The sequence below is a fragment of the Nonomuraea solani genome (assembly GCF_900108335.1).
Classification (GTDB): domain Bacteria; phylum Actinomycetota; class Actinomycetes; order Streptosporangiales; family Streptosporangiaceae; genus Nonomuraea; species Nonomuraea solani.
In genome coordinates this window covers 1-229642 of record NZ_FNVT01000006.1, presented here as the reverse complement: position 1 = coordinate 229642, position 229642 = coordinate 1, and the positions used below count along the sequence as shown (strand labels likewise).

Annotated in this window: 210 protein-coding genes, 2 tRNA genes, 1 rRNA gene and 1 riboswitch (1 of these 214 cut by a window edge); of the genes, 105 read left to right on the top strand and 108 right to left on the bottom strand. The window is 70.7% G+C overall.

What is annotated here, in order from left to right:
• From C4V41_RS23880 to C4V41_RS23865, 4 genes are all read right to left on the bottom strand, one after another.
• Positions 1–612: the 5' portion of an ABC transporter permease gene (locus tag C4V41_RS23880; RefSeq protein ID WP_235030344.1), read on the bottom strand. Its footprint begins 177 nt before the window's first position; the window shows 612 of its 789 coding nt (coding positions 1–612); its start codon is at positions 610–612; the stop codon falls past the left edge of the window.
• Positions 609–1538: an ABC transporter permease gene (locus C4V41_RS23875; RefSeq protein WP_235030343.1), complete on the bottom strand. Its 930-nt coding sequence runs from the start codon at positions 1536–1538 to the stop codon at positions 609–611. Before C4V41_RS23875 ends, C4V41_RS23880 begins: the two co-directional genes overlap by 4 nt.
• Positions 1535–3154: a TIGR04028 family ABC transporter substrate-binding protein gene (locus C4V41_RS23870; protein WP_103958142.1), complete on the bottom strand. Its 1620-nt coding sequence runs from the start codon at positions 3152–3154 to the stop codon at positions 1535–1537. Before C4V41_RS23870 ends, C4V41_RS23875 begins: the two co-directional genes overlap by 4 nt.
• Before the next feature lie 77 nt (positions 3155–3231).
• Positions 3232–4617 carry a type I glutamate--ammonia ligase gene (locus C4V41_RS23865; protein ID WP_103958141.1) on the bottom strand — a complete coding sequence of 462 codons (1386 nt, stop codon included), beginning with the start codon at positions 4615–4617 and terminating at the stop codon, positions 3232–3234.
• A gap of 185 nt (positions 4618–4802) precedes the next feature.
• Between C4V41_RS23865 and C4V41_RS23860 the strand changes: the two genes are divergently transcribed.
• Positions 4803–5036, top strand: coding sequence for a hypothetical protein (locus tag C4V41_RS23860; RefSeq protein ID WP_103958140.1), 234 nt, complete (start codon positions 4803–4805; stop codon positions 5034–5036).
• Positions 5037–5223: 187 nt separating this feature from the next.
• A complete protein-coding gene (locus C4V41_RS23855) occupies positions 5224–6813 on the top strand; it encodes an aKG-HExxH-type peptide beta-hydroxylase (protein WP_235030342.1) in 1590 nt (529 codons plus the stop codon).
• On the opposite strand, the gene fxsT is transcribed toward C4V41_RS23855, so the two are convergent.
• The 4 genes from fxsT to C4V41_RS23835 are packed head-to-tail and all read right to left on the bottom strand — an operon-like array spanning position 6803 to position 14548.
• A complete protein-coding gene (gene fxsT / locus C4V41_RS23850; RefSeq protein ID WP_103958138.1) occupies positions 6803–11038 on the bottom strand; it encodes an FxSxx-COOH system tetratricopeptide repeat protein in 4236 nt (1411 codons plus the stop codon). The two genes, C4V41_RS23855 and fxsT, sit on opposite strands and share 11 nt — an antisense overlap.
• Positions 11035–12123, bottom strand: a complete 1089-nt coding sequence (locus C4V41_RS23845; protein ID WP_103958137.1) for an AAA family ATPase — start codon at positions 12121–12123, stop codon at positions 11035–11037. The genes fxsT and C4V41_RS23845 overlap by 4 nt, the downstream gene beginning before the upstream one ends.
• Complete coding sequence (locus C4V41_RS23840; RefSeq protein ID WP_103958136.1) at positions 12120–13568, bottom strand: VMAP-C domain-containing protein; 1449 nt, start codon at positions 13566–13568, stop codon at positions 12120–12122. Before C4V41_RS23840 ends, C4V41_RS23845 begins: the two co-directional genes overlap by 4 nt.
• A complete protein-coding gene (locus tag C4V41_RS23835) occupies positions 13565–14548 on the bottom strand; it encodes an effector-associated domain 2-containing protein (RefSeq protein WP_200824178.1) in 984 nt (327 codons plus the stop codon). The genes C4V41_RS23840 and C4V41_RS23835 overlap by 4 nt, the downstream gene beginning before the upstream one ends.
• A gap of 383 nt (positions 14549–14931) precedes the next feature.
• Between C4V41_RS23835 and C4V41_RS23830 the strand changes: the two genes are divergently transcribed.
• Both C4V41_RS23830 and C4V41_RS23825 read left to right on the top strand, forming a co-directional pair.
• The gene (locus C4V41_RS23830; protein WP_103958134.1) at positions 14932–15411 is read left to right on the top strand and encodes a hypothetical protein; all 480 of its coding nucleotides are present in this window, start codon (positions 14932–14934) and stop codon (positions 15409–15411) included.
• 47 nt (positions 15412–15458) lie between these two features.
• Positions 15459–16004 carry a hypothetical protein gene (locus tag C4V41_RS23825; RefSeq protein ID WP_146103755.1) on the top strand — a complete coding sequence of 182 codons (546 nt, stop codon included), beginning with the start codon at positions 15459–15461 and terminating at the stop codon, positions 16002–16004.
• A gap of 3 nt (positions 16005–16007) precedes the next feature.
• Here C4V41_RS23825 and C4V41_RS23820 read toward each other — a convergent pair whose 3' ends face one another.
• Positions 16008–16334: a hypothetical protein gene (locus C4V41_RS23820; protein ID WP_103958132.1), complete on the bottom strand. Its 327-nt coding sequence runs from the start codon at positions 16332–16334 to the stop codon at positions 16008–16010.
• 109 nt (positions 16335–16443) lie between these two features.
• Between C4V41_RS23820 and C4V41_RS23815 the strand changes: the two genes are divergently transcribed.
• Together C4V41_RS23815 and C4V41_RS23810 are read left to right on the top strand one after the other, a co-directional pair.
• Entirely contained in the window at positions 16444–16908 is a 465-nt protein-coding gene (locus tag C4V41_RS23815; RefSeq protein ID WP_327537467.1) for a class I SAM-dependent methyltransferase, read from the top strand.
• A gap of 100 nt (positions 16909–17008) precedes the next feature.
• The gene (locus C4V41_RS23810; RefSeq protein WP_103958131.1) at positions 17009–17701 is read left to right on the top strand and encodes a poly-gamma-glutamate hydrolase family protein; all 693 of its coding nucleotides are present in this window, start codon (positions 17009–17011) and stop codon (positions 17699–17701) included.
• Positions 17702–17872: 171 nt separating this feature from the next.
• Here C4V41_RS23810 and C4V41_RS23805 read toward each other — a convergent pair whose 3' ends face one another.
• Positions 17873–18913 carry a LacI family DNA-binding transcriptional regulator gene (locus C4V41_RS23805; protein ID WP_103958130.1) on the bottom strand — a complete coding sequence of 347 codons (1041 nt, stop codon included), beginning with the start codon at positions 18911–18913 and terminating at the stop codon, positions 17873–17875.
• Between the two features lie 231 nt (positions 18914–19144).
• Here C4V41_RS23805 and C4V41_RS23800 point away from each other — a divergent pair, with 231 nt between their 5' ends.
• The 5 genes from C4V41_RS23800 (at position 19145) to C4V41_RS23780 (ending at position 25455) form a co-directional block, all read left to right on the top strand.
• Complete coding sequence (locus C4V41_RS23800) at positions 19145–20446, top strand: ABC transporter substrate-binding protein (protein WP_200824177.1); 1302 nt, start codon at positions 19145–19147, stop codon at positions 20444–20446.
• Positions 20443–21369, top strand: a complete 927-nt coding sequence (locus C4V41_RS23795) for a carbohydrate ABC transporter permease (protein WP_200824176.1) — start codon at positions 20443–20445, stop codon at positions 21367–21369. Before C4V41_RS23800 ends, C4V41_RS23795 begins: the two co-directional genes overlap by 4 nt.
• Positions 21366–22193, top strand: coding sequence for a carbohydrate ABC transporter permease (locus C4V41_RS23790; RefSeq protein WP_103958129.1), 828 nt, complete (start codon positions 21366–21368; stop codon positions 22191–22193). The genes C4V41_RS23795 and C4V41_RS23790 overlap by 4 nt, the downstream gene beginning before the upstream one ends.
• 13 nt (positions 22194–22206) lie before the next feature.
• Entirely contained in the window at positions 22207–24768 is a 2562-nt protein-coding gene (locus C4V41_RS23785) for an alpha-L-rhamnosidase (protein ID WP_235030341.1), read from the top strand.
• A gap of 87 nt (positions 24769–24855) precedes the next feature.
• Entirely contained in the window at positions 24856–25455 is a 600-nt protein-coding gene (locus C4V41_RS23780) for a CAP domain-containing protein (RefSeq protein ID WP_200824175.1), read from the top strand.
• 15 nt (positions 25456–25470) lie between these two features.
• On the opposite strand, the gene C4V41_RS23775 is transcribed toward C4V41_RS23780, so the two are convergent.
• The gene (locus tag C4V41_RS23775; protein ID WP_160150370.1) at positions 25471–26067 is read right to left on the bottom strand and encodes an NAD(P)-dependent oxidoreductase; all 597 of its coding nucleotides are present in this window, start codon (positions 26065–26067) and stop codon (positions 25471–25473) included.
• 53 nt (positions 26068–26120) lie between these two features.
• Positions 26121–26300 (bottom strand): hypothetical protein, encoded by a 180-nt coding sequence (locus tag C4V41_RS23770; RefSeq protein ID WP_103958126.1) that lies wholly within the window; start codon positions 26298–26300, stop codon positions 26121–26123.
• Between the two features lie 91 nt (positions 26301–26391).
• On the opposite strand from C4V41_RS23770, the gene C4V41_RS23765 reads away from it, so the two are divergent.
• Complete coding sequence (locus C4V41_RS23765; RefSeq protein WP_103958125.1) at positions 26392–26847, top strand: MarR family winged helix-turn-helix transcriptional regulator; 456 nt, start codon at positions 26392–26394, stop codon at positions 26845–26847.
• Positions 26848–26889: 42 nt separating this feature from the next.
• Here the strand turns inward: C4V41_RS23765 and C4V41_RS23760 are convergent, their stop codons facing one another.
• The 3 genes from C4V41_RS23760 to C4V41_RS23750 form a co-directional block, all read right to left on the bottom strand.
• On the bottom strand, positions 26890–27081 hold the full coding sequence (locus C4V41_RS23760; protein WP_103958124.1) for a ferredoxin: 192 nt from the start codon (positions 27079–27081) through the stop codon (positions 26890–26892).
• A 64-nt stretch (positions 27082–27145) separates the two neighbouring features.
• Positions 27146–28357: a cytochrome P450 gene (locus tag C4V41_RS23755; protein ID WP_103958123.1), complete on the bottom strand. Its 1212-nt coding sequence runs from the start codon at positions 28355–28357 to the stop codon at positions 27146–27148.
• Between the two features lie 46 nt (positions 28358–28403).
• The gene (locus tag C4V41_RS23750; protein WP_103958122.1) at positions 28404–29585 is read right to left on the bottom strand and encodes an NAD(P)/FAD-dependent oxidoreductase; all 1182 of its coding nucleotides are present in this window, start codon (positions 29583–29585) and stop codon (positions 28404–28406) included.
• A gap of 129 nt (positions 29586–29714) precedes the next feature.
• Here C4V41_RS23750 and C4V41_RS23745 point away from each other — a divergent pair, with 129 nt between their 5' ends.
• Positions 29715–30353 carry a TetR/AcrR family transcriptional regulator gene (locus tag C4V41_RS23745; protein ID WP_103958121.1) on the top strand — a complete coding sequence of 213 codons (639 nt, stop codon included), beginning with the start codon at positions 29715–29717 and terminating at the stop codon, positions 30351–30353.
• Positions 30354–30454: 101 nt separating this feature from the next.
• On the opposite strand, the gene C4V41_RS63135 is transcribed toward C4V41_RS23745, so the two are convergent.
• Complete coding sequence (locus C4V41_RS63135; protein ID WP_200824174.1) at positions 30455–30601, bottom strand: hypothetical protein; 147 nt, start codon at positions 30599–30601, stop codon at positions 30455–30457.
• 76 nt (positions 30602–30677) lie between these two features.
• On the opposite strand from C4V41_RS63135, the gene C4V41_RS23740 reads away from it, so the two are divergent.
• Positions 30678–31553, top strand: a complete 876-nt coding sequence (locus tag C4V41_RS23740; RefSeq protein WP_103958120.1) for a LysR family transcriptional regulator — start codon at positions 30678–30680, stop codon at positions 31551–31553.
• Positions 31554–31712: 159 nt separating this feature from the next.
• On the opposite strand, the gene C4V41_RS23735 is transcribed toward C4V41_RS23740, so the two are convergent.
• From C4V41_RS23735 to C4V41_RS23715, 4 genes are all read right to left on the bottom strand, one after another.
• On the bottom strand, positions 31713–31997 hold the full coding sequence (locus tag C4V41_RS23735; RefSeq protein WP_103958119.1) for a hypothetical protein: 285 nt from the start codon (positions 31995–31997) through the stop codon (positions 31713–31715).
• Positions 31998–32003: 6 nt separating this feature from the next.
• The gene (locus C4V41_RS23730) at positions 32004–36764 is read right to left on the bottom strand and encodes a GH92 family glycosyl hydrolase (RefSeq protein WP_200824173.1); all 4761 of its coding nucleotides are present in this window, start codon (positions 36762–36764) and stop codon (positions 32004–32006) included.
• Between the two features lie 147 nt (positions 36765–36911).
• On the bottom strand, positions 36912–37511 hold the full coding sequence (locus C4V41_RS23725) for a fascin domain-containing protein (RefSeq protein WP_200824172.1): 600 nt from the start codon (positions 37509–37511) through the stop codon (positions 36912–36914).
• An 83-nt stretch (positions 37512–37594) separates the two neighbouring features.
• Entirely contained in the window at positions 37595–38938 is a 1344-nt protein-coding gene (locus tag C4V41_RS23715) for a ligand-binding sensor domain-containing protein (RefSeq protein ID WP_146103754.1), read from the bottom strand.
• A gap of 140 nt (positions 38939–39078) precedes the next feature.
• On the opposite strand from C4V41_RS23715, the gene C4V41_RS23710 reads away from it, so the two are divergent.
• The 5 genes from C4V41_RS23710 (at position 39079) to C4V41_RS23690 (ending at position 44544) form a co-directional block, all read left to right on the top strand.
• The gene (locus tag C4V41_RS23710) at positions 39079–39924 is read left to right on the top strand and encodes a shikimate dehydrogenase (RefSeq protein ID WP_103958116.1); all 846 of its coding nucleotides are present in this window, start codon (positions 39079–39081) and stop codon (positions 39922–39924) included.
• 9 nt (positions 39925–39933) lie between these two features.
• On the top strand, positions 39934–41667 hold the full coding sequence (locus tag C4V41_RS23705) for a bifunctional sugar phosphate isomerase/epimerase/4-hydroxyphenylpyruvate dioxygenase family protein (RefSeq protein WP_103958115.1): 1734 nt from the start codon (positions 39934–39936) through the stop codon (positions 41665–41667).
• Positions 41664–42320, top strand: a complete 657-nt coding sequence (locus C4V41_RS23700; RefSeq protein WP_103958114.1) for a TetR/AcrR family transcriptional regulator — start codon at positions 41664–41666, stop codon at positions 42318–42320. The genes C4V41_RS23705 and C4V41_RS23700 overlap by 4 nt, the downstream gene beginning before the upstream one ends.
• Before the next feature lie 143 nt (positions 42321–42463).
• Positions 42464–43765 (top strand): MFS transporter, encoded by a 1302-nt coding sequence (locus C4V41_RS23695; RefSeq protein WP_200824171.1) that lies wholly within the window; start codon positions 42464–42466, stop codon positions 43763–43765.
• Positions 43762–44544 carry an N-acyl homoserine lactonase family protein gene (locus tag C4V41_RS23690; protein ID WP_103958112.1) on the top strand — a complete coding sequence of 261 codons (783 nt, stop codon included), beginning with the start codon at positions 43762–43764 and terminating at the stop codon, positions 44542–44544. The genes C4V41_RS23695 and C4V41_RS23690 overlap by 4 nt, the downstream gene beginning before the upstream one ends.
• Here the strand turns inward: C4V41_RS23690 and C4V41_RS23685 are convergent.
• The 7 genes from C4V41_RS23685 to C4V41_RS23655 form a co-directional block, all read right to left on the bottom strand.
• Positions 44531–46591 carry an outer membrane protein assembly factor BamB family protein gene (locus tag C4V41_RS23685; RefSeq protein ID WP_103958111.1) on the bottom strand — a complete coding sequence of 687 codons (2061 nt, stop codon included), beginning with the start codon at positions 46589–46591 and terminating at the stop codon, positions 44531–44533. The genes C4V41_RS23690 and C4V41_RS23685 overlap by 14 nt on opposite strands.
• Before the next feature lie 23 nt (positions 46592–46614).
• Positions 46615–47316 carry an ABC transporter ATP-binding protein gene (locus tag C4V41_RS23680; protein WP_103958110.1) on the bottom strand — a complete coding sequence of 234 codons (702 nt, stop codon included), beginning with the start codon at positions 47314–47316 and terminating at the stop codon, positions 46615–46617.
• Positions 47313–49109 (bottom strand): branched-chain amino acid ABC transporter ATP-binding protein/permease, encoded by a 1797-nt coding sequence (locus tag C4V41_RS23675; protein ID WP_103958109.1) that lies wholly within the window; start codon positions 49107–49109, stop codon positions 47313–47315. Before C4V41_RS23675 ends, C4V41_RS23680 begins: the two co-directional genes overlap by 4 nt.
• Positions 49106–49975 (bottom strand): branched-chain amino acid ABC transporter permease, encoded by an 870-nt coding sequence (locus C4V41_RS23670; protein ID WP_103958108.1) that lies wholly within the window; start codon positions 49973–49975, stop codon positions 49106–49108. Before C4V41_RS23670 ends, C4V41_RS23675 begins: the two co-directional genes overlap by 4 nt.
• 1 nt (position 49976) lies before the next feature.
• On the bottom strand, positions 49977–51119 hold the full coding sequence (locus C4V41_RS23665; RefSeq protein WP_160150369.1) for an ABC transporter substrate-binding protein: 1143 nt from the start codon (positions 51117–51119) through the stop codon (positions 49977–49979).
• A gap of 124 nt (positions 51120–51243) precedes the next feature.
• The gene (locus C4V41_RS23660) at positions 51244–52959 is read right to left on the bottom strand and encodes a thiamine pyrophosphate-binding protein (RefSeq protein ID WP_103958106.1); all 1716 of its coding nucleotides are present in this window, start codon (positions 52957–52959) and stop codon (positions 51244–51246) included.
• A complete protein-coding gene (locus C4V41_RS23655) occupies positions 52956–54404 on the bottom strand; it encodes an aldehyde dehydrogenase family protein (protein WP_103958105.1) in 1449 nt (482 codons plus the stop codon). The genes C4V41_RS23660 and C4V41_RS23655 overlap by 4 nt, the downstream gene beginning before the upstream one ends.
• Before the next feature lie 205 nt (positions 54405–54609).
• On the opposite strand from C4V41_RS23655, the gene C4V41_RS23650 reads away from it, so the two are divergent.
• From C4V41_RS23650 to C4V41_RS23635, 4 genes are read left to right on the top strand one after another with little or no spacing between them, the layout of a single operon-like run.
• Positions 54610–55386: an IclR family transcriptional regulator gene (locus C4V41_RS23650; RefSeq protein WP_200824170.1), complete on the top strand. Its 777-nt coding sequence runs from the start codon at positions 54610–54612 to the stop codon at positions 55384–55386.
• Positions 55387–55401: 15 nt separating this feature from the next.
• Positions 55402–56562, top strand: a complete 1161-nt coding sequence (locus C4V41_RS23645) for a CaiB/BaiF CoA transferase family protein (RefSeq protein WP_103958104.1) — start codon at positions 55402–55404, stop codon at positions 56560–56562.
• The gene (locus C4V41_RS23640; RefSeq protein ID WP_103958103.1) at positions 56559–57314 is read left to right on the top strand and encodes a citryl-CoA lyase; all 756 of its coding nucleotides are present in this window, start codon (positions 56559–56561) and stop codon (positions 57312–57314) included. The genes C4V41_RS23645 and C4V41_RS23640 overlap by 4 nt, the downstream gene beginning before the upstream one ends.
• 13 nt (positions 57315–57327) lie before the next feature.
• A complete protein-coding gene (locus tag C4V41_RS23635; protein ID WP_200824169.1) occupies positions 57328–58278 on the top strand; it encodes a ThuA domain-containing protein in 951 nt (316 codons plus the stop codon).
• On the opposite strand, the gene C4V41_RS23630 is transcribed toward C4V41_RS23635, so the two are convergent.
• Positions 58279–59328, bottom strand: coding sequence for a LacI family DNA-binding transcriptional regulator (locus tag C4V41_RS23630; protein WP_200824168.1), 1050 nt, complete (start codon positions 59326–59328; stop codon positions 58279–58281). It lies immediately after the preceding gene.
• 193 nt (positions 59329–59521) lie between these two features.
• On the opposite strand from C4V41_RS23630, the gene C4V41_RS23625 reads away from it, so the two are divergent.
• The 4 genes from C4V41_RS23625 to C4V41_RS23610 are packed head-to-tail and all read left to right on the top strand — an operon-like array spanning position 59522 to position 64159.
• On the top strand, positions 59522–60424 hold the full coding sequence (locus C4V41_RS23625; protein WP_235030340.1) for a carbohydrate ABC transporter permease: 903 nt from the start codon (positions 59522–59524) through the stop codon (positions 60422–60424).
• Positions 60421–61329 (top strand): carbohydrate ABC transporter permease, encoded by a 909-nt coding sequence (locus C4V41_RS23620; protein WP_103958100.1) that lies wholly within the window; start codon positions 60421–60423, stop codon positions 61327–61329. The genes C4V41_RS23625 and C4V41_RS23620 overlap by 4 nt, the downstream gene beginning before the upstream one ends.
• Positions 61330–61364: 35 nt before the next feature.
• A complete protein-coding gene (locus tag C4V41_RS23615) occupies positions 61365–62711 on the top strand; it encodes an ABC transporter substrate-binding protein (RefSeq protein ID WP_103958099.1) in 1347 nt (448 codons plus the stop codon).
• 59 nt (positions 62712–62770) lie between these two features.
• Positions 62771–64159 (top strand): ricin-type beta-trefoil lectin domain protein, encoded by a 1389-nt coding sequence (locus C4V41_RS23610; RefSeq protein ID WP_103958098.1) that lies wholly within the window; start codon positions 62771–62773, stop codon positions 64157–64159.
• 1 nt (position 64160) lies between these two features.
• On the opposite strand, the gene C4V41_RS23605 is transcribed toward C4V41_RS23610, so the two are convergent.
• Together C4V41_RS23605 and C4V41_RS23600 are read right to left on the bottom strand one after the other, a co-directional pair.
• Positions 64161–66194, bottom strand: a complete 2034-nt coding sequence (locus tag C4V41_RS23605; RefSeq protein WP_103958097.1) for a beta-galactosidase — start codon at positions 66192–66194, stop codon at positions 64161–64163.
• A 37-nt stretch (positions 66195–66231) separates the two neighbouring features.
• Positions 66232–67107 carry an MBL fold metallo-hydrolase gene (locus tag C4V41_RS23600; RefSeq protein ID WP_103958096.1) on the bottom strand — a complete coding sequence of 292 codons (876 nt, stop codon included), beginning with the start codon at positions 67105–67107 and terminating at the stop codon, positions 66232–66234.
• 83 nt (positions 67108–67190) lie between these two features.
• Between C4V41_RS23600 and C4V41_RS23595 the strand changes: the two genes are divergently transcribed.
• Entirely contained in the window at positions 67191–68048 is an 858-nt protein-coding gene (locus C4V41_RS23595) for a LysR family transcriptional regulator (protein ID WP_103958095.1), read from the top strand.
• A gap of 56 nt (positions 68049–68104) precedes the next feature.
• Here the strand turns inward: C4V41_RS23595 and C4V41_RS23590 are convergent, their stop codons facing one another.
• Entirely contained in the window at positions 68105–69181 is a 1077-nt protein-coding gene (locus tag C4V41_RS23590) for a LacI family DNA-binding transcriptional regulator (protein ID WP_103958094.1), read from the bottom strand.
• 151 nt (positions 69182–69332) lie between these two features.
• On the opposite strand from C4V41_RS23590, the gene C4V41_RS23585 reads away from it, so the two are divergent.
• On the top strand, positions 69333–71276 hold the full coding sequence (locus C4V41_RS23585) for a DUF2264 domain-containing protein (protein WP_103958093.1): 1944 nt from the start codon (positions 69333–69335) through the stop codon (positions 71274–71276).
• A gap of 1 nt (position 71277) precedes the next feature.
• Complete coding sequence (locus C4V41_RS23580) at positions 71278–73008, top strand: S1 family peptidase (protein WP_146103753.1); 1731 nt, start codon at positions 71278–71280, stop codon at positions 73006–73008.
• 5 nt (positions 73009–73013) lie between these two features.
• Here the strand turns inward: C4V41_RS23580 and C4V41_RS23575 are convergent, their stop codons facing one another.
• Genes C4V41_RS23575 through C4V41_RS61970 form a run of 3 tightly spaced genes read right to left on the bottom strand, consistent with a single transcriptional unit; the run spans position 73014 to position 75041 of the window.
• Positions 73014–74051, bottom strand: a complete 1038-nt coding sequence (locus C4V41_RS23575) for an alcohol dehydrogenase catalytic domain-containing protein (RefSeq protein ID WP_200824167.1) — start codon at positions 74049–74051, stop codon at positions 73014–73016.
• Complete coding sequence (locus C4V41_RS23570; protein ID WP_200824166.1) at positions 74052–74831, bottom strand: SDR family oxidoreductase; 780 nt, start codon at positions 74829–74831, stop codon at positions 74052–74054. It abuts the gene before it with no gap.
• 42 nt (positions 74832–74873) lie between these two features.
• Positions 74874–75041, bottom strand: a complete 168-nt coding sequence (locus C4V41_RS61970) for a hypothetical protein (protein WP_160150368.1) — start codon at positions 75039–75041, stop codon at positions 74874–74876.
• Positions 75042–75176: 135 nt separating this feature from the next.
• Between C4V41_RS61970 and C4V41_RS23565 the strand changes: the two genes are divergently transcribed.
• From C4V41_RS23565 to C4V41_RS65360, 3 genes are all read left to right on the top strand, one after another.
• Entirely contained in the window at positions 75177–77336 is a 2160-nt protein-coding gene (locus C4V41_RS23565; protein WP_103958375.1) for an amylo-alpha-1,6-glucosidase, read from the top strand.
• Positions 77333–78397, top strand: a complete 1065-nt coding sequence (locus C4V41_RS23560) for a glycosyltransferase family 4 protein (RefSeq protein WP_235030339.1) — start codon at positions 77333–77335, stop codon at positions 78395–78397. Before C4V41_RS23565 ends, C4V41_RS23560 begins: the two co-directional genes overlap by 4 nt.
• A 162-nt stretch (positions 78398–78559) precedes the next feature.
• Positions 78560–79393 (top strand): calcium-binding protein, encoded by an 834-nt coding sequence (locus tag C4V41_RS65360; protein WP_103958091.1) that lies wholly within the window; start codon positions 78560–78562, stop codon positions 79391–79393.
• 101 nt (positions 79394–79494) lie between these two features.
• Here the strand turns inward: C4V41_RS65360 and C4V41_RS23550 are convergent, their stop codons facing one another.
• Complete coding sequence (locus tag C4V41_RS23550; RefSeq protein ID WP_103958090.1) at positions 79495–81849, bottom strand: DUF6493 family protein; 2355 nt, start codon at positions 81847–81849, stop codon at positions 79495–79497.
• Between the two features lie 240 nt (positions 81850–82089).
• Here C4V41_RS23550 and C4V41_RS23545 point away from each other — a divergent pair, with 240 nt between their 5' ends.
• The 5 genes from C4V41_RS23545 (at position 82090) to C4V41_RS23525 (ending at position 88017) form a co-directional block, all read left to right on the top strand.
• A complete protein-coding gene (locus C4V41_RS23545; protein ID WP_200824165.1) occupies positions 82090–83517 on the top strand; it encodes a pectinesterase family protein in 1428 nt (475 codons plus the stop codon).
• A 19-nt stretch (positions 83518–83536) separates the two neighbouring features.
• Positions 83537–84979: an RICIN domain-containing protein gene (locus C4V41_RS23540; protein WP_103958372.1), complete on the top strand. Its 1443-nt coding sequence runs from the start codon at positions 83537–83539 to the stop codon at positions 84977–84979.
• Between the two features lie 97 nt (positions 84980–85076).
• Positions 85077–85760 carry a nucleoside/nucleotide kinase family protein gene (locus C4V41_RS23535; RefSeq protein ID WP_235030338.1) on the top strand — a complete coding sequence of 228 codons (684 nt, stop codon included), beginning with the start codon at positions 85077–85079 and terminating at the stop codon, positions 85758–85760.
• A 118-nt stretch (positions 85761–85878) separates the two neighbouring features.
• Entirely contained in the window at positions 85879–87264 is a 1386-nt protein-coding gene (locus C4V41_RS23530) for a S28 family serine protease (protein ID WP_235030337.1), read from the top strand.
• A 111-nt stretch (positions 87265–87375) separates the two neighbouring features.
• A complete protein-coding gene (locus tag C4V41_RS23525) occupies positions 87376–88017 on the top strand; it encodes a Dps family protein (protein ID WP_103958088.1) in 642 nt (213 codons plus the stop codon).
• Here C4V41_RS23525 and C4V41_RS23520 read toward each other — a convergent pair.
• Positions 88000–89268, bottom strand: a complete 1269-nt coding sequence (locus tag C4V41_RS23520; protein WP_103958370.1) for a cryptochrome/photolyase family protein — start codon at positions 89266–89268, stop codon at positions 88000–88002. The genes C4V41_RS23525 and C4V41_RS23520 overlap by 18 nt on opposite strands.
• Positions 89269–89346: 78 nt before the next feature.
• Here C4V41_RS23520 and C4V41_RS23515 point away from each other — a divergent pair, with 78 nt between their 5' ends.
• A complete protein-coding gene (locus C4V41_RS23515; RefSeq protein WP_160150367.1) occupies positions 89347–91620 on the top strand; it encodes a beta-galactosidase in 2274 nt (757 codons plus the stop codon).
• Here C4V41_RS23515 and C4V41_RS23510 read toward each other — a convergent pair.
• From C4V41_RS23510 to C4V41_RS23500, 3 genes are all read right to left on the bottom strand, one after another.
• Positions 91595–92353, bottom strand: a complete 759-nt coding sequence (locus C4V41_RS23510) for an ATP-binding protein (protein WP_103958086.1) — start codon at positions 92351–92353, stop codon at positions 91595–91597. The genes C4V41_RS23515 and C4V41_RS23510 overlap by 26 nt on opposite strands.
• Entirely contained in the window at positions 92346–93212 is an 867-nt protein-coding gene (locus tag C4V41_RS23505) for an MEDS domain-containing protein (protein WP_103958085.1), read from the bottom strand. The genes C4V41_RS23510 and C4V41_RS23505 overlap by 8 nt, the downstream gene beginning before the upstream one ends.
• Positions 93213–93366: 154 nt before the next feature.
• Positions 93367–94248 carry an SDR family NAD(P)-dependent oxidoreductase gene (locus tag C4V41_RS23500; protein ID WP_103958084.1) on the bottom strand — a complete coding sequence of 294 codons (882 nt, stop codon included), beginning with the start codon at positions 94246–94248 and terminating at the stop codon, positions 93367–93369.
• A gap of 71 nt (positions 94249–94319) precedes the next feature.
• Between C4V41_RS23500 and C4V41_RS23495 the strand changes: the two genes are divergently transcribed.
• Entirely contained in the window at positions 94320–95216 is an 897-nt protein-coding gene (locus tag C4V41_RS23495) for a LysR family transcriptional regulator (RefSeq protein ID WP_103958083.1), read from the top strand.
• Here C4V41_RS23495 and C4V41_RS23490 read toward each other — a convergent pair.
• The 7 genes from C4V41_RS23490 to C4V41_RS23465 all read right to left on the bottom strand — a co-directional run bounded on the left by C4V41_RS23490 (position 95213) and on the right by C4V41_RS23465 (position 100347).
• Positions 95213–96292 (bottom strand): hypothetical protein, encoded by a 1080-nt coding sequence (locus tag C4V41_RS23490; protein ID WP_103958082.1) that lies wholly within the window; start codon positions 96290–96292, stop codon positions 95213–95215. The two genes, C4V41_RS23495 and C4V41_RS23490, sit on opposite strands and share 4 nt — an antisense overlap.
• Positions 96293–96295: 3 nt before the next feature.
• Positions 96296–96874, bottom strand: coding sequence for an RNA polymerase sigma factor (locus tag C4V41_RS23485; RefSeq protein WP_103958081.1), 579 nt, complete (start codon positions 96872–96874; stop codon positions 96296–96298).
• 82 nt (positions 96875–96956) lie between these two features.
• Positions 96957–97736 carry a lytic polysaccharide monooxygenase auxiliary activity family 9 protein gene (locus C4V41_RS23480; RefSeq protein WP_200824163.1) on the bottom strand — a complete coding sequence of 260 codons (780 nt, stop codon included), beginning with the start codon at positions 97734–97736 and terminating at the stop codon, positions 96957–96959.
• A gap of 68 nt (positions 97737–97804) precedes the next feature.
• Entirely contained in the window at positions 97805–98761 is a 957-nt protein-coding gene (locus tag C4V41_RS23475; RefSeq protein ID WP_103958080.1) for a phosphotransferase enzyme family protein, read from the bottom strand.
• An 18-nt stretch (positions 98762–98779) separates the two neighbouring features.
• Positions 98780–99319 (bottom strand): DNA-3-methyladenine glycosylase family protein, encoded by a 540-nt coding sequence (locus C4V41_RS63125; RefSeq protein WP_200824162.1) that lies wholly within the window; start codon positions 99317–99319, stop codon positions 98780–98782.
• On the bottom strand, positions 99277–99660 hold the full coding sequence (locus C4V41_RS63120) for a hypothetical protein (protein WP_200824161.1): 384 nt from the start codon (positions 99658–99660) through the stop codon (positions 99277–99279). Before C4V41_RS63120 ends, C4V41_RS63125 begins: the two co-directional genes overlap by 43 nt.
• Positions 99661–99720: 60 nt before the next feature.
• Entirely contained in the window at positions 99721–100347 is a 627-nt protein-coding gene (locus C4V41_RS23465) for a TetR/AcrR family transcriptional regulator (protein ID WP_160150366.1), read from the bottom strand.
• A gap of 82 nt (positions 100348–100429) precedes the next feature.
• Between C4V41_RS23465 and C4V41_RS23460 the strand changes: the two genes are divergently transcribed.
• Positions 100430–101404 carry an aldo/keto reductase gene (locus C4V41_RS23460; protein WP_103958078.1) on the top strand — a complete coding sequence of 325 codons (975 nt, stop codon included), beginning with the start codon at positions 100430–100432 and terminating at the stop codon, positions 101402–101404.
• Here C4V41_RS23460 and C4V41_RS23455 read toward each other — a convergent pair.
• Both C4V41_RS23455 and C4V41_RS23450 read right to left on the bottom strand, forming a co-directional pair.
• A complete protein-coding gene (locus C4V41_RS23455) occupies positions 101371–102408 on the bottom strand; it encodes a MerR family transcriptional regulator (RefSeq protein ID WP_103958077.1) in 1038 nt (345 codons plus the stop codon). The two genes, C4V41_RS23460 and C4V41_RS23455, sit on opposite strands and share 34 nt — an antisense overlap.
• 33 nt (positions 102409–102441) lie before the next feature.
• A complete protein-coding gene (locus C4V41_RS23450; RefSeq protein WP_103958076.1) occupies positions 102442–103137 on the bottom strand; it encodes an SDR family oxidoreductase in 696 nt (231 codons plus the stop codon).
• Between the two features lie 171 nt (positions 103138–103308).
• Here C4V41_RS23450 and C4V41_RS23445 point away from each other — a divergent pair, with 171 nt between their 5' ends.
• Complete coding sequence (locus C4V41_RS23445) at positions 103309–103542, top strand: antitoxin (protein ID WP_103958075.1); 234 nt, start codon at positions 103309–103311, stop codon at positions 103540–103542.
• Positions 103543–103545: 3 nt separating this feature from the next.
• Here the strand turns inward: C4V41_RS23445 and C4V41_RS23440 are convergent, their stop codons facing one another.
• Positions 103546–104862, bottom strand: a complete 1317-nt coding sequence (locus C4V41_RS23440) for an MFS transporter (protein ID WP_103958074.1) — start codon at positions 104860–104862, stop codon at positions 103546–103548.
• A gap of 135 nt (positions 104863–104997) precedes the next feature.
• Between C4V41_RS23440 and C4V41_RS23435 the strand changes: the two genes are divergently transcribed.
• Entirely contained in the window at positions 104998–106482 is a 1485-nt protein-coding gene (locus C4V41_RS23435) for a cobyric acid synthase (RefSeq protein ID WP_103958073.1), read from the top strand.
• On the opposite strand, the gene C4V41_RS23430 is transcribed toward C4V41_RS23435, so the two are convergent.
• The 7 genes from C4V41_RS23430 to C4V41_RS64320 form a co-directional block, all read right to left on the bottom strand.
• Positions 106427–107458, bottom strand: a complete 1032-nt coding sequence (locus tag C4V41_RS23430) for a 1-acyl-sn-glycerol-3-phosphate acyltransferase (RefSeq protein WP_103958368.1) — start codon at positions 107456–107458, stop codon at positions 106427–106429. The genes C4V41_RS23435 and C4V41_RS23430 overlap by 56 nt on opposite strands.
• A 24-nt stretch (positions 107459–107482) precedes the next feature.
• Positions 107483–108295 carry a patatin-like phospholipase family protein gene (locus C4V41_RS23425; RefSeq protein ID WP_103958072.1) on the bottom strand — a complete coding sequence of 271 codons (813 nt, stop codon included), beginning with the start codon at positions 108293–108295 and terminating at the stop codon, positions 107483–107485.
• A 64-nt stretch (positions 108296–108359) separates the two neighbouring features.
• A complete protein-coding gene (locus C4V41_RS23420; RefSeq protein WP_103958071.1) occupies positions 108360–108554 on the bottom strand; it encodes a hypothetical protein in 195 nt (64 codons plus the stop codon).
• Between the two features lie 260 nt (positions 108555–108814).
• Positions 108815–109435 carry a LysE family translocator gene (locus C4V41_RS23415; RefSeq protein WP_103958070.1) on the bottom strand — a complete coding sequence of 207 codons (621 nt, stop codon included), beginning with the start codon at positions 109433–109435 and terminating at the stop codon, positions 108815–108817.
• Positions 109436–109440: 5 nt separating this feature from the next.
• Positions 109441–110388 carry a quinone oxidoreductase family protein gene (locus C4V41_RS23410; protein WP_103958069.1) on the bottom strand — a complete coding sequence of 316 codons (948 nt, stop codon included), beginning with the start codon at positions 110386–110388 and terminating at the stop codon, positions 109441–109443.
• A gap of 69 nt (positions 110389–110457) precedes the next feature.
• On the bottom strand, positions 110458–111336 hold the full coding sequence (locus C4V41_RS23405) for a Vgb family protein (RefSeq protein WP_103958068.1): 879 nt from the start codon (positions 111334–111336) through the stop codon (positions 110458–110460).
• A gap of 65 nt (positions 111337–111401) precedes the next feature.
• Positions 111402–113465, bottom strand: a complete 2064-nt coding sequence (locus C4V41_RS64320; protein ID WP_268808648.1) for an ABC-F family ATP-binding cassette domain-containing protein — start codon at positions 113463–113465, stop codon at positions 111402–111404.
• 73 nt (positions 113466–113538) lie between these two features.
• On the opposite strand from C4V41_RS64320, the gene C4V41_RS23390 reads away from it, so the two are divergent.
• Positions 113539–114126 carry a TetR/AcrR family transcriptional regulator gene (locus tag C4V41_RS23390; protein ID WP_103958067.1) on the top strand — a complete coding sequence of 196 codons (588 nt, stop codon included), beginning with the start codon at positions 113539–113541 and terminating at the stop codon, positions 114124–114126.
• 132 nt (positions 114127–114258) lie between these two features.
• Here C4V41_RS23390 and C4V41_RS23380 read toward each other — a convergent pair whose 3' ends face one another.
• From C4V41_RS23380 to C4V41_RS23345, 8 genes are all read right to left on the bottom strand, one after another.
• Entirely contained in the window at positions 114259–115878 is a 1620-nt protein-coding gene (locus C4V41_RS23380) for a serine/threonine-protein kinase (RefSeq protein ID WP_235030335.1), read from the bottom strand.
• Positions 115879–115924: 46 nt separating this feature from the next.
• Positions 115925–116500 carry an RloB family protein gene (locus tag C4V41_RS23375; RefSeq protein ID WP_103958065.1) on the bottom strand — a complete coding sequence of 192 codons (576 nt, stop codon included), beginning with the start codon at positions 116498–116500 and terminating at the stop codon, positions 115925–115927.
• A gap of 63 nt (positions 116501–116563) precedes the next feature.
• A complete protein-coding gene (locus C4V41_RS23370) occupies positions 116564–117760 on the bottom strand; it encodes an AAA family ATPase (RefSeq protein ID WP_103958366.1) in 1197 nt (398 codons plus the stop codon).
• Between the two features lie 40 nt (positions 117761–117800).
• Positions 117801–118403, bottom strand: a complete 603-nt coding sequence (locus C4V41_RS23365) for an HAD family hydrolase (RefSeq protein ID WP_235030334.1) — start codon at positions 118401–118403, stop codon at positions 117801–117803.
• Between the two features lie 4 nt (positions 118404–118407).
• Positions 118408–119469 carry an ABC transporter ATP-binding protein gene (locus C4V41_RS23360; protein WP_103958064.1) on the bottom strand — a complete coding sequence of 354 codons (1062 nt, stop codon included), beginning with the start codon at positions 119467–119469 and terminating at the stop codon, positions 118408–118410.
• Positions 119466–120323: an ABC transporter permease gene (locus C4V41_RS23355; protein ID WP_103958063.1), complete on the bottom strand. Its 858-nt coding sequence runs from the start codon at positions 120321–120323 to the stop codon at positions 119466–119468. The genes C4V41_RS23360 and C4V41_RS23355 overlap by 4 nt, the downstream gene beginning before the upstream one ends.
• Positions 120311–121135, bottom strand: a complete 825-nt coding sequence (locus tag C4V41_RS23350) for an ABC transporter permease (RefSeq protein WP_103958062.1) — start codon at positions 121133–121135, stop codon at positions 120311–120313. The genes C4V41_RS23355 and C4V41_RS23350 overlap by 13 nt, the downstream gene beginning before the upstream one ends.
• Entirely contained in the window at positions 121132–122286 is a 1155-nt protein-coding gene (locus tag C4V41_RS23345) for an ABC transporter substrate-binding protein (RefSeq protein ID WP_103958061.1), read from the bottom strand. The genes C4V41_RS23350 and C4V41_RS23345 overlap by 4 nt, the downstream gene beginning before the upstream one ends.
• Positions 122287–122397: 111 nt before the next feature.
• Between C4V41_RS23345 and C4V41_RS23340 the strand changes: the two genes are divergently transcribed.
• From C4V41_RS23340 to C4V41_RS23330, 3 genes are all read left to right on the top strand, one after another.
• Positions 122398–123144 carry a GntR family transcriptional regulator gene (locus C4V41_RS23340; RefSeq protein WP_103958060.1) on the top strand — a complete coding sequence of 249 codons (747 nt, stop codon included), beginning with the start codon at positions 122398–122400 and terminating at the stop codon, positions 123142–123144.
• A gap of 78 nt (positions 123145–123222) precedes the next feature.
• Positions 123223–123489 carry a DUF6504 family protein gene (locus tag C4V41_RS23335; RefSeq protein WP_103958059.1) on the top strand — a complete coding sequence of 89 codons (267 nt, stop codon included), beginning with the start codon at positions 123223–123225 and terminating at the stop codon, positions 123487–123489.
• Positions 123489–127130 (top strand): DNA polymerase III subunit alpha, encoded by a 3642-nt coding sequence (locus C4V41_RS23330; RefSeq protein ID WP_200824160.1) that lies wholly within the window; start codon positions 123489–123491, stop codon positions 127128–127130. The genes C4V41_RS23335 and C4V41_RS23330 overlap by 1 nt, the downstream gene beginning before the upstream one ends.
• Positions 127131–127134: 4 nt before the next feature.
• Here C4V41_RS23330 and C4V41_RS23325 read toward each other — a convergent pair whose 3' ends face one another.
• Together C4V41_RS23325 and C4V41_RS23320 are read right to left on the bottom strand one after the other, a co-directional pair.
• Positions 127135–127842: a DUF4328 domain-containing protein gene (locus C4V41_RS23325; protein WP_103958058.1), complete on the bottom strand. Its 708-nt coding sequence runs from the start codon at positions 127840–127842 to the stop codon at positions 127135–127137.
• 46 nt (positions 127843–127888) lie between these two features.
• Positions 127889–128539 (bottom strand): response regulator, encoded by a 651-nt coding sequence (locus C4V41_RS23320; protein WP_103958057.1) that lies wholly within the window; start codon positions 128537–128539, stop codon positions 127889–127891.
• 91 nt (positions 128540–128630) lie between these two features.
• Here C4V41_RS23320 and C4V41_RS23315 point away from each other — a divergent pair, with 91 nt between their 5' ends.
• Positions 128631–129308 carry an ABC transporter ATP-binding protein gene (locus C4V41_RS23315; protein ID WP_103958056.1) on the top strand — a complete coding sequence of 226 codons (678 nt, stop codon included), beginning with the start codon at positions 128631–128633 and terminating at the stop codon, positions 129306–129308.
• Positions 129305–131245, top strand: a complete 1941-nt coding sequence (locus tag C4V41_RS23310) for an FtsX-like permease family protein (RefSeq protein ID WP_103958055.1) — start codon at positions 129305–129307, stop codon at positions 131243–131245. Before C4V41_RS23315 ends, C4V41_RS23310 begins: the two co-directional genes overlap by 4 nt.
• Here the strand turns inward: C4V41_RS23310 and C4V41_RS23305 are convergent.
• On the bottom strand, positions 131242–132243 hold the full coding sequence (locus C4V41_RS23305) for an LLM class F420-dependent oxidoreductase (protein ID WP_103958054.1): 1002 nt from the start codon (positions 132241–132243) through the stop codon (positions 131242–131244). The two genes, C4V41_RS23310 and C4V41_RS23305, sit on opposite strands and share 4 nt — an antisense overlap.
• 84 nt (positions 132244–132327) lie before the next feature.
• Between C4V41_RS23305 and C4V41_RS23300 the strand changes: the two genes are divergently transcribed.
• Positions 132328–133755 (top strand): sulfatase family protein, encoded by a 1428-nt coding sequence (locus tag C4V41_RS23300; RefSeq protein WP_235030333.1) that lies wholly within the window; start codon positions 132328–132330, stop codon positions 133753–133755.
• 6 nt (positions 133756–133761) lie between these two features.
• Here C4V41_RS23300 and C4V41_RS23295 read toward each other — a convergent pair whose 3' ends face one another.
• Positions 133762–134463, bottom strand: coding sequence for a FadR/GntR family transcriptional regulator (locus tag C4V41_RS23295; protein ID WP_103958052.1), 702 nt, complete (start codon positions 134461–134463; stop codon positions 133762–133764).
• 70 nt (positions 134464–134533) lie between these two features.
• Between C4V41_RS23295 and C4V41_RS23290 the strand changes: the two genes are divergently transcribed.
• From C4V41_RS23290 to C4V41_RS23280, 3 genes are read left to right on the top strand one after another with little or no spacing between them, the layout of a single operon-like run.
• Complete coding sequence (locus C4V41_RS23290) at positions 134534–135265, top strand: (Fe-S)-binding protein (RefSeq protein WP_103958051.1); 732 nt, start codon at positions 134534–134536, stop codon at positions 135263–135265.
• Positions 135262–136653, top strand: coding sequence for a lactate utilization protein B (locus tag C4V41_RS23285; RefSeq protein ID WP_103958050.1), 1392 nt, complete (start codon positions 135262–135264; stop codon positions 136651–136653). Before C4V41_RS23290 ends, C4V41_RS23285 begins: the two co-directional genes overlap by 4 nt.
• Positions 136640–137197 (top strand): LutC/YkgG family protein, encoded by a 558-nt coding sequence (locus tag C4V41_RS23280; protein WP_103958049.1) that lies wholly within the window; start codon positions 136640–136642, stop codon positions 137195–137197. Before C4V41_RS23285 ends, C4V41_RS23280 begins: the two co-directional genes overlap by 14 nt.
• Here C4V41_RS23280 and C4V41_RS23275 read toward each other — a convergent pair.
• Both C4V41_RS23275 and C4V41_RS23270 read right to left on the bottom strand, forming a co-directional pair.
• A complete protein-coding gene (locus C4V41_RS23275) occupies positions 137187–138200 on the bottom strand; it encodes a baeRF2 domain-containing protein (protein ID WP_103958048.1) in 1014 nt (337 codons plus the stop codon). The genes C4V41_RS23280 and C4V41_RS23275 overlap by 11 nt on opposite strands.
• Positions 138201–138203: 3 nt before the next feature.
• Complete coding sequence (locus C4V41_RS23270; RefSeq protein WP_103958047.1) at positions 138204–138611, bottom strand: DUF2795 domain-containing protein; 408 nt, start codon at positions 138609–138611, stop codon at positions 138204–138206.
• A gap of 76 nt (positions 138612–138687) precedes the next feature.
• Here C4V41_RS23270 and C4V41_RS23265 point away from each other — a divergent pair, with 76 nt between their 5' ends.
• The 11 genes from C4V41_RS23265 (at position 138688) to ettA (ending at position 156005) form a co-directional block, all read left to right on the top strand.
• A complete protein-coding gene (locus C4V41_RS23265; RefSeq protein WP_160150365.1) occupies positions 138688–139767 on the top strand; it encodes a GNAT family N-acetyltransferase in 1080 nt (359 codons plus the stop codon).
• An 80-nt stretch (positions 139768–139847) separates the two neighbouring features.
• Positions 139848–141023: a bifunctional cobalt-precorrin-7 (C(5))-methyltransferase/cobalt-precorrin-6B (C(15))-methyltransferase gene (locus C4V41_RS23260; RefSeq protein ID WP_103958045.1), complete on the top strand. Its 1176-nt coding sequence runs from the start codon at positions 139848–139850 to the stop codon at positions 141021–141023.
• A 70-nt stretch (positions 141024–141093) separates the two neighbouring features.
• Positions 141094–141939: a sirohydrochlorin chelatase gene (locus C4V41_RS23255; protein WP_103958044.1), complete on the top strand. Its 846-nt coding sequence runs from the start codon at positions 141094–141096 to the stop codon at positions 141937–141939.
• 27 nt (positions 141940–141966) lie between these two features.
• Positions 141967–143037, top strand: coding sequence for a nicotinate-nucleotide--dimethylbenzimidazole phosphoribosyltransferase (cobT, locus tag C4V41_RS23250; protein WP_103958043.1), 1071 nt, complete (start codon positions 141967–141969; stop codon positions 143035–143037).
• Between the two features lie 44 nt (positions 143038–143081).
• Positions 143082–144077: an agmatinase gene (gene speB, locus C4V41_RS23245; protein WP_200824159.1), complete on the top strand. Its 996-nt coding sequence runs from the start codon at positions 143082–143084 to the stop codon at positions 144075–144077.
• 79 nt (positions 144078–144156) lie between these two features.
• Positions 144157–145389: a uroporphyrinogen-III C-methyltransferase gene (cobA, locus tag C4V41_RS23240; RefSeq protein WP_103958042.1), complete on the top strand. Its 1233-nt coding sequence runs from the start codon at positions 144157–144159 to the stop codon at positions 145387–145389.
• Entirely contained in the window at positions 145386–148271 is a 2886-nt protein-coding gene (locus tag C4V41_RS64315; RefSeq protein WP_235030332.1) for a dynamin family protein, read from the top strand. The genes cobA and C4V41_RS64315 overlap by 4 nt, the downstream gene beginning before the upstream one ends.
• Positions 148268–149890: a GTP-binding protein gene (locus tag C4V41_RS23230; RefSeq protein WP_103958041.1), complete on the top strand. Its 1623-nt coding sequence runs from the start codon at positions 148268–148270 to the stop codon at positions 149888–149890. Before C4V41_RS64315 ends, C4V41_RS23230 begins: the two co-directional genes overlap by 4 nt.
• 246 nt (positions 149891–150136) lie before the next feature.
• A complete protein-coding gene (locus C4V41_RS23225) occupies positions 150137–150844 on the top strand; it encodes a single-stranded DNA-binding protein (protein WP_103958040.1) in 708 nt (235 codons plus the stop codon).
• A gap of 1511 nt (positions 150845–152355) precedes the next feature.
• On the top strand, positions 152356–153507 hold the full coding sequence (locus C4V41_RS23215; RefSeq protein ID WP_235030363.1) for a sensor domain-containing diguanylate cyclase: 1152 nt from the start codon (positions 152356–152358) through the stop codon (positions 153505–153507).
• Between the two features lie 833 nt (positions 153508–154340).
• The gene (gene ettA, locus C4V41_RS23210; protein ID WP_103958037.1) at positions 154341–156005 is read left to right on the top strand and encodes an energy-dependent translational throttle protein EttA; all 1665 of its coding nucleotides are present in this window, start codon (positions 154341–154343) and stop codon (positions 156003–156005) included.
• 324 nt (positions 156006–156329) lie between these two features.
• On the opposite strand, the gene C4V41_RS23205 is transcribed toward ettA, so the two are convergent.
• The 3 genes from C4V41_RS23205 to C4V41_RS23195 are packed head-to-tail and all read right to left on the bottom strand — an operon-like array spanning position 156330 to position 157897.
• A complete protein-coding gene (locus tag C4V41_RS23205; protein ID WP_103958036.1) occupies positions 156330–156740 on the bottom strand; it encodes a hypothetical protein in 411 nt (136 codons plus the stop codon).
• Positions 156741–156743: 3 nt separating this feature from the next.
• A complete protein-coding gene (locus C4V41_RS23200; RefSeq protein WP_103958035.1) occupies positions 156744–157706 on the bottom strand; it encodes a ferritin family protein in 963 nt (320 codons plus the stop codon).
• The gene (locus C4V41_RS23195; protein ID WP_103958034.1) at positions 157703–157897 is read right to left on the bottom strand and encodes a hypothetical protein; all 195 of its coding nucleotides are present in this window, start codon (positions 157895–157897) and stop codon (positions 157703–157705) included. Before C4V41_RS23195 ends, C4V41_RS23200 begins: the two co-directional genes overlap by 4 nt.
• Positions 157898–158243: 346 nt before the next feature.
• On the opposite strand from C4V41_RS23195, the gene C4V41_RS23190 reads away from it, so the two are divergent.
• The 4 genes from C4V41_RS23190 (at position 158244) to C4V41_RS23175 (ending at position 160661) form a co-directional block, all read left to right on the top strand.
• Complete coding sequence (locus C4V41_RS23190; RefSeq protein WP_146103749.1) at positions 158244–158756, top strand: VOC family protein; 513 nt, start codon at positions 158244–158246, stop codon at positions 158754–158756.
• A gap of 55 nt (positions 158757–158811) precedes the next feature.
• Complete coding sequence (locus C4V41_RS23185; RefSeq protein ID WP_103958032.1) at positions 158812–159219, top strand: Zn-ribbon domain-containing OB-fold protein; 408 nt, start codon at positions 158812–158814, stop codon at positions 159217–159219.
• Complete coding sequence (locus C4V41_RS23180; protein ID WP_103958031.1) at positions 159216–160343, top strand: thiolase C-terminal domain-containing protein; 1128 nt, start codon at positions 159216–159218, stop codon at positions 160341–160343. Before C4V41_RS23185 ends, C4V41_RS23180 begins: the two co-directional genes overlap by 4 nt.
• 66 nt (positions 160344–160409) lie before the next feature.
• Positions 160410–160661: an SCO4226 family nickel-binding protein gene (locus tag C4V41_RS23175; RefSeq protein WP_103958030.1), complete on the top strand. Its 252-nt coding sequence runs from the start codon at positions 160410–160412 to the stop codon at positions 160659–160661.
• Between the two features lie 138 nt (positions 160662–160799).
• Here C4V41_RS23175 and C4V41_RS23170 read toward each other — a convergent pair whose 3' ends face one another.
• Entirely contained in the window at positions 160800–161954 is a 1155-nt protein-coding gene (locus C4V41_RS23170; protein ID WP_103958029.1) for an acyl-CoA dehydrogenase family protein, read from the bottom strand.
• Between the two features lie 91 nt (positions 161955–162045).
• On the opposite strand from C4V41_RS23170, the gene C4V41_RS23165 reads away from it, so the two are divergent.
• On the top strand, positions 162046–162657 hold the full coding sequence (locus C4V41_RS23165; protein WP_103958361.1) for a TetR/AcrR family transcriptional regulator: 612 nt from the start codon (positions 162046–162048) through the stop codon (positions 162655–162657).
• Here C4V41_RS23165 and C4V41_RS23160 read toward each other — a convergent pair whose 3' ends face one another.
• Both C4V41_RS23160 and C4V41_RS23155 read right to left on the bottom strand, forming a co-directional pair.
• Positions 162658–163476: a MaoC family dehydratase gene (locus tag C4V41_RS23160; protein WP_103958028.1), complete on the bottom strand. Its 819-nt coding sequence runs from the start codon at positions 163474–163476 to the stop codon at positions 162658–162660.
• Position 163477: 1 nt separating this feature from the next.
• Entirely contained in the window at positions 163478–164377 is a 900-nt protein-coding gene (locus C4V41_RS23155; protein ID WP_103958027.1) for an SDR family oxidoreductase, read from the bottom strand.
• 79 nt (positions 164378–164456) lie between these two features.
• Here C4V41_RS23155 and C4V41_RS23150 point away from each other — a divergent pair, with 79 nt between their 5' ends.
• Genes C4V41_RS23150 through C4V41_RS23140 form a run of 3 tightly spaced genes read left to right on the top strand, consistent with a single transcriptional unit; the run spans position 164457 to position 166284 of the window.
• On the top strand, positions 164457–164681 hold the full coding sequence (locus C4V41_RS23150; protein ID WP_200824158.1) for a hypothetical protein: 225 nt from the start codon (positions 164457–164459) through the stop codon (positions 164679–164681).
• A 23-nt stretch (positions 164682–164704) separates the two neighbouring features.
• The gene (locus C4V41_RS23145; RefSeq protein ID WP_235030331.1) at positions 164705–165124 is read left to right on the top strand and encodes an acyl-CoA thioesterase; all 420 of its coding nucleotides are present in this window, start codon (positions 164705–164707) and stop codon (positions 165122–165124) included.
• Positions 165121–166284: an MFS transporter gene (locus C4V41_RS23140; protein WP_103958026.1), complete on the top strand. Its 1164-nt coding sequence runs from the start codon at positions 165121–165123 to the stop codon at positions 166282–166284. Before C4V41_RS23145 ends, C4V41_RS23140 begins: the two co-directional genes overlap by 4 nt.
• On the opposite strand, the gene C4V41_RS23135 is transcribed toward C4V41_RS23140, so the two are convergent.
• The 4 genes from C4V41_RS23135 to C4V41_RS23120 all read right to left on the bottom strand — a co-directional run bounded on the left by C4V41_RS23135 (position 166279) and on the right by C4V41_RS23120 (position 169921).
• Positions 166279–167787 carry a glycoside hydrolase family 13 protein gene (locus tag C4V41_RS23135; protein ID WP_103958025.1) on the bottom strand — a complete coding sequence of 503 codons (1509 nt, stop codon included), beginning with the start codon at positions 167785–167787 and terminating at the stop codon, positions 166279–166281. The two genes, C4V41_RS23140 and C4V41_RS23135, sit on opposite strands and share 6 nt — an antisense overlap.
• Positions 167788–167805: 18 nt before the next feature.
• Positions 167806–168186 carry a globin gene (locus C4V41_RS23130; RefSeq protein WP_103958024.1) on the bottom strand — a complete coding sequence of 127 codons (381 nt, stop codon included), beginning with the start codon at positions 168184–168186 and terminating at the stop codon, positions 167806–167808.
• A gap of 9 nt (positions 168187–168195) precedes the next feature.
• Complete coding sequence (locus C4V41_RS23125; protein WP_235030330.1) at positions 168196–169059, bottom strand: mechanosensitive ion channel family protein; 864 nt, start codon at positions 169057–169059, stop codon at positions 168196–168198.
• 577 nt (positions 169060–169636) lie between these two features.
• Entirely contained in the window at positions 169637–169921 is a 285-nt protein-coding gene (locus tag C4V41_RS23120) for a hypothetical protein (RefSeq protein ID WP_103958022.1), read from the bottom strand.
• Positions 169922–170196: 275 nt separating this feature from the next.
• Here C4V41_RS23120 and C4V41_RS23115 point away from each other — a divergent pair, with 275 nt between their 5' ends.
• The 8 genes from C4V41_RS23115 (at position 170197) to C4V41_RS23080 (ending at position 179100) form a co-directional block, all read left to right on the top strand.
• Positions 170197–171750 carry a helix-turn-helix transcriptional regulator gene (locus C4V41_RS23115; RefSeq protein WP_103958021.1) on the top strand — a complete coding sequence of 518 codons (1554 nt, stop codon included), beginning with the start codon at positions 170197–170199 and terminating at the stop codon, positions 171748–171750.
• Entirely contained in the window at positions 171747–172235 is a 489-nt protein-coding gene (locus C4V41_RS23110) for a GNAT family N-acetyltransferase (RefSeq protein ID WP_103958020.1), read from the top strand. Before C4V41_RS23115 ends, C4V41_RS23110 begins: the two co-directional genes overlap by 4 nt.
• 307 nt (positions 172236–172542) lie before the next feature.
• Complete coding sequence (locus C4V41_RS23105; protein ID WP_103958019.1) at positions 172543–173799, top strand: DMT family transporter; 1257 nt, start codon at positions 172543–172545, stop codon at positions 173797–173799.
• A 374-nt stretch (positions 173800–174173) separates the two neighbouring features.
• Positions 174174–175742: a tetratricopeptide repeat protein gene (locus tag C4V41_RS23100; RefSeq protein ID WP_235030328.1), complete on the top strand. Its 1569-nt coding sequence runs from the start codon at positions 174174–174176 to the stop codon at positions 175740–175742.
• Between the two features lie 60 nt (positions 175743–175802).
• Entirely contained in the window at positions 175803–176255 is a 453-nt protein-coding gene (locus C4V41_RS23095; RefSeq protein ID WP_146103748.1) for a hypothetical protein, read from the top strand.
• Between the two features lie 159 nt (positions 176256–176414).
• Positions 176415–177560: a pyridoxal phosphate-dependent aminotransferase gene (locus tag C4V41_RS23090; RefSeq protein WP_103958016.1), complete on the top strand. Its 1146-nt coding sequence runs from the start codon at positions 176415–176417 to the stop codon at positions 177558–177560.
• A 23-nt stretch (positions 177561–177583) separates the two neighbouring features.
• Positions 177584–178357: a hypothetical protein gene (locus C4V41_RS23085; RefSeq protein ID WP_103958015.1), complete on the top strand. Its 774-nt coding sequence runs from the start codon at positions 177584–177586 to the stop codon at positions 178355–178357.
• The gene (locus C4V41_RS23080) at positions 178354–179100 is read left to right on the top strand and encodes an MBL fold metallo-hydrolase (RefSeq protein WP_103958014.1); all 747 of its coding nucleotides are present in this window, start codon (positions 178354–178356) and stop codon (positions 179098–179100) included. The genes C4V41_RS23085 and C4V41_RS23080 overlap by 4 nt, the downstream gene beginning before the upstream one ends.
• Here the strand turns inward: C4V41_RS23080 and C4V41_RS23075 are convergent.
• Positions 179081–179533 carry an NUDIX domain-containing protein gene (locus tag C4V41_RS23075; protein ID WP_103958013.1) on the bottom strand — a complete coding sequence of 151 codons (453 nt, stop codon included), beginning with the start codon at positions 179531–179533 and terminating at the stop codon, positions 179081–179083. The two genes, C4V41_RS23080 and C4V41_RS23075, sit on opposite strands and share 20 nt — an antisense overlap.
• 147 nt (positions 179534–179680) lie before the next feature.
• Between C4V41_RS23075 and C4V41_RS23070 the strand changes: the two genes are divergently transcribed.
• Complete coding sequence (locus C4V41_RS23070) at positions 179681–180637, top strand: SDR family NAD(P)-dependent oxidoreductase (protein ID WP_103958012.1); 957 nt, start codon at positions 179681–179683, stop codon at positions 180635–180637.
• A 751-nt stretch (positions 180638–181388) separates the two neighbouring features.
• Positions 181389–182243: a formyltetrahydrofolate deformylase gene (gene purU / locus C4V41_RS23065; RefSeq protein WP_103958011.1), complete on the top strand. Its 855-nt coding sequence runs from the start codon at positions 181389–181391 to the stop codon at positions 182241–182243.
• Between the two features lie 264 nt (positions 182244–182507).
• Here purU and C4V41_RS23060 read toward each other — a convergent pair whose 3' ends face one another.
• The 4 genes from C4V41_RS23060 to C4V41_RS23045 form a co-directional block, all read right to left on the bottom strand.
• Positions 182508–183152, bottom strand: a complete 645-nt coding sequence (locus C4V41_RS23060) for a DUF6461 domain-containing protein (RefSeq protein ID WP_103958010.1) — start codon at positions 183150–183152, stop codon at positions 182508–182510.
• Positions 183153–183189: 37 nt separating this feature from the next.
• A complete protein-coding gene (locus C4V41_RS23055; protein ID WP_103958009.1) occupies positions 183190–183540 on the bottom strand; it encodes a VOC family protein in 351 nt (116 codons plus the stop codon).
• Complete coding sequence (locus tag C4V41_RS23050; RefSeq protein WP_103958008.1) at positions 183537–184337, bottom strand: helix-turn-helix domain-containing protein; 801 nt, start codon at positions 184335–184337, stop codon at positions 183537–183539. Before C4V41_RS23050 ends, C4V41_RS23055 begins: the two co-directional genes overlap by 4 nt.
• A gap of 148 nt (positions 184338–184485) precedes the next feature.
• Complete coding sequence (locus C4V41_RS23045) at positions 184486–186543, bottom strand: prolyl oligopeptidase family serine peptidase (protein ID WP_103958007.1); 2058 nt, start codon at positions 186541–186543, stop codon at positions 184486–184488.
• 280 nt (positions 186544–186823) lie between these two features.
• Between C4V41_RS23045 and C4V41_RS23040 the strand changes: the two genes are divergently transcribed.
• Genes C4V41_RS23040 through C4V41_RS23030 form a run of 3 tightly spaced genes read left to right on the top strand, consistent with a single transcriptional unit; the run spans position 186824 to position 188409 of the window.
• Entirely contained in the window at positions 186824–187333 is a 510-nt protein-coding gene (locus tag C4V41_RS23040) for an HNH endonuclease (RefSeq protein WP_103958006.1), read from the top strand.
• 44 nt (positions 187334–187377) lie between these two features.
• Complete coding sequence (locus C4V41_RS23035; RefSeq protein WP_103958005.1) at positions 187378–188178, top strand: GNAT family N-acetyltransferase; 801 nt, start codon at positions 187378–187380, stop codon at positions 188176–188178.
• Positions 188179–188196: 18 nt separating this feature from the next.
• Positions 188197–188409 carry an FmdB family zinc ribbon protein gene (locus tag C4V41_RS23030; protein ID WP_103958004.1) on the top strand — a complete coding sequence of 71 codons (213 nt, stop codon included), beginning with the start codon at positions 188197–188199 and terminating at the stop codon, positions 188407–188409.
• A 102-nt stretch (positions 188410–188511) separates the two neighbouring features.
• Here the strand turns inward: C4V41_RS23030 and C4V41_RS23025 are convergent, their stop codons facing one another.
• From C4V41_RS23025 to ilvD, 3 genes are all read right to left on the bottom strand, one after another.
• Entirely contained in the window at positions 188512–189426 is a 915-nt protein-coding gene (locus tag C4V41_RS23025) for a serine hydrolase (protein ID WP_103958003.1), read from the bottom strand.
• Positions 189427–189491: 65 nt separating this feature from the next.
• Positions 189492–189992 carry a helix-turn-helix transcriptional regulator gene (locus tag C4V41_RS23020; protein ID WP_235030327.1) on the bottom strand — a complete coding sequence of 167 codons (501 nt, stop codon included), beginning with the start codon at positions 189990–189992 and terminating at the stop codon, positions 189492–189494.
• 79 nt (positions 189993–190071) lie between these two features.
• Positions 190072–191910 carry a dihydroxy-acid dehydratase gene (ilvD, locus tag C4V41_RS23015; RefSeq protein WP_103958001.1) on the bottom strand — a complete coding sequence of 613 codons (1839 nt, stop codon included), beginning with the start codon at positions 191908–191910 and terminating at the stop codon, positions 190072–190074.
• Between the two features lie 145 nt (positions 191911–192055).
• On the opposite strand from ilvD, the gene C4V41_RS23010 reads away from it, so the two are divergent.
• Positions 192056–194752, top strand: a complete 2697-nt coding sequence (locus tag C4V41_RS23010) for an ABC transporter substrate-binding protein (protein ID WP_146103747.1) — start codon at positions 192056–192058, stop codon at positions 194750–194752.
• A gap of 282 nt (positions 194753–195034) precedes the next feature.
• Here C4V41_RS23010 and C4V41_RS23005 read toward each other — a convergent pair whose 3' ends face one another.
• Positions 195035–195811, bottom strand: coding sequence for a nuclease-related domain-containing protein (locus C4V41_RS23005; protein WP_235030326.1), 777 nt, complete (start codon positions 195809–195811; stop codon positions 195035–195037).
• A 251-nt stretch (positions 195812–196062) separates the two neighbouring features.
• On the opposite strand from C4V41_RS23005, the gene C4V41_RS23000 reads away from it, so the two are divergent.
• Entirely contained in the window at positions 196063–196353 is a 291-nt protein-coding gene (locus C4V41_RS23000; RefSeq protein WP_103957998.1) for a hypothetical protein, read from the top strand.
• A 20-nt stretch (positions 196354–196373) separates the two neighbouring features.
• A complete protein-coding gene (locus C4V41_RS22995) occupies positions 196374–196757 on the top strand; it encodes a DUF5130 family protein (protein WP_160150364.1) in 384 nt (127 codons plus the stop codon).
• A gap of 33 nt (positions 196758–196790) precedes the next feature.
• On the opposite strand, the gene C4V41_RS22990 is transcribed toward C4V41_RS22995, so the two are convergent.
• The 3 genes from C4V41_RS22990 to pepN form a co-directional block, all read right to left on the bottom strand.
• Positions 196791–197741, bottom strand: coding sequence for a hypothetical protein (locus C4V41_RS22990; protein WP_103957996.1), 951 nt, complete (start codon positions 197739–197741; stop codon positions 196791–196793).
• Between the two features lie 79 nt (positions 197742–197820).
• Positions 197821–199101 carry a serine/threonine-protein kinase gene (locus C4V41_RS63115; RefSeq protein ID WP_200824157.1) on the bottom strand — a complete coding sequence of 427 codons (1281 nt, stop codon included), beginning with the start codon at positions 199099–199101 and terminating at the stop codon, positions 197821–197823.
• 104 nt (positions 199102–199205) lie between these two features.
• Positions 199206–201770: an aminopeptidase N gene (gene pepN / locus C4V41_RS22980; RefSeq protein WP_103957995.1), complete on the bottom strand. Its 2565-nt coding sequence runs from the start codon at positions 201768–201770 to the stop codon at positions 199206–199208.
• Positions 201771–201859: 89 nt separating this feature from the next.
• Between pepN and C4V41_RS22975 the strand changes: the two genes are divergently transcribed.
• Both C4V41_RS22975 and C4V41_RS22970 read left to right on the top strand, forming a co-directional pair.
• Positions 201860–202480, top strand: coding sequence for a mycothiol-dependent nitroreductase Rv2466c family protein (locus tag C4V41_RS22975; protein ID WP_103957994.1), 621 nt, complete (start codon positions 201860–201862; stop codon positions 202478–202480).
• Positions 202481–202609: 129 nt separating this feature from the next.
• Positions 202610–204013, top strand: a complete 1404-nt coding sequence (locus C4V41_RS22970) for an aldehyde dehydrogenase family protein (protein WP_200824156.1) — start codon at positions 202610–202612, stop codon at positions 204011–204013.
• A gap of 7 nt (positions 204014–204020) precedes the next feature.
• Here the strand turns inward: C4V41_RS22970 and C4V41_RS22965 are convergent, their stop codons facing one another.
• Both C4V41_RS22965 and def read right to left on the bottom strand, forming a co-directional pair.
• Positions 204021–204752, bottom strand: a complete 732-nt coding sequence (locus tag C4V41_RS22965; protein ID WP_103957992.1) for an SDR family oxidoreductase — start codon at positions 204750–204752, stop codon at positions 204021–204023.
• A gap of 10 nt (positions 204753–204762) precedes the next feature.
• Complete coding sequence (gene def, locus C4V41_RS22960) at positions 204763–205248, bottom strand: peptide deformylase (RefSeq protein ID WP_235030325.1); 486 nt, start codon at positions 205246–205248, stop codon at positions 204763–204765.
• 96 nt (positions 205249–205344) lie between these two features.
• On the opposite strand from def, the gene C4V41_RS22955 reads away from it, so the two are divergent.
• Positions 205345–205812 (top strand): ribose-5-phosphate isomerase, encoded by a 468-nt coding sequence (locus tag C4V41_RS22955; RefSeq protein WP_103957991.1) that lies wholly within the window; start codon positions 205345–205347, stop codon positions 205810–205812.
• On the opposite strand, the gene C4V41_RS61965 is transcribed toward C4V41_RS22955, so the two are convergent.
• Both C4V41_RS61965 and C4V41_RS22950 read right to left on the bottom strand, forming a co-directional pair.
• Positions 205809–205955 carry a hypothetical protein gene (locus C4V41_RS61965; RefSeq protein WP_160150363.1) on the bottom strand — a complete coding sequence of 49 codons (147 nt, stop codon included), beginning with the start codon at positions 205953–205955 and terminating at the stop codon, positions 205809–205811. The genes C4V41_RS22955 and C4V41_RS61965 overlap by 4 nt on opposite strands.
• Positions 205956–206026: 71 nt before the next feature.
• Entirely contained in the window at positions 206027–207256 is a 1230-nt protein-coding gene (locus C4V41_RS22950) for a GNAT family N-acetyltransferase (RefSeq protein WP_103957990.1), read from the bottom strand.
• 118 nt (positions 207257–207374) lie between these two features.
• On the opposite strand from C4V41_RS22950, the gene C4V41_RS22945 reads away from it, so the two are divergent.
• Complete coding sequence (locus C4V41_RS22945) at positions 207375–208490, top strand: PP2C family protein-serine/threonine phosphatase (RefSeq protein WP_103957989.1); 1116 nt, start codon at positions 207375–207377, stop codon at positions 208488–208490.
• 125 nt (positions 208491–208615) lie between these two features.
• Here C4V41_RS22945 and C4V41_RS22940 read toward each other — a convergent pair whose 3' ends face one another.
• A complete protein-coding gene (locus C4V41_RS22940; protein ID WP_103957988.1) occupies positions 208616–209212 on the bottom strand; it encodes a response regulator transcription factor in 597 nt (198 codons plus the stop codon).
• A 141-nt stretch (positions 209213–209353) separates the two neighbouring features.
• On the opposite strand from C4V41_RS22940, the gene C4V41_RS22935 reads away from it, so the two are divergent.
• Positions 209354–210658 carry a M50 family metallopeptidase gene (locus C4V41_RS22935; protein WP_103957987.1) on the top strand — a complete coding sequence of 435 codons (1305 nt, stop codon included), beginning with the start codon at positions 209354–209356 and terminating at the stop codon, positions 210656–210658.
• 16 nt (positions 210659–210674) lie between these two features.
• On the opposite strand, the gene C4V41_RS22930 is transcribed toward C4V41_RS22935, so the two are convergent.
• The 4 genes from C4V41_RS22930 to C4V41_RS22915 all read right to left on the bottom strand — a co-directional run bounded on the left by C4V41_RS22930 (position 210675) and on the right by C4V41_RS22915 (position 214128).
• Complete coding sequence (locus C4V41_RS22930; protein ID WP_103957986.1) at positions 210675–211025, bottom strand: DoxX family protein; 351 nt, start codon at positions 211023–211025, stop codon at positions 210675–210677.
• A 76-nt stretch (positions 211026–211101) separates the two neighbouring features.
• Positions 211102–212058: a coiled-coil domain-containing protein gene (locus C4V41_RS22925; RefSeq protein WP_103957985.1), complete on the bottom strand. Its 957-nt coding sequence runs from the start codon at positions 212056–212058 to the stop codon at positions 211102–211104.
• 5 nt (positions 212059–212063) lie between these two features.
• Positions 212064–212209, bottom strand: a riboswitch (cyclic di-AMP (ydaO/yuaA leader).
• Between the two features lie 69 nt (positions 212210–212278).
• Complete coding sequence (gene galT, locus C4V41_RS22920; RefSeq protein ID WP_103957984.1) at positions 212279–213352, bottom strand: galactose-1-phosphate uridylyltransferase; 1074 nt, start codon at positions 213350–213352, stop codon at positions 212279–212281.
• A complete protein-coding gene (locus C4V41_RS22915) occupies positions 213349–214128 on the bottom strand; it encodes a DeoR/GlpR family DNA-binding transcription regulator (RefSeq protein ID WP_103958358.1) in 780 nt (259 codons plus the stop codon). The genes galT and C4V41_RS22915 overlap by 4 nt, the downstream gene beginning before the upstream one ends.
• A gap of 143 nt (positions 214129–214271) precedes the next feature.
• Between C4V41_RS22915 and C4V41_RS66155 the strand changes: the two genes are divergently transcribed.
• A complete protein-coding gene (locus C4V41_RS66155) occupies positions 214272–214349 on the top strand; it encodes a 50S ribosomal protein bL37 (RefSeq protein WP_376776135.1) in 78 nt (25 codons plus the stop codon).
• A gap of 33 nt (positions 214350–214382) precedes the next feature.
• Here C4V41_RS66155 and C4V41_RS22910 read toward each other — a convergent pair whose 3' ends face one another.
• The 3 genes from C4V41_RS22910 to C4V41_RS22900 all read right to left on the bottom strand — a co-directional run bounded on the left by C4V41_RS22910 (position 214383) and on the right by C4V41_RS22900 (position 216524).
• Positions 214383–215693, bottom strand: coding sequence for a TrpB-like pyridoxal phosphate-dependent enzyme (locus C4V41_RS22910; protein WP_200824155.1), 1311 nt, complete (start codon positions 215691–215693; stop codon positions 214383–214385).
• Between the two features lie 41 nt (positions 215694–215734).
• Positions 215735–216370 carry a nucleoside/nucleotide kinase family protein gene (locus C4V41_RS22905; RefSeq protein ID WP_103957983.1) on the bottom strand — a complete coding sequence of 212 codons (636 nt, stop codon included), beginning with the start codon at positions 216368–216370 and terminating at the stop codon, positions 215735–215737.
• Positions 216371–216450: 80 nt separating this feature from the next.
• Positions 216451–216524 (bottom strand) — tRNA-Gly (locus tag C4V41_RS22900).
• 89 nt (positions 216525–216613) lie between these two features.
• Between C4V41_RS22900 and C4V41_RS22895 the strand changes: the two genes are divergently transcribed.
• Positions 216614–216690, top strand: a tRNA-Pro gene (locus tag C4V41_RS22895).
• A gap of 128 nt (positions 216691–216818) precedes the next feature.
• On the opposite strand, the gene C4V41_RS22890 is transcribed toward C4V41_RS22895, so the two are convergent.
• The 3 genes from C4V41_RS22890 to C4V41_RS22880 form a co-directional block, all read right to left on the bottom strand.
• Positions 216819–217229, bottom strand: a complete 411-nt coding sequence (locus C4V41_RS22890) for a hypothetical protein (protein WP_146103746.1) — start codon at positions 217227–217229, stop codon at positions 216819–216821.
• A 250-nt stretch (positions 217230–217479) separates the two neighbouring features.
• Positions 217480–217911 carry a VOC family protein gene (locus tag C4V41_RS22885; RefSeq protein WP_103958356.1) on the bottom strand — a complete coding sequence of 144 codons (432 nt, stop codon included), beginning with the start codon at positions 217909–217911 and terminating at the stop codon, positions 217480–217482.
• A 5-nt stretch (positions 217912–217916) separates the two neighbouring features.
• Entirely contained in the window at positions 217917–218297 is a 381-nt protein-coding gene (locus tag C4V41_RS22880; RefSeq protein ID WP_103958355.1) for a helix-turn-helix transcriptional regulator, read from the bottom strand.
• A 167-nt stretch (positions 218298–218464) separates the two neighbouring features.
• Between C4V41_RS22880 and C4V41_RS22875 the strand changes: the two genes are divergently transcribed.
• Genes C4V41_RS22875 through C4V41_RS22865 form a run of 3 tightly spaced genes read left to right on the top strand, consistent with a single transcriptional unit; the run spans position 218465 to position 220095 of the window.
• Positions 218465–218863 carry a DoxX family protein gene (locus C4V41_RS22875; RefSeq protein ID WP_103957981.1) on the top strand — a complete coding sequence of 133 codons (399 nt, stop codon included), beginning with the start codon at positions 218465–218467 and terminating at the stop codon, positions 218861–218863.
• 18 nt (positions 218864–218881) lie between these two features.
• Positions 218882–219583: a hypothetical protein gene (locus tag C4V41_RS22870; protein WP_146103745.1), complete on the top strand. Its 702-nt coding sequence runs from the start codon at positions 218882–218884 to the stop codon at positions 219581–219583.
• Between the two features lie 11 nt (positions 219584–219594).
• The gene (locus C4V41_RS22865; protein WP_235030324.1) at positions 219595–220095 is read left to right on the top strand and encodes a DinB family protein; all 501 of its coding nucleotides are present in this window, start codon (positions 219595–219597) and stop codon (positions 220093–220095) included.
• Positions 220096–220150: 55 nt separating this feature from the next.
• Here C4V41_RS22865 and C4V41_RS22860 read toward each other — a convergent pair whose 3' ends face one another.
• Positions 220151–220627, bottom strand: a complete 477-nt coding sequence (locus C4V41_RS22860) for an ATP-binding protein (protein WP_103957978.1) — start codon at positions 220625–220627, stop codon at positions 220151–220153.
• 233 nt (positions 220628–220860) lie between these two features.
• Between C4V41_RS22860 and C4V41_RS22855 the strand changes: the two genes are divergently transcribed.
• The 7 genes from C4V41_RS22855 to C4V41_RS22825 form a co-directional block, all read left to right on the top strand.
• Positions 220861–221727: a helix-turn-helix domain-containing protein gene (locus C4V41_RS22855; protein ID WP_103957977.1), complete on the top strand. Its 867-nt coding sequence runs from the start codon at positions 220861–220863 to the stop codon at positions 221725–221727.
• Positions 221728–221893: 166 nt separating this feature from the next.
• A complete protein-coding gene (tig, locus tag C4V41_RS22850; protein WP_103957976.1) occupies positions 221894–223294 on the top strand; it encodes a trigger factor in 1401 nt (466 codons plus the stop codon).
• 355 nt (positions 223295–223649) lie between these two features.
• Entirely contained in the window at positions 223650–224282 is a 633-nt protein-coding gene (locus tag C4V41_RS22845) for a ClpP family protease (RefSeq protein WP_103957975.1), read from the top strand.
• Between the two features lie 11 nt (positions 224283–224293).
• Positions 224294–224917, top strand: coding sequence for an ATP-dependent Clp protease proteolytic subunit (locus C4V41_RS22840; RefSeq protein WP_103957974.1), 624 nt, complete (start codon positions 224294–224296; stop codon positions 224915–224917).
• 175 nt (positions 224918–225092) lie between these two features.
• Positions 225093–226376: an ATP-dependent Clp protease ATP-binding subunit ClpX gene (gene clpX / locus C4V41_RS22835; RefSeq protein WP_103957973.1), complete on the top strand. Its 1284-nt coding sequence runs from the start codon at positions 225093–225095 to the stop codon at positions 226374–226376.
• A 73-nt stretch (positions 226377–226449) separates the two neighbouring features.
• Entirely contained in the window at positions 226450–229023 is a 2574-nt protein-coding gene (locus tag C4V41_RS22830; RefSeq protein ID WP_200824154.1) for a valine--tRNA ligase, read from the top strand.
• Positions 229024–229480: 457 nt separating this feature from the next.
• Positions 229481–229642, top strand: a 16S ribosomal RNA gene (locus C4V41_RS22825); the annotation flags it as partial.

Genomic DNA, 229642 nt, shown 5'->3' with positions numbered 1-229642 from the left:
GAGCGTCGAGATGGCCAGGATGGCCGCGCCGAACTGCAGGGAGGCCAGCGCGATGACCGGGCCGAGCGAGTTGGGCAGCACGTGCCGCCACAGCACCACCGGGAACCGGCCGCCGCTGCCGAACGCGGCCTCCACATAGTCGGCGCGGCGGACCCGTACCACCTCGGCACGGGAGAGCCGGGCGAAGGCGGCCACCGAGCCGATGCCCACCGCGACGGCCACGTTCACCGTGCCGGGCCCGAGCAGGATGATCACCGTCAGGGCCAGGAGCAGCCCGGGCACCGACAGCAGCACGTCCACGACCCGCATGACCAGCGCGTCCGCGACGCCACCCGCCGCCCCGGCCAGCAGCCCGAGCAGCGTGCCCAGCACCAGCCCCACCGCCACGGCCACGAACGCCCCCGACAGCGAGTGCACCGAACCGTGCACCACCCGGGCGAACAGGTCACGCCCCACGGCGTCCGTGCCGAACAGGTGCTCCGCCCCGGGCGCCTGGAGCTTGTCGGCCGGCACTCCGGCGATCGGGTCGTAGCCGGTGAAAACGCCCGGGACGACCGCCCAGAGCAGGGCGAGGCCGATCACCGCCCACGCGAGTACGAGTCCCTGCTTCACGATGCCGCCTTCAGCCGCGGGTCGAGGATCGGGAACAGCACGTCCACGATCAAGTTGACCAGGACGAACATCGCCGCGGCGAGCACCACGACGGCGAGCATCACCGGCGTGTCCTGCGCGTTGACCGCCTGCTCGGTCAGCCGCCCGATGCCGTTGCGGCCGAAGACGGTCTCGGTGACGACCGAGCCCGCGATCAGCTCACCGAACGTCAGCCCGGCCACGGTCAGCGTCGGCGGTACGGCGTTGCGCGCCACGTGCCGCCACAGAACCCACCACCGCGTCGCCCCCTTGGCCTCGACCACCGGGACGAACGGCTGCGCGTACACCTGGTCGATCCCGCGCGCCAGCACCTGCGCGATGGGCGCCGAGATCGGCACGGCCAGCGTCAGCACGGGCAGGATGAGCTGCTGGACCTCGTCGCCGCCGATCACCGGCACCAGCCGCAGCCGGAACGAGAAGACCTGGATCAGCACGATGCCGAGCCAGAACGCGGGCACCGAGATGAACACCGACGGCACCGACAGCAGCGCGCCCCGCAGCCACGACGTCCTGCTGTGCCCGGCCGCGAACGCGATCACCACGGCGATCAGCACCGCCAGCACGAAGGCCGGCAAGGCCAGCATGGCCGTCTGCGGCAGCGCCTCGGCCAGCCGCTCGACGACCGGCGTGCCGGTGTCGATGGAGTAGCCGAAGCTGCCGCGCAGGAAGCCGAGCAGCGTGTCGGCGTATTCGGCGAGCGGCGAGCCGGCGGCGTAGTAGGCGCGGATCTCGTCGATCTGCTCGGGCGACAGGCCCAGCTCGGGGTTCTGGAACTTGATCAGGATGGAGTCGCCGGGCATCAGCCGCAGGAGCACGTAGCTCACCGTGAAGGCGGCCCACAGCACGAGCGCCGCCTGCCCGGCCCGCGACAGGAGGTATCTCGTCACTGCCCCGACTTCCACACCGAGTAGAACCAGGGCCGGGCGACCGCCTCGAAGGCCACGCCGTGGACGTGCGGCGCGGCGCCGTACACCTGCGGCTCCTCGAAGAGCGGGATGGCGTAGCCCTGTTCGACCACGTACCGCTGGATCTCGGCGACCTTGGCGTTGCGCTTGGTCACGTCGGGCTCGGCGGACTCCTCCTCCAGCAGCCGGTCCAGCTTCTCGTCGTCGGAGAGGATGACGTCGCGGTTCTCGCTGTGGAAGTGGCTCTTGATCACGTCCTGGTCGGCGCGGCCCACCATGCTGTGCGCGATGGCGGTCTTGGCGGCGTCCTTGATGTCCACGGCCTGGGTGCCGGCGTCGGCGGGGCGGATCTCCAGTTGCACGCCGAGCTTGGCCCACTGCTGGGCGACGAGTTCGAGGGTCTGCTTCGACAGCGGCTGCGGGCCGGAGACGAACACGCCGAGCTTCAGCGGGGTGCCGTCCTTGGCGCGGATCCCGTCGGCGCCGCGCGCCCAGCCGGCCTGGTCGAGCAGGGTGTTGGCCTTGGCGGGATCGTAGGCGAGCTCCTTGGACAGATCCACATGACCCTGGGCGAGGTGGCTGAGCACGGAGGTGGCGACCGGGTAGCCGTCGGTGAACAGGGTGTCGACGACCTCCTTGGCGTTCGTGCCCACCTGCAGGGCCCGGCGCACGTCGGGGTCCTTCAGGATGGGGTTGGACGGCCTCAGGTAGAGCCCGTTGTTCACGCCCCGGGTGGGTTCGGCGTAGATCTCGAAGCCGGCGTCCTTGACGGTCTTCTCGTCGTACGCCTGCACGTAACGGACCAGATCGGCCTGGCCCGAGATCAGGGCGCCGACGCGGACGTTGTCCTCGGGCGTGACGATGATCTTGATCTCGTCCAGGTACGCCCGGCCCTGGTGCCCCGACGACGGCGGCGCCCACGTGTAGTCCTTGCGCGCGACCAGGTCGACCTCCTTGTCGACGACCTGGTTCTTGAGCGTGAAGGGGCCGGAGCCGACGATGTTCTTGAGCTGGCACTGCTGCTCGTACGGCAGGGAGATCGTCTTCTTGGACACCAGCCCCGCGCCGATCACGGAGGTGCCCTGGAGGAAGCCGGGCGAGGGCTTCTTGAAGTGGAACCGCACCGTCCTGGGATCGACGACCTCGCTGCGTTCGTAGTTGTTGACGAACTCGGCGACGGGCAGCTTGAGCTTGGTGTCGCCCAGGCCGTACACGTCGAAGTTGGCCGCCACGGCGGAGGCGTCGAGCGGGCTGCCGTCGCTGAACGTCACGCCGTCCCGCAGGTGGAAGGTGTACGCGGTGGCGTCGGCGTTGACCTCCCACTTCGTGGCGATCCACGGCTCGATGCGCAGCGTCTCCGGGTTCTGCCAGGTCAGCTTGTCGGTGATCTGGTTGAGGATGCCGCCGTTCGGATAGAAGCCGGCCGCCGGCAGGTAGAGGCAGGTCGGGGGCTGATGCTCCAGGTAGGTGAGGGTGCCGCCGTAGACCGGTTGCCCGTCCGCCCGAGCCCTTTCGGCCGCACCCTCGCCACCACAGGCGGCGAGCAGCCCAACGACGGTGAGCATGGCGGCCGCGAATCGCAGTCTGGATGGAGACATGGGGGAATCGCCCTTCGGTAGCACGAGGCCGGACGAAACCCACCATAACCTACCTGCAAAGTATGAATATAACCGGGTCAGTACAACCAGCGGTAGGAGCGGACCACCTCCGCCGCGTCCCGGCCGGCCGCGCGGGCGGCGTCGGACGTGCGGACCGCGCGGAAGGCGTCGGTCAGCTCCTCACCCAGCGCGCTGCGGACGCGCCGGTTGCCCAGCAGCGCGCCGAGCTGCTCCTCGACTGTGGTGGGCAGCCGGTGGACGCCGTGTTCGGCGCGCCGCTCGCCGCTCCAGCGGTCCGGGTTCTCCTGCACCGGGCCCGGCGGCGTGAGCCCGTCCTCGATGCCGGCCAGCCCCGCGGCGATGACGACGGCGAGGGCGAGGTAGGGGTTGGCCGAGGCGTCCGACGGCTTGAGCTCGACGTTGGCGTGCCCGGCGCCCAGCAGCGGAGTGGCCGGTACGAGCCGCAGCGCCGCCTCCCGGTTCTCCACGCCCCAGAAGGCGTACGCGCCGCACCAGTAGCCGGGCCGCAGCCGCTGCAGCGACGACAGGCTGGGCGCGGTGACGGCCACGATCGCGGGCAGGTCGCGCAGCAGCCCGGCCAGGTAGGCGCCGCCCTCGGCGGTGATGCCCGCGGGCCCGTCGCCGCCGGACAGCAGGTTCGTACCGGCACGGGACAGCGAGGTGTGCAGGTGCCAGCCGTTGCCCACCTGGCCGAGCGTGACCAGCGGGGCGAAGCTGGCCCGCAGGCCATGCGCGCGAGCGGCCGCGTGCACGGTCTGCCGCGCCAGGAGCTGCAGGTCGGCGGCCGTGACCGGGTCGGCGGGGGCGATGTTGAACTCGAACTGCCCCGGCCCGTACTCGCCGTGGAGCTGGCCGATGGGCACGCCGTTGTGGTCGAGGTCGCGCAGCAGTTGCGCGGCGAAGGCGTCGACGGCCAGCATCTTCGTCGGCCCGTAGGAGGGCCCCTCGTAGATGGGGCGCACGTCGTCGCCGTCGTCCCCGTCCGCCCGGCTGAGGTGGAACTCCATCTCGTAGCCGGCCAGGAAGTCCAGCCCGAGCGCCGCCGCCCGGTCGACCTGCCGCTCCAGCACGCCCCGCTGGTCGTACGGCCACGCGGACCCGTCCGCCGCCACCTGCCGTCCCGGCACCCACCCGAACCCGGGCTGCCCGGCCAGCCGGACGATCCGGTCGGAGACCGGCACCAGCCGGATGTCGCCCGAGGGTGTGCCGAGCGGGGCGTGTTCGAAGGTGATCCCGTCGTGGGAGTCGAACACCGCGAACAGCGGCGTCACACCGACCCCCCGTTCGACGGCGGCGCCGAACTCGCCGATGGGCACGGTGCGCGAGCGCGAGATGCCGTTGTTGTCGGACCACACGATCGTGACGCCGACGACCTCCGCCGCGGCCGGATCCGGATCGTGGGTGTCGTCCTGCGCCGCGCCGGCGGTCAGCTGATCGAGCATCGGTGTCCCTTCGCGAGGCAATGGCCGAGTCACCTTATATTCGGCCGGGTATTCGTTCGGGGCGGCCACGCCCATAACGCATGCAATATCACTGGGCCCTCGACCGCATTTGCCGCAATAGCCACGCAGTCACCTATATCCAGCGAGGGCTATCGCGAAGTTGGCGCGTGAGTCACCATGGAGATATGACCCCTGCGGTGAAGACGAGCGATTGCCTCGAGTCGCACCTCATCGATCTGACGGATGTGCCTCTCGGCGCGTTGTGGGAGGTCAACGGGCTCGAAGCCGTCATCGTCGCCCTGCGCGAGCACCTCACGGACAACGCCGCCCCGCTCTGCGAGGGCAGCATGGCCGCGTTGTGCGGAAGCGTGCCCGTAACGGCGCCGAGTACGCCCTTCGCGACTCTTGATCAGACCTGAGCCCTATCGGGTTCCCTTTCGTGTGCTCATGGCGGTGGCCATGGGAGACGTGGGCTCAGCGGATCTCGCCATTCTCGAATCGTCACAGCGGAGCCGGCTGCTCACGGCTTTCGCGGCCATCTTGAATACGGGTGATTCGCCCGACCATATTCGGCGCCACGATGTTATCCCGCCCACCCCGCCCGGTATGTCCTGGGCCGTGCTGGTGGCGGTGCAGCGCCGCGCGCCGGACGCCCTCGACGAGGTGCTCCGCGATCCCGCCGTCGGCGCCTGGGCCTTCCGGCTGCTGCGGCGGGTCGCGTACGGCGCGGCGGCCGAACAGGGCGGAGAGCCGCCCGCGCGAGCCGGCGCGAACCTGTTCGCCACGCTCGCCGCGGCCGCCGCGATCCGGGCGGGCATGCCCTGCTCGCTGCGGATCCCGGCCAGGCGGGGACGGCTGTGGCTGCCGTCCCTGGGCATGACCGGCACGGTGGGACGCGGGGAATGGGCGATCGTGGGCGTGGAGAGCCGGGCGCACGGGACGGTGGTCTTCGGCGACAGCGGATCGGTACGCCTGCCCGACGACCTGTCCCGCCCGGCCGAGGGCTGGTCGCCGGTGCCCGTCATCGACGTGACCGAGCAGGGCAGGAGGCTGCTCCTCGACCACCTCTCGCCGTACCGGGACTTTCGCGGGGTGCGTGATCCGGCGTGGCTGCCGGCCAAGGACGTACGGCGCTGGCGTGAGCTGCTGCGGGAGGCGTACGAGCTGCTGCGCGCGCGGCACCCCGCCGCGCACCGCACGGTGACGAGGACGGTCCGATCGCTGGTGCCGGTCGACGGGCGCAGCGCGCTGCGGGTCGTCAGCGCCACGGTGCCGGACGCCTACGGCGCGATCACGATGTCCCTGCCCGCCGACGCGGTGTCGCTGGCCGTCACGCTGGTCCACGAGGCCCGGCACCAGCTCCTCAGCACCATCGACGACCTGACGCCGCTCTTCACCCCCGTTCTGGAAGGCCCAGAACCGGCCTATTTCGCCCCTTGGCGGGGAGACCCACGCCCACTGCGCGGGCTGCTCTACGGGGCGCACGCCTTCATGGGGGTGGCCGTCTTCTGGCAGAACCAGCGGCATGAGGGCGGGGAGCGCGCCGACTTCGAGTTCGCCCTGCACCGCTGGCAACTGCGGATCGCGCTCGCCGCGCTGCGCGGGGCCACCGGTCTCACCGAGGCCGGCGGGCGCATCGTCGCCACGCTGGCGGAGGCGGGACGCGCGCTCTGGCGCGAGCCGGTGCACGGCACCGCGGCCTGGCTGGCGGACCTGTGCTGCCGCGACATTCTGGCCGGTTGGCGGGCGGCCCATCTGGTGGTGCGCGAGAACGACGCCGCCGCGCTGGCCCGCCGCTGGTCGGCCGGCCTCCCGCCGCCCCGCTCGCTGCCCGGGACGCGGATCGGCGAGCATCATCCGGCCTTACCGGGCGACGGGCGGACCTGGCTGGCCCGCCTGCGGTGCACGGATCAGGAAGCGTTCGAACGGGCCCGCGCCCTGGCGGACGGCCCTCTGGGGATCGCCGACGTCGCGCTCATCTCCGGAGACCCCGCGAAGGCGCTGCCGCTCTACCGGAGCGCGAGCGCCGACCCCGGCGCCTGGATCGGGATGGGCCTGGCCGGCGACTCGCGCACGTCGCCGCTCCTGGAACGCCCCGAACTGGTCCTGGCGCTGCACGCCGCGCTACGGCGCGACGGCGTGCGGCCGCCAGGACCGGAAGAGCTGGCCGAATGGCTCTCGGCGGCTAGATGCTGAGCAGGTCGATGTCGCAGTTGGCCCTGGTGAAGTTCTCCAGATCGCGGGTCGCGGGGTGGTCGGGCCCGTGCACTTTGCGGAACAAGGCCAGCGCCTTGTCGTGCAGCTTTTTGGCCTCATCGGTCCTGCCCAGGCTCTGCAGGTCGAGGGCCAGGTTGGCCATGACCGCCAGCGTCGCGGAGTGCTTCTCGCCCCGCGCCTGGGCGCTGTGCTCCAGCACGTCGGCGTCGGTGTCGTAAGCCTCCTGGAAACGGCCCATCATGTAGGCGTCGCTGGCCAGGTTGGTCCTGGCCAGCAGGGTGCGGGGATGGCCGGCGCCCAGCACCTCGCCGAGACCCTCCACCGCCGTGCGATCCAGCTCGCAGGCCGCTTCGACCTGCTTCATCAGGCGCAGCGTGACCGCGAGGTTCGTCTGGGTGGCGAAGGCGTGCGGGTGCCGCTCGCCCAGCAACTCGACGCACTGCTCCATCGTCTGCCTGCCGAGCTCGGCGGCGGCCGCGAGGTCGCCGGTCTGGCGCAGGTCGGTGGCGTGGTTGAGCGCCGCGCGGACGGTGTCGAGCGACTTGCCGCCCTGCACCCTGCGCAGCAGCTCCAGCACCTGGAGCGAGAGCTCGTACGCGCCGTGGTGATCGCCGATCTTGCGCCGGGTCACCGACAGCTCGCGGGACACCCAGATGGTCAGCGAGTGATCCTCGCCCAGCAACCGCTGCGCGCGCTCGCGCAGCTTCTCCTGCCCCTCCAGGGCGGCCTGGAAGCGGCCCAGCTCCTGCTGGTCGATGTAGAGCGAGTGCAGGCTGTTGAGCGTCTGCCGATGGTCGTCGCCGAGCACCTCCATCAGGCGCTGGTGGGTGTCCTCGTCGAGCCGGTACGCCTCCTCGAAGTCTCCGGCCAGGCGCAGGCTGACGGCGTAGTTGTGGGCCGCCTGCAGCGTGCCGGGGTCGTCGGCGTCGAACTCGCGCAGGGTCGTCTCGTAGGCGGCCCGGTCGAGCTCCCTGGCCCGGTTGAAGTCGCCGCGCAGCCGCACCAGGATCGCCAGCACGCTCAGGGCGCGCTGCGTGTTCTCGTTGCGTTCGCCCAGCACCCGGCGGCAGCGCTCGACCAGCTCCGACTGGAGTTTGTACGCGTCGCCGTGGCGCCCCTGCCAGCGCAGCGCCTCGGCCCGCACCTGATCGGCCTGGATCATGTGCTCGTGCTCGTCGCCGATCACCGGCCGCCAGGTCCTGGCCGCCTCTTCCGCGAGTTCGAGCGACTCGGTGTAGTCGCTGCGGGCGAGCAGGAAGCGGGCCTCGTTGAGCACCAGCTGACGGGTCCACGGGTCCTCGCACTCCACCATGGTGGTGGCCCGCACGTGCGGCAGCAGGGCGGAGTAGCGGGACCACTCGCTGGGGCGCTGCGGGTTTCTGGGGTCGGCGTTGGAGAGGATCTCGTGCGCGCAGTGGCGCATCTCGGCGCGTTCCTGGGCGTTCATCTGCTCGATGAGCACCCGCTGGACCAGACGGTGCACCTGGATGGTGGAGTTGCGGTGGTCGATGCGGGCCAGGGCGTAGCGGCCTATTTCGCGTACGGACTGGGAGAGTTTGATCGGGTCGTCCAGCGCCGCGCGCAACGCCGGAGGCGCGCTCACGCCGCGAACTCTGGAGAAGAAGTCGCGGTCGATCGGCTCGGGCGCGAAGAACGCGCAGACCTGCAGCAGTTGCAGGGCCGCCGGATAGTCTTCGCGCAGCCGGTCGAGCGAGACGTTCCAGGCCGCCGCCACCGGCAGGTCGTAGTCGGCGGGCGGCGACTGTTCGAGCAGTTCGGCGCACTTGGTCTCGAAGAGCTCCAGGTATTGGTGCGCGGGCATGCCGGTCTCCGCCAGCCACACCGCGGCCTGTTCGACGGCGAGCGGAAGATCTCCGAGGGCCTCGGCCAGACTGTCGGCGGCATCATGAAGAATCTGCGGGCTGCGCCGCTTGATGAGGGCGATGCTCTCCTCCCGGGTGAACACATCAACCTCAAGAGAGCTGGCCAGGGTCGACCACTGAGAATTACGCGAGGTTACCATCACACGCCCGGGTCCGTCGTTGGGAAAGAATTTCCTGACCTCGCCCGGATTCTCGGCGTTGTCATATACCAGGAGCCAGTTCGAGTAGGGCCGACCTGCTCGTAATGCCTCCAGAACCGCCGGAACGGCGCTGCGGTCGGCGCCCGCCTGCAGCCCCATTTGCTCACCGAGCTCAATCAAGGACTGTACTATCGAGTTTGTCTGTTCGGCGGGTATCCACCAGATGAGCTGATAGTCTTTGCTATTTCTGTAGACATATTCTATGGCGATCTGAGACTTTCCCACGCCGCCCATGCCGTGCAGCGCCTCCGGCAGGACGGCGGTGGTCCCCTCACTCGCCAGGCGGCGCCGGAGCTCGGTGAGAAGGTCTTCCCTGCCGGTGAAGTTTCGATTGCGCAGCGGCAGATTCGAGCCGATCCGGCGAGGCGCCCGAGGTGGCTCCTCTTGCGTGGCGGGTGACGCAATTTGTGGCGAACCAGACACGGGGCCTCCAAGGGCAGCCGGGGATATCTCTCGCTCAGGGAACTCGGTAATGCCAGAACCAAGAGTATCTGAACTGTCACGTTGTGTAGCTACACGGGAGCCGTCCTCCCGCAGGAGTTCGCCGAGCCGATCGGCCCGCGCCAGATACGGCCCGGACAGAGCCGAGAGCGCGGTGCACATGGCCCGGACGAACGGACGGGTCCTGCTGGTCACGGGCGGGTCGGCGGCGTCGGCCTGCCAGGCGACCAGCGCCTCGCCGTCGGGGATCGACGACGCCAGGTGCGGCCCGATGCATCGGGACACCTCCTTGAGCACGCTCAGCGTCGCCGCCCGCGTGCTCTGCCCGAGGAGCTCCTCCCGGACCCCGTCGGGGAAGTCGAAGCCCACGTGCCCGGCGTCCTCCACGTCCATGCCGTGGTCACGGCGCCGCAGCAGGCCGAACATCATGATCTCGCCCAAGTTCCAGGACTCGGCGTGCGGGATCGTGTCCTGGATCGCGCGGATGACCGGCATGTTGAGCGGCGCCGCCGCCAGCCGCCTCGCCAGGTCCGCCGCCGCCGGGGTGGCCCGCGCCATGAACAGATCGACCAGCTCGCGGCCCCGGCTCTCGACGGGGTCGGCGATGGCGTCGTGCCGGACGGTCCTGCCGTTCAGGTCGCCCTGAGGGCCGGTGAGCAGCACGGCCATGTCGTGGTGGCCGCCGGTGGCCACCAGTTTCGCCCAGCGGCCGAGCGAGCCCGGCGTCAGCTCCATCAGCGGTACGGGAACGGGCGCGTACGGCGGCACCCGCGACGGCTCGCTCAGCCAGGACGAGTGCGACCTGATCTCACGGACCCTGACCAGGCGGTTGGGGAGCGCCGGGCGGTGGGCGTCCAGCCAGGCGCCCACAGCCGTGGGAAAGGTGAACTCCCACACCTCCTGCGGCATCAGGCTGAGCGCCGCCGCCGGTGAGGTCAGCGCGGTCGCGTGGAGGTAGGTGGCGGCGTCGCCCGTACGCCAGCCCCGGGAGAGGCCGTCGGTGAGGACGAGCACGAGATGATCGGGGCCCAGGGCGCCGGACGGCGGACCGCCGCGACGGCGTGCCCGGGCGCCGGCTTTCGCGATGTCGACGGAGACCACGTCCACGGTACGGAACGCCGCCGTCTCCTCCATCAGCTTCTTGAGCCGGCGGACCAGGTCGTGCCAGAGGACCATCGAGGGATGGGCGTCCACGACGAGGCGCAGGGAGAAGAGCGGTTCCGCCGCCGGGCGGCACTCCGGCAGCCACAGGTCGTCGGCGGCGATGCGCTCCGCCGTCGCGTCCTCGTCGATCTCGAAGGCGTCGGCCGATGGCCGGCACAGCCGCAACGGCTTGAAGGCCATCCCCAGGGCATGCCCTCCGGGCAACGTCGCCCTCGGCGCCGCCCCGTCGGGCGCGGGCTCGTCCCGTGAGGGCTCGAACCAGGGCGGGTCCGGTTCGGGGGTCTCATGCGCGACGGTGTCGTTCTGGCTCTCCTGGAATTCTTCCGCGAACCGCTCCCGCAGGGCCTCCTCCGTACGCGGCGGTGGATGGTCCCCGTTGCCCGGGGCCGGTCGCTGGGCGGGCCAGGCGGCCCGGTGGCGCCGGGGCGCGGCGGCGTCCTGGTACGCGGCCAGATACAGCGCGTCCCTCAGCTCCGACCACGAGGGTCCTGGCGGATCTTCCGTATGGCCGCTCATTCCCAGGCCCGTCCGTCGAGGCGATGCCACAGCGTCTCCGCCATGCGCAGGATGTCGTCCGGCCTGCCGTCCTGATGGGCGGAGGCCAGGTAGAGGGAGTTGAGCAACTGGTCGATGGCCAGGCCGCCGCGTTCCCGGCCGCGTTCCAGGAACTGCGAGATCAGCAGGCCGCCCCACTGCTCGGCCGCGTCGGAGCCGAAGTGGGCGGTCAGCATGGCGGCGAGATCGTCGCGGCTGGGCTCACGGATGTCGAGCAGCAGGCATCGGCGCAGGAAGGCGGGCGGGAACTCGCGTTCGCCGTTGGAGGTCATGACGACGATGGGGAAGGCGTTGCACGTGACCCGTCCCTCCGTGATCTCCGCCTCGCCTTGGGGGTCGTCCGTGCGCACCCGCACCGTGGGATCTCTGCGCCGGGCGCGCAGGAGCTCCGGGATGGTGTACGAGCCCTCCTCGAAGATGCTCAGCAGGTCGTTGGCGAGGTCCAGGTCGCTCTTGTCCAGCTCGTCGATCAGCAGCACCCGGGGCTCGGCGTAGGGGAGCAGCGCCGTGCCGAGGGGGCCGAGCTGGATGTACTCGCCGATCTCCGGTGGCCGGCTGTGCTCGTCGTCCTCGCCGGTTCCGGCCCGCCACGTGGCGGTGTCCTGTACGCGGCCGATCGCGTCGTAGGCGTAGAGCCCGGCATTGAGGGTGGACCGGCTGGTGATGTGCCAGCGCAGCACCCGGCCGAGCCGGAGTTCGCGGCTGATCCGGTAGGCCAGGGCGGACTTTCCGGTGCCGGGCCGCCCGCTGACCAGCAGCGGCCTGCGTAACAGCAGCGTGGCGTTGACCATTTCGGCCTCGTGCCAGGCCGCGTCGGACAGGGCCCGGTCGGGCCACTGCGCGCCCAGCCGGCGGACGATCTCCGCGTCGTCCTGCGGGGGCGGGGGCAGCACGTCGCCGTCGGCGAACCGCCGCCAGGGCGGAGGGGCGGGGATGAGCTCGCTCAGCCGGGTGTCGTGGAGGGGCTCGCCGGTGCCCCGGTAGATCCACCAGCGAGGTCGTACGCGGTCGGCGGTGCGCCCAGTGGGGGTGTCGGGATTTATCATGAACCCTCCACCTCAGCAGAGTCGGAGGAACCTCCCGTAACGGACGCCACCGGCATCCGGGTCGGGTCGTCCCACAGCAGAGCGACGTGCTGGCCGATCAGCGGGTCTACATGCGTTTCGCGCCCATTTGACGCTATCCGGAGCAGCTTGACAATAGTCGGCAGGTGGCAAGGGTTGTGGCTCTTCAGCAGCGACTCCAGCGCCGTGCGGAACGCCGCGCCCTCGGCCCCCGTCCGGGCCCAGAGCACGACGGGAACACCCACGCGCAGCGCCTCCGCCAGCTCGTCCGCCGGTCGCTCGGTGACCTTGTCGGGCGGGCCGCTCAGGATGACCACCGCGGGCGGCGGATCGGAGAGCAGGTGGGGACGGCCGTCCTCGGGAAACCAGTGGACCCGGCCGGCCCGCCCCTCGGTGAAGGCGCGCCACCGTCTCGTCCAGCGGCTGTGCAGGTCGCGCCGCTCCATGCGCTCCATACTCCGTACGACGACCTCGTGGTCTTCCCCCAGGATGCCGACGACGCCCTGAAAAGAGGCCTTACTCCATCGTTCGACTTCCAGATGCAGCAGGTCGCGGGGGAGAACGAACTCCAGGGCCAGGTCGGACGTCAGGCGGTGGGCCCAGTCGGACTCGACCTGCTTGATCAGCGTCCGTACCTCCATCTCCGCGTCCGCCAGCATGACGCGCCGATCCGTTCCCCTGATCTGCCCGCCGGGGCAGGTCCGCTTCCAGTGGGAGAGGATCGCGTCCCTGCCGCCGCCCCGGTCGAGCAGTGGCCGGATGCGGATGATGAGGTAGTCGGAGGGTGTCCAGGCGATCCCCTCCGCGAGGGGTTCGTTCTCGGAAGGGGGATCCGGCACGTGGGCGCTGGGATCGTGCAGGTCCGCCCACGCCAGGATGTCGAACTGGCCGGCCTCCGCTCCCAGCGCCAGCAACTGCCGCAGGACGACGTAGCAGGGCAGCGCCGAGCCGGGTCTGGCGTTCAGCGTCGCCGCGTGCAGGAACACCGTCCAGGGCTCGTTGCACGGCATGTCCGGCAGGGGCAGCCGCCGCTCCTGGAGGAACTCGCGGTAGCGCCGGTGCAGATCGGGAATCGCGACGCCGTCGAGCAGTCTGAAGAGCTCGTCCCAGTCTTCGCTCTCCAGGAGGTCGACCTCCCACGCGGCGGTGGCGACCCTGAGCCGGCGGATCGCGATGGAGGGGCCTTCCAGCCGCTCCAGGCCCTCCACCAGCAGCGCGAGACCGGCCGGCCGTTCGGACAGCTCGTTCATCAGCTTGACGACCAGGCCGCGGATGGAGGTGCCGCCCACGTGGTCGAGGCCGGCGCGCGAGCCGTCACCGCCGAGCTCCTGGACGATGTCGCGCACGATGTCGGCGTTCTGCAGGCACTCGATGCCGACCACCGCGTTGACGAGGTACATCGGTAAGGCGCGTGCGGCGACCGTCATGTGTCCTCCTCCGTACCGGAACAGCACACCTGGTTGAAGATCTCCACGGCCCTGAGAGCGGACGCCGTCTCGCCCCCCACGTTCAGCACCGCCGCGCGCAGCGCGGCGCACCCGCCCTCGTAGTCGGTGCACGCCTGAACGACGGCCTGGAGCTGCTGCCGCGGGTAGGGGTGCTTGCGAATGTTGCGGCGAATGGCCGGGGGCAGTGCCTCGCGCAGCGCCTCTCCCGAGTCGTGCTCGATCTGCGGCACCTCCAGCAGGGCATCCGCGACCCGGTAGCGGGCCTCGGGGGCCGGGGGTCGGCAGCGCGAAGGGGCGGCGCTCCTGACGGCGGTGGCGAGCGGAGGCCAGAGCCGCACGGCCGTCGTCACCGGAAGCATCCACCCGACCTTGGCCGTACGGTCGGTGTGGGCGGCGGTGACCAGGCCGACGACGCGGTGGACCGCCGGATCCCACACCGCCGCGCCGCTGAAGCCGTGCTCCACCGTGGCGCCGGTGGTCCGCAGGCCGTCGAGCTGGACCCAGTCGGGGCAGGGGCCGCCGGAGCCCACCATCCGCGCCGTGGCGATCAGGCCGGACACCGTGCCGTGGGGATAGCCGATGATCGCCACCTGCCGCCCCAGCGGGGCTCCGCAGGACAGCAGCGGTAACGGACCGCAGCCCCGGGGGAGGGGCGGGTGCCCGGCCTCCAGGCGGAGAGCGGCGAAGTCTCCCATGTCGGTGAGCGACGCGCCGGCCGGGAGCGTTCCGAGCGGGGGAGTGGGCGACCAGGCTTCCGGCAGAGATCGGGCGCGGGCGGACCAGCCCCGGCCGTAGAGATCGACGACCAGGTCGCCGTCCGGTTCCGCGCCGGCGGCCGTGACGACGTGAGCGCAGGTCAGGACATGGAGACCGGCCTCGCCGACCATCGCGAGCACGCCCGCGCCCCATAACGCGCCGTCCGCCGACAGCACGCGCACCTGGCCTCTTTCCGGCCCCACGACATTCCTCCCTGGCCTTCTTTCCCGTTATTCGCGCTTTCCGTTATTCGCACCGGAAGACGACCCGGCTCATCCATGCCGGCGAGCCACGCTACAAGTCGATCGAGCATGGCGCGGGTGAGTCCATCAATTTGATTCAGACCCGTTTCCCATGACCATCGAGCCCCTCCGGCCATCGAGGAGGTCAAAGATACTCCCGTCCCGGCGGAGTAGGAAAGGAGGCAAATGGCGTGATCTGTTGTTATGTGTACTTTTCGTTGGTATGCGTACCGCATGCTCGGGTTTGATGTGACTGCAGGGTCTTATGTAAAAAACACGCCATATGGAACCCCGTGGCACCCGATGGAACGCCTCATGTGTGAAGCGCTCCAAAGGGAGATCACATGAGCAGAATCCGCCGCGCCGCCCGGACGATCGCCATCGTCTGCGCGGGGCTCGCGATGACGGCCGGCCTCGTGGCCGCGCCGGCGAACGCCGTCACCGAGATCCGCTGCCAGTTGGGGATCTCCTTCTACAACCCCGAGAGCGACACGTGGATCGTGAGCATCTACGCCTACCTGCCCACCAACCACTTCGACGGGGTCGGTTACGTCGTCAACGGGGCGCGGATAGAGCTCAGCGTCTGGGGCCAGGACACCTTCTCCGACGACTTCCTGTTCAGCGCGGGCACCTATGCGGGATTGTCCAGCCTCAACGTGACCGAGGACCGCATCGAGGTACGGGCGCCCCTGCCGCCGATCTTCAGCGACTCGCTCGACGAGGACTGGGCGGACTCGGACGAGATCTTCGCCCGCGCCCGATGGGTCGACGGGGACGGCGGCACGCTGCAGACCAAGTCCAACGTCGTGCGCGGCTCGTTCTAGACCCGGACGGTCTTTCCCCCGTGGCGCGACGGCCGCACACTCGTGGCATGACGATGCGGCGTATCAGTGCGGCCTTCGCGGTCCTGCTGACGGTCGCCTACCTGGCCTACCTCGTGGCGATCCCGCTCGGCCTGGTGACGCGCCGGCTGGAGGTCCACGAGGTGGCGCTGGCGGCCGGACTGCTGGCCGGGGTCTACTTCGCGGCCGCGCAGTACTCCATCACCGATGTCACGATCGGCGCCGGCGGCGTCACGGCCAGGCTGGACAGGGCCGAGGCGAAGCAGCGGGTGCTGGAGTCCGACCTGCGGGCGATACAGGTGGCGCTGGGCGGGCTGGTGACCAAGTACGAGTGGGGCCACCTGCGGGGGCTCGCGGCCGAGGGGCCCATGATCGCCCGCTCCCGGGAGGACCGGAAGCTGCAACAGGAGCTCGAACGGCTCGACGCGATGGGGTTCGTCGAGCCGCTCGACCCGCGCGGGCTGAACGCGATCTGGGACGACCACGGGCACACCGGCCGGGATTTCGACCTCAAGCCGTACGTCGCGATCACCGACGCGGGCCGCGAATACCTGCGCCTGCGCGAGAGCCTCTGACCGCTAGATCGCCAGATGCACCTGGACGGTGACGGGCCCCAGGCTGCCCTCGATGATGAGGCAGTCGGCCAGCACCGCGCCGAACCTGGCGTTCGCCTTCTCGGCGGCCTCGCCCAGCTCTTCGGCGTCCTCCCGTGACAACACCCGGCGCACGGTCCGCGACGTGACGCGCAGGGGCACGCTCACCTCGACGGACTCCGCCTTGCCGCCGTCGAGCCGCTCGATCGCCTCGCCGATGGCGTAGTCGGCGACGAACGCGCCGAACGATTCGAGCGTGTGCACGCCCGGGCGGTGCTCTTCCAGATATCGCCGGTCCATCTTCTTCGTCATCGTTCCGGGTCCCTTCGCTGTGGTTGCGCTGGGACCAGCGTCGGGCGGACCTGCGGCGGGCGCATGAGTAGGTCCGTACTCAGCGTGGGCAGGGCTAGCATCGTCCGCTATGACCCGATCCTCCTCCTACCTGACCACCACCGCGGACGCCTACGACGCCGTCGCCGTTCTCTACGCCGAGCTCGCCAGGGACGAGCTCGCCCAGGTGCCGCTGGACCGTGCGCTGCTTGCCGCGTTCGCCGAGTTCGTGCAGGCCGCGGGCGCCGGGGCCGTGGCCGAACTGGGGTGCGGCCCTGGACGGGTGACGGCGCATCTGCGGGACCTGGGGCTGGACATCTTCGGGGTCGACCTGTCGCCGGTGATGATCGACCTGGCCCGGGAGACGTACCCGGACCTGCGGTTCGAGGTCGGTTCGATGAACGCGCTCGACGTGGCCGATCGACGAGCTGGCGGGGCTGGCGTACGAGGCCGGGTTCGCGGAGGTCGGCCGGATGTCGCGGGAACATCGCGAGGGAGAGCGGCCGTTCCGGCAGGGCCGTCTCCTCTTGCGCGGACGGGCGGATCGGTAAGATGATCATCTACCGCAAGCCCGCGATCCGGTCCTGAGTGGACCTCTTGGTGCCCCACGCCGGCCGGTACATTCTGGTGGGGGCCGCGTCATCGAGGAGTAGCGCATGCCCGCCATCGTCACCCATGTTCTTTCCGCCACCCTGGCGATGAGCGTGGCCTTCGCCCCGGCGGCCGACGACACCTACAAGGACTACGCCGATCTCGCCGCGAGCGAGGTCGAGGGCGTCGACTACCGGATCTCCACGCGCCGGCCGACCGGCAGCGAGGTGTCGCACATCGCCATCCACGGCGGCGCCATCGAAGGGGGCACCTCCCAGCTCGCCGGCCACGCGGCCCGCGCGGGCGGCCACGCCTTCTACGCCTTCGAGGGCATCAAGAGTTCGGGCAACGGCGACCTGCACATCACCGCCACCGCGTTCGACGAGCCACGGGCGCTCGCCCTGCAGGCCAAGATGACCTCGACCGTCTCCTGGCACGGCGCCGGCGGCACCGAGGCGACCACCTACGTCGGCGGCCTGGACAAGGAGCTCAAGAAGAAGGTCACCGCGAAGCTCAAGGCGGCCGGGTTCGCGGTGGCCGCGACCGTGCCGTCCGGGCTCGCCGGCACCAACCCGCTGAACATCGCGAACCGCAATAAGGCGGACATGGGCCTGCAGCTTGAGATCACCGAGGCGCAGCGCAAGCGCTTCTTCGAGGACGGCAAGCTCAACCGGGCCTGGACCGAGGACAAGGCGCACTGGACGACCGCGTTCTACTCCTACGTCGCCGCGGTCAACGACGCCCTGGCCGACGGCTAGGAAAGCCGGCGGCTAGAAGATCAGGGCGTATTCGACGGCCGTGGCGGCGTAGGACGCGGCCTGGGCCACCACGACGGCGAACAGCGCCACGGCGAGCACGATGACGGATGTGATGGCAGCACGCATGGGAGATCCCTTCCGCTGTCGACCGGCGCTTCCACCATCGCTCACCTAGGGCGGACGGGCAACACCCGTGGAGCGCCGGGTCACCAGGGTGGGGTTGACCGAGAAGCGCACGGCGGCCGTGCGGCCGCCGATGCGTTCGAGCAGCAGCCGCCCGGCCGTCCTGCCCATGATGGCGCCGTCCTGGTCGACGCTGGTCAGCGAGATGTGCGCGAGCCCGATCACCCGGGAGTTGTCGTAGCCCGCCACCGAGACGTCGCCGGGCACGGCGAGCCCGGCCTCGTGGATGGCCGCGAGCGCGCCGGAGGCGGCCTGGTCGGCGCCGGCGAAGATGGCGGTGGGACGCGGGTCGCGGGTGAGCAGGTCGCGCGCCCCCGCGTAGCCGCCCTCCTCGCTGTAGGAGGTGACGGCGAGGGCGATGTGGCGGGCCAGCCCGTGCTCGGCCATCACCCGCTCGTACGTCCTGGCCCTGATCGTCTGGAGCAGGGCCGCCGGCCGCCCCGAGAGGGTGTCCTTCTGCGTGATGTGCGCGATGCGGCGATGCCCGAGCGCGATGAGGTGCTCGACGACCAGCTCGGCCCCGGCCTCGTCGTCGGCCAGCACGCAGTCGTAGAGCGCCGAGCGGTCGTGGCGGCCGAGCACCACGGTGGGCGTGCTCTTGGCCAGGGCTTCGAGCTGTGCCTTGGTGCTGACGGGGGCGACCGTGAGGATGCCGTCCACCTGCCGGTCGACCAGCGCGTCACTCCCGCGGCGCTCCGCCGCCGGATCCCGGCCGCCGCTCTGCACCATGATCGCCTGGTAGCCGCTGCCGGAGATCTCCGCCACCAGCCCTTCGAGGATGTCGGCGAAGAACGGGTTCCTGATGTGCGGCAGCAGCACCCCGATGGTGAAGGTACGCCCGCGCATCGCCCGCGCCGCGTTGTGCGGACGGTAACCGAGCTCGTCGATGGCGGCCTGCACCTTCGCCCGCATCGCGGCGCTGACGCCATAGGCGTTGCGCAGCACCTTCGACACCGCCGTCGTGGACACCTGGGCGTGGCAGGCCACGTCGGTGATCGTCACTCTCCGCCGCCGATCCGGTGTGCCCATGGGCCGCCCTCCTCGACTCGGCGCGGCCAGGTCGCGGGAGTTCAGGGCAGCGCCAGCGATGGGTAACGTTACCCAACCTTTGATCGGATGATGCCTGGCACAGCCATTTGACATTGGGTCACGATTGGGGACCGTTCCCCTGGATCACCTCTTGACGCTCGCTTGAGTAACGCTTACGTTAACTCGCATCGGGGGTGCTTTAAAACGTTTCAACGGACCCGGAGGGGCGTTGTGAAGACCTCGCACCGCATCATGGGAGCGGCGCTCGCCGTTCTCGCGACGGCGGCCCTGACCTCCTGCGGATCGGGCTCGGAACCCGCCGCGGACGGCTCGGCCACCCTGACATTCCTGATCGACAACAGCCAGGGGACCACCGCTACGGCCAAGGCGCTCACCGACGCCTTCATGCAGGCCAACCCCAAGATCAAGATCGAGACCGAGACCAGGCCGGGTGGCAGCGAGGGCGACAACATCGTCAAGACCCGGCTCTCGACGGGCGACATGACGGACGTGTTCTGGTACAACTCCGGGTCGTTGCTGCAGGCCATCAACCCCGCCCAGACGATGGTCGACCTCACCGGCGACCCGGTGCTGCAGAACGTGCAGAAGGACTACCTGCCGGTCGTGAGCCAGGGCGGCAAGGTGTACGGCGTCCCGGCCGGCACGCTGACGGGCGGTGGCATCCTCTACAACCGCAAGGTCTACGACAAACTCGGCCTGAAGGTGCCCGCGACGTGGGCCGAGTTCATGGCCAACAACGACAAGATCAAGGCGGCCGGGATCACCGCCGTGATCTCGACGTTCAAGGACACCTGGACCTCGCAGCTCTTCGTGCTCGGCGACTACTACAACGTCCAGGCCGCGGTGCCGAACTTCGCCCAGGAATACACCGCCGGCAAGGCCAAGTTCGCCACCACCCCGGCGGCGCTGGCCGGCTTCGAGCACCTGGCCGAGGTGTTCACCAAGAAGTACATGAACGACGGCTACGGCTCGGCCACCAACGACCAGGGCGTCAAGATGCTGGCCGAGGGCAAGGGCGCGCACTACGCGATGCTCAGCGGGGCGCTGCCGCCGGTGATCGAGACGCTGCCGCAGGCCGGGACCGACGTCGGCTTCTTCGGCATCCCGGGCACCGACGCGACCAAGCACGGCGCCACCGTCTGGGAGCCGTCGGGCATCTACATCGCCAAGACCAGCGAGAAGCTCGACGCGGCCAAGAAGTTCCTGGCCTTCGTGGCCTCGCCGGCCGCCGCCGACGCGATCAACAAGGCCGTGCCGCCGACGGGGCCGTACCGGATCACGGGTGCCAAGCTGCCCGACAACGCCATCCAGGCCGCCAAGGACCTGCAGACGTACGTGGACGAGGGTCGCACGGCGCCCGCGCTGGAGTTCGTCTCGCCGGTGAAGGGCCCGTCGCTGGAGCAGATCACCGTCGCCGTCGGCTCCGGGCTCACGCCGCCCGCCGAAGGCGGCGCCCAGTACGACAAGGACGTGGAGAAGCAGGCCAAGCAGCTGGGGCTGGACGGGTGGTGACGAAGCAGGCCGCCGGGCCCCGCACGGGGCCCGGCCCGGCCCCCGGCCAGGTCACCCGCCCGGTCAAGCGCCGTTCGGCCTACCCGTACGCGCTCTACCTGCCGGCCGCCGTCGTCTACCTGGTGATCTTCCTGGTGCCGACGGTCATGGCCTTCTACTTCTCGCTCACCCGCTGGACCCTGTTCGACAGCACCTTCGTCGGGCTGGACAACTTCCGCGACTTCCTGTCCGAGCAGAACCTGCGCATCGGCTTCGCCAACACCCTGATCTACGCGGTGCTCACCTCCGGGCTGAAGGTCGTGCTCGGGCTGCTGCTCGGCGTGCTCCTCACCTCCCGGCTGCGGCTGCGCGGATTCCTGCGCTCGGTGGTGTTCTTCCCGGTCCTGGTGTCCACCGTGGCCGTCGGCATCACCTTCAGCGTGCTGCTCAAGCCGGACACCGGCCTGGTCAACCAGGCGCTCGCGCTGGTGGGCATCGACGGCGGCGACTGGCTGGGCGACGCGAACACGGCGCTGCTGTCGGTCGCGCTGGTGGACGTGTGGAAGGGGGTCGGCCTGGCCACGGTCATCTACATCGCCGGCATCATGTCGATCCCGCAGGAGTATTACCAGGCGGTCATGGTGGACGGCGGGGGCGCGTGGCACCGCTTCCGGCACATCACGCTGCCGCTGAGCTGGCCGGCGACGTATTCGGTGATCATTCTGTCGTTCATCGGCGGGCTGCGCTCGTTCGACCTAATCTGGACGATGACGCGCGGCGGGCCCGGCTTCACCAGCGACACCATCGCCTCGATCATCTACAAGCAGTATCAGGCCGGTTTCTTCGGCCTGTCGACGGCGGGCAACGTCATCCTTTTCATCGTGGTCACCGTGATCGCGGTCCCGCTCAACTACTACCTCGGCAAGAGGCAGGTGGCCGCATGAGAGCACTGCGCAGGCTCAGCGCCGAAGCGGTCGCGCTGGTCGTGGCCACCGTGGTCTTCCTGGTCCCGTTCGCGCTCATGCTGCTGACGGCCGTCAAGGACCGTACGCAGGCCATCGACCTGGACTTCTCCTGGCCGACGAGCTGGCCGATCGTGCAGAACTTCATGGCCGTGATCGAGGCGCGCGACTACGTGCTGCTGCGCGCGTACGTCAACAGCACGATCCTGACCGTGGCGTCGGTCGCCCTGATCGTCATCTTCGCGGCGATGGCCGCGTTCGTCCTGCAGCGCAGGCCCGGCAAGGTCGCCAAGGTGGCCGACTTCCTGGTGCTGTCGGGGCTGATCATCCCGCCCGCGGTCGTTCCGACGATCTGGCTGCTGCAGGCGCTCGGGCTGTTCAAGACGCTGCCCGGGCTGATCCTCGCCGAGGTGGCCTTCAACCTGTCGTTCGCGATGCTGCTGTTCCGCGCCTTCATCGCGGCCATCCCCCGCGAACTGGACGAGGCCGCCCAGATCGACGGCTGCGGCGGGCTGCGGCTGTTCTTCCAGGTGATCTTCCCGCTGCTCCGGCCGGTCACCATCACCGTGATCCTGACCAGCTCGGTGAGCGTCTTCAACGACTTCGTCAATCCGCTCTACCTGCTACCGGGCGACGACAACGCCACCGTGCAGGTGACCCTCTACAACTTCCAGAGCCAGTACAACACCCAGTGGAACCTGCTGTTCATGGACATCGTGCTCATCACGATTCCGCCGCTGCTGCTGTTCATCTTCTTCAACCGCAAGATCGTCGCCGGGATGACCGCCGGCGCCATCAAGGGCTGATCTAAGGAGTATCTTGCTGATCGTCACGGCACCCACCTACGAACACCACCAAGACCCCCTCGGCATCGGCGAACCGGCCCCCCGCCTGTCGTGGACCGTCACCACCGACCTCCCCGGGTGGCGGCAGCAGGCGTACGAGATCGAGCTCAGCGACGGCACCGCCACCGGCCGCGTCGAGTCGGACGAGTCGGTGCTCGTGCCCTGGCCGGGCGCGGCGCTGGGCGCGCGCGAGCGGCGCGGCGCGCGGGTGCGCGTGCACGGCGCCGACGGCTCGGCCGGCGACTGGAGCCCCTGGTCATATGTGGAGACCGGGCTGCTGGACGCGGGCGACTGGCGCGCCGAAGCGGCCGCGCCGCCGCTGGAGCTGCTCGGCGTGCCCGACGGGCCCGCGCTGCTGCTGCGCCGCGACTTCAGCCTGCGCGCCCCCGTCGAGCGGGCCCGCCTGTACGTCACCGCGCACGGCACGTACGAGATCGAGCTGAACGGCCGGGTGGTCGGCGACGACGTGCTCGCCCCCGGCTGGAGCAGCTACGCCCACCGCCTGCGCTACCGCACCCACGACGTCACCGAGCTGCTGCGCGAGGGCGCCAACGCCGTCGGCGCCACCCTTGCCGACGGCTGGTACCGCGGCCGCATCGGCTTCCTCGGCGGCAAGACCGACCTGTACGGCGACCGCACCGCCCTCATCGCCCAACTGGAGATCACCTACGCCGACGGCGGCACCGACGTCGTGGTCACCGACGGCGAGTGGCGCTGCGCGACCGGCCCGGTCACGGCGGCCAGCCTGTACGACGGCGAGAAGCACGACGCCCGCCTGCTCCCGTCAGGCTGGTCGGAGCCCGGTTTCGACGACTCCGCCTGGCTGCCCGCCGACGCCCTCGCCCACGACGCCGCCCTGCTCGTCGCGCCGACCGGCCCGCCCGTGCGCCGCACCGAGACCCTGGCCCCGGTCGAGGTCCTGACAGGCCCGGACGGGGAGACCATCCTCGACTTCGGCCAGAACATCGCCGGCCGCCTGCGCATCCGCGTCCAGGGCCCGCCCGGGCACACGGTCACGCTGCGCCACGCCGAGGTCCTGGAGAACGGCGCCCTGGCCCTGCGCCCGCTGCGCGACGCCGCCGCGCTCGATCAGTACACGCTGCGCGGCGACGCCGAGCCCGAGGAATGGGAGCCCCGCTTCACCACGCACGGCTTCCGCTACGCCCAGATCGACGACTGGCCAGGCGAGCTGGACCCGGCCGGCGTGCGAGCCGTCGTCTGCCACACCGACATGCGTCCCATCGGCACGTTCGAGTGCTCCGACCCGCTGCTGAACCGGCTGCACGACAACGTGCGGTGGAGCATGCGCGGCAACTACGTCGACATTCCCACCGACTGCCCGCAGCGCGACGAGCGGCTCGGCTGGACCGGCGACATCCAGGTGTTCGCCCCTGCCGCCGCCTTCCTCTACGACTGCGCGGGCCCGCTGGCCTCCTGGCTCGCCGACCTGGCCGCCGAACAGGCCGAGGTGGGCACCGTGCCGCACTTCGTGCCGTGGGTGCCGCTGGCGTTCGACGTCTCGCCCACCGCCGCGTGGGGTGATGCCGCCGTACTCGTCCCGTGGGTGCTCTACCAGCGCTTCGGCGACCTCGACCTGCTGCGCGCGCAGTACGGGAGCATGACCGCCTGGGTGGACCAGGTGCACTCGCTGACCGGCGACGACCACCTGTGGGACGAGGGCTTCCAGTTCGGCGACTGGCTCGACCCCGCCGCGCCGCCGGACGACCCGCGCAAGGCGCGCACCGACCACGCGCTGGTCGCCACCGCCTACCACGCCTGGTCGGCCCAGGTCGTGGCCGACACGGCGGCGCTGCTCGGCCACGACGCCGACGCCGCCCGCTACGCCGAGCTGGCCTCGAAGGTGCGTACGGCCTTCCGCGGCGAATTCGTCACGCCGTCGGGCCGGCTGGCCTGCGACACCCAGACCGCCTACGCCCTCGCCCTGCACGTGGGCCTGCTGGACGGGCCTGGGCAGCGGGAACGGGCCGGGCGTCGGCTGGCCGAGCTGGTCGCCGCCGACGACCACCGCATCGGGACCGGGTTCGTCGGCACGCCGCTGATCTGCGACGCGCTGTGCTCGGTGGGCGCGTACGACACCGCGTACGCGCTGCTCACCCAGCGCAACCGCCCGTCGTGGCTGTATCCGGTGACGATGGGAGCCACCACGATCTGGGAGCGCTGGGACAGCCTGCTGCCGGACGGGTCGGTCAATCCGGGTGAGATGACCTCGTTCAACCACTACGCCCTGGGCGCGGTGGCCGACTTCCTGCACCGCACGGTCGCGGGGCTCGCCCCGGCCGCCCCCGGCTACCGGCGCCTGCGCGTCGCGCCCCGGCCCGGCGGCGGGCTGACCCACGCTTCAGCCGGTCTCGACACGCCGTACGGGCCGGCCGCGGTCGCCTGGACCAAGGAGGGCGAGACGCTCACGGTCACCGCCACGGTGCCGCCCGGCACGGTCGCGGAGGTGGACCTGCCGGGAGCCGAGCCGCAGGAGGTGGGGGCGGGCACGCACGAGTTCACGGTGAGGTGCCGGTAGTGCGCCGTTCATGAGTAGGGGTTACTCATCCCCTCGTTCCGGGGCCGCCTCAACACTGAGGGAGCCATCGGAACAGGGGAGAGAACGGTGAAACACGCAATCAGCATTTTAGGAGTCGCCGGCGCGGTCGTCTGGGGTGCCCCGGCCATGGGCGCCACAGCGAACGCGCCGGGCTGCAACGCGGCGGCCGCGTACTACGACGTGGTCCCGACGAGCGCCAACCGGGTGCAGATCGGCCAGGCGGTGCACTGCCTCATCGACGCCGAGCGCGCCAAGGCCGGGCTCGCCCCGCTCACGCGCAACGGCCCGCTGGACAGCGCGGCGACCTCGCACGCCAATGCCGCCGCGAGCCTCAAATGGTGGCGGCCGGGCGCGAACTCGCACAACAACCCGCAGACCGGCTCAACGCCGGGAAGCAGGATCACGGCCGCGGGCTACTGCCCGAACCCGCGCTCGTGGGCCTACGCCGAGACCACGTACACCGGCTGGGGCCCCGGCGCGGGCACGCCGCGCGCCGCCGTGCGCTGGTGGGTGTACGTCAGCACGTTCGGCCACCGGCAGATCGTGCTGAGCCCGACGATGGCCGACGTCGGGATCGGGGCCGCGGCGGGGTCGGCCGACCCGGCCGGGGCGAGCGCGAGAGACGGCGGGACGTACGTGGTCGACTTCGGCCGCTGCCAGCGATGACCCTGCGGGGTGTCGCTACTTCGGGCCGCCGACACCGAGTGACCTGCCGATCAGCTCCGGGTTCTCCGCGACGTCGAGCAGCGCCGTGGCGTAGTCGGCGCGGGTGAGTTGCCAGCCGCCACCGGTCGCGTCGTTCTCGAAGTCGATGTGGGTGCCGCCGGCGGGCGGCTTGTCGTTGAGCATGGTCCCGCGCACGATGCTCCAGTCGAGGTCGCTGGCCTGCAGCATGCCCTCGGCCCTGGACAGGTCGGCGTAGGGAGCGCGGAAGGCGAGCCAGGCCAGCGCGACCACCAGCCGGGGGCGAGTGGCGACGATCGAGCGGCTGCTGGTCATCACCAGCCGCCGCACCCCGGTCTCGGGCATGGCCTCGATCAGGGCGAGCGCGATGCCGCTGCCGCCGACGGCGCAGATCACCGCGTCCTGGCCGGGCAGCGCGGTACGTAGCGCGTCGGCGTCCGTCGCGTCTCCGCGCACCACGTCGCGCAGCCCGGTGACGTCCTTCACGGCCTCGGGTCGGCGGGCGAACGCGGTGATCTCATGGCCTCGCCGGACGCCCTGGGTGAGGACATGCCTGCCGGTACGGCCGGCGGCGCCGATCACGAGAAGCCTCATGGGGCGATCATCTTCATTGCGATATGCATTATGGCATTGTGCCATAATTGCGCTCAGGAAGAGAAGTGCATGACAACGCCCAGGCCGACGACGTGCATGAGCACGACCGCCGCGATCAGCGTCACGAACACGAACTTGGCCGGGCCGTGTTCGAAGTGCTCGCCCTCCTTCAGGGGAGGGAGCTTGGCCTGGCGCTCGGCGATGCGCTCCTCCAGCGGCTTGCGGTGAAACACGGGGCTCTCCAGAAGTTGGCGTGCTAATGATTGGCGTGCTATTAGTTTGTACACCAAGTAATTTAGCAGAGGCCGCCGGAGGTGCGTCCCGATGGAGCCTGTGACAGAGGCGACAGATCTGCTGGCGCTGGACCGGCAGGTGTGCTTCGCCCTCAGCGTCGCCTCGCGCAGCGTGATCGGGCTCTACCGGCCGCTGCTGCAGCCGATGGGCCTCACGCATCCGCAATACCTGGTCATGCTCGCGCTCTGGGAGAACGAACCGCTGTCGGTCAAGGAGCTGGGGGAGCTGCTCCAGCTCGACCCCGGCACCCTGTCGCCGCTGCTCAAGCGGCTCCAGGCGCTGGGCTACCTCAGCCGCGAGCGCAACAGCCAGGACGAGCGGGCGCTGGCCGTGACCCTGACCCCCGCCGGGCGGAAGCTGCGGGCGGAGGCGGAGAAGATCCCGCCGGCCATCGTGGCGCGGCTCGGGATGAGCCTCGAAGAGCTGCAGGAGCTGCACCGGTCGCTGACGCGGGTGATCGCGGCGACGCGGCGCGAGGCGCCCTGAGGGTTCGGACGCCCCCCGCGATGATCACGGGGGGCATCCGGCTCAGGCCAGTTCGATGGCGGCGCCGGGGCATACGGCGGCCGCCTCGCGTACCAGATCGTGCTGGTCGTCGCCCGGCTCGGCCTGGAGCAGGATGACGATGCCGTCCTCATCGCGCTGGTCGAACACCTCCGGCGCGATCAGCACGCACGACCCGGCGCCGCAGCACTTGTCCTCGTCGACGATGACCTTCATGGTGTCTTCCTCTCTCTCGCCAGCGGACTCACCAGTGGACTCACCAGCGGACTCGCCGGCGGACTCACCAGCGGACCGGAACGGTGGCCAGGCCGCCTACGGCGAGCCCCTCCACGCGCTCCAGCTCCGCCACGGGCACGGCCAGCTCCAGCGTCGGGAGCTTGCGGAGCAGCACTTCGAGCACGACCTGCAGCTCGGTACGCGCCAGCGCCTGCCCCAGGCAGGAGTGCGCGCCGGCGCCGAAGGACAGGTGCGTGTTCGGGCTGCGGCTCAGGTCCATCTGGTCGGCGTCCTCGAAGACGCTCTCGTCGCGGTTGGCCGAGGCCATGCTGCACACCACGGTGGTGCCCTTGGGCAGGTGCGTGCCGCTGACCTCGGTCTCCTCGGGCAGGTAGCGCGGCAGGCCGAACCCGGAGTTGGCGTCGAGCCGCAGCGTCTCCTCCACGGCCGTACGGACCAGCTTCGGGTCGGCGAGCAGCTTCTCCCACTGGCCACGGTCGGCCAGCAGCATGCCGACCATCTTGCCGATCATGTTGGCGGTGGTCTCGTGCCCGGCGACCAGCAGCGCCATGCCGGTGACCAGGATCTGGATGTCGGACAGGCCGCCATCCTCGGGGCCGCCGACCGCGATCAGCTCGCTGAGCAGGTCGTCGCCCGGCTGCTCCCGCTTGGCGGCGACGTGCTCGGACATGTACTGGAAGAACTCGGCCTGCGCGGTGTCGATGTCGCTCTTGCTGTAGCGGGTGAGGTTGAGCAGCGTGTCGGACCAGTACGAGAACCGGTCGCGGTCCTCGGCCGGCACACCGAGCATGTCGCAGATGACGTACACCGGCAGCGGGAAGCCCAGGCTCGCCTTGAGGTCGCCGGGCGCGCCGCGCTCGATCATCTCGTCGAGGAGGTCCTCGGCGATCTGCGCCATCCGGGGTCGCAGGGCCGCCATGCGCTTGGCGGTGAACCACTTGCCGACCAGGCGCCGCCAGTGCAGGTGCTCCTCGCCGCTGTCGGGGATGATCGCCGCGAACTCACTGCTGAACACCCCGCCGCCCTCCGCCGACAGCCGGGCCGCGTCGGGGGCGTTGAGCTGACGGGTGAAACGCGGGTCGGCGAGCACCTCCTTGACGTCCTCGTACCGGGTCAGCAGGGTCGCCTGGTCGCCACTGGGCAGTCGCACGTGGGCCACCGGGCACGTGCCGCGCAGCTCCGCCCACTCCTTGGGCGGCTCCAGCGCCGCCTCGCTGGGGATCGGGTAGCGCAGGACCTGCTCGTTCACACTCATGAGGCTTCTCCTTGTGAATGGATGGGTGATCGGCCGTGCGGAGCCGTCACGCGGACGCGACGGCCTGGCCGGCGAGGTGCTCCTGACGCAGCAGGCGGGCCTGCTTGGCCATGTTCCAGCCGAGCACCCCGGTGACCTGGCCGGCCTCGCGGTAGACGGCGGTGAAGCGGTTGCCCTCCGGGTCGCCCTCGGCGACGCTCACCTCGGCCGCCGGCGACGGGAGGCCGTGGGCCTGGAGCTTGACGTCGTACTGGTCGGTCCAGAAATACGGGACCGGCGTGTACGCGCGATCGGCGCCGAGCAGGTTGGCCGCCACCACCTGGGCCTGCTCGGTGGCGTTGGTCCGGTTCTCCAGGCGCAGCCGCCTGCCCAGCCCCTCGTGCTCCCAGCGGGCCACGTCCCCGACGGCGTAGACGCCCTCGGCGGCCCGGCAGCGCGCGTCGCACTCCACCCCGTCGTCCATGGTCAGCCCGCTGCCGGCCAGCCAGCCGGTCGCCGGGCGGGAACCGATGGCCACCACGACCGCGTCGGCGGGCAGCAGCTCACCGGTGACCAGCCGGACGCCCGTGACCCGCCCGCCGTCGCCCACCAGGCCCTCCACCGCGACGCCGAGCCGCAGCCGCACGCCGCGTGCGGTGTGCAGGCGGCCGAGCATCGCGCCGACCACGTCGCCGACCTGGTCGCCCAGCAGGGCGTGGCCCATGCCGGCGAGGGTGACGTCGAGGCCCATGGCGCGGGCGGTGGCGGCGATCTCCGCGCCCAGCACCCCTTCCCCGACGACCACGAGCCGCTTGGCGGCGGTCAGGTGGGCGCGCAGGGCGAGGGCGTCGTCCAGGCCGCGCAGCCCGTGCACGCCCGCCAGCCCGTCCTGGCCGGGCAGACGACGGGGGGTCAGGCCGGTGGCGATGACCACGGCTCCGGCCCGCAGCACTCGGCCGGAGGCGGTGGTGACGGACCGCGTGGCCGCGTCCAGTGCGACGGCGGGTTCGCCCAGCACGAGGTCGGCGCCCAGGGCGTCGAGCTGCGCGCGCTCGCGGAGCTGGGCGCGGGCGGGCTCCCAGTCGCCGGCCAGGATCTGCTTCGACAGCGGCGGCCGGTCGTAGGGGGCATGGAGCTCGGCGCCCAGCATCGTCAGCCGGCCCTGGTATCCGTGCCGCCGCAACGCCTCGGCCGTGCTCAGCCCGGCGGCCGACGCGCCGACGATCAGGATGCTCTCGGGCGGAGTCACCGGGCCTCGCTCCGGCGGGCAAGGGCACGCATGGGCATATGACGTGATCCTTTCGGTCGTCCTTGACTTCAGGTTACCCTACAGGTGTCGGAAATCGTACAAGTGTAGGTTGAAGGTAGGGTTAACGACGTGGCCACGACAAAGAGCGGCAGCGCGCCCGCGGGCGACAGGCGCGTGCGCCGCACTCATTCGGCCCTGGCACGCGCGCTCCTTCAACTCGTCGCGGAACGTGACCTCGCCCGGGTCACCGTCGCCGACGTCGCCGAACGTGCCGAGGTGAGCCGCTCGACCTTCTACGACCACTACCGCGACGTGCACGAACTCGCCGAGGCGGCGTGCACCGCGATGATCGACGCCCTGATCGAGTCGCTGCCCGTGCCAGGGCCGGGGACGGCGGATCCCGGGGAGGAGGCGACCCAGTCGCTCCAGGCGTTCTTCGCCAGCCTCGCCGAGCACGCCGGGCTCTACCGCGCGCTGCTGGGGCCGCAGGGCAGCGCGCGCGTGGCCGACCACATCCGCCGCCGCACCACCGTGGCGATTCACGACCTCATGCGGCAGGCCGTGGCCGGGGGCGAGTTGCCGCAGCGGGGCGGCTCACCGCCGGACGGGCCGCCGGAGGGGCCGCACGACGTCCCGGCCGCGTTCACCGCCGGGGCGCTCATCGGGGTGGCCGCCGACTGGCTGCAACGCGGCTGCCCGCGCACCCCGGCCGAGATGGCCGCTCTGACGTGGCCGTTGTTCGCCTCGCTGCACCGGCTGGACACGTGAAAAGGGGCGGCCACGTCGTGGTGGCCGCCCTGAAACCGCTCACGGCGTCACGAACGTGATCCAAAGAGGGGAGTGGCGTTTTTGTCGCATGGAGCAGGGGGTCAGTGCGTCAGAAATGTCTGGTGGTCGGCCTGTGCCAGCAGGCGGAAGAAGCCGGCCACCCGCAGCGCGGCGCGGGCCGCCAGGCGGAGCGGGGCAGGGTGGTGAGGGGCGTAGGCCAGGGCCCACAGACGGGGTACTCGGTTCACGGCACCCAGCCTGGTCGCCGTCCCACCCATCGGTCCAACACTTCTCTGCGCTGACACCCATCTCTAGATTAGATGGGTGGAAATTCGCCAGGTCCGGCATTTCGTGGCCGTCACCACGCACGGCAGCTTCACCGCGGCGGCGCGGGCCGAGCTGATCGTGCAGTCCGCGCTCAGCTCCTCGATCCGCAAGCTGGAGCGCGAGCTCGGCGCCGAGCTGTTCGAACGGACCGGCCGCCGGCCCCTGCTCAGCCCGGCGGGAGAGGCGTTCCTGCCGGCCGCGCGGGCGCTGCTGGCCGAGGCCGACGCGGCGCGCGAGGCGGTCTCGGCGGTGACCGGCCTGAGCGCCGGGCGGGTGGCCATCGGGACGATCCAGACGCTCACCAGCGTCGATCTGCCCCGCGAGCTGGCCGCCTTCCACCGGGCCTGGCCCGGCGTGCAGATCTCGGTCCGCGACGCCACCACCGAAGACCTGCTCGACGCGCTGCTGGCCCGCGAGCTGGACCTGGCCTACCTCGCCCTGGACGACTCCGGGCTACCCGACGGGCTGACCGGCTTCGCCTCCTGGCAGGAGGAGCTGGTGCTGATGACCGCCCCCGAACACCGGCTGGCCGGAGCGGGGCGCACCCTGCTGTCCGACCTGGTCGCCGAGCCGTTCGTGGACTTCCGGGCGGGCACCGGGCTGGAGACCACCGTGCGGCGGCTGGCCGCCCACTGCGGGCTGAACCGGCAGATCACCTGCGAGGTCACCCAGATCCGGCTGCTGGCCGACCTCGTCCGGGCGGGCATCGGGGTGGCCATCGTGCCCCGGCAGGTCGCCGAGTCGGCGGGGCTGCCCGGCGTACGGATCCGGCAGCCCGACCCGCTCAGGACCGTGGTCCTGGCCGGTCGCGGCCCCGATCTCGCCAACCCGGCCGCGAACGCGCTGCTGAAGCAGCTCACCGCCGTGCGGTGATCACACGGGCACCCCGAGGGCCAGGAGCGCGGTGTCGTCGTCGAGGCCCTCGCCCAAGGTGGTCTGCGACGATCCCGAAGCCTGGGTCGTGATCAGCCAGAGGACGAGAGGTGGTGAGCGCAGCGGTGGAGTCGGACGGTGCCGCGGGGGATCGGGTGGTCACAACGACGAGCGTTCGGTGCCCTCCGGCTGGCTGGAAGGGCCCCAGACGGTAGAGGTCTGGGTCTTCCCGGCCGATGCGCCGGTCAAGGAGGTGGCGAAGGGCGTGAAGAACGCCCCGACCTGTTCCGGTGTCACGCAGTCCTGTGAGGAGAACAGCGGCTCGTGGGCGCTGACACGGGACGAAGTGCGCGAACGGCTGTCCGTCACCTTGGGCCGGATCGTGATCAGCGTCCTGCGGTCGTCCCCTCGGCCGGTGCCCGGGGACGCGGAGTCCCCGGGCACGCTTCGTCAGCGGCGCAGGTCCAGTCGCACCCTGGCGAGCCAGGCCCCCCAGCCGTCCTGCGGCTGGCTGTCCTCGACGCGCAGGTAGAACGTCTGGGCCGTCCCGCGCAGCTCGTTCAGGTCCAGCGTGCGCGGCGACCGGTTGGACAGGTCGCGCACGTTGGCGCTCTCCTGCAGCACCGTCCGCCAGGTCCGGTTGTCGGGCGAGACCCGCACCAGGAACTGGTTGCCGATGTCCAGCGTCAGCGAACCCCCGCTCACCTGCGGCGGGAGCTGGAACCGGTAGGTGGCGTGGCTGTCGCCGTCGGTGAACCGGGCCCGCCCGTCGAAGACCTCGCCGTTGAGCTGGGACCCGTCCTCCTCCAGCAGCCACGGAGCCTCGGCCGCGGTGCCGGGGGTGAACTCCACGGTGTCACCGATCACCGTGATCGCGACCTGCTCGGTGGCTGGACCCTGGCCGGAGGTCGCGGCGAGCCGGACCACGTGGCTGCCGGGACCCGTCGTCGCGGGCACCACCACCTGGAACGACAGCGTCTGGGACGCCCCCGCGGCGATGGGCCCGAAGTCGGCGGCGGCCGGCTGGATCGTCCAGCCCTGCGGCCCGGTCACCGTCAGCCGCCCGGAGGCGGGCCCGGCGGCGTGGTTGGCGACCGTCACCGGGAGCGTCACGGTCTCTCCCGGCCCGGCGAAGGCGCCGGCGGCCTCGATGACCAGCGGAGAGGTGGCCGGCGGCGCGGGGGCGAGCAGTTCGATCTCCGCGAGCGACGTGCCGCCGGTGAACCTGATCCGGTAGTGGTCGTACGCGCCGGGGTTCGCGATCTTGAACGGGCGCGTCTGCAGCCGCCACTGGAACGACTCGCCCGACCGCTCGTCGAGCACCTTCCACGCCTCGCCGTCGGCGGAGCCCTCCAGGACCCAGCCGGCCGGGTCCTCGGACGGCTGGCCGGCGCCCGAGGTGAGCGTGTAGAAGCGGATCTGGCGCTGGTCGGCGAAGGAGTAGCGGACCCACTCGGGGAGTGTCGCCCGGGTGGCCGAGTCGTCGTCGAACAGCGCGTTCACGTTGGCGCCGCCCGCCGCCGACGCCGTGCCGCGCCCCGGTCCCGTGGCGTCGCGCAGCGGCTCGGGCACGCGGTCGTCGCCGGTGATCGACGGCGGTGCGGCGCCCGCGCCGGTGCCCCAGCGCGACGGCCGCGGCCCCATCGTGAACTCCAGCTCGCCGCCCTTGGCGATCAGGTCGTGCGGCAGGTACGTCTTGTCGTATGCCTTCCCGTTGACCTTCACGCCCTGTACGTAGACGTTGAGCGCGCTGTTGCCCGGCGCGCTGACGACCAGCTTCTTGCCGCCCTCCAGGTGCAGGGTCGCCTTCTTGAACAGCGGCGAGCCGATCGCGTAGGACGGGCTGCCCATCTGCAGCGGGTAGAAGCCGAGCGCGCTGAAGACCTGCCAGGCCGACATCTCGCCGTTGTCCTCGTCGCCCGGGTAGCCCTGGCCGATCTCGCTGCCCAGGTAGAGCCGGGAGAGCGCCTCGCGTACCTTCTCCTGGGTCTTCCAGGGCTGACCGGCGTAGTCGTACATGTAGGCGAGGTGGTGCGAGGGCTGGTTGCTGTGGCCGTACTGGCCCATGCGGATGTCGCGGGCCTCGCGCATCTCGTGGATGATCCCGTTGTACGAGCCGGGGAACAGCGCCGTCTCCTGGGTGGCGAAGAACGTGTCCAGCTTGGCCGCCAGCTTGTCCGCGCCGCCGTAGAGGTTGGCCAGGCCGCGGCCGTCCTGCGGCACGTGGAAGGCCATGTTCCAGCCGTTGGTCTCGGTGTAGTCGAAGCCCCACGTGCGCGGGTCGTAGGCGCCCGGCTTGCGGCGGAAGGAGCCGTCGGCGTTCCGGCCCTGGAAGAAGCCCGTGGCCGGGTCGAACATGTGCACGTAGTTGAGTGCCCGGTTCCTGAAGTATTCGTGCTCCTCCAGGTAGCGGGCCCGCTCCGCCCCGGTGGCGCGCTCGGCGAGGGCCTTGGCCATGTTCGCGATGCCGTAGTCGTTGATGTAGCCGTCCATCGCCCACGACATGGCCTCGCCGGTGGACTGGATGCTCGTGTAGCCGAGGAAGACGGAGGTGGGCAGGCCCTTGCGGCCCACGTGGCGGGTGGGCGGGGCGACGGTGGCGTTCTTGACGGCGGCCTCGTACGCCTTCTTGGCGTCGAAGCCGGTCACGCCCTTGAGGTAGGCGTCGGCGAAGGCGACGTCGGAGCTCGTGCCGACCATCAGGTCGGCGTAGCCCGGCGACGACCAGCGGGCGATCCAGCCGCCGTCCTCGTACTGCCGGACGAACCCGTCGACCATCTCGCCCGCCGTCTTCGGCGTGAGCAGCGCGTACGCGGGCCAGGTCGTGCGGTAGGTGTCCCAGAAGCCGTTGTTGACGTACACCTTGCCGTCCGCCACCCGCGCGACCGGCGGCGACGTGGTGCCGGACTGGACGGCGTGCCTGTACACCGGCGCGGCCGCGGTGCCGGTGTTCTCGAAGCCCGAGTTGGGATAGAGGAACAGCCGGTAGAGGTTGGAGTAGAGCGTGGCGAGCTGGTCGTCGCTCGCGCCCTCCACCTCGATGACGCCCAGCTTGGCGTCCCAGGCCCGCTGAGCCCGCTCGCTCACCGTCTCCAGCGTGTCGGTGGCGGCGATCTCCAGCTCCAGGTTCCGCCTGGCCTGCTCCACGCTGATCAGCGAGGACGCGATGCGCATGCTCACCGTACGGCTCGCGCCCGCGTCGAAGGACAGGTAGCCGAGCACGTTGTCGCGGCCCTGCCCGGTCAGCTTGGCGCCGCCGGTGACCGGGCGGTCGAAGACGGCGTAGTAGAACATCCGGGTGGCGCCGGTGGACAGGTCGCTGCGCACGTCGGAGTAGCCGGTGACGGCGCCGCCGGACACGTCGAGGGTGAGGCCGCCGCTGTTGCCGACATTGTCGAAGATCAGCTTGGCCGAGGAGCCGGGGAAGGTGAAGCGGGCCAGGGCGGCGTGGTCGGTCGGCGCGATCTCGGTCTTGAGGCCGTTGTCGAAGGTGACCGCGTACAGGTGCGGCGACGCGACCTCCCGCTCGTGGCGGAACGGCAGCGCCCGCGCGGTACGCGACGGATCCGGCGCCCCCTCGGCCACGGAGGGCATGAACTGGAACGTCTGCCGGTCGCCCATCCACGGGCTGGGCTCGTGGCTGGCGGTGAACGCCTGGATCTCCGGCAGGTTGGCGGCGTTGTTGGCCCGGTGGTACTCGTAGAGCCAGCTGATCGAGCCGGCGTTGGTCATCGGGGTCCAGAAGTTGAACCCGTGCGGCACCGCGGTGGCCGGGAAGTTGTTCCCGCGCGAGAATCCGCCGGTGGAGTTCGTGCCCCGGGTGGTGCTCACGTACTGGGAGGGCCCGGCCTGCCGGCCCCGCGCGAGGCCCGCGTCGTACGGCTGCCGCTTCCGCGCCGAGACGATCTTGATGTCGTCCACCCACCCGCGGAACCCGGCCGGACCGGCGGGGCTGTCGTAGGCCACCAGGATGCGCTCGATGCGCTTGCCCTGGGCCACCTCGCCGATCAGGGAGCGCTTGTAGTTCCACTGGTCGGCGTAGAGGGTCTTGGACGCGCCCTGCTGCCGTGGCGCGACGCGCACCCCGTGCTGGTCGACGGCCTTCAGGTCGCTGAGGTAGGTGCCGTCCTCGAACAGCAGGTCCACGGAGACGTACGTGCTGGGATAGCGCAGGTCGGCCGCGGTGAACTCGGGAAAGACCAGGTACGAAAGCTCCGTCGTGGCGGTGACCGGGATGTCCACCTCGAACACCTTGTTGGTGGAGTGGCCGCCGGTCTGCGCGGTGGTGCCGCCCGCGTACTGGAAGGCGTGCGTCCCGGAGAAGCCGGCCCGCGGCTTGGCGACGAATCCGCCACTTGGGCCTGTGCCGACCTGGCTGCGCATGTCGCTGGGCGGCCGGGGGCCGGTCCGGCCGTCCGACAGCTCCCACTCCGCGAGCTGCAGCGTCGAACCGCTGCCGACCCGGGTGACGTTCAGCCGGTAGTGGGCGTAGGCGGTCGTGTTGGTGAACCGGTATTCCTTGCGCAGCAGGCGGCTCGCGAACGTCTCGCCGGTGCGGGTGTCCAGGGTGGTCCAGCTCTGGCCGTCCTGCGAACCCTGGAGCTGCCAGTCGCGCGGGTCGCGCTCGGGGGCGTCGTTGGCGGAGGTCAGCGCGTAGTGCACGACCGCGACCGGTTCGGACAGCGCGTACTGGGCCCAGCCGGTGCCGGTGAACACCAGCCACTTCGTGTTGACGTCACTGTCGGCCAGGTTCTCCTTCACCTCGCCGCCGGCCGTGTACTCGCCGCTGGCGGTGACCCGGGTGACCTTGTCCGAGACGCCGCCCTCGATGCCGCCGGGCAGGCTGCCGGTGACGTTGGCGGCCTTCTTGACGCCGCGGGCGTTGGTCTCGGTGGTGTTGACCCAGGTCGGCGGCGGGTCGCCCGGCTCGAACGAGGTGGCGAAGGCCGCTCCCTCGCTCTGGGCCAGCACCTGCCCGTCCCGCGCCGCCCGCCGCACCTCGTCGGCCGAGGCGGCCGGTTCGGTGGTGCGCGGATCGGGGGGCGGGCTGTAGGAGGTGGTGGGGGCCGGGGTGCCCGAAGGGCCCGGATTGGGGATGGGATCCAAATTCGCCTCGAAGGTCAGTGCGGCGGCCGCGGGTGCGGCGATGATCAGTGCGACGACAGGGGATAAGAGCGCGGTCAGGAGGGAGCGTCGGTGAGAGTGCTTCATCGGGGGGACCTCTCAGCGTGCCACGGGGGTGCTTGACAACGTTGTCAACTGCCGATCTGTAAAGGAAGTTTTCAAAACAGGAGGGCCGTGTCAAGGGCAACGGGAAAGGCGCCGGCCCGGGGCCGGCGCCTTCGATCAGGGCGGAGATCAGACGCAGCTCAGCCGGAACCACTCCCACGACTTCGCCACCGTCGCGTCGGAGTGGATGACGTCGGTGACCCTGCCGCCGCCCCCGACGGCGGTGAGGAAGTGGCCCGTGTTCGTCTGGATGGAGTACACGCCGTTGCCCACGTGGTTGAGCCTGAACTTCTCCCAGGCCAGCAGGTTGGTCGCGTCCGAGTGGATCACGTCCGTGACGCGGCCCCCGCCGCCCACGGCCGTGAGGAGGTGCCCGCTGACCGTCCTGATCCCGTAACGGCCGTCCGCCGTGGGAAGGAGCGTGAACTTCTCCCAGGCCAGAGCCTGGACCGCGTCCGTGTGGATGACGTCCGTGACGCGGCCGCCACCGCCGACCGCCGTGACGAAGTGTCCGGTGTTGAAGGTGCGGAAGGTGCAGGTGAGCGCCGCAGTAGCTGTCCCAGCGGCTGTCCCAGTGGCTGTCCCAGTGGCTGTCCCAGTGGCTGTCTCAGTGGCGGCCTGTGAGCCCGCGGCCCTGGCCGTCGCCGTGGCGGGCGTGCTCAGCCCGGCCATCACCACGATCATGGTGATGACGGCGGCGGCCAGGGCCGCGACGTTCCTGATGTTCATACGTTCTCCTCGTGAGGCGGAGTCCGGATCTTCCGGGCTCCTCATCGAGAAGGGCGTTCCACCAGGTTCCGGGCCGTGACAGATCAGGTCGCCAGCCGGTGCAACCGGTCGTTGATCTTGTAGTAGAGGTTGCCGAACCGGTCCGCCGTGAGCCCTTCCACGCCGGGCTCGGTCAGCAGCACGGTCACCGCCTTCGCCGACTTGCTGATCTTGAAGATCTGGTCGCCCGCCGTGCCGTACACGTGGGCGGGGTCCCTGGCCACCGTGAGCAGCACGCCGTCCCGCCAGGCCGACCCCTGCCGGGCGGCATAGTCCGGGTCGGCGAACAGCCGCTTCGCCGCCATCGTCTCGCTGGGGCGGGCCGGGTCGAACGTGAGCAGCGACCCGCCCGCCAGCCCCCACACCTGGCCGTCCACCTCGGTCAGCACGGTGACGGCCTTGGGGGCGGTGAGCGGGAGCGGGTACGGGAGCACGTCGCCGGTGACCGGGTCATAGGAGAAGATCACGGCCGACGCGCCAGGGGCGTAGACCGGGTTGACGCCGAGCGCCCCGCGCGTGGAGGTGCCGCCGTACACCTTGCCGCCCGCGCCCGGCTCCAGGTCCCAGATGAAGGAGTAGCCGCCCTCCGCCCGGCCGAGGCCGGTCACCGTCGTCTGGCCCGGCACGTACCGGTAGAGGATGGAGTTGGGATAGGTGCCGAGGTAGATCCGGCCGTCGGTGGCGGTGGCCGCGGCCCAGCCGCCGACCGTGGGCGTGGTCGCGCTGTCCGGGAGGGTGAGCCTCCTGGTCACCTTCTCCGTGGCCAGGTCGATCACGGCGAGTTGCGGGTTGGTGTCGTTCGTGCCGGTGTAGAGGGCGTAGGCGCTGGTGGCGTCGAAGGTGGTGGCGTTCGGGACGCTGCTCTCGATCTGGATGCCGAGGTCGGTGGCGCCCTTGCCGATCATCACCTCGTCCCAGTACGCGGTGCCCACGTTGGCGGTGCCGGAGTAGATGAGCGCGGAGACCGTCGTCGTGCCGGCGGGCGCCACGCCGGTGGTGGTGACCTCGTTCCAGCGCCGGCCGGTGACCGAGGTGTACGCGCTGCCCAGGAGCTGTCCCGACGATCCGCGGAAGCGCAGGTAGAGGTCGGCGGTGCCGCTGTCGGCCCACACCCGGGCGTAGGCGGCGTACCGGGTGCCCGCCGTGGCGGGCAGGCCGGGCAGGCTCTCCCGTCCGTAGGCGGCGCCGGTCCCGGTGTCGCTCACCCGGGCGGTCGTGCGGCCCTCCCAGGTCACGGCGGTGACGCCGCCCGGGCTGTGCGAGCCGCTCCAGCCGGTGAGGCCGTCGTCGAAGTCGCCGTTGGGCAGGCGCAGATCGGCGGCGTGTGCCGGGGCGGCCGCCATGGTCATGGCCATGACCATGACCACCGGAAGGGCGAGTCTTAACATGCCGTTCCTCTCACTCGGAATATCGGTCTTGACCGTAATCCGAGGGCGAGGGTGCGTCAATGATCCTGATCGTCGGGTGCCCACTAGTCAGCTAACGTACTAGTACGTACATTAGAGACATTGTCTGAAGAGGAGCACTGATGGCGTCGTTCCTGACCGGGCTGATCGGCTCGGGCATCGGTCCCTCGCTCAGCCCGCCGCTGCACGAGCGGGAAGCCGCCTGCCACGGGCTGCACTACGTCTACCGGCTGCTCGACACCGACCGGCTCGGCTCCGACGTGGGCGAGCTGGTGCGGACGGCCCGCCGGTTCGGCTACGACGGGCTCAACATCACCCACCCCTGCAAACAGGCCGTCATCCCGCATCTGGACGAGCTGTCGGACGACGCCCGCATGCTGGGCGCGGTCAACACGGTGGTCTTCGACGGCGAGCGGGCCATCGGCCACAACACCGACTGGACGGGCTTCGCCGAGTCGTTCGCGCGCGGCCTGCCGGATGCCCCCACGCGGCGGGTCGTGCAACTCGGCGCGGGCGGAGCGGGGGCGGCGGTCGCGCACGCGCTGCTCACCCTGGGCGCCGATCACGTCACCGTCGTGGACGCCGACCCCGCCCGCGCCACGGAGCTGGCCGCCCAGCTCGCCGGCCGTTACGGCGCGGAACGCGCCCGGCCCGCCGCCCAGGACGACCTGCCCGGGCTGCTCGCCGGGGCCGACGGCCTGGTGCACGCCACGCCCACCGGCATGGCCCACCACCCGGGGCTGCCGCTGCCCGCCTCCCTGCTGCGCCCCGGGCTGTGGGTGGCCGACATCGTGTACCGGCCGCTGGAGACCGAGCTGCTGAAACAGGCGCGGGCCCTGGGCTGCCGGACGCTCGACGGCAGCGGGATGGTGGTCTTCCAGGCCGCCCACGCCTTCCGGCTCTTCACGGGCCGTACCCCCGACGCCGAGCGGATGCTCGCCCACCTGACAGACCTGGTCAACGCCTGAGGAGAAGCCATGCGCAAGTCGATCGCGACCGTGTCGGTGAGCGGCACGCTGACCGAGAAGCTGGCCGCCATCGCGGCGGCCGGGTTCGACGGCGTGGAGATCTTCGAGAACGACCTGCTCGTCTGCCCGCTGCCGCCGGAGGACATCCGCGCGATGGCCGCCGACCTGGGTCTCACCATCGACCTGTACCAGCCGTTCCGCGACTTCGAGGCCCTGCCCCCGCCGATGCTGGCGGCCGGTCTGGAGCGGGCGGAGCACAAGTTCCGGCTGATGGAGCGGCTCGGCGCTGACCTGCTGCTGGTCTGCTCGAACGTCTCACCGCTGGCGGTGGGCGACGACGCGCTGGCCGCCGCCCACTTGCGGCTGCTGGCCGAGCGGGCCGCCGAGCACGGCGTCAGGATCGCGTACGAGGCGCTGGCGTGGGGCCGGCACGTCAACGAGTATCTGCACGCCTGGCGGCTCGTCCAGATGGCGGACCACCCGAACCTGGGCACCTGCCTGGACAGCTTCCACATCCTGTCGCGCGGCTCCGACCCCATCGGCATCGAGGCGATCCCCGGCGAGAAGATCTTCTTCCTCCAGCTCTCCGACGCGCCGCTGCTGGCCATGGACGTGCTCCAGTGGAGCCGCCACCACCGCTGCTTCCCGGGCCAGGGCAACTTCGACGTCGCCGGGCTGGTCCGGCACGCGCTGAACGCCGGCTACGCGGGGCCGCTCTCGTTGGAGATCTTCAACGACCACTTCCGCCAGGCCGGCACCGGGCGGATCGCCACGGACGGGATGCGCTCCCTCGTCGCCGTGGAGCGGGAGCTGGCCGGCGCGGCGCATCCCTGCGTGCCGACCGGCTTCGCCTTCACCGAGCTGGCCGCCACCGGCGAACTGCGCGAGGTGCTGGGCGCGCTGGGCTTCGCGCGGACCGGCTCGCATCCCAGCAAACCGGTCGAGCTGTGGTGGCAGGGCGGGGCGCGGCTGCTGCTGAACGACACCGGGGGCGACGCCGCGCTGATCGCCATCGGCCTCGACAGCCCGGACCCCGGCGGGGCGGTCAAGCACGCCGAGTCGCTGCTGTCGCCGGTCCTGCCGCGCGAGCGCGCGCCGGAGGAGGTGCCGCTGGACGCCGTCGCCGCCCCGGACGGCACCGAGATCTTCTTCTGCGACACCGCCTGGCTCGGCGACTTCGGCCCCGGCGCGCCCGTCCCCGGGCAGATCACCGGCGTCGACCACGTCGCGCTCACCCAGCCGCCGCACTACTTCGACGAGGCCGCGCTGTTCTACCGCAGTGTGCTGGGCCTGCGCCCGCAGGAGAGCCTGGAGCTGCCCGACCCGTACGGACTGCTGCGCAGCAAGGCGATGTCCACGGGCTCCGGGGTCCGCATGGTGCTCAACATCGCCCAGGTCGGCGCCGGCCAGACGCCGTGGCAGCACGTCGCCCTGGCCTGCACGGACCTGCTCGCGATCGCCCGCGAGCTGCGCGCCGCGCATCCGGAGCTGCTGCTGCCCATCCCCGGCAACTACTACGACGACCTGGAGGCCCGCCACGAGGTGAGCCCGGAGCTGCGGGAGCTGGGCGTCCTGTACGACCGCGACGAGCACGGCGAGTTCCTGCACCTGTACACGGTCACGGTCGGCCGGGTGTTCTTCGAGCTCGTCCAGCGGGTGGGCGGCTACCAGGGGTATGGTGCCGGAAATGCCCCGATCCGGCTCGCCGTCCAGCACGCGGGCCAGCCTATGATGGGCGGATGACCTCGCAGCCCGCCACCTCCGAACGTCAGCGGGACGCCGACCGCACGAAGGCGGAGATCCTTGAGGTGGCGCAGAGCGAGTTCGCCAGGCACGGTTACGCCGGGGCCAGGGTCGACGAGATCGCCGAGCGCATGCGCACCACCAAGCGCATGATCTACTACTACTTCGGCAGCAAGGAGCGGCTCTACATCGCCGTCCTGGAGAAGGCCTACGCCGAGGTGCGCGAGGTCGAGCGCACGGTCGACGTGGAGCACCTGGCGCCGGTGGCCGCGATCAGGACGCTGGCCGAGCTGACGTTCGACCACCACGACGCGCACCGCGACTTCATCCAGCTCGTCTCGATCGAGAACATCCACCAGGCCGAGCACATCCGCAAGTCGGAGGCCCTGGCCAACCTGGGCACGCCGGTGCTCGACCTCATCTCCAGGATCCTCGACGCCGGGCAGGTCTCGGGCGACTTCGTCACCGAGGCCGACGCCATCGACGTGCACATGATGATCAGCGCGTTCTGCTTCTTCCGGGTGGCCAACCAGCACACGTTCGGAGCCCTGTTCGGCCGCGACATGACCGCGCCCGAGCACCGGGCCCGGCTGCGGCGGATGGTGGGCGAGATGGTCGTGGGCTATCTCTGTGGCAACGCCGAGCAGCGATAACGCGGGGCTCCAGTAACGCGGGGCTGCAGTAACTTCGTAGTGTTCGGTGGGTAACCGATCGGCAACACCCTTGTAATGTACGAACCAGTGAGTTAGTTTTCTGCCATCGCGCCACTCCCTCTGTCTGGCCTGAGGAGCATTCTGTGACGGTGCAGGGAAAACCACGAAAAGCAGCCATGGCGGCCTGGATCGGCAGCGCCCTGGAGTACTACGACTTCTTCATCTACGGCACCGCCGCCGCGCTGGTCTTCGGCAAGATCTTCTTCCCCACGTCCGCTCCTGAGACGAGCACGCTGCTCGCCCTGGCCACCTTCGGCGTCGGCTACCTGGCCAGGCCCGTCGGCGCGCTGGTCCTCGGGCACATCGGCGACCGGTTCGGCCGCAAGAAGGTGCTGGTCTCGACCCTGGTGATGATGGGCGTCTCGACGTTCCTCGTCGGCTGCCTGCCCACCTACGACGAGGTCGGGATGCTCGCGCCCGTCCTGCTCGTGCTGCTCCGGCTCCTCCAGGGCTTCTCCGTCTCGGGGGAGCAGGCGGGCGCCAACTCCATGACGCTGGAGCACGCCCCGGCCGGGCGGCGCGCGTACTACACCAGCTTCACCCTCAACGGCACCCAGGCCGGCCAGATCATCGCCACCGCGATCTTCCTGCCCATCGCCGCGCTGCCCGAGGAGCAACTGCTGAGCTGGGGCTGGCGGGTGCCGTTCTGGCTGAGCGTGGTGGTGGCCGCGGTCGGGCTCGTCATCCGCCGCACGCTGGAGGAGACCCCCGCCTTCGAGCAGGAGGTCGCCACCAACACCGTCGCGAAGATGCCCCTCGCGGTGCTCTTCCGCGAGCACTGGCAGGACGTGCTGCGCGTGGTCGTGGCCGCGGTGATCGCCTCGGTGAGCACGATCTTCACCGTGCACGCCCTGTCCTACGCCGTGAACACCATGGGCCTCGAACGCGGCCCCATGCTGTGGGTGGGCGTCCTGGCCAACGTCGCCGCCGTGATCACCATCCCGATGTGGGGCACGCTGTCGGACCGGATCGGCCGCAAGCCGGTCTTCATCGGCGGCTCGCTGGGCTGCGCGGTGCTGATGTTCGCCTACCTCTGGTCGATCTCGATCGGCAGCTACGCCCTGATCTTCGTGCTGGGCATCCTGATGTTCGGCGTCGTCCACAGTGCGACCAGCGGCGTGTGGCCGTCGTTCTACGGCGAGATGTTCACCACCCGGGTGCGCCTGTCCGGCATGGCCGTCGGCACCCAGATCGGCTTCGCCATCGCCGGGTTCGCGCCCACGGTGGCCACCGCCGTGGCCGGCACCGGCCAGGGGAGCTGGTTCGGCGTCGCGCTCATCACGGCGCTGCTGTGCCTGGTCAACGTGGCCGCGGTGGCGACCGCCAGGGAGACCTACCGGGTCCCGACCGAAGAGCTCGGGCTCAGGCCGATGGTGAAGGCGTGAGCGACTTCCGGGTGTACGCCATCCGCTACGCCCGCAGGGACGCCCTCCGGGGCGAGCACTTCCACGGCCACGACGCGACCGGCACGGAGCCGCACCCCACGTCGTACTACGTCTGGCTGGCCGTCTCCGACCGGCACACCGTCCTCATCGACACCGGCATCAGCCGCTCGCGCGCCGAGACGGTCGCCGGGCTGGACTACCTGGCCTCGCCCGCCGAGAGGCTGGCGGAGCTGGGCGTGCCCGCCGAGTCGGTCGGCCACGTGGTCCTGACCCACCTGCACTACGACCACACCGGCACGGCGCACGAGTTCACCGGCGCCCGCTACGTGCTCCAGCGGGCCGAGCTCGACTACTGGACGGGCCCGTGGGCGAGCCGCATCACCAGGGAACGCTGGCTGCTCAACGACGACGACCTCGCCCGGCTCCAGGAGGCCGGCAAGGACGGCCGCGTGACGCTCGTGGACGGCGACGCCGAGGTCGTGCCCGGCCTGAGCGTGCACCTGGTCGGCGGCCACACCGCCGGCATGCAGGTGGTGCGCGTCCGCACCGCCCGCGGCCACGTCGTCCTGGCCTCCGACGCCAGCCACTTCTACGAGAACCTGGAGGACGACCGGCCCTTCCCCATCCTGCACAGCATGACCGGCATGTACGCCGCCTTCGACCGCGTCAAGGAACTGGCCGACGGCCCGCACCTCGTGGTCGCCGGCCACGACCCCGAGGTGCTCGACCGCTTCCCGCTGCTGCGCCCGGACATCGCCGTGATCGCTACCGGGGAGTGACCTCGATCTTGCCGGTCGGCCGCGGGCTGTGGCTGTCGTTGAAGAAGTACTCGCCCGGCTTGGTGAAGGTGTACTGGAACGACTCGCCCGGCTTGAGCCGGATGTCGAAGAGGCCCTCGAAGAACTGGGTGGCCCCGTGCACGTTGACGTTGTCGGCCGGGTTGACGAAGGTGACCGTGGTCCCGGCGGGCACGCGCAGGTGCGTCGGGGCCATGGCGTTCACGGCGGTCGACTCGACGGTGCCGACCTGGCCGTTGTCGTAGGTGCGGGCGAGGACGACGGTGTTGTTCACGGCGCTGCCGTCCACCGGGCCGCCGGAGACCGGCCGGCGGATCACCGGCGGGGGCGGGGTGGCGGCGGGCGGGACGGTGCCGCCGACCTTGAAGGCCCACAGGTGGTCGCCGCGCTGCGCGGAGTTGCCGTACGGGATGCTGGTGCCGCCCGCGTAGACCGCGATGTACTGCTCGCCGTCGATCTCGTAGGAGATCGGGCTGCTGCTGACGGCGGCGCCGGTCTGCCAGCGCCACAGCTCGCGGCCGTCGCGGGCGTCCAGGCAGAGCAGGTTGCCGTCGGGCCGGCCGATGAACAGCAGGTCGGCGGCCGTGGTGAGGATGCCGTTGCCATGGGCCAGCGAGTACGGCATGTTCTTCTTCCAGCGCACCCGGTTGGTGCCGGGGTCCACGGCCACGACGCCGCCGGTCATGTACTCGCCGGGCGGTCGCAGCCCGTTGGCCGGCTCGGTCAGGGAGTGGGCGGCGGCGACGTAGCCGAAACCGGTGTAGACCAGGCGGGTGCTGTGGCTGAAGGACTGGTGGTTCCAGTCGGCGCCGCCGCCGTGGCCGGGGATGGTGAGGATCGGCTCGTCCCAGTGCGGCGTGAACAGCGGGCCGATCGGGTAGTTCGGCACCGCCCGGTGCGGGGCGCCGGGGATCTCGGTGCCGAGCGGCTGACGCACCGGCATCAGCTCGGTCCAGCCGCCCTGGCGCGGGAAGGGCTGCGTGGGCCAGGTCTTCTGGCGGGGCTCCTGCGGCACGGGCCGCTCGTCGATGCCCAGCGGGGCCGAGCCGTCGGCGCGGTCGAGGATGTAGTACATGCCGGTCTTGCTGCCGTACACGACGAGCTTGCGCATCCGGCCGTGGACGCGGGCGTCGACCAGGACCGGCGCCATGACGTTGTCCATGTCCCAGATGTCGTGGTGGATGGACTGGAAGTGCCAGCGGTAGGCGCCGGTCTTGAGGTCCATGGCCACGATCGAGTTGGCGAACAGGTTCTGGCCGCCGCGCTGGGAGCCGTCCTGGGACGAGCGGGCGCCCCTGGCGTTGCCGAACGTCCAGTAGACCAGGCGCAGCTCGGGGTCGATGGCGCAGTGCATCCACGGGGTGGCGCCGCCGGTCTGCCAGGAGTCGCCCTCCCACGTGTCGTTGCCGAACTCGCCGGGCCCTGGCGTGCCCCAGAAGTGCCAGACCAGGTCGCCGGTCTCGGCGTCGAACGCGAGCGCGGCGCCGCGCGGCCCGTCGTTGGTGCCGCAGTAGAGCATGCCGTCGTGGTAGGTGACCGCGACCTTCTCCAGGTTGCCGTAGCCGTTGTGCTGCCGCTCCCAGAGCACCTGTCCCGTGCGCTGGTCGAGGGCGATCAGCCAGTTGTCGTTGGCGCAGGTGAAGACCTTGCCCGCGCCGATCGCCACCCCGCGCCGGGTGACCGCGCCGCGCGTCTGCGCGTATTTCCAGATCGTGGCCCCGGTACGCCCGTCCACCGCGACGACGTTGCCCAGCGCCGACTCGATGTAGAGCACACCGTCCACCGCCACGGCGGTGCTCTGGCTGTTGCCCGCCATCAGCCCGCCCTCGATGTTGTTCACCCAGGCGGCGCGCAGGCGCCTGACGTTGCCCCGGTGCAGGCCGCTCAGCCGGCTGTAGCTCTGGTTGGCCAGATTGCCGCCGACCTTGGGAAAATCCCGGGACGAGGCGGCGGCCGCCGGCCGGGCCGACGCCGGCACGACGGCGGCGGCGACGGCCCCCGCGAGTAACGCTCTACGACGAACCATCATCAACCTTTCCTTGGGTGGTGCTCTCACAGACCGAGGTAGATCCGCCGGACCTGGGGGTCGTCGCGCAGCTCGGCCGAGGTGCCGGTGGCGGCGATCTCGCCGTTCTCCATCACCAGGCACGTGGTGGTGACGTCGAAGGTGAGCTTGGCGTTCTGCTCGACCAGCAGGATGCTCAGCCCGTCGGTGTTGAGCCGCTTGAGCACGCCCGCGATCTCCGCCACGAGGATCGGCGACAGGCCCATCGAGGGCTCGTCCAGCAGCATCACCTTCGGCCGGCACATCAGCGCCCGGCCGACGGCCAGCATTTGCTGCTGACCGCCGGACAGGGCCCCGGCCAGCCGGTGACGCATCTCCTTCAGGACGGGGAACAGCTCGTAGACCTCGTCGATGGGCGTGCGCTTCCAGCTCGTGACGTAGGCGCCGAGCAGCAGGTTCTTCTCCACGGTGAGCCCGGGGAAGACGTGCCGGCCCTCCGGCACGTAGCCGATGCCGTGCCGGACCAGGGTGTGCGCGGGGGCGCGCAGGAGGTCGTGCGTGCCGAAGCGGATGGATGTGGCCTGGCGCGGCGCCAGCCCCATGACCGCCTTGAGCGTGGAGGACTTGCCCGCGCCGTTGGCGCCGATGATGCCCAGCGACTGGCCCGGCTCCACGGTGAAGGACACGCCGTGGGCGGCCCGTACCCCGCCGTAGTGCACCGACAGGTCCTCGACGGTGAGGGTCGTCATCGGGTCGCCTCCTCGACGGCGGTCTCGGTGGGTGCGGCCATGGAGTCGCCGAGATACGCCTGGACGACCGCCGGGGCGACGGCGACCTCGGCGGGCGTGCCGTCCGCGATCACCTTGCCGCCCGCCAGAACCGTGATCCGCTCGCACAGGGACATGACCAGGCCCATGTTGTGCTCGATCACGACGACGGTCACGCCGGAGTCCCTGATGGAGCGGACGATCTCGGCGAGCTGGCGCACCTCCTCGCCGTTCAGTCCGGCCGCGGGCTCGTCCAGCAGGAGCAGCGACGGGGACATGGCCATCGCCCGGGCCATCTCGATGCGGCGCTGGATCCCGTACGGCAGCTCGCGCGGCACCGCGCCGGCGAAGCCGGTGAGCCCGAACCTGGCGATGATCTCGTCGGCCCGCGCCCCGAGGGCCCGCTCGTAGCCGAACACCTTCCAGGGCAGCGCGAGGTAGCGCCAGATCCACGCGGTCCGGGTGCGGTCGAGACCGATCAGGATGTTCTCGCGCACGTTCAGGTCGTCGAACAGGCGCAGGTTCTGGAACGTGCGCGCGACACCCGCCTGCGACAGCCGGTACGGCCGCGCCCCCGTCACGTCCCGCCCGCGCAGGCGCACCTTGCCCGCGCTCGGCACGTAGAAGCCGCTGATGACGTTGAACAGGGTCGTCTTGCCCGAGCCGTTGGGCCCGACGATGCCCCGGATCTGGCCGGCCGGCACGCCGAGCGAGACGTCGTCCAGCGCGACCAGGCCCTTGAACCGCATCGTCACCCCGGCGATCTCCAGCACGTCCTCCTCGGAGGCCGCGGGCTCGGCCTGGTCGAAGGGCTCGAAGGGGCCGAGCCGCAGCCGCTCCCCGGGACGGTGCCGCCGCAGCAGGCGCCTGAGCTGGTGGGGCAGCCCCGCCAGCCCCGTGGGCGCGAAGACCACCACGAGCACGACCACGACGCCGTAGCCGAGCTGGGCGTAGGCCGACACGTCCAGCAGCGCCTCCCGGACCGCGGCCAGCGCCAGCGCGCCGATGACGCAGCCCAGGATGCTCGCCCGGCCGCCGATGATCACCATGGCGAGCAGGAGGAACATGTTGGCGATGTTGAACGACTCGGGTGCCACGAAGCGGATGAGCCCGGCGTACAGCACGCCGGCCAGGCCGCCGTACAGGCCGGAGAGCACGAACGCGGTCATCCGCAGCAGCGGGATCTCCGCGCCGAGCGCGCCGGCGGCCAGGTCGTCGTCGCGCATCGCGCGCAGCCGGCGCCCCAGCGGCGAGTGGGTGACGAACAGCGCGAACGCCAGCGCCAGCGCGAACACGACCAGCTCGACGTAGTAGAACAGGTACGCGCTGGACAGCTCCAGCCCGAACAGCACCGGCACCGGAATGTCGCTGATGCCCTCGGCCCGGCCCGCCACGGTGGCGTTGGTGACCCAGTTGGTGAAGGCCAGCGCCAGGCCGAGCGTGACGATGCCCAGATAGTGCGACTGCATGCGCAGCGCGGGGATGCCGACCAGCACCCCGAACACGGCGGCGACCACCAGCGCCAGCGCCGCCGCCGACCAGAAGCCGAAGCCGGCCCGCGTGCACAGGATCGCCACCGTGTAGGCGCCGACGCCGAAGAACGCGACCTGCGCCAGGTTGATCTGCCCGGCCACGCCCATGGTCAGGCCCAGGCCGATGGCCAGGATCGCGAAGATGAGGGCGACGGCGACGACGTGCATGGAGTAGCCGCCCAGCCCGTACGGCAGCAGCCAGGCCGCCACCGCGGCGGGAACGAGGAATGCCAGACGTTTCACGCTCGGTTCACCGTTGCCTCTCCGAAGATGCCGGTGGGCCGGATCATGACCACGAGGGCGAAGACCAGGAACGTGACCAGCTCGGAGTACTCCTGGAAGTTGCCCGCGGCGAAGGCGTCGAGGAGCCCGAAGGCCATGCCGCCCACGATGGCCCCCGGCATGCTGCCGAACCCGCCGAGCATGGCCGCCGCGAAGCCCTTGATGCCGAGGGTGCCGCCCATGGTCGGGTTGACGTACAGCATGGGCCCGATGAGGCTGCCGGCCAGTGCCGCGAGGCCCGCGCCGATGGCGAAGGCCATGGCGTTGCTGCGCCCGACGTGGATGCCGACCGCGGTGGCGGCCTCGTGGTCCATCGCGACGGCCTGCATGGCCGCGCCGCGCTTGGTGCGCTGCAGGAACAGCGCCAGCAGGCCGGTGGCGAGCGCGGCCACGGCGATGACGACCAGGTTGTAGGTGGGGATGCGCACGCCGGCGAGGTCGATCGGCTCGGTGGCGACGGGGGAGGGGACCGCGTGGCCGGTGGCCCCCCAGACGAGCACCGCCCCGGCCTCCAGCACGGCGCCGAAGCCGATCGTGCCGATCAGCATCAGCGTGAAGTCCTTGTTCTCCAGCGGGCGCAGGAAGCGCTCGATCACCAGGCCGATGAGACCGGTGACCGCGATGGCGACGACGATCGCGACCGCGAAGGGGACGTGGGTGGCCATGTAGAAGGTGGACGCGGCGTACGCGCCGATCATCACCACGCTGCCGTGGGCGAAGTTGACCAGGCCCATGGTGCGGTAGACGATCGAGAAGCCCATCGCCACCAGCGCGTACACCGCTCCGAATGTGACCCCGCCGATCAGGGTCTGAAGGAAGACCTGCACGTCAGCCCGCTACCTCCGGGACGACCTTGCCGTCCTTGACCAGGCCGATCTTCGTCTCGTGGATGCCGACGCCGTTGGCGTCGTAGGTGTAGTTCCCGAGGAGTCCCGCGCGCTTGACGCCGCGGATGGCGTCGGCCAGCTTCTGGCCGCCCTCGCCGTTGGTCTGCTTGAGCGCCTCCAGCATGATCGACGCCCCGTCGTACGCCTTCGCCACGTGCATGCGGGCCTCCTCGTTGTAGGCGGCCTTGTACTTCGCGGCGAACGCCTTGATCTCCTCGCTGGCCTCGTTGCTCAGGTAGGGGGAGCTGACGACCGAGCCCTCGGCGTTCTTGAGCCCGGCGGTGCTCGCGTAGACGTCGGTCCCCATGGGCGCGCCGCCGGCGAACAGCGCCTTCAGGCCCAGCTCGCGGGCCTGCTTGGCGATCAGGCCTGACTGGACCTCCTCGGCGCCGATGAACAGCACCTCCGGGTCCTGCTCGCGGATCTTGGCCAGGTTGGCGTTGAAGTCCTTCTGGTCGGGGGTGACGACCTCGTCGGCGAGCGGGGTCAGGCTCCTGGTCTTGAGCGAGGCCAGGAACGCGTCGTGCTCGCCGGACCCGTACGCGCCGTTGTTGCTGATCAGCGCGATCTTCTTGTAGCCCTTGTCGTCGGCCAGGTATTTGGCCAGCGTCTCGTCGAAGGTGACGCTGGTGGGCGCGTTCAGGAACAGGAACGGGCTCTTGAGCTCGGCCAGCTTGGGCGACTGCCCCGAGGTGATGTTCGGGATCTTGGCGTCCTTCAGGATGGGCGCCATGGCCAGCGTGACGGCGCTCTCGGCGGTGCCGAGCATGGCGACGTAGCCCTCCGCCGCGATCTTCCTGGCCACGTTGGTGCCGACCGTGGGGTCGCCCTGGCTGTCGAACAGGTCCAGCTTGATCTGCCGCCCGTTGACGCCGCCGGCCTTGTTGGCCTCGTCGATCGCGAGCTTGACCCCCTTGTGCTCCCACTGGCCGAGCGAGCTGAGCTGGCCGCTCTGGGCGTTGACATTGGCGATCTTGATGGGCCCGGTGGCGGTCGCCTCCTGGCTCTGCTGCTGTCCGGGAGGAGCGCAGGCGGCGAGCGCGAGCAATGCCACGGCCGTGATGGAGATTCTTGCGGAGAACAAGTGAGTCACCTCATTAGGGGGGTGGGTGGAAGTGCGGTGATCGACATGGCCCCGTAATGCACGGACTAGTACGTTAGTTATACGGTCTGCCGGAATCCCTGGGAATATCGAACGAGCAACGGTTTCAGTCGCCGAACCGTCCTTGGTAGATGTCCTTGATGTTCCAGTGACCGGGCGTCGGCACGGGCTCGTTGACCATCGGGACGTCGATCACCGCGGGCCGGCGATCCGCGACGGCCGACCGCAGCGCCAGGCCGAGTTCGCGGGGCGTCGCCACGCTGTAGCCGGCGGCGCCGCACGCGACGGCGAGCGCGGCGAAGTCGGGGCTGTAGGGCCGCCCGGCCGGATCGGTGAAGTCGCAGCCGTGGCTCCGGCCGAAATGGGCCGACTGCAGGTCGGAGATGGTCCCGTGCGACCTGTTGTTCATCACCACGAACACGACGGGCGCGCCCTGCTCCACCGCGAGCGGCACGGCGGGCAACTGCGCGCTCATGCCGCCGTCGCCGATCAGCGCGACCACCACGCCCTCGGGTTTCGCCAGTTGCACGCCGACCGCGGCCGCCGGGCCGAAGCCCATGGTCGAGGCGCCGCCCGGCGTGATGAAACGGCCCTCGGGCGGCAGTTCGTAGCACTGGGCGACGCCGTTCTTGTTCCAGCCGACGTCCGTGACCAGGGTCGCGCCGGCCGGCAGCGCGTCGCGCAGGTCGGCCAGGATGCGCTCGGGCCGCAGCGGGAAGGCGTCGCTGCGCCCCCGCTCCCCGCTCTCCTCGAACAGCGCCGTCCTGGCCGCGCGGATGCTCTCCCGCAACTCCGGCCGGGCCACCGGCGGGTACGACTTCGCCGCCTCGGCCAGCGCCTGGACCGCGAGCCCGACGTCGGCCACGGCGCCGATGGCGACCGGGTAGTTGCGGCCGAGCTCGGCCGGGTCGATGTCGATCTGGATGAGCGTGCTCGCCGAGAAGTCCCAGGTGAAGCGGGGATCCCACGAGCTGGCGTCGGTCTCGGCGAACCGGGTGGCCAGGGCCAGCACCACGTCGGCCTCGCGGGCGACGGTGTTGGTCAGCTCCAGCCCCCAGAAGCCCGGCATGCCCAGCACCAGCGGATGCGCGTCGGGCACGGTGCCCTTGGCCATCAGCGAGTGCACGATCGGCAGGTCGAAGTGCTCGGCCAGCGCGGTCAGGGCGCCCGCGTCGTCGCGCAGCCCGCCGCCGACGTAGACGAGCGGCCGTTCGGCCGTGGCCAGGGCCTCGGTGATCCGCTCCGCCGTCACGGCGGGCAGGCCGGGCGGCGCGGCGGCGCTCGGGCGTGGATACGCGGCGGCCGGCCGGGAGAAGACGTCCATCGGCACGTTCACCAGCACCGCGCCCGGCCGTCCCGTCGTCGCGGTCCAGAACGCCCGCTCGACCGCCCGGCCGAGATCCTGGGCGCGGTGCACGTTCCAGGCCCGCTTGACGAACGGCCGGAAGATCGACGCCTGGTCGGCGTCGGCGTGCAGGTTGACCTCCTGGTGCGGGTGACGGCCGTGGAAGTAGGAGGGGATGTCGCCGGAGATCACCACCAGCGGCACGGAGTCCAGCGCGGCGGTCATCACGCCGGTGGCGGCGTTGGTCAGACCGGGGCCGACGTGCACGAGGAGCACCCCGGGCTTGCCGGAGGCGCGGGCGTAGCCGTCGGCGGCGTGCGCGGCGGCCTGCTCGTGACGGGCGATGACGAAGCGGATGGAGCTGTCGGCCAGCGCGTCGAGCACGGCGATGTTGGTGTGGCCGCAGGTGCCGAAGACGTACTCGACGCCGAGTTCCTCCAACTGGGCGACGAGGGCGTGGGCTGCTGTTCCGGTCACTGGTCTCCCCAGATGGTCAGGCCCTTGAGCAGGAGGGTCTTGGTCACGGTGAAGTCCTCGATCATCCAGCGGGGCGATTCGCGGCCGATGCCGGAGTCCTTCACCCCGCCGAACGGGACGTGGTCGAGGCGGAAGTTGGAGGAGCCGTTCACGACCAGGCCGCCGACCTCCAGCTCGCGCCAGGCCGCGACGATCCGGCGTACGTCGTGGGTGAACAGCCCGGCCTGCAGTCCGTACGAGCTGCGGTTGCACTCCTCGACGACCTCGTCGAAGCCGTCGTAGGGCAGCACGGCCACGAGCGCGCCGAACACCTCCTCCCGCACGACCCTGGCCTCGGCGGGCGGGCCGGCGACGACGGTCGGCGCCATCACCGCGCCGGAGCGGCTGCCGCCGATCGTCACCGTGGCACCGGCCCGCGCGGCCTCGGCGGTCCAGCGCACCACCCGCTCGGCGGCCTGGTCGTCCACCATCGAGCCGACGTCGGTGGCCGGGTCGAGCGGGTCGCCCACGATGAGCGCCTTCACCTCGGCGGTCAGGGCGTCGGCGAACTCCTCGAAGCGGGCCCGCTGCACGTAGACGCGCTGCACGGAGATGCAGCTCTGCCCGGAGTTGCTGTAGCCGGTACGCGCGCAGACCCGCGCCGCCTCGGCCACGTCGGCGTCCTCGCACACGATGGTGGCGGCGTTGCCGCCCAGCTCCAGCAGCACCCGTTTGGGCCCGGCGGCGTGCGCGACGGCGGCCCCGGCGGTGACGCCGCCGGTGAAGCTGACCACGGCGATCTCCGGCGCGGCGCACAGCCGGGCGCCCACGTCGGCGCCGCCGTGCAGCACCTGCACGGCCTCGGCCGGCATCCCGGCGTCGAGAAGGAGCCGGACCAGCGCGGTGGAGACGGCCGGGGCCTGCGGCGGCGGCTTGACGATCGTGGTGTTGCCGGCCGCGAAGGAGGCGGCCAGCTTGTGGGCGAGCAGGTTGGCGGGCGCGTTGAACGGCGTGATCGCCAGCACGGGACCGGCGGGCGCGCGCTGCGTGATCGCGGTGTTGCCCACGCCGCGCGCCCAGCCCGCCACCGGTAACACCTCGCCGCCGATCGACCTGGCCTCGGCGGCGGCGACGGCGAACGTGTCGGCCACGCGCAGCATCTCGCCGCGCCCGTCCTTGAGCGGTTTGCCCAGCTCCAGAGCCAGCAGCCCGGCGAACTCGTCCGTCCGCGCGGTCACCGCGGCGGACGCGCGTTCCAGGATCGCCGCGCGGGTGGCCGGCGCAAGTCGCGCGACCGCCCTGGCTCCCTGACGGGCGTAGGCGAGGGCCGTGGTGACGTCGCCGGGCTGGGCGAGCCGGGCGCGGCTGACGACCTGCCGCGTGTACGGGCCCACCCGGTCGGATCCGGGACCTTCGCTGAGCCATTCTCCGGCGACGAGACATGCGGCTTCGTGGACTGAGTCCATGTCATCTCCGATTGAATCCGCTTGACGGTTCTCTTGAACCGCACTGTGGATTTGCTCACGGTATGAGGGCGACGACGGTTCTGGCAAGAGTGAGGGGTGAACCGTACAGCGGTTCTTGTGGACCACTTGGCGGACTCGGTGTTAGCGTACGGACCGCATGAGAGGGTGAGCGGCAGGTTCACCTTCGACTGACGAGTGAGGATCTGTGTCTTCGACGAACAACCCGGCGGGCCTCGGGGAGAGCGGCGGTGTGCGCAGCGTCCAGCGGGCGTTCGACATCCTGTCCCTGCTCACCGAGGACCGGCGGACGCTGACGATCCGCGAGGTCGTGGACGAGACGGGCCTGGCCAAGACGACGGCGCTGCGGCTGCTGCAGACCCTTGAGCACATGGGGCTGCTGTGGGCCACGCCGAAGGGCTACGCGGCCGGGCCGGCGCTGTGGCGGTGGGCCCACCTCGCCCGCCACGCCTGGGAGCTGCCTCCGGAGACGGTCGCGCTCATGCGCGAGCTGGGCGCGCGGCACCGGGAGACCGTCAACCTCTACGTGCTGCGCGACGTGCACCGCGTGTGCATCGCCCAGCAGGAGAGCCCGCAACCGCTGCGCCACGTCGTGCGGGTGGGCGACGAGCTGCCGCTGTGGGCGGGCGCGTCGTCCAAGATCTTGCTCAGGGACGCGCCGGCCAAGCTCCTCACCCGGATCGCCCGCTCCTCGCCGCACGGCGAGGGGCACGTGGCGACGTTGCGGGAGTGGGCCGACCAGGCGGCCCGCGACGGCTACGCGGCCAGCCACGGCGAGCGCGAGCCGGGCCTGTCCGCGGTCGCCGTGCCGGTCCTGGGCGGGTCGCAGGCGACCGTGGCGGCGCTCTCGCTGAGCGGCCCGACCGTGCGCTTCGGCGCCGACCGGGTGGCGGAGTTCGCCGCGGACCTGCGGGACGTGGCCAAGCGTATGTCGGAGCGCGGGTTCGACCATCCTCTGACCTGACCCTATGGAGCGTGCATGCAGCAGTTGCCACTGGCCGGACTCAAGGTCGTCGATCTGACCAACGTGCTGGCCGGACCTTACTGCGGCTACCAGCTGATGTTGTTCGGGGCGGAGGTGGTCAAGGTCGAGCTGCCCGGCGCCGGAGACCTCGCCCGCCGCCTCGGCCCGGATCCCGCGCTCAACCGCGACCTCGTGGGCGCCTCGTTCCTGGCCCAGAACGCGGGCAAGAAGTCCGTCGAGCTCGACCTGAAGAGCCCGGCCGGGCGGCAGGTGTTCGAGTCCATGGTGGCCGGCGCCGACGTGCTGCTGGAGAACTTCAGGGCGGGGGTGCTGGCCAGGCTCGGCTACGGCTGGGAGCGGCTGCGCGAGCTCAACCCCGGGCTGGTCTACTGCGCGATCTCCGGGTTCGGCCAGAGCGGTCCCATGAGCGAGGCGCCCGCCTACGACCAGATCGTCCAGGGGCTGTCCGGCATGATGAGCGTCACCGGCACCCCGGACACGGCGCCGCTGCGGGTCGGCTTTCCCATCTGCGACACCATCGGCGGGCTGATGGCCGCCATGGCGATCTCCGCCGCCCTGGCCGGGCGCGAACGCACCGGCGCCGGGTGCTTCCTCGACCTGTCGATGCTGGAGGCGTCGCTGTCCGCCATGGGGTGGACGGTGTCGAACTACCTGGTCAGCGGCGTGGAGCCGGAGCCGATGGGGGACCAGAACGCCACCGCGGCGCCGTCCGGCACCTTCGAGACCGCCGACGGGCCGCTGAACATCGCCGCCAACCAGCAGGCCCAGTTCGAGACGCTGTGCCGCCTGGTCGGGCGGCCCGACCTGCCGGCCGACCCCAGGTTCGCCGGGCGGGAGGCCCGCAAGGAGCACCGGCGGGCGCTCAACGAGGAGCTCAACCAGGCGCTGCGCGCCAAGACCGCGCTGGAGTGGGAGGCGATCCTGTCCGCCGAGGGCGTTCCGGCCGCCCGGGTCCTCACGGTGGCGCAGGCGCTGGCCCTGGACCAGGTGCGCGAGCGCGGTTTCCTGACCGAGCTGCCGTTCCCCTTGGGCGGCGACGGCCGCCGGGTGACCGCGGCCGGCAACGGGGTGCTCATCGACGGCGTGCCCTTGCGGCCGCGTGGTCCCGCGCCGCTGCTCGGGCAGCACAACGCGGAGTTCGGGGTGGCGTCATGAGCAGTGTCGCCGACTGGTGGGGGACGGCGGTCTCCCGGATCGAGCCCGACGTCATCGAGCTGCGCGGCCGGCCGGTGCAGGAGCTGATCGGCCGGGCCGGGTTCACCGAGACCATCTGGCTCATGCTGCGCGGCGACCTCCCGGACGAGCGGCAGGCCGCGCTGCTGGCGGCGGCGCTGGTCGCCGGGGTGGACCACGGCCCGCACGCGCCGTCGATCGCCGTCGCCCGGATGGCGATCACCTGCGGCGTCGGCCTCAACAACGCCGTCGCCACGGGCGTCAACCTGCTCGGCGACGTGCACGGCGGCGCCGGCGAGCAGTGCGTCGAGCTGCTCCAGGACGTCGTGGCCGGTGGCGACGCGGCCGCCACGGTGAGAGACTGGCGTGCCCGCGACAAATATCTGCCCGGGTTCGGGCACCGATTCCACACCCGAGACCCCCGTCGAGACCCTCTGCTCGCCCTCGTAGCAGCCGCCGTGGCCGAGGGGGTCGTCGCCGGCGACCACCTGCGCGCGGCCCTTGAGGTCGAGGAGCTGATCGCGCCGGTGCCGATGAACATCGACGGCGCGACCGCCGTCGTCTACGCCGAGCTGGGCTTTCCGGCGCCCCTCGCCAGGGGGCTGTTCGTGCTGAGCCGCAGCGTCGGCATCCTCGCCCACGCCTGGGAGGAGTCCGGGCAGGGGCGCCGCAACAAAGGCCCCATCCCACCGTCGATCCTGCCGACCGATCTCAGGAACCCCCCACCCGAGTAGACGTGAGGTGCTCATGGCCATCGGACGTTCACCCCTCTCCCTCGCGGCCGCCGGCGCGGCCGCACTCCTGTTCACCGCCACCGCTCCGAGCTCCGCCGTCTCGCACGGCACGGGCGCGCAGAACCTGGGCGACCCCGACTACGGCGTCTGCCGGGGCACCGACGCCCGCTGCTACCACGACTGGGGCAACTTCGACCCCGCCGACGGCTACCGCCTGCTCGTCTACAGCCGCACGGGCGGCCCCCGGCACGCCCACCTCGGCACCCCGCTCGGCCCCGGGCTCAACCCGCCGCTCAACGACGACAACGTGGCCGTCAAGGCCGTGCTCAAGCTGGGCCAGGAGAACGGGTTCGCGGTCGACTACACCGAAGACGTCACCCAGCTCAACTCGGCGGGGCGGCTGCTGTCGTACAACGCGGTGATGTTCCTCAGCACCACCCGCGACACGCTCGACGATTCCGCGCAGACGGCGTTACGGCAGTACGTGCGCGCCGGCGGCGGCTTCATCGGCGTGCACAACGCGTTCGGCACCGAGTACAACTGGCCCTGGTACGAGGGCCTGCTCGGCAACGCCAACTTCTACGACCACGGCCCCAACCAGCCCGGCACGGTCGTCACCACGAGCCGGCGCGACGCCTCGACCCAGGGGCTGCCGCAGCGCTGGGCGTTCACCGACGAGTGGTACAACCTCGTCCCCTACCCCACCCGCGTCAAGGTGCTGGCCAAGGTGGACGAGAGCTCACTGGCGCGCGGTGTGCGCGGCAGTCTGGGCCATCCGGGGCACGGCGACGAGCACCCGGTGAGCTGGTGTCACTACTACGACGGCGGCAAGGCGTGGCTCACCACCCTCGGCCATGACGTCAAGACCTGGACCGACGAGCCGATCGAGGGCGACCAGAACTTCCTGCGGCACCTGACGGGCGGGGTGAAGTCGGTGCTCGGCATGGCGCCGTTCTGCCGCTGATCAGCTCATAGGGGCGGCGGTGCTGCTCCGGACCACCAGGCGCGTCGGCACCAGGTCGGTGCCCGGCGCCGACGCCTGGTTCTCCCGGATCTGGAGCAGCACCCGCCGCACGCACCTGCGGCCCACCTCCGCGAAGTCCTGGTGGACGGTGGTCAGCGGCGGGACGAAGAAGGCGGCGTCGGGGATGTCGTCGAAGCCGACCACGCTGATGCCGTGGGGAGCGGGCCGGCCGCGCTCGTGGAAGGCGCGCAGCAGCCCGAGCGCCATCTGGTCATTGGCGGCGAACACCGCCGTGCAGCCGGGCTCGCCGGCGAGGGCGAGGCCGGCGGCGTAGCCGGACTCGGCCGACCAGTCGCCGTGCAGCGGCTCCGGCACCGGCCGCCCGGCCGCTTCGAGCGTGGCCCGCCAGGCGTCGGCGCGGCGCTGGCTCGCGAACGACGCGCGCGGCCCCGTCACGTGCCAGACCGTCCGGTGCCCCAGGTCGAGCAGGTGGTGCACGGCGCGCCGGGCGCCGTCGGCCTGGTCGGTGTCGACGACGCTGTAGCGGTCGCCCGCGTCGGAGTCGACGACCACGACGTGCACGCCGGGCGGCAGGGTGACCGTGCCCGCGTCGAGCAGGTGGATCTCGATGATGACGATCACCGCGTCGACGGCCAGCTCGCCCATCCGGGTGAACGCGCCCAGCACGTTGTCCTGGGTCGGCACGTCGATGGGGATCAGCGTGATGGCGTAGCCCTCGGCGGCGGCGTGGGTGGCGATCGCCTCGACCGTGCGGCTGTTGCCGGTCGAGGCCAGGCTGAACAGGATGACGCCGATCGTGTTGAACCGGCCGTAGCGCAGCGCGCGGGCGGCGCTGTTGGGCCGGTAGCCCAGCTCGCGCATGGCCGCCAGCACCTGCTCGCGGGTCGACTCGATGACGCCGGGATGGCCGTTGGAGACCCGGGAGACCGTCTGCGACGACACGCCCGCCAGCTTGGCGACGTCGGCCATGGACACGCGCTGCTTCCGGCGCCCGCCGGGAACGCCCGACCCGCCGCGTTGCGCGCTCATCGCTTCCACTGTGCCCTCTTTCGAACGGCCGTTGACGTCGGGGGAAACCTTGACGCCCCGGGTGGCCGGTGCCACGATACCGCACGGAAGTTTACGTAAACATAACTCTGGGATCATCTCCGGCAACCCTGGCCAGCGATGGCGCGGACGATCTCCGGGGCAAAATGTTCACGTAAACATGAGAGGGAGGAAAGTGACGGTGGTCGCAACACCGCAGACGGTGCCCCGAAGGCGGCGGTCGTGGACGGGATGGCGGTTCGTCGGGCCGTTCATGGCGGTGTTCGCGCTCGTGTTCCTGGCGCCGATCGCGTACTCGATCTATCTGAGCCTGTTCCGCACCCAGTTGATCGGCGGGACCGCCTTCGTCGGCGCGGACAACTACCTGAAGGCGCTGGCCGACCCGCAGTTCTGGTCCGCCTTCGGCAACGTGGCGCTCTTCCTGGTCGTGCAGGTGCCGATCATGCTGTTCCTGGCGCTGCTGGTGGCGCTGGCGATCGACAGCGGCCGGCTCTACGGGACGAGCTTCTTCCGCATCGCGGTGTTCCTGCCGTACGCGGTGCCCGCCGTGGTCGCCACGCTGATGTGGGGCTTCATGTACGGCTCCCAGTTCGGCCTCATCGGCAACCTCAACGACTCGCTCGGCCTGTCGCTGCCCGACCCGCTCTCGGCCGACCTGATCCTGGCCTCCCTGGGCAACATCGTGACCTGGGAGTTCGTCGGCTACAACATGCTGATCCTGTATTCGGCCCTGCGCGTGGTCAACCCGTCCCTCTATGAGGCCGCCGAGATCGACGGCGCGAGCCAGGTCAGGATCGTCTTCGCGATCAAGCTGCCGGCGCTGCGCGGCGCGCTGCTGATCGCCACGATCTTCTCGATCATCGGCAGCTTCCAGCTCTTCACCGAGCCCGCCATCCTCAAGGACCTGGCGCCGAACGCGATCACCACCTACTTCACGCCCAACTACTACGCCTACGAGCTGTCCTTCTCCGGCCAGCAGTACAACTACTCCGCGACCGTCGCCATCGTCATGGGCGTGATCACGATGATCGTCGCCTACGTCGTGCAGCTCCGCGGCATGCGGAAGGAGGTCCGATGACCGCCACCGTGCAGGAGCGCCGGGCGCGCCCGCTGGTGATCCGCCACCGGCGCCCGCCGCGCCGCGGCCGCCGCAGCGCCACGCTGACCGCCCTGACCGCGATCATGCTGCTCTACACGCTGCTCCCGCTGGCCTGGCTGGTGATCAACGCGACCAAGACGCAGGAGGGGCTGCTCGGCTCGTTCGGCCTGTGGTTCGACTCCGACTTCGCCCTGTTCGCCAACATCGCCGACACCTTCGGCTACGGGGGCGGGCTCTTCACCCGGTGGCTGCTCAACACCCTGCTCTACGTCGTCCTGGGCGCGGGCGGCGCGACGCTGCTGGCCACGGTGGGCGGCTACGGGCTGGCGAAGTTCGACTTCCCCGGCAAGAAGGCCGTGTTCGCCGTGGTCATCGGCGCGGTCGCGGTGCCCGGCACGGCGCTGGCCGTCCCGACGTTCCTGATGTTCTCCAGCCTCGGGCTGACCAACACGCCGTGGGCGATCATCATCCCGTCGCTGGTGTCGCCGTTCGGGCTCTACCTGATGTGGACGTTCGCCGCGGACGCCGTGCCGAACGAGATCCTCGAATCGGCGCGGGTCGACGGGGCCGGCGAGTTCACGACGTTCTTCCGCATCAGCCTGCCGCTGCTGGCGCCCGGGATCGTCACGGTCCTGCTGTTCACCGTCGTCGCGACGTGGAACAACTACTTCCTGCCGTTGATCATGCTGAAGGATCCGGCCTGGTATCCGCTCACCCTCGGCCTCAACAGCTGGAACGCCCAGGCGTCCACCGCGGGCGGCGAGGCGATCTTCAACCTGGTGATCACCGGATCACTGCTCACCATCGTCCCGCTGATCGCGGCGTTCCTGCTGCTCCAGCGGTACTGGCAGTCGGGCCTGGCCGCCGGAAGCGTCAAGGAGTGACCGGCGCCGCGCCTTCCATCATGAAAGGGACATCCATGACGATAACCCGCCGCCAAACCCTCCTGCTGGGGGCGGCACTGTCGGTATCGCTGATCACCACCGCCTGCGCCGGCCCCGGCGGCGACGGCGGCGCGGGCACCGCCGCGCCCCCGAGCGCGTCGGCCACCGACCTCGAAGCCGCGCTGAACAAGGGCGGCACCATCACCGTCTGGGCGTGGGAGCCCACCCTGAAGCAGGTCGTCACCGACTTCCAGACCAAATATCCGAAGGTCAAGGTCAACCTGGTCAACGCCGGCACCGGCAACGACCAGTACATCGCGCTGCAGAACGCGATCAAGGCCGGCTCCGGCGTTCCGGACGTGGCCCAGATCGAGTACTTCGCGCTGCCGCAGTTCGCGCTCGGCAAGTCGGTCGCCGACCTGACGGCGTTCGGGGCGGACAAGCTCGAAGGCACCTTCACGCCCGGCCCCTGGGGCTCGGTGCACTCCGGCACCGGGATCTACGGCATTCCCATGGACTCCGGGCCGATGGCGCTGTTCTACAACAAGGACGTCTTCGACAAGCACAAGATCGAGGTGCCGAAGACCTGGGAGGAGTACATCGCGGCGGCCAAGAAGCTGCACGAGGCCGACCCGAAGGCGTACATCACCAGCGACACCGGCGACGCCGGCTTCACCACCAGCATGATCTGGCAGGCCGGCGGCAAGCCGTACCAGGTCGACGGGACCAAGGTCGGCATCAACTTCGGCGACGCCGGCACGCAGAAGTTCACCGCGGCCTGGCAGCAGCTCGTCAGCGAGAAGCTCCTCGCGCCGATCAGCGGGTGGAGCGACGCCTGGTACAAGGGTCTCGGCGACGGCACCATCGCCACGCTGGTGATCGGCGCCTGGATGCCCGCCAACCTGGAGACCGGCGTCAAGGCCGGCAAGGGCAAGTGGCGGGTCGCGCCGATGCCGCAGTGGGAGGCCGGCGGCAAGGCCACGGCCGAGAACGGCGGCAGCTCGCTCGCCGTCCCCGAGGCCGGCGCCAACAAGGCGCTCGCCTACGCCTTCCTCAAGTACGCCGGCGTCGACGAGGGCGTGCAGACCCGCCTGGACGGCGGCGCGTTCCCGGCCACGACCGCGCAGCTCAACTCCGCGGAGTTCAAGGACAAGAAGTTCCCGTATTTCGGGGACCAGCAGGTCAACCAGGTCCTCGCCGAGTCGGCGGGCCAGGTCGTGCCCGGCTGGTCGTATCTGCCGTACCAGGTCTACGCCAACAGCATCTTCAACGACACCGTCGGCAAGGCATACACCGGCGGCAGCACGCTGCAGGACGGCCTGAAGGCGTGGCAGGACGCCTCCGTCAAGTACGGCCAGGAACAGGGTTTCAGCGTTCAGTAGCTCCCGGTCCTGCCGTCCCCGGGGCGGCAGGACCCGTCACCCCTAGTGAAGGGACGACAATGCCGCACGCACCCTCCATCCGTTCCCTGTTAGCCGCGCTGATCGCGATACCGATCACCGTGCTCACCGGCGCCGCCCCGGCGGCCGCCGACACCAGTCAGTTCAAGGGCGTGAACTGGGCAGACCCCAGAGACAACTACGCCGACGACCCCGTCATCCCGTCAGGGCTGGCGGGGTCCGACGGTTACGCGACGGTCCGGGCCAAGGCGGACGCCGTCCTCGCCGGGTTCCAGGCCAACCTGGGCGCAAACACCGTAAGGCTGCCGGTCAACCCGTATTCGGTGGGGACCGCCTGGTGGAACGCCTATACGGGGGCCATCGACGCCGCGATCGCCAGGAACTTCAAGGTCGTCCTCAGCTACTGGGAGGGCACTGCGGTCAAGGACGGCAGGATCGACAACACCGCCGCCTGGACCTCGATGTGGAACACCATCACGGCGAAATACGGCGCCAGCGCTCTGGTGCACTTCGAGCCCATGAACGAGCCCTTCGGCTACTCGGCGGCCGCCTGGGCGGACGTCGCCGCGAACTGGATCGCCGCCTACCCCTCGGTGCCCAGGAACCGGATCTTCGTCAGCGGCAGCGGCTACAACGACAACGTCACCACCGTCTGCGCCGACAGCCGCCTGAACGGCACCTATCTCTCGCTGCACCACTACGGCTTCTGGGGCACCCACACCTACGCCGAATGGGTCACCGACCTGCGCGACCGGATCGGCTCGTGCGCCGCGCGCACGGTCCTGGACGAGTTCGGGTCGCCGATGACCACCGGGCTCAACTACAACGACCCGGGCAGCACCGACAACTTCGTCCGGTATCTCCGCGCCGACACCGACACCGTGCGCGCGCTCGGGATGGGCGCGATCTACTGGCCGGGGCTGCGCAGCGGCGACACGTACACGCTCCAGACCCTCACCGGCAGCGGCACCAGCCTGCGGCTCACCACCCCCAACGCCAGCGGCGTGGACCGCGTCAGGCACGCCTGGGCGCTGACGCCCAGCACGACGTCGGTGCTGCGCGGCGTGGGCTCGGGCCGCTGCCTCGACGTCCCGGGCGCGAGCCGGACCAACGGCACGCAGGTGACCATCTACGACTGCAACGGCGGCGCCAACCAGCAGTGGACCAGGACCTCGTCCGGCCAGATCACCGTGTACGGCGACAAGTGCCTCGACGCCTACGGCCAGGGCACCACCAACGGCACCAAGGCCGGCATCTGGGACTGCAACGGCGGCGCCAACCAGCGCTGGACCGTCGGCGGCGACGGGACGATCCGCGGCGTGCAGTCCGGGCTCTGCCTGGACGTCGACCAGGGCGCCACCACCAACGGCGCCCTGGTCCAGCTCTACACCTGCGCGGGCGGCACTCACCAGCAGTGGCGGACCGGCTGAGTCAGTGCGGACGTCGTAGCACGCAGACCTCGCGCGGGCCCAGGGTGAGGCCCTCGGCCAGGCAGGGCGCCCGGAGGACCTCGCCCGTCACGCCGTCCACGGCGACGCTTTCGTCGGTGCGGTTGATGAGGAACCAGTAGTCGGCGTCGTCGCCGGTGCGGACCGCCAGCTCCACCGCGCCGGCGACGGCCTCGGGCAGCTCGGGGCGCACCCCGCTCACCGCCAGGAGCTCCGCCAGCACCGGCCCGAGACCGTCCGGCCCGAGCCGGGTCGAGACGTACGACGCCGAGCCGGCGCCGGCCAGGCGCGTGGTGATCGCGGGCCGGCCCGTGTGGTCGCCGGAGGTGTAGCTCGCGACGATCTTGACGTCAGGGTCGGTGACGTCGATCCGGTCGCTCCACAGCGTGCCGGAGACGCCGAGGTCGAGGTGCACGCGGTCGCCGTCGCGCAGCGGGCCGAACTCCTCGATCCGCAGGCCGAGCAGCTCGCGCAGCGCGCCGGGGTAGCCGCCGAGCCACACGTGGTCGTGCTCGTTCACGATGCCGGAGAAGTAGGTGGTGACGAGGTGGCCGCCGCCGCCCACGTACGCGGTCAGGCGGTCGGCGAGCGCCTGGGGCACGACGTGCAGGATCGGGGCGACGAGCAGGTCGTAGTGCGCGAACTCGCCGGCCGAGCCGATGACGTCCACCCGCACCCCGGCGGCCGCGAACGCCGTGTACCAGTCCAGCGCCTCCTGCCGGTAGCGCAGCCGGGAGGTGGGGTGGGAGTCGAGCTCGCTCGCCCACCAGGAGTCCCAGTCGAACACGATCGCCGCCTGGGCGCGGCGGCGGCGCGTCCCCGCGATCGGCGCCAGCGCCTCCAGGGTGGCGCCGAGGTCGACGACCGAGCGGAAGACCTCGCTGTCCGTGCCGGCGTGCGGGACCATCGCCGAGTGGTACTTCTCGGCGCCGCCCGCCGACTGCCGCCACTGGAAGAAGCACACGGCGTCCGCCCCGTAGGCGACGTGCGTCAGCGAGTCACGGACCATGCCGCCCGGCTGCTTGGCCAGGTTGACCGGCTGCCAGTTGACCGCGCTGGTGGAGTGCTCCATCAGGAACCAGGGATCGCCGTTCGCGAGCCGCCCGGTCAGGTTGGCCGAGAACGACAGCTCGTCGCGCTCCCCGTCCAGCAGGTAGTGGTCGTTGGAGACGAAGTCGACCTCGCGCGCCCAGTCCGCGAAGTTCATGCCCTTGGTGTCGCCCATGACCATGAAGTTGGTGGTGACCGGGATGTCCGGGGTCAGCTCGGTCAGCACCTCGCGCTCCGCCCGCAGGTAGTGCTTCAGCGCGTCGGAGGAGAAGCGCTTGAAGTCGAGCTGCTGGGTGGGGTTGGGGTAGGAGGCGGCCAGGCGGGGCGGCAGGATCTCCGCCCAGTCGCCGTACGCCTGCGACCAGAACGACGTCGCCCACGCCCGGTTGAGCTCCTCGACCGTGCCGTAGCGCTCGCGCAGCCAGACGCGGAACGCCGTGGCGGCGTCGTCGGAGTAGTCGTAGACGTTGTGGCAGCCGAGCTCGTTGTTGACGTGCCAGGCGGCCAGCGCCGGATGGCTCCCGTAACGTTCGGCCATGGCCCTGACCAGGCGCAGGGCGTGCTCGCGGAAGACCGGCGAGGTCGGCCGCCAGTGCTGGCGGGCGCCCGGCCACAGCGTGCGGCCGTCGTGGCCGACGGGCAGGATCTCCGGGTGGGCGGCGGTCAGCCACGGCGGGGGAGAGGCGGTGGCGGTCGCCAGGTCCACGGCGATGCCGTGCGCGTGGAGCAGGTCCATCACCTGGTCCAGCCAGCCGAAGTCCCACCGGTCCGCGCTCGGCTGGAGCCGGGCCCACGAGAAGATCGCCAGCGAGACGATGTTCACGCCGGCCTGGCGCATCGCCAGGACGTCCTCTTCCCAGACCTCCCGTGGCCACTGCTCCGGGTTGTAGTCCGCGCCGTAGGCCAGCCGCCGGCGGGCGGGCTCCGACGGCCAGCGAAGCCAGCGAGGTCCGTGAATAGCTGCCACTGCCGCTCCTTCAATGTTTACGTAAACATACGGTATCTCAGTGCTCGGCGCACAGGCAGCCCACGCCCTTCTCGATCCAGTCGCGGCCGGTCCACTCCGGGTGCCGCTCGATCATCAGGGCGGTGATCTCCTCGACCATCGTCTCCTCGCTCATGGCGGAGTCGCGGCGGGCCCAGGTCTCGTCGCGCAGCAGCTCCAGGTAGTCGCGGACGTCCTCCAGCAACCGCGGGCCGCCGACGTCGCCATGGCCGGGGACGACCACGCGCGGGCTCTCGGCGGCCAGCCGCTCCATCACCGCGATCCAGCGGGTGCCGGAGACGTCGGTGTCGTACGGCGGGAACCACGGGAAGATCGAGAACTGCCCGGCCTCCACCAGGTCGCCGGTGAACATCACCCCCGCGTCCGGGACGGTGATCACCTGGTCGCCCTTGCTGTGCGCGCGGCCGGTGGGCCGCAGTCGCACCACCCGGCCGCCCAGGTCGAGGTCGTGGGCGTCGTCGTACACGAGGTCCGGCGTGGCGAGCTCGACGCCTTCCAGCCGGCGGGCGATGGGCTCTCCGAGGGTTTTGAACATCTCCAGGTAGCCGGGGCCCTTCATGGCCAGGTCCGTGGCCTGGGCCCGGTTGAGCAGGTACGTGGCCTCGCCGGCGAACGTCTGCGCGCCGAAGGCGTGCTCGGGGTGGAAGTGGGTCGAGGTCAGGTACAGCCTGCGGCCCTTGGCGTACGCGGCGGTGAACTCCAGCACGGTCTCGGCGTTGGCCGGGCCCAGGCCGGTCTCGACGACCAGGACGGAGTGGGTGCCGCCGACGAGGCCGATGTTGGGCACCAGCGGGACGCGCCGGTCGGGGATCACCACCAGGTCGCGGGCGAGCTCCTGGACACCGGTGATCTGGACGATGGGGTCTTCGGTCATGGCGGACAGTCCATCGCGGGCCTGTGGAGAGCGTCCAACACCTGTTCCGCACACCCGATACCGCGCGGGTATCGTTACCGGCGATGGACCTTCGCTCGCTGCGCTACTTCGTGGCCGTCGCCGAGGAACGCCACTTCGGGCGCGCCGCCGTGCGCCTGCACATGACCCAGCCACCGCTCAGCCGGGCCATCAAGCAACTGGAGACCGATCTCGGCGCCGTGCTGCTGCGCCGCTCGTCCACCGGGGTCACGCTCACCCCGGCGGGGAATGCGCTCTACGACGAGGCGCGCACGCTGCTTGAGCAGGCCGAACAGGCCCGCGCCCGGGTCGCCGGGGCCGCCACCCTGACGATCGGCACCCTGGCCGACAGCGCCGAACAGGCCGGGTCCCGGCTGGCCGCCGCCTTCCGGCTGCGGCATCCGGACGTTGACGTGCGGATCCGGGAGGGAGACTTCACCGATCCGACCACCGGGCTGCGGGCCGGGCTCGTGGACGTCGCCCTCACGCGGGCGCCGTTCGACGACACGGGGATCAGCGCGTACGAGCTGCGCGCCGATCCGGTGGGGGCGGTGCTGCGTTCCGACGACCCGCTGGCCGCCCGCTCCGATCTTCGCCTGGCCGAGCTGGCCGATCGCCGGTGGTTCCGGCTGCCGGAGGGGAGCGATCCGCGCTGGCGGGCCTACTGGAACGGGGCCTCGGACGAGCCTAGAGACGGGCCCGTGGTGCGGACCGCGCATGAGTGCCTGCAGGCCGTGCTCTGGAACGGCAGCATCGGGCTGGCGCCGCTCGGGCACGCGCTGCCCGAGGGGCTGACGTGCGTGCCCTTGACCGACATGCCGCCCAGCCGGCTGGTCGTGGCCTGGAACAGCGCCAACGCGGGCCCGCTCATCCGCTCGTTCACCGCGATCGCGGCGGGCGGCGGGTTCTTCGGCGGGGCTTGACGCGATCCGCAGCGCGGTCTTCCGCGTGGTCTTCAGTGGGGCCTTCCGGGCGGCCTTCAGTGGGGTCTGATGGGGCGGACCGAGTCGCGGACCACGATGTGGGTGCCGAGCAGGACGTGCTGCTCGGTCAGGGCGGACCTGTCCTGGCCGTGCCGGAGGGCGAGGCGCACGGCGGTGCGGCCGAGCTCCTCGTGCGGGACGTGCACCGTGGTGAGGTCGATGTCGGCGGCGGTGGGCAGGTCGTCGAAGCCGACCATGGAGATGTCGTCGGGGATGCGCAGGCCGTGCTCGCGCAGCGCCTGCCGGGCGCCGGCGGCGAGGAGGTCGTTGCCGGCGAAGATGGCGCTGAAGTCGGGCGGCCCGTCGGCGAGCCGCCCGCGGATCATGCGGTAGCCCTCGGCACGTTCCATCCGCCCATGCAGTTCGAGCGCCGGGTCGTGGGGGACGCCGAAGTCGGACAGCGCGTTGCGGTAGCCGGCGATCCGGGCCTCGGGGGTGGTGTAGCCGTCGTGGCGGCCGAGGAACAGGATCCGGCGGTGACCGGCCGACAGCAGATGGCTGGTGACGGCGTGGGCGCCGCCGATGTTGTCGTACTCGATGACCAGGGCGGGCACGTCGGGGCCGAGCGCGGGACGGCCGCACAGGACGAGCTGCGAGCCGGCCGCCGACAGCGCGCGGGCGTAGTCGGCCATGCGGGCGCGGTAGGCGTCGTCGTTGACGACGTTGCCCACCAGGATGACGCATTCGGCGTGCTCCTGGCGCATGAGCTGGACGGTGGCCAGCTCGCGTTCGGGGTCGCCGCCGGTGGTGCCGACGATGCACAGCTTGCCTTCGAGCGCCGCCTGGGTCTGCACGCCCTGGGCGACGTGCGCGTAGTGCGGCGACACGACGCTGTTGACCACGATGGCGACGCTACGGCTGCTGGCCCCGGCCAGGCCACGGGCGTTGGCGTTGGCCACGTAGTCGAGCTCGCGGACGGCCTTCATCACCTTGCCCCGCGTGGCGGGCGCGCTGGGATAGGTGCCGGACAGGATCCTGGACACCGTGGCCACCGACACGCCCGCGTGCGCGGCCACGTCGCGGATCGTCGTCGGCCGCCGCCCTCCGTCGCCGGAAGTCGCACGCCTGGCCATCCCGCCTCCATGAAACACTTTGGTAAACCGCTTACATACGATGTTTCCGCCCGGCTGTCATGGTGTCAAATCCCCGACGGGAGCCCTTTACGGCCGGTAATCCGGCTCCTGACTTAAAACGCTTACTATCGATGTCCTAAGATCCGGTGTCATGTCTCTCCATCTCCCACGGTCCGACGCACGACTGTCCGGTCACACCGGTTACACCCGGGCGCATTGGGAGGCGGTGGCGGATCGGCTGCTGGACGCCGTGGTGCCGTACGCGACCGACGGGTTCGCCCAGTTCCGGCTGCCCGGCAGGGCGAGCAGGTCGGGGCCGGTGAGCGATGGGCTGGAGGGGTTCGCGCGCACGTTCCTGCTCGCCGCCTTCCGGATCGCGGGGGCACGCGGGCAGGTGGCTCCGGAGCTGCTGGAGCGGTACGCCGCCGGCCTGGTCGCGGGCACCGATCCGGCGCATCCGTACGCGTGGCCGGCGCTGACCGACATGTCACAACAACTGGTCGAGGCGGCGTCGGTGGCGCTGGCGCTGCACGAGACCCGGCCGTGGCTGTTCGACCGGCTGTCCGCCGGCGAGCGGGAGCGGGTGGTGGACTGGCTGGCCGGGTTCGTCGGGCGGCGCACGCCGGACAACAACTGGGTGCTGTTCCGGGTGGTCGTCGAGCAGTTCCTGGCCGGGGTGGGCGGGCCGTACGAACCGGGGGAGATCACCGGCGGGCTGGAGCGGATCGAGGAGTGGTACGCCGGGGACGGCTGGTACTCCGACGGCAAGGGCAAGAACTTCGACTACTACTGCGGCTGGGCGCTGCACCTCTACCCGTCGCTCTGGGCCAGGATGTCCGGCGACACCGCCAGGCAGGAGCTCTACGCGGCGCGGCTGCGCCGTTTCCTGGAGCGGTACCAGCACTTCTTCGCCGCCGACGGCGGGCCGCTGCACCAGGGACGCTCACTGACCTACCGGTACGCGACGGTGGCGCCGCTCTGGCTGGGCGCGCTGACCGGCGCCTCGCCGCTGCCGCCCGGCCGCACCCGCCGCATCGCGAGCGGCGCACTCCGGCACTTCACCGAACGTGGCGCACCCGACGAGCGCGGCCTGCTCACCCTCGGCTGGCACGACGCCTTCCTGCCCATCGCGCAGGACTATTCGGGCCCGGCGTCGCCGTACTGGGCCAGCAAGGCGTTCCTCGGCCTGCTGCTGCCGCCCGACCACCCGGCCTGGACGGACCCGGAGGAGGCGGCGCCCATCGACCTGGCCGACCAGACGCTCGCCATGCCCGCGCCGGGCTGGCTGCTGCACGGCACCCGCGCGGACGGCATCGTCCGGCTCGTCAACCACGGCAGCGACCGCGACCGCGTCCAGGACCCGAACGGCGTCCCCGACCCGCACTACCTCAAGTTCGCCTACACCACCCACACGGGTCCCGAGCTGGGCGACCAGGCACCCGGCGTGGACAACCACCTCGCCGTCATCGCCCCCGACGGCACGGCCTCGGCCCGTCGCCGCATCGAGCCTCTGACCGTGTCGGACCGCTTCGCCGCCTCGGCCTACCAGGACGGCCCCGTCCGCGTGGTGACGGCCTCGGTGGTCGAGGGAGCGGCCGAGATCCGCATCCACCAGGTCACGGCCCCCGCCGGCCACCAGGTACGAGACGGCGGCCACGCCCTGGCCGCCCCCGTCCCGCTCGGCGCACGCGAAGAGGGCGAGCCGGTACCCTCCGCGACCGCGCCGCTCGATGCGCGTGAGGAGGCCGCGCCGGCGCTGGTCAGGCGGGCGGACGGGCTGACCAGTGCCGTGCGCGCCCTGCACGGTTACACGGGCGCGGGCCTGGCGACGGCGGAGGGCGCCAACGCCTTCGGGCCGCATTCGGCCACGCCGTACGTCACCGGCGTGCATCCCGGCGGCACGGCGGTCTACGTCAGCCTGGTGTGGCTCGCCGGTGACCGGGAACCGCCCGCGCCGGCCGTACGCGTCGAGGAAGAGCTGGTCACCGTGACCTGGCCGGGCGGCGGGACGGCGACGGTCAGACTGGGGGCCGTACCCACCTGCTCCCAGTCGGCTCCAAGCCGTCAACAAGAGCGCTCCCCGACCATTTCCTGATGTGAGCGGTAATTTCAGAAAAAGGTTGTACAAGAGCGCCGCGGCAGCGGCCACCGTCATGGCGGTCGCGCTGCCCGCGGCACCGGCGGCGGCCGCGCCCGATGAGCGGCCCGAGGTGCCCGTCGGCACGTGGCTGGCCGCGCGCAGCCAGCCCGCGGTCCAGCTGACCAGCCTGACCTACACCGGTACGGTCGCCGTACCGACGAGCACGATCAACCAGGCCACCTTCAACCAGCTCGTCGAGCAGGCCACCGTCGCCGTGACGGAGGGCAGGATCTCCTCGGACGAGCGCAGCATCGCCAAGTGGCTGTTCCAGCGGATCGCCGCCGACGTGGACACCTACCTCACCACGACCACCCCGGAGCGCAAGGTCGAGGCCCAGGTCGGCGGCCTGTGCACCGGCTGGTGGGTCACCCCTGACGGGTACATGGTCACCGGGGCGCACTGCGTCCAGGTTGGGGAGAGCGAGCTCAGCAAGTTGTTCGCGCGGCAGGCGCTGGCCAAGTTCAACGAGCAGGACGCCAAGGAGATCATCAGCGGTCTGCGGGGCATCGAGGCCGACGAGGAGATCGTCAAGCTGGCCCAGCAGATCTACGTCACGTTCAACAGCGCACACATGCAGATCCGCAACCTGCGGCAGAGCCTGTCCGTGGTGCAGAGCCTGCCGGGCGGTGGCGTGGACAAGACGGCCAAACCGGTTCCGGCCGAGCTGGTGTCGGTGGGCGAGAGCTATCCGGGCAAGGACTTCGCGCTGCTCAAGGTCAACGGGCAGCAGAACCTGCCGACGGTGCCGCTGGGGGACGACGGCGACGTGCGTACCGGTGACACGCTCTACATCAGCGGCTTCCCCGGCCTGGTCACGAACACGCCGTTCTTCAGCCTGGAGTCGAAGCTGGAGCCGGCGCTGACCGAGGGGCCGTACAACGCCAAGCGCACCACCCAGACCGGCGTCCCGTACATCCAGACCCAGGCGCCCTCCTACCACGGCAACTCCGGCGGGCCGGTGTTCGGCAAGGACGGCAAGGTCGTCGGCATGCTGATCGCCGGCACGGTGAGCGAGGGCGGTGAGGCCTCGGAGAGCGAGAGCTTCGTGCTGCCGGTGAGCATCGTGAAGGAGAAGCTGGGCGAGAAGAACATCAAGCCCGCGCAGGCCGTCACGACCACCCGGTACAACGAGGCGCTCAACGACTACTTCCGGCACCACTACGCGGTCGCGCTGCCGAAGTTCCGCGAGGTGCAGGCGCTGTTCCCGAACCACCCGTACGTCGCCAAGTTCATCAGCGACTCCCAGCAGGCGATCTCGGCGGGCAAGGACGAGTCGCCGAGCTCGGTCTGGGTGTGGGTGCTGGCCGGGGCCGGGGTGCTGGTCGCTCTCGTGATCCTCTTCGTCCTGGCCAAGGTGCTGCGCAGGCGCCGGCGGCGGCGTTCCCGTCCGGACTCGCCGTTCGCCGCGCCCCAGCCCGGCGGCCGGTACGCGCACGGCGCGGTGCCGCCGCCCGCGTGGCAGCGACTCCCGGTGGGCCAAGCCTCACCCCCGGTGTACGGCCAGAACGGCTACGCCGCCCCTTACGCGCACAACGGCCACCCCAACCCCAGTCCGGAGCAGACCCGGGCCGTCCGTTACGGGCAGTTCTCGCCCTCGCCGGACGGCAACGCGCCCCAGGTGGCCGACCTGCAGCAGCAGATCGCCGACCTCCAGCGCCGCCTCGGCGACCAGCCGCCGCACGCGTGAGCCTGTCAATCCTCCGGAGCGAACGACAGGAGGACCTTGCTGGAGCCCCGGGCGTCGGCCACCTGGCGGAAGGCCGACGACGCGGCGTCGAGCCCGAAGACGGACGTGATGATCGGCGAGAACCGGCCGGGCTCGTCGTTCATGATCGACAAGGCCTCCGGCATCTCGTGGTAGAAGCGGCTCGACCCGGCCAGGGTCAGCTCCCTGGTGACCGCGAGGTGCAGCGGCGCGGTGACGCCGTCGGGCGGCAGGTGCCCCACGCTGACGAGGGTGCCGCCGTGGCGCAGCGCCGTGAGCGCGGTGGCCGTCCCGGCGGCCGAGCCGGAGGACTCGATGGCGATGTCGGTGGCGGGCATGTCTCCATCCGCCCGGACGACGTGTGTCGCCCCCACCTCCAATGCCAGCCGCAGGGGCTCGTCGAACAGGTCGGTCGCCGTGACCGTGGCCGCTCCGGCGATGCGGGCGAGGGCGGTGCTGAGCAGCCCGATCGGGCCGGCGCCGACGACGAGCACGTCGGCGCCCTCGACGCGGCGGCCGATCTGGCGCACACGCCGCAGACCGTGCAGCGCGATCGAGGCGGGCTCGGCGAGCGCGGCCGTCCTCAGGTCGAGCCCCTCGGGGATCGGGACGAGACGGTGCGCGGGGACGACGAGCCGCTCGGCGAACCCACCGTCGGTGTGCGGCGTCCGGGCGGCGCTCCCCAGATAGCGCAGGTCCGCGCAGAGGTTCTGCTCGCCCCGCAGGCAGTACGCGCAGTGACCGCACACCCGCGCCGGATGCACGGCGACCCGGGCGCCCACCGGCGGCCCCGAACCGTCGGCGGCCTGCTCGGCGACGACGCCGACCACCTCATGACCCAGCACCATGGGTGAGCGCAGAACCGACTCGCCCACCCGCCCGTCCCGCCAGTAGTGCAGGTCGGAGCCGCAGATCCCGCCATAGACGACCTGAACCACGGCCTCGCCGGACGAGGGGCTCCCGGCCTGCCGGGTTTCGACCGCCATGTCGCCGGGCCCGGCGACGACGAGGGCTTGGACGCGCACTCAGATCACCGCCGTCATGCCGCCGTCAACGTAGATCACTTGACCGTTGACGAAGTCGGCCGCGGAGGAGGCGAGCCAGACGGCCGGCCCCACGAGATCCTCGACGCGGCCCCATCGGCCGGCGGGCGTGCGCCCGGTGATCCAGCGGGTGAAGTCGGGGTCGGCCACCAGGGCGGCGTTGAGGTCGGTCTCGATGTAGCCGGGGGCCAGGCCGTTGACCTGGATGCCGTGGGGCGCCCACTCGGCGCACATCACCCGGGTGAGCCCGCCGAGGCCGCTCTTGGCGGCGGCGTAGGGGGCGACGGAGGCGCGTACGAGATGGTTCATGACCGAACAGACGTTGACGATCTTCCCGCTGCCCCGCCGCAGCATGTGCCGGGCGAACGTGCGACCGACCACGAACCCGCTGGTCAGGTTGGTGTCGACCACCTGTCTCCAGTCGTCGATCGGCAGCTCGGTGAGCGGGCCGCGGATCTGGATGCCGGCGTTGTTGACGAGGATGTCCGGACAGCCGTGGTCCGCGACGATCGCCTCGCACGCCTCCTCGACCGCCACGGCGTCGGTGACGTCGAAGGGGACGGCCCGCACCTGGGCGCCCTGGAGCTCGGCGCGGAGGGCCGTCGCGGCGGCCTCCAAGCGATCCGCGTCGCGGCCGTTCAGGAGGACACGGGCGCCCGCGAGCGCGTAGCCGCGCGCGATGGCATGACCGATGCCCCGCCCCGAGCCGGTGACCAGGGCCAGCCTGCCGGTGAGATCGAACGCCGGATTCGCGGGCAGCACGTCACCTCTTCCAAACGAAGTACCTGGACGAACATACCGCGATCACCGCTTGCGGCGGACCTCCCAGACGCCCGCCATGACCCCGGCGATCAGCCCGAGCAGCACGACGACGGCGATCTCGACCTCGCCCAGATTCCCCACCGCGCTCGCGAGGGTGCCGACCAGCACGATGACCACGACGGCGGATGCGACTCCGATGACGACGGGCATGGCGTCCCCCTCCTCACCACCAGTTGTAGTCCACCGCGGCAGGAGCGGCCACCATACACGGTCCGTTATGAGCGTTATACGTTTTGTGTCCGGACGAGGGGCATGTAGGGGATGGGGAGCAGCAAGGGGGCGGTCATGAGCGACTGGACGTTCGAGGGGCAACCGGAGGCGCTGGGGGACACGGTCACGCTGGTGGAAGGCGGCTCGTTCTGCCTGTCCCGCCGCGACGGCGACATCGTGCCCGGCGGCGCGCTCGGCGTCTACCACGCCGACACCCGGCTGCTGTCGCGGTGGGTGCTGCGGGTGGACGGTCATCCGGTGGAGCCGGTGCAGACGATCTCGACCGCCCCGTACCAGGCCACGTTCGTGGGCAGGGGCCGGCCGCGGCCCGGCGCGGCGGAGAGCACGCTGCTGGTCGTACGGGATCGCTACGTGGGCGGCGGCCTGCGCGAGGACCTGCTGCTGCGCAACATGTCGCAGGAACCGGTCGGCTGCGTGGTGGCCGTGCACGTGGCGGCCGATCTGGCCGACCTGTTCGAGGTGAAGGGCGAGCGGGTCCATCCGGCCGCCGACGTGGAGATCCGGCCGTGCGAGTCGGGGCTGGAGGTGTTCTCGGCCTGCCGGGCCCGGGGCGCCAGGGTCCAGGTCGAGCCGCCGGGGACGCCCGTGGAGGCCACGCCGGGGCTGCTCTGCTTCTCGCTGGTGATCCCGCCGCGTGACGAATGGCGTACGACGCTCGTGGTCAACCCGATCATCGAGGGCGTGGAGAGCGCCGCCTGGTTCCCCGCCGACCACTCCGTCGAGCACGCCGGGCCCGCCCGCCGCCTGGCCGCGTGGACCCGCGACAGCCCGGAGGTGCGCAGCTCGAACCCCGGCCTCGTGGAGATCATGCGCCGCTCCCGCGAGGACCTGGGCAGCCTGCGGCTCTTCGACCCCGGCCATCCGGACGAGCCCCCGGCCATCGCGGCCGGCGCGCCCTGGTTCATGACGCTGTTCGGCCGCGACTCCCTGCTGACCTCCTGGATGGCGCTGCCCCTCGACCAGTCGCTGGCGCTCGGCACGCTGTTCCGGCTCGCCCGGCTGCAGGGCGTCAAGGTCGATCCCCTCTCCGAGGAGGAGCCGGGCAAGATCATGCACGAGGTGCGCTTCGGCATCCAGGGCGACTCCCCGTACCGCCGCGAGGCCTACTACGGCTCGGTCGACGCGACCCCGCTGTTCGTCATGCTCCTCGGCGAGCTGCGCCAATGGGGCCTGCACGCCAAGGCCGTCGAGGAGCTGCTGCCGCACGCCGACGCCGCGCTGAACTGGATCGACGAGTACGGCGGCCACGACGGCTTCCTGTGGTACCGGCGCAAGACCGACCGCGGCCTGGCCAACCAGGGCTGGAAGGACTCCCACGACGGCGTCACCTTCCGCGACGGCACCATCGCCCGCGCCCCCATCGCCCTGGCCGAGGCCCAGGGGTACGCCTACGCCGCCTACCTCGCCCGCGCCCACCTGGCCCACGAGCGGGAGGACGACGAGACCGAGCGGCGCTGCGTCCATCGGGCCCACGAGCTGAGACAGGCGTTCAACGAACGTTTCTGGCTGCCCGAGCACGGCTACTACGCCATGGGCCTGGACGGTGAGGGCCGGCCGATCGACGGTCTCGGCTCCAACATGGGCCACTGCCTGTGGAGCGGCATCATCGAGGAGGACAGGGCGGACCAGGTGGCGGCGTGCCTGATGTCGCCGGAGATGTTCACCGGGTTCGGGGTGCGCACGCTGGCCTCGTCGATGGGGGCGTACAACCCGATGAGCTACCACAACGGCTCGGTGTGGCCGCACGACAACGCCATCGTGGCCGCCGGGCTGATGAGGTACGGCTTCGTCGAGGAGTCCCAGCGGGTCGCGACCGCGCTGCTGGACGCCGGGCGGGCGTTCTGCGGGCGGCTGCCCGAGCTGTTCTGCGGCTTCGACCGGAGCGAGTTCGCGCAGCCCATCCCGTATCCGACCTCCTGCTCGCCGCAGGCGTGGGCGGCCGCCGCGCCCATCCACCTGATGCGCACGCTGCTGCGGCTGGATCCCTGGGTGCCGTACGGGAAGCTCTGGCTCGTCCCGGCCCTGCCGCCCGGGTTCGGCGACCTGGAGATCGACAATCTGCCCATAGCGGGTGGCCGGGTGAGCGTCCGCGTCCGCGACGACGGCCGGACACCCGTGGTGTCGTGCCTGCCGGAGGGGATCGAGTTGCATACCGAACCGCGCCCGCCGTGCAGCGGGGTCAGCGACCGTACCGACGGACTGGCGGCGTCGTGATCCCCGCGAGCGGCCGGCCGCTGCACATCGCCATGATCGCGCCGCCCTGGCTGGACGTCCCGCCCCGGGGCTACGGCGGCATCGAGGAGATGGTCGCCTGCCTGGTCAGCGGGCTGGCCGAGCTGGGACACGAGGTGACGCTGATCGGCGCGGGCCGTACGACGTTGCCGGCGAAGTTCCTGTGCACCTACCCGAACCCGCCCTCCGGCCGGATCGGCGACCCGCTGCCGGACCTCCTGCACGCCGCCCGCTCCCTGAACCTGCTCGCCGACCTGGACGCCGACATCGTGCACGACCACTCGCTGGCCGGTCCGCTGACGGCGGCGGGGCGCGGCGCGCCGACCGTCGTCACCTGCCACGCCGCCTCGCACGGCGAGCTCGGCGCCTGCTACCGCGAGCTGGGCGAGGGCATCTCCCTGGTGGCGATCTCGGACGCGCAGCGGAACCGGGCGCCCGACCTGAACTGGGTCGCCACCGTCCACAACGCGCTGAACGTCGGCACCTTCCCCTTCCGCGAGGACAAGGAGGACTGGGTGCTCTGGCTCGGCAGGTTCAGCCCCGACAAGGGCCCCCACCTGGCCATCGACGCCGCCCGTGACGCCGGCCGCCACATCATGCTGGCCGGCAAGCTGTCCGAGCCGCCGGAACACGCCTGCTTCGAGGAGTACGTCCGGCCCAGGCTCGGCTCCGAGGCCACGTACGTCGGCGAGGCCGACGCCGCGCTCAAGCGCGAACTGCTCGCCGCCGCCCGCTGCCTCGTCTTCCCCATCCAATGGGAGGAGCCGTTCGGCATGGTCATGATCGAGGCGATGGCCTGCGGAACGCCCGTCGTCGCGCTCGGCCGGGGCGCGGTGCCGGAGATCGTCGTGGACGGCCGCACGGGTTTCGTCGTCGAGACGGCGGCGGAGCTGCCCGCCGCGATCGAGGCCGCCGGACGGCTCGATCCGGCCGCCTGCCGGGAGCACGTCGAGCGGCACTTCAGCCTGGAGACGATGGCGGCGGCGTACGAGGAGGTGTACCGGCGGGTTCTCGCGGCGCCGGGGGATCACGCGCTCGACTGATTTTCCTGCAGTGACCCGTACGCCGAGGGCTGGACGGATTGTTGTCCGGCGACTGATCGCAATGCCGGGCGGCACAGGCGCACTGCGGCCTTTTACGTTCTGGTGACGTGGGCGGGCTGCCGTACTGGAGTCTCGAACGGGCTCCAGGAAAGGCGTACAGCAATGCGAAAGCTCGTGACCATCGCCGGGCTGGTCGTGACCATGGCGGGACTGCAGGCGGCCTTCGCGCTGCCGTCCCACGCGGACACACTCGTCAGTGCGACGCTGGGCAACCTCAATGTGTCGGCGGCGCCGGGCAAGGCGAACAACATCACCATCGACGCCACTCCCTTCGGCGCGGTGGTGATCAGCGACAGCGCGGACATCGTCCGCATCAGCGGCGGCGGCTGCGTCCAGCTCACCCCCAACTCGGTGGAGTGCAACGGCATCTTCCTCGTACGGGTGTTCGCCGGCGACCTCAACGACAACGTCCTCAACAACACCTCGGTCAGCACCCACATGCACGGCGACGCGGGCGTCGACACCCTCAAGGGCGGCGGCGGCACCGACCAGTTCTTCCCCGGGGTGGGCAACGACATCCTGTTCGGGAACGGGGGCAACGACATCTTCAACGCCGACCTCGTGGCCGACGGCGCCGACGACTTCTCCGGCGGTCCCGGCGTGGACGTGGCCGCCTACAACAACCGGGGCGCCGGCCTGACGATCACGCTGAACGACGTGGCCAACGACGGGGCCAGCACGGGCGAGGGCGACAACATGCGGGCGGACGTGGAGAACGTGTTCGCCGGGTCCGGCTCGGACACCGTCACGGGGAACGGGCGGCCGAACGAGATCAGGGCGGGACAGGGCTCCGACGTCCTGAACGGCCTGGGCGGCGCCGACGACCTGAGCGCCGTGGACGGCGTGGGGGGCAACGACACGCTCAACGGCGGGGCGGGCAGCGACATCTGCCGCTCGGACGCCGGCGACTCGGAGACCCTCTGCGAGCTCAACTGAGGCTCTGACGCGGAGACCCTCTGCGAGCTCAAGCTGAGGCTCTGACGCGTAGCTCACCCGACCGGCGACGCCATCACGCCGCCTGTCACCGCCCGCGCCGGTCAGCCGGCGCTGAGCCGGGCGTGCAGGCGCCGGGCCTGGCGGACCAGCTCGGATGTGCCCGGACGGTCCGCCAGCTCGGCCACCACCGGCAGTTCGCCCCGGGCGTCCGCCCACTCGGCGATCTCGGCCGCGAGGCCCACCACCCGGGTGTGCGCGCTCGTCGCCCGCTCGCCGGGGCCGGGCAGGTAGGCGGGCAGCAGGCCGGTCAGCACCTGCCACACCTCCCGGTGCGCGCCCTGCTCGGCCGCCGCCCTGAGCGCGGTGACGGCCGGGCCCGCGCCGCCCCGGCCGTCCCTGAGCAGGGCGGCCAGTCGCCTGCCCAGCTCGGCGCCCGGCAGATCGCCGGCGGCGGCCACGAACAGCAGCGGCCGCACGCCGTCGCCCTCGACCAGCGCGTACGCCAGCACCAGCGCCACCCCGGGCCCGCCGGGGCCGTGGGCCAGGGTCAGGAGCTGGAGATCGCGCCAGGATGGCCCGTGCGCCGGGGCCCAGCGCGCGGCCGCCAGCTCACGGTTCCCGGCGAACACGGTCAGGAGGTGCTCGAACGACTCGTCGTGCGCGTCCGGGACGGCCGGCGGCTCCACCTCCCGGTCGGTGAGCCACCTGTGGACCGTGCGCCCCGCCTCCCCGGTCAGCCGCGCCGCCCGGGCCGTCACCTCCGGCGTGACGGTGCGGGACAGCCGCAGCAGCGCCTGCCGCAGGTCCAGCGGCAGGGCGGTCACGCCGTCGCGCTCATAGCCCTCCAGCCGTTCGACCAGCTCCCCGGCCTCCAGCAGGCCGTTGTCACGGCTGGGCATGGCCAGCAGGTACGGCGGCAACCGGCCCGCCACCTGCGCCTGGTGGACCTCGGCGAAGCGGCCCAGCCGCATGGCCTTCCACAGGGAACTTCCCAGCACGTCCGGGAGACGCCGGGAGGGTGTCGTGCCCGGCTCGCGCAGCTCCTTGGCCATGGCGGCGGCCCAGTCGGCGACGCGCCACCACGGCGACCGGTCGTCGTATCGAGCGGCCAGCGGGGCCAGCTCGGCGGTGAGCTCGGCCCGGCCGTCCGCCATCAGCCGGACGAAACCGTCCAGCCAGCGCTCGGACCCCGCCCAGTCGTCTTCGGCCGGCTCGCTCCTGGCCAGCCGCCAGGCGTTGCCGGGCGGCGGCGTCATCCGGGCCGCCCGGGGCACCGGGGGCAGCGGCACCGGGACGAACGGGGCCGGCTCTTCCTCGTCGAGCGCCACGTCGCCGGAGGGCAGCAGCGCCAGGGTGTCCTTGATCGTCTCGATCGCCGCCGGGCCGAAGCGTCCGGCATGTGCGCGCACCAGCTTCGCGGCCCGCGTATCGGCGTCGCCCGACTCGCACAGCAGCGCGGCGGCCAGCGCGGGCGCGTAGGCGTCGTGGTCACCATCCGGCCCTTTGAGGACGCGGTCGAGCAGGGACAGACCGGCCCGTACGAGCTTGCCCTCGCTCCGGTAGAGCAGGCCCTCGATCGCCTCCGCCGGAGGGGTGACCTTCATCCGGCGCAGTTGCCGCAGCGCCAGCCCGGCGACGTCGGCCGGGGCATGGGACAGCAGCGCCACGTAGTCGCCGGCATGCGGCGCGGCCTCTTCGGGGGCCGGGTCGAGCAGGTCGTGCAGGCGTACGAAGAAGCGCAGGTCGGCGGCCTGACCGCCGCGCAGGAACCGGGTGCGGCAGCCGTCGAGCAGGGTGGCGCGCTTGATCCGGCCGTCGGCGGCCAGCGTGACGAGGGCGTCGGGCAGACGGCGGTCGTTCCGCAGCGTCCCGCCCACCCCTTCGGCCTCGAACAGCCTCGGCACCATGACGTCCAGCAGCGGATCGGCGGCGAGATCACCGCCGGCGGAGGCGATCCAGGCGAGCGTGAGCGGGTCGTGCTCGGGCGGCTCGGCCCCGGTCTCGCGCAGCAGCGCCAGCGCGAGCCGCACCCGCCGATCCTCTCCCCAGAACCGCGCGCCCCGCAGGCGCAGCGCCATCCGCACGGCGAGATCCTCCTGCCACGCGGGCGGTCTCACCGCGACGACCCGCAGGATGGGCGGAATGTCGTCCGCCAGGGGCAGGATCAGCTCACGCCGGTTGAGCCAGGCCGCCACGGCCGCGCTGCCCGCGAGGGCGCCCGCTCCGGCCACCCGCATCGACTCGATCCACCGCTCGCCCGCCGTCGAGCCCCGCAGATGACCGGGCAACTCCCGCGCCACCTCGCGGCGTTGGATGTCGTCATATCCGATCAACAGGTTCGCGACGGAGTGGAAGGCCCCGGCGTCGATGGCGTCGCGAACCCTGTTCCAGGCGCTGGTCATGATCGGGACAGTAGGGCGGCCCACCGACAGATCGGCCGCCACGAGGTGCCGCATGCACGAAACGTTGCGCGAGCACGACCGCGCCGTCAACGGTGTGAGATCGCCCGAAAGGCCGCTGAGCAGGCACGATGCCGGTAATCTCGAAATTTTCGCGGTAAGAGGCCGACCGGGGGCGGAGCCCTCGCGTGAAAGTTTCATCCGTGACCTCAGGGTTTCCCGCCTATTTAGTTTCATGGGTTGACATATCTCGTCGCGTGCCCCTTTCTCAGTGGCTACGAGGAAGGAGAGCGCGACATGTTCGTGCGCAAGCTCGCAGGCTCCGTCCTGCTCGCGGCGATGGCGACCGTTCCGGCGGCGCCCGCACACGCCGCGCGGGCGCTGGACGCGCCCGTGGCGGGCGGCGTCTACCAGCTCAAAGTGACGAAAAGCGGTATGTGCCTGGACGTGGTGGCCGGCTCCCAGGACAACGGCGCCCAGTTGCAGCAATGGGGCTGTTCGGGGTCGGCCTGGCAGCAGTTCACGGTCGTCTCCGCCGGGGCCGGGATCTACACGATCCGCAACGTCAACAGCGGCCGATGTCTCGACGTGCCCAACGGTGCCGCCACGTCGGGCCTGCGGTTACAGCAGTGGGGTTGCGGTGACGGCACCAAGGCCAACCAGCACTGGCGGTTCGTGGCCTCCGGCAGCGGGACCTACCAGGTCGTCAGTGCCGCCACCGGGCTGTGCATGAGCGACGAGGGCGCCTCGACCGCCTCCGGGGCCGCGATCATCCAGGAGACCTGCACCGCCAACACCAACAAGCAGTGGTTGTTCTCGTCCGCGTCGTCGGGCGCCAGGCCGACGGTGGCGGCGGACGGCAGCGGCACGTACCGGACCGTCCAGGCCGCCGTGGACGCCGTGCCGGCCGGGAACGCGAGCCGGGTCACGATCACCATCGCGCCCGGGACGTACCGGGAGATCGTGCGGGTGCCCTCGAACAAGCCCTATGTCACGCTGCAGGGGCTCGGATCGTCGGCGGCCCAGACTGTTATCGTTAACAACCATCACGCGGGCGCGTACGGGACCTCCGGCAGCGCCACCGCGTTCGTCGACGGCCACGACTTCGCCGCCACCAACCTGACGATCTCCAACGACTTCAACGAGGACCCGAACCTCACCGGCCACCAGGCGGTCGCGCTCAACCTGAATGCCGACCGGGCCCGGCTGACCAACGTGCGGCTGCTCGGCGACCAGGACACGTTCCTGGTCAACGACTCGACGCGGGCGTACGTCTCGAACTCCTACGTCGAGGGCACCGTCGACTTCATCTTCGGCGGCGGCACCATCGTCTTCGACAACTGCGACATCTACGAGAAGCGCAGCACCGGCGGCCCGATCACGGCCGCGAGCACGGCCGCGGCGAAGACGTACGGCTTCCTGTTCTACCGGTCCAGGATCGGCGGCGCCGCCTCGGCCGGGACCACCACCCTGGGCCGGCCCTGGCGCCCGGACGCCCAGGTGCTCTACCGCGAGTCCACGCTGAGCAACGTGATCAAGACCTCCCAGCCGTGGACCGACATGTCCTCGAACTCGTGGAAGAACGCCCGCTTCTTCGAATACCGGAACACCGGCTCGGGCGCCGGCACGAACGCCAACCGCCCGCAGATGTCCGACTCCCAGGCCGCGAACCACACCTCGCAGCGCTATCTCGCCGGGGCCGACGGCTGGAATCCCGTTGGCTGACCCCTTCCGGAGGATGACCATGCGTGTCCCGAACGTCTTTCTCATCATCACCGCCGCCGTCCTGGCCGCGCTCGGGCTGGTGTCCGCGCCCGCCCAGGCGGACACCCCCGTGGCGGGCGGCGTCTACCAGCTCAAAGTGACCAAGAGCGGCATGTGCCTGGACGTCGTGGGCGGCTCCCAGGACAACGGCGCCCAACTGCAGCAATGGGGCTGTTCCGGGTCGGCCTGGCAGCAGTTCGGCGTCGTGTCGGCCGGGTCGGGGATCTACACGATCCGCAACGTGAACAGCGGCCGGTGCCTCGACGTGCCGAACGGCGCGACCACCTCGGGCCTGCGGCTGCAGCAGTGGGGTTGCGGTGACGGCACCAAGGCCAACCAGCACTGGCGGTTCGTGGCCTCCGGCAGCGGGACCTACCAGGTCGTCAGCGTGGCCAGCGGGCTGTGCATGAGCGACGAGGGCGCCTCCACCACGGCCGGCGCGGCGGTCATCCAGGAGACCTGCAGCGCCAACACCAACAAGCAGTGGCTGTTCGGCGGGCCGGGCGGCGGCGACAGGACCTGGCCCAACACCGCCGACGGCTTCGCCGCCACCAGCGGCAGCGGCCAGAGCACCACCACCGGCGGCGCGGCCGGCCCCACGGTCACCGTCACCACCTACGCCGACCTCGTCAGGTACGCCACCGCCACCACGCCCTACGTCATCAGGGTCGACGGCGCCATCACCGTCTCCCCGTACGGCACCGAGATCAGGGTCGCCTCCAACAAGACCATCGTCGGCGTCGGCACGCGGGGCCACATCGTCAACGGCGGCTTCTTCCTCGCCGCGGGCGTCAGCAACGTCATCATCCGCAACCTGACCATCCGCGACACCCGCATGGCCGACGACGACCCGGGCGACGACGCCTACGACTACGACGGCATCCAGATGGACACCGCCCACCACATCTGGATCGACCACAACGCGATCATGCGCATGAACGACGGCCTGATCGACAGCCGCAAGGACACCAGCTACCTCACCGTGTCCTGGAACGTCCTGGCGGAGAACAACAAGGCGTTCGGCATCGGCTGGACCGAGAACGTCACCTCCCGCATGACGATCCACCACAACTGGATCCGCGACAACAACTCCCGCAATCCGAGCACCGACAACGTGGCCTACGCCCACCTGTACAACAACTACCTGCAGAACGTCACCGGCTACGGCAACTACTCGCGCGGCGCCACGAAGATGGTCATCGAGAACAGCTACTACCAGAACGTCAAGGACCCCTACTACCGCGACGACGCCGCCCAGCTCCGGCAGAGCGGCAGCGTCTGCGCCGGTTGCAGCGGGCAGCAGGAGACCGGCGGCTCTGCCTTCACGCCGGGCTCGTTCTACTCCTACACCCTCGACCCGGCCGCCAACGTGCCGTCCCTGCTCAGGACGTACGCGGGGCCGCAGGCCAACATCGGCACCTGATCCAGGTAAGGCCGTCCTCCGGGGCGGCCTTACCCCCCGCGTTCCCTGAGGTGTGCGACCGTATGACACGAATGTGATGACCTCGGGGAGGACGACCGTGAGCGGTGCGCGGCTGATCGAGCGCGTCCGTGGCCTGGCCGCGGGTGGCGACCGGGTGGTGATCGGCATCGCGGGCTGCCCGGGCGCGGGCAAGTCGACGCTCGCCGGCCGGCTGGTGGAGGGGCTCGCCGCCGCCGGGCTACCGGCCGTCTGGGTGCCGATGGACGGCTTCCACCTGGCCGACGTCGCCCTCGAAGCCCTCGGCCGGCTGGGCCGCAAGGGCGCCATGGACACCTTCGACGCCCACGGCTACCTGGCGCTGCTGCGCCGCCTGCGCGCCGAGACCGGCAACGTCGTCTACGCCCCGTCCTTCGACCGCGAGATCGAGCAGCCGATCGCGGGCGCCATCGCGGTCCCGCCCGGCACCCGGGTCGTGGTCAGCGAGGGCAACTACCTGCTCGCCGACGACGACGTGTGGCGGCGGGTGCGCGCGGCGATGACCGAGGTCTGGTACGCCGAGGTCGACGACGACGTCCGCCTCGACCGCCTCACCAGGCGGCACGTCCGGTTCGGCAAGACCCGCGACCAGGCCGTCCGCTGGGTCGCCGAGGTCGACGAGCCCAACGCCGCCCTCATCCGCGCCACCCGCGACCAGGCCGACCTCCTGGTCGACATCGACGCCCTGGACCTGACGGACGGTCACGCGGCCACGTGGTCGCGCGGGGCCGGCCGCTCCGGGTAGGGCGCGAGCTCGTCTGCTCCCGCACGTACGTGGCCGCCTTCCCACGGGCAAGCTGTTCGGCCGCGAATGATCGGTATAGCGTCGGGCGATACACCCCCCTTCCAAGGAGACGCAAACCGTGCGATCCCGGATCCTGGCCGCGCTGGCGGCCTCGATGGCCGTCGCGACGGCCCTCACCCTCAACACCGTTCCGGCCCAGGCGAAACAGGACGAGCTGCTGGCCAAGCTCACGGCCATCCCCGGGCTCACCGTGGTGTCGGAGACCCAGCCCACCGGCTACCGGTTCTTCAACCTGACCTACACCCAGCCGGTCGACCACCGGAGGCCGCGGCGGGGCACCTTCCAGCAGCGGCTCACCCTGCTGCACCGCTCGGCCGACTCGCCCGTCGTCCTCTTCACCGGCGGCTACGGGCTCCCGGTCAACCCCGGCCCGTCGCGCACGGAGGCGACCCAGCTCATCGACGGCAACCAGGTCTCCGTCGAGCACCGCTTCTTCCGTTCCTCGCGCCCCGCCCCGGCCGACTGGGACGACCTGACCATCTGGCAGGAGGCCACCGACGAGCACCGCATCGTCCAGGCGCTCAAGACCATCTACGCCGGCAAGTGGATCCAGACGGGCGCCAGCAAGGGCGGCATGACGTCGGTCTACCACCGGCGCTTCTACCCCGGCGACGTGGACGGCGTGGTGGCCTACGTCGCGCCGAACGACCCGGTCAACCCCGAAGACCGCACGTACGACCGGTTCTTCGCCCGGGTCGGCGACGCCTCCTGCCGTACGGCGCTGGAGAACGTGCAGCGTGAGGCGCTCAAGCGGCGCGACCGGATGGTGGCGCTGCTGGAGCGGGACGCCGCGGCCAACGGATACACCTTCACCAGGACGCTCGGCACCGCGGACCGCTCGTTCGAGATGACGATCCTCGACACGGCGTGGGCGTTCTGGCAGTACCTGACCGTGGCCGACTGCGCCTCGGTGCCGCCGGTGACCGCCACGGACGCCGAACTGTACGCCTGGATCGACAACGTCGCCTTCTTCGGCTTCTACACCGACCAGGGCCTCGACTACTACCTGCCGTACTACTACCAGGCCGCCACCCAGCTCGGCTGGCCCGCCCTGAAGTTCCGGCACCTGCGCGGGCTGACCCGCTACCCCGGCCTCTACCAGCCCAACGGCCTGCTCCCGGCCGAGCTGCGCTCCCGGCACGACCCGTGGCCGATGCTCGACGTGGACCACTGGGTCCGTACGAGGTCGGAGCGGATGTTGTTCGTCTACGGCGAGAACGACCCGTGGAGCGCCGAGCGGTTCACCCCGAGCGGGCGCGACTCCGCTCTCTACGTCGCGCCCGGCTCCAACCACGGCGCCAGCATCGCCCGCCTGTCGCCGGCGGACCGCGCGGCGGCCACCGACACGCTGCGCCGCTGGGCGGAGGTGTCGCCGGCCAGGCGGATGCCGGCGGCCGCGCCTCTGCCGCTCGACGACATGCTGCCCGACCGCCGCACCCGCTGACCAGGAAAGCCCTGGCCGTGGCCAGGGCTTTTCTTTACCGGACGCGGGGCTCGGCCGGCCGGTGCGGGGGCAGGTCCGTGGTCGGAATGTCCCCATGCATCGCACCAGGAGATGACCGTGGCCGCAAAGGGCAGCGCAAGAGTGTCGAAGAAGTCGAGCAGCCAACCGTGGCTGCACGTGGACGGCAGCGAGATCCAGGAGTACGGCACCGTACGGACGTGGCCGCTCGGTCTGTCCGACGAGGCCAGGAACTACTCCTGCGGCCGGCTGAACCAGATTCTGGCTGATACCCAGATCCTCTACGCCCTGTACAAGAAGCACCACTGGCTGATGCGCGGCCCGACCTTCTACCAGCTGCACCTGCTGCTGGACAAGCACGCGGACGAGCAGCTCAAGCTGGTGGACGAGCTGGCCGAGCGGGTCCAGACGCTGGGCGGCATCGCGGTCGGCGACCCCCGGCACGTCGCCGAGATCACCTCGGTCCCGCGCCCGCCCAACGGCGCGGAGGAGGTTCCGGCGATGTTGTCCCGGCTCATCGAGGCGCACGAGACGGTGCTCATCGGCGCCCACGAGGCCGCCGCGCGGGCCGACGAGCTGGGCGACGACGGCACCAACGACCTGCTGGTCTCCGACGTCATCCGGACGGGGGAGCTCCAGGTCTGGTTCCTGGTCGAGCACCTCGTCGACACCCCGCTCATCGACGTGTCGGGCAACGGGCACACGAAGCCACGCAGGTCACGCACCGCCAAGTGACTCGTCCAGCCGGGCCGGATAGCCGGCGGGCAGCGCGGGCAGCCGCCAGGGCTCGTGCACGTGGCCGTCGGGCACGTCCGCCAGCTCCGGCACGTACCGCCGCACGTACTCGCCCGCCGGGTCGTACCGTCTGGCCTGGCGGAGCGGGTTGAAGGCGCGGTTCGGCCGGGTGTCGTTGCCGGTGCCGGCCACCCACTGCCAGTTGCCGGAGTTGTTCGCGACGTCGCCGTCGAGCAGGTGGTGGAAGAAGTGCCCGGCGCCGTCGCGCCAGTCGAGGCCGAGACACCTGACCAGGTAGGACGCCACGATCAGGCGGGCCCTGTTGTGCATCCAGCCCTCGGCGAGCAACTGCCGCATCCCGGCGTCCACGATGGGCAGCCCGGTCATGCCGGCCCGCCAGGCGTCCAGCGCGTGCCGGTCGTGCCGCCAGTGCCGCTCCCGGCGGCGGTAGTTCTCGCGGTTGATCTCCGGGAACGCGTACGTCACCTGGTGGTGGAAGTCCCGCCAGCACAACTGCCGCACGAAGTCCGCGCCGCGCGCCGCCCGCCCGGCCAGCTCCAGCGGCGACAGACAGCCGAACCGCAGGTACGGGCTCAGCCGCGAGGTACGGTCACCGGCCAGGTCGTCGTGCCCGTCGCCGTACCCGTCGAGCTCCCGCCGCAGCCACAACTTGGCCCGCTCCCGCGCCGCCGTCTCACCCCCGCGCGGCCCGCCACGGCGCTCGTGATCCGGCAGCCGCCCCGCCGCCAGCCCTGAAGGCAACGAGATCCGGTCCGGCGGCGGCAGCACCGGGCGCCGCCCGTGGCGGGTCCACGCCCGCCAGTAGGGCGTGAACACCCGGTAGTGATCGCCCCCGCCCGAAGGGCGCAGCGCGTCAGGGGGCACGACCGTGACGCCGGGAAAGCGCCGGAACGCGATCCGCTCCTTCTCGAAGCGCTCCTCGCGCCGCCGGGCCAGCGAGCTGACGTCGGCGCCGGCGCAGATCGTCTCCGCCCCCGTCTCTGCCGCCACCTTCATCGTCTCGCGCACGACGTCACCTTGCCGTACGACCAGATCGCCGCCACGCTCACGGAGCGAGCCGCGCAGATCGGCCAGGCACTCGGCCAGGAACCCGGCCCGAGCGCCGGACGGAACGGCCGGATCCAGCACGAACAGCGGCACCACGTGATCGGCCTGCTCGCAGGCGGCGCTCAGCGCCGGATGGTCGTGGACCCGCAGGTCCCGGTTGAACAGCACGATCGCCGTGGTCATCGGCCCATTCTCGCCCGCCGGCGGGCCGGTGGGGGGAGGCCGTGCGCCCGGCGCGTCACCCTGGTGGAAGATGGTCGAATGTCCCCGATCACCCACGCCGTGCGGCACGTCCCCTGGGACCTGCCCGAGACCCGTCCCGCCATGGCCGACGCCGCGGACCGGCGGCCCGGTCTCGCCCTGACCAGCCGCTCCCTGTGGCGCGACGGCCGCCGGTGGATTCCGGTGACGGGCGAGCTGCACTACAGCCGCCTGTCCCGGAGCCGCTGGCGGGAGGCGCTGCGGCTGATGAGGGCGGGCGGGATCAGCGTCGTGTCCACGTACGTGTTCTGGATCCACCACCAGGAGCACCAGGACCGGGAGCCGCTGTTCGACGGCGATCTCGACGTGGCCGCGTTCGTGCGGCTCTGCCGCGACACCGGCCTGGAGGTGATCGTCCGGGTCGGGCCGTGGTGTCACGGCGAGGTGCGCAACGGCGGCCTGCCCGACTGGGTGGAGCCGGCCCGCCGCGACGACCCCGCCTACCTGGCGAAGGTGCGGCGCTGGTTCGGGTCCTTGGGACGGGAGCTGGGCGGGCTGTGCGGCCCCGGCGGGCCGATCATCGGCATCCAACTGGAGAACGAGCTCTACGACCAGCGCGACCACCTCGTCACCCTGAAGGGCCTCGCCCGCGAGTCCGGCCTGCACGCCCCGCTGTGGACGGCCACCGCCTGGGGCAGCGCCGACATCCCGGTCGGTGAGGTCTTCCCCCTGTACGGCGGCTACGCCGACGGCTTCTGGGTCGACACCGCCGACGGCTGGCACGACTCCTTCCGCACCCACTTCCACTTCTCCCACCAGTGGGACGACCCCGGCATCGGCAAGGACCTGGCCGGCGACAAGAGCACGGGGATCCCCGGGGCCAAGCACCCCGACTTCCCGGCGGCCACCTGCGAGCTGGGCGGCGGCATGGCCACCGCCTACCACCGCCGCCCGTGGCCGTCGGGGGCCGACATCGCCGCCGTGGCCCTGTGCAAGCTCGGCAGCGGCTCGGCCTGGCAGGGCTACTACATGTACGCGGGCGGCACCAACCCCCGCCCCGGCCTGCAGGAATCCCACGCCACCGGCTACCCCAACGACCTGCCGGAGTACAACTACGACTTCCACGCCCCGATCGGCGCCCACCTGCAGACCCGCGACAGCTTCCACCTGCTGCGTAACCAGCACGCCTTCCTGGCGGCGTTCGGGGACCGGCTGGCGGGCATGAACGCCACCATCCCCGGGGCCCTCGACGTGCACGACCGGGAGACGCTGCGCTGGTCCCTGCGCTCCGACGGGCGCGCCGGGTTCGTCTTCGTCAACACCCACCAGCCGCACGACCCGCTGCCCGCCCACCCGGGCGTGCGCTTCGACGTCACGCTCGACGAGGCCCGCGTGGTGTTCCCGCACCGGCCGGTGGACCTGCCCACCGGCACGTTCGTGTGCTGGCCGGTCCGCCTCGGCGTGCGCGGCGTCACCGTCAACTGGGCCACCATGCAGATCCTGACCCTGCTGGAGGGCGCCGACCCGGTGCTGGTGCTGGCGAAGGCCGACGGGGTGCCCGGACACCTGTCGCTGCCGGCCGGGTCCCGGGTGAGCGGGCATCCGGTGCTGGAGCGGGACGGCGAGGTCGTCCTGGAGGACCTGCCGGGCGCGCGGAAACCCCTCACGGTCGAGACGCCGGACGGGGCGCGGCTGCGGCTGCTGGTCCTCGACGCGGCCGACGCCCGGCGCGCCTGGACGCCGGGCGGGCGGCTCGTGCTCTCCGAGGCCGGCATCGTGGAGACGGAGGACGGGGGACTGGCCGCGATCTGTGCCGGTCCCGCCACCGCCGAGCTGTTCGACGGCGACGCCTTCGAGCGGTACGACCTCGACGGGCCGCGCGAGCCCGTCCCGGTGAAGGTCGTGCGCACGGCCGAGGCCACGCCGCCTCCCGCGCGGCCGATCACCGTCCCGGGCCGGGCCTCCGCTCCGGACGCGGACACGCTCGCCGCCTGCGCGGCCCGCTACACGATCACCGTGCCCACCGGCGGGCTGGCGGGTGAGCGGGTGCTGCTCCGCCTCGACCTGGTCGGCGACGTCGCCGTCGCGAGGATCGGAGACCGTACCGAGGATCTGTTCTGGGACGGCGCGCCCTGGGACATCGACCTCACCCCGGCCGTCGGTGCGCCGACCGTCGAGGTGGAAGTCCTGATTTATCCCCTCGACGCGGACACGCTGGTCCGGCTGCCGGAAAGAGCGGAGGAGCAGCGGAAGGGGCTGAGCGCGCACATCGTCTCGGCGACGGTGATCGACCACCGGACCGTGCCGGTCACTCCGCCGGATCGTCGTAGCTGAGGGTGACGATGCTGAGGGCCTCAAGGCGGTGCCGGAACTCGCCGGAGAGGCCGGCCAGCGCCATGAACGCGCCCGGGGTGGCGTTGACGTGCTGCTGGGCGACGACGATGGCGGCGATGCCGTTGGAGTCCCAGAACGTCATGCCGTGTAAGTCAAGGACGAGCCGGCGGTCCTTGTCGCCGTCGAACGTGGTGCGCACGGCCGCCGTGACGTCGGCGGCCGTGTCGTAGTCGAGGTGACCGGCCAGCCGCAGGGTGGTGTGGCCGTTCTGGTCGTGCCGCGTGAGCTGGAAGGGCGGGCGGCCGGGGAGCGGGAGGAGGAAGCCCACGCTGACGGTGGTGCCGGCGGGGCTCTGGCCGGCGGCGTAGCGGTCGCTGAGCGAGCGGGCGATCCACAGGCCGTGGCCGGGCTCGTACGGCCAGGCCGGGGTCTCGGACCGGGTGGTGGTGATGCCCGGGTCGGTGACGTGGCAGTACAGCACGCCGTTCTCGGCCCGCATGACCATCCGGCCCGTGCCCGAGCCGTGCAGGACGACGTTGGTGGCCAGCTCGTGCACGATGAGCACCAGGTCGGCGGTGCGGCCCTCGGGCAGGCCCGCCCTGGCCGCGTGTGCTTCCAGCGCGGCCCGCAGCGCGTACAGGGAATTGCGGTCGAAGAGTTGGTCGAGGATGGCCGGAGCGCCGGGGGAGCGTTGGGTCTCCCGGCACGGCGCCGACGGCCGCCGGTCATCCATCGGTGATCACCAGTCTGGTGCCGGGCACGTCTGAGGCGCCCAGCAGGAGGAATCGCGAGCTGATGGAGGGGCCGCAGTGCAGGACGGCCTTGCGAGTGGAGGACAGGCTTCGGGCGGCATCAATGATCATGCGAGCGCAATACAGGTCGATGAACGACAGTTCCGCCATGTTAACGCTGATGTCGCCTTCGAGGCGGATGGCTTCGCTCAATGCGAGCCCGAGCGCGCTCTCGGCGGACCGGTCCAGGTGCCCGGCCAGCCTGATCCCCGGCGGTGCGTACTGACGGCAGATCCGCAGCAGCGGGTCGTGGTGATAGGTGGCCGCGGCGACGGAACGGGTGTGGTAGCCCGAGATCGAGGCCAGGGTGACCGGGTCGAAGCGCGCGCGGTCGTACTGGCACAGGACCGCGGCGTTCGTGCCCGCCAGCGTGGCGGCCATCTCCTCCTCGAACGCGGGCAACTGCTCGATGCCGCTCACCGGCTGTAATGCCCAGCTCATGTCGAGCGCCACTCGCAGCGCGGGATAGCCCTCGCCCGCCGAGCGCGCCAGCCGGTCGCGAAACCAGTGCATCGCGCGATCCACCGCGAACGCCTGCCCTTCGAGCAGCCCCTCCTGGCACGTCATGATGATCATCCGTCCCGCCGCGGCGGCCTCGCGGGCGACGATGCCACGCCGTCCCAGCTCGGCCAGCCTCCGCTGCGGCTCCTCTGCCAGCCAGACGACCTGCTGCCCCGCTGCCAGGCCGTCACGTACGAATGCCGCGGTGAGGTCGAGCAGCTCCTCCGGCTCGCCGTACGTCAGACAAGCGTGATCTTCGATGGTCAGATCCGTGATCTGCGTTTCAGCGCCGACCGTCACTCACGCCACCTTTCGAAAGCGGTCACCTCCCGGAGCCCGCAGTACCGCGGACCTCACAATAGTGATCAAGCGGCCGGAACGCGGGTTCCGACCCTTGGGGCCTGTCTTGCTTCCCCCGGCGCGGCAAAAGATGCGCGTCAGAGTTTTACGGTCTTTATGGCCTCCAGGGCAGCACCTTGCCGAAGCGGACCAGCTCGCCGTAATACGCGGGATCGGCGTCGCCCAGGGCCAGGTCGAGCAGTGGTACGGCGGCCCGGTCGGGGGTGGGCGCGCCAGAGACGTCCCACCAGAGGGCCGAGGTGGGCGTGTTGATCATGCCGGGGCAGGTGGAGGCGAGCAGGATGCCCCTGCGGGCGTCCTCGGCGCGGCGCTGCTCGGCGAGGGCGCGTACGGCGGCGACCTGGGCGATCTTGGACGGGATGTTGATGAAGCCGGGCCAGGCGCCGGGACGGGCGCTGCCGTCCTTGACGGCGTCCCGCCAGGCCGCCACCTGCTCGTCCACCTCCTCCAGGGACGTCAGCCCGTCGAAGCGGTCGTGCAGCACGGGGGCCAGGTGGTGCAGCGTGCCCAGCGAGCTGGCGACCACGATCAGCCGGCCGCCGTCGCGCAGCAGCGGCGCGAAGGCGCGCATCAGCCGGGTGGTGCCGAAGTTGTTGACCTGCGTGTAGGTGTCCACGATCGCGCCGGGGTCGTCGGCGGGGCCGATGCGCATGACGGCGTTGCCGAACACGACGTCGACGCCGCCGTGCCGGTCGCGCAGCAGGCCGGCGAGCCGGGCGGCGGCCTCCGGATCGGCGACGTCGAAGACCTCACCACGGACGCGAGCACCCGTAGCGGGCGCCACTGCGGCAGTCTGGCCTGCTGAGGCAGCCTGGGCTTTTTGGGCAGTTTCGGCCGCTTGGGCCACGCGGGTGGCGTCGCGGCCGGTCAGGTAGACGGTGTCCGCGGCGTTCATGCGCCGGGCCAGTCCCTGGACCAGGGCCAGGCCCAGGCCCTGCGTCGCGCCGGTCACCAGGGCCACTCGGGGTGTCATCATGCGCCCAGGTTAGAAACGGTCGGGGCCATGCCACCAGCGAAAGTTTCTCAACTCTGATATGCGTAAATGTCATGGCCCTCACCGACGCATCGCTCACCGCCCTGCGGGTCTTCCGCGAGGTGGCCGAGCGCGGCACGCTCACCGCGGCGGCCACGGCACTCGGCTACACGCAGTCAGCCGTCTCCCGCCAGATCGCCGCACTCGAACGGGCGGCGGGCGCCCCGCTGCTCGAACGCCGCCATGACGGCGTACGGCTGACGGCGGCGGGCCGGATCGTGCTGCGCCGCGCCGCCGCCGTCGTCGACCAGGTGGACGCAGGGGCGCGCGAGCTGGCCGGACTGCCCGGCGAGCCCGCCACGGTCCGCCTCGGCTGGTTCGCCAGCGCGGGCGCCGCCCTGGTCCCCGAGGCCTTGGCGGCGCTGCGCCGTACGCATCCCGCCATCACCGTCACCACCAGGGAGGGCAGCACACCGGCGCTGGCCAGGGCACTGCGCGCCGGCACGGTAGACCTCGCGGTGCTGGCCTCCGTCCCGCCGTTCCGCCCGCCCGACACCGAGCAGCCGGCGCTGGAGCTGCGGACCCTGGCCGAACGCAGCCTGCGCGTGGCCGTGGCGGCCGGCCATCCGCTGGCCCGCGGCGACTACATCGACGTCGCCGACCTGCACGGGCAGCGCTGGATCGCCAGCCCGGAGAGCAACGGGATGGGCGCCTGGCCCGGCCTGGACGAGCGCCCCGAGATCGCCCATGCCGCCCGCGACTGGCTGGCCAAGCTCGGCCTCGTCGCCGCCGGTCAGGGCCTGACCACGGTCCCCGTAACGCTCGCCCCCGCGGTGCCCGATGGGGTCCGTGTCCTGCCGGTGCGCGGCGGGCCCCAGGAGCAGCGCCGCCTCCTGCTGGCCCGCCTGCCGGGGCCGATGCCGGAGCCGGTGGCCCACCTGGCACAGGCACTGCGCCGCGCGGCCCTCTAGGGTCTCTGACCGGCCTCGTCCACGACGCCCGCCGTCACCAGGGCGCTCCAGTGGTGGATCTCACCCTTGGCGTAGGGCGTCATCGGGTCCTGGTGGTCCTTGACGACGACGGTGCGATAGCCCAGGTACTCGTAGGTCTTCGGGTTGACGAAGATCTCGTCGCGCAGATAGCCGTCCAGGACGTGGTACAGGGTGATGCCCTGGCGCTTGAGCAGGTCGGACGACTTGGCCTCGTACCGGACGCCGGGAATCCGCGCCATGGCGCCGTACATGGCGGCGCGGAGCCGGGCCGGCAGCGCGGCGTCCCCCATGCCCATCGCGATGAGCTGGAACGCCCACCGGTCGCGGTCCTGCGAGGTGAAGGGGGTCAGTGACTCCTTGACCGCGCGCTCGGTCTCCTCGGGCGTCTTGCCCGTGACCTTCGCCCGTTCCAGGACCCGTTGCCGGATGGACTCACGGTTCCTGGCGTTCTCCGCGTCGACCGTCTCGTAGACCCGGGCCAGCAACTGCCCGGGGTCGGTCGGCAGGGCGAGGAGATAGGGGTAGGTCACCTCGAACTCCGACCCCTTGTAGATCTTGAGCTTGCCCTCCTCCATGGCGGCGAACGCCTTGTCGTTGAGCCGGCGCCACATCTCCCGGGTGTTCGTCACCTCCGGCGCGCCGCGCAGCCACTCGCCGCCGTCCACCCGCGTCTGGGCGTTCGCGGTCTTCACATAGCCCCACTGCTCGGACTCGGCCGTCCATACGGGCTCGCCGGCCGCCAGGACCGCCGCGTTGCCCGCCAGGTCGGCGGCGTTCGCCACCGGGCGTATCCGCAGCTCGGTGACGGTGGTGGACGGTCGTGCCAGGGGGGTCTCCTTCTTCTCCGGGGCGGTCTGCGGAAAGACCGTCACCGCCACGGCGAGCAGCGCGGCGGCGGCCCCGCCGGCCAGGGACAGCCCCCACACCGGCCGGACACGGCGGGTCCGGGGGCGGCGCATGTGGGCGTTCAGGCGGGCACGGGCCCGTTCGACGCTCTCCGGGGCGGGGTCCGGCATGGCGTCGTGGCGGTGGCGCAGTTCCTGCAGTTCTTCCATGGTTCAGACCCCCAACGTCTTCCGCAGCTTGGCTCTGGCCCTGTTCACCCGGGATCCGACGGTGCCTGTCGGGATCTTCAGGGCGAACGCCACCTCCGTGTAGCTGAGCCCGGCGCAGGCCACCAGCAGCAGCGCGTCGCGGTCGCCCGGCGACAGGCTCCGCAGGCCGCGGGCCAGGCGGGGGCTGAGCTGCTCGGCCGTCACCCGATCCGCCACGCGGTCGGCGTGACTCTCGACGTCGTCGCGGGCCGCCGAGCGGCTGAGGGCGCGGTAGAGCCGCAGTTCGCCGCGGCGATGGCGGCCGATGAGGTTGGTGGCGATGCCGTACAGCCAGGCCCTGGCCTCGGAGCGGGTCAGGTCGTAGCGGTCGCGCTGGTCGAAGGCGGCCAGGAACGTCTCGGCGGCCACGTCGTCGGCGGCGCTCGGCCCGAGCCGGGCGGCCACGTAGCGGTGGATCGCGGTGAAGTACCGATCGAAGATCATCGAGAACCATTCGGGCTCGTGGCGCGACTTCTCGATGACCAGCGCGTCGTCCGGTTCCTCGGCCAGCCGTACGGCGGGGTGGGAAGAAGGGTCATGCATCCGGCGCCTTTCTCGAAAGAGGGTCGGCGCTGATTGCCCGATGCCGGGGGTCTTCTTCGCGATTATTTTCCGCTATTTTCCGCTATTTACCGCCGGCACGCCGGTGCCTGGGCCAGAGGGCGAGCGTGATCAGCGATCCGGCGATGGCCAGCAGCGCTCCCACACCGGCCAGCCAGGACGAGCTACTGTAGCCGACCTCCCGGTACGCGGGCGCGGGCAGGGGCGCGCCGCCGCTGTTGCGCGCGGCGCTGAAGATCACGTCCGAGCAGGAGTAGTAGGTGTCGGGCGTGTCGGAGTTCTGCCAGATCGTGTAGATCAGGTGGCGGCCGTTGCGGTCGGGCAGGCGGCCCTTGATGGCGTACGAGCCGTCGGTCAGCTTCGGGTCGGTGGCCTTGAGGAAGGGCTTGCGCTCCAGATCCGACCACTTCAGCGGCTTGGCGGGGTCGTAACCGGCCTTGGTGACGTACAGCCGGAAGGTGCCCTTGTGCGGGATCGTGCCCCGGTACTTGAACGTGAAGCGCGCCCCCGGCCGCAGCGTGGTGGCGGGCCAGTCGGCGCGGGCCAGGTCGAGGCCCTTGAAGGCGGGGATCCCGGCGCTGCACAGCCGGCCGTCCTGGATCACCTGGCGATCCCGGCCCGCGACATTGGCGACCCTGAGGTTGTCCCAGTCGCCGGGCAGCCCGGAGGAGCCCGCCCTGGCCGCGCGGCAGGCCGCCGACTTCGCCGTCTTCGGGCTCTCCGGCCCGCACGCCGCCGCCCTGCTGAGGGGGTTCTCCAGCGCCCCGTGCGCGCCCGCGGGCCCTGTGACCAGGGCCGTCGTCAGCAGGATTCCGGTGCTCAGTCCCATGATCCGGTGCCGCACGTGGCCTCCCTGTTCGTCCTGTACTTGAGGTACGGCCTCGGCTCCGCGCAGGTTCGGATCTTCGCCGGTTATCGGGTCAGCTCCAGGACGTCGGCCAGGTGCCGGACGGTGGGCAGGATGGGCAGCATCTCGTCCATCTCGCGTTCGGCCCACTCCCGGTGCCGGGGCTCGGCCTCCGGGTCGATGGCGACGCGCGACTGGACCAGCAGGAAGTTCACGCGGGTGGCCAGGGCCATCGAGAAGTCCGCGGGGCCGGTGATCCGGCCGGGGCCGCCCTCGTCCACGTACGCGTCGTAGAGCCCCCGCATCGCGTCCGGATCGCCGCCGAACCAGTCGAACATGGCCGAGGCCAGCTCGCGGGCGGGCGTGGCCGGGCCGACGTTGTCCCAGTCGACGACCACCAGCTCGCCGCCGGGGCCGGCCAGCACGTTGTCGGGGTGCAGGTCGCGGTGGCAGGTGATCAGGTCGGCGGGGTCGGCCGACGTGACCGCCGCGCACAGCTCGGGCAGCGTGGCCAGCCGTTCTCTGAGCGGCGCGGCCCACGTCGCCTCCGCCCGCGCGACCTCGGCCCATTCGTGCGGGGCGGGGACGCGGTCGTACCAGGAGGCCGGCGGCCCGCCGTCCGCCTCGCTCTTCATGGCGGGGGCGCAGCGGTGCAGGCGCGCGAGCAGCGTGCCGAGCTCGCCCGGCGTGGCCGGGGCCGACGGTGAGACCGGCCGCAGGTCCACCCAGTCGTAGAGACGCAGCCACGTGCCGCCGGGGGTCGTGACCAGATAGCGCCCTTCGCGGTCAGGGTGGGCGGCCGGCACGCGTACGCCCGCGTCGGCGGCCCGCCGCGCGAAGGCCAGCTCCGTCGCGATCAGCGCGCCGGACGCGGGTTCGGCGAAGGTCTCCTTCAGCGCGTATCGCTCGTGGCCCACCTCCAGCCGCCAGATCTGCCCCAGCGCGCCCCGCGGCCCGAGCGACGCCGTGACGTCCCCGTCCCACCCGAACGCCTCCCGCGCATAAGCGATCAGCCCCTCCACAAGAGGCAGTATCGGCGTCTATTCGCCGGCGGCGCCATAGGAAATCGCCCGGAACAGGAACGAGGCCCAGGACCGATAGGGGCGCCACGCCTCCGCCAGCCTGCGGTAGGAGGCGGGCGGCGTGTCCTCGGGCAGCCCGTACGCCTCACGCAGGATCCCGAACAGCCGCGGCTCGTCACCGGGGAACGCGTCCGGCGCGCCCGCCCCGCGAATCAGGATCAGCCCCGCCGAGAACGGCCCCACCCCGGGCAGGGCGCGCAGCTCGGCCAGGGCCTCCTCCGGGGCGAGCGAGCGCAGGTGCTCGGTGGTCAGGACGCCGTCGAGTGCCGCTCTGGCCAGCCCGCGCACCCACTCCTCCTTCTGCGCCGGCAGCCCGAGCGCGTCGGCCTCCAGTAGTGACACGGGCGGCGGGAAGGCCGCGAACGTGTGCCCGTCGACGGTTACCCGCGCGCCGTGGCGCTCCGCGATGCGCTGCTTGATCCTGGCGGCGATGAGCATCGAGGAGCGCTGCACGATCACCGCCCAGCAGGCCGCCTCCCACGGGCTCCAGAAGCACACGGGCCGCAGGCCGGGCGGTGGCGCTGCAGGTCACCGAGCACCGGGTCGGCCTCGCCCAGCTTGGCGAACCCGGCGCCGTCCACGTCGAGCGACAGGATCCGCGCCACCTCACCCCGGATCCCCGGGCCGGGGGCCCGCGTGGTGGTCACGGCGACCCCGCCGGGCGCGCCCGTCACGCTCACACCGAGCGGCAGCCAGTCGGACTCCGCGCAGTAGGCGAAACGCAACGTCTCTCCGTCGGACGGCAGCGTGCTCGTGGCCGGCCAGTCCTCCACGAAGCGCAGGGAGGCGCCGAAGTCGAACGGGCCCTCGGCGGTGAGCGTGAATCCGTGCGTGGTCATGCGCGCCATCGTAGGCGCCGCCTGCGACGACCCCGGCCGGGACGCCCGGACGCCGGGACGTCAGGGTGTGCTGCCGTGCAGGCGCATGAGGTGGCCGGTGATGTGGTCGCGGGCGGCGGCGGCCGCGCGGGCGGCGTAGGCCTCCGCGTCCTTGGGCGTGCTCTGCCGCAGCAGGGTCGCGTAGCCGTGCGTCATCGACAGGTGGACGTAGACGAACTCGACGGTGTCCGCCCACGAGGTGTCCTCGGGCAGGACGGCCGCGACCAGGTCCATCAGGGCGCTCGTCAGACGGCGGCTCTCCTCCTGGACGACCTCGTGGTACGGCCCCGAGAGGTCGTGGAAGTAGACGAGGTCGATGCCGGCCCGATGGTCGAGCACGTAGCGGGCATAGGCGCCCGCCGTCGCGGCCAGCCGGTCGACCGGATCGTCCCCCGCCTGTTCGGCCGCCGCCGCCAGCACGTCCGTGACCTCGGCGATGATGGCGGCCGCGCACGCCGCCAGCAGCGCCTCACGATCGGGAAAGTGCCGGTACGGCGCCGCCGACGACACCCCGGCCCGCGCGGCGACCTTGGCCACGGAGAAACCCGCGACCCCCGTCTCTGCCAGGAGCGCGATGCCCTCGCGAATCAACCCGGCGCGCAGGTCGCCGTGATGGTAGCCGCGCCGTGGCGCCGTGGAACTGCTCACACCGACCGATTCTCCCCGCTCTCGAATGTTAGAGTACTCTCACATTATGTAAGAGACCTCTCACATCGTAGGGAAACGCATCATGGAACAGCGAAGCCTCGGACGGCAGGGCCTGACGGTCTCGGCACTGGGATACGGCGCGATGGGGATCTCCCTGGCGTACGGGCCGTCGGATGAGAAAGAGGGGATCGCGACCATCCGCCGCGCCCACGACCTGGGCGTGACGTTCTTCGACACCGCCGAGCTCTACGGGCAGGGCGAGAACGAGCGGATCGTCGGCGCCGCCCTCGCACCCGTCCGTGACGAGGTGGTCATCGCCACCAAGTTCGGGTTCGACTTCACCGGCACCCGGGAGGGCGGCGTGGACAGCCGGCCCGAGCACATCCGCGAGGTCGTCGACAACAGCCTGCGCCTCCTGGGCGTGGACGTCATCGACGTCCTCTACCAGCACCGCGTCGACCCGCAGGTGCCGATCGAGGACGTGGCGGGGACGGTCAAGGAGTTCGTCGACGCCGGAAAGGTCCGCTATTTCGGGCTGAGCGAGGCGGGGCCGAACACCATCAGGCGCGCGCACGCCGTCCTGCCGGTGTCGGTGCTGCAGACGGAGTACTCGTTGTTCGAGCGGGAGGTCGAGAGTCTGCTGCCGGTCCTGCGCGAGCTCGGGATCGGGTTCGTGGCGTACTCGCCGCTCGGGCGCGGCTTCCTCACCGGCCAGGCCAAGCCCGGCGCCGAGTACGACCCCACCGACATGCGCACCTGGGACGCCCGCTTCCAGCCCGGCAACTACGAGCGGAACGTGGCGGCCACCGAGCGGCTCGCCGAGCTGGCGGCCGCCAAGGGTGCCACGGTCGCCCAGCTCGCCCTGGCCTGGCTGCTCGCCCAGGGTGACGACGTGGTCCCGATCCCCGGCACCCGCAGTGTCCGGCGGCTGGAGGAGAACGTCGGCGCCGCGGACCTCACGCTCGACGACGCCGACCTGAAGCACATCGCCGACATCCTGCCGAACGGCGGCTTCGGCGCTCGTTATCCGGAGAAGTTCGCTCCGGTCTGGGACTGAGCCCCGGTCTGGGACTGAGCCCCGGTCTGGGATTGGGCTCCGGTGTGGGACTGGGCGGCCCGGATGAACCAGTCGAGCACCGGGGCCAGGTTTTCCGGGGCCGGCCAGCCGTTGATGACGGCGAGCAGTTCGAGGTAGCGCTCCCTGCGGGGGTCGTTCGCGGCCTCCAGCCGGTCCAGGAACCGCCGCCGGAGGTCGGCGTCGTCCGGAAGGCCCAGGTGACGGGCATAGCGGGAGAACACGGCCGCGACGATCGAGGCGGCCTCGGCGGAGTCCGGGCCGACGCCCGCGGCCAACGCGGGTGCGGCGGCCCCCCGAGCCAGCGCGGCGGCGCCCTGCGACACGACCGGGGTTCTGGACCCGGAGGTCGCGTTCCGGCCGGTGCCGCCGGTGGCATGGCGGTCGTCGGCGTAATGGTGGGCCATTCTGTGCAGGGCGGCGCGGAAGCCGGGGTCGCCCGACAGCTCGGCCAGCTCCACCCAGGCCGTCACCTGCTCGGGCTCGGGGTCGTCGGGAAGCTCGGGGGTCAGCGAGCGCATGGCGCCCGCGAACGCCGGATCGGTGTCCAGCCCGTCGAACGCCGCGGCGAGAAAGTCGTCGATCAGGCGGTGACGCTCGTCCTCGGAGAGTCTGGCCAGTTTGTGCATGAGTTCCGTCTCCTCTGGGGTGGAGCCACGCCTGGCCACCGCCGTCAGCACCGCCCGTCGCAGCCGCAGGGTGCGGATCTGGACCTCCAGGGCCTCGGCGTGCGCGGCGGCGACGTGGGGGAGCGAGACCTCGCGGTCCACGACCCTGCGGATCGTGGGCAGGTCCAGCCCCAGGTCACGTAGCGTGCGCACGAGGTCGAGGCGGGCCACGGCGGTGATGTCGTACAGGCGGTAGCCGGCGGGGCTGCGGCCGGTGGGAGGCACGATGCCCTGATCGGCGTAGAACCGGATGGTCTTGACCGTCAGCCCGGTACGCCGGGCCAGGTCACCGATCGAGTAGAGCGTGTCCCCGTCCATGCCCCCACCTTCGCGTCTCCCCCTGATGGAGACTCAAGCCGTGTAGAACAGGGCCGGGTCGGCGGCCAGGGACGCCTTGACGGCGGCGCTCCATTCGTCCACGACGACCTCCATGCTGCCCGCCTCGATACCGTCGAGCGCGGCGCGGACCACGTCGCCGGGGTCGGTCTTGGCGCCTTCGTACCAGGCCATCATGTCGGTGTCGGCGGCGCCCAGGTGCAGGGCCGTGACCTGGGTGCCCTGGCCGCGCAGTTCGAGGCGGACGCCGTTCGTCAGGCTCCACGCGGCGGCCTTCGCGGCGCCGTACGCGTTGGCCCCGTCGGCCGAGAACCACGACAGCGCGGACAGGACGTTCAGAATCGCCCCGCCGCCGTTGGCGCCCAAAGCCGGGGCGAAGGCGCGGACCATGGACAGCGTGCCGTAGAAGTGGGTGTCCATCTCCAGCCGGATCTTGGCGAGGTCGCCCGTGACCAGGTTCGCGCCGGTGGAGATGCCGGCGTTGTTGACCAGGAGGGTGACGTCCTGGGCCGCCGCGGCCGCCGCCTCGACCGAGGCCGGGTCGGTGATGTCCAGCTCCAGCACCTCCACTCCGGGCAGGTCGACGCGCCGGGCGTCGCGGGCGGTGGCGTACACCTTCTTCGCGCCCCTCTCCAGCAACTGTTCGGCGAAATGGCGGCCGATGCCGCGGTTGGCACCGGTGACGAGGGCGGTGGAGCCGGAAATCTTCATGGGTCGCCTCCAGGCGATTGTCGGATGTCACTACGTTAAAACCTGACATTGACGTCAGAGGCAAACGATGTGAGCCGAATCACCCAAGGGGGAGTCATGCCGATCGCCTCCTGACGCCCCCGTGTGACGCATCGTCCGAAGGGTAGGGGGCGACTGGAAGGGGGATTTGTGATGAGCCGTATCGGACAGTGGCTGAAGAAGGCCGAGGACCTGGCCCGAGGGCACTCCAAGCAGGCGGACCAGGTGATCGACCGTGCCGAGCAGTTCGTGAAGGAGAAGACGGGGCATAAGTACGACGATCAGATCGGCAAGGGCGCCGACGCCGTACAGCGCCGGTATGGCGGGGGGCGTACGGAACGGCGACCTGAGACGCCACCGGCGGAGGGCAGGCCGCCGAAAGCCTGACCCTCAGCGGCGCGCCTCCTCCAGCACCCTCTCCGCGTCGCGCTCGAACGACGCCCTGGCTCCCAGCGTGACCAGGCCGCCGATGACCATGGGGATCACCAGGAGGTACATGCCGGACAGCAGGGAGCCGAGCTGATCCGAGGCGATGCCCACGACCAGCGGCCCGAACGCGCCGCCCGCCGTGATGAGCAGTTGCAGGACGGCGAAGCCGAGCCCGCGCGAGGCGGCCGGCACCACGTCCGCCAGGCAGGCCGTCATGTTGGGGATCGCGATCGACATCAGCGAGCAGGAGACCAGGACCAGCGCGGTCAGCCCGGCGATCGAGTCCATGGAGAGCGCGGCCGCCAGCACCAGAGAGCCGGCGGTGATGCCGCCGCCGCCCGCCAGCAGCCGGCCGCCCTTGCGGGTGCCGTGCCACTTCCTGCCCAGCCACGAGCCGACCAGGGTGCCGGTCAGCGTGCCGGCGATGGTGATCAGGCCGGCCAGCGAGCTGGCCGCGCCCACCCCGACGGCGAACTCGCGCACCATGAGCGTGGGCAGCCAGAAGAACACGCCGGCCAGGCCGAGGGTGAGGAAGGACAGCCCCACGCAGACGAAGACCAGCGTGGGGACGGATATCACCTGGCGGAACTGCTTCCCGAACGGCGGCTTGACCTCGGCTTTCCCGGCGGCGGGAGGTGTCTCGCCGCCGGCCACCAGCCGGTCCAGCTCGCCGCGCCGCGGCTCGCGCAGGAACCAGACGAGCACGGCCGTGAGCACGCCGGGGACGACCATGATGAGGAACGCCGTACGCCACGAGAACGCCTCGGCCAGCACCCCGCCGAGCAGGGTGCCGATACCGCCCAGGTACGTGGTGACGCGCGTGAGCCCGTACGCCTTCGCCCGGGTGGCCGGCGGATAGTAGTCGGCGAGCAGGCTGCCCGCGGCCGGGTTGTCGATGTTCTCGGCCGCCGCCAGCAGCACCCGCATCGCGTAGAAGATGGCGAAACCGGTGGCCAGGCCGGAGCCCAGCGTGGCCAGCGCCCAGAGGAAGACGACCACCGTGATGATGCGGGTCCGGCTGAACCGGTCCGCCAGATAGCCGGCGGGCAGGGACACGATGGCCGCGGCCAGGGCGGCGGCCGTCGGGATGGAGCCGGCGGCGGTGTCGTTGAAGCCCCATTCCTGCTGGATGAGCGGAAGCACCCCGGACAGGAGGTTGTGCTCGATCCGATCGACCAGTCCGACGATGAAGAGCACGACCAGCGGCGCCCAGCCGAATGGCGCGCGGGACCGCGCGTCGATGATGCCTGTGCGCGGCGAACCCAACGTCCCGACCATGCCCACCCTTTCGGTAGGGAGAATCTAGAATCGCGTTCTAGGGCATTGTTCTAGCCAGAGTGACAGAAGTCACAGCATTCGTAAATGGGAGATTGCCACGAAATTTCGTCTCATCGGCTCCGATACGGTGATCGCATGGTCAAGGGGGCACTGCTCGTCGCGGGCACCACGTCCGACGCGGGCAAGAGCGTGGTCACCGCCGGGATCTGCCGGTGGCTGGCCCGGCAGGGCGTCCGGGTGGCGCCGTACAAGGCCCAGAACATGTCGCTCAACTCGTACGTCACCGCCGACGGCGCCGAGATCGGCCGCGCCCAGGTCATGCAGGCCCAGGCGGCCGGCCTCGAACCGGTCGCCGACATGAACCCGATCCTGCTCAAGCCGGGCAGCGACCGCCGCAGCCAGGTCGTCCTCATGGGCCGGCCGGTCGCGGACGTGGACGCCATGGAGTACGGCGCGCTGAAGGATCTCCTGCGCGCCACGGCGCTGGAGGCGTTCGAGCGGCTCAGGAAGCGGTACGACGTGGTGGTGTGCGAGGGCGCGGGCAGCCCCGCCGAGATCAACCTGCGTCGTGGTGACATCGCGAACATGGGCCTGGCCAGGGCCGCGAACCTGCCGGTGATCGTGGTGGGCGACATCGACAGGGGCGGGGTGTTCGCCGCGTTCTACGGCACGGTGGGGCTGCTGGACGCCGCCGACCAATCCCACATTTCCGGATTTGTCGTGAACAAGTTCCGCGGTGCTCCCGAGCTGCTGGAACCGGGGCTCGACCAGCTCAGGCAGTTGACCGGGCGGGCGGTCTACGGGGTGCTGCCCTGGCTCGACGGGCTCTGGCTGGACGTCGAGGACTCGCTGGGCCTGGACAACCGGAGCGTCGTGATGGGCGCCCCGCACGGCCGGCAGACCCTGCGGGTGGCGGTCGCGAAGCTGCCGAGGATCTCGAACTTCACCGACCTCGACGCGCTCGCCGCCGAGCCGGGCGTCGTGGTGCGCTTCGTGACCGGCCCTGCCGAGCTGGACGACGCCGACCTGGTGGTGCTGCCGGGATCCCGGGCCACGGTCACCGACCTGGCGTGGCTACGCGAGAGCGGCCTGGCGGCGGCGATCCGCGAGCGGAAAGGGCCTGTCCTGGGCATCTGCGGCGGGTTCCAGATGCTCGGGCGCGAGATCGTGGACGAGGTCGAGTCGAAGGCGGGGCTGGTCGAGGGGCTGGGGATGCTGCCGGCGCGGGTCGAGTTCGTCCCGGAGAAGCGGCTGGGCAGGCCCGAGGGCGTGGCCTACGGGCAACCGGTGCGCGCGTACGAGATCCACCACGGGCTGACCACGGTGGACGGCGGCGAGCCGTTCCTCGACGGGTGCCGGGCCGGCGACGTGTGGGGCACGACGTGGCACGGCGCGCTGGAGAACGACGGCTTCCGCCGGGCCTTCCTGGCGGACGTGGCCGGGCGGGCGGGGCGGGACTTCGTACCCGCTCCTGACACGGACTTCGCCAGGCTGCGGGAGGCGCGGCTCGACGCGCTCGGCGACCTGGTCGAACGGCACCTCGACACCGGCGCGCTGCTGCGTCTTATCGAGCATGGCCCGCCGGCGGTGCCGTCCCTGCCGCCTGGCGCTGGGCGCTGATCCAGTCGTCGATCTGTTCCCAGTGGTCGTACAGCCAGCGGATGCGGTCTTCGCGGCGCCGGGGGATCTCGGAGGCGGGCACCCGCCACCATTTCGCGGTGATGCGCGCGCTGTAGGGGAGCTTGCGCCAGATGTCCCCCAGGGTGATGAGGTCGTCGAGGCCGGTGTGCGCCACGAAGATCACGTCCGCCGACGGGCAGCCCTCGATGGCCGTGATGGCGCCGTTCGGGCGGGGCGGGAGCAGGTGGTCCATGCCGCGCGCCCGCTCGGCCTCCTCGTCGAGCCCCTTCTCCTCCAGTCGCCGGATCGCGAGCCGGCGGCGGCGCGGCGTGAAGTTTCCGCCCTCGGGGAAGATCACCAGGGAGTCGCGATCGCCCATCGTCTGGGCGAGACGCTCGATCTCCTCGATGATCCGCCGCTGGCCGGACTTGCGGGGCACGAACGCGTTCGGCAGCCGGTTGATGATCACGTCCAGCGAGGGGTCGTACTGGAGCGCCGCCTTCATGACGATGCGGGGCCGCCGCCGGTAGCGCGCCAGCAGATGGTAGATCAGCAGGAACGAGTCGCCGGGGCCCGCGTGCCGGGACAGCACGATGACGGGCCGGGTCAGGCGCGCGCCCTGCTCCTCCTCGGTCGGCGCGGGCTCCTCGATCTCCACGGTCAGGCGGAAGATCCGGACCGCGGCCGCGTACACCTTCGTCAGAGCCCACTCGATCAGCGCGTAGTGCCGCTCCTGGCCGCGGGCCCCGCCCACCAGCCACAACCACAGGCAGGCGATCAGCACGGCCGACTCCAGCGTCAGCCACGACATGCCGAACCAGACGAACCGCGGCCCCTTACGCTGCGGCGGCGGCAGGCGCAGGGAGGCGGCGGCCGTGACGACGAGCCAGAGCGGCAGCGTCACGAGCATGAACGCGGTCACGACGATGACCAGCGGAGCGAGCACGAGCCGGCGCAGAATGCGTGGTGGAAGCAACACGGCCTCCCTCGGTGTCTGCTTTCATCCTCCACTGTTCCGCAGGTAGCGGGAAGACGCCTCGTAGGCCCGGTCGATGCAGGCCGAAATCTGTGACACGTCGCGGTAGCGCAGGTTCGAGAGCGGCTCGGTCACCCCGGCCGGCATGACGTGCACCTCGACGCCGGGCGGCAGCGTGGCCAGGTCCTCGGCGAACCGGTGCCGGCGGGCGATCTCGAACGCCACCAGCCCCACCTCCCAGAACCGCCGCGGCGGCGACAGGGGTCGTTCGACCCGGCCGACGTGCAGCACGTAGACCCGTTTGGCGCCCAGCCGCACGGCCCGCCCGATCGGAATGCTGTGCACCAGGCCGCCGTCGTAGAAGTGTTCCCCGCCGATCACCACGGGCGGCAGCAGCCCCGGCACCGCGCACGAGGCCAGCACCGCGTCGACCAGCGGCCCGCTGGTGAACCAGTGCGCCGCGGCCCGCTCGATCGAGGCCGCCACACACTGGAACGGCACCTCCAGCTCCTCGATCCGCTGGATCCGCACGGTCTCGGCCAGCAGCGCGCGGAGGGGTCCGACCGGGTGCAGGTGGGTGCCGGTCCTGGCCAGCGTGGACAGCCGCGCCACCCAGGACCCGGCGAAGGCCGTACGGACGACGTCGGAGCGCCACAACGCCGTGAGCCTCTCGACGGCCTCGTCGGGGGCGGCGGCGATGAGCGCCCCGTTGAGCGCCCCGACGGACGTGCCCACCACCAGGTCGGGCCGGACACCGGCCTCGTCGAGGGCCTGCAGCATGCCCACCTCGTGCGCGCCGAGCACGCCGCCGCCACCGAGCACGAACGCGGTCTCCACGCACTTCACCCTTCATCGCCGGATGCCTGGACACCATCATCCAGCCCGGGGATCCACCGGGGGGCTACGGAGCGCCAGGTTGCCCGCGCTCCTTTTCGGCGGCTTCGGCGAGGCGTTCCCTGAGCCTGCGGTCCTCGGCCTCGTGGGGGGAGGGGGTCCGGCTGCGCCTGTCATGCTTGAGCGCCAGCCGCACCGCCGCGTAGACGACCAGGAACAGCACCCCCAGCCAGATGATCGCTTCGACCACACCGATGTTCATACGCGCCCACCTCCCGTCGGAGGCCTCTGATCCTCCCATCCGCCGCCCATCCGGGACGACCACGTGCACCATGTGCCCTTCCGGCACCTGCCCGGTACATCGCCCAGAACGGCCGACCAACTGCGGCCGACGCGGCAGGTCACGCCAGGGGAATGGTGATCGAGACCGAGCCGATCACCGGTCGCCCTGCGGGTTCAATCGAGCCGATCACCGGCCGTGCTGCGGGTTCAACCGAGCCGATCACCGGCCGCGCCGTGGGTTCAATCGCTGACAGCCGCCAGCCGTACACCGAAGCCCACGATCACCACGCCGGTGAGCCGGTCGAGCACCCGTCGCACCACCGCCGACCGCAGGAAACCGCCCATCAGCGTGGCGAAGCCGATCAGCAGCGCGCTCCACACCAGCCCCTCGGCCACGTGCACCCCGGCCAGCAGCAACCCCATCAGCGCGTGCGGCGCCTCGTCGGGGATGAACGCCGGCAGCATGGCCACGTAGAACGCCCCCACCTTGGGGTTGAGCAGGTTCGTGACCAGGCCGCGGCGGAACCCGGTGCCGAACCGGACCTCCTGGCCCTCCGGCGCATCCTGCGGGCCGGACCTGGTCAGGAGCATGCGCAACCCCATCCAGATGAGGTACGCCGCCCCGGCCCAGCGCAGGATGTCGTACGCGAGCTGCGAGGCGGCCAGGAGCGCCGACAGGCCGGCCGCCGTGAGGATGCCCCAGACGAGCGTGCCGAGCTGGATGCCCAGCGTGACTCCCCACGCCGGGCGCCGGCCTGCCAGCAGCGATGTTCGCAGGATGAGGGCCGTGTCGAGGCCGGGGGTGAGCGTGAGCAGGGCGGCCACGGCGGCGAACGACCATATCGATCCGGCGATGTCCATGAAGGTCAGGGTATGAGGAGCAGCTTTCCTGTGGTGCGGCGGGCCGCCAGATCCTCGTGCGCCTGCCCCGCCTGGGCCAGGGGATAGCGGTGGGAGACGTTGATGGTCAGTTGCCCCGAGGAGATCCAGCCGAACAGGTCGGAGGCGCGCTGGAGGAGCTCGTCGCGTGCGGCGATGTAGTGCACGAGCGTGGGCCTGGTGAGGAAGATGGAGCCCTGCTTGTTGAGCGTCTGGGGGTCGATCGGGGGGACGGGGCCGCTGGCGGCGCCGTACAGGGCCATGAGGCCGCGGGGGCGCAACGCCTCCAGCCCGCCGTCGAACGTGGCCTTGCCGACACCGTCGTACACGACGTCGATCTTGCCGCTCAACGCCTGCGCGAAGTCGTCGTAACCCAGCACCTCGTCGGCGCCCGCCGCACGGGCCAGCTTCTCCTTCTCGCTGGTGGAGACCGTGGTGTAGACCTTGGCGCCCTTGAGCTTGGCGAGCTGGATGAGCAACTGGCCCATGCCGCCCGCTCCGGCGTGGACGAGCACCTGGTCGCCTTCGCGTACCTTGTAGGTGGAGTGGGTGAGGTAGTGGGCCGTCATGCCTTGCAGCATCGCCGCGGCCGCGACCTCGGCCGGCACACCCTCCGGCACCGGCACCACCCGATTGGCCGGAACTACGGCCTTCTCGGTGTAGCTCCCGAGCACACTGGCCCAGGCGACAACGTTCCCCACGGCGACGTCCCGCACCCCGGGACCGACGGCCGACACCGTCCCCGCCCCCTCGGAGCCGATGGTGGTGGGGAGGGGGAGCGGGTAGGCGCCGGAGCGGTGGTAGATGTCGATGAAGTTGACACCACTGGCGGCTACATCGACCACCACCTCGCCTTCGCCGGGTACGGGATCGGGACGCTCGACGTATTCGAGAACCTCTGGGCCGCCTTGGGCGGAGACGATGATGGCATGCATACCCCTAGTCAACCCCTCCCCCAACGCCCACCGCCACCCACCCCCCCTCGCACGACGCCAACAGGGTTGTCAGGTCATGCGGGCCAGGGCGCCTGCTTCCAGGGCGACCCAGATCGCTCCGTCGGGGCCCACCGTCAGCCCGTGCGGTTCGGCCTTTCGTTCGGTCGTCTCCCCTTCCGCGGGCGGTATGGGGGGAAGGGGGTGTTCAGAGATGGTGCCGTCGGTGGTGATGCGGCCGAGGCGGCCGATGCCCCATTCGGTGAACCAGAGGGCGCCGTCAGAGCCCGTGGTGATGGCGTGGGGGCGTGCGGCCCGGTTGGGGAGGGGATATTCGGTGATCTTTCCTGAGGTGTCGATGCGTCCGATCTGGCCCGCGCCGATCTCCACGAACCAGAGGGCGTCGTCCGGCCCCAGCGTGATGCCCACCGGCGCGGCGCCTTCCGTCGGGAGCGGATGGACGGTCACCTCGCCCGACAGCGAGATGCGTCCGATGGCGTTGCCCTGGTTGAGGGTGAACCAGAGGGCGTCGTCGGGGCCGCCCGTGATGAAGGCGACCATGCCGCCCTCCACCGGCACCTTGAATTCCGTCATCACCCCATCTGCCCCGATGCGTGCGATCGTTCCGGGCTGCATCTGGGTGACCCACATGGCCTCGTCAGGGCCTGCGGTGATCCCGTACGGGGTGGTCGCCGCGAAGGACGTCAGCCGGCCGTCGGTGGTGATGCGGCCGACCCGGTCACCCTTGAACTCCGTGAACCACATGGCACCGTCATGGCCCTGCGTGATCACCGTCGGGTCTCCGTCGGCGGGGTCGAGCTGGTGGATCACCGGCGCCTGACCGGGCACCATCCTGGCGACCCGCCCCTCATGGACGAGCGTGAACCACAGCGCCCCGTCCGGCCCGGTGGCAACGCCGTAGGGCGAGCCTTCGGCGATCATGGTCAACATAGGTGTCCCCCCGTTGGTGCTGGTTTCGGTCTGTGGCTGCTGGCTCGTCCCGGTGGAGTTGCCGGTCAACGGATGCGCCCCCTTGTCAGCTCGATCTCGGTCCCGCGGAAGCGCCTGGTGAGCGCGCGGTCGTGCGATACGACGACGAGCGCGCCGCGGTAGCCGTCCAGCGCCTGTTCCAGCTCTTCGGCGAGCACGGGTGAGAGGTGGTTCGTCGGTTCGTCGAGCAGCAGGAGGTCGTAGGGCCGGGCCAGCAGCGTGGCCAGCGCCAGCCGGCGCCGCTGGCCGACCGAGAGCGTGCCGACCTTCTGGTCGAGCGCCTGCGGCCGGAACAGGCCGGTCCGCAGCAGCGCCGCCCTGCGCTCGTCGGGGTAGCCGTCGCCGTTGTAGGCGGCCAGCACGGTCAGGTTCGGGTCGAACGTGACCTCCTGCTGGAGATGACCGACCTTGGTGGTGCGGGCGTGCTCGGCGATGGCCTGCAGCAGTGTGGACTTGCCCGCCCCGTTGGCTCCCCGGACCAGCAGTCGTTCACCGGCCCTGATCGTCAGCTCGCCGACCTGGAGACGATCGCCCACCCGTACATCGCGCAATTCCGCGAGCACCCGGCGGTCGGTGTCACCTGCCCGCCGGCCCTCCATCGTCATCGCACCGGAAGGGGAGTCGCTCGCCGGCCTCTGGCCTGGGGCCTCTCCTCCGGCGGCGGACGTGTTCGCCGACCTCCCATGCGAGGTTTCTGCGCGCGTTGTCATGGTGGAGGGTTCTGCGGCGGGCGCGCAGTCACTCTCCGTTCTCCTGCTCGGAGCTTCGGCTTCGGCCTTTGGCTCGCGCGAGGTCGAGGACTTCGGGAGGTCGGCTGTTGGTTTGCGCGAGGGCGAGGACTTCGGGAGGTCGGCTGTTGGTTTGCGCGAGGTCGAGGACTTCGGGAGGTCGGTTGTTGGTTTGCGCGAGGTCGAGGACTTCGGGAGGTCGGTTGTTGGCTCGCGCGAGGTCGAGGACTTCAAGAAGCCGGCTATTGCCTTGCGTGAGGTCGAGGGCTTCGGGGACGGGTGGGCGCTTTCGGGCGGAGCCGAATCTTTCCTGTCGGAGGGGGAGGGGTGTTGCCCGTCGCTCTTGAGCTCTGGCTCGGAGGGCTCGTCTTCGGTGAACGTGCCGTGGAAGCGTAGGGGGTCGGGTGGGCGTGGCACCGGGTCGGCTTCCAAGCGGCGCAACCGTTCGTGGGCGTTGCGAACGCGGCTGGCCACTGAGCTCTGCACCCGGCCGGCGTTGCGGTCGTAGGCCATCTTGTTGTTGTCGCGCATGACACGCCCGGCGGCGACCCGGTGGGCGGTGGTGGCCGCGTGTTCGCGCACCTGCCGGATCTCTTCGCGCCACTCCGCGTACGCCTGCTCCCAGCGCGCCCTGGCCGCCGCCTTGGCCGCCAGGAAGCCCGTGTAGCCGCCGCCGAAGCGGGTGATGGTGCCCTGCTCGACCTCGAGGATCGTCGTGGCCACCCGGTCGAGGAAGACGCGGTCGTGCGACACCACGGCCACCGCGCCCCGGTGCTCGCGCAGGCGGTCTTCGAGCCAGGTGAGCGCCGACTCGTCGAGGTGGTTGGTGGGCTCGTCGAGCAGCAGCGCCCGGGGTGCGGCGGCCAGCACGCAGGCCAGGCCCAGTCGCGCCCGCTCCCCGCCCGACAGGCTCGACAGCGGCCGGTCGCGGCCCACGTGGGCCAGGCCCAGGCCGTGGAACGCCTTGTCCACCCGCGCGTCCGCCTCATAGCCGCCGCGCAGTTCGTAGGCCGTCAGCAGGTCGCCGTATTCGTCCATGACCTCGTCGGTCAGTGCCGACTCCAGCTCGCGCATCCGGCGCTCCATGGCGCGCAGGCCGGCCAGGGCGGCGTCGATCGCCTGCTGGACGGTGTGCTCGGGCGGCAGGCCGAGAGTCTGCCCCAGGTAGCCGAAGTCGTCGGGCATGCGCACCTCGCCGTCGTCGGGCCGCTCGACCCCGGCCAGCAGGCGGAGCAGCGTGGACTTGCCCGAGCCGTTCTCGCCGACGATGCCCGCGCGTTCGCCCGGACCCACGGACATGGAGACGTCGGTGAGGACGGCGCGTTCGCCGTACGTTTTGGAAACCTTGCGGAGGCTGAACAGGATGGAACTCCAATCGCAACTGTTGTAGCGTTAGATTGCCACAGGATCGGGGCTAATGCAACTGGAGTAGTTTTTGGAGTCTCACAAGCGCCCGGGAGGGCGGAGCGCGCGGGTCAGGGACGCCGTGCGGCAGGCCACGCTGGCCGAGCTGGTCGAAGGGGGCTATTCGGGCCTGACGGTGGAGAACGTGGCCGAGCGGTCGGGGGTGCACAAGACGACGGTGTATCGGCGGTGGGGTGGCGTCGAAGGGCTGATCTCCGACGCTCTGGAGCTGGCGAGCGATGAGCCGTGGCCCATCCCCGACACCGGGTCGATCGAGGGGGATCTGCGGGGGATCGTTCAGCTTGTACGGAGTGGGTTCGATGATCCGGAGCTGGGGCCGGTGTCGTCGGCGTTCGTCGCGGCCGCCGTACAGAATCCGGCCGCCGCGAAGGCGCTGCACGAGTTCTTCATGGCCCGGCACGATCAGTCGGCCGAGGTGGTGCGGCGGGCGATCGGGCGGGGTGAGCTGCCCGATGTCGTGGACGTCAGAGAGGTGATCCGGGTGGCGGTCGCGCCGATCTACTACCGGTTGTTCGTGGCGCACGAGCCGGTGACCGAACAGGACGCCGACCGCGCCGCCGACGCCGCCCTGGCCGCAGCCCGCGCCGGGGTGCTGTAGGACGACAGTGGCGCCGACCTGCGGGCATACCAGGCTGTGCTGTTGACGGCTTGGCGAGCGGGTGGGGATGGTGCCGCTGGTGCCGGTGGTCAGGCGGGTCGAGAAGGCAAGGGTGCGAAGGGGCGGGGAAAGTCAGGGTTCCTTCCGGCCGCGGAGTTCGAAGTCGTCGAACGTCGTCTTCAGCAGCGACGTACTGTCCTTGGCCGTACGCGCGAACACCCCCACGAACCCGTTCTTGAGCCCGTTGGGATCCTCGACCTCCTGCACCCGCTCGTCGTTCACCCACATCGTCAACCGCACCCCCGCCCCCACCTGCTCGCACGACGCCACCACGCGCGCCGACTTCCCGGTCCCCAGCCCGTTCACCTGTACGGGCTGAGCCAGCGTCCCCCCGGCCCCGTCCGTGATCCGCCGGATCCTGGCCTTGCCCGTCGTGTCCAGCCCGAACTCGTAATAGCTCTTCTCATTGTCGGTGCTGTGACAGTAGACGCCATATTCCCCGGCCCCGGCGGACTTCTTCACCTGGGCGGTGACGGCGACCACGACCGACGCGGGCAGCATCGGCGTCGTCGTGGCGGACGGGTCGGGCGTGGTCGTCGGCGTGGCGACGAGGAAGGGGATGGGCGCCTTGGCCGTACGTTCTTCGTATTCGTCGTCCACGTCCAGCCCGTACGTCCCGTCCGTACGGTATCCGTAGCTGGCCGTGTCTTCCGCGTCGTAGACGCCGTTCCAGCCACCGGAGGTCTGCGTGAAGTCCTCGCGGTAGAGAACGTTCATGTCGTCGGGCGGGCCGCCCGACGCGAGCAGGGCGTAGGCGGTCACGCCCCCGCCCACCAGGACGGCCGCGGCCACCGCGAGCCCCGCGTACAGCCTGCCCCGGTGCGGCTTCCTGGGCGGAACGGCCGTGTAGGACTGCTGCCACGTCACCTGCGCGGTCTGCGCCGCCTGCTCCGGCGCCGCCGACCGCCCCACCAGGTGGTCGAGCAGTTGCTGGGCGGTCGGCCGGGCGGCGGGATTCTTGTCCAGCGCCGCCCCGACCAGCTCGCGCAGCCCGGGTTCGACGGCGTCGAGGTTCGGCTGGCCGTTGAGCACCTGGTAGACGATCGCCGGCAGCGTGTCGCCGCCGAACGGCGCCCGCCCGCTGGCCGCGAACGCGATCAGGCAGCCCCACGAGAACACGTCGCACGCGGGGGAGACCGGCTCGCCCCGCAGCACCTCGGGCGCCATGTAGCGCGGCGTGCCGACCAGCTCACCGGTGCCCGTGACGCCGCCGAGCGTGTCGAGCGCCCGCGCGATGCCGAAGTCGATCACTCGCGGCCCGACGGGTGACAGCAGCACGTTGGACGGCTTGAGGTCCCTGTGCACCACCCCGGCCCCGTGGATGGCGGTGAGCGCGGTCGCCACGCTGACGGCCAGCGCGTCGAGGCTGGAGCCGCGCAGGGGCCCGGACCGGCGTACGGCCTCGTCGAGGTTGGGCCCCGGCACGTATTCGGTCACCACGTAGAGCTGGTCGCCGTCGAGCGCGGCCTCGAGCACGGCGGCGGTGCAGAACCTGCGCACCCGCCGCGCCGCGTCCGCCTCCCTGCGAAAGCGCATGCGGAACTGCTCGTGCTGGCTGAGCTCCGCGTTGATCACCTTGACGGCGACCCGCTGCCCAGCGGCATCCTCGGCGAGATGGACCGTGCCCATCCCGCCTCGCCCCAGCACGCTCAGCAACCTGTAGCGCCCGATGTGGGAGGTTTCACCGCTCACGGCGCGCTAGCTTACCGACACAGGACCGGTCGCCGCAGAATTGCGGTCAGCGGTTTCTGCCTGACCGACGGATGGCTTCGACGATCAGCCAGGCGTTGGTGGACGGGTTTCCACCCTTGCGATTGGGCTCGCAGTGCTCTGGGTCCGCTCGTCGGGCACGTTCTCCCGCGATCTCGTGGTTGGTGAAGGGGAAGTCTCGCCCGAGGTGTTTGTCGTAGCCCTTCATGTGTTTCTTGAGTCGCTGCCGCACTCTTTCCTGGTCGCAGGGGGCGGCGCAGTCCTCGAAGTGGTAGAGGATCCACAGTTCGAAGCAGGGCATGGAGACCACGAGGTTGACGTGTCCTCTGCGTGCCTCGACCACGGCCTGGTCGAGAGTCTTGTGCTGGTCAACGTCCACGACGCACCACACCTCGTCGTAAGCGATGTTGGCGTCCCGCTGCGAGCGAGCCTCGCGGTCCTTCTTGTCACGCTCGCGAATGGCGTATCCGACGATGGCCGCTGGATCGCGCCCGAGACCGATCACCTTGCAATTGCGGATCTCCACGGGGAGAGAACGGAAGTGGTCGCGAACGCCTTCGAAGTATTCGACCTCCGTGACGGCTCCCTCGCAAACGACGAGTATGCGCTTCTTGGGAGAACGGCGGCCTGTGGGACGGTCGAGACGCGGGGGGCTACGCCGGGGGGCTCATGGCTTTCTGCGGGTCCTTTTCAGGAAGATCTCGCGAATGCTCTCGAAATTTAGGTAGGGCACCGCTCCATAGCGTCCCTGCAGGTAGCCCCGCTCGATGTTCTCGTCACGCCGGGTGTGGAACTCGGCGAGCGAGTAGAGGCCGGTGGCGCCGGAGTCGTCCTTTTCGGTGAACCACACCTCGTCTCTGGCCAGGATCTCCTCTTCGAGAAGGGAGCCGAGCAGTGTCGTGTCGTGGGAGGCGAAGACGAGTTGCGCGTTCATCAGGTTGATGTCGGCGTCCTTGAACATCCGGATCAATGTCGAGCTCAGCAGCGGGTGCAGACTTGAGTCGATCTCGTCCGCGGCCAGGGCCCCGCCGATATAGAGGATGCTCAGGGTGTGTCCCAGCAAAGAGAGCCAGGCCCTGGTGCCGGCGCTCTCCTCCTCCAGGCTGAGTGATGGCACCCCTCCTGGCCGCCGCAGGACCACTTCCTCCTGCGCCCCCGTTTCCACGAGTTCGGCCCGCTCGACGCCCAGGTCCGCGATTCGCAGCAGAGCGTTCAGATCCTCTGTCAGAGCGTGATCGCGCAACAAGATCTTGATGAGGTCGAGGCGGCGGTTCTCGTGTCGCTCGCCGTACTCGACGAAGGCGAGCTTGACGGTCAGGAGCTCGTAAATGCCCGCGAGCAACGGGTGATTGTTGGATGCCGCACACGAGAGGTAGAGCGAGTTCGGCCGGGTGAGTTTGCGTATGCGTGCCGTTTCTCCGGCCAGCCCGCGTCCGAAGGACATGTCGGCGGGACCGCTGCGTTCGAAGAGCCTTTTCGTGCGGCCCCGGGGAAAGGTGTTGAGCCATTCGCCGAGCACCGCCGTGTCGTCCACTTCGAATCCGTACGAATAACGGACGCCTTCGTGGAGGAAGTCGACCTCGAAGAACGACGGCGTTTCCCGCCCGGTCTCGGAGAGCTTGAAGGGCTGCCTGGGAACTCCGCCGGCCGGATCCCACTGGGTGTGGGACCGCCTGACCGCCTCGGACATCCACCGCAGGGCGTCCAGAACATTGGACTTCCCCGACGCGTTGGCGCCATAGATTCCGGCTACACGAAGCGGTTGTGTCCGATTTGCTTCCCCCCGGCGTGGCACGGCTGTCAGGGAGAGTGTCTGCTCGTCACGGATCGACCGATGGTTGGCGACCCTGAAGCGCAGCAACACGATCTTCTCCCTCTGCCGAAACAACACCGACCATACAGTTTCAGGACTCCTCCCGAGGATTTTCCCCGCAGTCGCCCTCGTAAGCGCATATCTGGAGCAGTGACGGCAGTCCTTCCGACACGACGAGGACGCGGCAGCCCGCCGCTCTGGCCGCCGCGATGCCCGTCGGGCTGTCCTCGACGGCCACGCAGCGCGCCGGGGTCGCGCCCAATCGCCGGGCCGCCTCCAGGTACGGGTCCGGCCACGGCTTCCCCCGGGCCGTGTCCTCGTTGGCGATCACCAGGTCGAACGTGTGCCCCAGCCGTGGCAGCACCAGGTCCACGATGCTCTGCGGCGAGGCGCTGACCAGGGCCGTCGGGATGGTGGTGGCGGCCAGGCCGGACAGGAGCTCCAGCGCCCCCGGCATGATCGTCAGGTCCCGTCCGATGAGGTCGGCGAAGGCGGCGGTGAGGGGCCGGGCCGTGCCGGGCGCGCCCAGGTAGGCGGCCACGTCCTCGACCGTGCGCCCATGGACGTGCGGAGCGTCGGCCGGGGACAGCGGCCGCCCGAGGGACGCGGCGACGGAGGCGGCCGCCTGCCACCAGAGCCCCTCGGTGTCGACGAGCGTGCCGTCCATGTCCAGGAAGACGGCGTCAGGAACCACCGCGTCAGGCGACGACGGGGGCGGGGGCCGTGACCGTGCGGGACGCCACCAGGACCGGCCGTTCCACCAGCCGCACCGTCACCCGCGTCCCAGGGCCGAGCCGCACCGCCTCGTGGCCGGGCACGTCCGCCAGCACCTCCCCGCCCTCCACCGCCACCCTGAGCCGCACGGAGGCGCCACGGAACGACGCGGCCAGCACCTCGGCGGGCCCGTCCGCGGACGGTACGACCTGGACGGCCTCAGGACGGACCAGCACGTCCACGGACGGATCATCGGGTACGGGACCGTCCACGGGCAGCAACTGGCCGAGCACCGTGACCTGATCCCCGGAGACGACCCCGGCCAGGTGGTTCATGGTGCCCACGAACTCCGCCACGAACGGCGTCGCCGGCCGGTCGTAGACCTCGGCGGGCGGGCCGACCTGCTCGAGCCGCCCCTCCCGCAGCACCGCCACCCGGTCCGCGATCGACAGCGCCTCCTCCTGGTCATGGGTGACGAAGATGGTGGTGATGCCCAGGTCGAGCTGGAGGCGGCGGATCTCCTCGCGCAGCGCCACCCGTACCTTGGCGTCCAGCGCCGACAGCGGCTCGTCCAGGAGCAGGACGCGCGGCTCCAGGGCGAGCGCCCGCGCCAGGGCGACGCGCTGCTGCTGGCCGCCGGAGAGCTGGTGCGGGTAGCGGTCGGCGTGGGAGGGGAGGCCGACGAGTTCGAGCAGTTCGCCCGCCTTGGCCCGCCGGGTGGCCGCGGGGACCTTGCGGACGCGCAGGCCGAAGGCCACGTTGTCGCGGGCGTTCAGGTTGGGGAAGAGCGAGTAGGACTGGAAGACCATGCCCGCGTCCCGCTTGTTGGCCGGTACGCCGGTGACGTCCTTGCCGTCCACCAGCACCGCCCCGGAATCGGGCCGTTCGAACCCGGCCACGCACCGCAGCGCCGTCGTCTTGCCGCAGCCTGAGGGCCCCAGCAGGGCGACGAACTCCCCGGGCGCGACGACCAGGTCGAGCCCGTCCAGCGCGACCGTCCTGCCGAACACCCGCCGCAAGGCCCGGAACTCGATGGTGGCCGTCATTTCCCCTGCTCCTTACCGAACTTACCGAACACCGTGGAGACGCCCAGCAACAGCAGCCAGATGAGCAGCAGGCTGAGGATCGACACCGCGACCGACAGTTGCCCTCTGGACCCCGAGACGGTCACGATCCACACCGCGAAAGGCTCGTACCCCAGCAGACTGGCGACGGTGTACTCGCCCAGCACCAGCGCCAGCGTCAGGAACGACGCGCTCGCCAGCGCCGACCGCAGGTTGGGCACGATCACCCTGACCAGCACGTACGGCCACGAGGCCCCCAGATTGCGGGCCGCCTCCACCAGCGTCCGCACGTCCATCGTGCGCAGCCCCGCGTCCAGCGACCGGTACACGAACGGCAGCACCAGCACCACATAAGCCAGCACCAGCACGACGGGGAACGCCGGATCCTGCACCGCGATCAGCGTGGCCCAGAACGGCGTCGGAGCCAGCACCTCCGTCCCGGTACGCAGGGACGTCCCGATCCCGGCCACGAACGTGATCGGCGGCACCACCAGCGGCAACGTGCACAGCACCTCCATGACCGGCCGCAGCCGGGGCGCGAAGAGCCGCACGGCCAGCATCGCGGGCAGCGTGAGCAGCAGCACGAGCACGATCGTGGCCACGGCCAGCCCGAGCGAGAGCGACAGAGAGCGCGCGAACCCCTCGGCCGTGAGCAGCTCGCCGTAGGCGGCGAACGACACCCCGGAGGTCTGGTCGTAGACGGTGTACCAGAAGGAGGTGCAGAGCGGGATCAGGAAGTACGCCGCCGCCGGCACGAACACCACACCGCGCCAGGCCCGCCGCCGCGAAACGGGAGCGGGCGCGGAGACCCGTTCCAGACCGGTCAGTGCAGCCATCGGGAGGTCCTCCTCTGCAGCGGCAGGTAGATCGCCATCACGAGCCCGGCCACCACGATCATGTCGAGGCTGAGGGCCAGCGCGATGTTCTCGTAGCCGATCAGCACGTCGCCGGTGAGCGCGCTGGCGATCTTCAGCGTGACGAGCGGGACGACGGTCCCGACCATGGCGTTGGCGGTGGCGTACGCGGAGAAGGCCGACCCGAACAGCAGCACCACACCGCCCAGCATGGCCGGAGCCAGCACCGGCAGCGCGACGAGGCGCCAGTAGTCCCAGGACGTGGCCCCGTTGTTGGCCGCCGCCTCGCGCCACTGCGGCCGCAGCCCGTCCAGCGCCGGCGCCATGGCCAGCACCATCAGCGGGATCGAGAAGTACAGGTAGACGACGACCAGCCCCCAGAACGTGTACAGGGAGCCGGTCGGCAGCCCCACCAGGCCGCTGACCACGCCGGAGTTGCCCAGCGTGGCGATCCAGAAGAATGCCAGCGGCACCCCGCCGAAGTTGGCCAGCACCCCGGAGGCGGTCAGTACGGACTCGCGCAGCAGCGAACTGCGTGAGGTCACGACGGCATAGGCCAGGAACGTGCCCAGCACGGCCCCCAGCAGCGCCACCACGGCCGACAGCTTGACGCTGCCGATCATGGCGACGAGATAGCCGCCCTGCAGGCTCTGCGACAGGTTGGCCAGGCTCGGCCGCCCCTGCGCCGTGAACGCCCCCGCCACCAGCGCGATGGCGGGGACGCCGAACACGAGCGCGAAGAACGCCAGCAGCGGCAGCGCGCCGAGCCACCCCCGCGAACGGGACCGGGTCATCCCGAGATCGCGGCGTCCCAGCCGCCGGCCAGCTTGGCCTTGGCCGCGTCCACCTGCGCGGTCGACGGGAACGTGGGCGTGCCCTCGACCTGCGGCAGCTTGTCGGCCAGCGCCTGGTCGACGCTGCCGTCGGAGGTCATCGCGGGCAGCAGGACGGGACGCGCGAAGCCCTTGAGGAAGAGGTTCTGGCCCTCGGCGCTGTAGAGGTATTCCTGCCACAGGCGCGCGGCGGCCGGGTGCGGGGCGTCCTTGTTGATGGCCTGGGCGTACATCTGGAAGTACTTGCCGTCGGAGGGCACGTTGACCTTCCAGTCGATGCCCTTGGCCGTCATCTGGGGCGCGTAGGCGGCGTTGTTGTAGTCCCAGTCGATGCTGATCTTGGTCTCGCCGCGCTCGATGGTCGCGGGCGTGGTCTCGACCGGGTTGTAGTTGCCGGCGTCCTTGAGCTGCTTGAAGAAGTCGATGCCGGGCTGGATGTCGTCGAAGGAGCCGCCGTTGGCGAGGGCGGCGGCGTACACGCCGGCGAAGGCCGAGCCCGCCTTGGTCGGGTTGCCGTTCATCGCGACCTGGCCCTTGTACTCGGGCTTGAGCAGGTCCTTGAAGCTCGTCGGGCAGGCCTCGATCTTCTTGGCGTCGCAGCCGATGGACACGTAGCCGCCGTAGTCGTTGACCCAGAGCCCGGTGGCCTCCTTCTGGCCCTCGGGGATCTTGTCGAAGCTCTGCACCTTGTACGGCGCGAACAGGCCCTCGCCGGCGCCGCTGATCGCGAACGACTGGCCCAGGTCGAGCACGTCGGGGGCGCGGCCCTGGCCCTTGCGGGTCTTGACGGCGTTGATCTCGTCGGCGCTGGCCGCGTCGGGGGTCTCGCTCTCGATCTTGATGCCGTACTTGGCCTGGAACTTCTCGATGATCTCGCCGTAGTTGGCCCAGTCGGGCGGCAGGGCGATGACGTGGAGGTCGCCCTCCTTCTTGGCGGCCTCGACGAGCTTGTCGAGTCCGCCGAACTCGGCGGCGGACGTGGCGGTGGCCGCGTTCACCCCGCCTTGTGACGCCTGGGTGGTCTGCTGGCTGCTCGGAGCGGCGCCACACGCCGCGGTGACTACGGTCAGGGCTGCGACAACGGCGGCCGCTCGGGCGCGAGGTGTGAACACGACGCCTCCACTTTCCAGGGGGTGTGGAAAGAACGTAAAGGAACTTGTACAAACAAGCGAGCACTAGTAAGTCGCATGAACATTGCTCTTTCGTGAATGGGGACGGTGGGGATGGTGGCGCGCTATGAACTGATCGCCGATGAGCTGCGGGGCGAGATCCTCGCCGGCGCTCATCCGGTCGGTTCCCAGCTCCCGAGCGAGGCCGAGCTGGCCGGGCGCTTCGGCGCGGCGCGGGGCACCGTGCGCCAGGCGGTGGCCGTCCTGGCCGCCGAGGGCCTGGTCGGCTCCCGGCAGGGCGCCAGGCGCATCGTGCTCGGCACCGCGCGCAGCCAGAGCTTCGCCGAGCTGCACAGCTTCGCCCAGTGGGCCCGCTCGAACGGCTACCGCTACGGCGGCCAGGTGATCGCCCAGCGGCGCAGGCCCGCGAGCGGCGCCGAGTCGGCCAGGCTCGGGTCGGACGAGGTGCTGGAGGTGCTGCGCCTGCGCTCACTGGAGGACGAGCCGGTGCTCCTGGAGCGCACCGTCTACGCCGCGTGGGTGGCCGGCGCGGTGGAGAGCCTGCCCGCCGGCTGCGAGTCCGTCACGGAGGCCCTGTACGAGTCCATCGGCCTCGTGTTCGCCTACGGAGAGCACCTCATCGACGCCGTGCCCGCCGGCGCCCAGGACGCCCGGCTGCTGGGCGTGCGCCGCGGCAGCCCGCTCCTGCGCCAGAGACGCGTGACCACCACGCACGAGGGCAGGCCGGTGGAGTCTTCCGACGACCGTTACCGGGCGGGCAGCGTGGCCTTCAGCATCCGCAATTCGATCGGGGCCAACCCGCTCGTGAGGCAGGCCGGCGACTTGCGTTTCGGGCCCTGAGAACATATGTTCGAGTCATAGCGCCCGTCTTCCCCCGGGTGGCCCAACATACGGACCAGAGCCGCGGGGAGAAGCGTCTTGAGCAGACTCTATGGCGATCCGATAGAGGTGTGGACCCGGGACGGGGAGCCGACCCAGTTCGTCTGGCGAGACCGGCTCTATCTCGTCCGCCGCGTCCTCGACCACTGGGTGGTCGCGCGCGAGTGGTGGAAGACCGGCGAGGGCGATCCCGGTGAGCGCCAGTTCTGGCGGGTCGAGGCGAGCCCGGGGCGCGAGCCGGGCTCCTACGAGCTGCGCTACGACACCGCCAGCAACGGCTGGCTGCTGCTGCGGGCGTGGGACTGATGGCGCCCCCGTTCCCGCACCTCAACGTGAGCTCCGCCTACTCCATGCGCTACGGCACCGCGTTCCCGCGAGCGCTGGTGAACCGGGCCGTGGAGCACGGGATGGACATCCTGGCGCTGACCGACCGCGACGGTCTCTACGGCGCGATCAAGCACGCCCAGGCGTGCGCGGAGGCCGGGATCGCCCCGGTGCTCGGCGTGAACCTGGCGCTCGACGTCGCCGCCTCCGCCTTCACCCCGGTGCCGGGGCTGCGCACGCCCCGCCCGCGGACCGGCCCGAACGCTGAAGACCGCGTCACGGTGCTGTCGCGCGGCAAGGGCTGGTCCCGCCTGTGCCGCCTGGTCACGGCCGCCCACCACGCGGGTGAGCGCGGCGCGCCCAGGGTGACCCGCGAGCTGGTCGGCGAATGGGCCGGCGAGCCGGGCGATCACGGGTTCGGCGCCGAAGACGGGCTCGTGGTCCTGCTCGGCCCCAGATCCGACGTCGGCCGCGCGGTGACCGAGCGGCGCGACGAGCAGGCCAGGACGCTGCTCGGCCTCTGGCGCGCCGCCGTGCCCGGCGTGGTGATCGAACTGGTCGACCAGTACGGCTTCCGCGACGCCACCACGGCCGTCCGCATGCTCGGCCTGGCCGAGTCCATGGGCGTGCCCGCCGTGCTGACCAACGCCGCCCGCTACCTCGACCCGGCCGACCACCAGGTGGGCGACGTGCTCGACGCGGCCCGCCAGCTCGTGCCGCTGCACCCGCGCCACCTGGAGCGCACCACCTCCCACGCCTACCTCAAGAGCACCAAGGAGATGTGGCAGGTGGCGGCCAAGGTGTGCGGGGCCGACCAGGAGCGGGTCGCCCGGCTGCTGCACACCACCAGGCGGCTGGCCGAGGCGTGCTCCATGGACCCGCTCGGCCTGCTCGCCCTCAGGAACGACCCGCCCGGCCTGCACCTGCCCGAGATCGGCCGCGACCCGGTGCCGCTGCTGCGCCACCGCGTCGAGGACGGGCTGATCCGGCGCGGCCTCGACCGTGTCGACGACGTCAGGGAGCGCCTGCGGGACGAGATGGCGATCATCGAGCGCAAGCGCCTGTCCGGATATTTCATCGCCGTGGCCGGCATCACCGACATGATCCGCGGCATGGGCATCCGCTGCGCCATCCGCGGCTCGGGCGCCGGCAGCCTGGTCAACTACCTCATCGGCATCGGCGAGGTGAACCCGATCGAGCACGGCCTGCTCATGGAGCGCTTCCTGTCGGAGGGCCGCATCGGGCTGCCCGACATCGACGTCGACGTGGAGTCGGCCCGCCGGCTCGACTGCTACCAGGCCATCTTCGAGCGCTACGGCGAGGCCAGGGTGGCCTGCGTGTCCATGATGGAGACCTACCGGGCGCGCAGCGCGATCCGCGACGTGGCCGGGGCGATGGGCCTGCCGCCGCACGAGATCGACGCGATCGCGAAGGCGTTCCCGCACATCAGGGCCAAGCAGATCACCGCGTCCCTGAACGACCTGCCCGAGCTGCGCGAGAGCCGGCTCGGCGACGCGGGCCTGGAGCGGGTGTTCCGGCTGGCGGAGCGGCTCGACGGCCTGCCCAGGCACATCGCGCTGCACCCGTGCGGCGTGCTGATCGGCAACTCGGGGCTGCGGGACCGCACGCCGGTGGAGCGCAGCCTGCTGGAGTTCCCGATGTCGCAGTTCGACAAGGACGACGTGGAGGAGGCCGGGCTGCTCAAGCTCGACGTGCTGGGGGTGCGGATGCAGTCGGCGCTGGCGTACGCGCTGACCGAGATCAAGCGGGTCGACGACGTCGTCGTCGAGCTCGACGCCCAGCGGGGCGACGACCCCGAGATCCAGTACGTGCCGCACGACGACCAGGACACCTACGACATGATCTGTGCCTCCCGGACCCTCGGCTGCTTCCAGATCGAGTCGCCCGGCCAGCGCGAGCTGGTGGCCAAGCTGGAGCCGCGCAGGATGCACGACCTGATCGTGGACATCTCGCTGTTCAGGCCGGGGCCGGTCAACTCCGACATGGTCACCCCTTACCTGGAGGCCAGGCACGGGTGGCGGCAGCCGTACTATCCGCACGAGAGGCTCCGCGAGGCGCTGAAGGAGACGCACGGCGTCGTGGTGTTCCACGAGCAGGTGCTGAAGATCATCGCGGTGATGACCGGGCGCGACCTGTCGTTCGCCGAGATGCTGCGGCGCACGCTGGACACGCCGGAGGGGCGCGAGCGGGTCCGCAAGACGTTCGTCCCGATGGCCAGGGCCAACGGGTTCGACGACGCGGCCGTGGACCGGGCCTGGCGGGTGCTGGACGCGTTCGGGGCGTTCGGGTTCTGCAAGGCGCACGCGGCGGCGTTCGCGCTGCCCACCTACCAGTCGGCCTGGCTCAAGCGGCACCACGCGGCGGCGTTCTTCGCGGGGGTGCTCACGCACGAGCCCGGCATGTACCCGCCGCGGGTCATCATCGACGAGGCCAGGCAGTGCGGGGTGAAGATCCTGCCGCTGGACATCAACAGGTCGGGCAAGGACTGGCGGGTGGAGCGGCTCGGGCCGCGCGTCCAGGTGCGGGTGCGCCCGGCCGCGCTGGAAGGCGCCGGGCGGCCGCGCAGGGAGTTCAAGGCCGGGGAGATCGGCAGGGGCTACGCGCTGCGCGTGCCGTTCTCGGCCATCAAGGGGGTGAGCGAGGCGGAGGTCGAGCGCATGGTGGCGGGGCAGCCGTACACATCGCTGGCCGACTTCTGGGACCGCGCCCGGCCCTCGCGCCCCACGATCGAGCGGATCGTCCAGGTGGGCGGCCTGGACGCGCTGCACGACCTGCACCCTGGCGGGCCGCGCTGGCGTCCGGGCGAGCTGACCAGGCGCGACCTGATCGCTCAGGTGGGCGCGCTCGACCGGGCCTCGGCGATCGGCGTGCGGGCGGCGCCGCGCAAGTCCAAGCGCTACACCTCACACATGTCCATCTCCGAGCGGCCGGACCCGCCGCAGTCCGTGCAGCTTCCGCTCGGTTTCAGCGAGCACCTGCCGCCGGGGGAGCTGCCGGAGATGACGGAGACGGAGATGGTCGAGGCCGAGCTGGAGATCCTCGGCATCGACATCAGCCGGCACGTCATCAGCTTCCACGACGAGCTGCTCGACGCGCTGGGGGTGGTGCGTTCCAGAGACCTGCTCGCCCAGCGCAACGGGGCGGAGATCCTGGTCGCCGGGGTCAAGGTGGCGACCCAGACGCCGGCGGTGCGCTCGGGCCAGCGCGTCATCTTCACCACGCTCGACGACTCGACGGGGCCGATCGACCTGACGTTCTTCGAGTCGGTGCAGGGGCGGTGCGCGTCGATCGTGTTCGGCTCGTGGATCATGCTGGCCAGGGGAGTGGTCAGGCGCACGGGGACCCGGGCGGTGTCGATGCGCGCGGTGGACTGCTGGAACCTGACCGACCTGGACGCGCTCTGGCGGTCGCGGGGCGTCGAGGCGGTCCGCGCCGTCCTCGACCGCTCCCCGGAGGACGTCGAGGGAGTCGGCGGCCGCCCGATCGAGTACGCCAACGGCTTCCGCCTGTCGCCCTACTCCGACCTGCCCCCCGCCATCGCCGAACCGCCGAGGCGGCTCTGGCACGCCAGCCAGGGCAGCTCAGGCCCGACGGCCGCCTGATTGCCTAGAACTGGTGCTCAGGCCGCGCGGTCGGCTGGGGCGGCTGATGGGAGAAGGAGTGCACGGTGCCGATCGCGGCCGGGCGGGCCGCGCACTGCAGCCGGGTCAGCTCGCGCACCGTGCCCGCGCACAGCAGCGCCGCCACCGCCGCGCAGGTCAGCTCCAGCATCCCCACTCCGGTCAGGTCGCCTGCGGAGGAGTCGAGCGGCAGCCGGATCGTCAGCAGCGCCAGCGTGGCCAGCCAGCTCAGCCACCAGCCGGTCACCAGCGCCAGCCAGCGCCCCCGGCGGCCCGCCGGTGGCCTGGTGCCGCGCCACACCTCGTCGACCAGCACCGCCGGCGCGACCAGGTTGACGACGGGGATCAGCCAGGCGGCCGCCACCGGGCCGGTGGCGGCCGAGCGGTCGTTGGCCTGCCTGGCGCGCACCAGCCACGTCACGTAGCAGGCCGCGGCGGCGACCGAGGTGCCCGCCACCAGCATCATCAGCACCGCGAACATCGTCACGGCGCCCACCACCGCCTCCGCGTCGGCGCCCTGGGGGCGGCCGCCGAACGCGGCGAGCTGGGTGGCGAGCTGACGGCCACGGAGCTGTTCGAAGATCACGAGGGAACCGAGGGAGACGACCTGGGCGGCCAGTGTCACTTGGACGGCGAAGGCGGCTCTCGTCGGCGATGCCTGGGTGTAGCGCACGTTGTTCTCCCCCCGGGCCATGCGCTGAGGTCCTGCTTCACTTGTATCCCGGGAGCCCCGTTGTTAATCAGCTCACCACGCCGGATTCCCACGCCCAAGCTGCGATTCCAACGCGATTGCGGACACCGAGCTTGGCGAAGATGCTGCCCAGGTGCGTCTTGACCGTCGAAAGCGACACGAACAGCTCGGCGGCCACCTCCTGGTTCGTCCGCCCCCTGGCGACCAGGCGCACGACGTCCAGCTCGCGGTCGGTGAGCGGGTCATTGACCGGGAGCGCCACGGGCTGCCGGGGCTGTGACAGGTGCTGCAGCAGCCGTACGGTCACCGACGGCGACACCAGCGCGTCGCCCGCGGCGGCGGCCCTGACGGCCTCGATGAGCAGCGTGGGGCCGCTGTCCTTGAGCAGGAACCCGGTGGCGCCGGAGCGCAGGGCTCCGTAGACGTACTCGTCGAGGTCGAAGGTGGTGACGATGACCACCCGCAGCGGGTTCTCCACGCCGGGGCCCGCCAGCGCGCGGGTCACCTCCAGCCCGTCGAGCTTGGGCATCCTGATGTCGAGCAGGCACACGTCAGGGCGCAGCCGCCTGGCCTCCGCCACGGCGTCGGCCCCGTCCGCGACGGCGGCCACGACCTCCATGTCCGGTTGCGCGTCCAAAATCATCTGAAAGCCGGTGCGTACCAGTTGCTGGTCGTCGGCGATGAGAACCCGAATAGTCACGGCTACAACTCTAAGGATCAGCCGTTCGGCCGAGGCGGTTATGGTCGCACGGCCGATCCCCCGGGCCCCCTCGCCGGGCCAGGCTGGACGCATGAACGACGTACTTGTTGGACGAGCCCTGACCAAGCGGTTCGGGCAGACGGTCGCCCTGGGCGGCGTGGACATCACCGTACGGGCCGGCGAAGCGGTGGCGATCATGGGGCCGAGCGGTTCCGGCAAGTCGACCCTGCTGCACTGCCTGGCCGGGATCATGAAGCCGGACGGCGGCGAGGTGCACCTGCTCGGCCAGCGCATCGACGCGATGGGCGAGCGGCAGCGCAGCGCGCTGCGCCGCACCCGCTTCGGCTTCGTCTTCCAGTTCGGCCAGCTCCTGCCCGAGCTGCCCGCCGAGGAGAACGTGGCACTCCCGCTCATGCTGGGCGGGGTGGCGCGGACCCAGGCCGTACGCCAGGCGCGCGAGTGGTTCGCGCCCCTCGGCCTGCAGGGCATGGAGACCAGGCGGCCGGGCGAGCTGTCCGGCGGCCAGGCGCAGCGCGTGGCCATCGCCAGGGCGCTGGTGAGCAAGCCGGCCGTGGTCTTCGCCGACGAGCCCACGGGCGCGCTCGACCAGCAGACCGGCCAGGACACGATGCGGCTGCTGGTCGAGGCGACCAAGCACAACGGCGCCTGCCTGATCGTGGTCACCCACGATCCGAACGTGGCCGCCTGGTGCGACCGCACGGTCGAGGTCCGCGACGGCCGCCTGCTGGAAACAGGGGTGCGGGCGTGAACCTCGACCTGACCTGGCGGCTGCTCAAGGGTGGCGGCCGCAGGGGCATGCTCGGCACCTGGCTCACGCTGGGGGCCGTCGCGGTGGCCACGGCGCTGCTGCTGTTCGCCGTGGCCGCCAACTCCGCCTTCGAGGCCAGGGCCGAGCGCGGCGCCTGGCGCAACCCGGTCGCGGCCACGTCGGGGGCGGTGGCGATCGAGGCGTCCCGCTACGACTACGTACGCGACGAGGCCATCGTCGTCGTGGACCTGGCCGCGCTGGGCAAGACGGCACCCGCGCCGCCGCCCGGCATGCCCAGGTTCCCCGCGCCGGGCGAGGTGTGGCTGTCACCCGCCCTGGCCGAGCTGGCCAAGGAACTGCCCGCCGACCGGCTCGCCGACCGCTACCCGAACCAGAAGGGCGTGCTCGGCGACGAGGCGCTGATCCACTCCAAGGAGCTGGTCGCGGTCGTCGGCCACGAGCCGGACTCTCCGGCGATGACCGCCGCCCGCAGCGACGACTGGGTCATCGCCAAGCCGCCGACCAAGGTCGCGAGCCTGGCGGGCACGCCGGGCGAGGACGCCCAGGCCTATCGGGTGCTCACGCTCATCGCGAGCGTGCTCATGGTGGTGCCGCTGCTGGTCTTCGGCGGCGCCGCGGCCCGGCTCACGGTGGCCAGGCGTGACCAGCGGCTGGCCGCGCTGCGGCTGATCGGGGCGACGCCGGGCCAGGTGGTGGCCATGACCGTGGCGGAGGCGGTGATCGTGGCGCTCGCCGGAGCGCTCGCGGGGGCCGCCGCCTACGCCCTGGCCGTGCCGCTGCTGTCCGGGATCGAGATGCAGGGCGGGCCGTGGTTCGCCACCGACCTGCTGCCCGCCCCGCTCTACCTGGCGGGGGTGCTGCTCGCGGTGCCGCTGCTGGTGGGGCTGTCGGCGGTGGTCGGGCTGCGGCGGGTCGTGGTCAGCCCGCTCGGCGTGGCCAAGCGGGAGACGCCGCCCGCCATGCGGTTCGTACGGGTGCTCGCCCTGCTCGCGGTGCTGGCCGCGTTCCCCATGCTGACCAGGGGCACCAGCATCACGCTCATCGTGGTGGCGCTGGCCCTGGCCTTCCTCTGCATCAACCTGGCGGGCCCGTGGGTGGTCGGCCTGATCGGCCGGGTCACGGCGGCCGGCGCGCGCAGGCCCGCCCGGTTGCTGGCGGGCCGCCGGCTGGTGGACGACCCGCGCGCGGCCTGGCGCACGGTGAGCGGCGTGGCGCTGACCGGGTTCGTGGCCGGGTTCCTCGGCCTGCTCAGCCCGGGCGCGTTCGACACCGGGCCGGCCGGGCCGCCGCAGCTCCGCGTCACCGCTCCCGCCGGGCAGGCGGCGAAGGTGACGGAGCAGGCCCGCGAGCGGCTGAAGGCGGCCGGGGTGGCGGCCACCGTGAAGCCCGTGAAGAACGTCGTGGTCGCGGCCCTGGGCAGCACCGCCGACGTGGTCACGCTGGACCGGGCGCGCACCGCGCTCACGGGGCTGGTCCCCGGCCGCACGCCCACGACGAAGAACGACGACGTGCGCTTCGGCGACCAGCTCCTCACCGACGTGCGGGCGGGCACGGTCGTGGTGCTGTCGGTGTCGTTCCTGGTGGCCATCGCCAGCTCGGGGATCACCGCGACGTCGTCGATCCTCGACCGGCGGCAGACCTACGGGCTGCTGCGCCTGGCGGGCACGCCGCTGGAGGTGCTCGACCGGGCCCGCCGCGCGGAGACGCTGATCCCGCTGACCGTGATGGGCGGCGGGGCGATCCTGGTGGGCGTGTTCTGCGCGGTGCCGTTCATGATCGGCGGGATGAACACGATCGGCGCGCTCACCCTGGCGGGCTGCGTGGTGGTGGGCTTCGCCGGGGTGATCGGCGCGGGCGCGCTGAGCCGGCCGCTGCTGAAGTCGGTGACGGCCGACCCGGCGCCCCGCCCCGACTAACCCAGCACGAGGTCGCGGACGAGCTTCAGCGACGGCTCGTCGCGCGGGCCCATCACCAGCAGGCTCGTGACCGGGCTCTTGTGCCACGCTTCGAGGCGTTCCTTGATCCGGCCGGGCGGGCCGACGAGCGAGATGCCGTCGGCCAGCTCGTCCGGGATCGCCCGGAACGCCTCGTCCTTGCGCCCGGCCAGGTAGAGCGCCTGGATGTGCTCGGCGGCCTCGGCGAAGCCCATCCTGCCGATGATGTCGGCGTGGAAGTTGCGGTGCTTGGCGCCCATGCCGCCGATGTAGAGGGTGAGCATCATCTTGACGCCGTCCAGGGCGGCCCTGACGTCGTCGGAGATGATCACCATGACCATGGCGGCCACGTCGAAGCCCTCGGGGGCACCCGCGAGGGAGTCGCCGTACATCTCCTCGATCTTCGAGGGGAACGCGAACAGCGGCAGCCAGCCCTGGCCTACCTCGGCGGCCAGGGCGACGTTCTTGGGGCCCTCCGCGCCGAGATAGATGGGGATGTCCGGGCGGAGCGGATGGGTGATGAGTTTGAGGGGTTTGCCCAGGCCGTCCGCCAGGGGGAGCGGGTAGTGCGGGCCGTCCGAGGTGACCGGCTCCTCGCGGCGCCACACCTGGCGCATGATGTCGACGTACTCACGGGTCCTGGCCAGCGGCCTGGCGAAGGGCTGGCCGTACCAGCCCTCCACGACCTGCGGGCCGGAGGCGCCCACGCCGAGCAGCAGCCGGCCGCCGGTGAGGTGGTCGAGCGTCATGGCGGTCATCGCCGTCGTGACAGGCGGCCTGGCGGAGATCTGGGCGATCGAGGTGCCCAGCTTGATGCGGGTGGTGCGGGCGCCGTACCAGGCGAGGGGGGTGAAGACGTCGCTGCCGTACGCCTCCGCCGTCCACACCGAGTCGTAGCCGAGCCGTTCGGCCGCCAGCACGGATTCTGTCGCGTCGTCGGCGTTGCGCTGCCAGTAGCCGAGGTTCAAGCCGAGCTTCATGAGGACACCTCCGGAATTAAGTTCTATTACCCCCGGTGGCCGCCCTAAGTGTCAATGGAGGATCTTCCGGGGAAGTCAGACTCTGTGTTCAAGGCCCTCTGCCGTCTCGCCTGTCTGCTGCTTCTCCTGCCGGCGGCCGAGCCGACCATGGCCAAGGGCGACGCCCGGCCGAACATCGTGCTCATCATGGCCGACGACCTCGAAACCGGCACGCTCCCGTACTTCCCGAACATCACCCGGCACCTCGTGCGGCAGGGCGCCTCGTTCGACCGCTTCTTCGTGACGAACTCCTGGTGCTGCCCGTCCAGGGCGTCGATCCTGCGCTCCCAGTACGTCCACAGTCATGGCGTGCTGACCAACACCGCCCCGGAAGGCGGCTTCGACCGCTTCCACGCCCAAGGTCTGGAACGTTCCACAATCGGCACCTGGATGCGGCAGGCCGGCTACCGGACGGGGCTGATGGGCAAGTTCCTCAACCACTATCCGGGCAAGACGGCCGAGGAGACGTTCGTGCCGCCCGGCTGGGACGAGTGGGACGTCCCGGTGCGCAACCTCTACGAGGAGTACGGCTACCGCCTCAACGAGAACGGCGCGCTGCGCGAGTACGGCTGGTCCGAGCCCGACTACCTGTCGGACGTGCTGGCCGGCAAGGCCCGCGACTTCATCGCCGGCTCCGACGAGCCGTTCTTCCTCTACCTGGCCCCGATCGGCCCGCACAACCCGGCCAACCCCGCCTATCGGCACGCCGACGCCTTCCCGCTGGTGATGGCGCCGCGCACGCCGTCGTTCGACCAGGAAGACGTCGCCGGCGAGCCGCTCTGGCTGCGGACGCGGCCGCCGCTCTCGCAGCCGGCCCGCGACGCGATCGACGAGCGCTTCCGCACCAGGCTGCGGTCCATGCTCGGGGTCGACGACCTGGTCGGGTCGGTGGTGTCGGCTCTGGAGGAGGCGGGGAAGCTGGACAATACCTACCTCTTCTTCACCTCGGACAACGGCTTCCATCTCGGCACGCACCGGCTCGGGCAGGGCAAGACGACGCCGTTCGAGGAGGCGATCAGGGTCCCGCTCGTCGTCCGGGGGCCCGGGGTCAAGGCGGACTCCACGATCGCCCACATGGGCGCCACCGTGGACCTGGCTGCCACGTTCGCGGCGCTGGGCGGGGCCACGGCGCCGTCGTTCGCCGAAGGGCGGTCGCTGGTGCCGCTGCTGAAGGGCGCCTCGCCGGCGCAGTGGCGCAGGAACGTGCTGGTCGAGTTCACCAGGCCGGCCAACAGGGCCTCGGCCGCCCAGACGCCCGTGCCCGCCTACCAGGCGCTGCGCACCGAGCAGTACACCTACGTCCGCTACGAGACGGGCGAGCGGCAGCTCTACGACCTGCACGCGGACCCCTACCAGTTGCGCAACCTGATCGACGGCGCCGACCCGGCGCTGCTGGCGAGCCTCGACGCGCGGCTGACGGCGATGGCGTCCTGCTCGGGCGCGAGCTGCCGCGTGGCCGACGCCCGCCAGTAGCCGAACTCAGTGATCGAACAGCGAAGGGTACGCGTGCGCCAGGTGCTCGGCGACGGCCGCCGCCGCCTCGCCGGGTTCGCCCGCTTCGATGGCCTCCAGGATCCGTACGTGGTCGGCCCGCAGCACCGACGTGTCCCCCAGGCGCCGCACGGCCTCGACCGAGTAGCGCCGCATCGAGTCCCGCAACGACCGCATGATGGCGGCGATGAGCCGGTTGCCCGAAGCGTCCGCGATCGCGCAGTGAAAGGCCGTGTCGTGCTCCACGAACTCCTCGGCCGAGCCCGCCGCGTCCATCCCGGCCAGCGCGGCGGCGAGCCCGGAGGTATCGGCCCGGGAAGAGGCCGCGCCGGCCGCGGCCCACTGCTCGATCATGTGCCGGGTGTCGATGACCTCGCGCATCTCCAGGCCGGCCAGCCCGAGATGCAGCCGCAGCAGGTCCGTCAGCGCGTCGTCGGGGCGTGAGGTGAGCACGGCGCCCGCGTCGGGACCCCGGCCCACCTGCGAGGAGACCACGCCGAGCGTCTCCAGCACGCGCATCGCCTCACGTACCGACGAGCGGCTGACGCCGAGCTGCTCGGCGAGCTGGCGTTCGGCGGGCAGCCGGTCGCCCGCGGTGAGGCCGTCTTCGGCGATGCGCCGCTCGATCTGGGCCAGCACCTCCTCGAACGTCCGCGTGCGTTTGACGGGACGCCAGCCGGTGCCGTCCAACGAGGCCTCCCTTGTGGTCCGCTATGGTCTGACCATACTGTGGTCAGACCATACTTGAGGAGGGAGTGCCGTGCGAGTCGCCCTGTTCATCACGTGCGTGAACGACACGCTCTTCCCCGGCACCGGCAAGGCGGTGGTGTCGCTCCTGCGCAGGCTCGGCTGCGAGGTCGACTTCCCGGCCGCCCAGACGTGCTGCGGGCAGATGCACGTCAACACCGGCTACCGGGAGGAGGGCGTGCGGCTGGCCCGGCACTTCACCGAGGTGTTCGCCGGCTACGACGCCGTCGTCGCGCCATCGGGGTCGTGCGCGGCCATGGTGCGCGAGCAGTACCCGAAGCTGGCCAAGCCGGGCAGCAGGGGAGCGGCGGCGATCGCCGAGGTCGTGCCGAAGGTCCACGAGCTGTCGGAGTTCCTGCTCGACGTCCTGAAGGTCGAGGACGTCGGCGCCTACTTCCCGCACAAGGTGACCTACCACCCGACGTGCCACTCGCTGCGCGGCCTGCGCCTGGGCGACCGGCCTGCCCGGCTGCTGCGCAACGTGCGCGGCCTTGAGCTGGTGCCGCTGCCCGGGGCCGAGGAGTGCTGCGGGTTCGGCGGCACGTTCGCGGTCAAGAACCCGGCGGTGTCGGCGGCGATGGGGGCCGACAAGACCCGCAGCATCATGGACACGGGCGCCGAGGTGCTGTGCGCGGCCGACAACTCGTGCCTGATGCACATCGGCGGCACCCTGAACCGTCAGAAGACCGGGGTCAGGACGATGCACCTGGCCGAAATCCTCGCGGCGACGGAGGAGACCCCATGAGCGGCACATTCCTCGGCATGCCCGGAAATTTCCCGGAAAACGCTCGGGAAGCCGTGCAGAACTCACAGCTTCGCTACAACCTCCGCAAGGCCACGCACACCATCCGGGGCAAGCGGGCGAACGTCGTCGGCGAGCTGCCCGACTGGCAGGAGCTGCGCGCGGCCGGCAAAGCGATCAAGGATCACACCCTCCGCCACCTCGACCGTTACCTGGTCCAGCTGGAGGAGGCGGTCACCCGGGCGGGCGGCACCGTGCACTGGGCCAGGGACGCCGCCGAGGCCAACCGGATCGTCACCGGCCTGGTCCAGGCCACCGGCGAGACCGAGGTGGTCAAGGTCAAGTCCATGGCCACCCAGGAGATCGAGCTCAACCAGGCGCTGGCCGAGCACGGCATCACCGCGTACGAGACGGACCTCGCCGAGCTGATCGTGCAGCTCGGCGACGACTTCCCCAGCCACATCCTGGTCCCGGCGATCCACCGCAACAGGTCGGAGATCCGCGAGATCTTCCTGGAGAAGATGCCCAACGTGCCGGAGGGCCTGACCGACGACCCGCCCGCGCTCGCCGACGCGGCCCGGCTTCACCTGCGCGAACGTTTCCTGCGCAGCAAGGTCGCGATCTCCGGCGCCAACTTCATGGTGGCCGAGACCGGCACGCTGGTGGTGCTGGAGTCGGAGGGCAACGGCCGCATGTGCCTGACCCTCCCCGAGACGCTCATCAGCGTCGTCGGGATCGAGAAGCTCCTGCCGTCCTGGCGGGATCTGGAGGTGTTCCTCCAGCTTCTGCCGAGAAGCTCCACGGGTGAGCGGATGAATCCGTACACGAGCATGTGGACCGGCGCCGTCGAGGGCCAGGACTTCCACCTGGTGCTGCTCGACAACGGCCGCACCGACGTGCTCGCCGACAAGGTGGGCCGCCAGGCGCTGCGCTGCATCCGCTGCTCGGCCTGCCTGAACGTGTGTCCCGTCTATGAGCGCGCGGGTGGCCACGCCTACGGCTCGGTCTATCCGGGGCCCATCGGCGCCATCCTCACCCCGCAGCTCAGGGGCATGTCCTCGGAGCTGGACGCCTCGCTGCCGTACGCCTCCAGCCTCTGCGGCGCCTGCTACGACGTCTGCCCGGTGGCCATCGACATCCCCGAGGTCCTGGTGGACCTGCGTGCCAAGGCGCCGCACGCGGCGGCGGAGCGGGCCGGCATGAAGGTCGCGGGCTGGATACTCAACGACCACAAGCGGCTGGCCAAGGCCCAGCGCGCGGCCATCCGCCTGCGCAAGCTGGTGCCGAAGCGGCTGCCCGGCCCGCTGTCGGCGTGGACCGACACCCGGGACGTGCCCGAAATTCCGGAAGAGAGCTTCAGAGACTGGTGGGAGCGGAATGAGCGCGCGTGAGGAGATCCTCGCCAGGATCGGCCGGGCCGTCGCCGGCGCGGCGGACATCGAGATCCCCCGGCACTACCTTCAAGAGCGGCCGGCCGAGAACATCGTGGAGCTGTTCGCCGAGCGCGTGGACGACTACCGGGCCATCGTGCACGTGGTCCCCGCCGCGGAGCTGGCCGGCAAGATCGACGAGTGCCTGGGCGAGCGCCGCGTGATCGTCCCGGACGGGTTCGACCGGGCGGGCGGCTGGGACGACCTGAAGACGGCCGACGGCGTGGTCACCACCTGCGCCGTGGGCATCGCGGAGACCGGCACGATCGTCCTCGACCACGGCCCCGGCCAGGGGACCAGGGCGCAGACCCTGGTCCCCGACTACCACCTGTGCGTGGTGCGGGCCGACCAGATCGTGGCGGGCGTCCCCGAGGCCCTCGCCCGGCTCGACCCGGCCCGCCCTCTCACCTGGATCAGCGGCCCGTCGGCCACCAGCGACATCGAGCTGAACCGGGTCGAGGGCGTGCACGGCCCCAGAACGCTCGAAGTGATCATCAGTACCTGAGGACCGCGGCCACGTCCGTGACGTCGTCGCTGAACCACAGCTCCGCGTCCGTCATGGCGGCCGCCCTGGCCAGCGCGCAGTCCGCGCGCTCCTGGACCGGCTCCTCCACACCCCAGCGGCGCAGCTCGCCCGCGTCGGTGCCGAGCTGCGTGCCGCCCCCGCCGATCCACATGGGCTTCGGCAGCTCACCGGGTGAGAGCACCGCGTGCACCCGGCCCTCGCGCAGGGCGTGGGCGACCCTGGCCAGGCCGGTGGGCCCCGCGTGCTCGTGGTGGCGCTCCAGCAGCTCGGCGCGCTTGCGGCCGAGCCAGTCGTCGAGCGCCTTCTCCACGTCCTCCTCGAACTGACCGTGGTCGGAGCGGCTGCCGTGCTCGACCATCAGCACCCGGTCGGCGGACTTGGTGCTCAGGTGGTGCAGCAGGTATGAGCGCGACTTCGGCTCCCCGGCGACCAGGACCAGCTCGGCGCCGATGCGGCGGACCTGCTCGTCGATCTCGCGCGCGACGGCGACCGCGTTCTGCTCCCAGGTCTCCTCGACCGCCCGCTCGTACCGCTTCTGCGACCAGCCGCCCTGGGCGGTCTTCTGCAACGGCCAGGAGTCGGCCTCGACGATGGCCTTGCGCGGCGAGCCGCCGCCGAACACCGTCACCTCCGCCCCCGCGTGGTCCACGATGACCCGGATGTGTGGAACGTTCTCACCCCTGGTCATGAGCATGGGCGTGACGTGCGGCAGCGGCGAGCATACGGCCAGTTTGCCCGGCGGGCGGAGCAGCGACTCGGCCAGCACCACGTCGCCGTGCGTGGCGAACAGCGCACGCCCGGCCGCGCGTACGTGGACCTCCTCGTCCAGGGCGTCGAGCGTGGTCTTGTCGACCTGCTCGTCCAGCTCGTCGCGGACGCTGTTCCAGTTGGTCTCACGCTCGGGTCCGGTGAGCGCCCCCATGTACACCGACGCGTACGGGCCCCGCCGCTCGTACAGCGGCCGGATGAAGTCGAGCCGCACCGGTCACCACCTCCGCTTCTCCATGCCGAGCCCGAGGGCCTTGGCGACCTCGGCCACGTTCTTGAACTCCCCGTCGGGCAGGGACTCGATCAGGTCGGTCACCTGGTCGGGGGCGTCCGCCTGCCGCGCGTGCCGCACCAGGTCACGGCCGGACGCGGGCCAATGGGCGTCACTCAGCCATTTGGCGAGATCACTGCGAATGTCGACGCCTCGCGCCGTGATTCCGGCCGGGGTGCCGGGCTCGTGTCCGGGCGGGTACGACTGCAGCGACTCCTCGCCGGGCGCCGGCATGGCCTCGGTCTCCTTCCACTCCTCGGCGTGCGTGGTGCCGCCGCCGCGTATCAGGCCCTCGGTCTCGTGCTTCTGCTGGTCGTCCAGGCGGGGACTGTGCTTGTCGCTCCCACGTTCCATGGTCACCTCACTCCTCTCCCTGCGCCCCTACCCCCGCTTTCGTGGGCAAACATCGAGGCTGTGTAGCCTTCCGTGGGTGTTCGACCCTGATGTGAGCATTGCCACGGCCCGGCTTACGCTGCGGCCTTTCGGCCCCCAGGACGACGCCAGAATTCGGTCCATCGTCAAGTCCGGGGCCCGCTTCCTGCCGCCCGGCGCGCCGGTCAAGACCACGGGCGTCGACCGGTGGCTGCGGCACGGCGTGCACGAGCTGCACCGCTCCGGGCAGGGCGTCCATCTGGCCATGACCGACACCGACGGGCTCGTCGTGGGCGCCATCAGCCTGTTCAAGACCTCGTGGACCGCGGGCACCACCGAGGTCGGCTACGGCGTCCACCCTCTTTACCGGGGTCGCGGCTTCGCCACCGAGGCGGTGCGCGGCCTGACGGCGTGGGCGTTCGAGGCGATCGGCCTGCGCCGGGTCGACCTGACCGCCAACCTGGACAACGTCGCCTCGCTCCGCGTGGCCTGCAAAGCGGGCTTCACCTGGGAAGGCGTGCTCCGGGACGCGGTCGTGGACGAGCAGGGCACGCACGACCTCGTCATGTTCGGGCTGCTGCGCGAGGACGGCGGCATGCCGCCCAACGCCCTGCCCAGGACGGAGCTGCGTACCGAGCGGCTGCTGCTGCGCCCCCAGGCGCCCCAGGACGCCCCGCACCTGACCGCCAGCGCCCTCGACCCGCTGAGCCAGGCGTACACGGGCGTGCCGCGCGACTACACCGAGGAGCACGCGCGGGCCTACATCGCGCAGTCCGAGCGCCTGCGGATGCGGGGCGCGGGCGCCGTCTGGACCGCCGAGGAGCTGGGCAGCGGCCGGTACGCGGCCAACGTGGACCTGCGCGACCTCGACTGGGCCAACAAGACCGCCGAGGTCGGCTACATGACCGCCCCCTGGGCCCGCGGCCACGGGTACGCCGGCGAGGCCGTGACGGCGCTCGCCCGCTGGCTCTTCGAACGGCACGGCTTCACCCGGCTCCAGCTCCGCGCGTTCGTGGCCAACGCCGCGTCGCAGCGGGTGGCGGAGAAGGCGGGGTTCGTCCGCGAGGGGGTCGCCCGCGCCTCGATCGCCGGATCGGACCTGGTCGTCTACAGCCTCATCCCGTCCGACCTGGCCTGAGGGCACACCGTACTGACCTTCGCACCCTTTGTGAAACCCCTCCGCAGCCGTCACCCTTTAGGGGAGGACGGTGAGGCGCAATGATCACGGTGGTCGGGTGGGACGGATCCGAGTTCTCGGCCAAGGCGGTGGACCGGCTGCACGCGGCCCGGCTCGTCGTCGGTCCCGACGTCATTCTCGGGCAGCTCAGGCTCACGTCTCCGACCGTGGCCGACGGCTCGCTGCTGGAGACGCTGGACGGCCACCTCGAACACGGCGAGGGCCCCGCGGTCGTGGTCACGGAGGGCGACCCCGGCTTCTTCGGCGTCGTACGCACCTTGCGGGCCCACGGGCTCAAGCCGGACGTGGTGCCGGCCACCTCGCTGGTCACCCGCGCCTTCGCCTGCGCCGGGCTCAACTGGGAGGACGCGCTCGTCGTCGCCCCCAGCGGCCCCGCGCAGCTCAACCGGGTCGTCAACGCCTGCCGCGCGCACCCCAAGGTGGCGCTGATCGTCGCGCCCGGCGTCGGCCCCGGCGAGATCGCCAGGGAGCTGGCCCCGACCACGCCGCGCGCGCTGATCGTGTGCGAGGACCTGGGCGGGCCCGACGAGCGGGTCACCCACAGCCGCATGGGGGAGGCCACCACCAGGCCGTGGAAGGACCCCGACGTGGTGCTCGTGGTCGACCCGCTGCACCAGGTCAAGGAGGAGAGCTGGGTGGCGGGGGCCAAGCCGGGGCCCGCCGAGTGGGCGCTGCCGTTCGAGGGCGCGATCCCGCCGGAGGTGCGGGCGTACATCCTGGCCAAGCTAGGACCGCGGCTCGGCGACCTGGTCTGGGACGTGGGCGCGGGCGTCGGCGAGATCGCCGTCGAGTGCGCCAGGATGGGCGCGGCCGTCGTGGCGGTCGAGCGCGACGAGGAACGCTGCGCCAAACTGCGCTCCAATGTGCTCGCCCACGGCGTGAAAGTGGCTCTGACCAGGGGACAGGCGCCGCCGGCGCTGGAGCCGCTGCCCGATCCCGACGCCGTCTACGTGGGCGGCGGCGGTCCCGACGTGGTCGTCGCCTGCGCCGCCCGCGGCCCGCGTTCGCTCGTCTGCGCGCTGAAGAAGGTCGAGCAGGTGTCGGCCGTACTCGAACGGTTGCGCGAGCAGGGTTACCGCGGCGAGGGCACCCAGATCCTGGCCTCCAAGCTGGCGCTCAACCCCGACGGATCCCACCGTCTCACCGCCTCTGACCCCGTGTTCGTGGTGCACGCGACGCCCGCGCACACAGCGTGACCTGTTCCCTACCGGTGCGCATCGGTTATCCTCGCGTGACTTTGTCCACCGCACCGGAGAATCCCTCACGATGAAGCCGCCGCTCCTGCTGATCGGGCAGGGCTCCCAGGACGACGCCTACGCCGCGGAGTTCGGCAGGTTCGTACATCGCCTGCGCTGCCGCCTCGACCAGACGGGCGCCGACGTGTCGGGTGGTTACCTGGAGCGGGCCACACCCCGGCTGAGCGACTCCGTCGCCTCGCTGGTCGCCAGGGGTCACCACCGGCTCGTGGCGCTGCCGCTGAGCCTCAACAGGATGGGTGCGGAGTTCCCCGCCGCGATGGCCTTGGAGCAGCAGCGGCACCCCACGCTCATGTACGACTACGGCCGCCCGCTCGGCCCCGACCCGCGCGTGCTGTCGCTGCTGGCCGAGCGTCTCAACGAGGCCGCAGCCGAGCTGTCCAAGCCGCGCGCGCTCGAACTCGTCGGCGCCAGGCCCCGGCTGCGCGCCGTGGACACGCTGCCGCCCGACGACTACCTCACCCACGTCGAGCCGGGGGAGACCGCGGTCGTCCTGGTCGGCGAGGGCTCCACGGACCCGGCCGCCAACGCCGAGATCCACCGGGTCTCCCGGCTGTTCTGGGAGACGCACGCCTACGACTTCATGACCGTCGAGACCGCCTTCGTGTCGGTCACCCCGCCCGGGGTGCCCGGCGGTCTCGAACGGTGCCGGCGTCTGGGGGCCAAGCGGGTGATCGTGGTCCCCTACCTGCTGTTCGCGGGTGGCCTGCTCGAACGCGTATGGGCGCAGGCCCTGGCCTACGGCGCGGGGCACCCCGATCTCGACATCCGCTGCGCCGAGGTGATCGGCGACTGCGAGATCCTGGCCGACGTCGTGATCGACCGCTACGAGGAAGCGCTCCAACTCGTTCCCTGAAGCTCGTTCAGTAAGGAGAGGTACGCCGTGCTCGCTGAGACCCTCGCCGCGATCCGCCCGGCCGACCCGGTTGCGCTCGCCGAGGCCCGCGCCTATCAGGACCGCCTCACCAAGCCCCGGGGCTCGCTCGGCGCGCTGGAGGAGGTCGCGGTCCGCCTGTCGGGCGCGGCCGGAAGCTGCCCGCCGCCCATCCCCGAGCCGGCGGCGCTGGCCATCTTCGCCGCCGACCACGGTGTGCACGCCCGCGGCGTGACCCCGTGGCCGCAGGAGGTCACGGTGCAGATGGTCGCCAACTTCTTGTCCGGCGGCGCGGTGGCCAACGCCTTCGCCGCGCAGGCCAGGGCGTCGGTGACCGTGGTCGACGTGGGCGTCGCCGCCGACCTGCCCGACGCGCCCGACCTGGTCAAGCACAAGATCGCGTACGGCACCGCCGACCTGTCCGAGGGTCCCGCGATGACCGTCGACCAGGCCGTCAGGGCGCTGGAGGCGGGCATCCTCGTGGCCAGAGACCTGGTCGCCAGGGGCGCGCGCTGCCTCATCACCGGCGACATGGGCATCGCCAACACCACCGCGTCGGCGGCGTTGATCTCCGTGTTCACCGGCAGGGACCCCGCCGAGGTGACCGGCAGGGGCACGGGCATCGACGACGAGACGTACGCGCACAAGGTCGGCATCGTCCGTAAGGCCCTGCGCACGAACGCCCTCTCCGACTCCTCGTCCTCGCCCAGCGAGGCGCTGAGGGCCCTGGCCGCCGTCGGCGGGTTCGAGCACGCGGCCATCGCCGGCTTCATCCTGTGCGGCGCGGCCGAGCGCGTGCCGGTGATCCTCGACGGCGTCATCTCCGGCGCCGCCGCCCTGGTGGCCAACGCGCTCGACCCGGCCGCGCTCGACCACTGCGTGGCGGGCCACCGTTCGGCCGAGCCCGGCCACGCCGCCGCGCTCACGCACCTCGGGCTGCGCCCGCTGGTGGACCTGGAGCTGCGGCTCGGCGAGGGCACCGGCGGGCTGCTCGCGCATCCGATGGTGTGCGCGGCCGCCCGGGTGATGCACGACGTGGCCACGTTCGATTCGGCGGGAGTGACCGAAAAACCCATGTGATGATGGAGACGCTGGAGGTGCGGACAGTGTCTCGATATGGATCCATGTACGGTCCCGACCTCACCTTTCTCGGGGTGGACCGTTGCGACGCCGGCGAGCCGGAGACCTACGCGGACGCCGACGTCGTGATCATCGGCGCCCCCTTCGACGGCGGCACCACGAACCGGCCCGGCGCCCGGTTCGGCCCCCGGGCGCTGCGCCAGGCCTGCTACCTGCCGCACGACGGCTCCCGCCCCAGCCTGGCGCTGCGCGTGGACGCCCTGCGCGACCTGCGGGTGCTCGACGCCGGCGACGTCGAGTGCTACTCGGGCGACGTGGAGGGCTCGCTGGCGGCGATCGAGGAGGCGGTGCACCGGATCGCGGCCTCCGGGGCGATCCCGCTGGTGCTCGGCGGCGACCACACGGTGGCGCTGCCGGACGCCCGGGGCACGGCCAGGGCGTACGCGGGCGGGCGTACCTCGATGATCCACTTCGACGCGCACGCCGACACGGGCGACATCGCCTTCGGCCACCTGTACGGCCACGGCCAGCCGATGCGGCGGCTCATCGAGTCCGGCGCCATCCGCGGCGACCGGTTTCTGCAGATCGGGCTGCGCGGCTACTGGCCCGAGCCGGAGACGCTGAGCTGGATGGCCGCGCAAAATATGCGTTCCTATGAAATGACCGAAATTGTGGCTCGCGGGCTTGACGAATGCCTGACGGAGTCGTTCGGGATCGCCCTCGACGAATGTGACCAGATCTTCCTGTCGGTGGACATCGACGTCTGCGACCCCGGCCACGCGCCCGGCACCGGCACGCCCGAGCCCGGCGGGCTGACGGCCAGGGAGCTGCTCGATTCGGTCCGCCGGATCTGTTACGAGCTGCCGGTGGCGGGGATGGAGGTCGTGGAGGTGGCGCCGCCCTACGATCATGCGGACATCACGGCGTTCCTCGGGAACCGGGTTATTCTTGAGGCCCTGTCAGCGATGGCCAGACGCCGCAAGGACGACGAAGGCGGGCCACGCTGGGACCCCAGGCAACCCCTTCTTGACGGTCGTTGACCCGTGCGCAGCAAATGACGCATGGAGAGCCGGTAGGTTTACCTCTTAACACAACCTTCGCGAACGGGAGATTCCCCCCATGGGTCCCTACCTCCTCGGCCTGCGGCTTTCCGGCCGCCGGGTCCTCGTGGTGGGCGGCGGCCGCGTCGCCCAGCGACGGGTGCCCGCGCTGCTAGAGGCCGGTGCGGAGGTCACCGTCGTGTCGCCGAGCGTTACGCCGGCGCTCGACGACCTGATCGCCGCCGAGAGGGTCACCTGGCACGCCCGGCCCTACGAGGTCGGCGACTGCGACGGGGCCTGGCTCGTGCAGGCCTGCACCGACGACAGGTCCGTCAACACGGCGGTCGCCGCCGAGGCGGAGGCCAAGCGCGTGTGGTGCGTGCGCGCCGACGACAAGGACGCCTCGGCCGCCTGGACACCCGCCACGGGGCGGGTCGACGAGATCGGTGTGGCCGTCACCGCGGGCGGCGACCCGCGCAGGGCCGCCGGCATCAGGGACGCCGTGGTCGAGGCGCTGCGCGACGGCACCGTCGACGCCCGGCGCAACCGCACCAAACCCGTCGGCGTGGCCCTCGTGGGCGGCGGCCCCGGCGACCCCGGCCTGATCACCGTGCGCGGGCGGCAGTTGCTCGCCCAGGCCGACGTGGTGGTCGCCGACCGGCTCGCGCCGCGCGCCCTGCTCGACGAGCTCGCCCCCGACGTCGAGCTGATCGACGCCGCCAAGGTGCCCTATGGCCGCGCGCTGTCCCAGGAGACCATCAACGAGCTGCTCGTGGACCGCGCCAGGCAGGGCAAGTTCGTGGTCCGGCTCAAGGGCGGCGACTCGTTCGTGTTCGGGCGCGGCGGCGAGGAGATGATCGCCTGCGCCCAGGCCGGCATCCCCGTCCTGGTCGTTCCCGGCCTCACCAGCGCCGTCGCGGTGCCCGCCGCCGCCGGGGTGCCGGTCACCCATCGGGGCGTCAGCCAGGAGTTCCACGTGATCTCCGTGCACGTCGCGCCCGACGACCCCAGGTCCACCGTCGACTGGCCCGCCCTGGCCCGTTCCCAGGGCACTCTGGTGCTGCTGATGGCCGTCGAACGGCTGTCGAAGGTGGCCGAGGCGCTCGTTCGAGACGGACGTGCCCCGGAGACTCCCGTAATGGTGGTGCAGGACGGTACCCTTCCGACCCAGCGGGCGGTTACCGCTTCGCTTTCCACCGTGGCCGACCGCGTGTCCGCGGCTGGTATACGGCCGCCGGCGATCGTGATCGTCGGTGACGTCGTGAGGGTCGGCCAGGAGGTCGAGATGGTTCGAGCGGAGCGCTTGCCGTGAACACGGCCATGGATGACGGGCGGCAGGAGTCACCCGGGGAGCAGACGTTGAGCTTCCGCGCGGTGACGGACGAGGACCTGGACGAGGTCCGGGACGATGACGTCCTGGACGGCGCGAAGGCCGTACCGGAGGGAGCCGGAACGACGGACCGGAACAGCCCCACGCCCAACCGGGACCCGGGCGACCCGCCCGAGCCCGATGACGAGGTCGAGCCGGGGGAGACCGCCTCCTCCTCGGACTCCCACGAGGAAGTCCCGGCTCAGGAGACCGACGACGAGCCCGCGCCCGAGGAGGTCGGCGACGACGAGTCCGCCGTCTCCGAGTTTGAGGCTTCGGACGCCCGCGACGAGGCCCCGGCCGGCGACTCGCCCGCGTCGGCGGGGACCGGTGGCTGGCTCACGGTCGGGGATTTCGACGACGACGATGAGTTCGCGGATGCGGACACTTCGGTTCGTGAGGTCGGTGATGAGCCGGTGGCGGTGCAGACCGGTGGCTGGCTCACGGTCGGGGATTTCGACGACGACGATGAGTTCGCGGACTCGGACGCTCCGGCTCGCGAGGTCTCGGGCTCGGACGCCCGCGACGAGGCCCTGATCGCGGAGTCCCCCGAGGAGGATGCGGCTCCGGAAGAGCCCTCGAAACCAGAGGCCGGTGGCCTTTTCACGGCTCGCCAGGTCTCCGGCCGGAAGGCTCATGACGAGCCCGATGCCGGCGCGGCGGCGCGCTCGGGCCGGGACGAGCCCGATACCGGCGCGGTGGCCAAGCTTCCCGTCCGTAAGCCCCGCAGCACATCCGCCGCCGGCGAGCCCGCCGACCGGCAGGCGTCCGTGTGGGAGGCGCGCGCCCGGGAGGCCCGCCAGGCCACCGCTCGCCAGGGCTCCGAGGAGCCGCCCGGCCGCGGACCGTCGATGTTCGAGAAGCCGGCGGCACTGCGGCGTCCGATGACCGAAGAGATGCTGGACGCCCTGCGCCCGCCCACGGACGCCGACCAGCCGGACGACTCCGGCGAACGCCCCTCCCTCTTCGCCAGGCCCGCCGCACGTTCGGTCTTCCAGCCCGCGAAGGCGGAGGACGTACCGGACACCGAGCAACCCCAGGACGACCCGCGCCCTGACGACCGGTCGGTGGACGAGGCTCAGCCCGCCGAAGACGACCCGGACACGCAGGACACCGGCGACTTCGAACTCCCCGAGACCACGGAAGACACCAAGAACAAGCCCGAGGAGAAGAAGGGGACGGCGCTTCCCGCCGAGACCGTCGAGGCGCTGATGGCGGCCCTCGGCACCCTCCGCGAAAGCGTCGCCGACCTCCGCTTCAGCCTCGACCTCCCCGGTTCGGAGGAGGCCAAGCAGGCGCAGGCCGACCTGCTGGCCCAGCTCGAAGGCTACGTACTGCCCCGGGTCAGGACCAGCGCCGCCCCCGCCCTCATCGTGATCGCGGGATCGACCGGCGCGGGCAAGTCCACCCTGGTCAACTCCCTCGCCGAGCGGAACGTCTCGCGCACCGGCGTACGCCGCCCGACCACCGGCACCCCCGTCCTGGCCTGTCACCCGGACGACCGCAAGTGGTTCGCGGAAGGCGACCTGCTCGGTGGCCTCCAGCGTTTGGAGAAGCCCTCGCCGGACGCCGGGATGCGCGGCCTGGTCGTCGTCGCGACCGAGAAGCTTCCGCAGGGCGTCGCGCTGCTCGACACCCCCGACATCGACTCGGTCGTCGAGGAGCACCACGAGATCGCCCACCGCATGCTCGACGCCGCCGACCTGTGGATCTTCGTGACCACGGCGGCCCGCTACGCCGACGCCCCCGCCTGGAACCTGCTGCGCCTGGCCAAGGAGCGCGGCGCCCGCCTGGCGATCGTCCTGTCGCGGGTGCAGCCCAGGTCGGCCGACGTGGTGCTCAAGCACTTCGGGCGCATGCTGACCGAATACGGGCTCGGCGAGATCGACAGGTTCGTCATCCACGAGGTCGACGTGGCCGACGGCAGGCTGCCCGACAGCGAGATGACCGACCTGCGGCTCTGGCTGGCCGAGCTCTCGGTGGACGAGGAGCGGCGGGCCCAGGCCGTACGCGAGACGCTGAACGGCGTACTGAACAGCTTCCGCACCCGTGTGCCCGCGCTGGCCAAGCACCTGGAGACGCAGGTCGCGTTCAGGGCGGAGCTGCGCAGCGACGTGGAGGCGTCCTTCCTCCGCGCGCTCGCCGACATCGACAAGGCGTCGAAGAACGGCTCGCTGCTGCACGGCGAGGTGCTGGCCCGCTGGCAGGACTTCGCCGGCTCCGGCGACCTCATGCGCTCGCTGCAACTGCGCAAGCGCGGGCGGGCGGCCAAGCAGGCGCCGGAGCGCGTGCTCGCGTTCAAGGCGGCGATCCGCGCCGGGCTCGAATCGGTGCTCCTCGCCGCCGCCAACCGCGCCGCCGAAGAGGTGGTCGCGCGCTGGCGGCACCGTTCGGAGCTGGGCGCCAAGCTCGGGGAGAACCTCGGCAGGCCGTCCGACGATCTCGTACGGCACGCGGGCCGGGCCATCGCGTCCTGGCAGGAGCACCTGAGCGAGCTCGTACGCACGGAGGGTGTGGCCAAGCGGTCGGTGTCGAAGCTGGTGTCGTTCGATCCCGATTCGCTCGCCCTGATCTTCACCGTGGCCATGTTCAGCGGCGGCAATGGCGAGGGGGTGCCGCATCGCCTGGTCAACGCCGTACTCGGCGCGGAGTCGCTGCGCGGCATCGGCGCCAAGGCGCTCAGTGATCTTCGAGCCAGGATAGGCATGCTCTTCGACGAGGAATCCATGCGTTACGTGCAAGCCCTCGACTCGGCCGGGATTCCCGACGAGTCCGTCGCCACCCGCCTCTACCAGGCGACGTACAACCTCGAGGTCGCTCGATGACCACCACGACCACCAGGCCGGGGCTCGCGCCGCGACTGTCCGCGCTCACCAAGGTGGTGGAGCTGGGCCCCGGGCGGCTGGACAAGAAGCTGCTCGCCGAGGCCAACGGGCTGCTGCAGTTGGCCGGGCACCGGCTCAAGCTGTCCTCGGAGCACACCGTGGTCGCCCTCGCGGGCGGCACGGGCAGTGGCAAGTCGTCGCTGTTCAACGCCATTTCCGGGCTTGAGCTGTCGCCCACCGGCGTACGCAGGCCGACCACCGCCCGTACCCACGCCTGTGTGTGGGGGCTTGAGGGCGCGGGACCGCTGCTCGACTGGCTGCAGATCCAGTGGCGGCACCGCTTCTCCCGGGCGAGCGCGCTCGACAAGGGCGACAGCCAGCTCCACGGGCTGATCCTGCTCGACCTGCCCGACCACGACTCGATCAGGGCGCTCACCGACACCGAGGCCGACCGGCTCATCGGGCTGGCCGACCTGGTGGTGTGGGTGCTCGACCCGCAGAAGTACGCCGACGCCTCCACGCACCGGCGCTACGTGACGGAGCTGGCGGGGCATGAGGCGGTGACCGTGTTCGCGCTCAACCAGGCCGACCGGCTCACCACCGAGGAGCTGGCCGAGCTCGTCATCGACCTCAACGACCTGCTGCGCCGCGAAGGCGTCGAGCACCCCAGCGTCGTACCGACGTCGGCGGCGACAGGGCGGGGCGTCGAGAGCCTCAAGAGCGTCATCGCGACCGCGGTCGCCCGGCGGCGGGCCGCCATCCAGAAGCTCGAAGCCGACCTGCAAAGGCTGGAGCAGCGGCTCAGCCAGGCCATGCCGATGGGGGAGGCGCTGTCGGCGCCGTCCTCGGTCGACGAGGCCCGCCGGATGGGCCTGACGGACGCGCTCTGCGACGCGGTGGGCGTACCGGCGGTGGGCGAGGCCATGGAGAACGTCTACGCGGAGCGGTCGAGCCAGTGGGTCGGGTGGCCGTACCCGAGGTGGTTCGCCAAGTTCCGCCCCGACCCGCTGAAGAGCCTGCGGCTCGAAGATGTGGGCGAGGAGATCCGCGGCATCACGACCACGTCGGTCAGCGCGCAGTCGGCCGAGGTCGCCAACGCCGTACAGGCGCTCACCGACGGCCTGTCCATGGGGATGCACCCGGTGTGGCGCACAGCCGTGCACCAGGCGGCCAGGTCCCGTTCCAGTCAGCTCCCGCAGGCCCTGACGGAGGACCTCACAGAGGTGGCGCCGCAGCTCGACCGGGTGCCCGGATGGTGGCGGGCGCTCAAGGTGTGGCAGTACGTCCTGGTGGCGGCCTTCGTGGCCGGCGTGGTGTGGCTGGCCGCCGGCCTGCTCATGCCCGGCCAGCTGCCCCCCGCCCTGGAACTGCTGGGCGACAGCGCGACCCTGCCGTGGGTGGGGCTCATGATGGCCTCGGTGCTGGGGCTCGGGGCGCTGTCGGGCATCGCGTCACGCAACTTCGTGGAGCTGGGGGCGTCGCGGGAGCGCGAGCGGCTGGAGCGCGAGATGCGGCGCAGGGTGGCGGCGGTGTCGACGACGATGGTGGTGGAGCCGGTCGAACGCGAGCTGGGCCGCCACCACGCCTTCTACACGGCCATGCGCGACCTGTCGGTCTAACCCCTCACCTTGTACGCGGGGCGTAGGGCCCCACCACTCGAGGCCCTACGCCTTCCCTTTCAACGGGTGCCCCATTTACCTGGACTCCCCGGTTCACCACCAGCGAGCCCAGCCATTCATCCACAGGCCGCCCCGCCTCCCCCTCCCTATCCACAGAACCACGTTCGACCCCCCGCCACCCCGCCCTCCCACGGCACCGTGTTCCCCAGACCGCGGGCAGCCGGCCCGCCACATGGGAGGCACGGGATGAACGACATCTACATAACGCTCACCGGCAACGTCGCGGCAGAGCCGAGGCAATACAGCTTCGACGAAGGCACGAAGGTCACTTCACTGAAGGTCCTCACCTCACACCGCTATTTCGACAGGAAGACCGGCCAGTGGACGGACGGGGAGAAGGTCTGCTTCACGGTCCGCTGCTGGCGCGCCTTGGGAGAAAACGTCGCCACCTCCGTACGGGCCGGCCATCCCGTGGTGGTGTCGGGCAGGCTGCGCATCCGGGAGTTCGGCGTTGACGGAGATCGCCGCTTCATGCCCGAGATAGAGGCCAGTTCGGTCGGCCACGATCTCCGCTGGGGCACCAACGTCTTCAGCAAGCCCGAACGCGGCGGGGTGGGCTCGATGAGCAAGGAGATGCGCGACCGGCTCGACGAGGAGACCCGCGACTGGGCCATGGGCACTCGCAACCTCCGCGGCCTCACCCGCCACGAACCGGCTGCCGAGGACACCACGGTCCACATCCTGGGCGCCGACCACGAAACGTCCCAAGCCCTGGACGGCACCGCACCGACATCGGGGCCGGCCGAGAACGGCACCGTACGCCCGCTGAGGACAACGGACGACACGGTACGAATCCTGGGCGCCGAGCAAGCCGACCCGACGGGCAACCCAAGTACTGACGCCGAGGCTGAGGACGCCGAGCCCGAGCTGCTGCCAGAACCCGCAGCGGCATAGCCCTCCAAGAGGGGCACCACCCCAACCCGGTGCCCCTCCCCCCTCAGCCTCCATCAAAGAGCCCCAGCCCCACGGGCCAGAAACCTCCCAACTCCAACAGGAAGCCGACCATCAGTCACGCAGACCAACGACGCCAACCCCAGCCAGCCAGACCCGAGGGCAATGACCGCTTTAGACCGAGGCCGGCGACCGGCGTGGCCAGCGACCGGCCAAGAAGCAAGGCCACCGGTCGCCCTGGACGCGAGGCACCGGCCGCCCTGAACCCGAGGCGGTGACCGACCCCGGACCCGAGGAGGCAGTGGCCGCCCTGGATTCGAGGCGGTGACCGTGCTAGGACCCCGAGCCAGTGACTGCCCCAGACCCCGAGACTCCAGACACCCCTAACCCCAGGCCCGAAGCCGGTCGGCGGCCGAAAGAGACAATCCCGGAAACCGGGCTCGGGGCCGGCGGATTGTTCCTGGAGCCCGGGGGAAGTGTTGCGAGGGCGCAACCCAAACGGCGACGATCCGCAGCCGCAGCCGCAGCCGCAGCCGCAGCCGCAGCCGCAGCCGCAGCCGCAGCCGCAGCCGCAGCCGCAGCCGCAGTGCGGTCGGGTCAGGGCCAGGGTCGCGGCAGGGCGCGGTCGGGATCTCAGCCCGGGGCCACGGCCGCAGCTTGGGGCCGAGATCAGACCCTCAACCTCAGCCGCAGTCGAGATTGCAACCGCCACCCAAGGCTGCAACCCAAGTCCCACGGCCGCCACCCACGGCCGCCACCCACGGCCGCCACCCACGGCCGCAACCCAAGGCCCAAGGCCCACGGCCCACGGCCGCAGCATGGAGTCGCAGCACAGGGCTGGGATTGAAGCCGCAGCCCGGGTTGGGGCCGAGACTGCGGCAGGGGCCGCAGTCGAGATCGCAGCCCGGAGTCACGGCGATCCGAGTAGCAGGCTGTCAGGCCCTCAGGAAGAGGCGTTCCTCAAAGAAGAGACGTTTCCTCAGGAAGAGACGTTGAAGATCCACCACGAGCGGCAGAAGGAAGAGCAGGAGAGCCGGATGTCGACGACGGCCGATATTCACCCGTCGTTGTCGACACCGGACGGGAAAGGAGCGCGGAGAGCCGGGCAGGAGGAGGGGGGAGGGGGCATCGGCCAGGTCCCGTTATTCACCCCGAGGGACGACCGATGGTGTGTTGCCCACGGCAGATGGCTAGAGCATCTGTCAGGTCCAGGTCACGCCCCGCACCATGGCTGCTCCTTTCCAGCACGGCTTTCCAGCACGGCCCGCTCGTGGAGTGAGCAGGTGTAGTCATTGCCAACGTAGCGGTTCCCATCGCACAACGCACACTCCGCAATTATTGTGTTACACATCGTTAGTCAGGGAGGGGACGGGATGGCGGTGACCAGTCACGCCTCGATCAAGTCTCGCGACGGTGTGTCAACTCTTGCTGGCCGCTGGCCGTTGCTCGGGCAACGCCGTCCGCTTGTGGTCTACTTGTGCGCGATCGTGGCGCTTGATGTCGCTGCGATCGTGATGTTCACGGCGTCGACCGATTTCCATTGGCGGGACGCGCTCACGTTCGGCGCCCTCATGGGCTGTGGCGCCGTGTGCATCGAGGCCACCAGGCGTCTGGGCATGCCCGCCGGTGTCTCGCGTGACCTGCTGTCCGCTTGGTGGTTGCCGGTGGCGCTGCTCCTGCCGCCGGTCTATGCCCTTTTTGCCCCGATCGTGCTGCAGATCCTGCTCCAGGTGCGAGTGCGGGCGACGGTGCTCTACCGGAGGGTGTTCAGCTCGGCGGCCATCGGCCTGGCCGGGTGCACGGCCTCCGTCGTGTTCCATCTGTTCGTCGATGACCCATGGGTGCTGTCGCAGGGGAGTGGGCCGCCGATCCTCGTCGCGGTGGCGGCCGCCGTACTGTTCTCCCTGCTCAACATCACCCTCATCGCCATCGCCGCCCACACCGCCGACCCCGACATGACCTGGCGGGAGGTTCTGTGGAACAGAGAGAGCGTGCTGCTGGACATCGTGGAGCTCTGCCTGGGCGTCACGGTGTCGATCGGCTGCGGGCTCAACCTGGCCCTGCTCATCCTCGCTTTGCCGCCGGTGGTGCTGCTGCAGCGCAGCCTCCTGCACGCCCAGCTCCAGGCGGCGGCCCGTACCGACGCCAAGACCGGTCTGCTGAACGCCGCCGCCTGGCAGCGCGAGGCCGACACCGAGATAGTCCGTGCCCGCCGCACCGGTGACACCCTGGCGCTACTGATCATCGACATCGACCACTTCAAGCGCGTCAACGACGCCCACGGCCATCTGGTGGGCGACCAGGTCCTTGTGGGGGTGGCCTCGACACTGCGCAGCCAGCTACGCGACTACGACGTGGTGGGGCGTTTCGGGGGTGAGGAGTTCGTCGTCCTCCTGCCCGGCGCCGACATAGACGAGGCCCGCCGGGTCGCCGAACGTCTGCGCAATCGCATCGGTCACATGGCCATCCCCGTCGACGACACCCTCATCAGAATCACGATCTCGGCCGGGGTGGCGCTGATGAGCGTCCACGGCGACGACCTCATCGACCTGCTGACCGCCGCCGACCTGGCCCTCTACCGCGCCAAAGAACTGGGCCGCGACCGCATCTGCATCCCCGCCGTCCAACTCCCACCCCGCCCCCTCCCCAACGACCCCACCCCCTGACCCGCCACTTCCGGCCCTCCGCCCACCTTCATCGAGGCCCGTCCACTCGGGCCCGCCACCACTTTCGGACCCACTGTCCGCGGGCCCGCCACCGCACTCGGGTCCGCCGTCTGCGGGTCTTCCGCCGCTTTCGCGTCCGCTGCTGGCGGGTCTGCCCTCCGCGGGTCCGCCACCGCTTTCGGCTGCGCCGCACTCGGACCGGCTGCGCCGTCTTCGGATCCGCTGCCCGCTTTCGAGTGCGCCGCTTTCGGGTCCACCACCTGCGGGCCCGGCACCCTCTGGCTCGCACCCTCTGATCCGTCACTCACTGATCTCGTGCCTGGGCTCATGCTCCGGTCCATGCCTTGGCTCGGAGCATGGCCCCATGCCTGGGGCCCGTGCTCAGGCCTCGTGCCTGGCCCCGTGCTCAGGCCCCGTGCCTGGGCCCATGCTCGGGGCCCCAGGTCTGATCCCACGTCCTCGTCTCAGGTCCTGGCCGCGCCTTCCGGCCTCACGTCCTGATCGCACCTTCCGGCCACAGGTCTTGGCCTCGCGTCCCGGCCACAGGTCCTGGCGTTACGTCCCGGCCTCACGTCCCGGCCTCACGTCCTGGCCTTACGTTCTGGCCTCGCCTCCTAGCGGCATCGGTCCTTCGCCGGGGTGCTTCGGGGCGAGGTGGTACGAGGGCAGGGTGGTTTGTGGGGTGGAGGGGCTTTGAGGGGAGCTGCCTGTGAGGGGGAAGGTGCTGGGGGGAGTAGAGGGGTGAGGGAGCGGAGGGCCGGGCGCGGTGGCGTACAAGGGCTTGTCGGGAGGAGCGGCGGAAGCCTGGGTTGGGAGCCCCTAAGCTAGAGGACATGCCGGAGTACATCTACACGCTGCAGCGCGTGCGCAAGGCGCACGGCGACAAGGTTGTCCTTGATGACGTCACGGTGTCGTTCCTGCCCGGAGCCAAGATCGGTGTCCTGGGGCCGAACGGCACCGGCAAGTCGACGCTGCTCCGGATGATGGCCGGCCTGGAGCAGCCGTCCAACGGTGATGCCAAACTCATGCCGGGCTTCACGGTGGGCATGCTCCAGCAGGAGCCGCCGCTCAACGAGGAGAAGACCGTCCTCGGCAACGTGCAGGAAGGCGTCGCCGAGACGATGGCGATGCTCCAGCGCTACAACGACATCGCCGAGCAGATGGCCACCGACTACAGCGACGAGTTGCTGGAAGAGATGGGCAAGCTGCAGGACCAGCTTGAGCACCGCAACGCCTGGGACCTCGACAGTCAGCTCGAGCAGGCCATGGACGCCCTGCGCTGTCCCCCGCCCGACGCCGAGGTGACCAAGCTGTCCGGTGGTGAGCGCCGCCGGGTCGCCCTGTGCAAGCTGCTTCTTGAGGCCCCCGACCTGCTGCTGCTCGACGAGCCCACCAACCACCTCGACGCCGAGAGTGTGCAGTGGCTGGAGCAGCACCTGGAGAAGTACGCCGGCACCGTGCTGGCCGTCACCCACGACCGCTACTTCCTCGACAACGTGGCCAACTGGATCCTGGAGCTGGACCGCGGCCGGGCCTATCCCTACGAGGGCAACTACTCCACCTACCTGGAGGCCAAGACCCAGCGGCTCAGGGTCGAGGGCCAGAAGGACGTCAAGCGCAAGAAGCGCCTCGAGGACGAGCTGGAGTGGGTCCGGTCCAACCCGAAGGCCCGCCAGACCAAGAGCAAGGCCCGTCTCCAGCGCTACGAGGAGATGGCGGCCGAGGCCGACAAATACCGCAAGCTGGACTTCGACGAGATCCAGATTCCGCCGGGCCCGCGTCTGGGCACCACGGTCATCAGGGCCGACGCGCTGACCAAGGGGTTCGACGACCGGCTGCTGATGGAGAAGTTGACGTTCGACCTGCCGCGCAACGGCATCGTCGGCATCATCGGCCCCAACGGCGTCGGCAAGACCACGCTGTTCCGCATGATCACCGGTAATGAGACGCCCGACGACGGCGCGATCGTGGTCGGTGACACGGTCAAGATCTCGTACGCGGACCAGAGCCGTGGCGGCATCGACCCGAGCAAGAACGTCTGGGAGGTCGTCTCCGACGGGCTCGACCACATCAAGGTCGGCAACGTGGAGATGCCGTCGCGAGCGTATATCGCGGCGTTCGGGTTCAAGGGCCCCGACCAGCAGAAGAAGGCCGGCGTGCTGTCGGGCGGCGAGCGCAACCGGCTCAACCTGGCGCTCACGCTCAAGCAGGGCGGCAACGTGCTGCTGCTGGACGAGCCCACCAACGACCTCGACACCGAGACCCTGTCGTCGCTGGAGAACGCGCTGCTCGACTTCCCGGGCTGCGCGGTGATCACCTCGCACGACCGGTGGTTCCTCGACCGCATCGCCACCCACATCCTGGCGTGGGAGGAAGGCTCGAACTGGTTCTGGTTCGAGGGCAACTACGCGGACTACGAGAAGAACAAGGTCGAGCGCCTGGGCGCCGACGCGGCCCGCCCCCACCGCGTCACCTACCGGAAGCTGCACCGCGACTGATTTTCATCTTGTACGGCAGGCCGGCGGCACGCCACCCGGCGTCCGTGGCTGAGGGCCTCCAGGGTGACGGCGGCTGACCCGCACAGGGTCGGCCGCCGTTACGGCTGGATCGTTGGCCGTCTGGGTGGTCGGTGATGGGCCGCCGCCCTGTCGTCGGTTGATGCGGTGACGACGCTCTGCTGGGGGTCTGGCTGGTCGCGGAGTGACCGCATCGCCCCGTCAGGCGGCGCTGGTCGAGGTGCGCCGATCTCTGCGGTGCGCCAGGGAGGCGCCTCTCGGTGTGGCAGGGAAGCGTTCTTCGTGGTGTCTTCGACGGGTGGGCTTCTAAGCTGCTGCGGGGATGCGGGACAGGGTGGCGAGGGACTCTATGAAGAAGTAGATGACCCGGAAGAACGCCAGCACCTCCCCCCGCTCAAGCCGCACCCCCCGATACATCACCGCCCGCCCAGGGTCGCCCCCGTTCCGCAGGTCCGCCCAGGTGGTCTCCCCGGCCGCCAGCACGAAGTCGGCCGCGGCCGGGTCGGAGGTGATCTCCGCCTCGACGCACTTGCCGTCCTTCCAGGTCAGCACCAGGTAGGCGCCCGTCTCCCGCACCCCCAGTGCCCACGTGGCCGTGTAACCGGTGCGGGCTCGTTCGATCCAGGTCCAATACGACGGCAGTTTGCCCTCCTGGACGGGACCGGCGTCCACGGCGGCACGGGCGGCCTCGGCCCACTCCGGGGTGAAGAAGCGCATGCGTCAGCCTCCGGCGAGCTCCGGTTCGATGCGGTCGATCTTCTCCTGGATGTCCGGCGGGATCGCGATGCCCACGTCCGACAGCTTCATCCGCAGTTGGCGGATCATGAGCCGTTTGACCTCCTCCGGCGTCCAGCCCAGCGACTCCAGTTCGAGTTGCCGGCTGGTGGCGCTGTTGATGGCCAGGATCGTACGGAGTGTCTCGTGGATCTGGAGCAGCAGCCGGGGATCCTCCCGTACGGAGTCGCGCAGGAACCGCATCCCGAACTGGACATGCCGGGCCTCGTCGCGGCACGTGGCGGTGAAGCCGGTGTAGTAGCCGGGCAGGAGCCCGCGCTGCCGGCAGTAGGTCAGCGTGATCTTCATGACGGACAGCGCCAGCACGCCCTCGATCCAGAGGAAGTAGGTGGTGCCGTACCGTACGCGGGCGGCCGCGTCCTCGGGGTCCCTGCGCAGTTCGTCGGCCTGGTACGCCAGCAACCCGAACGGCCCCACGAACGTCTCCGACACGTGCGCGAAGGACGCGTCCAGCACCTCCTGCACGGAGTCGCCCGGCAGGCCGACGACCTCGCGGTAGAAGCGGTCGAAGAACACGGTGTGCCGGGCCTCGTCCTCGATCTGGCTGGACATGTAGATCTTGGACTCTTCGGAGCCGCCGATCATGAACACCGGCAGCTCCACCTCCACCTGCCGTTCCCCATGATGGAACCCGGCGGAGATGGCCACGAACGCGTCGCGCTCCCGTTGCGTCATACGCTCGCGCCAGTGCACGAGGTCCTGGGAGAAGTCCAGCTCGTAGACGTCCCACCGCTGGCGCAGGTAGCGCCGGTAGAGGTCCATGTAGCCGGGCAGGCGCTTGAGATCGCGGTGCAGGTAGGTGAGCACGTCGTCGATGTCGAGGTCGCCAATCCCCGCCAGGTCGGAGTCGGCTACAAGGGATAACGCGGGGAAGGACGGGTTGGTCAACTTTCCGCCTCTCCGATGGCGACTGCGGCTGGAGTGCGGGCGGCGCGCCGCCACGGCCCATTGAACAGCACGATCGCCGGGATGAACAGGACCAGACAACCCGGCGCCACGAACAGCCACGTCTGCCAGCCGGTGGCCGCCACCACGTGCGGAACGACCACCGCGATGCTCTTGGTGAGGAACCCGAACAACCCCCCAGGCGATCCCCCGCAGCCGCGGGCCGGCGTCCTCCGCGTCCTCGGAGTAGTTGGCCATCCAGGGGGCATAGGCGGCCCCGAGCGAGCCGCCGAACCGCGCGCCGGCCGAACAGCGGCCGCGTGAGGTCCACGACCTGGGTGGCGGCCCGCTGGATCCTGGCACGCGGCTCGGGGGACAGGCCGGCGATGGCGGCCGCCAGGATGTTCGCGCCGCCGGGTCCCCAGGTCCAGCAGCCGAACGCCTGGGCCCGCCCAGCCGCGGCGAGAAGTCGCGGATCAATCGAGAACGTCAAGAGGCTAGAATGAAATTCTAGGATTGCCGCAGCGTGAGGAGCCCCGCGTGGACCTGCAACTGGACGGCCTCGAAGTGTCCTTCGATCACACGGCCGTGGCCGCTCCCCGGATCAGGGATCTGCTGCCCGTCTACCACGATCTGCTCGGCGGTCGGCACCTGGGCGGCGGCGGTGACCATCGGGTCGCCGGATACCGCACGCTGCAGCTCACTTACGCCAACGGGAACAAGGTCGAGTTGATGGAGCCGCTGGCCGGATCGACGTTCTTCGACAGCTTCTTCGAGCTCACCAGGGGCAGGGGCGGCGTCCACCACCTGAACTTCCACGTGAACGACCTCCAGGCGGCCGTGGCCAGGCTGACCGGCCGCGGCTACCGCCTGCACGGACTCAATCGGTCGGACTCCCGCTGGCAGGAGGTGTTCCTGCACCCCAAGGAGGCCCACGGTGTGCTGATCCAGCTCGCCCAGCCGGGCCCGCGCGAGCCGGGTGAGCCGCGCCCGGCCCTGGAGGAGGTGCTGAGCGGCCGGGGCAGGAACGGCAACGGCGTGCCCAGCCCTTGAGTCCCCGCGAACCCTAGATCTAGAGTGTAATTCTAGAACTAGATGGGGGAGGCCGATGAAGCCGGCACCTAGGCCAACACCCGAGACCCGGCCGTTCTGGGACGGCACGGCCGCGGGAGAGCTGCGGATCCAGCGCTGCCAGACGTGTGAGCGGCACTACTTCTACCCGCGGCCGAGCTGCCCCCACTGCGGCGGCGACCAGGTCGAATGGGTGCGAGCCAGCGGCCGCGCGACCCTCTACTCCTACGTGATCAACCACCGCCCCGCGCCCGGCTTCGAGGACGAGGCCCCGTACGCGATCGCCGTCGTGGAGCTGGCGGAGGGCGTGCGCATGATGAGCAACATCGTCGGAATCGAGAACCTCCCCGAGAACCTGCCGCTCGACATGGAGCTGCGGGTGGTGTTCGAGCGGCGCGGCGACGTCTGCGTGCCGCTCTTCGAACCGGCCGGAGGCGCCCGATGAGCATCGTGATCGCGGGCGCCGCCGAGACCGACGAGGTGGGCCGCCTCCCCGGCCACTCCACCCTGCGACTCCACCTGGAGGCCGCCAGGAACGCGCTCGCCGACGCCGGCATGACCAAGCACGACATCGACGGCGTCGCCACGGTCGGCACCCCCGGCCCGATCCAGATCGCCCACGCCCTGGGCATCACCCCGGCCTGGCTGGACGGCACGGGCGTGGGCGGCTCGTCGTTCCTGTTCCACGTGCGGCACGCCGCCGCGGCGATCCGCGCCGGAATGTGCCGTACGGTGCTGATCACCCATGGGGAGTCGGGCAGGTCGCGCGTCGGGGCCGGGCGCTTCGGGATGGGGCCGGACTCGCTGCTGGGGCAGTTCGAGCTGCCGTACGGGATGACGGGGCCTGCGACGTCGTTCACCATCACCGCGCTGCGCTACATGAAGGAGACCGGCCTCACGCACGAGCAACTGGCCGAGGTAGCGGTGGCGCAGCGGCGCTGGGCCCACCTGAACCCGCGCGCGATGTACCGGGACCTGATCACGGTGGACGACGTCCTCGCCTCGCGCCTGGTCGCCTACCCGTTCCACCTGCTGGAGTGTTGCCTGGTGACCGACGGCGGCGGCGCGCTGATCGTCACGTCGGAGGAACTGGCCCGCCGCTCGCCGGTCTACCTGCTGGGCTCGGGCGAGGCGGCCGAGTCGCCGATCATCTCGCAGATGGAGGACTTCACCACCTCGAAGGCGTTCCGGCTGTCGGGCGAGGCCGCGTTCGCCGAGGCCAAGATCGGCCACGCGGACGTCGACCACCTCATGGTGTACGACGCCTTCGCCCACGTGCCCATCTACGGCCTGGAGGACCTGGGTTTCGTCGGCCGCGGCGAGGCCGGGGCGTTCATCGCCGAGGGCCACACCTCACCGGGCGGCAGCCTGCCCATGAACACCAACGGCGGCGGCCTGTCGTACACGCACACCGGGATGTACGGCATGTTCGCCATCCAGGAGTCGGTACGCCAGTTGCGCGGCGAGGCGGCGGCCCAGGTGCCGGGCGCGGAGGTGAGTGTCGTCCTGGGCAACGGAGGGATGTTCGCCTCCGCCGCGACCCTGGTCCTGGCCGGCCGTCCGGCGTGACAATGGAACGGAATGGAACGCCTTTCCTGACGAGGGCATACCTGACGCAGGAGGAGGGGATTCGCGATGCCGAAGTTCATGGATGTGCACAGCGGATTCGTGGGGGCGACGGAGGAGCAACTACGGGCGGCGCATGAGCGCGACCTGGCGATCGAGGAAGCGGAGGGCGTGCACTTCGAGCGCGCCTGGCTCGACCCCGACTCGGGCAAGGTGTTCTGCCTGTCGTCCGGGCCGTCCAAGGAGGCGGTGCTGCGCGTACACGAGAAGGCCGGGCACCCCACGACGGAGATCTACGAGCTCCCGGTCGAGATCGAATAACCGGGAAGCGAAAAGCGGCACCCGCACCGAGGCGCGGGTGCCGCGCTCAACGCCGGACGACCAGCGCGTCCAAAGCCTCGCCCCGGGACCCGGTGACGCGATCTCCAGGGTTGAACAGGTCCCCGACCGTCATGCGCCTCACTCCCCGATGAGCCCGAGCCGGGCGTGCCCCTTGATCAGATTGCGGGCGATGGTGCGCCGCTGGATCTCGTCGGTCCCCTCGAAGATCCGCAGCAGGCGCAGCTCCCGGTACCAGCGCTCGATCGGCAGCTCCTTGGTGTAGCCCATACCTCCGTGGATCTGCAGCACCCGATCCACCACCTGGTTCGCCATCACGGCCCCGTTGAGCTTGGCGATCGAGGAGGCGTGCCGCGCGTCCATGCCCCGCGAGACCTGCCACGCCGCGTACAGCGTCAGCCACTTGGCCGCCTCGATCTCCACCTGGGAGTCGGCGATCATCCACTGGACGGCCTGGTACTCCGAGATCGCCTGCCCCATGGACTTGCGGATCTTGGCGTAGTCGATGGCCATCTGGAGCATGCGCTCGGCCGACCCGATGGCCCGCGCCGGGATCATGTAACGGCCCTGGCCGATCCACTCCATGGCCAGCTCGAAGCCCTTGCCCAGCTCGCCCAGGATGTTCTCCTCGGGCACCCGTACGTCCTGGAACACCAGCGCGGCCGGCCCCCACTCGCCCATCGTGGGGATCGGCTCGGACGTCCATCCCATGTCCCGGTCCACCAGGAAGCAGGTCACCCCGTAGGGCTCGGCCACGGCGAACACCATGACGAAGTCCGCCTCGCTGCCGCCCGTGATGAACGTCTTCTCCCCGTTGATGACCCATTCGGAGCCGTCCCGGGTGGCGCGGGTGCGGATGTTGCGGGCATCGGAGCCCGCGCCCGGCTCGGTGATCGCGAAGCAGGAGCGGCGCTCGCCCTCGATGGTCGGCAGCAGGTAGCGCCGCTTCTGCTCGTCGGTGCCCGCGTAGAGGATGTTGTCCGCGCTGCCGCCGAACGTGAACGGCACGAAGGTCCGGCCCATCTCCATGGCGATGATCGCGGACATGATCGGGCCGAGCGCCGCGCCGCCGTACTCCTCGGGGGTGTTGATGCCCCAGAAGCCGGACTTCCTGGCCTTGGCGCGGAGGTCGCGCAGGACGTCGGGGCCGAGACCGGGGCGGCCTTCACGCTCGTTGCGCAGCACCTCGGCCTCCAGCGGCATGACCTCCTTCTCGACGAAGGATCGGACGGTGTCGCGGATCTGCCGTTCCTCAGGGGTGAGCGAGAAGTCCACAGCCGCCTCCCAGGCAGTTTCTAGAATATATCTCTAGGATAGCATTCGTCAGAATCTGATTCTAGAATCGGGTCGCGCTACGATGGTCGTCATGGCACGCAAGTCCTCGTGGGAGTGGAGCCGTACGGCCCAGACCCGCAAAAGCATGCTGCAGGCGGCTCGCGAGGTCTTCGGCGAGCACGGCTTCGCCGAGTCCAGCGTCTCCGAGGTGGTCGCCCGCGCCGGCTCCAGCGTCGGCAGCCTCTACCACCACTTCGGCGGCAAGACCGAGTTGTTCCTCGCCCTCTACGAGGACCACCAGGCCGCGCACGAGCAGGCGTCCGCCGCCAGCGTGGCCAAGGCCAAGAAGGAGGGTGTGACCGACCCGGTCGAGCTGCTGATCGCCGGCGCCCGCGCCTACCTCGACGGCGCCTGGGAGCGGCGCGACCTGGTCAGGCTGTTCATCGACGGCGACGGTCCGCCCGGCTTCGAGCTGATCCGCCGCACGCGCGGCCGGGAGTGGGTGCGTCAGAACGCCGTGCTCCTCGGCGCCGGCGGCGACCCGCTCGACCGGTTCACCGTGGCCGCGCTGACCAGCATCATCGGCGAGGCCGCCCGCGAGGTCGCCACCTCCGACACCGAGGAGGAGGCCAGGGAGGTCGCCGAGGCGGCGATGACGCTGATCCGCCGCCTCGACCCGCTCCAGGTGCTGGATGAGGGTTGATCAGCCGATCGTCGCCCGCCCCCGGTCGATGACCACGGTCCCGTCGTCCTTGGCGGTCCTGAACAGCACGTCCGTCCCGTTCGCCCAGATCGACACGGTGAGCGACTCGCCGGGGAACACCGGGCTGGTGAACCGCCCCGACATCGCCTTGAACCGCGCCGGATCCGACTCCGCCACCGTGTGCAGCAGCGCCCGCCCGGTCACCCCGTACGTGCACAGCCCGTGCAGGATCGGCCGGTCGAACCCGGCCCTGGCGGCGAACTCCGGGTCGCTGTGCAGCGGGTTGTAGTCGCCGGACAGCCGGTAGATCAACGCCTGCTCCGGCCGGGTCGGATAGGTCACCTTGTGGTCGGGCGCGCGGTCGGGCGCGGCCCACTCGTCGCGCGGCCCTCGATCGCCGCCGAACCCGCCCTCGCCCCTGATGAACGCCGCGCCGCGGGAGGAGATCACCACCTCGCCCGTACGCAGGTCCACGGCCGTGGCCTCGGTGGTGACCAGCGCGCCCGAGCCCTTGTCGTAGATCCCGGTCACCTTCGAGGTCGTCCGCACGCCGCCCGCCGCCGGAAGCTCGCGGTGCAGCTCGAAGCCCTGCTCGGCGTGGACCAGCAGGGCCGGGTCGAAGTCGCCCAGCCGCCGCCCCGGCGCCTGCGCCGCCAGCACCGCGAACGTGGGCAGCACCCGCTGCTCCTTCTCCGTCGTGAACTCCAGCTCGGACAGGCCGGCGCCGACGCCGAGCGCGTACAGCATGGTGTCCTTCGAGGTCCACGTGTGCTCGTACGACGGGCCCTCGACGCCCACCAGCGAGTGGTCGAGTGGCATGTCAGTCCTCCCGTCCGGGGATGCGGCCGTTGGTCATCGCGTTGGGGGCGGCCTTGTCGACCAGGGCCGGGATGACGCCGCCCAGCTCGGCCGGGTCCCAGCGGCCGCCGTTGTCGACGCCGGGACCGGCGTGCCAGCCCTCGGCCACGCTGATCACGCCCGCCCGCACGTTGAACACCCGGCCGGTGATGCCCCGGGCCTCGGCGCTGGACAGCCAGACCACCAGCGGCGCGATGTCGTCGGGGTCGGCGCCGGCCGTGCCCGCCGGGATGAGGTTCTCGGTCATGCGGGTGAGGGCGGCGGGCGCGATGGCGTTCACCGTGACGCCGTAGCGCTCCAGTTCCTTGGCCGCGATGATCGTCAGCCCCGCGATGCCCGCCTTGGCGGCGCCGTAGTTGCCCTGCCCGGGGTTACCGTAGATGCCGGAGGACGAGGTCGTGTTGATGATCCGGGCGTCTACCGATTCGCCCGCCTTGGCCCTGGCCCGCCAGTAGGCGGCGGCATGGCGCAGCGGCGCGAACGTGCCACGCAGGTGCACCTTGATGACGGTGTCCCACTCGTCGGCCGTCATGTTGACGAGCATGCGGTCGCGCAGGATGCCCGCGTTGTTGACCAGCACGTCCAACCGGCCGAAACGATCGACGGCGGCCTGGACCAGCCGTTCGGCGCCGTCGAAGTCGGAGACGTCCTCGCCGTTGACCATGGCCTGGCCGCCCATGGCCTCGATCTCCGCCACCACCTCGGCCGCCGCCCCGGACGAGCCGGTGCCGTCGACCGCCGCGCCCAGGTCGTTGACCACCACCTTGGCGCCCTGTCTGGCGAACTCGAGCGCGTGGCCCCGCCCGATGCCCCTGGCCGCACCCGTGACGATCACCACGCGGCCCTCGACGATCCCGCTCATCCGACACCTCGATCCTTGACCGGCTGACGATGCGAACTAGATTCTAGTATCAAAATCTAGAAAGGACAGGCCCTTGCCGGTGACGTCCCTTTCGCTCGGTTACGCCTGGCGCACCCTGTCGGTCGTGAGCCTGGCCAGCGTGCTGACCGGGCTCGGCGGCAGCGCCGTCAACGTCGCGCTGCCGGCGATCGCCAGGCACACCGGGGCCGATGCCACGGCCGCGGGCTGGATCCTTCTGGGCTTCCAGTTGACCACGACCGTCCTCACCGTGCCGGCCTGCCTGGCCCGGCGCCAGGCCACCTGACCGGTACGGGTACGGTGGCGGACGTGGTTGAAAGCACCCCGGCCGAACGGCACGTCTATCTTCGCGCGGTGAGATTCGCCGACGTCGACTCCCAAGGGCACGTGAACAACGTGCGTTTCCTCGACTACCTCGAGGACGCTCGCTTCGGCATGTTCCACATCGACCCGTACAACGCGGGCGACGAACCCTTCAAGGGCCTGGTGGTGACCCGCCACGAGGTCGACTACCGGCGCCCGCTCGGCTTCCGCGCCGAGCCCGTGCGGATCGAGTCCTGGGTGACCGACGTCGGCCGGGTCCGGTTCTCGCTGCGCTACGAGATCCTCGACGACCAGGACGTCTACGTCACCGCGACCTCGGTGCTGGCCGCCTACGACGTCGAGCGGGCCGCTCCGCGCAGGCTGAACGAAGGGGAGCTGGCCTACCTCAAGCGCTACGCGGTATGAAACGCTGGGTGATGCTGGCGCTGGGTGTCAACGCCCATGCCAGTGTCACGCTGGGGTTGTTCGGCCTGCCGCTCGTGATGCCCGAAATTTTGCGACATTTCAATGTCTCGCTGGCTCTGGGCGGAATGATTGGGAACGCCCCGGCTTTTGGGATTCTGGCCGCTCTCGTCGCCTGGGGTGTGCTGGCCGACCGGCACGGTGAGCGGCTGGTGCTCGGCCTCGGCGTGGGCCTGGCGGCCGTGCTGTTCGCCGCCGTCGCCTTCGTCGAGCGGACGTGGGCCGTGGTGGTGCTCCTCGCCCTGGCCGGCGCGGCGGGCTCGGCGGCCATGGTGGGCGGCGGGCGGATCGTGCTGCGCTGGTTCCAGCCGCCCGAGCGCGGCGTCGCCATGGGGCTGCGCCAGGTCTCCTTCACCCTGGGCATGGCGGTCGGCGCCTTCGCGCTGCCGCCCGTGGCGCGGGCCTACGGGCTGCCCGGCGTGCTCCTCGTCTGCGCCGGCGCGAGCCTGCTGGCCGCCGTGCTGGCCGCCTTGTTCCTGGCCGAGCCGCCGCACGACATCGCCGATTCGGCCGCCGCGCCCGCGCGCTCGCCGTACCGCCAGCCGACGCTCTGGCGGGTGCACGCCACCAGCGCGCTGCACGTGGTGCCGCAGGTCGTGGTCAGCACGTACGGCGTCTACTGCCTGGTCCAGCTCTACGGCTGGGACACCGTGGCGGCCGGGCAACTGTTCGGCGTGGCGGCCATCGGCGGGGCCGCGGTGCGCATCGCGGCCGGTCGCTGGTCCGACCGTACGGGGCTGCGCATGCGGCCGCTGCTGCTGATCACCCTCGCCAACCTGGTCGTGCTGGCGCTGCTGGCGGCCGCCACCCTGGCCCGCACCGGCTTCGGGCCGGTCATGCTGGCGCTGGCCGCGGTGATGACCGTGGCCGGCAACGGGCTCGCCTACCTCGCCGCCGGCGAACTGGCCGGGCCCGGCTGGGCGGGCCGGGTGCTCGGCACCCACAACACCGTCCAGAACTCCGTCTCCCTGCTCATCACGCCCCTGGCCGGAGTGCTGATCGAGCACTCCGGGTACGGGGCGGGCTTCGTCGCGGGGCTGGCCTGCGCGCTGCTCTCGCTGCCGGTCATCCCCTTCCGCGGCGAGCGGTCACAACACTCATGACGCGCGGCGCAGCCACACCGCCGTGTCGGGCGGCAGCAGGCCCCGCTTGAGCGGTCCGCTCGACAGCAGCACCTCTTCGTGCCGTGGCAGGCGTACCGGGCGGGTGCCGCAGTTGATGGCGCAGATCAGCGGGCCGCGGGTGAAGAAAAGCGCACCCTCGGGAGACTTCAGCCACTCCAAGGTATAAGGAATCGATCTGGCCAGGTCACGGCGGCAGGCCAGGGCCCGGCGGTAGAACTCCAGCGTCGAGTCGGCGTCGCCCTCCTGCTTCTCGACGCTCAGCTCCGCGAACGTCTCCGGCTGTGGCAGCCACGGCTCCACGCCGCCGGGGGAGAAGCCGTGGGAGGGCGTGTCCACCGTCCACGGGATCGGCACCCGGCACCCGTCCCGGCCGGGCAGCTCGCCCTTCGACTGGAAGAAGACCGGGTCCTGCCTGGCCGCGTCCGGCAGGTCGGTCACCTCGGGCAGCCCCAGCTCCTCGCCCTGGTAGAGGTAGGCGGAGCCGGGCAGGGCCAGCATCGCCAGCAGCGCCGCCCTGGCCCGCGCCAGGCCCGTGCCGAGGTCGTCGGCGCCGTAGCGGGTGCGGTGGCGTACGACGTCGTGGTTGGACAGCACCCACGTCGCGTACGGCACCGTGGACATGGTGTCGTCGATCACCTTCTTGAACGCCGCCGCCGACCACGGCGCCTGCAGCCAGGCGAAGTTGAAGCTCTGGTGCAGTTCGTCCGGCCGTACGTAGAGGGCCAGGTCCTCGGGGCTGTCGGTCCACACCTCGCCCACGGCCATCCGCTCGCCCGGATAGTCGTTCAGCACCCGGCGCCAGTCGCGGAAGACGTCGTGCACCTCGGGCTGCCCCCACACCGGCGAGACCGCCTTGAACGACTGGTCGCCGACGTTGGGCAGGCCCTCCGCCTTGTACAGGCCCATGGCCACGTCGATGCGGAACCCGTCGACGCCACGGTCCAGCCAGAACCGCAGGACGTCCAGGAACTCCGCGTGCACCTCGGGGTTGCGCCAGTTGAAGTCGGGCTGGCCGGGCGCGAACAGGTGCAGGTAGTACTGGCCGTCCTCGACCCGCGTCCAGGCGGAGCCGCCGAACGTGGACTGCCAGTTGTTGATCGTGTCGCGGAAGAGGTAGCGGTCACGCCCCTCGCCCCGCAGCGCCTCCTGGAACCAGGCGTGCGCGGACGAGCTGTGGTTGGGCACGATGTCCACGATCACCCGCAACTCGTGCTCGTGCGCGTCGGCGACCAGCGCCTCGAAGTCGGCGAGCGAGCCGAACAACGGGTCGACGTCGCGGTAGTCGGCCACGTCATAGCCGCCGTCGGCCATCGGCGAGGTGTAGAACGGGGTCAGCCAGATGGCGTCCACACCCAGCCGCCGCAGGTAGGGCAGGCGCTCGCGCACCCCGGTCAGATCGCCGACGCCGTCTCCTGAGGCGTCGGCGAAACTGCGTACATAGATCTCGTAGACCACGGCATCACGCCACCAGGGGATATCCATGTGGCGTGTCATGCCCGCTTATGTGGGTGAGTTCACCAGACTGTGCGCGGCGTAGACCAGATAGTCCCAGAGCCTGGTCTCCTGCTCCTCCGTCAGGCCGAGCGTGTCGACCGCGTCGCGCATGTGCTTCAGCCAGGCGTCCCGCTCGGGCTCGCCGATCACGAACGGCATGTGGCGCATGCGCAGCCTGGGGTGCCCGCGCTGCTCGCTGTAGTCCTTGGGGCCGCCCCAGTATTGGATCAGGAAGCCCCGCAGCCGCTCTTCGGCGCCCTCAAGGTCGGGCTCCGGGTAGAGCGGCCGCAGTAGCGGGTCGTCCGCGACCCCCTCGTAGAACCGGTGGACGAGGCGGCGGAAGGTCTCCTCGCCTCCGACGGCGTCGTAAAAGGAGGTCTCTGTCACGTCTCTAGCCTATGCTGCGGCCACCATGGGGATGCCCGCGGCGTCGAGCGCCGTCTTGACCCTCAGCCTCAGCTCCCTCGACACCTCCGCCTGCGCGGCGGGCAGTGTCTTGGCGGAGATGCGGAACACCAGCGAGCTGTCGGAGAGCTGCTCGACGCCGAACACCTGCGGCTCCTCCACGATCTTGCTCTCGCGCAGCTCGGCGTCGGCCCAGATCTCCTCGGCCACGTGCTCGAGCAGCACCCGGACGCTCATGACGTCGGCGTCGTAGGCCACGCGGACGTCCATGTAGGCGCGCGACCAGCCCTGGGACTCGTTGCCGACCCGGGTGATGGTGCCGTTGCGGACGTACCAGACGCGGCCGTCGGCGTCGCGCAGCCTGGTGACGCGCAGGGTGACCGCCTCGACCGTGCCGATGGCGCCGCCCACGTCGATCACGTCGCCCACGCCGTATTGGTCTTCGAGCAGCATGAACATGCCCGCGATGAAGTCCTTCACCAGCTCCTGGGCGCCGAAGCCGATGGCCACGCCGAGGATGCCGACGCTCGTCAGTAAGGGCGCGATGGGGATCGCCAGGCGATCGAGCACGGTCAGCACACCGGTGCCCAGGATCACGATCGAGGCGACGTGTTTCAGCACCGAGCCCATCGTCTCGGCGCGTTGCTTGCGCCGCTCGTGGAGCAGCGCGTCGATGCCGTCCGTGACGGCACCCTTGCGGAAGCGGCTGGCGATGGAGCCGCCCGTGGCCGCCCGGTTGATCACTCTCGTGATTAACCGGTGGGCGATGTTACGGACGACGAACGCCAGCACCAAGATCAGTATGACGGTGACGAAGGTGGCCACCAGCGGTGCCCACGGCGCGTTGTCGAACATCCCCACGAGAGTAGAGCACAGGACCGTGTCGCCTTGACACAACCCCGCCATATCCTTGGTCATCTTCGCGAAGTCCGGCAGGCCGGACGGCGATATCGGTACAGGTGCGGGCGTAGGCTGTGGCGACGCTGTCACCAGCAGTAACACTAGGTGGATCCCCCTCCGGAAGCGGTTCGGCCGACTGATTGGACCGTTGCGATCCAAAAATACCGCCGACCGAACCGCCCGCCGTCACATCACGCCGGGGAAGACGGGGTCGCCCGCTCTCAGGGCCGCGGAGGGAGAGAGCGCACGCTCCGATGACGGACGGCTCGGTACGGGACACACACCCGGAAGCGTGTCCCGTACCGGTTCCGGGAGGGATCCCCCGAACACCCGCCCGGCTGACCGGGCGGGCGGCTTGACTCGTACGGCGCGCGGCGCCGTACGAGACGAAGAGGGGCGGGCCGGAACCGGCGGAGTGACCAGGGTCCCGGCAAAAAGGAGACCCTCCGCACCGGTCACTCCGCCGGCTCCTGGAAGCCGCCGTGGGCGCGGTGAGCCGTGGTGGCTGCGCTCCACCCGGTTCACCGCCTCGTCACTCCCCCACGGCGGCGAGCACGCGGGCGACCTTCGTCGCCGCACCAGCCGGGTCGTCGGCCGTGTGCATCCGCTCACCCCAGGACCAGCAGTACCACCAGTCCGGCATTTCGGAGACGGCCGCGGGCCGACAGGTGACGTTCTCGGACAGGCTGGTCGCGTTCGGGTTGATGACCCGTACGAACCTTCGCCCGCTCTGCGTCTGGACCACACGTGCGAGCAGCCCGCGAGCGCCGAGTTCGGCAACGAGGCGCTCCAGGTGCTCGAAGTTGTCGTCCCCCACCGTTCGTTCCTCCCTCAGGAATCGTTGCTGGTGGGCCCAAGATGACTCATGTCAAGAGAGGGCGCAACGGGGGGGTTCTGCTTACAGGGAGTTGCTTGTCCCTCATGGGTTGTAAGAAACAGTCCTGCGGAGGACGATCCTTAACCGTAGGCTGGCACCGGGCGTTTCCAACCCGTCTTCATTGCTTCATAGTCATGGGTAGGCGCACAGCGATCTGAGCACTACGCTGAGTCACCAGTTGCGGACTGGTCGAGACATGTGTGAGAGGGGCCGGGATGTCCGGCAGGCAACACAGGGAGACGGAGATCGCCCGGCGGATCAGGGCCAAGGGCCTGGCCGCCGGGCGGACGTCGGCACAGATAGCCGATGAGATCCACGAGGCGTGCACGACGCAGTTCAGTACGACCCGGATCAAGGCGCACCGCCTGTCCCACGGGATCGCGCTGGCCGACGTCATCGAACAGGTGCGAGCCCTGTTCCAGCGCGACTCGAAAGCCACCCCCGGCATCGGTGAGACCCTGCTCTCCGCCTACGAGAGCGGGCTCAAGCGCCCCGGGCCCGAATACCTGCACTACCTGTGCACCGTCTACCGGGTCGAGCCCAACGCGCTCGGCTTCGAGGGGCCGTGCATCTGCGGGCACGGCCATCGGATGCCCGGGGTGCTGGGCGCCGACGGCAGAGAGCGCGCGACGATGCCGTCGTCGGATCGCGAGCTGTCGATCCAGCCGATGTTCACCGAGCCCGACGCCGAGGAAGACGAGAACATCCTCCGGCGCACCCTATTAAATCTGCTGAACAACGACACCAACCTGTCGGAGCAGCTCGACGGGCCGGTGCTCGGCGCGTGCGAGGGCATCCGGCGCAGGATGGACGAGACGCTGGTCTCGTCCACGGTGTCGGCCGCGATGCTCGACCAGTGGGAAGAGACGACGGTCAGCTTCGGCCGCCAATACTCGACGGTCGCCCCGCTGCGGCTCCTCTGCGACGTGCTGCTGGAGTTGAGCGCGGTGCGCACGGCGATGTCCCGTCGCCAGCCCATCGACCTGCAGGAGCGCCTCTGCAGGATGGCCGCCCAGCTCTCCGGGCTGTGCGGCATGATCATGATCAACCTGGGCGACCACCGGCTGGCCCGCTCGTTCTTCCGCACCGGCCGCACGGCGGCCGACGAGACCGGCGACCGCGCGCTGCGGGCGTGGATCATGGCCCGCGAGTCGCTCGTCCCGCTCTACTTCGGCGACGCCCGCGAGGCGCTCAACCTGGCCAAGAAGAGCCGCGACCTGGCCGGCTCCACGCCGTGCCCGGCGCAGGCCATGGCCCCGGTCGTCGAGGCGCGGGCGCTGGCCATGCTCTCGGGAGGCGAGAGCAAGAAAGAGGTCGTCGACCAGGCCAAACGCGCGCTGGCGCGGGCCAGGAACGCCTTCTCGCACATGAAGACCGAAGACCAGGAAGACCTCGCCTTCGGCTACACCGAGCGGCAGCTCTACTTCTACCAGGGCGACGTGCTCACCAAGCTCGGCCAGACGCTCGAGGCCGAAGTGGTGCTCGACCAGGCGCTGGGCAAATACGAGGACCACATCCTCGACCAGACGCTGATCAGGCTCGACCAGGCCCAGTGCCGCCTGCTCGACGGCGACGTCGCCGAGGCCGTGGCCATCGGCACGAAGGCGCTGACCCTCCTCGGCGACGAATATCTCACCGACTTCATCGCGCGTCCCGCGATGGCGCTGGAACAGGCGATCATGGCCAAAGATCCCAACGTCCCGGGGCTGGAAGGTTATCGGGCCATCTTGCGGCGGCCCAAAGTCCAAGTGAAGGGGGGCGGTGCATGAAGCTGACGATCAGGCGTTATCGCTGGTCCGATCTCGACACCATCCTCGCGCTCCATCGCATCTGCCTCGCGCAGGTTGGCCTGGTTCCCGGTGACGGCGTCTACTACGACGACGACTTCCCGCGGATCCAGGAGATCTACCTCGCGTGCGGCGGCGACTTCCTGGTGGGTGAGTCGGACTCGCGGGTCGTGTCGATGGGCGGCATCAAGCCCATCGACACGGCGACGGCGGAGATCTGCCGGCTGAGAGTCCATCCCGAGTTCCAGCGCCGCGGCTTCGGCGCCACCATGCTCCTCGCCCTGGAGCAGCGGGCGGTGGAGCTCGGCTTCAACCGCGTGAGAGGTGACACCACGGTCAACCAGGAGGCGGCGCTGGCGTTGTACGAGCGCCGGGGATGGCGTGAGCTGTCCAGGCACCAGGTGGGCGGCCACGTGGTCGTCTACATCGAGAAAGACCTGATCCCGCCCGCCCTCCTCGAACTCTGACAACCGTCCCCTGCCCCACGGCCCCCGACCACCCCCTCCCGGGGCCGTCGGCTTCGTCTTTTCCGGTGACCGCTCCCGGACCCCCGGCGTGACCACGCCGCCGATGGCGATGATCTCCCCGGCCGCTAATCGGGTTTTCAATCGCCGAATTCGCGTGAGGGATATGTTGGACTTGGGCTCTTATCGTCTTCCACGGATAAGGATGTACGGACCCGCGGGTGAGGCTCTTACCACCGAGGAGTAGAGGAGCCTCACCGGCTGCTCCCTGTACATCTACCGCTGCGAATAGTAGTGCCATGCTTTTCTCATGGCAGCCGTCGCAGCTCCCCGCCCCCTCGTGGGAGCTCTGCTTCTGTTGTTCGTCAGCGCCGCTTGGGGGTCGGCGTTCCCGTTGATGAAAGATCTCATCCACCGGTTACCCGTCGAAGACCTGATCGCCGAGCGTTACGTCCTCGCCGGGCTGACGCTGCTCGCCATCAAGCCGGGCTGCCTTCGGGGGCTGACGCGGCACACGTGGCTGAACGGGGCCGTACTCGGGGTGATGTTCGGGGTCGGGCAGGCAGGTCAGGCAATGGCGCTGCACAGCCTGCCGTCGTCGGTCTCCGGCTTCGCCGTGGGCTGCAGCGTGATGATCACACCCATCCTGGCGCTCGTCCTGCACCGGGTAAAGGTGCAGCGGCGGATCTGGGCGGGGGTCATGCTCGCGCTGGCCGGCATGACCGTGTTCACGCTGCTGCGCGGGGTGGAGGAGCACGAGGTCTCGGTGCTCGCGCTCGGCGTCACGCTCTCCGCCGCCGCTCTCTACTCCGGCCACACGCTGCTGCTCGCGCACCTGTCCAAGCGGAGCGGCGGTTTTCCGTGGTACGCCCTGACCGTCATCCAGCTCCTCACCATCGGGCTCCTCACGGGGGCCGTCGCCGTGCGCGACGGGATCGAGCTGCCGGCCAGTGGGCCGGACTGGCTGATCATGGCCCATCTGTCGGTGGTGTCGTGCGCCTTGGGGTTTCTCGCCCGCTCGTACGGGCAGGCGCACGTGCCGGCCGTGCCGAGTCAGATCCTCATGTCCTCGCAGCCCCTCTGGGTGGCCGCGATCGCGGTGATCTGGTTCCACGAGCACATGAGCTGGAGCATGGTCGCGGGCGGCGCCCTGATGGCCGGGGCGATGCTGCTCGCCCTGCCCGCCGGGAGTGTGGCCACGGGAAAAGAACGCCGGCGCCGCGACCTCCTGGCAGTCGCGGGCCGGGCCGCCAAGGTGCTGGCCGACCGGAGGATCAAGCGTGAGGATCGGCTGGTCCTGGACGGCGGCCCGGCGCCGTACATCGCCAAGAGCGCCTGTGCGAACACCGAGGGGTGTCCTTGGCACACCCGCTCGCTCAAGGGCGGCGGTGAGCCCAGCCTGGAGCGGCTGATCGCGCGGGCCACCGTCATCGTCCAGTCGAAGAGCCTGCCGGGGCTCGGCTGCTGCCAGTCGGTCACGCTGCTCGGCCGCTGTCTGTGCGCGTTGATGGAGGATTCGGGGGAGGTGCGTACGACGGCATTGCCGCGCTGGTTTCGATCCGAATAGGTTAGACCTACCATTCAAAAGGCAAGGGCAGTTTATCCATTAGCCGCCCACTTATTCACCATAAACCTTGATATTCGGTGGGGTGACCCAATAATGGGTGATTAACCCCGAGTGGAGAGGTACGTCATGAAGCGCATCGTTGTCCGCAAGCCTGGAACCGCAAGGCTGGCCGGGACCTCCAGCGTCATTCACAAGGGGTGACTGAGGAAAGGTCCCACCTCAGAGTCCAGGGTGAACCACCTGCCCGATGGGGGGCCGCGCGGCTACTGGCACCGCCGATCGACGCGCATCGCCGGCCGCGTGGCCCTTACACTTTCGCGGCGGCCCTGCTGGGCCACCTGGTTCCACCCGCTCTTGAGCACTCCGCCGGCCTCGTGGCGGCCCATGACATCGAGATCAGGGCGGCCGCGCCCGAACTGGCCGGGCTCGTGCCGGCCGAGCGACCCGCGATCGGTGACAGCCTGTCCGACGAGGAGCGCATTCTCGTGCCCGCGCCCCGCCGCACGCTGCGCCTGGCCAACGGGCTCGCCGACTTTCTGCGCGACGTCGTACCCCCCGGGCACGCCATCGCGGTGTGCAACGGCGCCGAGGCCGACCCCACGGACGTGGAGCTGCTCGACGTCATGATGCGGCGGATCCCGCCCGCCACCCTCACGATCACGGTGTACTCCGGCGGCCCCGAGCCCTCGCCCGACACCCGGAGCGCGGACGATCTGTGGGCCCTCGTGGACCGCTGCATGCGGGAGGGCTTCCTGCACGCCGTCGCCGAGCTGGGCGAGCGCGGCATGACGCGGACCGAGCCGGGCGGCGCCCGCTGGTGGCGCTTCGCCCAGCGCACCGCGACCGCGCTCGGCGGGCTCGGGCGACGGGACGAGGCCCGCGCGGTCTGGGACCTCGTGCGCCTGACCAGCCAAGATCCGGCGATGCACGCGGCGGCCGCGTACGGCACGGCGATGCTCGACGCCCGCCATCCCGACCCCGCGCAGCGCGACCTGACCAGGGCCAGGGGCTGGATCAACCAGGCGATCGCCATCTCCACCCTGCTGCCGGACCCGGCCGAGCGGGCGTTCAAACTGGGCTTCGACCGCAACGGGCTGGCGTTGATCGAGCTGCGCGAGGGCCGGTTCGGCGCCGCGCTGTCGCTGGTCGAGTCGGCCATGGAGCTGGCGCGCGAGCTGGGGGAGCGCCATCCGCTGCACCGGATGGTGCTGCTGGCCAACCGGGCCCAGTTGCTGGCCGGGCTCGGGCACGCCAAGGAGGCGCTGGACGACCACGGGGCGGCGATCGCGATCGATCCCGGCTTTCCCGACTCCTATCTGGAACGGGGGAACCTGCTGTTCAAGCTGGGGCGGCAGGAGGAGGCACTGGCCGACTTCGAGCGGGCCATGCGGGCGGGGCCGCCGCTGCCCGAGGCGTACTACAACCGGGCGGAGCTGCGTACCGTGCGGGGGGACACCGAGGGGGCGCTCGCCGATCTGGGCCTGGTGATCGAGCTGGATCCCGGCTACCTGGACGCCTACATCAACCGCGCCGGGCTGCTGGCCGCCGCCGACCGCGACGAGGACGCCAGGGCCGACGTGGCGGCCGGGCTCGCGCTGGCGCCCGGCAACGCGCACCTGCTCACGGTGCTGGGCCAGCTGGAGACGGCGGCGGGCCGGTTCGCGGCGGCCGAGGCGGCGCTGGACCAGGCCGTACGGCAGGCGCCCGAGCTCGCGTCGGCCTGGGGCAACCGCGGTGTGCTGCGCTACGCCGCCGGCGACTTGGAGGGCGCGGTCGAGGACCTGACCCGCGCCATCGACCTGCAGCCCCAGCCCGCCCTGTCCGCCCCGCCGGCTCTGTCGGTTCTGTCCGACCTGTACGCCAACCGCGCCGTCGCACTCCGGGCCCTCGGCCGCGACGCCGAGGCGACGGCCGACGAACGTCGTGCGGAACGGCTGGCCTGACCGGCCTCCTGGCGTTCGTCGTGCGGAACGACTGGCCTGACCTCCTCCTAGCATTGGCTCATGACGGGGCGAATCGGGCGGGCAGCCGTGGTGTGCGGCGCGCTGGGGGTGTTGTGGTGGGCCACCGTGCGGCTGGCCTGGGCGGGGGTCGGCTGTGAGGACTGGGGCTGCCTGGTGCCGGCCGTCGGGAGCGTCGTGGTGATCAGCGTGGCCCTGCTCGCCGGGTCCGCGTTCGTACTGGAACGGGTGGACGTGCGGCCGGGCCGCCGGGTGGCGCTGGTCGCGGCCGGGGTGCTGCTGGTGTTCAGGGCCGTGGGGGAGACGCTGCCCTCGTGGACGTGGCCGGCCGCGGCCGCCGTGACGGCCGCTGTGACGTTCGCCGGGGCGGGGGCGCTGGCCGCGTTCGTGACGGAGACCCGGGTGGCGCGGCGGTGGAAGGTCCTGGCCGGGGTCGGGGTGCTCGCGCTGGTGCCCGTCGCGCTCGCCGTCGCCTACCTGAGGTCCGGCTACTGAACCTCGACGGTACCTGCGGCCCGGCTACTGAAGCTTGACGGTACCTGCGGTCCGGCCACCGAACTTCGACGGTCTCTACGGTCCGGCTACTGGACCTTGACAGGCGGAGGCACGAAGAGGACTGTTCCGTTTACGGAACCCCTCATCGGAGGTGCTGTCATGCGGCCCAACTCCCGCTTCGCGCAGGTGCAGTCGTTCGACATCGACAAGGTGGCGGCCGCCGCCGGGGACGACCCCGACGTGCTGCGCCTGGAGAACCTCGACACCGACGTCCCGCCCCCGCCCGCCGCCGTCGCCGCGACGCGGGAAGCCCTGGCCGAGGGGACGGGCAACAGCTGGCTGCCGTTCACCGGGCTGCCGGTGCTGTGCCAGGCGGTCGCCGACGACCTGCGGGTGCGTACGGGGATCGGCTACGACCCGCTGCGGCAGGTGGTCATCACCTCCGGCGGCACGTCGGCGGTCATGCCCGTGCTGCTGGCCACCACCGAGCCGGGGGATCCGGTGGTGCTCACCGATCCGACGTACGCGGGCCTGCTCCAGCGCGTCCGGCTGTCCGGTGCCCGCCCGCACCTGGTGCCGTTGCGCGTACAGGACGGCTATTGGCGGCTGGACCGCGCGGCGCTGGCCGAGGTGCGTTCGGCGGCGGCGCTGCTGCTGATGAGCCCGTCGATGCCGTCAGGCGTGGTCTTCGACCGCGAGGACTGGGAGGAGGTGGCCCGCGTCTGCGAGCGTACCGGCGCGTACCTGATCTACGACGCGGCCATGGAGCGCATCGTCTACGACGGTCACCCCCGGATCAACCCGTGCCGGGTGGACGGCCTGGCCGAGCGCACGATCATCATCGGGTCGGTGTCCAAGGAATACCGCATGATCGGCTGGCGGATCGGCTGGATCGCGGGCCCGGCGGACATCATGGCCCGGATCATGGTGGCGACCATCTACAACACCACGGTGGCCGGTGGTTTCCAGCAGATCGGCGCCGCCACCGCGCTCAGGGAGCCGTCGGGCGTGGCGGAGGCGGTGGCCGAATACCAGGCCCGGCACGACACGGTGATCGAGCAGCTCGCCGGCCTGCCGGTGGTGCGCGCGGGCGGTGGCTGGTCCTGCCTGGTGGACGCCGAGGCCATGGGCCTGACGGCGGCCGATCTGTCCGCGCGCCTGCTCGAACGCGGGCGCGTCGCCGCCACGCCCATGACGGCCTGGGGTGAGGCGGTCGCGCACCGGTACGTGCGGCTGGTCTACAGCAACGAGCCCGTCAAGCGCCTGTCCGAGCTGCGTGCCCGCTTCACGGCCGCTCTGGAGTGAGCTGGGGGCACTACGGTGGGTGCGTGGGCTTCAACGAGCTGATCGGCGATCTCGATCACAGTGCAAGTGTCCAGGCCGCGGGCATCAGGCGCGGTTACGGCGGGCCGCCGGCCCGCACGGTGAGTGTCAGGTCCGGCCTGACGCGGCTGCGCTGTGCCTCCCTGCTCAAACCGCTGTACGCCTGGGTCAGCGCCGCCCGCATCGCCGACGACGCCCGGTGGCGCCGCCACGCCGAGCCCGCCGTCGTCATCTCCTCCAACGCCGACACGCTCAACCTGTGGCTCGCGGTCGGCCCGCGCGTCATCCTCGACGACCTCCGCGAGCGCACCGGCGTGAGCTGGGCCACGCCGAACGGCGACCCCTCCAGGTTCGGCTCCGTGGAGGTGGCGGCCGAGGAGGTCGCGGTCGCGTACGCGGCGCTCGCCCAGGCCGCCGCCGCGGGCGACCCGATCGCCGAGACCGTGCTCGGCTGGATGGGCGACGTCGACGCGGGCCAGGCGTTCGGCGCCCGCGAGGCGGCCCGCGCGCCACAGGCCGCCGTCAAATGCGGCTGGTACGGCGCCCCCGACGAAACCTGCCTGCGTACCCATGTCGTGGCCGTCCTGCCGCGCGGCGGCACCAAGGTCACCGTGGCCGTCGCGATGACCGCTCTGCCCTACATTGGCGAGCATGATCGCGAGACCTACCGGGATCGGATCGCGCAGGGGCTCCCCGTGGAGTCCGAGCACGAGAAGCTGGCCGGCACGCTGCTGCGCGGCCTGATGGCGACAACACTGACCGAACTGGGGCATGAGTGAGATTCACCGTATTGGGCGGCTGTGGTGCGTGGCCGGCGGCCGGGCAGGCATGCAGCGGCTACGTGGTCGAGGAGGAGGGTTTCCGGGTCTTCGTGGACCCCGGCTACGCCACCCTGCCGCGGCTGTTCGAACTGATGGGCGCCGCCGACGTCGACGCGGTGCTGGTCACCCACGGCCATCCCGACCACTGCTCCGACCTCAACCCGCTGCTGCGGGCCCGCGCGCTGGCCGACGTTCCCGCGCCGGCGCTGCCGGTGTACGCCCCGCCGGGCGCGCTCGACGCCGTGCTCGCCCTCGACCGGGCGAGCATGCTGGCGGGCAGCTTCACCTCGCACGCGCTGGAGCCCGGCGTGCCGGTCGAGCTCGGGCCCTTCCGCCTCGACGTCTTCGACCTGCCGCACCACGTGCCGAACGCCGGGCTGCGGCTGACCGGCGCGGGCGGCCGGGTGGTGGCCTACACCGGGGACACCGGGCCGTCCGCCGAGCTGGTCAGGCTGGCGAAGGACGCGGATCTGCTGGTGGCCGAGGCGACCTATCCGGAACGGGTGCCGGACGAGGACGCCCCCTACCTGTCGAGCGCCCTCGACGCGGGACGCACCGCGGCGTCGGCGGGGGCGGGACGGCTGCTCCTCACCCACCTGTGGCCGGACACCCCGGCCGAACCGGCGCTCGCGGCGGCGGCCGCGTCCTACGGTGGCGAACTGGCCGTCGCCGCGGCGGGGGTCAGCGTGGACCTGCGGTGAGGCGTTCGACGACCTTGGCCAGGTCGGGCGGCTCGACGGACTCGGGCAACACCTCCGCCCACACGTGACCGAGGAAGGCGGTGCTCTCCTCGGCCGTCAGCGCTCCTGGGCTCACCTCGGGGCGGGTCTCGTCGAACGTCGCCAGGTAGAAGGGCTCCCGCTTCACGTAGCGGGTGCCCAGCCAGGTGAAGTCGCGTTCGACCTCGACACACCGATCCTGTACGACCGCGCCCGGCAGCCCGGTCTCCTCGGTCAGCTCCCGCCGGGCCGCCTCCAGGGGTGTCTCACCGGGGTCGATCCCGCCGCCCGGGGGCTCCCATATGTCCATGCGGCTGACCTCGTCGTACCAGTGCATCAGCAGCACCCTGCCGTCGCGGTCGAGGCAGACGACGCGCGCGGCCGGCCGGTCGTCGCCGATCTGGTCATCCGTCATCCATAACCTCCCAGAACATCAGGAGTCTACGATCTCCGGCCGCCCTCGTTTCCGCACGTGCCGAATCGCCCCAGGCGGACCGGCCTCAAGGACAGGGCCAGCGCGTCGTTTGACCTGGAGTGCACTCCAATTCGTACCGTGGGTGGCATGACCACGCCACAGCACAAGATCGGATCGGGCTTCGACGCCAAGAGCACCGCGGACGACGTGCTCCAGGGCATCGATCTGTCCGGGAAGCTGGCGATCGTCACCGGCGGCTACTCCGGCATCGGCCTGGAGACCACGCGTGCGCTCGCCAAGGCCGGCGCCCGCGTCGTCGTGCCCGCCCGGCGGCTCGACAGCGCCCAGGAGGCGGTCGGGGGCATCGACGGCGTCGAGGTGGACCGGCTCGACCTCGGTGACCTGGAGAGCGTACGCGGGTTCGCCGAGCGCTTCCTCGGCACCGGCCGCGACCTCGACCTCGTCATCAACAGCGCGGGCATCATGGCGTGCCCGGAGACGCGCGTCGGGCCCGGCTGGGAGGCCCAGTTCGCCACCAACCACCTCGGCCACTACGCGCTCGTCAACCGCCTCTGGCCGGCCATCGCGCGCGGCCGGGGCCGGGTGGTGGCCGTCTCGTCGGCGGCGCACCGGGCCTCGGGCATCCGGTGGGACGACGTCCAGTTCGAGCGCGGCTACGACAAGTGGCTCGCCTACGGGCAGTCCAAGACCGCCAACGTCCTGTTCGCCCGCCACCTCGACACACTCGCCAAGGACACGGGGGTACGGGCGTTCTCGCTGCACCCCGGCGGCATCCTCACCCCGCTCCAGCGGCACCTGCCTCGGGAGGAGATGGTGGCGGCGGGCTGGATCGACGCGGACGGCAATACGCTGCTCGACTTCAAGACACCGGAGCAGGGTGCCGCCACCCAGGTCTGGGCGGCCACCTCGCCGCAGTTGGCCGGGATGGGCGGCGTCTACTGCGAGGACTGCGACATCGCCGAGCCCGTCGAGGACCAGGACCCGGGCCCAGGGGTACGCCCCCACGCCATCGACCCGGACCAGGCCGCCCGCCTGTGGACCCTCTCGGCCCACCTCACGGGAGTCGACGCCTTCGCCGGCTAGCCCTTGTGTTCCGCACGTCACCACGGCTTCCCCTCCGTTCCCCTCTCCGCCGCACTCCGGCGGGGTCCTTTCGCAAAAGGGGGACGTGGAGTGGCAGGTTCGCCTGCGGCGATTCAGCACGTGCGGAATACGAGGCCAGCCACCCACCGCACTCCGGCACAGCGCCCTCAAGGCAACCGGCCTTCAACGAAGGAGACGATCCGGCCGGTCCTCCTCCTGCCCACGCGGGGCGATCCGGTCGGCCCTTTTCCGCCCCACGGGGGGCGATCCAGCCGGCCCTCCACCTGCTCCGCGCGGAGGCCGATCCGGCCGGTCCTTCCCGCCCCACGCGAGGGCGGGCGATCCGGTCGGTCCGCCTCCTCCCTCCCGCGAGGGCCGCCCCGACCTGGCGACGTCGCGCGGGGACTGGCTCGTCTCCCCGACGCGGGGGCAGCCCGGGCCGTCACCTCCAGCCCGTACGCGGGCGTCTGCTCCACCGCCCCGCCCCGCCCCGCCCCCCGCCCCATCCCGCCCCGTCCAAGTCAGGCGGGACACGCGCGATTCGCTTCGGGCCTCAAGAGGCGGGTGGCCTTTCGTGCCGCGCATCCCAGATTCGTCCGCAAAGTCCGCAACCACGACCCGAGATGGCCGAGAGTCTGGGCGGGAACGGGAAACCCGTCGCCGCAGGTACTCTCGACGCAGGCCGCCGACCGGTAATCTGCCCAGATCAGCCGCATGGCGCCGGACGATCCAGAGCTGCGAGAGTGAAGGCATGACCAGCCCCGCCGAATACATTCTGACGCTGTCCTGCCCCGACCGCCCCGGTGTGGTGGCCGCCGTCTCGGGCCTGCTGGCCCGGCACGGTTGCAACATCATCGAGAGCCAGCAGTTCGGCGACCGGGCGGGGCAGCGCTTCTTCATGCGCGTGCAGTTCGCGGGCGCGCTGAGCGAAGACGAGCTCAACACCGCCTTCGCCACGCTGGCGCCGGACTTCGCGATGGAGTTCAAGCTGCGCGACGTGGCCAGGAAGCCGCGCGTGCTGATCATGGTGAGCAGGTTCGACCACTGCCTGAACGACCTGCTCTACCGGGTGCGCTCGAAGGCCCTGGACATCGAGATCGTCGCCGTCGCCTCCAACCATCCCGACCTGCGCCCGCTTACGCAGTCGTTCGGGATCGACTATCACCACCTGCCCATCACGCCGGAGACCAAGGCGCGGCAGGAGTCGGAGGTGCTCGCGCTGGTGGAGCACTACCAGGTGGACCTGGTGGTCCTGGCCCGCTACATGCAGGTGCTCTCCGCCGAGCTCTGCGAGAAACTGGCCGGCCGGGCGATCAACATCCACCATTCGTTCCTGCCGTCGTTCAAGGGGGCGAAGCCGTATCACCAGGCGCACAACCGGGGCGTCAAGCTCATCGGCGCGACGGCCCACTACGTGACCTCCGACCTCGACGAGGGGCCGATCATCGAGCAGGAGGTGGCCAGGGTGAACCACAGCCACTCCCCGGAGGACCTGGTGGCGATGGGGCGGGACGTGGAGTGCGTGGCGCTGGCGCGGGCGGTCAAGTGGCACGCCGAGCAGCGGGTGCTCCTCGACGGCCACAAGACGATCATCTTCCCGCGCTAGGCATTGGCGATCACGGGGCACAAGACGATCACCTGCCCCGTGCCGGACGTTGATTGATCGCGAGCACTAGACGATCGCCTGCACGCAAGGCGTTGGTGATCGTGGGCATGGACGATCACCTTCCCGTACTGGGCCCGTTCCCGCACGTCACCACGACTCCCCTTCTCTTTCCACTCCGCCGCACTTCGGCGGGCCTTCTTGAAGGCAAGAGGGAGGTGGAGACGCCGGTCCCGTGTGGTGACTCAGCACGCGCGGAAAACGAGGCTAGGCGTCGGCGATCGTGCCCACCAGCAGCGGCCCGTCCAGCAGGTCGGGGGTGAACGTCACGCCGGTGAGCCGGGTGGCCAGCGCGAACGCCCGGGATAAGCCGTTCGGCGCCAGGTCGTCGTATCTGGCCTCCCACTCCTCGTCGGTCTCGATCTCCTCAGGGGGAAAGCCGATCTCGCGCATGAGGTCGTTGAGCCGGTCCTTGTCGGCGCCATGGCGCACATCCGGGGAGGCCATCCCGAAACAGGTGATGACGGTGCCGTCGACCGCATAGGAGAAGTGGTCGTCCGAGGCGTAGTCGTGCCGGTTGACGCTCACCACCTCGGACCCCACCGACAGCCGGGCCAGTCTCTCGTTCATCACCGTCGTCCAGCCCCACGGTTCGATCGCGACACACCACCCGCCGACGGCGATCACCCCGACGTGGCCGCCACCTCGCCCGCCCTCGGTCACCATGACGTAGTCACCGACCTCCGCGTCCAGCTCGCGGAAGCTCATCTCCCTCCCCGCCGGCCCGTCGGGAGCGTAACGGCGCAGGACCTCGGCCTGGTCGAGCCCGCGCACGAAGGTGACGCAGTAGATCTCGCCGAGCGGGTCGTGCTCCAGCGACCAGCGGAAAGAGGTGAGGGAGTCGGTCGTCATGAAGCCAGATCATGGCAGGCGCCACCGACAGAAACCGTCAGGGGCGGTAGGTGCCGAAGTACCAGGGATTGCCCTCGGGGTCCTTGCAGGCGTACTCCCTGGACCCGTACGGCTGGTCGGTCAGCTCCATCGTGATCGAGGCCCCGGCGGCCTTGGCGTGGTCGTGGTGGGCGTCGACGTCCTCGACCGCGATGTAGATCCCGGGCCCACCGGGCGCACCCTCGCCGATCATGATCAGGTCGTCCCCGACGAGCAGTTCGGCGTGGTTGACCACACCCTGGTCGTTCTTGGAGGCCTCGTGCACCCGGAAGCCGAACGCGCCGGTCAGGAAGTCGATCGCGGCCTGGCAGTCCTGGTAGCGGGCCAATGCGTACACGGTTCGCGTCATGAGCCCAGCATGCCCGCGACCTGGGCGGCGGGTCTTGGATAAATCTGACCCGGCGTCGTGTCGCCCAGCGCCCGGAACTCGCGGTTCATGTGGGCCTGGTCGTAGAAGCCGCACTCCGCCGCCACCTCGGCGATGGCCGTACCCGATCGCAGCAGCCGCGCGGCCCGCCCGAACCTGATCACCCGGGCCGCGGTCTTGGGCGCGAGCCCGATCTGGTCCTGGAAGCGGGCGACGAGATGGCGATGGCTCCAGCCGAGCGACTCGGCCAGCGACGACACCCCCAGCCGGCCCCCGGACTCCAGCAGCCGCGCCCACGCCCACGGCACCTCCGGGCCCAGCGCGGGGCCCGCCGCGATCCGCTCGCGCAGCAGCCGGTCGGTCAGCGCCAGCCGGCTCCGCCACGACGTCGTTTCGGCCAGCCGCTCCACCAGCCGGTCCGCCGACGGCCCGAGCAGGTCGCCGACCGGCACCACCCGGTTCGTCAGGTGCCGCATCGGCAGGCCGTACAGTCGCCTGGCTCCGAACGGGGTGAGAAAGACCTCCACGCCCTCCGTCGGCCCGGCCGTGCGGGTGACGGTGAAGCGGTCGCCGAGGCCGCCGGTGAACGCCGAGACCCGCTCCCCGTCGACCTCCATCGGCGTGCCGAACGCCAGGATGAGCACGGCCCCCGGCATCGCCATCTCCGACCGGGTCACCGGGGCGTCGTAGTGCTCCCGGTAGGCGCACAGCCGCAGCACGTAGGGCCGCAGCGCAGCGCTGGGGGTGGCCTCGACCATGGCCAGCCCCAGCGTGCTCATACCTCCGACACTACAGACCCGACGCTAGAGACGGGCGTGCAGGAACGTCCGCGTAACTACAGCCCCGGCGCTGGAGACGGGCGTGCAGGAACGTCGGTGTAACTACAGGCCCGGCACCAAAGGCCGGCCTGCAGGAACGTCGGCGTGACTACAGACCGGTGTGCCGGGCGAGGAACGTCAGCGTGTCGGCCGACAGGTCCACCGTCCTGCTCACCGAGCGCGCCCCGTGCCCCACCTCGGCCTCGTTGCGCAGCAGCACCGGCCGGTCGGCCGTCGAGGAATGCTGCAGCGCCGCGCACATCTTCCACGCGTGCAGCGGATGCACGCGCGTGTCGGACTGGAAGACGGTGAAGAGCGTGGCGGGATAGGCCACCGAATCCTTGACGTGGTGGTAGGGCGAGTAGCCCCACAGCCAGCCGAACTCCTCGGGGACGTCGGCGGAGCCGTACTCGACGTTCCAGCTCGCGCCGAGCCCGAACTTCTCGTAGCGGATCATGTCGAGCAGCGGCGCCGAGCAGACCACGGCGGCGTACAGGTCGGGGCGCTGCGTCAGCGCGGCGCCCACCAGCAGGCCGCCGTTGGAGCCGCCGGAGATGCCCAACTGTTCGCGGGTGGTCACGCCCGTGGCGATGAGGTGCTCGGCGGCGGCGTGGAAGTCGTCGAACACGTTCTGCTTGTTCGCCAGCATGCCGTCGCGGTGCCAGTCTTCGCCCTCCTCGCCGCCGCCGCGCAGGTTGGCGATGGCGTAGACGCCGCCCGCCTCCACCCAGGTCAGGACGGAGGCCGAGTAGCCGGGGGTCATGGACAGGCCGAAGCCGCCGTAGCCGTACAGGATGGTCGGGCGCGGCCCCGGCGTGGCGTCGATCGGCGAGATGATCAGCATGCGGACGTCCGTGCCGTCCTTCGACCGGTAGACCACCTGCTCGGTGCGGACCGCCGGCACCTCGACCGCGCCCGGCGAGGCCGCCCAGAGCGTGGTCTCGCCGGTCCTGGCGTCGTAGCGCTGGACGGTCGGCGGCGTGGTGTTGTCGGTGTAGCCGAACCACGCCTCGTGGCCGCCCTCGGGGCGCTCGATGAGGCCGCCGATCGTGCCCAGGCCCGGGGTGGGCACCTCGCCGAGGCGCTCGCCGGTCGCCAGGTCGTGCACGGTGATCTCACTGATCGCGTGGCGGGTCCAGCCCACCAGGATGACCGGGCGCTCCAGGTCGTCGAGGATCGCGAAGTCGGACAGCACCGCCTCGGAGTCTTCGGGGATCAGGTCGCGCCAGGTCTCGAAGCCGGGCTCCGCCGGGTCGGTGACGCAGACCCTGCCCCGGGGGGCGTCGCGGTCGGTGTGCAGGTAGAGGCGCCCGTCGCGGCCGAACACCAGCCCCGTCTGGGCGTCCACGCCCTCCTGTACGACCTTCAACTCGGGCCGGTCGATCGGGGACTCGGTCAGGTCGGCCACCCAGACGTCGTTGCGCGGTGCGGTGCCCTCGTGGGCCGACACCTGCAGCCAGCGGCCGTCGCGCGAGACGGAGACGCCGTAGTAGTTGGTCATCTTCAGGCCCTCGCCGAAGATCATCACGTCGTCCTCGGTGGAGGTGCCGACGCGGTGGAGGTAGACGCGGCGGTGGAACTGCGTCTCGTTCTCCGGCACCTCGGTGCTCGGCAGCCGGCGTACGTAGTAGAACGCCTCACCCCCGGGCAGCCACGCCACGGGGGAGTAGCGGCACCGGTCGATGGGCCCCTCGACCCGGTCGCCGGTGGCGACGTCGATGACGTAGAGGACCGACTCCTCGTTGCCGCCGATCGAGATCTGGTACGCCAGCAGGCGCCCCTCCTTGTCCGGCTGCACCGCGTCGAGAGTGGTCAGGCCGGACGGGTCGATCCCCATCGGATCGATCAGCGGACGCTCGGTGCCGTCGGGCTCGACCGCGTAGTAGACGGCGTGCTCCTGGTCGGGCGTGCGCCGGGAGAAGAAGTGGCGCTCTCCGCGCCACACCGGCGCGCCCACAGAACCGGACCTGAGCAGCTCGGCGATCCGGCTCTTGAACCGCTGCGGCCCGCGCTCTCTACTGAACAGCTCGGACTGCGCGAGCAGCCATCCCTTCGTCTCCGGGCTGTCGGGATCCTCCAGCCACCGATAGGGGTCGGGAACAGGTGTCTCGTGCAGCTTGTCGACGATGTCCTCGCGTCGTGCGGTGGGGTACGGCTCTCGCGTCATGCCAGGAACCCTACTGCCAACGGGCATGCGTAAAGCGCTGGTAGAGCGGGCATAAAACGTATCGTGCGTCCCTCTAGTCATTCCTTCGGGAGGTTTTTGGGGTGGCGGGGACCACGGTGCAAACGCCAGACTTGGTGACAGGACGGTGCCGTGGTGACCATCCGCTGGACCGTCCGGCGGAGGTCCACGTGACGGAAGCACAAGTGCCCCAGGAGGGGCCGACAGTCGGGACATGCCGCGGCATGTCCCCTTTGATACCCATGCAGCGGGGAGAGGCCCGATGACGCGCCAAGTCCTGCTGCTCAACGCCACCTATGAGCCACTGACCACTCTGTCGCTGCACCGGGCCATCGTGCTGGTGCTGCGGGAGAAGGCCGACGTCGTGCACCGCGACGGCAGGGGCGCGGTGCTGCGCTCCGCGAGCTGCACGCTCGACGTTCCCTCGGTGATCAGGCTCCGGAGATATGTGCGCATCCCCTACCGGTCGCGCATCCCCCTGACCAGGGCCGCCCTCATGCGGCGCGACGACTACCGTTGCGCCTACTGCGGGCAGAAGGCCGAGACCATCGACCATGTCATCCCCCGGTCCAGGGGCGGCGCGCACACCTGGGAAAACTGCGTCGCCTCGTGCACCACGTGCAACCACAGAAAGGCCGACAAATACCTGGAGGAGCTGGGGTGGACGCTTCGCGTCAGCCCCGCGGTGCCACGGGGCGCCCACTGGCGGCTCATCGGCGCTTCGCTCGTCGGTGACCCGCAATGGGCGCCCTACCTCGAGGCCGCGGCCTGAACCGCTTTGATGGGAGGGTCCGCCGCCTGACACCATGAACAGGCATGTGGACCTTCACCTCGGACACCGAGGAGTACGCCGCGGTCGCCGAGCCGTTCCTGCTCGGCGACCCGGTGCGCAACACGGTCGCGCTGACCGTCCTGGCCGGCCTGCGGGCCGGCATGCCGGTGAACGACCCCCTCTTCGGCTGGTGGACGACCGGCGGCGAGGTCGGCGGCGCGTTCTTCCACACCCCGCCCAGTCCCCTGGGGCTCTTCGCCGTGCCCGTCGAGGCGGTCGTCCCGCTGGTCGAGGCGCTGAACGGCGACGTGGCCACGGTCGTGGGCCCGCTGGAGGTGACCGCCGAGGTCACCCGGCTGCTCGGGGATCCGGCTCGCGTCGTGTCCGAGCGGCTCTACCGGCTCGCCAAGCTCGACGTCCCGCGGGTGCCGGGGCGGGGCAGGCTCGCGGTGCCCGGTGACTTCCCGCTGCTGGTGAGCTGGTATCAAGCGTTCGGCGACGAGGTCCAGATGCGCGACGGCGACGTGGTCGAGCGGGTCTCGCGGCGGCTGACGGGCGGCGAGCTGATCCTGTGGGAGGACGACGGGGCACCGGTCTCGTTCGCCGGGCTCTCCCCGGCGGCCGGCGGGGTCTGCCGCATCGGGCCCGTCTACACACCGCCCTCCCGTCGCAGGCGCGGGTACGGCGCCGCCGTCACGGCGTACGCGACCCAGGTGGGCCTGGCCGGGCGCGGCGACCACGTCGTGCTCTTCACCGACCTGGACAATCCCACCAGCAACGCCATCTACCAGGCGATCGGCTACGAACCCGTGGCCGACTACGCTCACATCACCTACGGCGGCTGAGGGAGCTACTCTTAGCCCATGCCGCGATACGACTTCCGCTGCCGCGCCTGCGGCTCCACGTTCGAGGTCTCCCGCCCGATGTCGGCCTCCGACGACCCGGCCTCCTGCCCCGAGGGGCACGACGACACGGTGAAGCTGCTGTCCACGGTCGCCATGACGGGCGGCGCCGCCGCGCCCCGGGCGAGCGGCGGCGGGGGCGGCGGTTGCTGTGGTGGCGGCTGCTGCGGCTGACCGGCCCGTCCCACAACGGTCAGACCCCGGCAGGCCCTGTCCAGCTCAGCGCTCCCGGCGGCCCCGGGCTCAGCGCCGACGGTCCCGGCGGTCCTGTCGGGCTCAGCGCCGATGGTCGCGGCGGCTCTGCCCGGCCTTCGCGAGCGTGCCGGCGGTTCCGGCGGGCTTCATGAGCGCGCCCACTGCCAACCGGGCCAGCCGCTCGACGGTGGCGACCCCGGACGCCATGTCCGGGCTGCGCTCCGACAGCACCGCGACCAGCAGTTCGTGCCCGCGCACCGCGAGCCGCCCCACGCTGTTGACCGTCCACAGCCCTCCGTGCACCTGGGCGGGCAGCCAGCCGTTCTTGAGCGCCACCTCACCTCCTGACGCGGCCGCGCTCACCCCCCACGCCTGCGACGGCGTCACCGACGACATGAGCCGCAGCGCGTAACGCCGGTTCCTGGCCGGCAGCGGCCCCTTGGGGTCGGTGAGCTGTTCCAGCACCTTGACCTGGTCGGACGGCCGGCTGTGGGTCGATCCCCAGGACAGCCCGCCGCCCGGCCGCGTGTGCCGGACGTCCAGGCGCCGCAGCGCGCGGGCCAGTCCGTCCCGGCCGCCGATGGTCATGTAGAGCTCGTGCGCGCAGTCGTTGTCGCTCTCACGGATCATCCGCGAGGCCAGGTCACGCTCGTAGTCGCTCAGTCGCTCACCCCACTTGCCCATGAGGAAGGCCAGCAGGATGTCCACTTTGGCCACGCTGGCCAGCATGAACGGCGTGCGCTCGCGGAAGGCGTACCTGGCCCCGGTGGTGCGGTCGTAGACGGCCAGGGCCGCCCGCCCGGGCCGCCCGCGCAGGTAGCGGTCGAGCGCCCGGTCGAGGACCCGCCGCTGGGCGGACGGCAACGCACTTTCGACGACGGCCCCCGGCTGCTGCCGGGAGGCGGCGACCGGACGCGGCGCCACGTCCGGCGGCCCGGCACAGCCGGACATCGCCACGAGCAGGGCGGCGAACGGCGAGAGCTTCCGAACACGCATGTCCGGGAGCCTGCCACCCGCCACCCAACGGCCGAGGGCTCAGCCGGTCAAACTCCGGCCAGTTTCTACGCGGCCGTGACGGCCCTGCGCTTGCGGCGCTGGAACGGCAGGAACCGGTCGGCCAGGTGCGGCCGGGACGGCGTGAGCGTGGGCTCGACCGCGATGATCCGGTCGAACCTGAACGCCCTGATCCCGCGGCGCATCCTGCACACGCCGACGAGATACCAGTATTCGCGGTGCACCAGGCACGTCACCGGCTCGACGTCACGAGCGGTGACCGTGCCGGAGGCGTCGCGGTAGTGCAGGCGGATGTTGAGTCGGCTGGTGATGGCGTCGGCCATGAGCCTGGCCCGGGAGGCGACGTCGGTGGGCAGCGGCTCGGTGAGGGTCGCGAGGGTGGTGGCGATGACGTCGTCGTCGAGTCCCAGGTGCTCGAACGCGTGCTGCAGGCCACGCCTGGCGGTGACGGCCTGCGGACCCGAGCCCAGGTGGGCGAGGGAGAGGGCGAGTGCGGCGATCTCGGCGGTCGTCAGCGGGCGAGTATCGTGCTTCACGACTGTCGTCATACCCCAAGAATAGGGATGACCACCGACAATTTTCGAAAACCTGTGCGGCGGGCATGAGCGCCGCCGCACAGGTCTCACGTCATCGCGACAGCTGCGTCAGGTCGCGCGAGGCGCCCGTGGAGGCGGACGTCGTCATCGCCGCGTACGCCTGCAGCGCCACGCTCACCGGCCGGTTACGGTCACGCGGCCGGTATCCGCCCAGCTCGGTCAGCAGCCGCTCGCGCCGCGCGGCCAGCTCGGCCTCGGGCACCCGCAGCTCCATCGACCGGCCGGGGATGTCGATGTCGATGATGTCGCCGTCTTCGACCAGCGCGATCGTGCCGCCCTCGGCCGCCTCGGGGGAGGCGTGGCCGATGGACAGGCCGGAGGTGCCGCCGGAGAAGCGGCCGTCGGTGACCAGTGCGCAGACCTTGCCCAGGCCCCTGCCCTTGAGGAACGAGGTCGGGTAGAGCATCTCCTGCATGCCGGGCCCGCCCTTGGGGCCCTCGTAGCGGATGACCACCACGTCGCCCGCCTTGACCCGTCCGCCCAGGATGCCCTCGACGGCGTCGTCCTGCGACTCGAACACCACCGCAGGCCCGCTGAACTTCCAGATCGACTCGTCCACCCCGGCCGTCTTCACCACCGCGCCGTCGCGCGAGATGTTGCCGTAGAGCACGGCCAGGCCGCCGTCGGCGCTGTAGGCGTGCTCGCGGTCGCGGATGCAGCCGGCCGCGCGGTCGACGTCGAGGGTGTCCCAGCGGTTGTCCTGCGAATACGCCTTCACCGTGCGCACGTTGCCCGGCGCCGCGTGCCACAGCTCCACGGCCTCGGGCTTGACCGACGGCGAGCGCACGTCCCAGGCGGCCAGCATGTCGGCCAGCGTGCCGCCGTTCACGGTGGAGACATCGCGGTGCAGCAGCCCGGCGCGGTCGAGTTCGCCCAGGATGGCGGGGATGCCGCCGGCCCGGTGCACGTCCTCGACGTGGTATTTATCCGTCGCCGGGGCGACCTTGCACAGGCACGGCACCCGCAGCGAGATCTCGTTGATCTCCTTGAGCCCGAAGTCGACCTCGGCCTCGCGGGCCGCGGCCAGGATGTGCAGGATCGTGTTGGTCGAGCCGCCCATGGCCACGTCGAGCGTCATCGCGTTCTCGAACGCCGCGCGGCTGGCGATCGCGCGCGGCAGCACCGACTCGTCGCCGTCCTCGTAGTAGCGGCGGGTGATCTCCACGAGCTGCCGGCCGGCGTCCTGGAAGAGCTGCTTGCGCGCCTTGTGCGTGGCCAGGATAGTGCCGTTGCCGGGCAGAGCCAGGCCCATGGCCTCGGTGAGGCAGTTCATGGAGTTGGCGGTGAACATGCCCGAGCACGAGCCGCAGGTCGGGCAGGCGCTCTCCTCCAGCTCCAGCAGCTCGGCGTCGGAGACGGAGTCGTCGGCGGAGGCGATCATCGGGTCGATGAGGTCGAGCTTCTTGCCGGGCGTCTTGCCGGCCTCCATGGGACCGCCGGAGACGAAGACCGTCGGGATGTTGAGCCGGAACGCGGCCAGCAGCATGCCCGGCGTGATCTTGTCACAGTTGGACACGCAGATCATCGCGTCCGCGCAGTGGGCCTCGACCATGTATTCGACCGCGTCGGCGATCAGCTCGCGGGACGGCAGCGAGTAGAGCATGCCGCCGTGGCCCATCGCGATGCCGTCGTCGACCGCGATCGTGTTGAACTCGCGGGGGATCGCCCCCGCCTCCCGGATCGCGGCCGACACCACGTCGCCGACTTCGCGCAGATGGACGTGGCCGGGAACGAACTGGGTGAAGCTGTTGGCCACCGCGATGATGGGCTTGCCGAAGTCGCTCCCGGCTACGCCGGTCGCCCGGAGCAGGGCCCGGGCACCGGCCATATTCCTGCCGTGGGTGACTGTACGTGACCTGAGGGCGGGCATTGGGCATCTCCCATCGTTGGTGAGTCTTCACATGTTACGGCCACCGCCCGGTGACTGAGACACCTGTCCAGGTATCGGACGGTTGGTTACCGGATCGTGGCGCAATCGAGGCCATACCCGTCCGAACCCGTGTTAGAGAGATCAGATGCGACACGGGGCAGTCATGCTGGACGACCCCGCCGGGGTCGGCAACTTCGTGCACACGATAGACCGCCTATGCCGCCGGCCGGTCAGAGGCGAGGGAGTCGAGGACTCACCGCACGTCGCCAAGCGGTCACCGCTGGCCGGCTGGCGCAGATCGCCGGGCGACGGGCAGCACGTCCATCGCCAGGGCATCCCGCTCGTCCAGCTCAGCGAGGCGGGGGACTGGCCGGCCGTCCTGGCGCCACGGGGCAAGGACGCCACCCACGTCATCTCGCCGGGCATCCCGCGCGCCCGCCCGGACATCCAGCCCGGCGAGCCGGTGCCGAAGATCCTGTCCCGCATCGTCTCGGAGCTGCGCAGCAACCGGCTCCGCTTCCCGCGCTACCGGCTGACCGCCCTGCTCGTCGAGCAGCTCGCAGAGCTGCACGGCAAGGAGGAGCAGGCCCGCCGCGCCCTGCGCGAGGCCGACCACAACTGGGGATGGGGCGTCGAGACGGCCGGCGCGGGCGCGGAGCACGTCCCCTTCCCGGCCAACCTGCTGCTGCGGTTGTTACCCGGGTTCGTGCACGACCTGCGGCTCAGCGGCCGGGTGCCTGGTCTCGGCGGGCGCCTGCGCTGGCTGCGCCGCGCGCTGTCGCAGGACGACCCCAAGGCGCCCGGCGTGGCGGCCCTGATCGCCGGCCTCGACCCGGCCGACGACGCGCGGATCTCGCGGCTGCTGCTGCGCGCGTTCATGGACGACCTGAGCGGCCAGTACCGGCGCTCGCCCGCGCACGTCCGCGGCGCCGGCCACGTGTTCTACCCGCTCCTGCTGCTCAACGAGCACGGCGGCGAGCTGGTGGAACTGCTCAAGGAACGGCGGGCCGACCTCAGGAGGTTCGACCCGGTCGTGGTGGTGTCGTACACGCCCGACGCGGTCCTGCTGGAGGACGACGAGGCGCCGCTGTGGGCACTCGTTCTCTGGCGCAGGGAGCTCGTCACCGCCGCCGGTGAGGCCGCCTGGCGGGCGGTGCTGGAGAGCCCGCTGGTCATCTGCGCGCCGCCGCTGCCGTCCGACCTGTCCAGGTACGACGTCGCCGACCCCACCGTGGTGCCGCCCGCCAGGATGGCGCCCTGGTGGTCGACGTGGACCGCGATCGCGCTGTTCTGGATGGCCCTGGCGGGCGCCGTGGGCGCGTACGCGGGCCAGACCGCCGCCTGGCACCGGAACGCCTGTGCCACCGGCCTGTGGACGCCGTGGGCGGAGAGCGGCAGGCGACTGGTCGGCACCGAGTGCGTCGGCGTGGCCGAGCCCGGTTACGTGTTCACGCCGGGCAACGCCGAGATGGAACGCGTCCAGGAGGTGCTGCGCCAGGGGAACGAGCGCGCCGCCGCCCTGCACGAGGGCAGCGATCGGCCGTACGTGACCATCGTCTACCTGGCGGCGCTGACCTCGACCGACCGCGACACGCTGGCCGCCGCCCGCGAAGGCCTGGCGGGGGTGGCGATCGCCCAGAAGCGCCAGAACGGCTCAGCCGGCCCCAGCGAGCCGCTCGTCCGCATCCTGCTGGCCAACGCGGGCGGCCGGATGCAGTACGGAGCCGGCATCGCCAGGCTGCTGCTGAGCCACCACGACGCGGAGGCGCCCATCGTGGGCGTGGTGGGCCTGGACCAGAGCCGCCAGGAGACCGTCGCGGCCATCCAGGAGCTGGGCAAGGCCGGGCTGCCCATGGTGGCCTCCACGTTGTCGGCCGACCGCCTGGTCAACGAGTCGCCGTTCTACTTCCAGGTGGCGCCGCAGAACTCCCGGCAGGCGTGGATGGCCGCGGCCTTCGCCGACTCCCTGGTCGAGAAGGGCGACATCGAGCGGCGGGCCCGGGTCTACTACTCGCACGACGCGACCGACTACTACGCCTCCAACCTCAAGACCCGGGTGCTGGCCCGGCTGGAGGAGCGCGGCTTCACGGCCGAGGGCCACCGGTTCACGCCGGTCGGGGCCGGCAAACCGGGCGCGGCCGACACGAGCGAGGACGTCTACGCGGGCGAGCCCAGGGACGCCGGGGTGTCGGCCTGCGGCTTCGACGGCCTGGTGTACTTCGCCGGCCGCGGCATCCCCGACTTCGCCGAGTTCGTGAAGGGGGTGGCCGACAAGTGCGCGGGCTCACCGCCGACCATCCTCGGTGGCGACGACGTCACCCGGTACGTCGCCGACGTCCGTGTCAGGTCGGCCGTCAGTGGCGTCGGCTACTACTACGAGTCATTCGCCGCGGCGCCCAGCAAGTGCGGTGAGCAGCAGCGGCACGACTTCTACGCCGACCTGTTCGCCACGTTCCCCTTCGAGTGCGAGGAGCCGGGGCCTGGCCGGACCCTGGACGGTCACGCGGCGCTGTCGTACGACGCCACCGAAACGATGATCACCGCGATCCGCCGGCTGGGCAGGGAGCGCCACCGGGTGCCGGTGAACTCCTACACCGTCTGGCGCCAGCTCGGCACCCTGCACACCCCGGACCAGAGCGGCCACGCCATCGAGGGCGCCACGGGGGCACTCGACTTCGGCGCGGCCTCGCCCCGGCAGTATCCGCTGGACAAGGCCGTACTGATCCTGCACGCCAAGGGCGCGGAACGACCCGTCCAGATCGGCGCCTGCGGCGGGATCACCCGCGCGGTCAAATCCGAGTTCTTCCCGTGGTGCGCCTCAATCCCAGAGATCTACCGCTGACCTCGTCCCCGCACACGCCGAATCGCCGCATGCGAAGCGCACTCACGCCCCCGCCCACTCCTCCTCAGACGGCGGGCGAACCGACCGCCCGCTCCTGACGCCGCAGGCGAAGCGGCCTCATCGCTTCCGCTCGCTCCTTACGCCGGAGGCGAACCGACCGCGCGCTCCAGACGCCGCAGGCGAACCGACCTTTCCCTCTCCTGTTCTCCAAAGGACCGCGCCGAAGTGCGGCGGGAAAGGACGAGAAGGGAAGTCATGGTGACGTGCGAAGGAATGCAGGGGCTAGCCGTCGCCGTATCGGGCGGGCAGGACCTGGGCGGCGATGTCGTAGATCCGGTTGATCTCGGCATCGGTCAGCGCCCGCTCCCGCTTGGTGATCCACCGGCGCGCCCGGTCACCCTGGTAGACGTCCACGCCACGGATCGTCATGATCTTCCAAGGCACCGGCGGCCCATAGATGGCCAGCGACGGCACGACAGAGATCTCACGCCCGAAGGACTTGGTGATCAGCTCGCTGGCCTGCGACGCCTCCCACTTCGCCTCGGTGAGACGGGGCTTCATGTCGAACGGCCCGTGGAAGAGCTTCTTGCCCATCTGCACGCGTACGGGCAGCCGGCGGTCCCACTTCTCCGAGTCGACCGCGTAGACGCCCGTCGGGCCCACCACGAGGTGGTCGATCTGGGCCTCGCTGCCCGGAATCGCCCTGGCGTGCAGCGTGCGGTAGCCGCTGCGTTCGAGTTTGCGCAACTGAGCCTCGGTACGGCGCTCCGCCACCGACGCCCGGCGCCACGCGGGCACGGACGAGTTGGAACGGGCGCGGTAGACCGCCTCGAGGATGGCCGCGATCACACCCCCGGTGACCCCCGCCCGCCAGTCGCCGACGAGGAAGCCCACCAGCAGACCCGCGGCGAGCGCCACGATCGCGCGGTTGCGCAGGTGGCGAAACCGCGGTTGCTGGAGCAGGCTGCGCACGGACGCGCGCTCCACCGGCGCGTACGTGGAGGTGGGCGCCGAAGGCTTGGCGGCGGCGGTCTGCTCGCTCTCTGGTCGGTCGCTCACCCAGATAGGTGACGCGTTGTGACCGTCTTCACGCTGGTTGTCGGAGTCCACGTAACTCACCGTAGCCCGGAGATTCGATCGATTCCTAGTGTTGCCGTGTCCATAGTTTTATGGCCCAGCTCATCGTGTTCCACGCCTGTTTTCAGGGTATGTCTACTGTTCTTCTCTAGAGATGCCCCGGTAAACGATCTTACCCGCGAAAACGCGTAACGGGTCTGGCCGGAGCCGCCTACGAGGTTTACGGTCTTGGTGTGAACAGCGCGGTAGAGATCCTGCTCTTCCTCATCGGTCTGTCCATGGGGCTGTTCGTGCTGATCAGCCTGCTCGTCATGGTGCCCGGTCGCGGCGTGCGGCGCCGGATCGAGGCGGGCCCCGTCTGGCTCGGCGGCCCCTCCAGGAGCGAGTGCGGCGTGAGCACGTCCGGCCTGGTGCTGGCCGACCGGGTGGCGCACTGGGCGGAGGTGCCCGAGCACGACTGGGTGGCCGCGGCGGAGACGGCGGAGCCCGGCAGGAACGTCGGCGGCGCTTCCGCGGGATGGTGAGGCGGGATGGTGAGGGACGCATGCGAGGACTGACCGCAGCGCAGGCGGACGACGTCAGGCAGGCCCTGCACACCGCCGAACGGCGCAGCGGGCTGCGCTTCGGCGTGTTCCTCGGCGAGCCGGTGGGCGGGCGGCGGCACTTCGCCGAGCGCCTGCACGCCGCCCTGGGCGCGGAGGCCGACGACGCCGTGGTGCTCTTCGTGGACCTCAACGGGCGCGGGCTGGAGGTCGTGACGGGGGAGCGGGCCAGGCGGCGGCTCAACGACGGCGCGTGCCGGCTGACCGCCATGTCGATGGCCACCGCCTTCAGCGTGGGAGACCTGGTGGGCGGCCTCCTGTACGGCATCGGCGCCCTCGGCGAACAGGCCACCCCGCCGATGAAACCTGCACGTCAGAGCCGGTGAAACCCGCGCGTCAGAGCCGGTGAAACCCGCGCGTCAGAGTCGTTCGAGGAGCGTCACGACGTGCGCGCTGACCCCGCCCAGCAGGGTCGAGGGCTCGATCGGCGCGTCCGCGATGGCCGCGAACAGGGCCGGCAGCCCCGGCAGCGGGAACCCGTCCTCCTTCAGCGCCGACGTGCCGATCGTGTTCTTGTCCAGCACCGCCCGGCTGCGCTCCCAGGCGTCGAGCACCTCCTCGGGCGATGGCACCCCGAACCCGTGCCCCACCGGCGCCGCGTGGCGCAGGCGTACCAGCGGGGTCTCGGCGAAGGCCAGCGCCGTCCGCGCCCGCAGTTGCAGGTCGGCGCGCGGCTCCGGCTCGATCCAGTCCATGGCCGCGCACGGGTTGCGGCAGGTGGCGACGCAGACGCCCATCGCCCCGGCCACCTGGCTGTGCAGCCGGTCGAAGTAGGCCCGCCAGCCCTCCGCCGGCTCCACCGACACCCGCAGCGTCCGGTTGGTGGCCGACTGCTCGGACTTGGTGTGGTCGCACTCCCGGTCGCCGATCACCCCGAACCGGCTCCCGGGCGCGCTCAGCCCCTCGGGCCACCTGGCGGGGTCGCCGGCATGGCCGAGCTGCGGCTCGAAGGCCAGCAGCGGCAGGTATTCGCTGGCGATGTGGACGGCGGCGATCATGGGGCTCAGCTCGCGCCGGTGCCACCGTACGGCGATCACTTCAAGCAGCAGCGCGTACGCGGGACGCAGCGACTCCAGCGCCCCGCGCGGCTGCTCGCGCGGAGTCTGCGGCATGTGACAGGCCCGCGCGCGCCGTCGCAGGTCGGCGGGCACCACCCGGGCCTCAGCCGCGAAGTCCTCGGCGTCGAGTGAGAGCAGTCGCTGCCCGAACTCGCACACCTCGGCGATCTCCGCCGACGGCGCGAGCGCGCCCAGGTCGGCGAAGGCGTAGCGGCGGGCGAGGGCGATGAACAGGTCACGAGTCGAGTCCACGCGATGACTTTCTCACGATCAGCAAGTGATTACGGACATGTGACCCTTCGCGGCGTCCGGCCACAGAAGGCGGGGACCGTCACGGGCACGGCTCGCGGACGCACTGGATCTCGCCGGGGTCGGCGCTGATCGTGGGCTCGGACGTCGGCGGCTCCTCGGGACCCGGCGTGGTCGGCTCCGGCGTCGGCTCGGGCTCCGACGTGGTCGGGGAGGCGGTCGGCGTCTTGGTGGGAGGCGTGCTGGTCACCGGCGCGCTGGGCGTCGTGGGCACGGCCGTGACGCGGGTCGGCTTCGGGCCGGCCGTGCGCCTGACCGGCGGCGAGGACTCCCGGCGGGCGGTCGCCGGAGCGGTGGGAGAGGTCTCGGTCGCGGTGCCGGCGACCGTGGGCTCCGGAGCCTGCTCGACGGTCGACTGATCGGCGGGCCGCATCCAGACCGAGCCCGCCACACCCACGGACACCGCCACGGCGGCGGCCACGGCGACCGCGACCCGCAGTGTCCGGCGCCGCCGGTGCGGCGCGGCGGGCAGCGTGCCGGGGGAGGTCAGCGCCTTGCGGGCGGCCTCGGCCATCAGCGTGGCCGAGGCCCAGCGCGCGTCGGGCGTCTTCTCCAGAGCCCGCGCGACCACCTGCCGCGGCCCCTGCGGCACCTCGTCGGGCAGCCGGGGAATGGGGGAGTTGAGGTGCTTGAAGATGATCTGTACGGGAGTGTCGCCCTGGAACGGCAACTCGCCGGTCAGGCACTCGTACGCCACCACGCCCAGCGCGTAGACGTCGACCGCGGGCGTCACGTTGCTGTCGGTGGCCATCTCGGGCGCGCAGTAGCCGGCCGAGCAGAGCATCGTCCCGGTCGCCGTGAGATGCGCGGCCGACACCGAGTGCGCGATGCCGAAGTCGGTGAGCACCACCCCGCCACCGGGCTTGACCATGAGGTTGGCCGACTTGACGTCGCGGTGCACGATGCCCTGCGCGTGCGCGGCGGCCAGCGCGTCGGCCACCTCCACGACCAGCCGCATCGTGGCCTCGATGCCGAGCGGCCCGCGCCGCAGGACGCGGTCGAGCGACTCGCCCGGCACGTATGCCATGACCAGGAAGCTGACCTGGCGGCCGTCGACCTCGGCGACGCCGTAGTCGTAGACGTCGACCACGCCGGGATGCCTGAGCGTGGCCATGGCCCTGGCCTCGTTCTGGAAGCGCTGGGCGAAGGAGGGGTTTTCGGTGAGGGCCGGGATGAGCACCTTGACGGCCACCGTACGGCCGAGCACCGTGTCGTCGGCACGCCACACCTCGCCCATGCCGCCACCGCCGAGACGGTCGCCGAGCACGTAGCGGTCATTGAGGGTGGTCCCCTGGCCTAGCACGTTCTCCAGGCTAACCCCGCGCCCCGTATGCCATCGTCGATATGACACACCCGGTAACGCCAAAGGCCCCCGCCACGTGGGCGGGGGCCTTTGAGAGACGCGGGTCAGGCGGACGCGGCGTCCTTCTCACGGTTGCGCAGGGCGCGCTGGACGCCGTCGGCGCCTTCGAGGATCAGCCGGCGCAGCGCCTGCGGCGGCTGGTTCGCCGCCAGGTAGTCGTGCGCGGCCTGAACCGTCTCCGGCTCGATGACCAGCGAGGGGAAGCACCCGATGGTGAACGTGGACGCCTGGTCGAACGTCCACTCCTGGTAGAGCCGCCCCACTTCGGCGAAGTATTTCTCCCGGTAGGGAGCCAGCAGCTCGGCGTGGTTGGCGTCCTGGAAGCCGCCGATCGTGGTCCTGGCGATGTGGTTGGCCAGCTTGCCGGCCACGATCCGCTCCCACGCCGCCGCCTTGGCCTCGGCCGTCGGGATCGCGGCCCGGCACTGCGCGGCCGACCGCTCACCCGTCGCCGTAGGGTCCCGCTCCAGCTCGGCGTCGATGTCGGCCTCGGCCAGCTTGCCGCCGGAGACCAGCGCGTGCACGAGCGTCCAGCGCAGGTCGGCGTCCACGGTCAGGCCGCCGGGCACCGCCGAGCCGTCGAGGATGCCCGCCAGCAGGGCCAGGTCCTCCTCGGAGGTGGCCACCGGCGCGAACGCCTGCAGGAAGGCGAGCTGGTGGTCGGAGCCCGGCGCGGCCGAGCCGAGCAGCGAGCGCAGCTCGGTGGCCAGCAGCGCCAGCCCTTCGGCCCGCCAGGCCGGGTCGGCGTACTGCTGCACGGCCATGCGCCCCTGCCGCAGCACCGCCTGCAGGACCGTGATGTCGGCGACGGTCCCGACGCCGGAGACGACCAGCTTGACGTAGTCGCGCGTGGACATCTCGCCGTCGCGGGTCATGTCCCAGGCCGCCGACCAGCACAGGGCGCGCGGCAGCGACTCGGTGAACGCGGCGATGCCGCCGTCGACCAGCGTCCGCAGCGAGCCGGCGTCGAGGCGGATCTTCGCGTAGGTCAGGTCGTCGTCGTTGAGCAGCACCAGGTCGGGCTGCTCCGCGCCGATGAGCTGGGCCACGGAGGTACGGGCGCCGACCACGTCCAGCTCGACCCGCTTGGTCCTGGTCAGCTTGCCGCCGGCCAGCGAGTAGAGCCCGATCGCGATGCGGTGCGAGCGCAGCGTCGGGTAGTCGGCCGGGGCCTCCTGCAGCACCTCGAACTTGGTGAAACGGCCGCCGGACACCTCGAACTCCGGGCGCAGCGTGTTGACCCAGGCGGTCTCCAGCCACTCCTTCGACCAGGCGGACAGGTCGCGGCCCGAGGTCCGCTCCAGGGCGTTGAGCAGGTCTTTCAGCTCGGTGTTGCCCCAGGCGTGCTCGGCGAAGTAGTCGCGTACGCCGGCCAGGAAGTTGTCCAGGCCGACGTAGGCCACGAGCTGCTTGAGGACCGACGCGCCCTTGGCGTAGGTGATGCCGTCGAAGTTGACCTCGACCGCCTGCATGTCGGGGATGTCGGCGGCGATGGGGTGGGTGGAGGGCAACTGGTCCTGGCGGTAGGCCCAGGCCTTCTCCACGTTCGCGAACGTGGTCCACGCGCCCTTGCCCCACCGCGTGGCCTCGGCCTGCGCGAGCACGGACATGTAGGTGGCGAACGACTCGTTCAGCCACAGGTCGTCCCACCAGCGCATGGTGACGAGGTCGCCGAACCACATGTGCGCCATCTCGTGCAGGATCGTCTCCGCGCGCCGCTCGACCACCGCGTCGGTGACCCGGGAGCGGAAGACGTAGTCCTCCAGGAACGTCACGCAGCCCGCGTTCTCCATGGCGCCGGCGTTGAACTCGGGCACGAAGAGCTGGTCGTACTTGCCGAACGGGTAGCGCACCCCGAACACGCGGTGGAAGAAGTCGAAGCCCTGCCGGGTGACCTCGAGGATGTTGTCGGCGTCGAGGTGCTCGGCGAGTGAGGCGCGGCAGTAGATGCCGAGCGGGATGCCGTCGTGCTCGGAGGTCACCTTGTGGTACGGCCCGGCCACCAGCGCGGTGATGTACGTGGACATGACCGGCGTGGCCGGGAACTCCCAGCGCCTGGCCGCCTGCACGGTGCCGTGCCTGCCGGTCGCCTCGGGCAGCTCGGTCACGTTGCCGGCGGCGGCGTTGGAGACGACCTCCCACGCGGCCGGGGCGAGCACGGTGAGCTGGAAGGTGGCCTTGAGGTCGGGCTGGTCGAAGCAGGCGTACATGCGGTGCGCGTCGGCCGTCTCGAACTGGCTGTGCAGATAGACGCGCTGGTCGACCGGGTCGACGAAGCGGTGCAGGCCCTCGCCCGTGCGCATGTAGGTGCAGTCGGCGTCGATGCGCAGCTCGTTGGACTCGGCGAGCGAGGGGAGCGGGAGGCGCCCCTTCTCGGCGTCGTAAGCGGACACGTCGAGGTCGGCGCCGTTCAGCGTGACCTGGCGGACGTGGGCACCGTGCAGGTCGATGAAGGTGGACGCGCCCGGCCGGGTGCTGGTGAAGCGGACCGTCGTGACGCTCTCGAAGCGCTCGTCTCCCTCCGTCAGGTCGAGTGCGACCTCGTACGACTCGACCTTCAACAGCCGGGCGCGCTCACGAGCCTCGTCCCGGGTCAGGTTGCCTGCCAAGTTGCGCTCCTTTTCACCACTTCGTCGGGGTTGTCCGTATCCTGCCATGCCGGGAATAGGACCCGAACCACCTCAGGTTATGGCCAGACATGGTTGAGAAGACTCCTGTGGACCTCTGGTTCGATCCTTCCTGTCCGTTTGCCTGGATCACGTCACGATGGCTGCTCGAAGTCGAGAAGGTTCGCCCTGTCGAGCCTCGATGGCGGCTGATGTCCCTGCACATCCTCAACGAGGACAAGGACGTCCCGGATGAATACAAGCGGGGCGCACGGAAGAATCTCGGTTCGGTCAGGGTGGTCGCCGCCGCGGCGGCCCAGCACGGCGAGGAATACGTCGGGCGGCTCTACACCGAGCTCGGCACGCGCCTGCACAACCAGGGCATGAAGAAGGACCCCGACCGGCTCCGCGAGGTCAACGAGGCCGCGCTCGAGGCCGTGGGCCTCGACAGGAAGCTCGCCGACGCGATGGACTCCGACGCCTACGACGAGGCCATCCGCGCCTCCCACGACGAGGGCATCACGCTCGTCGGCCAGGAGGTCGGCACGCCGATCATCCGGGTGGGCGCCAACGCCTTCTTCGGGCCGGTGATCACCAAGATCCTCAGGGGCGAGGACGCGGGCCGGCTCTGGGACGGCGTGCTCGCGGTCACCGCGTACGAGGACTTCTTCGAACTGAAGCGCTCGCGCGTCAAGCGGCCCAGTTTCGACTGACATTTCAGGCTTTATTCTGCAAGCCGTCGTACGCTGACGAAGAGAAGGCTGGTAGCGGTGGAGAAGGCTTATCCTCCACTCAGGATGAGCCCTCGCCTTGCCGCCCGATGCGCTGTCAGGATGGTGGCTATGCGTCAGCTGTACATCGGCGGCTCCTGGACCGCTTCGGCATCGGACGAACCCATCGAGGTCGTCAACCCGGCTACGGAAGAGATCATCGACCGGGTGCCCGCGGGCTCTCCCGACGATGTCGAGGCGGCCGCGGAGGCCGCCAGGAAAGCCTTCCCCTCGTGGTCGCGGACGTCCGCCGCGGAGCGGGGCAAACTGCTCGGCGCCGCGGCCGAGCTGCTGAAACAGCGCGCCGACGAGATCGCCAAGATCATCGCGACCGACATGGGCTCGCCGCTGGGCTTCGCGCTCAAGGTGCAGACGCTCATGCCGGCCACGGTCCTGGCCTCCTACGCGGCGCTGGCCGAGAGCCATCCGCGCGAGTCGCGGGTGGGTAACTCGCTCGTGGTCAAGGAGCCCATCGGGGTCGTCGCCGCGATCACCCCGTGGAACTACCCGCTGCACCAGATCGTCTGCAAGGTGGCCCCGGCGCTGGCCGCGGGCTGCACGGTGGTGCTCAAGCCGAGCGAGGTGGCGCCGCTGGCCGCGTACGCGATGGCGGAGATCTTCGACGAGGTGGGCCTGCCGCCGGGCGTGTTCAACCTGGTCAGCGGCCGGGGTCCGGTCGTCGGCGAGGCCATGGCCGCCCACCCCGAGGTCGACATGGTCTCCTTCACCGGCTCGACCGCCGCCGGCCGCCGGGTCGCCTCGCTGGCCGCCGAGTCGGTCAAGCGGGTCGCGCTCGAACTCGGCGGCAAGTCGGCCAACGTCATCCTGCCCGACGCCGACCTGGGCCTGGCGGTCAAGGTCGGCGTGGCCAACTGCTTCGTCAACGCGGGCCAGACCTGCTCGGCGTGGACCCGCATGATCGTCCAGCGCGACCAATATGACGAGGCCGTGCGGCTGGCCGTCGAGGCCGCGCGCGGCTACCGGGTCGGCGACCCCTTCGACGAGTCCAGCAGGATCGGCCCTCTCGTGTCCGCGGCCCAGCGCGACCGCGTGGTCCGCTACATCAACCGGGGGCAGGAGGAGGGTGCCCGGCTGGTGGCGGGCGGCACCGAGCGGCCGCACGAGCGCGGGTTCTACGTCGAGCCCACGGTGTTCGCGGGGGTGGAGCCGGGGATGACGATCGAGCAGGAGGAGATCTTCGGCCCGGTCCTGTCGCTGATCCCGTACACGAGCGAGGACCAGGCCGTCCAGATCGCCAACGACACCAAATACGGGCTGGCCGGCGCCGTCTGGTCGGCCACCGAGGAGCACGCGGTCGCGGTCGCCCGCAGGTTGCGCACCGGGCAGGTGGCCATCAACGGCGGCCGGTTCAACCCGCTGGCCCCCTTCGGCGGCTACAAGCAGTCCGGCGTGGGCCGTGAGCTGGGCGAACACGGGCTGGAGGAATACCTGGAGGTCAAGTCGCTCCAGCTCTAGCGCGCCGTCAGATCATCAGCCCGCCGCTGGCCACCACGTTCTGGCCGGTGACCCACCGGCCGTCGGGGCCGGCCAGGAAGGCGACCACGGCGGCGATGTCGTCGGGCCGGCCCAGCCGCTGCAGCGCGGTGAACGCCGGTGTCTGCTCCAGCGCCTCCGGCGGGTTGGCGCCGCGGAGCATGTCGGTGTCCGTGGCGCCGGACGAGACGACGTTCACCGTGATCTCACGCCCGCCCATCTCGCGCGCCGCCACCTTGGCGAACTGCTCGATGGCCGCCTTGCTGGCGCAGTAGAGCGCCAGGGTCGGCGCCGGGATCTGGGTGTTGAGCGTGGAGATGTTGACGACGCGCCCGCCGTCGCGCATCACCCGCTGCGCCCACTGCAAGGACAGGAAGACGGCCCGGGTGTTCACCGCGAACACCCGGGCGTAGTCCTCGTCCGTGACGTCGGCGATGAGTTTCTGCGGCTCGGCGGTGGCCGCGTTGTTGACGAGGATGTCCACCCCGGGCAGCCGCGCCTCCGCCTCGGCGAACAGCCGCTCCAGGTCCCGCTCGTCTCCTAGATCGGCCTGTACGGGGTGCGCGCCCGTCTCCTTGGCGACCTGCTCCGCCGCCTCGGCCGAGTGCTGGTAACAGAAGACCACGTCCGCGCCGTCGCTGGTCAGCCGCTCCACGATGGCCTTGCCGATGCCCCTGGAGCCGCCGGTCACCAATGCGCCTTTTCCGGAAAGTACGCTCATACGCTCCAACCTATGCGCGGAGCATGATCTTGCGAGCCTCCGGTTTGGGGAGCCGGTCGACGTACAGCCTGCCGTCGAGGTGCTCGGTCTCGTGCTGGAAGCAGCGGGCCAGCGAGCCGCGGGCCTTGACGCGGACCGGGCGCCGCAGCCGGTCGAACCCCTCCACGGTCACGCCCGCGGCCCGCGCGACCGGGGCGTAGATCGGCTGGCGCGTCTGGCGGTCGGGCACGGACAGGCAGCCCTCCTCGTCGAGCACCTCCTCCGGGTCGTCGACGGTCAGCAGCGGGTTGACGACGTGGCCCTTGCGGCCGCTGATGTCGTAGACGAACAGCCGCCGCGACACGCCGATCTGCGGGCCGGCCAGGCCCACGCCGTTGACCGCGTACATGGCCTCGAACATCTCGTCGATCAGCCGGCGCAGCTCGCGGTCGAAGTCCGTCACCGGCTCGGCGGGCGTGCGCAGGACGGGGTCGCCGAGGACGCGGATGTCTCGCATGGCTGTCTGCTTTCGCTTGCGTAAGGACTGGGCAACGGTGGGGGTCCTTACTCTAGCGAGCGAGCCCGATCGCCGGGGCTGTGGAAGACTGGTCGGGTGCGTGTCTACATCGGTGCCGACCATGCCGGCTATGAGCTCAAGAACCACCTCGTGTCCTGGCTCAAGGACCACGGGCACGAGGTGACCGACTGCGGTCCCTTCGTCTACGACGCCGAGGACGACTATCCCGCGTTCGTCCTGCGGGCCGCCGAGGGCGTCGCCGGCGACCCCGGCAGCCTGGGAGTGGTGATCGGCGGGTCGGGCAACGGCGAGCAGATCGCCGCCAACAAGGTGCGCGGCATCCGCGCGGCCCTGGCCTGGAGCGAGGAGACCGCGAGCCTCGCGCGCGAGCACAACAACGCCAACGTGGTCAGCGTCGGCGCCCGCATGCACTCCACCGAGGACGCCACCCGGTTCGTGGAGGTCTTCCTGACCACCTCGTTCTCCGGCAGCGAGCGTCACAGCAGGCGGATCGCGCAGCTGGCGACCTACGAGACGATCGGCCAGCTGCCCTCGCTGCCCTAGGCCTTGCGCTTGGAGTCGCGCCTGGGCATCTCGTCGCGCAGGGGCCGCCGGTCGGCGGCCTCCTGCTGCTCTTTCGCGGGTTTCGACACGTCGCGGGCACGCATGGCGATGACCGCCGTGATCTGCAGACTTTGCAGCGCCATGCCTTGGAGCCTACGTCACGGCGGCCTCGCCGCCAGAAAACGCCGCCAGAAAACGCCGCCAGAAAACGCCGTCAGAAGACCAGGCCGCCCCAGGGCTTGGGGCTCCACGACATGGCGGTGGCCAGCGCCCGCACGGCGCCGGCCGTGTGCTCGCCGATCAGGCCCGCCTGCAGGCGCTCCATGAGCGTGCCGTCGCCCATGTACGCCGACCCGAGCGCGCTCACCGGCACCGTCATGTCCGGCTCCTCCTCCACGGGCTTGCACTCCGCGCCCGACAGGTCGGCGGTGAGCCGCCAGCGCCGGGCGTTCCACGGGCACACGTCGTCCTCGACCTCGATGACGACGTCCACGGGCGCGGAGTAGGCCCGCGAGGTCAGCGCCCTGTCCACCTCGACCAGGCGGACGTACAGCTCGTCCTGCCAGCCGGCGCGAAGCCGGCGCGGGTCGGCCAGCAGTGCGATCAGCGGGTCGTCCACCGGCCTGCTGCCGGCCGTGACGGTGGTGGCCAGGTCGCGGTCGAGCAGGCTGCGCCAGAGCAGCGCATAGGCGGCGGGGTCGGTCGCCTCCAGCTCGTTGAGCCGCACCTGGTTGTCGGCCAGGCCGTGGGCGTCCCAGTTCGACTTGATGCGGAAGAGGGCGTAGCCGCGGACGCCGCCGTCGTCCTCGGCCAGGATCGCGCGCAGCGGGCCGGCGCCGTGCTGGTCGTACTCCTCGTCGGCGAGGATGCCGGTCCAGTTGTGCGGCTTGCGCTCGTAGCGGCCGGGGCGGTGGGTCACGATCGAGGCGAACAGCTTCTCCAGCTCGGCGCGTACGTCGGCGGGCTTGACGACCTTGAGCCTGAGCGCGGGGTCGGCAGGGGCGCCGGGCACGAAGGCCGACGCGTGTTTGTCGATCTTGAAGGACAGCTCGCCGGCGGCCCGGCCGTAGCCGTACCTGCCGTAGATGAGCGACTCGGAGGCGTACAGGGCGGCGACGCACTCGCCGCGCTCGTGTACGTCGTTGAGCTGCCTGCGCATCAGCGCGGACAGCACGCCGCGGCGCCGATGGGAGGGCAGCACGCTGACGGAGGTGACGCCGGCGACGGGAAGTTGCCCGCCGGGGACCGTCATCGTGAGGCTGAGGACGGAGGTGACGCCCGCGATGTCGTCGCCGTCGAAGGCGGCGAGCGTGCGGTCGAACTCGGTCTCGGTCTTCCACCGCTCGGACTGCTGGGGGTGGGGCGTCCAGCCGAACGCCTCCTCGAGAACCCGGCCGAAGGCCGGCCACTCGGACTCGTCAATCGGACGGATCGGATACGTCATCCGTCCACGGTAGGAGCGGGCAAAGGGGGAGGGCCACCCAATATCCGTGCTTAATGATCAAGGCGTTGGTCAAGTGGGCTGCCCAAACAGGGGTCAGACCGATACAGTCAGGCGCATCATGAGTTCCCGTCAGGCGCCGCTGATCCCGCCTCGGGTCCGAGCGGTCCTGGTGCGGGTGCCTTTTCTGGTCGCCGCCGTGCGCTTCGCCCGGCGCGATCTGCTGGCGCGCGACCGCAACCTGCTCATCACGCTGATCGTCGTCGCCCTCGTCATCGGGGTCCTGGCGGCGGAGGTCTCCAACGAGTGGTTCTCGCCCTCGCTGCTCATCCTCGTCACCCTGATCGGCGGGCTCCAGCTCCGGCTCGGCAGCCTCGTCAAGCTGCTCGTGGGGGTCGGCGCCGCGCTCGGCTACATCGCGCTCCAGCTCGGCGTGGGCCGGATCGGGCTCGGGCTGACCGTGACCATCGGGTTCACCACCGTGCTCGCCGTGCTCATGGCCCGCACCAGGGGCAAGCTGGGCGTTCAGGGGCTGCGCGGCGACGCCATGCTGCTGGAGCTGCGCGACCGGCTCAGGAGCCAGGGCGAGCTGCCGCCGCTGCCCAAGGACTGGGGCGGCAAGGTGGTGCTCAAGCAGGCGGGCGGGTCCTCGTTCGGCGGTGACTTCCTGGTCTCCATGCGCGACGGCGACTCCGTCGAGATCGCCCTGGTCGACGTGTCCGGCAAGGGTGTCGACGCGGGCACCAGGGCGCTGCTGCTGTCGGGGACGTTCGGCGGGCTCCTCGGCTCGGTCGGCGACTTCCTGCCCGCGTGCAACGCCTACCTGCACCGGCAGCGGGGCGACGAGGGATTCGTGACGGCCGTGCACGTGCGCCTCGACCTGGCGACGGGCGACTACACGATCACCTCGGCCGGGCATCCGCCGGTGGTGAAGTTCGACGCGGGCACGGGCAACTGGCAGGTCGCCACGGCCAAGGGCGTGGTGCTCGGCGTGGTGCCCGACCTGCACTGCGAGCCCGACAGCGGCACCCTGCGCAAGGGCGACGCGCTGCTGCTCTACACCGACGGGCTGATCGAGCAGCCCGGCCGTGACATCGACGCCGGGCTCGACCGGCTGCTCGGCGAGGCGGAGCGGCTGCTGCCCTCCGGGTTTCGCGACGGCGCCAAGGCCCTGGTCAACGCCATGGCCTCGGGGCACAACGACGACTGTGCGCTGGTGCTGATCTGGCGTCCGTAGTGACGTTTTAAACGGGTCAGGTCGTGATGGCGGTCACTGGCAGTGGCTTCGCCCGGCTGAGATCCTCTAGGGGTCCGGGCCCCGGCGGAGCGGCGCGGCTCCACCGGGCCCGTACGATCATCCCGTCACAGCCAGCCGCAGTCGCTCGCGATGCGTACGGCGTCGAGCCGGTTGCGCGCCCCGGTCTTGCACATGATGCGCGACAGATGGTTGCGCACGGTCCCCACCGACAAGAAGAGCTCGTCGGCGATCTCCGTCGAGCGCGCCCCGCCCGCCGCGATCCGCAGCACGTCGAGCTCCCGCCGCGTCAGCGGGTTCGTCGCGCACTGGAGGGCGGCCACGGCCAGCTCGGCCTCGATGGCCCGATCGCCCGCCGCGACCTGGCGCACGCCCTCGATGAGCCGCTCCGGCGGCACGCACAGGCTCATGAACCCGAGCGCCGGTCCGGCCAGCATCGTGCGCACCTGCCCTGGGTTGGGGTTGGCCGACAGGATCAGGATCCCGCAGCGCGGCGCCTGCCGGGCCAGCCGGGTGATCACCGCCGGGCCCGGCAGGTCGAGATCGACCACGGCCACGTCGGGCTCGGCGGCCCCCGCCGCCCGCACCACCTCCTCCGTGCTGCCCGCCTCGGCGACGACCCGCAGGTCGGGCTCGGCTCCGAGAGTGGCGAGCAAACCACGGCGCACCAGCGGCAGGTGCTCGGCGATGAGAATCCGGATCAAGACGTCCCCCTCCGTCGTCTCCCAGCGTGATCGCGTGATTCCGTACTGTCAATGCCGATCGAAAGCGCGGCGCCATGGGGTGCGGGGAGTTCGACTACTCTGGGGCTGTTCCGTCCTTCTGCTGCCGGGGAGCGCGCCCAGATGAACTGGCTCTACCTTGCGGGGATCATCCTTTTCGTTCTCGGACTGATGTTCTCCATCGCGCTGCACGAGCTCGGCCACCTGGTGCCGGCCAAGCTCTTCGGTGTCAGGGTGACCCAATACATGGTCGGCTTCGGCGGCACGGCCTGGTCGCGGCGCAGGGGCGAGACCGAATACGGCATCAAGTGGATTCCGTTCGGCGGCTACATCCGCATGATCGGCATGCTGCCCCCGCGGCCCGGCGACGACCCCGGCAAACTCAGGAGCACGGCCACCGGCCCGTTCCAGGGCCTGGTCGAGTCCGCCCGCGACGCCGCGCAGGAAGAGGTGCGCCCCGGCGACGAAGATCGGGTCTTCTACCGCAAGAAGTGGTGGCAGAAGGTCATCATCATGTCCGGCGGCCCGGCCATGAACTTCGTGCTCGCCTTCGTCTTCTTCAGCATCCTGCTGGTCGGCATCGGCCTGCCCACCTGGGCGCCGATCGTCTCGCCCGACACCAACACGTGCGTGATCCCCATGTCGGAGCAGCGCACCCAGTGCAAGGCCACCGACAAGCCCACGCCCGCCGCCCAGGCCGGCCTGAAGCCCGGTGACCACATGGTCTCCTTCGGCGGCCAGAAGATCGGCTCCTGGACCGACGCCACCCGCCTGATCCGCTCCCACGGCCCCGGCCCGGTGCAGCTCGGCATCCTGCGCGACGGCAAGCCGATGACGCTCAACGTCACGCTCATCGCCCAAGACAGGCCCAACCTGCAGGACCCGAAGAAGATCGACAAGAACGTCGGCTTCCTCGGCGTGCTGCCCACCGAGGTCATGCAGCAGCAGAGCATGGGCGAGGTCGTCGGCTACATGGGCGCGCTGACGGCCAGGGTGGCCGGGTCGCTGCTCAACCTGCCGGAGAAGATGGTCGGCGTCTGGCACGCGGCCTTCTCGGGCGAGGCGCGCGACCCCGAGGGCCCGGTGGGCGTGGTCGGCGCGGGCCGCATGGGCGGCGAGATCCTCGCCTCCGACCTGTCCAACGAGAAGAAGATCGCCATCTTCGTCAACCTGCTGGCGGGCTTCAACCTGGCGATCGGCACCTTCAACCTCATCCCGCTGCTGCCGCTCGACGGCGGGCACGTCGCGGGCGGGCTGTGGGAGGGCCTCAAGCGGGCGTTCGCCAGGATCATGCGCCGGCCGGAGCCGGCCTACGTGGACATCGCGAAGGTGCTGCCGCTGACGTACGCGCTCGCGATCGTGATGATGATCATGGCCGGCCTGCTGGTGTACGCCGACCTGGTCAACCCGCTCACGCTCACGAACTGACGCCGTCCCGCGGCCATCACGTCGAGGCGATGGCCAGCAGCAGCGGGGCGGCCGACACCCCGGTCAGCACGGCAGGGACGGTGATTCCCTTGACGTCCCTGGCCCGGAGGTGCGTGACCACCGCGCCGGCGAAGTAGAGCACGACGCCGGCGGCGGCCGCGATGCCGAGAGGGCGGTAGAAGATCCCGGCGAGCAGGCCGAGCGCGCCGGCGATCTTCAGCCCGGCCAGGAGCGGAAACCAGCCCGGCGGCACCCCGAGATCGGTCATGGTCTTCGTCACTCCCTGCTCCCTGGCCAGGAGAAGACCTCCGGAGGCCAGCAGGAGCAGGGACGACAGGGCGGCTACGACGATGTAGGCAACGTTCATGCCCGCAACTCTGGCCAGCCTGAGGAGCCGCAGGGAGACCGCGCTGAGGATGGCACCGGCAGGGCCACGCTGAGCGTCAGTTCATCGAGATGTGCACGTGGTCGTAGTGGTTCTCCGTGACGCTGCCGCGGTCGGACATCGTGCTCCAGCCGGAGCCCTGGTTGATGCGCTGCTTCCAGATCACGTACTTGATGCCGAGCCGGCTCTTGTTCTTGATCGCCCAGTCCGCGATGCGGTCTCCGAGCGACACGTTGCCGGCGCTGGGCATCGAGCCGCCCGTGCTCATCATGAAGTCGCAGGCCCGGCCGAGCGGGTGCTCGCCGCTGGAGCCCGAGCGGAAGCAGCCCACCTCGAACGGCAGCGCGAAGTTCTTCTCCACCTGCGCCTTCATCAGCCGCGTACGTGAGGTGATGTTGTCCGTGCCCGAAGGGAGCTCGGGGGCCCAGGAGCCGTCGGAGTTCTTGCCCGAGCCGAACGGCACCAGGTCCTGGAGCTTCTTCTGGATGTCCTTGATGACGTCCTCGGCCTCGTCGCGCTGGCCGGCCACCGTGGCCGTGTCGTCGCGGATCTTGGAGGCGAGCTCGGTGGCCTCGTCGCTGGCCCTCTTCTTGTCGTCCCTGGCCGTGGCCACGCCCTGCACGATGGCCTGCTGTTCGGCCGTGAGCTGTTCGAGCAGGGCCGCGCTGGTGCTGTTGTCCGGGAGCATGAAGGCGGGAACCGAGGGGTCGGCGTTCTGGTAGCGCAGCTGGGCGATCTCGGCGACCCGCCGCTCGGCCGTCGCCAGGCTCTGCTCGGCGGTGGCCAGCTTCGCCTTGGCCGCCTTGGCGGCGTCCTGCGCCTTGGCCAGCTCGACGCGCTTGAGGTTGTACTTCTCGATGAGCTTGTCGACCTTGGTGTTGAGCTGCTTGAGCTGGGTGCGGAGCTGGGATTCCGTCGGTTTCGGGTCAGCCGTCGCCGCGGTTGCCGGAAGGACGGCGAACGCGGTGGCGGCGATGAGACCGATGGCAAGTTTCGCGGGGGACGAAGCCGCCACGTAGGTGTTCCTCTCCCTCTGCCGGCCGGGTTAGCTGACGGGTTCGGGCATGGGAGGCTGCGATTCCCTACCACCGAAGTGGATTCACCCCAGGTGCGGATTGGGTCCCCGGCTCCCGGGTGACGCGCCCGGGATTAGGCGATGCACCGGCCATTACGGCCGGTGCATATGGGGATATTAGTGGTAGATCACGAGTCATGCGACCTTAAGTAGAAATCTATTAGTGATCTACTTGTGATCGAAGCATGCGTGCGGCCTCCTCAGGCAGCACGTCGTTCACGAAGGCGCCCATCGCCGACTCGGAGCCCGCCAGGAACTTGAGCTTGTTCGGCGCCCGCCGGATGCTGAACAGCTCCAGGTGCAGGTAGGCCAGCTCACGGTCCTGCCGCACCGGCGCCTGGTGCCAGGCCGAGATGTACGGCATCGTCATCCCGAACAGCCCGTCGAAGGCGCGCAGGACCGAGGTGTACAGCGGCGCGAACGCGGCCCGCTCCTCCTCGGTGAGCGCGGCCAGGTCGGGCACCTGCCGGTGCGGATAGACGTGCACCTCGTACGGCCAGCGCGCGGCGGCGGGCACGAAGGCCGTCCACAGCTCGTTGGCGGCCACCACCCGCGTCCCCGCCGCCCGCTCGGCGGCCAGCACGTCGGCGAACAGGTTGCCGGTGTAGCGGGACGCGGCGCCGAGCTGCAGCTTGGTCCTGGGCGTGACGTACGGGTATGCGTAGATCTGGCCGTGCGGGTGGGCGATCGTGATGCCGATCTCCTCACCCCGGTTCTCGAAGCAGAACACCTGCTCCACGCCCTCGATCGCGGACAGCTCGGCCGTGCGGTCGGCCCACGCCTCCATGACGAGCTCCACCTGGGCGTCGGAGAGCTTGGAGAAGGAGGAGGAGTGATCGGAGGTGAAGCACACCACCTCACACCGCCCCACCGCCGGACGGACCTCACTCAGGCCCCCTACATCCCCATAGGTCCCGAAATTTCCGGAGAAGGAGGGGAAGCGGTTCTCGAACACCACCACGTCGTAGTCGTACGACGGGATCTCCGTCGACCGCGCGTCCGTCGACGGGCACAGCGGGCACTCGGCGGTGCCACCGGTCGGCAGGAACGTCCGCGTCTGCCGGTGCCCGGCGATCGCGACCCACTCCTCGGTCAGCGGGTCGTAGCGCAGCTCTGAGGCCACGGGCCGGGGCTCGAGGGGCCGCCGGTCGATCGCGCTCCTGTCGGCGTCGTCCCGCCGGTCGAAGTAGATCAGCTCTCGGCCGTCGGCCAGGTGGGTGATGGTGCGCTTCAAGGCGTGCCCTCCGCGATGATCAGTTCTCCGGCCCGTTCGGCCAGCTCCGTGCGTGCGTCCTGGGACAGCCCCGCGTCGCTGATGACCACGTCGGCCTCGGTCAGCTCGGCGATGGTGCTGATGCCGACCGTGTTCCACTTGGTGTGGTCGGCGGGGATGACCAGCCGGTGGGCGGCCGCGACCAGCTCTCTGTCGGTCTCCGACTCGAGCAGGTTGGGCGTGGTGAACCCGGCCCGCACGCTCATGCCGTGCACGCCCAGGAAGAGCGTGTCCACGTGCAGGCGGCGGATCGCTGACACGGCCACCGGGCCCACCAGGGCGTCGGACGGCGTGCGCACGCCCCCGGTCAGCACGACGGTGCGGTCGGCGCGCGGGTTGCGGTGGAAGACCTCGGCGACGGGGATCGAGTTCGTGATCACGGTCAGCTCGGGCACGCCGATCAGGTGATGGGCCAGCGCCCACGTGGTGGTCCCCGCCGACAGCGCCACGGCGGTGCCCGACCGGACGAGCTGGGCGGCGCGCCGCGCGATGGCCTCTTTCTCCTGCTGCTGGCGGGCGGACTTGGCGGTGAAGCCGGGCTCCTCGGTCGAGCCGGGGCCCAGGGCGGTCGCGCCGCCGTGCACCTTCTCCAGCAGTCCGCGCTCGGCGAGCACTTCGAGGTCGCGGCGGATGGTCATGTCGGAGACGCCGAGCTCGCGTACGAGATCGGCCACTCGGACGCCGCCGTGGCTGCGCACGCGTTCGAGGATCGTCTGCTGCCGCTGCTGTGCGAGCACGTCCGCCCCTTCCAACAGATTCCACCAAATTATGACACGGAATTGTTGGGGAATGTTAGTTCGGCTGGATCGCTTGCGCTGGTCAGCGTGGCGGGAGACGTTGGCATCTCCCAGTCGTACCGATCACGGGAGGCGAGCGGCTCATGGCCAGGCGCTCACGCAAGGGCAAAGCCCGCAAAAAGAAGAAGGCGAACCACGGCAAGCGTCCCACGGCGCGATGACCGGCGGGTGGCCGCCCTCCCCGGTGGCCACCCTCATTCTGGAAGTTCGGACAGCGCCCGGTCGATGCGCTCCTGCGGCAGCGTGAAGTCCTCGAGCCGGCCGGCCAGGTAGCGGTCGTACGCGCCCAGGTCGAAGTGGCCGTGGCCGCACAGCGCGGTCAGGATGACCTTCTCCTCGCCGCTCTCCTTGCAGCGCAGCGCCTCGGCGATGGTCTCGGCCAGCGCGTGGGTGGGCTCGGGGGCGGGCACGATGCCCTCGGTCCTGGCGAAGCGGAGGCCGGCCTCGAAGCACTCGCTCTGCGCGCGGGTGACCGCCTCGAACAGGCCCAGGTCGTACATGTGGGACAGCAGCGGCGACATGCCGTGATAGCGCAGGCCGCCCGCGTGGATCGGGTCGGGGACGAACGTGTGGCCCAGCGTGTGCATCTTGAGCAGCGGGGTGAGCCCGGCGGTGTCGCCGAAGTCGTAGGCGTACACGCCGCGGGTGAACGACGGGCAGGCGGCCGGCTCGACCGCGCGGAACACGGTCTCGATCCGTCCGGCCAGCTTCTCGCGCAGGAACGGGAAGACGAGGCCGGCGAAGTTGGAGCCGCCGCCGGTGCAGCCGATGACCAGATCCGGCATCTCGGGCAACTGGCCGAGCGCCTCCTCGCCGATCACGGTCTGGTGCATGAGCACGTGGTTGAGCACCGAGCCGAGCGCGTAGCGGGCGTCGGGCGTCGCGGCGGCCACCTCGACGGCCTCGCTGATCGCGATCCCCAGGCTGCCCGGCGAGCCGGGATCGTCGGCCAGGATCTTGCTGCCCGCGCCGGTCAGGGGTGACGGGCTGGCGTGGACGGTGGCGCCGTACACCTGCATGAGAGAGCGCCGGTACGGCTTCTGGTCGTAGGAGGCGCGCACCATCCAGATCTGGCATTCCAGGCCGAACTGGGCGCACGCGAACGCCAGAGCCGATCCCCACTGCCCGGCGCCGGTCTCGGTGGTGAGCAGCCGCACGCCCTCGCGAGCGTTGTAGTACGCCTGCGGGACGGCCGTGTTCGGCTTGTGGGACCCGGCGGGGGAGACGCCCTCGTACTTGTAGTAGATCCTGGCCGGCGTGTCGAGCGACCGCTCCAGCCGGCGCGCCCGGATCAGCGGCGTCGGCCGCCAGAGCCGGTAGACGTCCAGCACCTCCTCCGGGATCGGGACGAACCGCTCACCGCTCACCTCCTGCCCGATCAGCTCCATGGGAAAGAGCGGGGCCAGATCGCCGGGGCCGATGGGCTGCCGGGTGCCCGGGTGCAGCGGCGGGGGAGGCGGGGCGGGTAGATCAGGAACGATGTTGTACCAATCGCTGGGGATCACCGCTCCAGTCTGCGCCGATGGGACACCGCAATCCAGAGCCCCTATCGGTCGTCCCGCACCAGCACGGCGAGCCGCCCGGGATGATCGGCCCTGATCACCACGTCGGCGGCCCGCTGCGGGCGCGCCTCCCGCTCGTAGCGCTCGTACGCGGGCAGCCGCCACCGATCGCCCTCGGGCGTCCCCCGGTCGAGCGCGCCGGGAGACAGCCAGAGATGCGCGCTCACCTCGAACGTCAGCCCGCGCCCCAGCAGCAGCGTCCCGTCGACCACGACCACCCCGCCGGGCCCCAGTTCCTGGTACGGCAGCCGGTACGCCCGATCGATCCGGCTGTCCCACAACGCCGGCAGCACCCGCCCGGGCCCGCCGGGATCCAGCGGCTCCAGCACCTCCCGCCGCAGCGCCTTGGCATCGAGCCAGTCGTCGTAGAAGGCGTCGGGATCGGTCCTGCCGTACTCCAGCCGCAGCGACGCGGGCCGCAGGAAGTCACCGGCGGACACCCGCACCACGGGCCGCCCGCGCAGGCGGAGGGGCGCGACCAGCTCATCGGCCAGCGCCTCGGGCCGCGCGGCCGGCGCCCCATCGACGGCCACCCGCACCCACTCGCCCTGGGGCCGCCCGGAGATCAGCTCGGCCAGTTCTTCGACGAGGGCCGCACGGGAGATCGGTCGCGCACGCATCGATCTCAGCTTACGAGCGCCGCCGCGAAGACGCGGAAGGCCAGGCCTCCCGAATCGGGATGACCTGGCCTTTCGCGGTGTGGAGCGGACGACGGGAATCGAACCCGCGTAGCTAGTTTGGAAGACTAGGGCTCTACCATTGAGCTACGTCCGCGCGAACCGGTCGAACTCTGGTCTAGACTTCATCCGGTCGTCAGGGCAAAAGCGTACCGGAGTCCCGGAGCGCATGCGCACTCGGCGAGACGGGGCGTGGCGCAGCTTGGCAGCGCGCTTGCTTTGGGAGCAAGAAGTCGCAGGTTCAAATCCTGTCGCCCCGACCAGCCAGAAGGCCCCTTCCGATTCGGGAGGGGCCTTCTGCGTGACCGACCAGGAGATCGTGTCTCCTCGCCGCTCTCGAAGACGCGGTCCATCGCGGAAGATCGCGGGACAATCGTGGCTGTTCATGGGGTCAGACCTGGGAGTCGGGCGGTAGGGCGAAGGGGTCTTCGGGGAGGAAACAACCGTAATCCTGCAGCGGCATCTGGTCCTCGACCACGATCCGCTGGAGTTCGCCGGCGGGGGAAAGGCCGTCCGGGCGGTCCAGGACGCGTTGGCCCGGCCGCGGCCCGCCGTGGCCGCATCTGCTCGACGTCTCCGGTGCATCGGCTGCCAGACGACCGAAGCGGTCCAGCAGAATGTGCACCGCGTCGTACACATCGCGGACGTTTTCGGCCGCGCTTTCCTCACCGGCCTCGGGGTGGAGATCACGGTACGCCGCGCGGGCCGACGCCAGAAAACGCTCCGGATCCACGATCACCACGTCGCGGCGGGTGCGGACGCTGATCGTCATTCCAGCCGTCGGAACCGTCTGCTCATCCACCGTCCGAAGGTAGCCCATCCGGCCGAAGCCGCCCCAGGGCATTGGATCGCGGTGGACGGCTCACCGCCGCACGCCTATGTACGCCGGCTCGTCCACGGGCGGCCCCGCGATCTTCTGCCGCAGGTCGCCGGGCACGTCCGTACCTTGCGGTTTCTCCACCGAAACGATGACGTCAAGCCATGATCACCGGCACCTCGTCGATCCGGCGATCATGCAGCCGGACGGTGCACCCGGTGATCAAGGGCTGGCGTCACTGCTCGCCGTGCTGGGTGAAGCTGTGCTGGGTGAAGCGGAGCATGTTGCCGGACGGGTCGCGGAAGGCGCAGTCGCGCACCCCGTACGGCTGGTCGACCGGCTCCTGCAGCACCTCGCCGCCCGCGGCGCGGATGCGCTCGAACGTGGCGTCGCAGTCCTCGGTGTCGAAGATGACGCCGCGCAGCAGGCCCTTGGCCAGCAGTTCCGCGATGGCCGCCTTGTCGGCGGGCGAGGTGTTCGGGTCGGCCACGGGCGGTTCGAGCACGATGTCGACACCGGGCTGCGACGGCGATCCGACGGTCACCCAGCGCATCCCCTCGAACCCGACGTCATTGCGTACCTCCAGGCCGAGAACGTCCCGGTAGAAGGCGAGGGCCTTGTCGTGGTCGTCGACGGCGATGAAGCACTGCGAAAGCTTGATGTCCATGCGTGTCACGCTACGGACGACGGGCCGGGCTTTGCTTCTCCGTTCCTGACCGGTCGCGTGTAGATCTTGGCCACGCAGGCCGGGATGGCGGCGCCCTCGTCGTGGGGGCGGGCCCGGTAGGCGCTCGGGCTCTCGCCGACCAGCTCGGTGAACCGCGAGCTGAACGACCCCAGCGACGTACAGCCGACCTCGAAGCAGACCTCCGTCACCGACAGGTCACCCCTCCGCAGCAGCGCCTTGGCCCGCTCGATCCGGCGCGTCATCAGGTAGCTGTACGGCGTCTCCCCGAAGGCGGCGCGGAAGCTGCGGGAGAAGTGGCCGGCCGACATGAGGGCGACGCGCGCCAGCGCGGGAACGTCCAGCGGCTTGGCGTATTCGCGGTCCATCAGGTCACGGGCCCGGCGCAACCGGACGAGGTCCTCCAGCGTCGTCACCTCACCACCATCCCACAGGTGTATCTAGGTGCACCCATAACGGGTAATCAGCTCGATTCTCCTCCTCGATCACGAGCCGTAGCGTCGGACGTACCGGACGAGAAGGAAGGCAGACGATCATGAGCACCGCACCGCGTACCCGACAGACCGCCGCCGGCCGCGTGGGCAACGTCGCCCTGTGGGTCCTGCAGGTGGCCGTGGCCGGGTTCTTTCTGATGTCGGCCATGGGGAAGTTCACCAACGCCGAGCCGGCCGCGTCCACGTTCGAGGCGATCGGGTTCGGCGACTGGTTCCGTCACCTGGTGGGCGTGCTGGAGGTGGCGGGGGCGGCAGGGCTGCTCGTGCCGCGCCTGGCCGGGCTCGCCGGGCTGGCGTTCGTGGGGCTGATGGCCGGGGCGACGCTGACCGAGCTGCTCGTGTTCGGGGGCGGCGCGGTGCTGCCGCTCGTCACGCTCGTGCTCTGCGCCGTCATCGCGTGGGGGCGCAGGGAGAGCACGGCGGCGCTCGCCAGGCGATGAGCGGGCATGCTGAGGGCCGTGGACCTCTTCGCAGACGATCCGATGGCCCGCCCGCTGACCTACCCCGGCCGCATCCCGGACACCTCCGGCGTCCTCGTGGACGACGCGTACGTACCCCTGGGCCCGGAGGAGTGGGACGGGACGCTGGCCGCGCTGCTGGCGGGCGAGGGACAGCGGCCGCTGCGCGAACGTCACCGCGTCGTCGCCGTGGGCTCCAACGCCGCCCCCAGCCAGGTACGCAGGAAGTTCCTCGGCCACGGCGTACGCCCCATCGTCCCCATGACCATCGAGGACGTCCCCGGCATCGCCCCAGGCGTGTCCGCCCACGTCAGCAGATGGGGCTACGTACCGGCCGCGCCCATCGACACGCCGGGCGAGACCTCCAGGCTGTTCGTGCTCTGGCTGGACGAGCACCAGCTCGCCGCCCTGGATCTCACCGAGCCCAATTACCACCGCCGCCCGATCGCGCTGGAACGGCCCACCTACTGTTACACCGGCCGCCACGGCTGCATCGCCGACGCCCAGGGCCGCCCCCGCCGTCTGACGGCCCAGCGGCCCCTGATCCAGTCCCTCCTGGACGAAAGCCCCGAACTCCGCCACCTGTGCGGGACCACCCCCGACGCCTTCGTGGACAACGTCAGGGACGAGGGCGTACGCGAGGCCGTCTACCGTCTCTTCCAGCGCGGCCGCCGGGTGGAGGCAGGAGACACGGGCGGATAAGGTCTGACCTCGTGACAGACACTCGCATACCCCCGCCCATGACCGGCGACGAGCGGACCGTGCTGAACAACTGGCTCGAATGGCACCGCGGGACCATCGCCGTCAAGTGCGCGGGCCTGTCGGACGAGCAGCTGCGCGAGCGCTCGGCCGCACCCTCGACGCTCTCCCTGCTGGGCCTGGTCAGACACCTGGCGCACGTCGAGCGCGTCTGGTTCCGCCGCGTGCTCAACGGCGAGGACATCCCCAAGCTCTGGGACAAGGACCGCCACAACGACGCCGACTTCGACGAGGTCGGCGACGCCTCGGTGAAGGAGGCGTTCAGCACGTGGGAGGAGGAGGTCGAGCTCGCTCGCGCCATCTCGGCCGCCAAGCCGCTGGACGCCGTCGGCGACCGCAACGGGCAGGACTGCTCCCACCGCTGGATCCTCGTCCACGTGATCGAGGAGTACGCCAGGCACAACGGTCACGCCGACCTGCTGCGCGAGCGTATCGACGGCGTCACGGGCGACTAGCGGAACCGGCCCTCTTGGCGGGCACGAACACCATCCCGCCGAGGGGGTTGAAAGGTTACGCGCCCGCGTGGAAGAGCGCCCAGACGGCCTTGCCGCCGCGGGCCAGCGGGTCCCAGCCCCAGCACTGGCTGTACGTCTCGACGATGTAGAGGCCGCGCCCGTTCTCCGAGATGAAGTCGGGCTCCTTGGGCCGCGGCACCTCGTCACTCGGGTCCGCCACGGCGAGCAGGACGTGCGGTGACACCCGCATCAGCAGCAGCTCGATCTCCCGGCGCCCCGCCGCGTACATCGCGTACCTGACGGCGTTCGTCACCAGCTCGGAGACCACCAGCGCGGCGTCGTCGCTCAGTTCGTTCAGGCCCCAGCCGCGCAGTGTCGAGCGGGTCACGTCCCTGGCCGTCTTCACGGAGTCGGCCTGAAAGGGCAGCGGGCACGCGGTCGTGTACGGCTTCCCACCCATGAGCAGGTGGTCGAAGCCCACCTCCCGGGTGATCTGCAGGCAATCGGCAGTGGCCAGAGGATCCTCCACCATGCTGCCGATACCTCCCCGTTCAACCTTGGTTAGTGCATGTTTGGCCCAATATGCACTAAGCCATCATGGGTCACGACCGCCGCCGCTGCAAGACCCAAATGCACGTGCAGCTGCAATGTGCAGTAGCAAGCGGCGTTTTGGGGCATAACTCACCGAATCGGACACGGGGTTGAGACCTTGTCATACCCGGCAATGTGGTGTCACTGTGTGTGCGGACCTTGATAGGAGGCAAAGTGACGCAGAACCAGCCGGGTTCCGGGCCGACGGCGCTGCGCATCCTCCTGGGCTCCCAGCTGCGCAAGCTCAGGGAAGCGAAGAACGTCACTCGTGAGGAGGCCGGCCACCTCATCCGGGGCTCGGAATCCAAGATCAGCCGAATGGAACTCGGCCGAGTGGGGTTCAAAGAACGCGACGTCGCGGACCTGCTGACCCTGTACGGGGTCGTCGACCATCAGGCCCGCTCCGCCGTGCTCGACCTGGTCGCCACCGCCAATGAGCCTGGCTGGTGGCACCGGTTCAACGATGTCCTGCCCACGTGGTTCCAGGCGTACGTCGGCCTTGAGGAGGCCGCCGCCAGGATCAGGACCTACGAGGTCCAGTTCGTGCCGGGACTCTTGCAGACCAAGGAGTACGCAAGGGCCGTGGTGACCGCCGGTTCGGCGGGCATCGTGGCGGAGGAGATCGCCAGGAGGGTGGATCTCCGTCTGGAGCGCCAGCGGATGTTGGACAGGCCCGACGGGCCGGTCTTCTGGGCGGTGATCGACGAGGCGGCGCTCCGGCGGCCCATCGGCGGCGCCGAGGTGATGCGCGCGCAGATCGAGCACCTCATCGACCTGATGCGGCAGCCCAGCATCACGATCCAGATCATGCCGTTCAGCTTCGGTGGCCACAGCGCGGAGGGCGGCGCGTTCAGCATCCTGCGCTTCCCCGACACCGACCTGCCGGACGTCGTGTACGTGGAGCAGCTCGCCAGCGCGCTCTACCTGGACAAGCGCGAAGACGTGGACCGATACACCGAGGTGATGGAACGGCTCTGCGCCGTGAGTACCACCCCGGACGAGACGATCGAGTTGTTGCGTACGATCGCGGACGAGTTCTGACGGTCGCGGCGTCGTTGTTGGGTATGCATCTGCCCTAGACTGGCGTTCGGCGTTGGATCCCGCCGTAGCGGAGCATGCCCAACACCGCGCACATGTGGCCGCGGCGCGTGACCGTAGCGATGCACGCGCCCGCGATCACTCGTAGCTTGATCAAGGAGACCATTCCGTGAAGACCGCTGTCGAGGAGCTCAGCCCGACCCGGGTCAAGCTCACTGTCGAGGTGCCGTTCGACGAGCTGCGCCCGAGCATGGATGCGGCGTACAAGAAGGTCGCGCAGCAGGTGCGCGTCCCCGGGTTCCGGCCTGGCAAGGTTCCGGCCCGCATCATCGAGCAGCGCTTCGGCCGGGCGGTAGTGCTGGAGGAGACCCTCAACGACGCCGTGCCCAAGCTGTACGGCCAGGCCGTCGACGAGGTCGACGTGTTCCCGGTCAGCCAGCCTGACATCGAGGTCACGAAGATCGACGACGGTGAGCAGATCGAGTTCACCGCCGAGGTCGACATCCGGCCCAACTTCGAGGTGCCCGACTACCAGGGCGCCGAGGTCACGGTCGACTCCGCCGAGGTCTCCGACGAAGACGTGGACACGCAGCTCAACTCGCTGCGCCAGCGTTTCGCGACGCTGACCGGCGTCGAGCGGGCCGCGACGAGCGGTGACTTCGTCGTGATGGACCTGCGCGCCGAGATCAACGGCGAGAACATCGAGGAGCAGCAGGCCAGCGAGGTCTCCTACGAGGTCGGCGCCGGCTCCGTGCTGCAGGGCCTCGACGACGCGCTCGAGGGCATGTCCGCGGGCGAGGAGAAGAGCTTCAAGACCGAGCTCGTCGGCGGCGAGAACGCCGGCGAGGAGGCCGACGTCATCATCAACGTCAAGGCGGTCAAGGAGAAGGTGCTGCCGGAGCTGGACGACGAGTTCGCCCAGCTGGCCAGCGAGTTCGACACGCTCGACGAGCTGAAGAACAGCATCCGCGAGCAGGCCCGCCGCAACAAGCTGATCGACCAGGTCGTGCAGGCCCGCGAGAAGGCGCTCGACGCGCTGCTCGAGAAGATCGACATCCCGCTGCCGGACAGTGCGCTCAAGGCCGAGGTCGACGCGCGCAAGCACAACCTGGACCACCAGGTGTCCGAGAGCGGCCTCAGCCGCGACGCCTTCTTCCGTCTCTACCAGACGACGGAGGAGGAGCGCCTCGCCGAGTTCGAGACCGGCTCCGCCCGGGCGATCAAGATCGGGTTCATCCTCGACAAGATCGTCAAGAGCGAGGAGCTGGGCGTCTCCGAGCAGGAGCTGACCAACTTCGTGGTCCGCCGCGCCATGGAGATGGGCGTGCAGCCCAACGAGCTGGCCAAGCACCTCGCCGACAACGACCAGCTGACGCTGGCCATGGTCGAGATCGTCCGCGACAAGGCCCGCTCGGTGCTGGGCGACGCCGCCAAGGTCGTCGACACCGACGGCAACGAGGTCGACCTCAAGGCGATCTACACCGAGATCAACGGTGAAGAGGTCGTCGAGGAGGACGCTCCCGCCGAGGAGCAGGCTTCCGCCGATGACAAGGACAAGGCCGAGGCGTAACCTCCACCTATCCGGAACGGAAGCCCCCTGGGAGCCCTCCCAGGGGGCTTCCGGCTTCCCGGGCGTCCGTGGCGGCGCTCAGAGGCGCTCAGATGGCCCGAGAGCGTCTGGTGGCACCTCGTGCCTGCCCTCGCGCCCGGCGTCCCCTCTGTCGTGCTCTCAGAGCGTCACAGGGAGAGGGGCCTGGCCGGGTGGCGGACGAATGCGGCAGAACGCCTCAAATGGCAACAGGGGCCGACGTGCTCGAACCTGCGCCGTCAGCGAACAGTCCGCGAGAGCGGGCATGACCTGTGGGTGGCGCGCGTTAAGGTCACAAGCAAAGCCAATCGATTACGACGCATCGGAAGGTGACGCTGTGACCAGCCCGCCGACCTTCTATCAGCCTGAGTCGCGAGGCCGTGAGAACGGCTCGTCCTTCCGGCTTGAGGACCAGCTTTACCAGCGCCTGCTGCGTGAGCGCATCATCGTGCTCGGTCAGGAGGTCAACGACGAGATCGCCAACCGCATCTGTGCGGAGTTGCTGTTGCTCGCGGCCGACGACCCCGAGCGCGACATCACGCTCTACATCAACTCGCCGGGTGGTTCGGTGAGTGCCGGCATGGCGATTTACGACATGATGGAATACGTACCTAACGACGTATCCACGGTTGTGATGGGCATGGCGGCTTCGATGGGGCAGTTCCTGCTGACGGCGGGGGCCAGAGGCAAGCGCTACGGCCTGCCGCACGCCCGCGTCATGATGCACCAGCCGTCCGGAGGCATCGGTGGCACCGCCGCCGACATCGCCATCCAGGCCGAGCAGATGCTCTACGTGAAGAAGACCCTGGCCGAGCGGATCGCCTTCCACACGGGGCAGCCGCTCGACCAGATCGAGGCCGATTCCGACCGCGACCGGTGGTTCACGGCCGAGGAGGCCAAGGACTACGGCTTCATCGACCACGTCGTGCGGAGCGCGCGGCAGGTGCCCTCCGTGGGCCCGGTTTCCTAGGGGGAGCTGACATGCATATCGAAAGCCGTTACGTTCTCCCCTCCTTCGCCGAGCGTACGTCCTACGGCGTGAAGGAGAACAACCCGTACAACAAGCTCTTCGAGGACCGCATCATCTTCCTCGGCGTGCAGATCGACGACGCGTCGGCCAACGACGTGATGGCCCAGCTCCTGACGCTGGAGTCGCTCGACCCCGACCGTGACATCAGCATCTACATCAACTCGCCGGGTGGCTCCTTCACCGCCATGACGGCGATCTACGACACGATGCAGTTCGTCCGGCCGGAGATCCAGACCGTCTGCCTCGGCCAGGCCGCCTCCGCCGCGGCCGTGCTGCTGGCCGGCGGCACCCCGGGCAAGCGGTTCGCGCTGCCCAACGCCCGGGTGCTGATCCACCAGCCGTCCACCGAGGGTGGCGGCCAGGGCAGCGACATCGAGATTCAGGCCCGCGAGATCCTGCGCATGCGCACGCTTCTCGAGGACATCGTGGCCAAGCACACCGGCAAATCCTCCGTAGAGGTCCGCAAGGACATCGAACGCGACAAAATTCTCTCTGCGGATGAGGCGAAGGCGTATGGTCTGATCGACGACATCATCCCGTCCAGGAAGAAACGAGCCCAGGCCGTGGCTTCCTAGACGAGACGTGACGCACCGGAGCGCTGCCCAATAGGGCACGTTCCGGTGCGACTCGCCGCTAGGGGGCTCACTGAGGGCCCAGAAGACGGTAACGTCGAAACCTGAGCGGTTCGGACCGGGTCCGGAGGATACGGATCGCGGGAGCAGGGCGGTCCCACGCAAAGGAGTATCTGGGGTGGCACGCATCGGCGACGGGGGAGACCTGCTGAAGTGCTCTTTCTGCGGGAAGAGTCAGAAGCAAGTCAAGAAGCTCATTGCCGGTCCAGGCGTCTACATCTGCGATGAGTGCATCGATCTCTGCAACGAGATCATCGAGGAGGAGCTCTCCGAGTCCTCCGAGCTCAAGTGGGACAACCTGCCCAAGCCGAGGGAGATCTACGAGTTCCTCGACGCCTACGTCATCGGTCAGGACAAGGCGAAGAAGGCTCTCTCGGTGGCGGTCTACAACCACTACAAGCGGGTGCAGTCCGGTGACCGGGGCAGAGACGACGGTCTGGAACTGGCCAAGAGCAACATTTTGTTGCTCGGACCGACCGGTTCGGGCAAGACGCTGCTGGCGCAGACCCTGGCGAAGATGCTCAACGTACCCTTCGCCATCGCCGACGCCACCGCGCTGACCGAGGCGGGCTACGTCGGCGAGGATGTGGAGAACATCCTCCTCAAGCTCATCCAGGCCGCCGACTACGACGTCAAGAAGGCCGAGACCGGCATCATCTACATCGACGAGGTCGACAAGATCGCTCGCAAGAGCGAAAACCCGTCGATCACGCGCGACGTCTCCGGTGAAGGCGTGCAACAGGCGCTGCTGAAGATACTGGAGGGCACCACGGCCTCGGTGCCTCCGCAGGGCGGTCGCAAGCATCCGCACCAGGAGTTCATCCAGATCGACACCACCAACGTGCTGTTCATCTGCGGTGGTGCGTTCGCGGGCCTCGAAAAGATCATCGAGTCGCGCATCGGCAAGAAGGGCATCGGCTTCAACGCCGTCATCCGGTCGAAGGAAGAGGTCGACATGGTCGACATCTTCGGCGACGTGATGCCCGAAGACCTGCTGAAGTTCGGCATGATCCCCGAGTTCGTGGGCCGGCTTCCGGTCATCACCTCGGTGCACAACCTCGACCGCGAGGCGCTCATCCAGATCCTCACCGAGCCGCGCAACGCCCTGGTCAAGCAATACCGCAAGCTGCTCGAGCTCGACGGCGTGGAGCTGGAGTTCACCGACGGCGCCCTTGAGGCCATCGCCGACCAGGCGATCCTGCGCGGCACCGGCGCCCGCGGGCTGCGCGCCATCCTGGAGGAGGTGCTCCAGTCCGTCATGTACGAAGTGCCCTCCAGGCAGGATGTCGCCCGCGTGGTCATCACCCGCGAGTCGGTGATCGAGCACGCGATCCCGACGCTCGTCCCGCGCGACCAGCTCGCCGCCAAGCAGCAGCGCACGCCGCGCGAGAAGTCGGCCTGACCAGGCCGATCCGCACGTCCGAACGCCCCGTGGTGGAAACCATGGGGCGTTCCGCTTGCCCGGCTCCCTAGAATTGGTCACTGTGACAACGCCAGAGCTGCCTACTCAGTACACCCCGGCCGACGTCGAGACCCGAAGCTACGAGCGCTGGGTATCCGAAGGCCACTTCCGTGCCGACCCGGGCAGCTCGCGCGAGCCGTACAGCATCGTCCTTCCTCCCCCCAACGTGACGGGCGTCCTGCACATCGGGCACGCCCTCGACCACTCCATCCAGGACGCGCTGACGCGCCGCGCCCGCATGCAGGGGCGCGAGACGCTCTGGCTGCCCGGCATGGACCACGCCGGCATCGCCACCCAGAACGTCGTCGAACGCGAGCTGGCCAAACAGGGCAAGTCGCGCCACGATCTCGGGCGCGAGGCGTTCGTCGAGCGGGTCTGGGAGTGGAAGGAGGAGTCCGGCGGCCGGATCCTCGGCCAGATGCGCAAGCTCGGCGACGGCGTCGACTGGTCGCGCGAGCGCTTCACGATGGACCCGGGGCTCTCGCGGGCCGTGCAGACCATCTTCAAGAAGCTGTTCGACGACGGGCTCATCTACCGCGCCGAGCGGATCATCAACTGGTGCCCGCGCTGCCTCACCGCGCTGTCCGACATTGAGGTGGAGCACAGCGAGGACGAGGGCGAGCTCGTCTCGATCCGCTACTCCGACGAGATCGTGGTCGCGACCACGCGCGCCGAGACCATGCTCGGCGACACGGCCGTGGCCGTGCACCCCGCCGACGAGCGCTACGCGCACCTGATCGGCACGCTGGTGGAGGTGCCGCTCACCGGCCGCATGATCCCCGTGGTCGCCGACGAGCACGTCGACCCGTCCTTCGGTACGGGCGCCGTCAAGGTGACCCCCGCCCACGACCCCAACGACTTCGAGATCGGGCGGCGCCATTCGCTGCCGTCGCTGACCGTCATGGACGAGCGCGGCGTCATCACCGCGCACGGGCCGTTCCAGGGTCTCGACCGGTTCGAGGCGCGTCCCGCCGTGGTCGCCGCGCTGCGCGCGGAGGGCAGGATCGTCGCCGAGAAGCGTCCCTACGTGCACTCGGTGGGCCACTGCTCGCGCTGCAAGACCGTGGTCGAGCCCCGGCTGTCGCTGCAGTGGTTCGTCAACGTGCAGCCGCTGGCCAAGGCCGCCGGCGACGCCGTCCGCGACGGGCGCACCCGCATCCACCCGCCGGAGCTGGCCAAGCGCTACTTCGACTGGGTCGACGACATGCACGACTGGTGCATCTCCCGCCAGCTCTGGTGGGGCCACCGCATCCCGGTCTGGTACGGCCCGGGCGGCGAGGTCGTCTGCGTCGGCCCCGACGAGGAGCCGCCCGCCGGCTACACCCAGGACTCCGACGTCCTGGACACCTGGTTCTCCTCGGGCCTGTGGCCGTTCTCGACGCTGGGCTGGCCGGACGCCACACCGGAGCTCGCGCGCTTCTACCCGACGTCGGTGCTGGTCACCGGCTACGACATCCTGTTCTTCTGGGTCGCGCGGATGATGATGTTCGGCCTGTACGCCATGGACGGCGAGCCGCCGTTCCGCGTCGTCGCGCTGCACGGCATGGTCCGCGACCAATACGGCAAGAAGATGTCGAAGTCGTTCGGCAACGTGGTCGACCCGCTCGACTGGATCGAGCGCTTCGGCGCCGACGCCACCCGCTTCACGCTGCTGCGCGGCGCCAACCCCGGCGCCGACGTGGCGGTGAGTGAGGAGTGGGCGGGCGGCTCGCGCAACTTCTGCAACAAGATCTGGAACGCCACCAGGTTCGCGTTGATGAACGGCGCCGCCGTCGGCTCGATCGACGACGCCGAGCTGACCGCGGCCGATCGGTGGATCCTGTCACGCCTGCAGAGCGTGATCACGGCGGCCGACGCGGCGTTCGAGGAGTTCGAGTTCGCCAAGGCGTCCGACCTGCTCTACCACTTCGCATGGGACGAGGTCTGCGACTGGTATCTCGAGCTCGCCAAGATCCAGCTCGGGGAAGGGCGGGAGCACACCAGGCTGGTCCTGGGCCATGTGCTCGACGCGCTGCTGCGGCTGATGCATCCGCTGGTGCCGTTCGTGACCGAGGAGCTGTGGCGGGCCGTCACGGGTGGCGACTCGATCGTGGTGGCGCCCTGGCCGGTGCCGGAGTCCCGCTACGCCGACGCCGCCGCGGAGGCGGAGATCGAGGCGTTGCAGGAGCTGGTGACCGAGGTCCGGCGGTTCCGTTCGGACCAGGGGCTCAAGCCGGGCCAGAAGGTGGCCGCACAACTCGGGCTGACCGGCACGCCGCTGGCCGGCCAGGAGACGGCCATCCGGTCACTGCTGCGGCTGACAGAGCCGGCGGAGTCGTTCAGCGCCACGGCGCGCTTCACCGTGGGCGGGGTGACCGTCGAGATCGACACGGCGGGCGCCATCGACGTGGTGGCCGAGCGTAAGCGGCTGGAGAAGGACCTGGCGGTCGCGCGCAAGGAGGCCGCCCAGGTGGCGGCCAAGCTGGGCAATGAGCAGTTCATGGCCAAGGCGCCGCAGGACGTGGTGACCAAGGTCAGGGGCAGGGCCGAGCAGGCGAACGCGGACATCGCGCGCCTGGAGGCTCAGCTCGCCGGTCTGGGTGTTTGAACCGAACGCACGCGGGGAAGGTCCATTCGTTACCGAAGATGGACCTTCCACCGCCCAGAGGCTGCTACAGTTTTCAACGCGGGGCTGGTCAGCCCTGAAACCCTTCTGATCAAAACCCCGAGTTTCGGGCGCTTCCAGCCGCGCGGTTGGACATCGGCCGAAAGTTGGAGTAAGTTAGCAGGGTTGCCTCGAAGCGAGGCAAGTCCGGAAGATACCGGATCGGGCGGTTTGACAAGGATCGTCCGGATCTGATAAACTTCGGAAGACGAAATGAACGCCTCCGGCGCTCGGATCCCGCAAGGGTCTTGGTGAAGGAAGTACGCGTCCGTTTCTTGAGAACTCAACAGTGTGTTAAAAGCCAGTGCATGATGCACAACCCCGTCATATTGATTGACGGATTCCTTTGGTTGGCATTCATCTTTGGATGGGTGCTGGCTGGGACATTTTTTCCAGGCATTGTTTGGAGAGTTTGATCCTGGCTCAGGACGAACGCTGGCGGCGTGCTTAACACATGCAAGTCGAGCGGAAAGGCCCTTCGGGGTACTCGAGCGGCGAACGGGTGAGTAACACGTGAGCAACCTGCCCCTGACTCTGGGATAAGCCCGGGAAACTGGGTCTA

What these genes read in the sequence shown, in the direction of transcription:
- C4V41_RS23870 (WP_103958142.1), bottom strand. Translation starts at nt 3,154, where the DNA reads ATGTCTCCATCCAGACTGCGATTCGCGGCCGCCATGCTCACCGTCGTT.
- C4V41_RS23865 (WP_103958141.1), bottom strand. Translation starts at nt 4,617, where the DNA reads ATGCTCGATCAGCTGACCGCCGGCGCGGCGCAGGACGACACCCACGAT.
- C4V41_RS23860 (WP_103958140.1), top strand. Translation starts at nt 4,803, where the DNA reads ATGACCCCTGCGGTGAAGACGAGCGATTGCCTCGAGTCGCACCTCATC.
- C4V41_RS23855 (WP_235030342.1), top strand. Translation starts at nt 5,224, where the DNA reads ATGTCCTGGGCCGTGCTGGTGGCGGTGCAGCGCCGCGCGCCGGACGCC.
- fxsT (WP_103958138.1), bottom strand. Translation starts at nt 11,038, where the DNA reads ATGAGCGGCCATACGGAAGATCCGCCAGGACCCTCGTGGTCGGAGCTG.
- C4V41_RS23845 (WP_103958137.1), bottom strand. Translation starts at nt 12,123, where the DNA reads ATGATAAATCCCGACACCCCCACTGGGCGCACCGCCGACCGCGTACGA.
- C4V41_RS23840 (WP_103958136.1), bottom strand. Translation starts at nt 13,568, where the DNA reads ATGACGGTCGCCGCACGCGCCTTACCGATGTACCTCGTCAACGCGGTG.
- C4V41_RS23830 (WP_103958134.1), top strand. Translation starts at nt 14,932, where the DNA reads ATGAGCAGAATCCGCCGCGCCGCCCGGACGATCGCCATCGTCTGCGCG.
- C4V41_RS23825 (WP_146103755.1), top strand. Translation starts at nt 15,459, where the DNA reads ATGACGATGCGGCGTATCAGTGCGGCCTTCGCGGTCCTGCTGACGGTC.
- C4V41_RS23820 (WP_103958132.1), bottom strand. Translation starts at nt 16,334, where the DNA reads ATGACGAAGAAGATGGACCGGCGATATCTGGAAGAGCACCGCCCGGGC.
- C4V41_RS23815 (WP_327537467.1), top strand. Translation starts at nt 16,444, where the DNA reads ATGACCCGATCCTCCTCCTACCTGACCACCACCGCGGACGCCTACGAC.
- C4V41_RS23810 (WP_103958131.1), top strand. Translation starts at nt 17,009, where the DNA reads ATGCCCGCCATCGTCACCCATGTTCTTTCCGCCACCCTGGCGATGAGC.
- C4V41_RS23805 (WP_103958130.1), bottom strand. Translation starts at nt 18,913, where the DNA reads ATGGGCACACCGGATCGGCGGCGGAGAGTGACGATCACCGACGTGGCC.
- C4V41_RS23790 (WP_103958129.1), top strand. Translation starts at nt 21,366, where the DNA reads ATGAGAGCACTGCGCAGGCTCAGCGCCGAAGCGGTCGCGCTGGTCGTG.
- C4V41_RS23775 (WP_160150370.1), bottom strand. Translation starts at nt 26,067, where the DNA reads ATGAGGCTTCTCGTGATCGGCGCCGCCGGCCGTACCGGCAGGCATGTC.
- C4V41_RS23765 (WP_103958125.1), top strand. Translation starts at nt 26,392, where the DNA reads ATGGAGCCTGTGACAGAGGCGACAGATCTGCTGGCGCTGGACCGGCAG.
- C4V41_RS23760 (WP_103958124.1), bottom strand. Translation starts at nt 27,081, where the DNA reads ATGAAGGTCATCGTCGACGAGGACAAGTGCTGCGGCGCCGGGTCGTGC.
- C4V41_RS23755 (WP_103958123.1), bottom strand. Translation starts at nt 28,357, where the DNA reads ATGAGTGTGAACGAGCAGGTCCTGCGCTACCCGATCCCCAGCGAGGCG.
- C4V41_RS23730 (WP_200824173.1), bottom strand. Translation starts at nt 36,764, where the DNA reads ATGAAGCACTCTCACCGACGCTCCCTCCTGACCGCGCTCTTATCCCCT.
- C4V41_RS23725 (WP_200824172.1), bottom strand. Translation starts at nt 37,511, where the DNA reads ATGAACATCAGGAACGTCGCGGCCCTGGCCGCCGCCGTCATCACCATG.
- C4V41_RS23715 (WP_146103754.1), bottom strand. Translation starts at nt 38,938, where the DNA reads ATGTTAAGACTCGCCCTTCCGGTGGTCATGGTCATGGCCATGACCATG.
- C4V41_RS23710 (WP_103958116.1), top strand. Translation starts at nt 39,079, where the DNA reads ATGGCGTCGTTCCTGACCGGGCTGATCGGCTCGGGCATCGGTCCCTCG.
- C4V41_RS23705 (WP_103958115.1), top strand. Translation starts at nt 39,934, where the DNA reads ATGCGCAAGTCGATCGCGACCGTGTCGGTGAGCGGCACGCTGACCGAG.
- C4V41_RS23700 (WP_103958114.1), top strand. Translation starts at nt 41,664, where the DNA reads ATGACCTCGCAGCCCGCCACCTCCGAACGTCAGCGGGACGCCGACCGC.
- C4V41_RS23685 (WP_103958111.1), bottom strand. Translation starts at nt 46,591, where the DNA reads ATGATGGTTCGTCGTAGAGCGTTACTCGCGGGGGCCGTCGCCGCCGCC.
- C4V41_RS23680 (WP_103958110.1), bottom strand. Translation starts at nt 47,316, where the DNA reads ATGACGACCCTCACCGTCGAGGACCTGTCGGTGCACTACGGCGGGGTA.
- C4V41_RS23655 (WP_103958105.1), bottom strand. Translation starts at nt 54,404, where the DNA reads ATGGACTCAGTCCACGAAGCCGCATGTCTCGTCGCCGGAGAATGGCTC.
- C4V41_RS23645 (WP_103958104.1), top strand. Translation starts at nt 55,402, where the DNA reads ATGCAGCAGTTGCCACTGGCCGGACTCAAGGTCGTCGATCTGACCAAC.
- C4V41_RS23640 (WP_103958103.1), top strand. Translation starts at nt 56,559, where the DNA reads ATGAGCAGTGTCGCCGACTGGTGGGGGACGGCGGTCTCCCGGATCGAG.
- C4V41_RS23635 (WP_200824169.1), top strand. Translation starts at nt 57,328, where the DNA reads ATGGCCATCGGACGTTCACCCCTCTCCCTCGCGGCCGCCGGCGCGGCC.
- C4V41_RS23630 (WP_200824168.1), bottom strand. Translation starts at nt 59,328, where the DNA reads ATGAGCGCGCAACGCGGCGGGTCGGGCGTTCCCGGCGGGCGCCGGAAG.
- C4V41_RS23620 (WP_103958100.1), top strand. Translation starts at nt 60,421, where the DNA reads ATGACCGCCACCGTGCAGGAGCGCCGGGCGCGCCCGCTGGTGATCCGC.
- C4V41_RS23615 (WP_103958099.1), top strand. Translation starts at nt 61,365, where the DNA reads ATGACGATAACCCGCCGCCAAACCCTCCTGCTGGGGGCGGCACTGTCG.
- C4V41_RS23610 (WP_103958098.1), top strand. Translation starts at nt 62,771, where the DNA reads ATGCCGCACGCACCCTCCATCCGTTCCCTGTTAGCCGCGCTGATCGCG.
- C4V41_RS23600 (WP_103958096.1), bottom strand. Translation starts at nt 67,107, where the DNA reads ATGACCGAAGACCCCATCGTCCAGATCACCGGTGTCCAGGAGCTCGCC.
- C4V41_RS23595 (WP_103958095.1), top strand. Translation starts at nt 67,191, where the DNA reads ATGGACCTTCGCTCGCTGCGCTACTTCGTGGCCGTCGCCGAGGAACGC.
- C4V41_RS23590 (WP_103958094.1), bottom strand. Translation starts at nt 69,181, where the DNA reads ATGGCCAGGCGTGCGACTTCCGGCGACGGAGGGCGGCGGCCGACGACG.
- C4V41_RS23585 (WP_103958093.1), top strand. Translation starts at nt 69,333, where the DNA reads ATGTCTCTCCATCTCCCACGGTCCGACGCACGACTGTCCGGTCACACC.
- C4V41_RS61970 (WP_160150368.1), bottom strand. Translation starts at nt 75,041, where the DNA reads ATGCCCGTCGTCATCGGAGTCGCATCCGCCGTCGTGGTCATCGTGCTG.
- C4V41_RS23565 (WP_103958375.1), top strand. Translation starts at nt 75,177, where the DNA reads ATGAGCGACTGGACGTTCGAGGGGCAACCGGAGGCGCTGGGGGACACG.
- C4V41_RS65360 (WP_103958091.1), top strand. Translation starts at nt 78,560, where the DNA reads ATGCGAAAGCTCGTGACCATCGCCGGGCTGGTCGTGACCATGGCGGGA.
- C4V41_RS23550 (WP_103958090.1), bottom strand. Translation starts at nt 81,849, where the DNA reads ATGCGGCACCTCGTGGCGGCCGATCTGTCGGTGGGCCGCCCTACTGTC.
- C4V41_RS23545 (WP_200824165.1), top strand. Translation starts at nt 82,090, where the DNA reads ATGTTCGTGCGCAAGCTCGCAGGCTCCGTCCTGCTCGCGGCGATGGCG.
- C4V41_RS23540 (WP_103958372.1), top strand. Translation starts at nt 83,537, where the DNA reads ATGCGTGTCCCGAACGTCTTTCTCATCATCACCGCCGCCGTCCTGGCC.
- C4V41_RS23525 (WP_103958088.1), top strand. Translation starts at nt 87,376, where the DNA reads ATGACCGTGGCCGCAAAGGGCAGCGCAAGAGTGTCGAAGAAGTCGAGC.
- C4V41_RS23520 (WP_103958370.1), bottom strand. Translation starts at nt 89,268, where the DNA reads ATGACCACGGCGATCGTGCTGTTCAACCGGGACCTGCGGGTCCACGAC.
- C4V41_RS23515 (WP_160150367.1), top strand. Translation starts at nt 89,347, where the DNA reads ATGTCCCCGATCACCCACGCCGTGCGGCACGTCCCCTGGGACCTGCCC.
- C4V41_RS23510 (WP_103958086.1), bottom strand. Translation starts at nt 92,353, where the DNA reads ATGGATGACCGGCGGCCGTCGGCGCCGTGCCGGGAGACCCAACGCTCC.
- C4V41_RS23500 (WP_103958084.1), bottom strand. Translation starts at nt 94,248, where the DNA reads ATGATGACACCCCGAGTGGCCCTGGTGACCGGCGCGACGCAGGGCCTG.
- C4V41_RS23495 (WP_103958083.1), top strand. Translation starts at nt 94,320, where the DNA reads ATGGCCCTCACCGACGCATCGCTCACCGCCCTGCGGGTCTTCCGCGAG.
- C4V41_RS23490 (WP_103958082.1), bottom strand. Translation starts at nt 96,292, where the DNA reads ATGGAAGAACTGCAGGAACTGCGCCACCGCCACGACGCCATGCCGGAC.
- C4V41_RS23485 (WP_103958081.1), bottom strand. Translation starts at nt 96,874, where the DNA reads ATGCATGACCCTTCTTCCCACCCCGCCGTACGGCTGGCCGAGGAACCG.
- C4V41_RS63120 (WP_200824161.1), bottom strand. Translation starts at nt 99,660, where the DNA reads ATGACCACGCACGGATTCACGCTCACCGCCGAGGGCCCGTTCGACTTC.
- C4V41_RS23460 (WP_103958078.1), top strand. Translation starts at nt 100,430, where the DNA reads ATGGAACAGCGAAGCCTCGGACGGCAGGGCCTGACGGTCTCGGCACTG.
- C4V41_RS23455 (WP_103958077.1), bottom strand. Translation starts at nt 102,408, where the DNA reads ATGGACGGGGACACGCTCTACTCGATCGGTGACCTGGCCCGGCGTACC.
- C4V41_RS23450 (WP_103958076.1), bottom strand. Translation starts at nt 103,137, where the DNA reads ATGAAGATTTCCGGCTCCACCGCCCTCGTCACCGGTGCCAACCGCGGC.
- C4V41_RS23445 (WP_103958075.1), top strand. Translation starts at nt 103,309, where the DNA reads ATGAGCCGTATCGGACAGTGGCTGAAGAAGGCCGAGGACCTGGCCCGA.
- C4V41_RS23440 (WP_103958074.1), bottom strand. Translation starts at nt 104,862, where the DNA reads ATGGTCGGGACGTTGGGTTCGCCGCGCACAGGCATCATCGACGCGCGG.
- C4V41_RS23435 (WP_103958073.1), top strand. Translation starts at nt 104,998, where the DNA reads ATGGTCAAGGGGGCACTGCTCGTCGCGGGCACCACGTCCGACGCGGGC.
- C4V41_RS23420 (WP_103958071.1), bottom strand. Translation starts at nt 108,554, where the DNA reads ATGAACATCGGTGTGGTCGAAGCGATCATCTGGCTGGGGGTGCTGTTC.
- C4V41_RS23415 (WP_103958070.1), bottom strand. Translation starts at nt 109,435, where the DNA reads ATGGACATCGCCGGATCGATATGGTCGTTCGCCGCCGTGGCCGCCCTG.
- C4V41_RS23410 (WP_103958069.1), bottom strand. Translation starts at nt 110,388, where the DNA reads ATGCATGCCATCATCGTCTCCGCCCAAGGCGGCCCAGAGGTTCTCGAA.
- C4V41_RS23405 (WP_103958068.1), bottom strand. Translation starts at nt 111,336, where the DNA reads ATGTTGACCATGATCGCCGAAGGCTCGCCCTACGGCGTTGCCACCGGG.
- C4V41_RS23360 (WP_103958064.1), bottom strand. Translation starts at nt 119,469, where the DNA reads ATGACGGCCACCATCGAGTTCCGGGCCTTGCGGCGGGTGTTCGGCAGG.
- C4V41_RS23355 (WP_103958063.1), bottom strand. Translation starts at nt 120,323, where the DNA reads ATGGCTGCACTGACCGGTCTGGAACGGGTCTCCGCGCCCGCTCCCGTT.
- C4V41_RS23350 (WP_103958062.1), bottom strand. Translation starts at nt 121,135, where the DNA reads ATGACCCGGTCCCGTTCGCGGGGGTGGCTCGGCGCGCTGCCGCTGCTG.
- C4V41_RS23340 (WP_103958060.1), top strand. Translation starts at nt 122,398, where the DNA reads ATGGTGGCGCGCTATGAACTGATCGCCGATGAGCTGCGGGGCGAGATC.
- C4V41_RS23330 (WP_200824160.1), top strand. Translation starts at nt 123,489, where the DNA reads ATGGCGCCCCCGTTCCCGCACCTCAACGTGAGCTCCGCCTACTCCATG.
- C4V41_RS23325 (WP_103958058.1), bottom strand. Translation starts at nt 127,842, where the DNA reads ATGGCCCGGGGGGAGAACAACGTGCGCTACACCCAGGCATCGCCGACG.
- C4V41_RS23315 (WP_103958056.1), top strand. Translation starts at nt 128,631, where the DNA reads ATGAACGACGTACTTGTTGGACGAGCCCTGACCAAGCGGTTCGGGCAG.
- C4V41_RS23305 (WP_103958054.1), bottom strand. Translation starts at nt 132,243, where the DNA reads ATGAAGCTCGGCTTGAACCTCGGCTACTGGCAGCGCAACGCCGACGAC.
- C4V41_RS23285 (WP_103958050.1), top strand. Translation starts at nt 135,262, where the DNA reads ATGAGCGGCACATTCCTCGGCATGCCCGGAAATTTCCCGGAAAACGCT.
- C4V41_RS23280 (WP_103958049.1), top strand. Translation starts at nt 136,640, where the DNA reads ATGAGCGCGCGTGAGGAGATCCTCGCCAGGATCGGCCGGGCCGTCGCC.
- C4V41_RS23270 (WP_103958047.1), bottom strand. Translation starts at nt 138,611, where the DNA reads ATGGAACGTGGGAGCGACAAGCACAGTCCCCGCCTGGACGACCAGCAG.
- C4V41_RS23260 (WP_103958045.1), top strand. Translation starts at nt 139,848, where the DNA reads ATGATCACGGTGGTCGGGTGGGACGGATCCGAGTTCTCGGCCAAGGCG.
- C4V41_RS23255 (WP_103958044.1), top strand. Translation starts at nt 141,094, where the DNA reads ATGAAGCCGCCGCTCCTGCTGATCGGGCAGGGCTCCCAGGACGACGCC.
- speB (WP_200824159.1), top strand. Translation starts at nt 143,082, where the DNA reads ATGTACGGTCCCGACCTCACCTTTCTCGGGGTGGACCGTTGCGACGCC.
- cobA (WP_103958042.1), top strand. Translation starts at nt 144,157, where the DNA reads ATGGGTCCCTACCTCCTCGGCCTGCGGCTTTCCGGCCGCCGGGTCCTC.
- C4V41_RS23230 (WP_103958041.1), top strand. Translation starts at nt 148,268, where the DNA reads ATGACCACCACGACCACCAGGCCGGGGCTCGCGCCGCGACTGTCCGCG.
- C4V41_RS23225 (WP_103958040.1), top strand. Translation starts at nt 150,137, where the DNA reads ATGAACGACATCTACATAACGCTCACCGGCAACGTCGCGGCAGAGCCG.
- C4V41_RS23215 (WP_235030363.1), top strand. Translation starts at nt 152,356, where the DNA reads ATGTTCACGGCGTCGACCGATTTCCATTGGCGGGACGCGCTCACGTTC.
- ettA (WP_103958037.1), top strand. Translation starts at nt 154,341, where the DNA reads ATGCCGGAGTACATCTACACGCTGCAGCGCGTGCGCAAGGCGCACGGC.
- C4V41_RS23205 (WP_103958036.1), bottom strand. Translation starts at nt 156,740, where the DNA reads ATGCGCTTCTTCACCCCGGAGTGGGCCGAGGCCGCCCGTGCCGCCGTG.
- C4V41_RS23185 (WP_103958032.1), top strand. Translation starts at nt 158,812, where the DNA reads ATGAAGCCGGCACCTAGGCCAACACCCGAGACCCGGCCGTTCTGGGAC.
- C4V41_RS23180 (WP_103958031.1), top strand. Translation starts at nt 159,216, where the DNA reads ATGAGCATCGTGATCGCGGGCGCCGCCGAGACCGACGAGGTGGGCCGC.
- C4V41_RS23175 (WP_103958030.1), top strand. Translation starts at nt 160,410, where the DNA reads ATGCCGAAGTTCATGGATGTGCACAGCGGATTCGTGGGGGCGACGGAG.
- C4V41_RS23165 (WP_103958361.1), top strand. Translation starts at nt 162,046, where the DNA reads ATGGCACGCAAGTCCTCGTGGGAGTGGAGCCGTACGGCCCAGACCCGC.
- C4V41_RS23160 (WP_103958028.1), bottom strand. Translation starts at nt 163,476, where the DNA reads ATGCCACTCGACCACTCGCTGGTGGGCGTCGAGGGCCCGTCGTACGAG.
- C4V41_RS23155 (WP_103958027.1), bottom strand. Translation starts at nt 164,377, where the DNA reads ATGAGCGGGATCGTCGAGGGCCGCGTGGTGATCGTCACGGGTGCGGCC.
- C4V41_RS23140 (WP_103958026.1), top strand. Translation starts at nt 165,121, where the DNA reads ATGAAACGCTGGGTGATGCTGGCGCTGGGTGTCAACGCCCATGCCAGT.
- C4V41_RS23135 (WP_103958025.1), bottom strand. Translation starts at nt 167,787, where the DNA reads ATGGATATCCCCTGGTGGCGTGATGCCGTGGTCTACGAGATCTATGTA.
- C4V41_RS23125 (WP_235030330.1), bottom strand. Translation starts at nt 169,059, where the DNA reads ATGTTCGACAACGCGCCGTGGGCACCGCTGGTGGCCACCTTCGTCACC.
- C4V41_RS23115 (WP_103958021.1), top strand. Translation starts at nt 170,197, where the DNA reads ATGTCCGGCAGGCAACACAGGGAGACGGAGATCGCCCGGCGGATCAGG.
- C4V41_RS23110 (WP_103958020.1), top strand. Translation starts at nt 171,747, where the DNA reads ATGAAGCTGACGATCAGGCGTTATCGCTGGTCCGATCTCGACACCATC.
- C4V41_RS23105 (WP_103958019.1), top strand. Translation starts at nt 172,543, where the DNA reads ATGGCAGCCGTCGCAGCTCCCCGCCCCCTCGTGGGAGCTCTGCTTCTG.
- C4V41_RS23095 (WP_146103748.1), top strand. Translation starts at nt 175,803, where the DNA reads ATGACGGGGCGAATCGGGCGGGCAGCCGTGGTGTGCGGCGCGCTGGGG.
- C4V41_RS23090 (WP_103958016.1), top strand. Translation starts at nt 176,415, where the DNA reads ATGCGGCCCAACTCCCGCTTCGCGCAGGTGCAGTCGTTCGACATCGAC.
- C4V41_RS23075 (WP_103958013.1), bottom strand. Translation starts at nt 179,533, where the DNA reads ATGACGGATGACCAGATCGGCGACGACCGGCCGGCCGCGCGCGTCGTC.
- C4V41_RS23070 (WP_103958012.1), top strand. Translation starts at nt 179,681, where the DNA reads ATGACCACGCCACAGCACAAGATCGGATCGGGCTTCGACGCCAAGAGC.
- purU (WP_103958011.1), top strand. Translation starts at nt 181,389, where the DNA reads ATGACCAGCCCCGCCGAATACATTCTGACGCTGTCCTGCCCCGACCGC.
- C4V41_RS23060 (WP_103958010.1), bottom strand. Translation starts at nt 183,152, where the DNA reads ATGACGACCGACTCCCTCACCTCTTTCCGCTGGTCGCTGGAGCACGAC.
- C4V41_RS23055 (WP_103958009.1), bottom strand. Translation starts at nt 183,540, where the DNA reads ATGACGCGAACCGTGTACGCATTGGCCCGCTACCAGGACTGCCAGGCC.
- C4V41_RS23050 (WP_103958008.1), bottom strand. Translation starts at nt 184,337, where the DNA reads ATGAGCACGCTGGGGCTGGCCATGGTCGAGGCCACCCCCAGCGCTGCG.
- C4V41_RS23045 (WP_103958007.1), bottom strand. Translation starts at nt 186,543, where the DNA reads ATGACGCGAGAGCCGTACCCCACCGCACGACGCGAGGACATCGTCGAC.
- C4V41_RS23040 (WP_103958006.1), top strand. Translation starts at nt 186,824, where the DNA reads ATGACGCGCCAAGTCCTGCTGCTCAACGCCACCTATGAGCCACTGACC.
- C4V41_RS23035 (WP_103958005.1), top strand. Translation starts at nt 187,378, where the DNA reads ATGTGGACCTTCACCTCGGACACCGAGGAGTACGCCGCGGTCGCCGAG.
- C4V41_RS23030 (WP_103958004.1), top strand. Translation starts at nt 188,197, where the DNA reads ATGCCGCGATACGACTTCCGCTGCCGCGCCTGCGGCTCCACGTTCGAG.
- C4V41_RS23025 (WP_103958003.1), bottom strand. Translation starts at nt 189,426, where the DNA reads ATGCGTGTTCGGAAGCTCTCGCCGTTCGCCGCCCTGCTCGTGGCGATG.
- C4V41_RS23020 (WP_235030327.1), bottom strand. Translation starts at nt 189,992, where the DNA reads ATGACGACAGTCGTGAAGCACGATACTCGCCCGCTGACGACCGCCGAG.
- ilvD (WP_103958001.1), bottom strand. Translation starts at nt 191,910, where the DNA reads ATGCCCGCCCTCAGGTCACGTACAGTCACCCACGGCAGGAATATGGCC.
- C4V41_RS23010 (WP_146103747.1), top strand. Translation starts at nt 192,056, where the DNA reads ATGCGACACGGGGCAGTCATGCTGGACGACCCCGCCGGGGTCGGCAAC.
- C4V41_RS22995 (WP_160150364.1), top strand. Translation starts at nt 196,374, where the DNA reads ATGCGAGGACTGACCGCAGCGCAGGCGGACGACGTCAGGCAGGCCCTG.
- C4V41_RS22975 (WP_103957994.1), top strand. Translation starts at nt 201,860, where the DNA reads ATGGTTGAGAAGACTCCTGTGGACCTCTGGTTCGATCCTTCCTGTCCG.
- C4V41_RS22970 (WP_200824156.1), top strand. Translation starts at nt 202,610, where the DNA reads ATGCGTCAGCTGTACATCGGCGGCTCCTGGACCGCTTCGGCATCGGAC.
- C4V41_RS22965 (WP_103957992.1), bottom strand. Translation starts at nt 204,752, where the DNA reads ATGAGCGTACTTTCCGGAAAAGGCGCATTGGTGACCGGCGGCTCCAGG.
- def (WP_235030325.1), bottom strand. Translation starts at nt 205,248, where the DNA reads ATGCGAGACATCCGCGTCCTCGGCGACCCCGTCCTGCGCACGCCCGCC.
- C4V41_RS61965 (WP_160150363.1), bottom strand. Translation starts at nt 205,955, where the DNA reads ATGGCGCTGCAAAGTCTGCAGATCACGGCGGTCATCGCCATGCGTGCC.
- C4V41_RS22950 (WP_103957990.1), bottom strand. Translation starts at nt 207,256, where the DNA reads ATGACGTATCCGATCCGTCCGATTGACGAGTCCGAGTGGCCGGCCTTC.
- C4V41_RS22945 (WP_103957989.1), top strand. Translation starts at nt 207,375, where the DNA reads ATGAGTTCCCGTCAGGCGCCGCTGATCCCGCCTCGGGTCCGAGCGGTC.
- C4V41_RS22935 (WP_103957987.1), top strand. Translation starts at nt 209,354, where the DNA reads ATGAACTGGCTCTACCTTGCGGGGATCATCCTTTTCGTTCTCGGACTG.
- C4V41_RS22930 (WP_103957986.1), bottom strand. Translation starts at nt 211,025, where the DNA reads ATGAACGTTGCCTACATCGTCGTAGCCGCCCTGTCGTCCCTGCTCCTG.
- C4V41_RS66155 (WP_376776135.1), top strand. Translation starts at nt 214,272, where the DNA reads ATGGCCAGGCGCTCACGCAAGGGCAAAGCCCGCAAAAAGAAGAAGGCG.
- C4V41_RS22905 (WP_103957983.1), bottom strand. Translation starts at nt 216,370, where the DNA reads ATGCGTGCGCGACCGATCTCCCGTGCGGCCCTCGTCGAAGAACTGGCC.
- C4V41_RS22885 (WP_103958356.1), bottom strand. Translation starts at nt 217,911, where the DNA reads ATGGACATCAAGCTTTCGCAGTGCTTCATCGCCGTCGACGACCACGAC.
- C4V41_RS22880 (WP_103958355.1), bottom strand. Translation starts at nt 218,297, where the DNA reads ATGGACCGCGAATACGCCAAGCCGCTGGACGTTCCCGCGCTGGCGCGC.
- C4V41_RS22875 (WP_103957981.1), top strand. Translation starts at nt 218,465, where the DNA reads ATGAGCACCGCACCGCGTACCCGACAGACCGCCGCCGGCCGCGTGGGC.
- C4V41_RS22860 (WP_103957978.1), bottom strand. Translation starts at nt 220,627, where the DNA reads ATGGTGGAGGATCCTCTGGCCACTGCCGATTGCCTGCAGATCACCCGG.
- C4V41_RS22840 (WP_103957974.1), top strand. Translation starts at nt 224,294, where the DNA reads ATGCATATCGAAAGCCGTTACGTTCTCCCCTCCTTCGCCGAGCGTACG.